The following is a 230,686-nucleotide window of genomic DNA, read 5'->3' as shown; positions in this document are numbered from 1 at the left end:
GTGTGGATGCCCTGGGTCAGCAGCACGCCGCCGCCGTCGCGTGCCATCGTGCCGCGGCCCTCGACGTCGTAATAGCTCTGGGGCCGCCAATTGCGGATCGCGGCGGACGCCTCGATCAACTGTCCCAGTCGACCGGATCTGACGATCTCGTCGAGTTTCAGCGCTGCCAAGCGGAACCGGTTTTGCAGCACCATGGCCAGCAGCACGCCCGCTTGCTCCGCAGCCCGGACGATCGCTTCCGAGCGCTCGAACGAGATATCGAGCGGCTTTTCCAGCAGGATATGCTTTTTCGCCGCTACGCAGCGCTCTACGAGTTCCAGGTGGCTGCTCGGCGGGGTGAGGATCAACACGGCCTCGATCGTCTTGTCCGCAAAGATCGCATCGAGATCGCCGGTCGTGGGGATCGGGTACTGGGCGGCAAATGCCTCACGCCGGGCTGCAGTCTGGCTGAAAGCCGCGACGCATTCGATTCTGTCGGACAAATCGAGCACGGCGCGGGCGTGGTGCCCCGCGGCCATGCCAAGCCCGATCATCGCCACTTTCAGTTTGGTCATCGTCCACTCCCCCTCAATATCCGTTTTCAGCCGAGAACTTCGAGCGTGCGCATGATGCCGCGCAATTCCGCCAGGCCCTTCAGCCTGCCGATGCAAGAATAGCCGGGGTTTATCTTCTTGCCTATGTCGTCGACGATCGCGTGGCCGTGGTCCGGTCGCATCGGGATCTGCCAGTCCACCCTGCCCTCGGCCTTGCGGCGCTTCTCTTCAGCCATCAGCGCCATGGTGACCCGTACCATGTCCGTATCCCCGTCCAGATGCTCGGCCTCATGGAAGGAGCCATCGCCTTCCTTGGTGACGTTGCGCAGGTGGGCGAAATGGATGTCGGGTCCAAATTCTCTGGCCATCGCCACGAGGTCGTTCTCCGGATTGGCGCCGTAGGAGCCGGTGCAGAGCGTGATACCGTTCGAGGGCGACTTCACGGCCGCAAGGAGCCCGCGTGCATCGGAAGCCCTGCAGACCACCCGCGGCAGGCCGAAGAGCGGGAATGGCGGATCGTCCGGATGGATCGCCATCCTGACGCCCGCCTCTTCGGCAACCGGGATGATCTCGTTCAGGAAGGTGAAGAGGTTTTCGCGGAAACCAGTCTCCGACAGTTCCTTGTAGATATCCAGCATGCGGTTGAGGCTCTGCCGGTCGTAGACGAATTCGCGGGCCGGCACCCATTCGATCAGGTTGCGTTCCAGCCGGGCGAGATCGCTCTCGCTCGCCGTCTTCAGCCAGTCTTGAGCCTTGGCGATGCGGTCGACGGGATGGTCCTGCTCGGCGCCGGGGCGTTTCAGGATAAAGACGTCATAGGCGCAGAATTCGACGATATCGAAACGCAAGGCTGTGCCGCCATGCGGCATCTCGTATTCGAGGTCGGTGCGCGTCCAGTCGGTGATCGCCATGAAATTGTAGCAGACCGTCCCGATGCCAGCTTTGGCGACCGCGCGGATCGAGGCCTTGTAGTTGTCGATCAGCTCGCGGTAACGGCCGGTGCGAGTCTTGATATCCTCATGAACGATGATGCTTTCCACCACCGACCAGGTGAGTCCGGCCTCCTCGATGATCGCCCTGCGCTTCAAAATCTCGTCGTCCGGCCAGATACGGCCGTCATTCAAGTGATGCAGCGCACTGACGATGCCGGTCGCGCCCGCCTGTTTCACATGCGAAAGCGTGACCGTGTCGTCCGGCCCAAACCAACGCCAAGACTGTTCCATCGTATTGCTACCTTATGCTTGTCAGCCGCGCCGCATGCCGGTGGCGGCATCGAAGACATGGCTGTTGGTGGGCGCAAGCGCCAGATTGAGCACTTCGCCGGTCTTGATGAAAAGTCGCTCGCGCAGCTGCGCCGAAAATTTCTGGCCGTCGACCGTCCCCTGCACGAAGGTTTCCGAACCGGTCGGCTCGATATTCGTCACGGTCATCGGAATGCCCTCGTTCCCGGAGGCGATGGCGAGATGTTCGGGGCGGATGCCGTAGCTGACAGCGGTGCCGGGAGGCGCGGAAGCCTCCGGGCCGAGCGGCAGGCGGACGCCGTTTTCAGTCAGCACGGACTTACGATCCTCAGCCACCGTGCCGGAGAGGAAATTCATCGAGGGTGAGCCGATGAAGCTGGCGACGAAGGTGTTGACCGGCTTGTCGTAGAGCTCCAGCGGCGCGCCGACCTGCTCGACGATGCCATCCCTCATCACCACGATCCGGTCCGCCATGGTCATCGCCTCGATCTGGTCGTGGGTGACGTAGACGGTGGTCGTCTTGATGCGGGCGTGGATGTCCTTGAGTTCCGCGCGCATCTGCACGCGCAGCTTGGCGTCGAGGTTGGATAGCGGCTCGTCGAACAGGAAAACCTTGGGGTTGCGGACGATGGCGCGGCCCATGGCGACGCGCTGGCGCTGGCCGCCGGAGAGCTGTTTCGGGTAACGCTTGAGGTAATCGGTCAGCCCCAGGATACGCGCTGCGTCGGTGACCCGCTCGGCAATCTCCTCCTTGGATTTCTTGGCCAGCCGCAGCGAAAAGCCCATGTTCTCGGCGATCGTCATATGCGGATAAAGCGCATAATTCTGGAAAACCATGGCGATGTCGCGGTTCTTCGGCTCGACCTCGTTGATAACGCGCCCGTCGATACGGATCGTGCCGCCGGAAATGTCTTCGAGGCCGGCGATCATCCGCAGCAGCGTGGACTTGCCGCAGCCGGAGGGCCCAACGAGGACGACAAAGGCGCCATCCGGCACATCGACCGACACGCCCTTGATGGTCTCGAAGTCGCCATAGGCCTTGCGGACGTTCTGGATTTCAACGGAAGCCATGAGTTTATCCTGAAACTGTTCGGGTTTGAGGCTTCAACCGATCTGCGGCGTGAATGGCTGCGAGCAGGCTGAGGCCGGTGTGATAGCCGGGATCGAGATCCGGCGTCGCGGGCACGAAATCGACCGGGCCGTCCTTGGTCATGGTCTGGTAGGCGATCGGCGGTGTGCCGCGCCAGTAGCGCTCAAAGAAGGCGGCATGCGCGGTCTTCCAGACGCTGAGGCTGGCGGCGCTACCGGTGCGCTCATGAGCGAGAGCCGCCGATCGGATGGTTTCCGGCAGCGACCACCAGGGACAATAGGGGCTCTGTGCCTCGCCGGTCTTGATGGAAACCGTAAGCGTGATGCCGGGACCGACGAAGCCTTTTTTGAAGGACGAGACGAGGATGCGTTCCAGCGTCTCGATCAGTGCCGGATCGGCGAGGTCGGCGAGGTAGTCGAGCGCAAAGCCGACGAACTCGATTCCGTGGCCGACATTGCAGTTGTCCTCGCCTGGTACGTTGCGCAGCAGACCGGTTGCGGCGTCATAGTGCCTGTCGATGACATGGGCGATGAAGCGGTCGGCAAAGGCGAGATGCGCCGTGTGGCCGGCGCGTTTCAACATACCGGCAGCACCGAGCAGGATCATCCGCGGGCCGAAATCATTGGCCTGGACGGCGAGGCTATCGAGTGAGAGTGGCCGGCGTTCGTCCATCTGGAAACGGCCGGTTTCGATGGCAGTGATTACCCGGTCGAAATAGGCGAGATGGTCGGCAATATCCTGCAGGCCATAGCGGCTTGCGGCGGCCACCAGCCCCTTGGCCACGAAGGCGTCGGAATAGGTGTAGATCAGTGCCGGCTTTTCCTGGGTCTGGACCACGTTCGCCTGATCGGCATAGACGGCCCGCATGTCACGGTCGTAACAAAAATAGGCGTGGCCATCCGGCTTCTGGAGCGCCGCCAGAAGGGCGTAGAGGCGGCGGCCGGCGGTATCGAGCTTTTCAGCCAGGGGCGGCAGTTCCGCGCCGAAGAGCTCGGCATGGGTGACGACCGCTTCCAGTCCCCGTCCCTGGATCCAGCCATAGGTGTAATCCGGACCTCGAACACCGTCTTCCGCGCCATAGTCGTTCAGTGTCAGGCTGTTCTGCTTGGTGTTCAGGAACCCGCCGCCGAGCATCGGTCGCCGCAGCATCCAGTAGAGCGTGCCGGCATTGGCTGCGGCGTAAGTGGTGCGGGCTTCTTCAAAGAAATCCATCGCCGTCGTCACTCCTTGAGGCCGGTGCTGGCGACGCCCTGCACGAAATTGCGGCGCAGGATGACGAAGAGCAGGATGGACGGAATGAGAACGGTGGCGGAGGCGGCGCTGAGGCGGCCGAGATCGACCGTGAAGCCGGTCTGGAAAAGCGCCAGGCCCACTTCGATCGTGTAGCTGGTGCGGGTCGTTGTAACGATCATCGGCCAGGCGAAGGCGGTCCAGGCTTGGAAGAAGGCGAGGACGGCGAGTGCGCCGAGCGCGCCGCGCAAGAGTGGCAGGACGATGTGCAGGAAAATCCAGAACTCGCCTGCGCCGTCGATCCGGGCGGCTTCCAGGAGTTCGTCGGGGATCGAGTGGATGACGTTCTGGCGGATCAGGAAGATACCGAAACTCATCACCAGATAACCGAGCAGCAGGCCCCAGACGGAATTGAGGATGCCGAGGCTCTTGGCCTGGAAATAGAGCGGGATCATGTAGACCTCGAACGGCACGATGGCGGTTGCGAGGAACAGCGCGAAGAGGATGTTCATCGTCCGGAAGCGGAACTTGCCGAAGATGTAGCCGGCGATCGCCGAGGTGGCGACGATGGCGATGGTCGACATCACCGCAAAGGCGATGCTGTTGGCGATCCAGCGCAGGAGCGGCGTTTCGCCGAGCACCGCGGAGAAATTAGCGATCGTCGGGTCGCGCGGGATGATGGTCGGCGGCCAGCTAAGCATTTCCGCCGGCGTCTTGAAGGCATTGGCCACCAGGAACACCAGCGGCAGCAGCATCAGGATCGAGACGATGATCAGGAACACGTCGATCGCGAAGTTCGTCATCCGCTTCTTGCGGCGCAGGCGCAGGCCCTCGGAAAGCTCTTCGGTGGTGGGCTCGATATAGTTCACGGAATTGGTGGTCATGCCTTGCCCCTTTCCCGCAGCATCGAGAACTGGATGAGCGTCAGCGCGAGAACGATAACCAGAAGCACGACGGCCTCGGACGCCGCGTAACCGACGCGGTAATTGCGAAAGCTGTTTTCCAGCATGTCGAGAACCAACACCCGCACCTGCCGTCCGGGCGCCCCTTGCGCATCGGATGCCAGGACGAAGGCCTGGGCATAGACGTTAAAGCCGGAGACCAGCGTCACGACCGAGACGTAGAGGGTGATCGGTTTCAGCATCGGGATGGAGAGATGCCAGAAACTCTGCGGCCCGGAGGCGCCGTCAAGCTTGGCGGCTTCATAAAGCGAGACCGGCAGGTTCTTGAAGCCGACGATATAGATCAGCACCGCGTAACCCAGCGCCTGCCAGGAGCAGAGCACGATGATGCAGATGACCGACAGGACCGGATCGAACAGCCAGGATTGCGCCGGGATTCCGAAGAAGGTCAAAAGCGCATTCAGCGGCCCGAGCCGGGCGTCAAAAATCCATTTCCAGGCCATGGCGGCCGGAACCAGCGACACGACATGCGGAATGAAGATCGCGGTCTCGTAGAAGCCGGCCATCCGAGAGCGGGTGCGGTGGAAGATCAGTGCAGCGATGATCAGCGCCATCGGAATGGTGAGGATCAGCACGCCGAAAGCGATGATCGTAGTATTGACCAGCGCATCGATGAACAGGTGGTCGCCCATCAGCTCGCGGAAATTCGCGAGGCCGACGAAGGGCTTGTTCTTCGACAGGATGTCCCACTTGAAAAGGCTGAGCCTCAGCGTGTCGGCGATCGGATAAAGCCGGACATAGGCAAAGACTGCCAGGGTCGGCAAAATCGCAAGGATCGCAAAAATCCATCTTTTGCGCTTCAGCATAGAGTTTGGCCTGTAGACAGCAGGGTTCGGCCGCGGCGCGGGTCGGACCCAGGATCCCCGTTTTAAGTGCCCGGAGCAATGATGCTCCGGGCCCATGCGATTGGCGAGTGCTGCCGGCGATTATTTCGCAGCCAGGCCTTCGCGGGCGAGGATGGTGTTCACTTCGTCGCTGGCCTTCTTGAGGAAAGCATCGATCTTGGCATCGTCGCTGGCAAGCGAGGCGTCGCCGAAGGCGACGACGAGCTGGGCGGCAACGCGGGTCAGGATCTCTTCGATCGGGCCGATCGACGGCAGCGTGAAGAACTCGTAGCCTTTCGGATAGTCGACGAAGGCAGCAAACGCCGGTTGCTTGGACGTGACGGCCGAATAGTCGACACCCGAACGGTTCGGCAGCCAGCCGACGTTCTGGAGCAGCCAGACGAGGTTGTCCGGCGAATTGGCAGCCTTTGCAAATTCCCAGCCGACCTTGGCATCGGCGCCCTTGCCGGCGACATAGAGGTTGGTGGGCAGGGCGATGGAACCCTTCGGCAGCGGCGCGGTGGCGTATTTCAGATCCGGAGCCTTCTTGGCGATGTCGCCGATCACCCAGGATTCGCGGATGAACATGGCGGTCTGGCCGCGCTCGAAGGCATCGGCATCAGCCGGCATTTCCGGGGTGACCGTCTTGGTGGTGAAGATGTTGGTGAGATACTGTTTCAGCGCCTTGCGGCCAGCTTCATTGGCGAAATTGGGCTTCCACTTGCCGTCGCCTGCGGGAACGAGGATGGCGCCGCCATATTGATGCATGTTGATCCAAAATTTCTCCGCAATGCCCTGGCCACCACCCGAGAGACGCATGCTCCAGCCCGACACCGTCGCCTTGCCGGAGGCATCGCGCTTGGTCAGCTTCTCGGCATAGGCGGAATATTCCTCCATGGTCTTCGGCGCGGCCGTCAGCCCCGCAGCCTTGAACATGTCGGTGTTATAATAGAGAGCACCCTGGCCTCGGAAGAGCGGCATGCCGTAGATCTTGCCGCCCTGGCCTGCCGTATCGCTGAAGAACTTGTCGAAGTTCTTCGGGTCCTTCACGAAAGTCGAGATATCGGCCGGCGCCTCCGGCAGAAGATCGTTTTCGAGGTAACGGGTGGCGGTCGAGCCGGAGAGCTCGATAACCGTCGTGCCGTCCTGGCCGCCGGTAAGGCCGAGCGCGACGCGTTTTTCATGCTCGCGAAGAGCGATCGCCTCGACCTTCACCTCGAGTTTCGGATAGGCGGCCTTCATGCCCTGCGCGACATGTTCGTAGAACGGCGCCATTTCCGGATAACCGCTCCAGACCGTCAGCGTTTCGGCCGAAACGGTGGACGCGCCCGAGAGAAGGGCGGCGCCGAATGCCGCGCTCATAAGCAGCGCGCGGGTCGAAATTCTGGTCTTTGCTGATCTGTTTTTCATGTCCCTGTTCCCTTGTTGTTGTTTGATAAAAAGCTCTCATGCAACCGGTTGCGTGTCAAGCATCGGATCGTTTGTCGCCGCCCGTCGGCTCATGCTGCCCCGCCTCCACTGGAGGTGGCTTTCGCGAGTTCGATAGCGCAGGCCGCGAGCGCTTCCGCCGAGCCCGACGCGAAGGTGGCCGCCAGGCCGTAATAACGGTGCGCCTCGTCCACTTCGTATCCACCGAACGGGAATTCGCCGGCCGGCGGGATGTAGCCAGGATTGTCATCGGCAAAACCGATGACGAAGGCCGGCTTGTCGGCTCCGAGTGCTGCGCGGATCGACAGCGCCGTCTCCGCAAAGATCTCGCCCGGCAAAGCGACGATCGGTACACCGCCCCAATCGAGCACGGTCACGCGCGCCGCAAGTGGCTCGGGTTTGAGGGGCGCGATGTCGCGCGCCCAATCGGCCCAATAGAACAGCAGGCTTTTGCGGGCAGGTTCGGCGGTGAGTGCCTCTTCCCGCCAGCGATTTTCGAGAGTTTGGGGGGCTTCGGTCTCGCGGCGCTCAAAGGCAAGGCTGAGGGTGCCATTTCGGGCGGTCGCGGTATCGGGCACCGGCTGCTCAGGAGCGACAAGCGCCGCATCGGCGATCTTGCGGCCGATCCGTTCGGCTGAAGCAAAGCTGCGGTCTGGGTTCGTCGCGAGCGAGATCGAGGCATGCGCCGAATGGCCGGTATTGGCGTCGCCGACGCAGCCGGTCATGAACAGGGCAACGGCACCGGGATGGGCTTCCTCCAGCGCCTGCCGCACGAAATGCGGATAATCCGCCGTCCAGAGAAGATTGTCGGCCGCCAGCACCACCGGGTGGCAGGCATAGGCGGTGACGACGGCGATCATGTCGCCATCCGCGGCGCGGATGCGAAGGAGCGGCAGGGAAGCATCCACGGGTCCGCCCGGATGGCGCCGATTGCGCGCAATCCCCGGATCGCTCCCCTGCCCCACAGTGATGGTTGCCGGCCGGCGCGCGGCCGCGGCCTTGTCGATGGCTGCGACGCATGCGTCTTCCAGCCGCTCCAGATAGGCCGGATCGGCGGCGATGCTGAGCCGTCCGGCCATGGAAACCGGACCGCCGTGATTGTGGAGTGCTGCGGCCACCACGTTATCCGCCGGAAGGACGCAGCGCTTGCGGATCCGGTCGCTCGTCGCTGCGTCGATGCCGATGACATCGGCGACGACAACTGCCGTATCGCCGACCACCACGGCGCGCGCCGTCAGGGCATCATGGGCGCCTTTGGCCGGCAGGGTGCGTGCCGCAAATCCGGACATCGCAAGACCGGGCGGCGGGGTGATATCGACGATGGCGGCTCCGACCGGGATCATGCGCAGGACGCCTTTTCGCCGTGGACCCAGGTTTCGCGGATAGACAATTCACGCTCGCCTTCCGACCATTCGAAACGGATGAGATCGGCCCGCGCGCCGACTTCCAGCAGACCGCGCCCGCCGACGAAGCGACCCGGATTTGCCGTTGCGAGCAGAAGCGTATCGGCAAGCGGGAGGCCCGCCATCTGCGACGCGATCGCGACATTGGCGGACAGCGGCAGGCTGGCGCCGGCGAGATAGGGCGTGCCGGCAACGCCGATGCGGCCTTCGGCAGACACCTCGACGCGGCCGCCGACTGGCTGGTCGTAGATGCCGGCGGGCATGCCGGCGAGCGCCACCATGTCGGACACGAGGATCGCCCGATCCGGACCCTTGGCGCGCAGCATGGCCTTGAACGTATCGGCCGGCAGGTGCCAGCCGTCGGCGATGAAGCTGGCCGTCAGCCGGTCATCGGCAAGCTGCGCCCAGATGAAATTCGGGTGGCGCGGCAGCATGGCCGCGGCGCCGTTGCCGAGATGGGTGGAAAGGACCGCACCCGCCGCGGCGGCCGCATGGATTTCCTCCGGCGTCGCGGCGGTGTGGCCGAGCGCCACGTGAACGCCTCTGGCCGTGAGCGCGCGGATATAATCGACGCTGCCCTCATGTTCCGGCGCAAGCGTCACCATCGAGACCAGATTGCCGGAGGCCTGCTGCCAGCGGTCGAATTCCGCGATCGACGGCGGGCGGACATGCGCCAGCGGGTGCGCGCCGCGCGGACCGTCCTTGTCGGAGATCGACGGGCCTTCGACATGTATTCCCGGCACCATTTCGGCGATCAGCCGGTGGCCGGCGCGGATTCTTGCGATATCGGCGAGCGCCTGAAGGATGGAAATCTTGGAGGCCGTGATGATGGTCGGCAGCCAGGTGGTCACGCCGACGCCCAGCATCTCCTCGCAGAGGGAAAGGAGGATGTTGGCGGTGACTTCGCCATTGTTCAGGTCGAAGCCGCGATAACCGTTGACCTGTAGGTCAATCAGGCCGGCGGAGAGATAACGCGGGCTGGTATTTTCCGCCGGGCGGATGGCGGCAATCCTGCCGTCGGCGATTTCGATCGCAAAACCTTTGCCGGTGCGGGGATCGATACCGTCGACGACCATGGTCAGAGCGCCCTCACCCGGCCTTGGAAATTGGCGATGAAACGGCCGTTCGCCTCGTCGCCTCCCGGCGCATTGCCGCTGCGCCAGACCGGCGGCTCGATGCCGCGCTCGACAAGCTTCGCTACCGTGCGGATCACCAGGCAGTTCAGCGTGAATGCGTTGGCGAAGGTGGAGATCGCCGCAATGTTTTCGCCCATGCCGGGGACCTTCACGACCGCATCGCCGATCGGCACCTTGCAGTCGATGGCGATGTCGACGATGTCGTGGAGGTTCTGCCTGGTTGGATGGCGGGCCGGATGATCCGGCGAGGTTTTCGAGGCATGTTCGCGAGAGCTGACGCCGACCAGGAAGGCGCCGCGGCGTTTGGCTTCCAGCGCGGCATCGATCAGCGCGGCGTTGATGCCGTAGGCGTTGACGAGGATCAGCAGGTCGGTGTCGCCGAGCCGCTGGTTTGATATCACCACCTTGCCGTAACCGGGCGTACGCTCGATCGCCATGGAGCGGAGCGCGCCGTTCGATAGCAGCGTACCCTCGTCGAGAATGGCGCTGATATGCATCAGCCCGCCGGCGCGGAAGAAGACTTCCTGCGAGGCGAGATTGGAATGACCGCCCGGGCCGTAGATATGCACCAGCCGGTCGGCGGCGATCTGGTCGGCGAGCTTGGCCGCGGCCTGGTCGAGCGGCGTTTTTTCCTCTTCCAGGACTCGCCGCATCAGGGCTTGGGTCGAGGCGAAATAACCTTCGCAGAGCGCATCCGCATCGATGACGGGGTGATCAGGCATCGGGGTCGGAATCCTTATCGATATAAAGGGTGCAGGCGGCGTGGAAGCGCAGGACGCTTGCCGGGCATTCGGTGGTCAGCGGGCCGTAAAGCGTCTTCGAAACGGCGTCGCGCTTGACGGCGCCCGGCACGACGCAGAACATCCGGTCGGCTCTGAGCAGGCGCGGCACCGTCAGCGTGATCGCCTCGTTGGGGACGGACGCGAGATCCGAAAAACAGTCGTCATCGACCTGCTGCTGGCGGCAGATATCGTCCAGCTCGACGATCTTGACGTCCAGCGGGTCGTTGAAATCGGCGACTGGCGGGTCGTTGAAGGCGATGTGGCCGTTGACGCCGATGCCGAGGCAAACGAAATCGATCGGCGCCTCGTTCAGCAGGCCGGAATAACGGCGCACCTCGGCGCTCGCATCCGGCTCAGGGGTGATGCGGTGCACGGCGGCGAATGGCAACTTGGCGAACACATGCTCGTCCAGCCAGTTGGCGAAACGCGCCGGCGAGGAGGGCGAAAGGCCGATATATTCGTCCATGTGGAAGGCGGTAACGCGGCCCCAGTCGATACCCGGCACGGCGCAGAGCGCCTTCAGCATGTCGGCCTGGCTGGGGGCGGCGGCAAAGACCATGCGGACTTCCGTCTGGTTGGCGAGGCGCTCGGTCAAGGCGGCGGCAATGTCGGCGGCCGCAGCGGCGCCCATCTCGGCCCGTGTTGCAAAGCTTTCGACCGAGAGGCGGTCGAAAGTCCGCCGCGTTTCCGGCGAAGGACGATGGGCGGTGGCGATGGTCAACGCGGTCTCCATGTCTGCAGGGTCGCACCGGCAGGCGGGCTTCGCCTCGCCGCATCCGTTGCAGGTCCCTTATCTGTAGCAAAAGACTTCCATGCAACCGGTTGCATGTCAAGTGGATGAATGTCAGTCTTCGCGTCAGAATTGATAGCGCTGCGGACTTCATGCTAAGTGCCAGGCCAAACCGGCGAGTTCTCAATTTCCATGATCAAGCGGACCAAGGGCGTCACTATCAGCCAGGTCGCCGATGCGGCAGGCGTTGCGCGTTCCAGCGTCTCGCGCGCCTTCACGCGGCCGGACATGCTCTCCCCTGAAACAGTGACCCGCATCATGAAGGCGGCAGAAGCGCTCGGTTATGTGCCGAACCACACGGCGCGGGCGCTCAGCACCGGGCGACACGGCAATGTCGGGCTGATCGTGCCGGATATCGCCAACCCGTTCTTTCCGCCATTGATCCAGGCGGCCCAACTGGAGGCGGACCGTTCCGATTTCTGCATCTTCCTCGGCAATACCGAGGAGAACCCGACGCAGGAAGACAAGCTGGTCGGCCGGTTCGCAGGCCAGGTAGAAGGCTTGGTACTCGCCTCCTCCCGCCTTTCGGACGAGCGCATCCGCGCCCATGCAAACCTGCTGCCGCTGGTGCTGATCAACCGCGATGTCGACGGCATTCCGCGGGTGCTGATCGACAGCGGATCGGGCGTCCGCGAGGCGGTCGAACATCTCGCCAAGCTCGGCCACCGCCGGATCGTCTATGTCAGCGGCCCGTCGAATTCCTGGTCGAACAAGCAGCGCCGCACCGCCATCAAGGCCGCCGCATCAAAGCTGGATATCGTGGTCGAAACCGTGCCGGCGGTGCTGGCGAGCTACAATTCCGGCCGCAACGCCGTCAGCGCGATCCTGGCCACCGGCGCCACGGCGGCCGTCGCCTTCGACGACCTGACGGCGCAAGGCGTGCTGGCCGGGCTTTCCGAAAAGCGGGTCTCGGTGCCCGGCGATTTCAGCCTGATCGGCTGCGACGACGTGCTTGGCGCCGTCACCTATCCAGCGCTGACATCGGTCTCCAATCGGTCTACGGAAGCCGGCCGGGTGGCCGTTTCGCTGCTCCTCGACATGCTGCAGTCGCGCGCCATCCGCGACGTGCGCTACGTGCTGGAAACCCATCTCGTGGTGCGCAATACGACGGCCGCAGCACGATAGGCGGGAACCTTGCCGGCAGCGGCCGGTTCGGGAGGATATCCAATCTTCCACGGGAGATTTCCATGCCCAAGAAGAACAAGAAGAAATGGTCGCAGGACGTGACCGAACATAGCGATGCGATGCACCTGAAGGATGGCGTGTTCAAATCGCGCAGCCCGAAAAAGATCGCCGGCTCCCTCCAGCACTCAGCAGAGGAGAGCCATCGCCGCAAGTCGAGCCCGTTCCAATCGGCGATGTCGATGCTGAATTTCTACATCAACCGCGCCGGCGGCCAGCTTTCGAAATCGCGACGCGTGACGCTGGAAAAGACCAAGGATGAGCTTCGCAAGGATTTCGGCCGTGAACCGAAGCATTAAGATTACCCCGCCGAGCCTCGATGCCATGACCTCCGCTGCCGATACCACTCTCGAAACGATCCTCTTCGAGCCCGGCGACTGGGTGCCGAACAATCCCGAACTGCCGGTGCTGGTCTATCGGCAGGCCGTCGCGGCGGAAGGCGAGATGGCGCCGAAGTTCGAAAGCCGGTTCAGGGAGAATGGGTGGAAGGGGATCTGGCGCAATGGCGTATTCGACTATCAGCATTATCACACCGGCGCGCATGAAGTGCTGGGGATCGCCGGCGGCCGGGCACGGCTGCTGATCGGCGGGCCTGACGGCACGGAACTCAGCGTCCATGCCGGAGACTGCCTGATCCTGCCCGCCGGCACCGGCCATATGCGGATCGACGCCAGCCGGGACTTCCTGGTAGTCGGCGCCTACCCGCCCAGGCAGGAAGCGGATATCCAGACGAGGCCGGCGAGCGAGGCGCAACTTGCCAGGATCGCCAACCTGCCGCTTCCAAAGACCGACCCGGTGGGAGGCGCCACCGGCGCACTTCTGCGCGCCTGGCCGCCACGCCGATCTTAGAGTCTCACGCTCCAGGCGGCGGGCGGAACAACGGTAACGGTTCGGCTTCTGGAGTGGCGAGATCTCGTGTTTTGAGCCTCGAAATCGCCCAAAAATCAGGCCTCGAGCCGCCGCGGCATAAGCGCGGCCATCCCGCCCATTAGATTTTGGCCGGAAGCCACTTTCACACCGGCAGGGCATTTGACGACCCCCAAAATGTATGGCTACCTTATATTTTAGCGCGAGCGGGAGGAGACTGTTCGCGTTATCACATTCCGGCCTCGCCCACGATGTTCCGGACTGACTCTAGGAGGAGAGTGCAGTGAAGAAATTTTTAGCAGGCGCCCTGGCGCTGGTGTTTTCCGCATACGTTCCGGGAGGTACGGCCACCGCCGCCGACGACAACTACCCGAGCCGGCAGATCACGCTGCTCGCCGGTTTCCCGGCCGGCAGCGGCGCGGACGTCTATGCCCGCTTCTTCGCCAAGAAGCTCGAAGAACAGCTTAAACAGACCGTCATCGTCGACAACAAGCCGGGCGGCCTCGGAAGCCTTTCGGTCGTCGCGCTCAAGAACGCGAAGCCGGATGGTTATACGATGCTGATCGGCTCGGCCGACCAGTTTACCGCGGCGCCCTACGTTTTCAACGCGCCGCCTTATGATCCGCTCAAGGACTTCGACTATGTCGCGCCGGTGTTCAGCCAGGCGTTCATGATGCTGGTCAACGCCAAGTCGCCCTACCAGAAGATTTCCGACCTGACCAAGGCGATGAAGGAGAAGGGCGCCAAGGGCTCCTACGCCACGTCGAACTTCCCGTCGGTGATCCTGGCCGAAATGTACAAGGCCAATACCGGCGTGCCGGACACGCTTCAGGTGCGTTACAAGACCAGTGCCGACTCGCTCAACGACTTTGCAAGCGGCGCCATCGACTACATGGTCGGCGACCCGGTCTTCGGCCTTGCCCGCTCGCGTGACGGAACGCTGCGGGTGCTGGCCGTCAGCACGGCGAAGCGCATTTCCTCCGTCCCGGATATCCCGACTTTCGCGGAAGAAGGCGTGCCGAATGTCGACGTACGCATCTGGTGGGTTCTCGCCGCGCCCAAGGGCACGCCGAAGGATATTCTCGACAAGATGCACAAGGTGATGACGCAGGTCACCACCAGCGAAGAAGCCCGCAAGTTCGTCGGCACCAATGGCGGCGAGCCGATGACGCTCGACAGCCCGAAGGCGACCCTCGACTACGCGACGATGGACACCAAGCGCTGGGAAGAGTGGGCCAAGATCGGCAAGATCGAAAAGCAGTAAGCTTCCGGACGTATGACCGTATCAGGAAGGCCGGAGCGATCTCCGGCCTTTTTCTGTTTCAACTCGTCCGAAAATAGGGGCCAAGACGCCTCTCAGGAACAACTGCGGATTGATCATCTGCATCAACAGCTTCGCCGAAGATGCAGGCCCGAAGCGTGAGAAAGCGCGTGAGTCAGGCAATTTTATCGGAACCAGCACCGCCGCTCGACAGTTAGACCGCAAATTCGACGGCTCTAATCTGCGGCGAGGCAAAACCGATGAACACGCGCCCCCAATTCATCGCCGGGACATCCCTCGCGCAACTCCCACCTCAGATTTACTACGTTCATCCCCTGATGCTGAGAGGGCTCGACGCCTGGCGGGAGCTTTTCGCGCATGCCAGGGATCTCGGCTTCGACACGGTGCTGACGGCGCCGCTTTTCGAACGGGGCCACAATGCCAGCGTCTTCGTGACGAAGAATTTCGATCGGCTCGACCCCGAGCTTCAGATCGGTTCCTCCGTCGAGGACGGCATCAAGGCGCTGATCCGGGCGGCAGGCGAAAGCAAGGTCAAGCTGATGCTCGACCTCGTAGTCGACCGGGTCGCGGTGGATGCGGAACATGCCGGGCCGATCCTCGCCGATCCGCGTGTCGCGCCGCGGGACAGCTGCAGCCGCGGCATCGATTTCATGAACGAAGCCCACCATATCGAGGACTGGCGCAACCGCATGGCGCGGCTTGCCGGCCTTGGGGTTGCCGGTTTCCGCTGCCTCGGCATCGGCCGCCTGGCGCCGGAAGCCTGGTACGACCTGATCGTCTCGACCCGCAAGGCCACACCGGAAACCACCTTTCTGGCATGGACGCCAGGCACCTCGTTCGAAGATCGACGGGCGCTCGAGGGCGCCGGCTTCGACGGCAGTTTTTCGTCGCTTGCCTGGTGGAACCTTGAGGAGCGCTGGATCCTCGACGAATACCAGATCCAGCGACAGCTCGGTTATCAGGTCACGTTTCCGGAAGCACCTTTTGGCAAACGCATCGCCCATGGCACCGACAGCTGCGAAGTGCTGCAAAGGAAGGCTGTCCGGTCGCTGAAACTCGCATCGACCTTCGCAAGCGGGCTGATGATCCCGATGGGTTTCGAATTCGGCGCTTCCACGCCGCTCGATCCCCTGCATGGCGATGGGATGGGGCTCAGGGGCCTGCGCGAACAGGGCTCGTTCGATCTCTCGATCGATATACGCAGCGTCAATGCCGGTACCAACAAGACCGCTGCCGGCTTCGCCCGGCAGCCGCTGCGTCTCATCTCCACCAGCCAGACGCCGGCCGTGGCATTGATGCAGACCGACCGGGAAGACGTGCGTTCGGCGCAGAAGGTGCGGGTGGTGGTCCTGAACCGCGATCTGCGGCGTGCCGTGGCTGCGCCATTCAACGCGCTTCGCGAGGCTGCCTCACCGTTCCTGCCGCTCGAAGCGCCGGAGGCGGATGGCGAAGCCTTTGCCGCACAGCTCAAGCTGAAACCCGGTGAGATCAGGATATTCGAGGGCCGGTCGTCGGTGCCGATCGTCGATGCCGTGCCGGTGCCGGCCGTGGACAAGGCGACCGCTTCCCCCCGGCTGGCAATCGAGAAGATCACGCCTTCCGTCGATGACGGCCGTTTCGTGGTCAAGCGGGTCGTCGGCGAGACGGTGAAGGTCGAGGCGGATATCTTTGGCGACGGCCACGATCCATTGGCGGCGGCGCTGCTTTGGCGCGCAGCCGACGAGACGGAATGGACCGAAGAGCGCATGCGGCTCGTCCTCAACGATCGCTGGAACGCGGAATTCACGCTGAAGCGGATGGGGCGTCACGAGTTTCTGATCGAAGCCTGGCGCAATCCCTTTGCGATCTTCCGCTACGAATTCGTGAAGAAACACGAGGCGCGGCTCGATCTTCGGCTGGAAATCCAGGAGGGCATCAACCTCGTTCTCGATGCGCTGGACAACTCTTCGGGCAGGATCAAGACCCGGCTCAAAACCCTGTTCGACAAGCTGACCGAGGTGCAGGACCCGCAGCGCACGGAAATCCTGCTGGCGCCCGAGACCGCCGATCTGATGGCGGAGGCCGACCGTCGGCCATTCAAGGTCCGTTCGCAGGCGATCCCCGTGGATGCGGAGCGTATCGCTGCCGGTTTCGCCAGTTGGTACCAGATCTTTCCCCGCTCGCAGAGTGGCGATCCCAACCGGCACGGCACCTTCGACGACGTCATCAAGCGGCTGCCCGCCATCCGCGACATGGGCTTCGACGTCCTTTATTTCCCGCCCGTCCACCCGATCGGCAAGACCAACCGCAAAGGCCGCAACAACTCGCTGAGCCCCGCGCCGGACGATCCGGGCAGCCCCTATGCGATCGGCTCGGAAGAAGGCGGTCATGACGCGATCCATCCGGAGCTCGGCACGTTCGAAGACTTCCGCCGGCTGGTGGATGCCGCCCAGGAAGAGGGCCTTGAAATAGCGCTCGACCTGGCGATCCAGGCTTCGCCCGATCATCCGTGGCTGAAATCACATCCCGGCTGGTTCGACTGGCGGCCGGACGGGACGATCCGATATGCGGAAAACCCGCCGAAGAAATACGAGGACATCGTCAACGTCGATTTCTACGCCCATGACGCGATCCCGTCGCTCTGGGTCGAGCTTCGCGACATCGTGCAGAAGTGGGTCGACAACGGCGTAAAATTGTTCCGCGTCGACAACCCGCACACGAAACCCTTCCCGTTCTGGGAGTGGCTGATCGCCGACATCCGCGCGCGGCATCCGGATGTCGTCTTCCTGTCGGAAGCCTTCACCAAGCCGAAGGTCATGTACCGGCTCGCCAAGATCGGCTTCTCGCAGTCCTACACCTATTTCACCTGGCGCAATGCCAAATGGGAGCTCGAGCAGTATATGCGCGAGATCACCACCGAAGAGCCGAAGGAGTTCTTCCGGCCGCATTTCTTCGTCAACACCCATGACATCAACCCGGACTTCCTCCAGAACGCGCCGCGGCCGGCCTATCTGATCCGGGCAGCACTTGCCGCGACGCTGTCCGGCCTCTGGGGCGTCTATAACGGCTTCGAACTCTGCGAAGGACGGCCGGACGCCAAGCGCAAGGAATATGCGGACTCGGAGAAATACGAGATCCGTGCCTGGGACTACGACCGCCCGGGCAATATCAATGGCGAGATTACCCTGCTCAACCGGCTCCGCCGCGAGAACCCGGCGCTGCATTCGCATCTCGGCCTGCAGCTTCTCACCGCCTGGAACGACAACATCATGTTCTTCGAGAAGGCGAGTGCCGGTCGCGAGAACGTCCTGCTGATCGCGATCAACCTCGATCCGCACAACGCGCAGGAGGCGAATGTCGAAATACCGCTCTGGTCATGGAACCTCCCGGACCATGGCGCACTTGACGTCGAAGACCTGATCACCGGCCAAAAGTTCACCTGGACCGGCAAGATGCAGAGGTTGCGGCTTGATCCCCATTGGGGCCTGCCCTTTGCGATCTGGCGTGTGAGATAGGGGAGGAAAGCAAAAAATGGATATGACGAGTGCAAACCGGGGCCAGGGGCAGAACCAGGCACAGATGAATGATGGCGATCCGTTGTGGTACAAGGACGCCGTCATCTACCAGCTCCACATCAAATCGTTCTTCGATGCGAACGGTGACGGGATCGGCGATTTTCAGGGCCTGCACGAGAAGCTCGACCATATCGCCTCGCTCGGCGCCAACGCGATCTGGCTGCTGCCCTTCTTCCCGTCGCCGCGACGGGACGACGGCTACGACATCGCCGATTACGGCAATGTCAGCTCCGACTACGGCACGATCGAGGAGTTTCAGGCCTTTGTCGAAGCGGCGCACCAGCGCGGCATCCGGGTCATCATCGAGCTCGTCATCAACCACACGTCCGACCAGCATCCATGGTTCCAGCGGGCGCGCCATGCGCCGGCTGGCTCTCCGGAACGGGACTTCTACGTCTGGTCGGATACGGACCAGAAATTCCCGGAAACCCGGATCATCTTCCTCGACACCGAAAAATCCAACTGGACCTGGGACCCGGTCGCCGGCGCCTATTACTGGCACCGCTTCTACTCCCACCAACCGGACCTCAACTTCGACAATCCGCAGGTGCTGGAGGAACTTCTCGGCGTGATGCGCTTCTGGGCGGATACCGGCATCGACGGGTTCCGGCTGGACGCGATCCCCTATCTTGTCGAGCGCGAGGGCACGAACAACGAGAACCTGCCCGAGACGCACGAGATCCTGAAGAAGATTCGCGCCTCGCTCGATTCCACCCATCCCGGCAAGATGCTGCTCGCCGAGGCCAATCAATGGCCGGAGGACACGAACGAGTATTTCGGCAATGGCGACGAATGCAACATGGCGTTCCATTTCCCGCTGATGCCGCGCATGTACATGGCGATCGCCAAGGAAGACCGTTTCCCGATCACCGACATCATGCGCCAGACGCCGGAAATCCCGGAAAACTGCCAGTGGGCGATTTTCCTTCGCAATCACGACGAGCTGACGCTCGAAATGGTGACCGACGAGGAACGCGACTACCTCTGGAACATCTATGCCGCCGACCGCCGCGCCCGCATCAATCTCGGAATCCGCCGCCGTCTTGCACCGCTGATGGAGCGCGACCGCCGCCGCATCGAATTGATGAACGCGCTGCTTCTCTCCATGCCCGGAACGCCGGTTCTCTATTACGGCGACGAGATCGGCATGGGCGACAACATCTATCTCGGCGACCGCGACGGGGTGCGCACCCCGATGCAATGGTCACCGGACCGCAATGGCGGGTTTTCGAAGGCTGACCCGGCCCGGCTGGTGCTGCCGCCGGTCATGGACCCGCTCTACGGATACGAAGCGGTGAATGTCGAGGCGCAGGGAGCCGACGCCCATTCGCTGCTCAACTGGACGCGGCGGATGCTGGCCTTGCGCAACAAGCACTCCGCCTTCGGCCGCGGCTCGCTGAAGTTCCTGTCGCCGGGCAACCGCAAGATCCTTGCCTATCTGCGTGAATACAATGGCGACACGATCCTCTGCGTCGCCAATCTCTCGCGCCTGCCGCAGGCGGTAGAACTCGACCTGGCACAGTTCGCCGGCCGTGTGCCGATCGAACTTTCGGGCATGTCGCCGTTCCCGCCGATCGGACAGCTGACCTATCTCTTGACCCTGCAGCCCTTCGGTTTCTTCTGGTTCCAGTTGGTGGCGGAAGCCGACGGCCCGGTCTGGCGCAAGGAGCCGCCGGAGCAGTTGCAGGACATGGTGACCATGGTCACCCGCCGCGACCTGCAGGAACTGGTCGATCAGCCCCGGCTTGCCGCAACGCTGTCGAACGAGGTCCTGCCCGCCTATCTGGGCAAACGCCGCTGGTTCGGCGCAAAAGGGGAAGTCCTGACCGGTGCTTCGCTGGTTGCCGCAACGCCGATCGCGTTTGCCAACAACATCCTGCTCGGAGAACTCGAAGCAGAGGTAAACGGCCGCAAGGACACATACCTGTTGCCGCTCGCCGTTTCCTGGGACGATGCCCAGCCGACTGCGCTCGCGCAGCAGCTGGCGCTCGCCCGCATCCGCCAGGGCCGCCGCGTCGGCTTCCTGACCGACGGGTTCGCGATGGAAGGACTGGCGCGCGGCGTGATCCGCGGCCTCCGCGAGCGTTCAGTGATTTCCGGCCGCGCCGGCACATTGGAATTCATCGGCACAGAGAGCCTCGACAGCCTGACGGTCCACGACGACATGGCCGTCCGCTGGTTGTCGGCCGAGCAATCCAACAGTTCGCTTATTCTGGGCGACCTGGCGATGGTGAAGCTCATCCGCCACGTCTTCCCCGGCATGCATCCCGAAGTCGAAATGACCCGGTATCTGACCAATGTCGGTTATCAGAACACTGCGCAGTTGCTTGGCGAGGTCGCCCGCACGGCGCCGGACGGCAGTCGCTACACGCTGATCATCGTGCAGAGTGCGATCCGCAATCAGGGCGACGCCTGGAACTGGATGCTCAGCAACCTGCGCCGCGCCATCGACGAAATCGTGGTGACCGGCCTTGAAGGCGAGGTGGTGGACGAGCATTTCAAGCCGCTGGTAAACTTGGTCGCGACCATCGGCAAACGGCTCGGCGAACTGCATGTGGCGCTCGCCCAGCCGACCGACGATCCGGACTTCCAGCCGGTCCGGGCAAAGGCGGCCGATGCCGAAAAATGGCGCGAGGCCGTCACAGGCCAGATTTCCCACAGCCTGGCAATCCTCGAAAAGACCGTCGAAGGTCTCGATTCGGATATCGGCCGCGAGGCAAAAGCACTGCTGGACCGCCGCGACGACCTTCTTGGCCTCGCCGCACACCTCGCGAGCGCGGTGAAGGGCACGCTGATGACCCGCAACCACGGCGACTTCCATCTCGGCCAGATCCTGGTCTCGGAGGGCGATGCCTATATCATCGACTTTGAGGGCGAACCGACCCGCGATCTTGAAGAACGCCGCGCCAAGACCAATCCGCTGCGCGACGTTGCGGGGCTGCTGCGGTCGCTGAGCTATCTTGCGGCCTCGGCCGATCTCGACCGGGAAATCGTCAGCGAGGTGGACGACGCGCGCCATAGAGAGCTCGTCGCCCGTTTCATTGAGATGGCGGAACCCGCCTTCCTCGAAGCCTATTTCGAGGCGACCGAAAATTCCAAGGAATTGCGCATCCCGCGGGAGGCTCGCGGTCGCATCCTCGATCTCTTCCTGCTCGAAAAGGCTGCCTACGAGATCGCCTACGAGGTGCGCAGCCGTCCGCACTGGCTTCCCCTCCCGCTTGCCGGCTTCTCGGCGATCGCATCCCGACTTCTGGAGAACGTCTCATGAGATACGAGCGCACCGATTTGATGATCGGCACCGTCCAGGAAGGCCTGCAGGCCCTGGTCGAAGGGCGGCATGGAGACCCGTTCTCGATCCTCGGACGCCATCAATACGGCAACCTCACCGTGGTCCGGGCGCTGCTGGCGGGTGCGCTGTCGGTCGAAGTGGTGGAGGCCGATACAGGCAAGGTGCTGGCCGAACTCGAAACCATCCATGAGGGCGGTCTCTTTGCCGGGGTGACCGGCAGCACTGCGTCGTATTTCTTCCGGATCCGCTGGCCGGATGCGGTGCAGGAGATGGAGGACCCCTATTCCTTTCCGCTGCTGCTCGGCGATCTCGACCTGCACCTGATCGGCCAGGGCACGCACTACGATCTTGGCCGGACGCTCGGTGCCATCCCAATGGAGGTCGAAGGGGTCGAGGGCGTGCGCTTTTCCGTCTGGGCGCCGAATGCCCGGCGTGTCTCGGTCGTCGGCGATTTCAATTCCTGGGATGGGCGACGTTATCCGATGCGGCTTCGTCCGCAGGCGGGCATTTGGGAACTGTTCATCCCACGCCTGACCCACGGGGAGCGCTACAAGTTCGAAATCCTCGACGGCAACGGCAACTTGCTGGCGCAGAAGGCCGATCCGGTCGCCCGCTCCAGCGAGGCAGCGCCGTCGACGGCCTCGATCGTCGCCTCCTCCAAACCCTTCCGCTGGAACGACGAGGACTGGATGCGCAGGCAGCGCGCAGACCGCGCTCGCGAAGGCGCAATGTCGATCTACGAGGTGCATCTCGGCTCGTGGCTCCGAATTGCCGAGGAAGGCAACCGCCATCTCGACTGGGTCGAACTCAGCCAGCGGCTGATCCCCTATGTACAAAACCTCGGCTTCACCCATATCGAAATGCTGCCGATCATGGAGCATCCGTTCGGCGGTTCCTGGGGTTATCAGCCGCTCGGACTGTTTGCGCCGACCGGACGTCACGGCACGCCGGAAGATTTCGCCTATTTTATCGATCGCTGTCATGCGGCGGGCATCGGCGTCATCCTCGACTGGGTGCCGGCGCATTTCCCGACCGACGTCTGGGGTCTTGCCAAGTTCGACGGCACGCCGCTCTACGAGCATGCCGACCCGCGCGAAGGTTTCCACGGGGATTGGAACACGCTGATTTACAATCTTGGCCGCAACGAAGTGAAAGGTTTCCTGATCGCCTCGGCACTCGAATGGCTGGAGCATTACCATGTCGATGCGCTGCGCGTCGATGCGGTCGCCTCGATGCTCTATCGCGACTACAGCCGCAACGAGGGCGAATGGATCCCGAACCAGTATGGCGGGCGCGAGAACCTCGAAGCCGTCGAGTTCTTCAAGCACCTGAACAGCATCATCCATGACCGCTGCCCACATGCGTTCACGGCGGCGGAGGAATCGACCGCCTGGCCGGGCGTCACCAAGGCGACCGAAGAGGGCGGGCTCGGCTTCGACTTCAAATGGAACATGGGCTGGATGCACGACACGCTGCATTACATGCAGGACGATCCCGTCTACCGGAAATACCAGCATGGTGCGATGAGCTTCGGAATGATCTATGCCTATTCCGAACGCTTCATCCTGCCGCTCTCCCATGACGAAGTGGTGCACGGCAAGGGCTCGCTGGTGGCCAAGATGCCGGGCGACCACTGGCAGAAGCTTGCGAACCTTCGCGCCTATTACGGCTTCATGTGGGGGCATCCCGGCAAGAAGCTGATGTTCATGGGCGGCGAGCTGGCTCAGGAGCGCGAATGGAACCACGACGGCTCGGTCGTCTGGGACCTACTGGACAGCCCCGACCACGCGGGCGTCCAACGGCTGATCCGCGACCTGAACACGCTCTATGCCCAGGAACCCGCACTGCAGTTCGGCGACCTACACCATGAAGGCTTCGAATGGGCGGTGGCCGACGATGCCGAGAATTCCGTCTATGGCATGCTGAGGAGCAGCGACGACCGGTCATCGCATGTCCTTGTCGCCTCGAACCTCACGCCCATGCCGCGGCACGGCTACCGCATCGGCGTGCCGGCGGAGGGACGCTGGGAGGTGGTGCTGAACACCGACGCGGCGCTTTATGGCGGGTCCAATCTGGGGCAGACGGAGGCCTGGACAGAACGTGCGCCGGCGCATGGGAAGGCGTTTTCCATACAGGTGGTCCTGCCGCCGCTGGCGACGGTGTTCTTGCGGTGGAAGGGGTAGGCTTCAGCTTAAGTTGAAGCGTGAATTTGTCGTGAGGTACCCCCCTCTGCCCTGCCGGGCATCTCCCCCTCAAGGGGGGGAGATCGACCAGAGGCGGGCTCAACGCCTCCCGTTAAAGGGCAAAGTTTCAGCGGCAATGGAGGATATTTAGTTTCATCTCCACGATCATGGTCGAGCCGACAGGGCAACTCCATCCGATCTCCCCCCTTGAGGGGAGATGCCCGGCAGGGCAGAGGGGGTGCCACGGCAAACGGCGCGGCCCAAGGTTTTCCGGTGGCTTCGCCTATTTCCCCCGCCAGCCATCCTGATAGATCACCTTGTCCACACCCGCAAAACGCCCGACCCGAAGCAGCTCCGCATCCAGCTTCTCCAATCTCCCAGCCGAAGCGCGCACGCCCTTTTCCAGCCATAACCGCTTCACATCCAGCGTGCCGGACTTGCGGTCCGCCTTCATGTCGATGCGGCCGATCATGCGGTCGCCTTCCAAGAGCGGAAAGACGTAGTAGCCGTATTGCCGCTTCGGCTCCGGCACGAAAACCTCGATGCGATAGAAGAAGTTGAACAGCCGCTCGGCCCGGTCGCGGTTGCGCAGGAGCGGATCGAAGGGGCTGAGCACGCGCACGCGGGCCGGCGGCTCAGGGATGGGACCAAGATTGTCGGGAAAGCCGAGGAAGGCGAAGGACGGGCGTGGCTTGCTGCCGTCGGCCGTCTCGATCAGCACCTCCACAAGTTCGTCGCGATGGGTCTTCACCCAGTCCTTTGCCTCGTCCGGCGTGACCAGATCGAAAAAGGCGGCAAGCTCTCCGGAGGTCGCGAAACCGAGGCGGGTCATGGCGCCGCGGCAGGCCCAGTCGATGAATTCCTCGTGGCTCACTTCCGGCTCGTGATGATGCCGCGGGATCACCCGTTCCATCAGGTCGTAGATCTTCTGGAAGTTGACGCGGCCGGCGATCGCCAGCTTGCCGGTGTGCCAGTAATATTCGAGCGCCGTCTTGTTCGGATGCCAGTTCCACCAGCCGCCGGATTTGTGGTCCTCCTGCTTCATGTCGCGGGACATGATGGCGCCGTTCTCGGCGATGTGCTGGAAGGTCTCCTCGAAGGCGGCGTCGAACCCTTCGCCATGCCATTTCCTCCAGCGCTCGGCCAGGATCGGCTCGCGGCGGCGAAAACGGTGTTTCCAGTAACGGAAGAAGCTCGCCGGAATGATCGAGGCGTCATGCGTCCAGTGTTCGAACAGCTCGCCGTCCTTTTCCAGAAGCGCGGTCAGGTGTTCGCGCCGGTAGGTCTGGTTGCGCGAAAACAGGATCATGTGATGGGCGCGCTCGACGGTCGCGATACTGTCCACCTGGACGAAACCGAGATCGTCGATGAGCTGCAGCAGGCCGGATTTGGTCAGCGCCCGGCCGGGCGGTTCGCAGAGCCGCTGCCGTTCGAGGAAGATCTTGCGGGCCTGATCGTTCGGAATGAGAATCGCCATGCCATCTAGACTAGGATACCGCCGCGCCGGATTCAATGTTCACGTTCGGTTCCGCATTCCCCTTCCCCATCTTCCGGTCTATAGACCGCTGAACACCGAGGGGACCGGCTTGGATATCCGTTTCGAACAGGCAGAAGCGCGTTTCGAGGGACGTACTGTCGTCCATCCGCTGACGCTGTCGCTCCGCGAACGGCGGATCGGCGTGATCGGCCTCAACGGCTCCGGCAAGACGACGTTCGCGCGGATGATCAACGGGCTGGTGCTGCCTGCCGAGGGTCACGTGACTGTCAACGGGCTCGATACGGTGAAGGACGGCGACAAGGTTCGCGGCCAGACAGGCTTCATTTTCCAGAACCCGCAGAACCAGATCATCCTGCCGATCCTGAAGGAGGATATCGCGCTCGGGCTGAAAAGCCAAAAACTCTCGAAGCCGGACACGGCGGCGGCGGTCGAGGCCGTGCTCGCCCGTTTCGGTATCGCCCATCTTGGCGAGCGGCGCGCGCACGAACTCTCCGGCGGCGAATTGCAGCTGGCAGCACTTGCCTCCGTACTGGTGACCCGCCCGGACATCCTGATCATGGACGAACCGACCAACCAGCTGGATCTCCGGAACCGCGATCTCGTGGAGAGGACGATCCACCGCCTCGACGAAAATGTCGTCGTCATCAGCCATGACCTCGGCCTGATCGCCGATTTCGACCGGGTTCTGTGCTTCCACGAAGGCCGCCTCGCCTATGACGGCGCGCCAGCCGAGGTCATCGCCCGCTACCGCGAGCTTGCGGCATGAAGACGCTCTATGTGGAGGGCGACACGTTTCTGCATCGGCTTTCGCCGCGGGCAAAACTTCTCGGCCTCGCCGCGCTCAGCCTTGTCCTTTTCCTTGTCCATTCGCCGGCCGTTCTGTCGGTCGCGGCCTTGCTCGGCGGCATCGTCTACGTCTCGCTCCGGCTCGGATGGCGCCAATCCTGGCTGCGACTGCGGCCTATCCTTTTGACCATCGCCATCGTCGCGCTCTTCACGCTTGCCCTCAATAGCCCTCATGACGCGCTGGTCGTCGCCACGCGGCTGACGGCGCTCGCCCTTTTCGCCGCGGCCGTGACGGCGACCACCAGCACCGGCGATTTCATCGACGAGATCACCCGCCTTGCCATGCCGCTGGAGCGCTTGGGGCTCGTCAGGGCCGCGGATATCGGGCTTTCGATCGGCCTTGTCATCCGTTTCGTGCCGGAGATCCTCAGCCGTTACCAGGCTATCCGCGACGCCCATCGCGCCCGCGGACTGAAGGTCCGGCCGCTGACGCTGGCGGTGCCACTGATCATCCTGACGCTCAAAAACGCCGACGAGATTGCCGCCGCCATTGACGCACGTGGCATCCGGGCGCAGAAATAACCTCATATAAAACTGGGGATTCGTATAGCATGACCACCCGTGATCTCGTTCTGGCCGCCCTTTTCGCCGCCATTATCGTGGCGCTCGGTCTCGTGCCGCCGATCATGCTCGGCTTCATTCCGGTACCCATCACCGCCCAGTCGCTCGGCGTCATGCTTGCGGGCGTCATCCTCGGCGCCAGGCGCGGCGGTTTTGCGGTGTTTCTTGTCCTGCTGCTGGTCGCGATCGGCCTGCCGGTTCTATCGGGCGGACGCGGCGGACTTGCCACCTTTATGTCGCCGACCGCCGGTTATCTCGTCGGCTGGTTCTTCGCAGCCGTCATCACCGGTTATTGTTCAGAGCGGTTCGTCGAGCATTCGCAGAGCGGCATCGTGCAGATCACCGGCTTTTTCCTCGCGGCACTGCTCGGCGGCGTGGTGGTCGACCACGCGCTCGGGGTCATCTACCTCGCCTATGTCACGGGCACCGGGCTTTCGACCGCCTTCATCGGCGACCTTTCCTTCGTTCCCGGCGACGTGCTGAAGGCGATGATCGCGGCACTCGCCGGCCGCGCAGTAATGGTCGGTTATCCGCTGCTACCGCAACGGGCCTGATCGGCCGCGCCCCGTCAGTCCAGGAACTGATAAAGCCAGTCGCGCAAGTCTTCGGGGAGCGGCACTGGTTCCCTGCTTTCGGGATCGCAGGCCATCCAGACGATCTCGGCTTCCGCAACCGCCTCGTTGCCTCGCAGCATATGCACCAGGAACCCCGCCGACTTTCCGCCGATCTTGCTGACACCGATATGCGTGTGGACGACGTCACCCAGCTTCAAGGCCGAGTGGAACGTGCAGGTGATCTTGCCGATCCTGAAGAACGGATCGCCCTTCTGCGACCTGCGGCGACGCCAGAATTCCGTGACGGCTTCTTCCGCCCGCACGACATAGGCCGAGCGGAACATCTCGCCATGCATATCGACATCGCGGAAAGGAACACGGAATTCCTGAGACTTGACTGGCTCTTTGACCACAATACCCTCTGGGTTGCACCCTCTATGTAAGACCATTCTTTCAAGCTAAACAAGCGCAAGAGCAAGGGGTTGCGGCTTGAAAAAGTCAGCTTTCTGCGCCATGTCGGAAAGGTCCAGACCGGACTGACCCCTGACGAGGCCGCCGCATGACCACGCGCCTTTACGAACACAAGATCTTCCTCGAACACAGCACGCCGGAAGGACATCCCGAACGGGCAGACCGGCTGCGTTCGCTGGCGATCGCGCTGGAGCATCCGAATTTCGCCAGGCTCGACCGCAAGGACGCTCCGCAGGCGAACGAGGACGCGGTTCTGCTCGCCCATCCGGAGGAGCACCTGCGCGCCGTCATGCGCGAAATCCCCGAGGAGGATACGATCCGCCAGATCGAGGCCGACACCTATGTGGGGCCGAAGAGCTTTCAGGCGGCGTTGACCGGCATCGGCGGCGCGATGGCCGCCGTCGACGACGTCGCGACCGGCAAGGTGGACAATGCTTTTGTGGCGGCAAGGCCCCCCGGCCACCACGCCGAAAAAGACAAGGCGATGGGTTTTTGCCTGTTCAACAACGCTGCGATCGCCGCGCGTCACGCGCAACGGAAATACGGCATGGAGCGCGTCGCGATCGTCGATTGGGACGTGCATCACGGCAACGGCACGCAGGACATCTTCTGGGACGATCCGTCGGTGCTGTTCTGCTCGACGCACCAGATGCCGCTTTATCCCGGCACCGGCGCCAAGGACGAGACCGGCACCAGGAACAACGTGGTCAACGCGCCGCTTTCGCCCGACACCGGCAGCGAATATTTCCGCGAGGCCTTCAAGAGCCGCGTGCTTCCGGCGCTCGACAATTTTCGGCCGGATTTCATCATCATCTCGGCGGGCTTCGACGCGCATCACCGCGATCCGCTGGCGCAGATCAATCTCGTCGGCGACGATTTCGACTGGGCGACCGGCCGGCTGATGGAGATCGCCGGCAAATATGCCGGCAACCGTATCGTCAGCCTGCTCGAGGGCGGATATGATCTGGAAGGACTCGCCGAATCGGCGGGCATGCACATCTGCAGACTGATGAAGGGATAGACGATGACCGAAAACACCGAGAGCCTCGATGTGAGCGGCTATTCCTTCGAGAAGGCCGTTGCCGAACTCGAAAGCATCGTGGCGCGGCTGGAACGCGGCGACGTGGCGCTCGACGAATCGATCGCCATCTACGAGCGCGGCGAGGCGCTGAAGAAACATTGCGAAAAACTGCTGACGGCCGCCGAAAACCGCATCGAGAAAATCCGCCTCGACCGCGCCGGCAAGCCGCAGGGCGTCGAGCCGCTCGACGGCGAATAAGCCGGACGGCTAAAACCAAAGTCTTACAACCTTCGCATGGAATGCGTCATAAACCGATTGACGCACCGGAAACGCCTCCCCATGATGGCCTATCTGCGTGGTTGCTTTGGGAGGAGGCCATTATGAACTTCGGCGTGAAGTCCAGTAAAATCAATCTCATGTTCGTGGCGACACTTGCCGTCTCGACGGCATTTTCGGCCGCCGGCGCGAAGGCTGCGGAATTCATCAACGTGCTGACCGGTGGCACGTCCGGCGTGTATTATCCGCTCGGCGTGGCGCTTGCCGAAATTTATGGACAGGGGATCAAGGACGCGCGCACCCAGGTGCAGGCCACCAAGGCATCCGTCGAAAACCTCAACCTGCTGCAGGCAGGACGCGGCGAAATCGCCTTCTCGCTCGGCGATTCCGTCCAGGAAGCCTGGAAGGGCAACAAGGAGGCCGGCTTTCCCGCCAAGCTCGACAAGCTGCGCGGCATCGCCGCCATCTATCCGAACTATATCCAGGTGGTCGCCAGCGCCGAATCCGGCGTGAAGACGCTTGCTGATCTCAAGGGAAAGAGCCTGTCGGTTGGCGCACCTGCCTCCGGCACGGAACTCAATGCCCGCGCCATCTTCACCGCTGCGGGCATGTCCTACAAGGATCTCGGCAAGACCGAATACCTGCCGTTCGCCGAATCCGTCGAGCTGATCAAGAACCGCCAGCTCGACGCTACGCTGCAATCGGCCGGCCTTGGCGTCGCCTCGATCCGTGACCTTGCGACCTCGCTGAAGATCAACGTCGTGGCGATCCCGGCCGCCGAAGTCGCCAAGATCGGCGCTCCCTATGTCTCGGTGAAAATCCCGGCCGGCACCTATGAGGGGCAGACCGCCGATGTCGAGACCGCCGCCGTCGGCAACTTCCTGATCACCCATTCGGGCGTTTCCGACGAAACCGTCTACCAGATGACCAAGCTGCTGTTCTCCAACCTGCCGAAGCTTTCCGCAGCGCATGCCGCCGCCAAGGCGATCGACGTCAAGAAGGCGCTGGAAGGCATGCCCGTACCGCTGCATCCGGGCGCCGAGCGGTATTACAAGGAAGTCGGGCTGTTGAAGTAGAGCGATACGCAGACTTTGCCTATTGCAGCAAGTCCCCCCCCAAACCCCTCCCCACAAGGGGGAGGGGCTTAACCTGCCGCCCGCCGACGCCCACTTGGTCGGGAGGGAGCCGCGGGTCTTCTCCCCCTTGTGGGGAGATGGCCGGCAGGCCAGAGGGGGTTTCCCAACAGACCAGAGAGCTTGCCGAGAGAACCAATGTCCGAAACCCCAATGCCAAACCCGATGATCTCGCAGAGCGCCGAAGAGCCGATCGAGGGCCTGCCAGCCGGGTTCGGCGAAGGTTTGACCGGGCGGATCGCCTTCTGGATCGCCTTTGCCTTTACCCTTTTCCAGCTCTGGACCGCCGCCTACGGGACGCTTGCGAGCCAGATCGTCCGCGCCATGCATGTTGGCTTCCTGCTGCTGCTCGGTTTCGTGCTGATCGGCAATCTCGTCGCCAAAACGAAAGCCGGCAAGATCTGGTTCTGGGCACTTGGCATCGTCGGCTTCCTGACCGGGCTCTACAATTGGGTCTTCTACCACGACCTGATCGTCAGGAGCGGGTTCCTGACGACGCCGGACCTTATCGTCGGAACCGTGCTGATCGTGCTCGTCTTTGAAGCGGCGCGACGGCTGATGGGCCTGCCGCTGACGATCATCGCCGCCATATTCCTCGCCTATTGCTTTTTCGGCCAATACGCCCCCGGGCCGTTCATCCATCGCGGTTACGATTTCGAACAGATCATCGAGAATTTCGCCTATGGGACCGAGGGCATCTACGGAACGCCGATCTACGTCTCGGCGGCGTATATCTTCATCTTCGTGGTCTTTGCCGCCTTTCTGGAGCGCGCCGGCATGCTGGCGCTCTTCAACGATTTCGCACTCGGCCTCGTCGGCACCTGGCGCGGCGGACCGGCGCAGGTTTGCGTGATGTCCTCGGCGCTGATGGGCACGATTTCCGGCTCGGGCGTCGCCAATGTCGTCGCCTCCGGCCAGTTCACCATTCCGCTGATGAAGCGCTTCGGCTTCCGCTCGGCCTTTGCCGGCGGCGTCGAGGCGACGTCCTCGATGGGCGGGCAGATCATGCCACCGGTCATGGGCGCCGTCGCCTTCATCATGGCGGAAACGCTCAACGTCTCCTATGCGGAAATCGTCAAGGCCGCGATCATCCCGGCCGTGCTCTATTTCGGCGTCTGCTTCTGGATGGTGTTCCTGGAGGCAGGCAAAGCGGGCCTCAAGGGCATGAGCAAGGCCGACCTGCCGAACCCCTGGGCTGCCGTCCGGGAGCACTGGCCACTGATCCTGCCGCTCGCCGCCCTCGTCTACCTGCTGTTTGCCGGTTATACGCCGATCTTCGCCGGAACGATGGGCCTGGCTCTGGTCATCGTGCTGATCCTCGGCATGCCGCTTGCCGCAAGCATCGGCCCGCTTGCCTTCCGCCTCGTCTTCTGGCTCGTGCTCGGCATCGCCGCCGCCGCCTTCCTGCGCTACGGGGTCAACTTCCTGGCGATCGTCATCCTCGCCCTGATCGTCGGCTGCATCTTCGTCAAGGGTGGGCGCGAGACGTTGGCGATCTGCCGCGACGCGATGGCCGAGGGCGCCAAGAATGCGCTGCCGGTCGGCATCGCCTGCGCCATCGTCGGCATCGTCATCGGCACGCTGACGCTGACCGGCATCGCCTCGACCTTTGTCGGCGCGATCATCCGGGTCGGCGAGCACAACCTGTTCCTGTCGCTGGTCTTGACTATGATCACCTGCCTGATCCTCGGCATGGGCATTCCGACGATCCCGAACTACATCATCACCTCGTCGCTTGCCGGACCTGCGCTGCTCGAACTCGGCGTGCCGCTGATCGTCAGCCACATGTTCGTCTTCTATTTCGGCATCATGGCGGACCTGACGCCGCCCGTCGCACTCGCAGCCTTCGCGGCAGCACCGATGGCGAAGACCTCGGGGCTGAAGATCGGCGTGGAGGCGACCAAGCTCGCGACCGCCGGTTTCGTTGTGCCCTTCATGGCCGTCTACACGCCAGCCCTGATGCTGCAGGACCCGGGTGCGATTGCTGCGGCTTGGGGTTATCCGGTCGAAGTCGCCTATGTATTCCTGAAAGCGTGCTTCGGCATCGCGCTCTGGGGCACGGCGGTGGTCGGCTTCCTGTTCGCCCGCATGGCGGCGTGGGAGCGCCTGCTCGCCTTCATCGCCGGCGCAAGCCTGGTGGTGGCGCTTCCCTGGACCGACGAACTCGGCTGGGTACTCGGCGTCATCATCGTCGCGCAACACTGGTGGCGGAACCGCAGCGCGCCGGCCGCGCCGGCACTGACATGAGCGACGGGCGGTGAGCCTCTGCATCCTGGCGGGCGGCAAGCTGACCGCCCTTGCCGTCTCGATGTTCACGCTTTCCTGGACCCATTCGGTGCAGAAGACGGAATGGCGAGAGACGTGGGCCGTGACACCGGCCGGGCTGGAGCTTCGTCAGGCGGAGGTCAAAGGGTCCGGCGCCGGCATGGAACCTGGGGCGGACGCGGTGCTGAAGGACGGCTGGTGGGTTTGGCACCCGACGCTGCCGCCACAGGAGCGCGTTTCACTGGCGGCTTCAGGCATGACGCCGAGTGGGTGGAAACTGTGCCATGCAGACGGCTGCGTCGAGCTTGGGGCGACGGTCGGGAATGCAGTGAGCTTGAGCGGGTGTCCCGACTGAGGCTATCGACCAAATCCTACCGCTCCACTATATTGTCCGCATGGACAAAGATCTGGTCATCGCCAAGCTGAGAGAGCATGAGGACGAGCTGCGTGCCGCGGGTGCGGAGCATGTGTCGATCTTTGGCTCGGTTGCCCGAGGCGAAGCGACGGTAGAATCCGATCTTGACGTTCTCGTCAAATTTGGTGAACCCGTGATCCAGTCGGGTTTCGGCTACTTTAGCGCCCTTGAAGATCTACGCGCATTGATCTCAAGCATTACGGGTGCCAGCAGTGTGGATATCATTGCCGAACCGCTGCAGAAGGAACGGCTCCGGCGGAATGTGGAACGGGATCGCGCCATTGCCTACTAAGCGCCCTCTTATCCGCATGCGTGATATTATCGAAAACGGGCAAGCCGTTCTTGAATACACCCTTGGCATGGATTTCACCATTTATTCCAAGAACCGGCTGACAAAGGATGCGTCTGAGCGATGCCTCGCGCGACTTTCGGAGGCAGCCGTTAAACTTGGCCCGCTTGCTGAAGAGCTGTTTCCGCAGCATGATTGGCGCGGCATACGAAACCTCGGCAATATCCTGCGGCATGACTTCCCGATGTACTCGATGCGGTGATTTGGGCGGCGATCACGCATCGTCTGCCACCGTTGCTCGCCGATTTGGAAGCCTTTCTCGCCCGATATCCCGAAGACCAGGAAACGCTTTAGGAAGCTCCCCCATGTCCTTTTTCCCCGGAAACGACCCGGTCGCGGGCGACGCCTTTGCCTGCGATGCGATCGAGAACCTGATCATTCCGCGCACCAGCGATATCGGCGGGTTTTCCGTGCGGCGCGCTTTGCCGAGCCGGCAGAGAAGACTGGTGGGGCCGTTCATCTTCTTCGACCGGATGGGACCGGCGCTGCTGCGGGCCGACGAGGCGCTTGATGTCAAGCCGCATCCGCATATCGGGCTTTCCACCGTCACCTACCTGTTCGACGGCGAGATCAAGCACCGCGACAGCCTCGGCACCGAACTCACCATCCGTCCGGGCGACATCAACCTGATGACGGCTGGCCGCGGCATCGTGCATTCGGAGCGCACGCCGGAAAACCTGCGCGGCCATCCGATGTCGGTCTCCGGGCTGCAGACGTGGCTGGCACTGCCTGATAATAAGGAGGAGATCGATCCGACCTTCTCGCACACGGATAAGGAAAAGATGCCGGTCATCGATGCGGACGGGGCGAGCGGACGGGTGGTGATCGGCGCTTTCGAAGGCCTTGGCTCGCCCGTTTCGACCTTCACCGACACGCTCTATGTCGATCTTCGCCTCGAGGCGGGCAAGCGCTTCCCGTTTGCGGCGGCGCATGAGGAGCGGGCGATCTACATTCTTTCCGGCGAACTCGTCGTTTCCGGCGACCGGTTTGCGGCCGACCAGCTTCTCGTCTTCCGGCCGGGCGACGACATTACCCTCGAAGCCGGCGCTCCGGGCTGTCATCTGATGCTGTTCGGCGGGGCGGCGCTGAATTCCAAACGCTATATCTGGTGGAACTTCGTTTCCTCCTCCAAGGAGCGTATCGAAAAGGCGAAAGAGGAATGGCGCACCGGCCGTTTCGACATCGTGCCCGGGGACGAGGAGGAGTTTGTCCCCTTGCCCACTGCCTGAAATCCGTTAGAACCGCAGGTCATGCAACTTGAAAAAGCCTGCTTTCTTCTCATCTTGGGGAAGAACACGCTTCCGGAAAGAGCAGAAAAGGCCATCGTCCGTGACATCAATCCCCGCCACGCCATTGCTCGACAAGGTCAAGCTTCCCTCCGATCTTCGCGTCATCGAAGATCGCGACCTGACGCAGCTTGCCCGCGAATTGCGCGACGAGATGATCGATGCGGTGTCGCGCACCGGCGGCCATCTCGGTGCCGGCCTCGGCGTCGTGGAACTGACGATCGCCATCCACAAGGTATTCAACACGCCAGATGACCGGCTGATCTTCGACGTCGGCCACCAGTGTTATCCGCACAAGATCCTCACCGGCCGGCGTGACCGCATTCGCACGTTGCGCCAGGAGGACGGGCTTTCCGGCTTCACCCGCCGGGCCGAGAGCGAATACGATCCGTTCGGCGCGGCACACTCTTCCACATCGATCTCAGCCGGCCTCGGCATGGCCGTCGCGGCCGACCTTTCCGGCTCGAAGCGCAACGTCATCGCTGTCATCGGCGACGGCGCGATGTCGGCCGGCATGGCCTATGAGGCGCTCAACAATGCCGGCGCGCTGGATGCCCGACTGATCGTCATCTTGAACGACAACGACATGTCGATCGCCCCGCCGACCGGCGCGATGAGCGCTTATCTGGCGCGCCTCGCCTCCGGCCGCACCTATATGGGCTTTCGCGACCTCGGCAAGAAGCTGACCGCCTATCTCGGCAAGAATGTCGACCGGGCGATTACCCGCGCCGTCGAACATGCGCGTGGTTACGTCACCGGCGGCACGATGTTCGAGGAAATGGGCTTCTACCATATCGGCCCGATCGACGGCCATTCCTTCGACCACCTCCTGCCGGTACTGCGCAACGTGCGAGACAATGCCCGCGGCCCGGTGCTGATCCATGTGGTGACGCAGAAGGGCAAGGGTTACGCGCCGGCGGAAGCCGCCGCCGACAAGTATCACGGCGTCAACAAGTTCGACGTCATCACCGGTGCGCAGGCGAAATCGAAGCCGAACGCACCGAGCTATACGAGCGTCTTCGGCGAAGCGCTGGTCCAGGAAGCCGCCCTCGACGAGAAGATCGTCGGCGTCACCGCGGCGATGCCGAACGGCACCGGCATCGACAAGCTGGCGGATGTCTTCCCGGCCCGGACCTTCGATGTCGGCATTGCCGAACAGCATGCGGTGACATTTGCGGCAGGCCTTGCCGCCGAAGGCTACAAGCCTTTCTGCGCGCTCTATTCGACCTTCCTGCAGCGCGGTTACGACCAGATCGTCCATGACGTGGCGATCCAGGGACTGCCGGTGCGTTTCCCGATCGACCGCGCCGGCTTCGTCGGCGCCGACGGGCCGACCCACGCGGGCTCATTCGATACGACCTTCCTCGCCACCTTGCCGGGCATGGTGGTGATGGCTGCCGCCGACGAGGCGGAGCTGAAGCATATGGTGCGCACGGCCGCTGCCTATGACGAAGGCCCGATCTCCTTCCGTTATCCGCGCGGCGAAGGCGTCGGGATCGAACTGCCGGAACGTGGCCAGATTCTTGAAATCGGCAAGGGCCGGGTGGTCAAGCAAGGCGCCAAGGTGGCGCTGCTCTCCTTCGGCACGCGCCTTAAGGAATGTGTGCTTGCAGCCGAGGATCTCGATGCCGCCGGTCTTTCGACAACGGTAGCGGATGCGCGTTTCGCCAAGCCGCTGGACCAAGATCTGATCCGCCAACTCGCCCGCCATCACGAAGTGCTCATCACCATCGAGGAAGGTGCGGTTGGCGGCTTCGGCAGCCATGTGCTGCAGTTCCTCGCGACCGAGGGCCTGCTCGACAACGGCCTGAAAATCCGCTCGCTGGTGCTGCCGGACATCTGGATGCAGCAGGCGAGCCCGGACGCGATGTATGCCAAGGCCGGCCTCGACCGCGCCGGCATCGTCTCGACCGTGTTCAAGACGCTCGGCCAGCCCCAGATCGGCGTCGGCTTTGCCGGCTGACCCGACCGTCAGGTTCTCCCGGATTAGAAACCGAGGCGGCTCAGCGGCCCGATGATCTTGCGATAGAGCATCGGCGGTGTGAAATCCCGCAGCACGTCGCGGCGTATTTCGGCGTAGTCCTTCTTGTCGGTGGAATTCGGCCGCGGCTTGAAGAGCGTCGAATGCGACTTGCGGGAATCGTCCCAGGTCGCCGTGTAATAATAGAGCGCGATCGAATCTCTCGACTTGCCATCCGGATGGTTCACGACCGAGGGGTTGCCGTGGAAGGAATCCGACGTGGTCGAGAAGGTGACCATGCGATTGAACAGGGGAGTGAAGCTGTGCACCTTGCCCTTCATTTCCTTGTCCCAGATCTCGAACGAGCCGCCCCACTCTTCCCGCCAGTCCTTGTTGAGATAGATCAGCGTGTTGAGCCGGCGCTCGACCTTCATCTTGGAATGGAGGTTGAAGTCCGCATGGATATCGAGATGCCCGCCGTTGGCGGTCTCATGGACACCGGCGCCGAAAAAGAACGGATCGGGGATCAATCCTTCGATCCCGGTCATCTCCTCCAGGAACAGGATGAAGGGCCGCGAATTCAGCGCATAAAACAGGTTCTTGGTGTAGGTCGGAAGCCGCTCCGGAACATAGGAGACCTTCTTGTTTTCCTGCGCCCTCGCAAAGGTCGTTTCCTTTTCCGGACGGTTCCGGAGGTCGGTCAGGACGTTCTCCAGAACCTGCTCGGGCAGGAAATTGTCGATGCAGATATGCGGATAAGGCGATGCCGATTGATAAGCTCCGGCATAATTCTTGGCCATCGAGCGAGCAGCATCAACATCTGCCAGAAGAGTATCCGCATCAATGGGATATACTAACTGCGCCATTACACTCCCCCAAATTATACCTTGGCCAGAGTGTCATAATTTTTAGATGGCGCAAGCATGACAAAAGCTCATACTTCGAAAGCGTTAGTCGTCGGATAAATTCGAACCCAGACCCCACCCCTCAATTACGGCTTTGAAATCAGATACTTCATTTGGAAGTGTCTTTCCACGCCTCGATGGCATGCGGCACGGAGGCTCCGAAGCAGTATCCTCCTACGTCGAATGAAGTAACGCATCCCATTGAAGGGGCGGTTCCTAGTTCCGCTCGCCTTCGATCACCATGTCGAACTGCACGACATTGGAATAGATCGGCGTGCCGACGTCCATGGCGTAGCGGGAGCGGAAGATCTTGCCGCTGACATTGAAACCTATCCTGCGGCCACTCCAGGAGGTCAGTTTCACATCGAAGACTTCGGACGAGCTATGACCCTTGGCGGTCAGCGTGCCGGTGATGCGGGCGCTGTCCGGGCCGGTCTGCTCGACCCGTTCCGAGCGGAACGAGATCGTCTCGAAATGACCGGAATCGAAGACGGCACCGGAACGCAGGAAGGCGTCGATGCGGTCCTGGCCGGTGCTGACGCTTTCCGGCTTCAGATCGAAATTCACCATTGAATGCGTAAGATCGCCGGCCTTCAGGTTAAACGTGCCTGAAAACTTACCGAACTTGCCTTTGATGCCACCGCCGCCGACCTGATCCACGGCAAACGCGATGCGGGAACCGGAGGTGATGGCATAACGCCCCGCCGCCTCGGTGAGGCTCGGAACGTTCACGGCCGAGAAGCCGGCTCCGGGGAGCGACATGGCGAGCAGCATGGCTGCGATGACGGTTGTCTTGCGGGTCATGGTCCCGGCTCCTCGATGGATGTTTTTGCGGTGCGGTGCCGGCTGCCGAGCATGCGGGTGAGCACGTCGTCGTGCCTGACATAGTGGTGGTAGAGTGCGGCGCCCGAATGCAGGAGGACGAGTGCCAGCATCGAATAGGCGAGAACCGCATGGACGGTCGTCCACCAGACCTCGGCGGCATCGGACTTCGGCATCGGAAGATGCGGAATGACGACGAGATCGAACGCGAAGGTCGGAATTTCGAGCGGCGATACGGAGGCGATCATCCAGCCGGCCACCGGCACCACCCCCGCCAAAGTCATCAGCAGATAATGCATCGCGTCTGCCGAGCGATGTTCCAGGGCGCTCAGACCTTTGACGGGTTTCACCCGTACGACGGTCAGCGAATGGACGAGCCTCACGGCCGCCAGAAGCAGCGCCAGCATGCCGAAGGACTTGTGCCACTGGAAAAGCGAGAACTGCAGGGCTGGATCAATCGATTGGAGGGTCATGACGAAGCCGAGCACCAGCAGGCCGAGGATCAACAATGCGATCAGCCAGTGCAGAACGATCGCGATGGGATCATAACCGTCGGCAGGGCGGCGCGGCATGAGATGTTTCCGGAACTGTCGGCTAACTTACAGCCGGAAACATCGCGCTTTCCGACCCGGCCGGCAAGCGCCGGCACGATCACTTTCATTCAATATTACTGAATTCGGATCTGAGCGGCCGCCGTCACTGATCGGCAGCCGTCAGGAACAGGATATTCAGATCCTTTTCCGGATAGAAATCGTCGGCGGTCATTTCGAAAGTCGTGGGGCCGATCTTCTTCACGCCGTTGCCGCAGAAGCTGAGGTAATCCTTCTCCCTGCCCTTGTCGATCGTCAGCTTGAACTTACCGATCGAACCGCCCCAGTTGGCGCCGGTGGTGAGGATGTAGGACACCCATTGCTCGGTATAGTTCGGGCCGCCTTTTCCGGCCGCCGCTTCGAGTTTTGCGGCCGTCTTCATGAATGCGGTGTCGATGCAGTAGCGGTCGGCATAGTCCTTGTAGTTCGTCGCCGGCTTACCCTGATCGATGAAGGTCATGGCGACAGTGCCCCCGACGCTCGGCTTATAGCGGTGGCTGACACGGACGGGCTTGCCGGCCGGAAATTTCGTCTTCCACCAATAGACCGAGCGCAGCGTCCAGGCAGGCGTCAGGTCCTCTTGCCAGCCCTTGCCGGCGTCGTAGCGGTTGACGAACACCAGCCCTTCGGCGATCCAGGCGGCCTTCACGTCTTCGGGCAGGGCCTTGAGTGCGGCAAGCGTCCTGTCGCTATAGGGCAGAAGCGGAATGTTGCGCGCCACGAGTTCGTCGGTGCGGTCGATGCCGGCCGCCAGCACCCGCTGCTGCAGTTCCGGCTTGATCTGCCGGCTGTCCTGCACAACCGAAAAACCGAGGAAATTGTCACTGTCGGTGTTCTCGAGCGCGATATCGCTATCCATGCTGCCGGTGATGTCCGGCATTGGGAAGGCGATGACGCTTTCAACATCCTTGTCGCTGGCGTTCTTGAAGACGTAATCGACCCGCACTTCGTCGCGGGAAATGTAGAGCTGTTCCTCGGCCATCGCCACATCCGAGGTCTGGACGTAGATCAGCCCGCCCGTCTTCAGTTCCGCCATGGAATCGTTGGCGAAAGCCGGGGGCGCAAAGGCCAGCAATCCAACGATCAGCATTCTCCCCCGCATGCCCGCCCCCCGTGCCATCATGGCGTGAAGATAGACCGGATTGGCCCCGCCGAAAAGGCGGGGCAGTCAACCTTGTCCGACGGTCAGAATTCCGACCAGTCTTCCTTGCCCGCCGTCGCCGCGCCCCCCCGGCCGCCGGCGCTGCGAGGGGCGTTGGCGCGCTGGGCATGGACGGGCGATCCGGCCGACCGAGTGTCGTTGGGGTATCGAGACGCCCGATGCGTCTGGTTGCCACCGCCGCCGGCCGTTTGTCCGGCAAGCCTGAACTGGCCGATCAGATCGCGCAGCTTGACGCTTTCCAACGCAAGGTTCGTGCTGGCGGCGTTCGATTCCTCGACCATGGCGGCGTTGCGCTGTGTCACCTGGTCCATCTGGTTGACGGCGGTGTTGACCTCCGCAAGTCCGGTTGATTGCTCCTTCGCCGAGATGGCGATGGAATTCATATGCGCGTTGATAGTGATGATGTGATTCTCGATCGCCTTTAGAGCTTCGCCGGTTCCGCCGACCAATCTGACGCCGCTTTCAACTTCGCCCGTGGAAGTCTGGATAAGGGCCTTGATTTCCTTGGCGGCCTTGGCGGAGCGCTGCGCCAATTCCCGGACTTCCTGGGCAACCACGGCAAAACCCTTGCCCGCCTCGCCGGCACGTGCGGCCTCGACACCGGCATTCAGGGCCAGCAGGTTGGTCTGGAAGGCGATCTCGTCGATGACACCGATGATATTGGAGATCTGCTTGGACGATTCTTCGATGCGGCTCATCGCCTGGACGGCCTGCGACATCACCTCACCCGAGCTGCGGGCACTGTCATTGGCCTGCTTGGCCGCCTGCTGCGCCTCCTCGGCCCGTTTGGAGGAATTGCCGACATTGGCGGTGATCTGGTCCAGCGCGGCCGCTGTCTCTTCCAGAGATGCCGCCTGCTGTTCGGTACGTCTGGAAAGATCGTTGGCGCTCGAGGCGATTTCCTGGGTGCCGTTATCAATCGCGCCGGCGGCGTCGGCGACAGAGGAAAGGGTCTGCGAGAGCTGTAAAGCGGCGGTGTTGAAATCGCTGCAGAGAGACGTGAAGTCCTCAGAGACGGTTTCGGTGATCCTGTAGCTGAGATCGCCTGAGGCGAGATGCTTCAATGCGCTGGCAAATGCGCTCGTGGCCTGCAACAGCTGGCCCCGAGCCTCTTCCGCAGCCGCCTTGCCGAGCGCGATACGCTGCCGCTCGTTGCTGTGGCGCTGCTCTTCTGCCTCTGCCACGAGTCTCTCGTTATCGATCGCCGCCAGGCGAAACACTTCGACCGCCGCGGCCATCGCGCCGATCTCATCGCCGCGGCCAGCAAAGGGGATTTCCTTGGCGCAATTGCCATCCGCCAGTCCCTTCATCGAGGTGGTGATCTTCTCGACGGGATTGGCGATACCGGCCACCGCATAGAAGCCGGCGCCGAACAGGATCAGAAAGCAGATGCTGGTCATGGCATAGCTGGTGGTGACGGTCGTTGAGAAGAAGTCCTGGCTCTCCTTGTAGGCGTCATCCACCTTGGAGAGATTGTAGTTCAGCATCGCCATGATCGGCAACCTGGCCAGTTCGATCTGCGGCAGAAGTTCCTCGTTCAGTATCCGTGCGCCCTCCTCTTCGCCTTCCTCCCCGGACAGCTTCAGCATTTTCTTGCCCGGCACGTCGTAGGCGGCAATCGCTTTTTCGATATTCGCAAGCAGTTCCTTGCCCTTGGCGGTGACGACCGTCGGCCGCACGCCCTCGATCGAATCGTGCAGATCCTTCTGCCGCTCAGCCATGAACTGGTCGGCTTCCTTGATCGCTTTCGGCGTTTCGGCGATCACCCGGCGAGCAAAGGCAAAATTGAGGCGCGAGAAGGCGAGGCGGATATCCTGGGATGCGATGAGCTTGGGGACGCGATTGGTGACGATCTGCGTCGATTCTTCATTCATCTTGGCGATGCCGCTGGTTGTGACCCAGGCAGACACAACGAAAAGCACTCCGATGATCGTGAAGAGGGTGGCCAGGGCGATCTTTATGCTGGGGCGGGACATGCGGTATCACTTTCCTCTGGCAGGACAACCCAGACGACCGACATGGGCTTCTGGTTGGACTGAAGCTCGTTGCGAAGATTCATACGCGAGGCGCATGCAGCGATGCGCGCTATAGGGGTAGAGATGGACCCCGCAATTTTAATATTATCTAATTTAAAATGTAGCGATATTAACCACTCAAGATTGATATTGCTTTCGGGATAGCAATTTTAACGCGCTCTCTCGCAATGTTCGAGCGGCGCCCCCTGACAACCGCGTCCACGCAGCCGCAACACGAAAAAGGCCCCGGAAACCGGGGCCTTGCTGCATCGATCGGTGCTGGATCGAGGATCAGAATTCCGACCACTCTTCCTTGACGGCGGCGGCGCTCGCCGCCTTGCCGGAAAAGGCGCGGGCGACGGTGGAACGCAGGGCATTTGCCGGCGAGGCCACCGGACGGGCTGCCGACGGGGCCGCAACCGGACGCGAGGTCCGGACCGATGGCGTGCCCCCGAAGTTGAACTGCCTCAGCAGGGCATCGAGCGCCTGGGCTTCCTGGGCGAGCTTGTGGCTTGCCGCGTTCTGCTCTTCGACCATGGCGGCGTTCTGCTGGGTGCCCTGGTCCATCGCGTTGACCGACGTGTTGATCTCCTGGAGGCCGGTCGACTGTTCGCGGGTGGAGATGACGATGGCGGAGAGGTGCTGGTTGATCTGCTGCACTTCGCCGACGATCGCTTCCAGCGCCTGGCCGGTCTCGCCGACCAGCGCGACGCCCGCATCCACCTGCTGGCTGGAGGTGGTGATCAGCGACTTGATCTCCTTTGCCGCATTGGCGGAACGCTGAGCAAGCTCGCGGACTTCCTGTGCGACGACCGCAAAACCCTTGCCCGCCTCGCCGGCGCGCGCTGCCTCGACGCCTGCATTGAGCGCCAGAAGGTTGGTCTGGAAGGCGATGTCGTCGATGACCGAGATGATATTGCCGATCTCGCCGGAGGATTTTGAGATCTGCTCCATGGCGGAAACTGCCCGGCGAACCACTTCGCCGGACTTTTCGGCGCCGATGCGGGTCCGCTCGACGCGCTGGCCGACATCTTCTGCTCGGCGGGCGGATTCCTTCACCGTCGTCGTCACCTGTTCCAGCGCGGCGGCTGTCTCTTCGACGGCTGCAGCCTGCTGTTCGGTGCGGCGGCCGAGATCGTCGGCCGCGGAGCGGATTTCGCCGGCGCCGGAACTGATCGCCGACGCATTTTCGCCGACCGCCTGGAGGGCGGTCTGCAGCCGGCCGAGCGCCTGGTTGAAGTCGGTGCGCAGCCGGTCGAGATTGCCTGAGAACGGCTTTTCGATACGGTAGGCGACATCGCCATCGGCAAGGCTTGCAAGCCCCGTGGCAAGCGCGTCGATCGCAGATTCGAGATTGGCGGCTTCGCGTGCCTTCTGGGCGTCGTTGTCGAGGCGTTCGCGCTCGCTGGTGTCGCGCAGGACATCCGCATCGCGGGCCAGGCGCTGCTTTTCGATCGCCGCATCCTTGAAGACGGTGACGGCCTTGGCCATACGGCCGACTTCGTCGCCGCGTTCGAGAGCGGGAATGCCGATATCATGATTGCCGCCGGCAAGGCTGGTCATGGCTTCCGTCATGCCGACGATCGGTTTGACGATGGCACGCGACAGGGCAAGCACCAGGGCGACCGCGATCAGGCCGGCAATACCGCCGCCGATGAGGAGCGTCAGCAGCAGATCGTTATGGGCCTGGGTCTGGGCGTTGACCATGGTGGTCGACAGGTCGAAAGCCTGCTTCTTGATCTTGGCGGCAGCCTCGCGGAATACGTCGAGCTGGCCCTTGGACTGGTTGCGGCCGATCTCGATGACTTCTTCAATCGGCTTGCTGGTGTTCTTGCGCGCATCGAGCTGCGGAACGGTGAGCTGAGTGTGGAAGACATCGGCTGCGGCCCGCATCGCATCGAGCGAGGCGAGCATATCCGGCATGCCGGCAGCCGCCTTCTTGGCGGAGTCGATCGCGGCGATCATCTTCTCGCGGTTGTTGAAGACGTCGGCATAGGTGCTGTCGCTCTTGAAGAGCAGGAAGCCGCGCTGATTGACGGCCTGTTCCAGCATCGCTTCGAGTGCCGCGTCGACATTCATCATGATCGTCTGGGAAACGACCTGCTGCGCAGACGAGCGGCTCGACTTCAAGGCCTGCCAATAAACGCCGGCCGATGCCAGCAGACAGACCGACATCAACGCCGCGAAGGTGATGATCAGCTTCTTGTTCAGGGATAGGTTTTTAAGCGACATGAGGGGCTTCCGCTCTCAGGTGAAATGAAACTGCTTGCTCCTCCGGCCGCGAGAGAATCCCAACATGATTAAAATTTGATTGAACCCGGCGCGGGTTTTCATGAAACAAGGCCCTTGCAAGCCAGGCGATAGGCAGGCATTGACTGCGACCATGTCCTCAAGCCCTGAAAACCAACGCCTCGACCAGCTTCTCGTCTCGCTCAATCTCGTGGCGAGCAGAGCTCGTGCGCGCGACGCGATCGCCCGCGGCACCGTCACCGTCAACGGCCGCGTTGTCACCAAACCGAGCCTCACCTTCCCGCTCGACGCGAAACTCACGATCGACGACCCGGCGCAGGATTACGTCTCCCGCGCGGCGCTGAAGCTCGTCGCGGCGCTCGATCACTTCAAGCTCGACCCGGCCGGCCACGACTGTCTCGATATCGGCGCCTCCACCGGCGGCTTTACCGAAGTGCTGATCATGCACGGCGCAGAGCATGTGACCTCGATCGACGTCGGCCACGGACAGATGCATCCGCGGCTGCTCGCCGAGCCGCGGGTCACCAATATCGAGGGCCTCAACGCCCGCTATCTGACCGCCGAGGATTACGACGACCGCGAGATCACCTTCATCGTCTCCGACGTCTCGTTCATCTCGCTGAAGCTGGCGCTGGCGCCGGCCCTGGATCTTGCCGAGCCCGGCGCGCATTGCGTGCTGCTGGTCAAGCCGCAATTCGAGGCGGGACGCGATGCGATCAGCAAGGCCGGCCTGTTGAAGGAACCGGAGACGGCGCCGGCGGTTGCGGCCGAACTCGAACGCTGGCTGGTCGAAGAGATGGGCTGGGCAAGCCTCGGGCTCATCCCCTCCCCGATCGCCGGCGGCGACGGCAACCAGGAATACCTGCTCGCAGGCAGGAAGCCCGGTGAACCTTCATGAGCACGGTCACCGTCACGATCAATCGGCTCGGCGCCCAGGGCCACGGTATCGCCAATGGCGAAAACGGCCCCGTCTACGTGCCCTATGCGCTGCCCGGCGAAACGCTGGCGATCGCCCGCAACGGCGATCACGGCACGGTCATGTCGACCTCCAATCCGTCGCCGGACCGGGTCACGCCGCCCTGTCGTCACTTCGGACCCGACAGCGACGCCTGCGGCGGTTGTTCGCTGCAGCATCTGGCGGATGTCCCCTACCACGCCTTCAAGCGCAACCTCGTCGTCGAGGCCCTAAAATCCAAGGGCCTGACGCCTGAAGTGGGTGAGCTGGTCATCGCCCATGCCGGCGAGCGTCGGCGGGTGGTGTTTTCCGCCCGCAAGACCGAGAAGGAATTGCTGCTCGGCTTCAACCGTGCCGAGACCAACCACATCGTCTCGATCGTCGAATGTCCGATCGCCTCGCCCGGCATCGTTGCCCGGCTGGAGGCGATCCGCGCGGTGGGCAAGGCACTGGCGACCGGTTCGGAGACGTTCCGGATCGCGGTTCTCGAAACGCTTGCCGGCCTCGATCTTGCCGCAGAAGGGCTGAAGCCGCTCGACGACAAGCAGCGGCGCACGGTCACCGAGACGGTGCTGGCGCTGAAAAGCATCGCGCGGGTTTCGGTCAATGGCGAGATCGTCATCGAATTGCAGAAGCCGCTGGTGGATTTCGGCGGCGTCAAGGTCTCCCCGCCACCAGGCGCCTTTACCCAGGCGACAAAACCGGCGGAAGACGCGATGGCTGAACTGGTGCTGTCGCATATCGGCAAGGCCAAGCGGGTTATCGACCTGTTTGCCGGCTCGGGCACCTTCTCGCTCCGGCTCGCCCGCATCGCCAAGGTGCATGCAGTCGAAGGCGACGAGAAATCGGTCAGGGCGCTCGACGTTGCGGGCCGCAACACTCAAGGCCTGAAGCCCGTATCGGTGGAGAAGCGCGACCTCTACCGCCGGCCGATGATGGTTTCGGAGCTCAAGAACTACGACGCCGTCGTCTTCGATCCGCCGCGCGCCGGTGCCGAAGTCCAGATGAAGGAGCTTGCCCGCTCGACCGTAAAGACGGTCGTGGCGGTGAGCTGCAACCCGCTGACACTCGCCCGCGACCTTCGTATTCTCGTCGATGCCGGATACCAGATCAAGGCGGTCACGCCGATCGACCAGTTTCTCTGGTCGCCGCATGTCGAAGCGGTGGCGCTGCTGCAAAAATAAGCTCGGGCGGGCGACCGCCGGGCCTCTTACCGGTCCAGATCAAGCGTACCGCTGCCAACCACGCCGGAGCAGCGGCAGCGGCTGCCGACGCGGCCGGGATCGGCATTGCAGACATAGGGGCGGCGGCGGTCCATGCTCGGCGGCGGAGAGACGACGCAGACATAACGTTGCGGGCGGGGACGATTTCTATCGCGGTCACGGTCGCGATCTCTGTCCCTGTCGCGGTCCCTGTCACGATCACGGTCGTCGTCACGGCGGATGATGAGGCCGTTGGGGCCGATGGTGACGGAAGGGCTCTGGGCGAGCTGCAGCGGCTGGCTCTGCGAGGGGAACGCCAGCGTCTCGGCCTGCGCCGGTGCTATTCCAATAAGCAGCACGAGCAAGCTCGCCGAGATACGATGCATCATTATTCCCTCCCAATCGATTGGAGGCAATCTAGCGCTGAAGTTGCGTCAAAAGAAGACGGGAACAGAAATTTCCCATGCGACACCGTTAACGCCGCATGAAGGCCTCGAAGGCGGCGCGTGCTTCTGCACTTTTGAGCTGGGCGGAGAAATGCACCAGCTCCTCGTCGATACGCGCAAGTACCGCCTCGCGCGGTCCGCGCACCAGATCTCGGGCGATCTTCAGGGCCTGCGGCGGTTTGCTGGCAAGGCTTGCGGCAAGCGCCAGAGTCTCGGCTTCGACCGCCTGCGGCTCTACGATCTTCCAGATCAGACCGGCATCGAGTGCAGCTTGCGCCGAAAACCCCTCGCCCGCCACCAGCATGGCAAAGGCGCGCTGATGACCGATGGATTTGGGGGCGAGCAGGCTGGAGGCTGCCTCCGGCACCAGCGCCAGGTCGACGAAGGGCGTCTTGAAGACGCTGCGGGCGGAGGCGACCGTCAGGTCGCAATGCATGTTCAAGGTGGTGCCGATGCCGATCGCGAGGCCGTCGACCCCGGACACCAGCGGTTTTTCGGCAAGCGCTAAGGCCTTGATGAAAACGGCGGCGGCAGGCGCCTCCTTCGATCCGGACATGGCATAGGCGAGGAAGTCGCCCATGTCGTTGCCGGCGGAAAAGCAGCCTTCGGTGCCCAGGAAGGCGACGGCGCGCACGGCATCGTCCCTGTTCGCCTCTTCGAGCGCTGCGGTCATGCGGTTGTACATGGCCGAGGTGATGGCGTTCTTCTTTTCCGGCCGGTTGAAGCGGATCACCATGACGCCCGGCTGGGCCTCGGGGCGTTCGACGAGGATATGATTGTCGCTCACGGACATCTCCTTCAGGCGAGGATCGAGCGGGCGGCTTGAAGGCTCGCTGCTCCCGAAACGACGCGGTCCTTCAGGGCCGAGGTTTCGGCCAGCAGGTTTTCGGCCATGAAGCGGCAGAGCGCGACGCGCTTTTCCGGGCCGCCGTTATCGACAGCGACGAGCGCACCCTTGGCGAGGTAGCAGCCGGTCAGCACCAGACCGAACAGGCGCTGATAGGGCGTCGCACCGGCGAGCGCATCGGCGGTCCTGCCGGCCGCCTGGGTGTCGAGGAGCCAGCCGGTGGCGGTTTCGAGTGCGGCGATGGCGGCGCGCAGACGGTCGCCGGTCTCGCCGAACGCCGTATTGTTGGAGGCTGAGATCTTGTCGGCAATCTCCTTCAGCTCACCGATGAAACCGCGCACCTGATCGCCGGAGGAGAGCGGCAGCTTTCGGGTCACGAGGTCGATTGCCTGGATGCCGTTGGTGCCCTCGTAGATCGGCGCGATGCGGGCGTCGCGCAGGTAGCGAGCAGCGCCTGTCTCCTCGATGAAGCCCATGCCGCCATGCACCTGGATGCCTAGCGAGGCGACGTCGACGCCGGCGTCGGTCGCGAAGGATTTGGCGATCGGTGTCAGAAGTGCGGCCCGTTCGGTCCAGTGGCGGGCCTCGTCGCCCTCGGCGTGATGCGACATGTCGGTCGCGTGGGCGCAGGCGTAGCAGATGGCGCGAGCGCCTTGGGTCAGTGCCTTCATGGTGATCAGCGTGCGGGCAATATCCGGATGGTCGATGATCGGGCTCATGCCCTCCCCCGACCAGCCGGGCGCCTTGCCCTGAGTGCGTTCCTTGGCAAAGGCGACGGCCTTCTGCGTCGCGGCTTCGGCGATCGCCACGCCCTGCATACCGACCGCCAGGCGCGCATTGTTCATCATCGTGAACATGCAGGCGAGACCCTTGTTCTCCTCGCCGATCAGCCAGCCGATCGCGCCCTTGTCCTCTTCGTTGCCAGGAGAATATTTGCCGTCGCCATAGATCATCGTGCAGGTCGGCGAGCCGTGGATGCCGAGCTTGTGTTCGATCGAATGGCAGAACACGTCGTTGCGCGCCTCCAGCGATCCGTCGTCGCCCACGAGAAATTTCGGCACCAGGAAAAGCGAGATGCCGCGGGTGCCGGCAGGCGCATCCGGAAGCCGTGCCAGTACCAGATGGATGATGTTGTCGGCAGCGTCGTGCTCGCCCCAGGTGATGAAGATCTTCTGGCCGAAAATGCGATAGGTGCCGTCGTCGCTACGCTCGGCGCGGGTCTTCAGGACGCCGAGGTCGGAGCCGGCATGCGGCTCGGTGAGGTTCATGGTACCGGTCCATTCGCCGGAGACCAATTTGGCCAGATACTTTTCCTTCAGCGCATCGCTGCCGTGGGCGACCAGCGCCTCGATCGCGCCCATGGTGAGCGTTGGGGCGAGTGCGAAGGCCATGGAGGCGGAATTCCACATTTCGAGTGCGGCGACGTTCAGCATATGCGGCAGGTTCTGGCCGCCGTAGGCTTCCGGCGCGGTCAGGCCGTTCCAGCCGCCTTCTCGCCAGTGACGATAAAGTTCCGGCCAGCCGTCGGGCGTCTTCACCTTGCCGTCGGTGAGGCAGGCGCCCTGTTTGTCGCCGATCTCGCCGAGCGGCGCCATCTCGTTGCCCGCAAACCGCCCCGCTTCCTCCAGGATCGCCTCGACCAGATCGGCACTCAGGTCACCGAACCTGCCGATCTCCAGGGCGTCCGCAAGACCGGCCACGTGGTTCAGGGTGAAGGCGATCTCCTCGACCGGTGCCTTGTACATGATGCTCCTCCTCGTGGGCGCAGTTGTGACCGCCCTAACCTAGCCGATTCTACTCCGTCGGCATCCTCACCTTGCTTTTTACGTAAACGTAAATAACGTTGTCAATGTTCGTTCGTGGAGACCGGCTTGGCCGCGGTCCTGGCATCCTCATCAACGAACTCCGCGAGTGCGGGTCCAGCCATGCCAAAAGGTCCGGTGTGTTTCGAGCGGCAGCAGAGACAGCCAAGGATTGCTTGCGGTATGCGTCTTCGGGAGGCATGCAATTCTCGCCAGGTTTGTTTTAGCGGCCAGCGGCGCCGATCGAATGACAAGTCTTACGCTGCTTCTTCCGTTTCAGAGAACGTTGTTGAAACAGGCGTTACACAAGAGGTCTATGGAGTGATGCCTATGCTTTCGGATTCCTCGGCCATGTCCCTCATGAACCCCGCTATCCCCGGCCTCGTCTGGGCCTATCACTTCCATCCGGGAGCGGCGCCCTGCACCAGGTTGCCGCTGGATGCGGCGCGCAGCGATCTCGAGGTCGGCGATGGTTTTCTATGGCTGCATCTCAACCTCGTCGACAGTCGGGTCAACGCGTTCCTGGAGAACTTCCCGGGCCTGACACCACCGGCCATCGCCGCACTCACCACCCACGACACGCACGCCGCGGTGACGCTCGACGAGCAGCTGGTCTACGGCACACTGGTCGACTTCCAGCGCGAATTCGACAGCGAGACGCGCGATATCGGCTGGCTGCATTTTTTCGTCTCGGACAGGGTGATCATCACCACCCGCCTGCAGCCCCTGAGATCGATCGACCGGGTGCGGGCGGCGATCGAAAAGAACGCCTCGCGTTACAAGAAGCCGATCGACGTGTTCGAGACGCTGGTCGCCGAATTCCAGCGTACGCTGATCGCCCTGGTGATGGAGCTGACCGAGGAAATGAACATCATCGAGGATTTCGTCTACGACAACACGCCGCGCGACGAACGGCGCCGGCTAGCGCCGATCAGGCGGACGGTGGTCAGGCTGCACCGGCACCTGAGGACGGTGCTGACACTGCTGCGGCGGGCAGCGGCGACCGACGACGACGAGATGCCCCCCGGATTCGACGACGCCGCCTCGCGGCTGATCGGCCGGCTGGAGGCGGCGGACCACGACGTCTACGCGCTGCAGGAGCGGGCGCGACTGCTGCACGAGGAAATCGACTCGAAGCTTTCCTCAGAGACCAACCGTCACCTCTACATCCTGTCGCTGATGACCGCCTTCCTGCTGCCGCCGACCTTGGTCACCGGCTTTTTCGGGATGAACACCGCGTCGCTGCCCTTCGAAGGGAATGGCTCGGGGACAGCCTATGCCTTCGGCCTGATCGTCATTTCGGTGCTTGCCGCCTGGTGGCTGTTGAAACGCACCGGCATTCTTTGACCGCTGGACAAACGAAAAACCCGCCCGGGGTCGATGCCGGACGGGTTGAACGTTGCCTATCGACCGCTCTTAGAAATAGGGCGAATAGCAGGTCTGGCGCGGGCCGTAGTTCGGCTGGAACGAGTTCGAATAGGCGTCGTAGGAGCGGTAACGCTCGGCGCACCATTCGTAGTGGCGCGGATTGATGTCGTCCCCGCCGCCATAGACCGGCGCCGGCTCGACGTAACGCGGCTGGGAGGCAATGGCACCGCCGATCAGCGCACCGGCACCAAATGCCGCCAGCGGGAACCAGTAGCCGTTATGGCGGCGATAACCAGGACGGTAGTCGCGATAACCGCGATGCCCGCCATACCAGCCGCCGCCATGGCGACGGTACTGCACGAGGGTCACGTCGGTATTGGCGTTCGTTTCGATCCCGGCGGCCGGAGCGGTCGGCAGCGGCATCGCCTGAGCCGGCATCAGCGAGCCGGCGAGAACGGCAGCAGAGATGCCCGCAACCGCGATCTTCTTCAAAAGAGTCATATTAAGTCCCCCATATCCCTTGTCGGTGTTTCAATTTTTGCCAGCCAATTATTTCAGTATGCAGCGAAATAGAATTTCGCTGCAACCCTTGGGAAGTTCATCCTGAATGCGTGATTAACGTGCGCCGCGACAAACAAGCCCGGCCACCGGCTTACGCCGCGGCCGGGCTCCGCGTCGAGAGGGCCAATGCCCGCTTACCTGTAAGGCGAGATGCAGCGTGCCCGCACGCCGGCGCGCGGTGCGTAGGTATCGTCCCAGGCCCGATAGCTGCGATAACGGCTTTCACACCAGGCGACGTGGCGGCTGCCATAACCCCGATCCGCCTGGATAGCGCCGCCGATAATGGCGCCGGCACCGAAGGCGGCCAGCGGGAACCAGAAACCGTTGTGATAACGATAACCGGGGCGGCGGTCGCGGTAACCACGATGGCCGCGATACCAGCTGTAGCGGTCACGCCGGAAATCGCGACGATACTGAACATTGGTGACATCGCTGGCGGCCGAAATGCCGGATGGCGGAGCCGGCATTTGGACAGCCTGCGCGGGTACAAGGCCAGCAAATGTCGTGACAACAGCGACTGCCGCTGCGGTCAGGCGTAGACGAAAGGCATTCATGCGGGATGTTTCCTCATTCTGATTTTCAGTGAGAAAACAACGCCAGATGCGGGATTCCGTTCCTGGCAAGACACTTGGCGCCGATCACGAATTGGCGATCAGGCAACGATCGAAAGTTGCGCCTGCTCGCCCTGCAGCCGGTTGACCATGAAGTTCGAGTACCATTCGACGAACTGCATGACACCGCCTTCGTGGAGTGGCGAATAGGGACCGGGTTCGTAGGCGGGCGAGCGGATGCCGAAGGCGTTTTCCTCGACGATCTGGCGGTCCTGGTCGTTGGTCATGTTCCAGACATGGGTCAGGTCTTCGAGATTGTAATCGACGCCCTCGACCGCGTCCTTATGGACCAGCCATTTGGTGGTAACTGCCGTTTCCTCCGGCCCGAGCGGGGTGACGCGGAACGAGATCGCGTGGTCGCCGAGAATGTGGTTCCAGCTGCTCGGATAGTGGAAGAGCAGCATGGTGCCGATCGAGTTGATGGTCACGTCGTCGGAGAGTTTGCGCTGTACGGCGTTGCGGCCGCTCATCGTATAGCTCTCGGCATCTTCGATCAGCGGCATGCGCGCAACGCGGAACTGGCCGGTTTCGTCCATCCGGAATTCGCTCGGCAACCCGGCCTCCTCACAGCGCTGCCAATGGGCGGCGATGACCGGATCGTCCTTGGCGCCCTGGACACCGGTCGCGGTCGGCGATTCCGGATAGGTGCGGCAGAGTTCCGGGTGGTTGGCGGCGCAATGGTAACATTCGCGGTTGTTTTCCCAGACGAGCTTCCAGTTGCCCTTCTCAATGATCGTCGACTGATGCGCGACCTTGGCTTCCGACAAGCGGTGCGGGGCCATATAGGGCTCGATCGCAGCGCGAACCGGCGCGAAATCCGGCGCCTCGTTGGCAAGGCAGATGAAGATAAAGCCCGCGACGCTCTCGCAATGGACCTTCTTCATGCTGAACTGGGTCTTGTCGAAATCCTGGCCCATCTGGCGGCCGACCAGAAGCGAGCCGTCCAGCTCGTAAGTCCATTGATGGTAGGGACAGACGAGCCGCACCGCCGAGCCATGCTCCTTGGTGCAGACGCGGCTGCCGCGATGGCGGCAGGTATTGTGCAGCGCCCGGATCTGGTTGTCGCGGCCACGCACGACGACTACCGGATAATCGCCGATCTGCAGGGTGAAATAGGCTCCGGCCTTGGGCAGCTCGCAATCATGCCCGACGAACAGCCAGTCGCGGTACCAGATCATTTCCAGATCGAGCTTGAAATAGGCGGGATCGGTATAGAAGGGCTGTTCGAGGCTGAATCCCTCGCGGCGGTTCTTGAGCTGCCGCAGGGCCTGATTGCGAATTTCCATATACTTACCTTCCTCGTCAATGTGGACAGCGGAAGGACATGGAAATGCCGGCCGGCCCCAGGCCCGCCCCAAACCCTGTCCCGAACGCCCGCCGCGTCCGGTCGTCATCTTTTGTCCCGAGGCTGGTTTCCGGGCTCAGGAGCTGTCCGTTGCGGGACGGGCTCGGCGCCTTCCCGGGCGGCCTTTTCGGCTCTTTCCCAGTGGCCTGTACCAAGCTTTCTTGCTCCACCACCGTTGCGGGGGCAGCGCCGGATCAAGGTTTTGAAGACCCCTGCCGGCTTCCCAATTCTCCGCCTTCCCTAGACAGGCGGCACCTCAAGATCGAGACGGATATAATCATTGAGCCGGCGTGTCGCATAGGCGACATTGCGACATCGGCAACCGCGTTGGCGACAGCGGCGAAACGGCCCAGAATGCAACACTCCAGCCCCGCGAAAGCGAAACCTGTCATTAAGGGATAAGCCATAAAATCCCGGCTCGAATGGGAGCGATGCCACCGTGCAGGCCAAGGGAAAAATCCGTTACTATAAAGCTCCTCCACCAAAGCCTCCGGCGCCGGTGGTGGTGAAGACCGCTGCCCATTCCGAATTCCTCCGGACGGGGCGCATCGCCCGCTACAATCCGATCTGGCTGCCGGAAGAGCGCCGTTATCTCACCCATGACGAGGTCGCCGAGCGCACGGGCAAAAGGCTCGAGGCGGCCGGCGAGACAAGCCACAACCGGATCAACTCCTTTCATCGCTCGATCAAGTTTCCGAAGATCATCTTTCACCACACGCTCGATGAGCGGCCGCATCTCGGCTATTGCCATGTCACGGCGGCAAGAACGCAGCTTGCCCACGGCGTGCCGGTCAGCTGGTCCTTCTACATTGCCAACTTCGTCTCGGAGATGGGCGGGGAGGAAACGTTCTTCGAGCGTATCAGCACGGCTTATTCGCGCATGTATTTCGCCGTCGCGGTCGAACGAGAGGCCGGCCAGCCGCTGCAGATCAACCGGTCGATCCGCAAGAACGGCCTTCTGTTCCGCACCAACGATCCGATGGAAGCGATCAAGAACGTGCTGATGCTCGGCACCTCCAACGAAATGCTCCGCGAGATCATCAAAAAGCTATGAAGACGCCCGGGTCCGCGTTATTGACGGGCGGATATGACGGCTCAAATCATCGACATCACCCGGGATCATGACGGCGCGCTTGCCCAAGCCTGCGCTGTGCTCGGCGACGGCCTGCCCGTGGCGATCCCGACCGAGACGGTCTACGGGCTTGCGGCCGATGCCACCAATCCCGCCGCCATCACCCGCATCTATGAGACCAAGGGCCGGCCGCGCTTCAATCCGCTGATCTGCCACATGTCGGATCTTGCCATGGCCGAGCGTTATGCCGACTTCGACCCGATTTCGCGAAAGCTTGCTGAAGCCTTCTGGCCGGGACCCCTCACCCTGATCCTGCCCCTGAAACCCGAAAGCGGCATCCATGCCCTGGCGACGGCCGGGCTCGATACGGTCGGCATCCGGCTTCCCAAGGGCTTCGCTTCAGATCTGATCCGCGCCTTCGGCAAGCCGCTCGCGGCGCCGAGCGCCAACACGTCCGGCAAGGTGAGCCCAACCAGCGCCGCCCATGTGGCTGACGATCTGGGCGACAAGCTGGCCTTGATCATCGACGGCGGCGCGGCTCCGGTCGGTGTGGAATCGACCATCGTTCGTGTCGAGGATGGCGTGATCCGGCTACTGCGGCCGGGCGGGGTTGCCGTGGAAGAGATCGAACGGGCGACCGGACTTTCGGTGATCAGACCGGGCGGTCCGGCGGCGATCATCGAGGCTCCCGGCATGCTCGCTTCCCATTACGCGCCAGGAGCGGCGGTCAGGCTCAATGTCGACCATGTCGAGACCGGCGAGGTGTTGATCCGGCTCGGTTCTGCTCCCGTGAAGGGAATGGAACTCGCCGCAGCGGTTTTTGACCTCAGCCCGTCCGGTGATCTTGCGCAGGCGGCGGCAAACCTGTTCGATTACCTGAAGCGGGCCGACGCCACCGGCGCCGCCAGTATCGCCGTCACACCCATTCCCGACCATGGGCTCGGCGAAGCGATCAACGACCGGCTGGTGAGGGCCGCCGCTCCGCGGGAATAAGCCGGGGCAAAAGAGGAGGAGACGCTGATGGATATTTCCGGGCCGAAACCAGAACTTCTCGACCGCTTCGCCGCGATCGTCGGCGAAAATCACGTGCTGCGCGATGCCAGCGATCTTGCGCCGCATCTGGTCGAGGGCCGCGGGCTCTACAAAGGTTCCTCGCCGATGCTCCTGAAACCGTGCTCGGTCGAGGAAGTGTCGGCGATCCTGAAGCTTGCGAGCGAGACCGGCACGCCGATCGTGCCGCAAACCGGCAATACCGGCCTTGTCGGAGGCCAGACGCCGCGCACCGGCGGCAGCGACCTGATCGTCTCGCTCGAACGCATGAACCGCATCCGCGACGTCGATCCGGTCGCAAACGTGCTGGTCGCCGACGGCGGCGCCATCCTTGCCGACGTGCAGAAGGCGGCGGAAGCCGTCGACCGGCTGTTTCCGCTGTCGCTCGGCTCAGAGGGCTCCTGCCGCATCGGCGGCAACCTCTCCACCAATGCCGGCGGCACCGCCGTGCTCGCCTATGGCAATACCCGCCAACTCTGCCTCGGGCTGGAAGTGGTGCTGCCGACAGGCGAGATTTGGGACGGCCTGCGCCGGCTCAAGAAGGACAATACCGGTTACGACCTGCGCGACCTGTTCATCGGCGCGGAGGGCACGCTCGGCATCATTACCGGCGCGGTGCTGAAACTTTTTCCGCAGCCGGTCGGGCACCAGGTCGCACTTGCCGGGCTCAATTCGCCGGCAGACGCGTTAAAACTCTTCGAGCGGGCCTCGAACCTCTGCGGCACGGCGTTGACCGGTTTCGAACTGATGCCGCGCATCGGCATCGAATTCGTGGTTCGGCATATAGAGGGCGTGCGCGATCCGCTCTCCGAGCCGCATCCGTGGTACGCGCTGATCGACATCTCGACTTCGGATTCCGCCGAGACGGCCAGTTCCATGGTGCAATCGCTGCTCGAACAGGGTTTCGAGGCAGGCCTCATCCGCGACGCCGTGATCGCCTCCTCCGTCGCGCAGCAGAAGGCGCTCTGGCACATGCGTGAAAGCATGTCGGATGCGCAGAAACCTGAAGGCGGATCGATCAAGCACGATGTGTCGGTGCCGGTCTCGAAAATCCCGACCTTCATGGCGGAGGCCGAGCAGGCGGTGCTGGCGGCCATGCCGGGCGCGCGGGTCTGCGCTTTCGGCCATCTCGGCGATGGCAATATCCACTACAACATCTCGCAGCCCATCAATGCCGACATGGCGGGCGACAAGGCGGCCTTCATCGGCCGCTGGCGGGAGATCAACGCGATCGTCCACGGCATCGTGCTCGCCGCCGGCGGGTCGATCTCGGCCGAACACGGCATCGGCCAGTTGAAGCGCGACGAACTCGCCCATATCCGTTCGCCGATCGAGATGGACCTGATGCGGCGCATCAAGCAGGCGTTCGATCCGGCCGGCATCATGAACCCCGGCAAGGTGGTGGCGATCCCATGACCCGGTCTTCGAAGACCACGATCCGGATCGACCTCGACAACGGCGTGCGGCTCGGTCCGGGCAAGGCGCAGCTTCTGGAACTGATTGCCGAACACGGCTCAATCCGGGCGGCGGGCGCCTCGATCGGTATGTCCTACCGGCGCGCATGGCTGCTCGGCGACGAGATCAACCGGATGTTCAAGGAGCCATCGATATTTACCCGCCACGGCGGCAAAAGCGGCGGTGGTGCGGGTTTGACGGAATTCGGCCAGGAACTGCTGTCGCGCTACCGGCGGATGGAAAAAGCAAGCCGGGACGCGATGCGCGCCGACCTCGACTGGCTCGAATCGAATGCAGATCCGCGCTTCGAGACAACGGACAAAACCACCGACGCCTGATAGCCGCCCGCCGTTAGCTCATCCTGATCTGAGACAATGCCCATAAAGTGTCGGAGCTGATGCCGACGGAGCTGCCGTCGCTGCTCAGAATGCTCACCGCCGACGCCGTATTCTGGCTGTTCTCCAAGTCGTACATGATCGTGAAACGTTGGACCAGTTTCTTGACCTTTTCCGGGTCGCTCAGATCTTCGAGGTTGAGCTTGTTTTTAACGATCTTGGCCTGCCGGTCGACGTCCATGTTGCCGATTTCCCCGGGCAGGCTGAAAGTGACGCGGAAGAACTCCATCAGCGCCTCGTCGCCGAGGATCACGTAAGGGTCGGTGATGCTGTCCGACATGCGCTCGAAATAGAGCGCCAGGCGGACGCCCGGGTTTTCCTCGCCCTGCTGGGTTTCGAGCATCTGGCGGACATAAAGGTCCTGGGTCGCGACAACTTCGCCGCCGTTCTGAGCCTCGCCAGCCGAGCTTCGGTCGATCTCGCCCTTGGAGTCGAAATTGAAGGTACCGACGATCTGCGCGAACCGCTTGTCCGTCTGGGTATTCACGAAGCTCTTGGGATCGGCGGGATCCGAATTGAAGGCCTTCTTCAGAAAATCGTTGGTGACCTTGGAAGGGTCTATCCCCTTCGATATCAGCAGGATGTCGAGCGTCTTGCGATCGGCGAGCAGCTCGTCGCGGCTGCCTATGCGCTGCATTGCGTCGGTATAATATTTGGCCTCCGTCTGGGCTTTCGCCCTGGCCGCCTTGAGTTCATCGCCTTCCATGAACCGGCTTTTACGCAGGATATAGTCCTTGGCGACGTTGGTGATTGCCGCATTGGACTGGAGCAGCACCTGGCGGGTGACTGCCCCCTTGGGGTCGAAATTGAAGAGCTTGGCAAGCGAGACGAACCGTTCGTCCTTCAGCTTGTAGATATAGCTGTTCGGGTCGGAAAGGTCGCTTTTCAAGGCACTCTTGATCGTCAGTTTCGAAACGGTGGTGGGGTCAAGGCCAACCGCTTGAAGAGCAAAATTGTAGGATTTTTCGGCGTCCTTGCTGAGGAAGTCGTCAAGCGTCTTCACGGCCGAAAGGTCGAGCTTGTAGAACTTGATGGTCTTGTCGAGCTCCGCTTCCTGCTTGTCGTCCCAGCGGCTCATATAGTCGCTGCGGGTGGTACTGGTCTGTAATTCGTCCTGGGCCTGGCCGGCGGCGACGGTACCGTCGGTGTTGAAGTTGAAGGCCTTCGCCAGATCCAGATATTCCGGATTGGTGGCGCCAAAGCGATTTGCATAACTGTCGGGGTCGGAAAGATCGCTCGTCAATATCTGTTCGATCGTGGACTTGACGACCGTGACCTTGTCGAGATTGAAGGCGACCTTGATGTATTTGAGAAGTCGAGGGTCATTGATGAAATCGGTGACGTTGGTGGCCGTCTTGAGTTCCTGCTCGAAGAGCTCCTGATTGAACAACGCCTCGGCATGCGTGATCTGGGTCTGCTTGTTGAAGAAGCCTCCGACAATCTCCAGCAGCTTTTCCGGCGTGACCGCGCCGCCCGCCGGAACCGAGCCGTCCGCGTTGAAGCTGAAGTCCTCGGCGAGCGATTTCATCAAAGCGAGATAGGGCGCATCGGACGCACCGGCACTGATGATCGTCGCGAGTTCGGCGCGCCGCGAGTCCGTCTGGGCGATCGGCACCAGCCTGCCATCCAGCTCGGTGTAGCGTGTCTGCGATGTGGTGAGGGTGGTCTGGTCCGTCTGGATCGCCTCCACCGTCTTGGTCAACTCCACCTGCATGGCGTCGATCTCGGCCTGGAGGGTCGCCGGGCCGCCATTGTTCAGTTCATCCTGCTTGGCGGCGATCTGGGTTTCGAGGTCGGTTTTCTTCTGCTGGCCGAGCGCGATCGAGTCCTGCAGCGTCGGAATGCCGGTGCTGAGGTTCAGCCGCTCGGCAAGCTCGGTGTCTTCGGTTTTCGCCGCATTGTACTGGTCGAGATTGTTGCCATAGGCGGTGTTGTAAAAGCTGGTCGGATCAGCCGGATCGCTGGTCAGCACGCCGCGGATGGCGTTGTAGTTGTAATATTTCGTATCGATGCCATAGGCCGTGAACAGGTAGTCGCGGAGCCTCGGGTTGGCCAGCAGCTGATCGACATTGGTGATATTGCCGGTCCCGCCCAGCATGACCTTGAAATAACGGGTGTCTTCCTCGAGCGTATCGTTCTGGGCTGCGATCGTCTGGTCGTAGGTATCGAAGAGTTCGTCCATCTGGCCGTTGGACTGGGGCGCCGCCCCCTCTCCGTTGGAAACGCCGAAATTGAAGGCTGCGGCGATATCCTTGTAACGGTCGTCGGTCAGGCGGTTTGCAAAGCTGTTGTCGTCGCTGAGATCGCTTTCCAGCACCTGCTTCATGAACGCCTTGGCATAGATCATGTCGTCCAGGCCGTGGGCCTGCATCGCATAGGAATAGAGGCGATAATTGCCGAGGAACTCGTCGACGGTTTTTACCTTGCCGATATTGTCCTGATAGTACTTCGTATCGTTGATGACCGTCGTCTGCCCGGCAATGTTTTTCAGGCTTTTCTGCATGTCGCGATTGACAAGATCAAAGGTGAGATAGGTCGATACCATGGAAGGGCCTCACGACTCGGAATTATGCTGCCGCAATCATCGCAGCCTAGCCTTGCCTGTGGCTTTTCGAAAGGGTTTCGACATCCCGTCCGGAATGTCCCAGGCCTGCACAGGAATGCTGCGATTCACCTTCCGGAAACCCAAATCCGACCCCTTTTGCTAACCATCCAGGCAGGCAAGGCTTCTTTAACCGCTATTTTTAAGCAGTCTCGAACATGGCCCGCCCTATGCTTTGGCTATCAGAGGACAAAAGTCCCGTAGAGAAACCGGCAACGGCTCTCAGGTAAAACAAGGGTAGCATATCGATGACCAACACTGTTCTGAAGCCCGTCTGGGCAGGGTCGACATTCAGGCTCGATCCGTCTCGTTTCCCGCAGCAGGTTACCTATGCGCTGCGCGAGACCTCAGGAGATGTCTCCATCACCATCGACGAACGCGGCGCAGTGCTGCGTAAGATCCTCCCCGCAAGCGGCCTGCCGCTCTCCTTCGCCTTGCCCGCCCGCGCCTTCAAAGGGGTTGCGGCCCGCGCCATAGACCACGGCGACGGCGAAGTGACGGTCACGCTCGAACTGCATCACGACGACCCGGATCTCTGCATTCCGCTGCTCGTCGCCCACGATCTCTGCGACATCGCCGCCGACTGGCGGAGCTGGTCGGACGCCTATCGCATTCCGATGCTGATGGTGGAAGCCGACGGCATCGCCCGGCCGCTGGAAAACCATATCGGCGACGTGCGAACCAACGGCGTCAAGCAGCGCCGCCGCCATTCCTATTTCGCGGCCCGTCGTCCGCGCTTCCTGGTCCGCCGCACGACCGGCAGCCTGGGCGTGACGATGAAAATCGAAGGCAAGGAAATTATCGCGCGACGCTAGGGCTTTGCTTGTCCCTTTGTCCACCGCCTCTCGCGATAATATGGGAGGGAGCCCGATCCTTGAGCGGTCGGGCTTTTTCCGTTAGAGGGCAAGCGACAGGACGAGACCCGCAAACAGGATCGCGCCGACGCGGTTGTTCGACTTGAAAAGCCTCAGGCACTGGTCGGCATTGTCGATATCGAGGATCAGCACCTGCCAGCCGAACATCAGGGCTGCGGCGAGAAGCCCGAGATAGGCGAGGAAACCGACGCCCGCCGCTGCGAACGCGAGCAGCAGGAAGATCAGCGTCAGGCCGTAGAGGCCAATCAGCCAGGGCTTGGTGTTGTCGCCGAAGAGACGTGCTGTCGAGCGCACCCCGATCAGCTCGTCATCCTCCTTGTCCTGATGGGCATAGATCGTGTCGTATCCGATCGTCCAGGCAATGGCAGCCAGGTAAAGCCAGAGGGCGGCGGAGGAGAGGCTGCCGAACACGCCGGCCCAGCCCATCAGCGCGCCCCAGGAGAAGGCGAGGCCGAGGAAAAATTGCGGCCAGTCGGTAAACCGCTTGGCGAAGGGATAGATCGCCACCACCGTCAGCGACAGGATGCCGAGCAGGATGGTGAAAGCATTGAACTGGATGAGGACGAGCAGGCCGATCAGCGCCTGCACGCCGATGAAGACCTTGGCTTCGAAACGCGACACCCGGCCGGAGGGCAGCGGCCGCGAGCGGGTGCGCGCTACTTCCATGTCGATATCGTGATCGACGAGGTCGTTATAGGTGCAGCCTGCGCCGCGCATGGCGACCGAGCCTAGGAAGAACAGCACGAGGTGGAAAAGCAGGAGACCGAGGGAAAACGCGCCCTCCCCCTTGGCAGCATTCGCCGCCAGCGCCGCCGACCAGAAACACGGCCACATCAGAAGCTGCCAGCCGATCGGCCGGTCCCATCTCGCAAGCTGCGCATAGGGCCAGGCCGGCCGCGGCAGAACGCGATAGACCCAGTTGTCGGATGGAGCGTCGGCCACGCGGCCGCTGAAATCGTCGGCGTTCGTCATGGCCGGTTCTAGCGCCGGCCGAACGCTACGGTCAAGCCGGCGCTTTGTCGCCGTTTGGAAACGGAAAGTCCCGCGCCTTCCGTCGTGGAAGAGCCACGCCTTAGGGCAGTGAGAAGCCGAATTTGTAGCTCGCTGAAACGCCGAACATCAGCTGGTTTTTCGAACCGCGTTCGCGCACGAGACTGCTGTCGGCAACATCGCCGGTCAGCCGCTTGTATTCGGCAAACGAGGTGAGTTCGAGTTTCTCGGTCGCCTTCCAGGTCAGCGCCGCGCCGACGCCGACCGAATGCAGGCCGCCGCCCGGATCGTAGGCGGAGAGACCCGATGCCGCCGACTGGCTCGGGGTTACCTTATAATAGGCGTCGTTATAGCCGTTGCTTGCCCAGGTCGCGCGCGGACCGCCGGAAAGCCTGAGATCCGGCTGAAGATCGGTGAAAGCGTCGACCGAGACATCGGCGACGACGCCGTCGTGGCTGCGTATGCCCTGGCGGACTTCGGCACGGGCGCGGATCCAATCGGTCGGATAGATATCGATGAAGCCACCGACCTCGCCGCCGAGCTTCACGTTTTTCAGACCCTTGAGATCGTCGGAGGTATCATCGTCGCGCGGCATGATCAGCTTGGCCGCCACGCCGGCGCGGATCGAACCCTGGTCGATCAGCGCGAAGGAGATGTTGTCGTTGCGGGACGAGAAACGCGCCTGTTTGGCGTTCTGGCGGCCGAGCGAGATGATCGGCGAGAACTGCAGGCTGCGGCCGTTATCACCCTCGAATTTCGGCGCCACGAAACCGGCGCCGCCGAGCGTCAGGTACCAGTCACCGGACCAGAAGCCTTCCTGAGCCTCGGCGCTCCCCGAGGAAACAATCGAAAAAATGGAAAGAAAAAAGGCGGCCCGGACAGGCAGGGACATGGCAACGGATCCTGAAAACGCGAAACAGAACAGAGATCCCACTGGGGATATCTGTTCCATTATCGCATTTGCATTGCCAGCTTGTTAACCAAGCGAAGAATCACACCGCTACCTTGTCGAGCGGGATGCGGCTATCTTCGAAGGCTTTCAGTTCCGCCTCGCGCTCGTAGATGTAGTCGCGGTTGTCCGGAACCGCGGTGCGCTTCTTGACGATCTGCATCTGGAAGATGAAGAAGCTTTCGTGGGTGAAGGCCATTTCCGAACCGGCGAGATAGAACTCCCACATCCGCACGAAACGTTCGTCGTAAAGTGCCGCAGCCTTGTCCTTGTTGGCCATGAACCGCTCGCGCCAGTGGCGCAGCGTATGGGCATAGTGCATCGGCAGGATTTCGATGTCGGAGACGAGCAGGCCCGCCTTCTCGATCGACGGCATCACTTCCGAAAGCGCCGGGATATAACCGCCCGGGAAGATGTATTTCTCGATCCAGGGATTGTTGATGAGGGCCGGATAGGGCTGGCCGATCGAATGCAGCACCATGACGCCGTCATCGGCGAGCACGTCGTTCACCTTGTCGAAGAACTTGGGATAGTTCAGCCGGCCGACATGCTCGAACATCCCGACGGAGACGATGCGGTCGTAGCGCTTGTCCGGGGCTAAGTAATAATAGTCCTGCAGCTCGAAGCGGACGCTGTTGGCAAGACCGCGCTTGGCGGCGCGTTGGTTCGAAATCTTGAGCTGCTGGGTCGAGAGCGTGATGCCGGTCACGTCGACGCCGGAGGATTCCGACAGATACATGGCCATGCCGCCCCAGCCGGAACCGATTTCCAGCGCCTTCTGCCCGGGTTCGGCAAGCAGCTTGGCGACGATATGGCGCTTCTTGGCGATCTGCGCCTCGTCGAGCGAAATGCCCGGCGGGTTGAAATAGGCGCAGGAATATTGCCAGTCCTCGTCTAGGAAGAGCGAGAACAGCTTTTCGTCGAGATCGTAATGATGGGCGACGTTGCGCCTGTTATGATTGATCGGCACGCGATTGCGGAACTGGGAGACCAGCACGCGGGCGATGCCGCGCCAGATCATGCCGAAGGTCAGGCCTTCGCTGAGGGTATTGTCCTTGATAAGCGCCAGGAATTCATAGATGTCGCCGTCATCGATGACGAGACGGCCATCCATGTAGAGCTCGCCGAGCTTCAAGGGAGGATCCGCCACCAGTTCGCGTTCGGCGGCTTCGTCGATAAACCGTATCGAAACGGATCGCCCGCCGCCGCTCCCGTAACGTTGCTCGCCTCCCGAGCCGCGTACGATCAAAGTTCCTGTCTTGATGATTTTGCTGAGAAGATTGTGAAGGGACGAGGCCACGGACCCACCTCCAATAATAATACTAAGGGTGCCTTACTAATCCAAAATCTAAGCGTTTCCCTGCGACTTTCAAGCACATTGCAGCCATGAAAATGACATAAAAAAACAGGCCGTCAAACCCCCGCCTGACGACCCGCACCCTGTGATTGAAATTCTGCCGAAGCCGGCCAAAATCACTTGCGTTTTAAAGCTTCCGCGAGTGCTGCGCCGAAAGCGCCTTGAGATGAAGGTTTTTCAGTTTTCATCATTTTCGGGTTAACCGGCCGGACGTCGCGGTCGCCGCGCGGGGCCGGAGCCGTCTCGCCGCCGTCCTTGCGCATGGTCAGCGCAATTCTCTTGCGCTTCACATCGACCTCGACAACGCGCACTTTGACGACGTCGCCGGCCTTTACCACCTCATGCGGATCCTTAACGAAACGATCGGCGAGCTGCGAAACGTGGACAAGGCCGTCCTGGTGCACGCCGATATCGACGAAGGCGCCGAAGGCGGCCACGTTGGTGACGGTGCCTTCGAGCATCATGCCCGGCTTCAGGTCGGTGATCTCGTCCACGCCTTCGGCAAAGGTGGCGGTCTTGAAGCTCGGGCGCGGGTCGCGGCCGGGCTTTTCCAGCTCGGCGATGATATCCTTGACGGTCGGCAGGCCGAAGGTCTCGTCGATGAACCTTTTCGGGTCGAGCGCCTTGAGCGCCGCACTGTCACCCATCAGCGAGCGCAGGTCGCGGCCGCAGGCGGCGACGATCTTCTTGGCTACGCCATAGGCTTCCGGATGGACGGCGGATGAATCCAGCGGCTCCTTGCCGTTCGGAATGCGCAGGAAGCCGGCCGCCTGTTCGAAGGTACGGTTTCCGAGACGGGCGACCTTCAGCAGGTCCTTGCGGCTCGAAAACGCGCCGTTCTGGTCGCGATGGGCGACGATCGCCTCGGCAATCGAGCGGCTGAGGCCGGAAACACGCGAAAGTAGCGGTGCGGACGCCATGTTGAGATCGACGCCAACCGCGTTCACCGCGTCTTCGACCACGGCATCCAGCGAGCGGGAGAGTTTCCCCTGGTCGACATCGTGCTGATACTGGCCGACACCGATCGATTTCGGTTCGATCTTGACCAGTTCCGCCAGCGGATCCTGGAGGCGGCGGGCGATGGAGACGGCGCCGCGCAGCGACACGTCGAGACCGGGGAATTCGAGGGCGGCGGTTTCCGACGCCGAATAGACCGAGGCGCCGGCTTCCGAGACGATGACCTTGGTGGGCTTCTGCCCGGGCAGGTTCAACAGCATGTCAGCGACCAGCTTTTCCGTCTCGCGGCTGCCGGTGCCGTTGCCGATGGCGATCAGCTCGACATTGTGCTTGCGGATCAGCGAGGCGAGTTCGGCCTGGGTACCGCGGATGTCGTTCTTCGGCGGGAACGGATAGACGGTGGTGGTTTCCAGCAGCTTGCCGGTGGCATCGACGATCGCGACCTTGACGCCGGTGCGGATGCCCGGATCGAGGCCCATCGTGGTGCGCGAGCCGGCGGGTGCGGCGAGCAGCAGGTCCTTGAGGTTGCGGGCGAAGACATGGATCGCCTCCTCCTCGGCGCGCTCGCGCAGTTCGCGCATCAGGTCGAGCGACAGCGAGACCGAAAGCTTGACGCGCCAGGTCCAGCCGGCGGCTTCCATCAGCCAGCGGTCGGCAGCACCGCGGTCACGGATGTCGAAGGCGAGCGCGATGATGCGCTGGGCGGGCTTGACCGGCGACGGATCGTCCTGGTCGACTTCGATCGTCAGCGTCAGGAACTCCTCGTTCCAGCCGCGCAGCATGGCGAGCGCCCGGTGGCCGGGCGCCGTCGCCCAGCGCTCGGAATGGTCGAAATAGTCGGAGAACTTGGCGCCCGCCTCCTGCTTGCCGTCGACCACTTTGGCCTTCAGCATCGCGCCGGCCCGCATATGCTGGCGCAGCTTTCCGAGCAGGTCGGCATTTTCGGAGAACGTCTCGGCGACGATATCGCGGGCGCCTTCGAGCGCTACCTTCACGTCGGTTACCTCGTCCTTGACATAAGCTTCGGCAAGCTTTGCCGGATCGACGCCGCGGTCGGCCCAGATCGCCTCGGCAAGCGGGCCGAGGCCACGCTCGCGGGCAATCTCGGCGCGGGTGCGGCGCTTCGGCTTGTAGGGGAGATAAAGGTCTTCGAGCTCGGCCTTGGTCGTCGCCTTGCCGATCTTTGCGGCAAGCTCGTCGGTCATCTTGCCCTGCGAATTGATCTGGTCGACGATGGTGGAGCGGCGCGCTTCGAGCTCTCGCAAATAGACCAGCCGTTCTGCCAGGTTACGCAGCTGCGTATCGTCCAGCCCGCCTGTCACTTCCTTGCGGTAACGGGCGATGAACGGCACGGTGGCACCGTCGTCGATCAGCTCGATCGCGGCGGCGGCCTGTTCGGGACGGGCATTGATTTCCGCGGCAATCGCGGCGGCAAGGAAACGGAGATCGGCGGCCATGGGCGTCCTCGTTCAAATGGGAGGCGCGACCATAGTCGAAGTTTGTGGCAAGGCAACGTGGCGAATGCCGGTTCCACAATTTGCTTTGTACCAACCGTGCCGAAACGAAACACGGGTTGACCGGTCGCTAACCAAGGCCCTGTGGAAAAGAACCAACGCACTCTCACCTCCGGCAAGAGGCCATTAAAACCATTCCGCCGCATGATGTGGCCGAATGGAGATACGAATGCCCAAAAAAGCCGCCAGGACACTGGCATTTGACACGGCGGTCGCCAATGAAGAGCTCGAGGCTGCCATTTCCTATCTCGAACAGAAGCTGAACGATGCGTCCTTTCGGAACGAACCGGTGCCTTTCCTCGCCTATCGGAACAGAGTGATCTTCCAGACGACGCTGGATATCCGACGTGGCGCCCAAAATCGGCGCGGTGAATTCTGACCTTATCGAACGCGACGGCCTCCCATCGAAACGCCATGACGGACAGAAGATGGGAGGCCACTCAAGCCTTGGCTCTTGACCTTTGCCTCCCCTCCCCTTAACCGCCGCGCAAGGCCAAGGTTTTCAGCGCAGGCGAGGGCGAGACATGAAGGTTCTCTTGATCGGTTCGGGTGGACGCGAGCATGCGCTCGCCTGGAAACTCGCGCAGTCTCAGAAACTCGGCAAACTCTACGCCGCCCCCGGCAATCCCGGCATCGCCGAGCATGCCGAACTGTTGTCCCTCGACATCGACGATCATGCCGCCGTCGCGGCCTTCTGCCTCGACAATGCGATCGACCTCGTCGTCGTCGGGCCGGAAGCGCCTCTGGTTGCCGGGCTCGCCGATGTGCTGCGCGCCAAAGGCATTGCGACCTTCGGGCCGTCTGCAGCCGCCGCCCAGCTCGAAGGCTCGAAGGGTTTCACCAAGGATCTCTGCGCCCGCTATGACATCCCGACCGGCGCCTATCGCCGCTTCACCGACGCGGCCGAGGCGAAGGCCTATGTGCGCGAACAGGGCGCGCCGATCGTCGTGAAGGCGGACGGGCTTGCCGCCGGCAAGGGCGTCACCGTCGCCCTGGCGCTCGACGAGGCGCTTGCGGCGATCGACGACTGTTTCGACGGCGCCTTCGGGTCGGCCGGTGCCGAAGTGGTGGTGGAAGCTTATCTCGACGGCGAGGAGGCAAGCTTCTTCTGCCTTTCCGATGGCAAGACGGCACTGGCGCTTGCCACCGCCCAGGACCACAAGCGGGTCGGCGATGGCGATACCGGGCCCAATACCGGCGGCATGGGCGCCTATTCGCCCGCTCCGGTAATGACGCCGGACATGGTCGCGCGCACCATGAGGGAGATCATCGAGCCGACCATCCGCGGCATGGCGGCAAGCGGCTATCCCTTTACCGGCGTGTTCTTCGCCGGATTGATGATCACGGCCAAGGGTCCGGAACTGATCGAATACAATGTCCGCTTCGGCGATCCAGAATGCCAGGTGCTGATGATGCGGCTGAAGAGCGACCTGCTCGACCTGCTCCATGCGGCGGCGATCGGAACGCTCAACCAGATTTCCGCTGAATGGAACGACGACGTGGCGCTGACCGTGGTGATGGCTTCCAAGGGCTATCCAGGCGCCTATGACAAGAACACACCGATCGCCCATCTGCCCGAGGGCGCTGCCGGAGAGAAAGTCTTTCATGCCGGAACGGCACTCAAGGATGGCGCTCTCGTCGCAACCGGTGGCCGTGTGCTGAACGTTACAGCAACCGCCAAGACCGTCGCAGATGCGCAAGCCCGCGCCTACAAGCTCGTGGACCAGGTCGAATGGGAAAACGGCTTTTGCCGCCGCGATATCGGCTGGCAGGCGGTGGCGCGCGAAAAGAACTGAATGCCGGAACGGTCGTTTCATTTAAAATTTACCGATTATCCAGACGGGATCGAAACGAAGCCGCGATAGTCATGGGAGACCTCAAGAAGGATTCCCGGTCATGCGTCTCGTTCTGGCTACAGCTCTGGTGTTTGCAAGCAGTTCGGCTTTCGCGTCGTCGATCACGGTGATCGACAACACGCACAAGGCGGGCGTCAGCATCCTCACCAAGAGCTGCGCAAGCTGCCCGAGCGCCGCGGCGCCCAAATCGGACGAGGCAACCTACAAGGTTCCCGATCTGCCGGCAGGGATCCAGAAGACGGAGATCATCGAGATCAACGGCGAAAAGAAGCTGGTGCGTACCGAGGTCTGGCTTGGCGGCTCACCGGTGATCCATGTCAGCAAGCTTCCCAAATGGATGGCCGAGGAAAACGCCATTGCCGAGCTTCACCCGACCACCAACGGCTCCACCGAAACGCAGATCGCGACTGCAGAAGCCAAAAGTGACGGCATCGATGCCGACGTCCTGACCAGCGCGGTGAAGACGATCGGCAAGGCTGAGGTCGGGATCGTCGAAGCATCCCTTACCCCGAAACCGCTGGCGCTCGACACGTTCGAACTGCGCACCGATCGCTTCTAAGTTTAGAATATCATTATATTTACATAGCAGAAAGTGCTCCGAGAACAGCCTTTCCCGGTATGCGCGCAAATTGCGCATCATCAAATCCGACCTGCCCAAATTATTCGCATTTGCGGCTGTCAAGGGTCGGATAATTAAATTTTTATTCAAATATTCGGGATCACTCTCCCGTCATAGTGCGGTGTAGCACGTAACCGGTGCAGAACGCGCCTTCCCCAAAAACTTCGTCCCGCTCCGGCTCCTCCGGGAGAGTTCGGCTGCCTGAAAGTGAGTCGAAACATGAAGAATCTCAAGATCTCCCACCAGTTATTGGCCATGGTGGCAGTGCTTATGGTGGCTTTCACCGCTGTCACCTACTATCAGATCCGCGCTTCGATCGCCTCCATCTATGCCGAGCGCTACGACATGCTGCGCACCCAGGTGGAGTCCGGCATTTCCATTCTGCAATCCTATTACGACCGGGAAAAATCGGGCGAACTGAAGCGCGAGGACGCGCAGAAACTGGCTTACGCAACCGTGGCTGGGATCAAATACGAGCCGGCCGGCTACATCTTCGGCCTGAACTACGAAACGGTGACGCAGTTCCATTACAATCCCAAGCTGGTCGGCGTGAACCAGAAGGGTCAGCCGGACAAGATGGGCAACCTGTTCCGCGAAGAGATGGTCGCCAAGGGCCGTGCCGGCGGCGGCGTCACCACCTATTATTGGGAAAAGCCCGGCATGCCGGCCGACCAGGTTTTCCAGAAGGCTGCCTACTCCCGCGCGTTTGAACCCTGGCAGATCATTGTCGGCACGGGCGTCTACACCGACGACCTCGATATCAAGATCAACAAGACGATCCTGGAAGTGGTCGGCGTCGGTTTCCTCGCCTTCCTGCTTGCGCTCGGTGTCGCCCTGATCGTCATCCGTAATATCACCAGGCCTCTCGCCGCGGTGCATGGCGCATTGCAGGCCGTCGCCGACGAAAATGTCACCGCGACGATCCCGCACACGGACATGTCGAACGAAGTGGGGATGATGGCGAAGGCCACCCAGGCGCTGCAGGAAAAGATCCGCGAACGTCATGCGATGGCCGCCCGCGAGGAAAAACAGAAGACCGAGCTCGACCGCGAGCGCCAGCAGAATCTCGATCTGCAGCAGCAGGAAGCCGCAAGCCAGGCCCGCGTCGTCTCCACCATCGGCGAAGCGCTGGAATCACTCGCCCATAGCGACCTCACGATCCGCTGCGCCGATCTCGGCCCGCGTTACGAAACCTTGCGCCACAACTTCAACGAGGCGCTCGTCCATCTCGAAGCCGCGATGAGCAAGGTCAATGCCAAGGGCATCGATATCGGCGGTTCCAAGGAGGAAATCCGCCGCGCTTCGAACGAGTTGTCGCAGCGCACCGAACGCCAGGCCGCCAATCTCGAAGAGACGTCGGCCGCCCTCGACGAACTCGCCGTCGCCGTCCGCCAGACGGCAGAAGGTGCACATGAGGCCGCCCAGCGGGTCACCTCGGTCAGCGCCGAGGCCAACCGCTCCGACCAGATCGTCGCCCAGGCGATCGACGCGATGGGCGGTATCGAACATTCGTCCGACGAGATCTCCAAGATCATCGGCGTGATCGACGACATCGCCTTCCAGACCAACCTGCTGGCGCTCAATGCAGGCGTCGAAGCGGCCCGCGCCGGGGAATCCGGCAAGGGTTTTGCGGTCGTCGCCCAGGAAGTGCGCGAACTCGCCCAGCGCTCCGCCGCTGCGGCAAAGGAGATCAAGGACCAGATCTCGCGTTCTTCCGGCCAGGTGCAGAACGGCGTGCGCCTCGTCGGCGAAGCCGGCGAAGCGCTGAAGCGGATCTCCAGCCAGGTGAAGGCGGCGAGCGACATCGTCGGCAAGATCGCCCATTCGGCTTCCGAACAGGACACCACGCTGCGCTCGATCTCGTCGTCGCTGAACCAGCTCGACGCGGCAACCCAGCACAATGCGGCGATGGCGGAAGAGACCACCGCCTCGGCCGAGGCGCTTGCCGCCGACACCGACGAACTCTTGAACCTGATCAGCAGCTTCCGCATCAACGCCAACCAGGACACCGGCTACAATGCCGGCGCCGGCAGCCTCAACCGCGTCGCCCAGAAGATGCGCCGCGCCAGCTGACGCCAATCCAACAGATGGCCCCATACAGGGGACGGAGGAACCGCCGGGTCGAAAGAGCCGGCGGTTTTTTGTTGTTTTGGGTTAGCCTGAAATCTTCGAGAAATCCGCGACGGTCGCGGTCGCTTCGCGGATGGCTTTCAGGAGCGCCAGGCGGTTGGCGCGGATGGCGGCGTCCTCGTCGTTGACGAGCACGTCCTCGAAGAATTTGTCGACGGGGATACGGAGTTTCGACAGGGCTTCCATGGCCGAGCGGAAGTCTTCCCTGGCGACGGCCTCGGCCGCTTCCTTCGAGGCGACGACGATCGCCGCCCAGAGCGCCTTTTCGGCATCGAGCCTCAGCAGTTCCTCGGAAACGCCATCGGCGACGACGGTGCCTTTCTTTTCCTCGGCCGCGAGCAGCTGCACGGCGCGTTTGGTGCCGGCGAGCAGGTTCTTGCCGTCTTCCGAGGTGATGAACGCCGTCAGCGCCTCGACGCGCCGGGCGACCATCAGGAGGTCGTCGGAGTCGGGGGTGAGGACTGCGTCGATCAGGTCGTGGCGGGCGCCCTGGTCGCGGAGGTAGACTTTGAGGCGGTCGTGGAAGAAGGAGAGGAGGTCCGTAATGACGACGTCTTTCGACACGTCAGTGACAAACGGCTTTATGTCTTCGATCGGCAGAATCGCTGTTCTCAAAACGGTATTCAGCGGTAGTCGCACCTTCCGCTCCAGCAGGATACGCACTACGCCGAGCGCGGCACGGCGAAGCGCAAACGGGTCCTTGGAGCCGGTCGGCTTTTCATCGATCGCCCAGAAACCGACGAGCGTGTCGAGCTTGTCGGCGAGTGCGACCGTCAGCCCGACCTTGCCTTCCGGAAGGCGATCCGAGGGACCGTTCGGCTTCCAGTGATCCTCGATGGCAGCGGCTACGGAGGCGTCCTCGCCCTGCAGCATCGCATATTTGCGGCCCATCAGGCCCTGCAACTCGGGGAATTCGCCGACGGCTTCGGTGCGCAGATCGGCCTTCGCCAGCACTGCGGCACGGTCGACGAGGACCGGATCGGCACCGGTGACCTCCGCCAGTTTCTTCGCCAAAGCTCGGATACGTTCCACGCGCTCGCCTTGCGTGCCGAGCTTGGCGTGGAACGTCACGTTCAGCGCATCGAGCTTCGCCATGCGCTGGTCGAGCGGCTTCCTGAGGTCGAGGTCGAACTTCGCCGCAGATTCTTTCAGCGTATCGAGATCCGGCATGTCGCCCTGGTCGCGGGTCCAAAAATGCTTGGCGTCGGAGAGGCGGGCGCGCACGACTTTGCCGTTGCCGTGCATGATCTCCTTGCCGCCGTCCTTCGCCTCGATGTTCGAGATCAGGATGAAGCGGTTGGAGAGCCCTTCCCCGCCGGTCTGCGGGCGGGTGACGAAGCACTTCTGGTTGGTCTTGATGGTCAGGCGGATGATTTCGGACGGGATTTCGAGATAGTCCTGCTCGAACTCGCCCATCAGCACGTGCGGCCATTCGACGAGGCCGGAGACTTCCTCCAGAAGGCCCTCGTCCTCGACCAGATCGAGGCCGTTGGCGAAGGCAAGGTCGCGGGCATCGTGCAGGATGACGTCCTTGCGGCGGTCGGCATCGAGCATGACCTTCGCCTTTTCGAGGCTCGTCACATAGTCGTCGAAGCGGCGCACGGTGATGGCGTCAGGCGCGTGAAAACGGTGGCCGTAGGTGACGTTGCTCGCCACCAGCCCGTCGATCTCGAAGGGGATGACCTGGGTCTCTTCATGTTCCGGGCCGAAGACGCAGACGATCGACTGCAGCGGGCGCACCCAGCGCAGGCTTTCCGGGCCCTTGCCGTCGATGCCGGCGAAACGGGCGCCTTTCGGCATCGAGGCGGCACCCCAGCGCATCGATTTCGGCCAAGGGAAATTGCGGATGATGCCGGGCATCACCTCGGCGATGATCTCTTCCGCCGGACGGCCGGGCCTGGATATGACCGCGACGTAGAAATCGCCCTTCTTCGGGTCGTTGACGACCTGGGCCTCGGAAATCGAAGAAAGACCCGCACCGCGCAAAAAGCCGGCGATGGCGCCTTCCGGGGCGTCGGTGCGCGGACCCTTGCGCTCCTCGCGCTGGTCGGCCGAACGAGCCGTTAGGCCGCGGATATCGAGCGTCAGGCGGCGCGGCGTCCAGTATTCGCGCGCACCCTCGTAGGTCAGGCCCGCTTCCACCAGCGCGTCGGTGACGAGCTTTTTCAGGTCTCCTGCCGCCTTGCGCTGCATGCGGGCGGGAATTTCCTCCGAGCGGAGTTCGAGAAGAAGATCGGGCATGGGTTAAGTCTTTGCAATGAGAAACGAGGTCGCGGCGGACTTAGCAAGCCCGTCGCCAAAAGTCATCAGCGGATTGGGGAAAGTCGGGCAATCAGGCGGCGTGGATAACCGGGATCGCGGCGATTTCTTCGCGTTTTGCGGTACTTTCGACCTTCAGGTCGTAACTCGTCTGGAGATTCATCCAGAATTCGGGAGTGGTGTCGAAAAATCGGCCGAGGCGAAGAGCGGTATCGGTGGTGACCGACGTCTGCTCTGCAACCAGCCGCTCGATGCGCGTGCGCGGGACATTCAGCTTCTTAGCCAGCGCCCCGGCACTGAGATGGAGCGGGGCCAGGTATTCTTCACGAAGGATTTCACCGGGATGAACGGGAGGAAGAAGGCTCGCCATGCTCGTCTCTTTCAATGATAATCGACAATTTCAACCTGTTCGGCACCGGCCGTCGTCCAGACGAAGCAGATGCGCCACTGGTCATTGACGCGGATAGAGTGCTGCCCAGCGCGATCGCCTTTCAGCGCTTCCAGATGATTGCCCGGCGGTGAACGCAGGTCGTGCAATTCCATCGCATTTTCAATCATCGTCAGCTTCCGCACGGCTCTTCTCGCAAGATCGGCAGGAAAGCCTTTCGGCACCTTACCGCTGGCGATCGACTGCGTCATCGCATCGGCATAGGAACGGATCGCCATACCTCGCTCCTATGTATCACGAGGCGATACATATTTCAATCTCACCAACCGCCTCCGCCGCCGCCGCCTCCGCCGCCGCCGGACGAACCGCTGGAAAAGCCGGAGGAGGACGAGGAGGATTTGGGAGCCGGGATGGTCGAGGCGATGGTGGAGGCCATCGAGGAGGAGAACCCGCCGATGCGGTTGCCGAAATTGGAGCCGTAATTGCCGCTATACCAGCCGGGCGCATAGGCGCCGGCGGCAGCGCCCGCAACGGCGCTCGCAAGCCAGGTTTCGAATGTGCTGCTCCAGGGCTTTTCGACGCCGAGCGCCACCGCATAGGGCAGCAATTTTTCGAAATGCTGCGGCGACATGGTGGGAGCGCCGGCGGTGTTCATGCGGTCTTTTTCGGCGAGCGTCAGGTAGATGCGCAGGCCCTCGATCCCGTCCATCAGCTTGCGGCCGAGCGGTGTCGGAGCGCCTATCAGGAAGAAGAAGATGACGTTGGCCAGCACGATGCCGCCGACCGATACCATGATCGGCCAATGCTCGTCGCCGGTCATTTCCGACATGATCCCCACCAGGACCGCCGAGCCGATCGACAGGGCCACCAAGCCGATAAAACCGAGGATAACGACCGAGACGATTTTCGAAATCAGCGACGAGCCGCGGCGCAGGCCCTTGCCGAAGGCGGCGGCGAGCACTCCGAAGACCACGGCAAAAAAGGCCGGGATGATCAGCGTCGCGATCATGTCCGGTTCGAGATTGCCGAAAACGATCAGAGAGACGATGGAAAGCACGCTCAGTACGACGCCGCCGATCACATAACCCTTGTTGCCGTTGTAATATTTGCCGCGGTGTTCCTTTTCGATCGCCTGGCGGAAGCTTGCGCCGATCGACTGGACGGAGGTGCCGTGCGCCTCGTCGATGATCAGTTCCTGCCCCTTGGCGTCGATGGAGCCTAGGATGGAGGCCTGGCCGATCGGCACGTCCCTCGGCGCGGCCTTGCCGGTGCGCCGGATGACGATCTTTTCCGCGAGATCCTCCAGCGTCACGTAACCCTTGACCGCAAGATCGAGCGCGCTTGCGGCAAACGCCGTCCATCCGCCGCCCGAAAAGCCCTTGTTGTCGATGTAGTTGACCAGAGCCGGCGACAGCCCCTCCGGCGCATCCCAGCGGGGTACCACGACGCCGCGATCCGGGTCGCGACCGACGCGGACCCAGAAAAGCGCATAATACCCGACGACGAGGACGAGGCCGACGATCGAGATGATCGTCCCGATATTGTCGCGCCACCACCATTCGCTTTGCTGATCTTTCGAAGGCGGAGCGACGATGCCTTTGGGAAAGCCCGCGACGATCGTCAGGCCCTCCTGCGCCCCGAGCGGCCGCGTGGTCGAAAAGACCGCCTGATTGCCGTTCGCCTGCATGCGGGCATTGCGAGCGGTGGAGCCGAGCGGACCGGTGTAGGCGGCGGTTTGGGTTATCCGCGCGGCGGCCGGCAGGGTCACCCGCGCCGAGGCCTGGGCGATGCGGAATTCCCAGCCATTGCCGGTCGCGTTCCAGTAAAGCTCGTCGTGGTCGTCGAAATAGCGGATCTGCCTGTCGGTCTTGTAGGTGAAGACGAAGGTGTGTTCGCCATCGCGGAGGAACACATCCTCGTCGCCGGAATAGATCCGGATGCCGCCGGTAACACTTTCCGTATGGAAGGGTTCGGCCTGACCGTCGCGGATGACGGAAACGACCTCGAAGCCGACCCGCACGGTGCGGCCGTTGGCGTCCGTCATGGTTAGCGGGAAGTCGCGAAACAGACCGCGCTTGATCCTGTCGCCTTCGGAATTGGCGATGATGGTTTCGGTCACCGCCAGGTCGCCATTGTCGGCGACCTGGATGTCGGAATGATAGGAGCGGATATATTCTTCCGCCGCGGCGGGCAGCGCCGCCGACAGGGAGAAAAGCAGAGCCAGGCCAAGGCCGGAGAACCACCGCATCACGACATTCCTCCTCTTCGGCGCCAGCCGATCCGGGTTTTCCGTTTAAACTATGTCCGTGTATTCGACGCCGAGCGAAGCCAATACGTCCCAATAGCTGGGGAATGTCTTGGCGACGCAATCGGGATCGAGAATGGTGACGCCGCCGATCATCAGCCCGGCAAGCGCAAAGCTCATGGCGATGCGATGGTCGGCAAAGGTGTTGATTTCCGCCGGCAGGGTCTGGCCGGCAAGCGACGGATCGGAGGCGACGATCAGGTCGTCGCCCTCTTCCGTCGCAAGGCCTTCGCGGATGGCGTTGAGGCCGAGCGAGAGCGCCCTCACCCGGTCGCATTCCTTGACGCGCAGGTTGGCGATGCCGGTGAAACGCACCGGCGTTTCGTTGAAGGCGGCGAGCACCGCGAGCGTGGGCACCGCATCCTGCATCTGCGAACCGTCGATTTCCGCCGGCAGATGCGGGAACTGCGCGATCAGTTCGTAAGCCTTGGCATCCGGCTGGGTGAAGGCAGTGGCCGCCACGCCGAGATCGATGGCACCGCCGGTCAGCACCTCGGCGGCCCAGAGATAGGTGGCGGCCGACGCGTCCGGTTCAATCACGAAATCCGCCGCGCTATATCCGGTTGGTTCGACCTTCCAGGTCGCCGCATCGATCTGCTCCACCTTGGCGCCAAAGGCCTGCATGGCGGCGAGCGTCAGGTCCACATAGCCCCTTGCACCGATTTCCGCGCCGGCTAGCGCGACCGTCAACGGGGCATTGGCGCCCTGGCTGACAAGCGGCCCTGCCATCAGCAGCGCGGATACGTATTGGCTGGAGAGACCGGCATCGATCTCGACGCGGCCGGAGGCGAAATGGCCGTTGCCACGCACCGTCACCGGCGGGCAGCCGGTCGGCGCCTCGGCATCGATGCCGAGCGACTTCAAGGCGACGACCAACGGGCCGATCGGCCGTTTGCGCATGTGTTCGTCGCCATCGACGACGACGGTGCCATCGACCGAAGCGACGGCTGCGGTCAGGAAACGGGTCGCGGTGCCGGCATTGCCGAGGAACAGCGGGGCGGACGGCGGCAGAAGCTTGCCGCTGCCCGTCACAACGAAGGTGGTCTCGTCCGGTTCGTCGACCGAAACACCCATGGCCCGCAATGCATCGGCCATATAGCGCGTATCGTCGCTCCGCAACGCGCCGGTCAACCGGCTGGTGCCGCTGGCTAGGCCCGCCAGAAGCAGCGCGCGGTTGGTGATCGACTTGGAACCCGGCGGCATGGCACGCCCGGAAAGCGGCTTGCCCGGCGGCAGGATGGTGAGTTTGGCTCTACCCATGATATTCGTCTCTTAACGCCAATGGAATGCCGCAACGAGCGGCCGACCGCGCTCTTAACCCGTTGCGGCACGAAGGTCCAATGACGGATTTCAGAACTTGACGGTCGGGACCGCCCGGTCGGCCGCGTTCTCGATCTCGAAATATTCGCGCTTCGAGAAACCGAACTGACCGGCGACCAGGTTGTTGGGGAAGCTCTCGACTTTGACGTTCAGGTCGCGGGCAGCGCCGTTGTAATACCGCCGCGACATCTGGATCTCGCTCTCGATGGTTTCGAGCGACGCCTGCAGTTCGGAAAAGTTCTGGTTTGCCTTCAGGTCCGGATAGGCCTCGGCTAGTGCGATGATCTTGCCGAGTGCCTGGCCGAGCAAGCCTTCCGCCTGGGCGCGGCCGGCGACATCGCCTGCCGGCACCGCCTGCGCCTGGTTGCGCAGCTTGACGACTTCCTCGAACGTACCCTTTTCGTGGGCGGCATATCCCTTGACCGTCTCTATCAGGTTCGGGATCAGGTCGGCGCGACGCTTCAACTGAACGTCGATGCCGGACCACGCCTCCTCCGCCATCTGGCGGGCTTTGACGAGGCCGTTGTAGATCATAACAACGTAGAGTGCGACGAGAACAATTATGCCGATCAAAATGTACATCTGAGTCTCCCGACTTGCCATTGCGATGGGACAGTAGAGGCGTGGTATAAAAAAGTGGTTGAAGTCATCGATTATTTTTCGCGGTCAATTTTTTGACTTACCGCAAAGTTCCGATCACCCGGATGCCCTAGATTCTCTTACAGAAAACGGGCGATTCCAAAGATTCGGCCCCACCTCAAAACAACCTAGATGGAATTGCCATGGCGTGCCTAGCGCGAACCGCCAATGTGCTGGCGTTTGCCGTACTGTTTTTTCAGTACGGAGTAATGATGAAGCCCCCGGCCCCAGCCGGCACACGTCGGTTTTTGCAGATCTATGCCGGGCAGCTTCCGACCGGCGCCTACCCGACAATCAAACCCGTCTGGCAGCTGGGCACGCAATGGGCTGGAACCGTTTGAACGGTTCGCCGCACGCGGCGTCGGTCCCCGACCCACGAAAATCCGAACTCAGGCAGCCTTGCCGAAATTCACACCACCGGCATCGGTCATCAGGAAGGCCTCGCCGCAGGCTTTCGCCAGCGTGCGGACGCGCAGGATGTAGCTCTGGCGTTCGGTGACCGAGATCACCCCGCGGGCATCCAGCAAGTTGAAGACGTGGGACGCCTTGATGCACTGGTCATAAGCGGGGAAGACGCATTTGTGCAGCATCTGGTTGGCGTTCGCGCCCGGAGCGCCGGCCGCTAAAAGCGCCTGGCATTCCTTCTCGGCGTCGACGAAATGCCGGTGCAGCATGGCGGTATCGGCGAATTCGAAATTGTGGCGGGAATATTCCTGCTCGGCCTGCAGGAAAACGTCGCCATAGGAGATCTTTTCCTCGCCCTCGCGGCCGTTGAAATTGAGCTCGTAGATGCTGTCCACGCCCTGCAGATAGGTGGCGAGACGTTCGAGACCATAGGTCAGCTCACCCGCAACCGGCGAGCATTCGATGCCGCAGACCTGCTGGAAGTAGGTGAACTGCGAGACTTCCATGCCATCGCACCAGCATTCCCAGCCAAGACCCCAGGCGCCGAGCGTCGGGCTTTCCCAGTCGTCCTCGACGAAACGCACATCGTGCAGCAGCGGATCGAGGCCGATTGCCGCAAGCGAGCCGAGATAGAGTTCCTGCAGGTTCGGCGGGTTCGGCTTCAGGATGACCTGGAACTGGTAATAATGCTGAAGCCGGTTGGGGTTTTCGCCATAACGGCCGTCGGACGGACGACGCGACGGCTGCACATAGGCAGCCTTCCACGGCTTCGGTCCCAGCGCACGTAGCGTCGTCGCCGGATGGAATGTACCGGCACCGACTTCCATGTCGTAAGGCTGCAGGATTGCGCAGCCCTTGTCGGCCCAGTAATTCTGGAGCGCGAGGATCAGCCCCTGGAAGGAGCGGGTCGGAGACATGTGGTCGGGCAGCTCGGTCATGGCCATATCTGTGTCGGTTCGAGGATGCGGACGAGTGCCACGCATCAGGGGCGCGGGTCAAGGATTTATGCGTTTGAGGGGTATGCGAGGATGCACGCCGGACGTGGTCCATGCTAAGGTCCGCCCGTTCTTCCGGAGAAAGACCATGAACGTCAAGAACAGCTTCACCTTGTCCGAGCGCTCCCTGCGACTTGCCGAAAAGCTCGTTGAGGACGGCCAGTTCCCTTCGGTCGAAAAAGTGCTGGAGGCCGGCATCGACAGCTTGCTGAGGGACGAGGAAAGTTCCGCCCATGACGACCCATTGATCGGCATGAAGGACGAAATCCGCCGCCGAGCGGAGCTGCCGCGGGATCAGTGGGTGTCCATGGATAAGGATAATCTTTTCGATCGTGTCCGTGCGCGGATCGATGAGAAATACAAAGGCAAGTGATGTCCACCTACAAGTTGGACTATCACCCCGAAGCAGAGCAAGACCTGATCAACATCTATAATTTCATCGAGGCCTATGCCGGGCGGATCACAGCCCAGAGAAAGCTCGCTGAAATCGAAACCGCAACTTATCGCCTTGCAGATCTACCCAAAATCGGCACGATACGCGACGATCTTATTCCGGGCCTGCGCGCCGTCCCCGCCGCAGAAAAAGCCGTCCTCTGTTTCACCGTCGATGATGAAACCAGAACCGTCTTCATTCTCTGCGTAAGTTATGCCGGCTCAGACTGGGCGTCGCGCGTGAAAGAGCGACTCTAGCCCTCACTCCTCATCCCGCTTCACCCGGTATTCCCCCGTCGTCGGGTCCCGCTCCAAGGTACCGATCGCGCCGGTCTGGCGTTCCTTTTGTTCGCGGCGGGTGCGCGATGACAGTCTTTCGGCGTCCTTGATGAACTTCTTGTAGAGCATCCAGCCTCCGCCGATGACGATGATCAGAAATAAAAGCTGCGCCATTTCCCCTCTCGCGCTATCCTGACGACCTTAAAGGCCGTAGCGGCTCCACATTGCCTTTTCTTCCAGGCTCGCCGCAAGTCCCGTGACTGCGCCCGCGGCGATTTCTCCGGCCTTGCCCTCCCCGAAGACGACGCCGGGCACGCGGCGGCCGAACAGGGTGCGGGCGCTGCCGATCAGTTCCAGCCTGGTATCCTTGCCGTAACGGCGCTTGAGGACTTCGCGCATGTCGCCGAGGCTGTCGATCAGGCCGAGTTCGAGGCCGCGCAACCCGCTCCAGAACAGACCCGAAAAGATCGTCGCATCGTCCGCCAGCCGCTCTCCACGGCGCATCTTGACCATCTCGATGAAGACTTTGTGGATTTCGAGCTGCAGCGCCTTCAGGTATTCGATGTCGCCTTCCTTTTCCGGCTGAAAGGGATCGAGGATCACCTTGTTCTCGCCGGCGGTATAGACGCGGCGCTCGATGCCGATCTTGCGCAGCAGTTCCGGAAAGCCGAAACCGCCGGAAACGACACCGATCGAGCCGACGATGGAGGTGGGATCGGCAAAGATCTCGTCGCCCGCAAGCGCGATCATGTAGCCGCCGGAGGCCGCGACGTCCTCGACGAAGACCAGGACCTTCTTGTCCTTTTCTTCCGCAAGCGAGCGGATGCGCTGGAAGATCAGGCGCGACTGGACCGGCGAGCCGCCCGGCGAATTGATCGAGATTGCGACGACCGGGGCATCTTTCTTCGAGAAGGCCTTGTCGAGCATCGGCGCCACACCGGCCAGGTTGAGGCTCTGCTTGAACTGGCTGCCGCCGGCCATGATCGCTCCGTGAAGCCGGACGACGGGAATCGTCAGCCCCTTCTTACGGAATCGTTTCGGCATCAACCTCTTCAAAAACCCGGCCATTTCTTTTCCTTCTGTCGCGTTCGGCTCTGCCAAAGCATGTATGTGACGGAATTTCAAACGCAATGGCTGCGCCACTTAAAGCAGGATTTTGATTTTCCAGTTGCGAATGACTTGCATTATCATTCCAATAAGGCATTATCTCCTCACGAACGGAGATAAGGTGAAGATGGACGTCTTAAGTTCAAAGCAGGACAGCGGCTGGCGGAACAAACGGGGGGAGGCATCGCTTTCCGACGTCCATCGAAGCATCAATATTTCGAGTTCCGGATCGCGGTGGCGGCGGCTCGCCGCCTTTGCGGGTCCGGGTTACCTAGTCGCGGTCGGTTATATGGACCCCGGCAACTGGGCAACCTCGCTCGCCGGCGGTTCGAAGTTCGGCTATGCGCTGCTCGCGGTGGCGCTGCTGTCCAACCTGATGGCGATCGTGCTGCAATCGCTCTGTGCCCGTCTTGCCATCGCATCGGGCCGGGATCTGGCGCAGGCCTGCCGCGACGCGTTTCCGAAATGGGTTTCCATTCCGCTCTGGGCACTTGCCGAGATCGCCATCATCGCCACGGACATCGCCGAGGTGATCGGCACCGCGATCGGCCTCAACCTGATCTTCGGCATCCCGCTCGAACTCGGCGTGCTGATCACCGCTCTCGACGTCTTCATCATCCTTTACTTGCAGAAGATGGGTTTCCGCTGGGTCGAAGCCTTCATCATCACTCTGCTCGGCGTCATCGCCGTGTGCTTCGCGATCCAGATCTTCCTTGCCGATCCGCAATGGGGCGGTGTCATCCGCGGCTTCTTCCCGACCACCGAGATCGTCACCAATCCGGAGATGCTCTATCTGGCGCTCGGCATCCTCGGCGCGACCGTCATGCCGCATAACCTCTACCTGCATTCCGGCATCGTGCAGACCCGCAACTATGGCCATACCCTGCCGGAAAAGAAGGAAGCGCTGACCTTTGCGACGATCGACTCCACCGTCGCACTCTGCTTCGCCCTCTTGATCAATGCCTCGATCCTGATCCTCGCGGCAGCCGCCTTCAACAGCACCGGGCGAACGGAAGTGGCCGAGCTTGGCGAAGCCCATTCGCTGCTCGCACCGCTGCTCGGGCTGGCTATCGCGCCGACGCTGTTCGGCATCGCGCTGCTCTGCTGCGGTCTGAATTCGACGGTGACGGCGACGCTTGCCGGTCAGATCGTCATGGAAGGCTTCCTCAAGATGAAGCTGCAGCCATGGATCCGCCGGCTGATCACCCGGGGGATAGCCATCATCCCGGCCGCGTTCGTGACCATCTGGTACGGCGATGCGGGCACCGCGGAACTGCTGATCCTCACCCAGGTGGTGCTCAGCCTGCAGCTTTCCTTCGCGGTATTCCCGTTGGTCATGTTCACCGCCAGCAAGGCCAAGATGGGCGAACTCGTGGCGCCGATTTGGCTCTCCGGCATTGCCTGGCTGATCGCCGTCGTCATCGCCGGCCTCAACGTCAAGCTGCTCGTGGATTTCGTTTCGGGCTGAGGCGGGCATAGGCGGCCCGGCCATTGTTCAGGTCGTCGACGAAAGCCGAGAAGGCATGGCCATCCGCGCCATGCACGAAAAGCGGCGCCCGGAATGTCAGCCGGGCGCGCGATCCCTTGACGGCGGTGACGAGGATGCGCGTGGCGCTTTCGTCGGGCCGGGGGTGAAGGGCAGTGATTTCCAGCCCGCCGAAACGCCTGCCGCAGGCCTCGATGATCTCAGCGACCGATTGCGGCCGGGCGATCAGCGACAACTGCCCGCCAGGCTTCATGATCGCGCCGGCTGTGCGGATCCAGGCTTCGAACAGGTCTTCCGTCATCGCATGTGCCTCGGCCTTCAGGGCATCCGGCGTCTTGCGGTCGCTGGCATCGTTGAAGGGCGGGTTCATGATCACGTGGTCATGGATCTCGTCCACGAGGCCGGCGGCGAGACGGGGTTTGCCGGTGAGCGTCACGTCGGCTTCCAGCACTTCGACTCGACCGGCCAAGAAAGCGTTTTCCGGAATTTCCAGGGTTTTGCGAGCGTAATCGGCCATCAGCGGCGATTTTTCGATCAGCAGGACTTTTGCACGATCCAGCCTTGAGGCGACCGCAAGGCCCGCGGCACCGGCGCCGGAGCCGAGATCGGCGACGCTGACCGGCTTGTCGGCAGCGACCAGCGAGGCAAGCAGCATCGCATCGACGCCGGAGCGATGGCCTCCGCCCTTCGGCTGCATGACGTGGAAACGGCCGCGATGGAAGGCGTCGATGGTGTGGGTTGGAGTGGTCATCCTTCGCGACACCATTGAGCGCTGGTAGTCGGTAGCCCCCCTCTGCCCTGCCGGGCATCTCCCCCACAGGTGGGGAGATCACAAGCGGCGTGATCATCGCCCTTCCAAATACGGCGTGCCGGAAGAGAGGCCAGATAAAAATGCGCGAGAAGATACGCCGCACGTTGGTGCGCAGAATGAGACGTCAAATTTGAAGCGGCGAGCGTGCGCCCAGCCGATCTCCCCACCCGTGGGGGAGATGCCCGGCAGGGCAGAGGGGGGCGATCCGCGAGAACGCTCAATGCTAAAGCTCCGGAAAAACTGAGGACCGAGGATCCACAAGCATCAAGGCCGCAGCTCCGCTTCCAGCCCCGCGTCCTTCAATATCCGCCGCGCCTCGTCGGCCCGTTCGCTATCCACCATCAGGCGACGTGCCAAAAGCCCGAGCGAGCCTTCGAGCACGCTCATCGACTGGTCGGCGACCATGAAATGGATGCCCGCATCCTTCATCAGACTCTGGGCCAGCGACAGGATCACGATGTCGTTGGTGCGGATGATCTCCAGCATGGCTTGTTTGTTACCCCATTATATCCGGCGGGATGCGATTTGCGCTTGCCGCACTATCAGCCTCTTTCTATTGTCGTTTGAAAGATTTCGATAGGGAGGCCTGACATTGGGCGTCGTCATACCGCTTGAAGAAGGCAAAAACAAACTGGCATCCGTCAAACCGCTGGTGGATCTGACCAAGGCGGACATGGATCGGGTCAACCAGTTGATCCTGTCCAAGGCCGGCTCCGACGTGCAGATGATCCCGGAAGTTGCCAACCACCTGATCTCGTCGGGCGGCAAGCGGCTGCGGCCGATGCTGACGCTCGCCTCCGCCGCCCTGTTCGGCTATCAGGGCGAAGGTCATGTAAAACTCGCGACCAGCGTCGAGTTCATGCACACCGCAACGCTGCTCCATGACGACGTGGTCGACGAAAGCGACCTGCGGCGGGGACGCTCGACCGCGCGGATGATCTGGGGCAACCAGGCAAGCGTTCTGGTCGGTGACTTCCTGCTCGGCCAGGCGTTCCGGATGATGGTCGATGTCGGATCGCTCGAAGCGCTCGACGTGCTGTCAGCCGCGGCTTCTGTGATCGCCGAGGGCGAGGTGCTGCAGCTGTCCGTCGCCAAGAACATGGAAACGACCGAGGACGATTATCTTTCGGTCATCCGCGCCAAGACGGCGGCCCTGTTTGCAGCCGCTGCCGAAGTAGGCCCGATCATCGCCAATGCCGACAAGGCCGGCCGGGGCGCACTGAAATCCTACGGCATGAACCTCGGCCTTGCCTTCCAGCTCGTCGACGATGCGCTCGATTACGGCGGCAAGGCTGCCGATCTCGGCAAGAATGTCGGCGACGATTTCCGCGAGGGCAAGATCACGCTGCCCGTCATCCTCTCCTATCGCCGCGGCACCGAGGCCGAGCGCGCCTTCTGGCGCCAGGCGATCGAGAAGGGCGAAAGCAGCGATGAGAACCTCGAAAAGGCGCTCGGATTGATCAACAAATACGGCGCCCTGAACGACACGATTGGCCGCGCGCTGCATTACGGGACGATCGCCCGCGATGCGCTGGCGCCGCTTCCCGCCTCGCCGCTCAAGGCCGCTCTTCTCGAAGTCATCGACTTCTCGATCCAACGCGTCAACTGACGCTCGGCGTCCGTTGACGAAGGTGTGACCGGCGCCGCCCCCGTGCGGCGCTGGGGATTTCCTTGCGGACCTGCTTCAAAAAAGCCATTCTATCGTGAATCAATAGGGCGAAATTGGCGGCGGTATCTCACCGAATCGCCATGCTCTTACGAAAGGCATCTTTATGCGGCGGAAATCCAGCCTTCTTCTGCTCTCCAGCGCGGCGCTCGCAACCGTCCTCATGTTCGGAACGGTGGCCAATGCGGCGACGGCGGAAGCGAAGCCAGCGGTGAAAGACACCGTGACGTTCGGTCCCGGCAACGTGAAGACGTTTTCCGGCGCCTTTCTGGCGGCCCGCACTGCCGACGTCGACCACGACTACGACACCGCGATCGCGCTTTACCGCAAGGCGCTGGCTTTCGATCCCGCCAACCTGGAAATCCGCGAACGGCTGATGATCTCGCTGCTGCTCAACGGCGATTTCGACCAGGGTCTCACCGAGGCCAATGCGTTGAAGGATGACACCGCCGTCGAGCGGATCACCAAGATCGTCCGCGGCCTCGATGCCCTGCGTGACAAAAAGTTCGACATCGCCAAGAAAGTGCTTGCCTATGAGGGGCCGAACGATCTCGACCGGCTGACCCACCAGCTTCTCTCCGCCTGGGCGGATGTCGGCGCCGGCAAGGGCAAGCAGGCGATGGCCAGCATCAACAACCTCAAGGGACCGCCCTGGTACAAGGTATTCACCGACTACCATCTCGGCGCCATGGCGCTGGTGACCGGGGATATCGGCACTGCACGGCAGCATCTCAACACCGCCGTCACCAACAAAGAAGCCGTCGCCACCGCGCCGGACACGTTTATGCGCGCCGTCATGGCGCTTGCGCGTCTTGAAGCGGCTGCCGGCAACAAGCAGAAGGCGCTCGATGCGATCTCCGTCGGTGACGGCATGGTCTCCAATTATGCGCCGCTGAAAGCGCTCCGCCAGAGCATCGAAAAGGGCGAGAAGCCCCAGCAGCAGGTGAGCAACGCCGCCGAAGGTGCGGCCGGCGTGCTGTTTTCGATCGGTGGCGCGCTGAACCGCCAGGGTGCCGAGGACATGGTCTCGCTCTACCTGCAGATTTCCCACGCGCTCGACGTCAAGAGTGCCGACACGCTGATCCTGCTCGGCGGCATCGCCGAGAAGCTCAAGCAGCCCGATCGCGCCATCAAGTTCTATGCGAGCGTTCCGGCCGATTCGCCGATGCGCCGGATTTCCGAACTGCAGCTCGGCGTGACGCTTTCCGACACCGGCAAGGTGAACGAAGCCAAGCAGCACCTGAAATCGCTGATCGAATCCGATCCGTCGGACATCCGCAGCTACATCGCCTATGGCAGCGTGCTTTCCGACGCCAAGGACTACAAGACCATGGCCGAGACCTACGACAAGGCGGCCGAGGTCATCGGGCCGGTGCCGAAGCCGGGCGACTGGACCATCTTCTTCCAGCGCGGCATCGCCTACGAGCGGCTGAAGAACTGGGAGAAGGCCGAGCCAAGTTTCCGCAAATCGCTGGAACTCAACCCTGAACAGCCGCAGGTGCTCAACTATCTCGGATATTCGCTGGTCGACATGAACAAGAACCTCGACGAGGGTCTCGGCATGATCAAGCGGGCCGTCGATGCGCGGCCGGATGACGGCTATATCGTCGACTCGCTCGGCTGGGCCTATTTCCGCATGGGTAAGTTCGACGATGCCGTGACCGAGCTCGAACGTGCGGTGCAGCTGCGCGCCGGCGATTCGACGATCAACGACCATCTGGGCGATTCCTACTGGCGTGTCGGGCGCAAGCTCGAAGCCGTCTACCAATGGAATCGCGCGCTGATCTCGGAAGGCGAGGACATCAACCGCGAGCAGATCAAGGAGAAGATCGAGAAGGGCCTGCCCCCGCTCGATCCGAACGCGACGACTGCCGACCGCAGCCCGTCCGAACCCGTAGCGCCCGCTCCGCCGGCGCCGGCCAATCCTGACAAGAAATCCTGACGCCCATGTTTCTGGGCAATTTGTCATCTGACAGCCGGTTCGCCGACGAGGCGAACCTTTTCGAACTCGCGCCCGCCAAGATTAATCTTGCCCTGCATGTGACGGGCCAGCGGGCCGACGGTTATCACCTGCTCGAAAGTATCGTGACCTTTGCCGACACGGGGGATCGGCTCGGTTTCAGCGACGCGGACGCAGACGGCATTTCCTTTTCCGGCCGGTTCGCCTCGCTGCTGCCGACATCCGTCGAGGGCAAGCACGGCAATCTCGTGCTGAAAGCCCGCGATCTCCTGCGCAAGGCACTGCAGGATAAAGGCGTTTCGGCGCCGCCGGTTGCCATTCATCTTGAAAAGAACCTGCCGGTCGCGGCCGGTATCGGCGGCGGTTCGGCGGATGCTGCGGCAACGCTGCGTGGTCTGATGCGCTTGTGGAATGTCGGGCTGCCGGCGGAGGAACTGGCAGTGCTTGGTCTTTCACTCGGCGCCGACGTGCCGATGTGCCTGAAGAGCGAACCGCTGATGGCCAGGGGGATAGGCGAAGAGCTGACCGCCCTTCCCGACCTGCCATCGTTGTCGCTGGTGCTCGGCAATCCGCTGGTCGGGGTCTCGACGCCGGGTATCTTCCGCCGCCTGACCCAGAAGGACAATTCGCCGATCGGCGCGCTCGACGGCGACTGGATCAGCTTTCTGAAGATGCTGCGCAACGACCTTGAGCCGCCGGCGCGCTCGCTGGTGCGTGAGATCGACCAGATTTCCAGCCTGATCGGCGCGGAAGGCACGATGCTGACGCGGATGTCCGGTTCGGGCGCCACCTGTTTCGGGATATTTCCTTCCTTCGAAGCGGCGGAAAAGGCGATGGAGAACCTTAACGGCCAGAAGCCGGAATGGTATTTTCAGGCGGTGAGAACCGTTGGACAGGTGCCCGAGAGAATCCAATGAACCGGAGCGACGAAACCCGTTCCTTCATCCCCGTCGGCATCGCCGTGCTGACCGTCTCCGACACGCGCACGCCTGCCGACGACAAGTCCGGCGACACGCTGGTGTCGCGCATCGCCGAGGCCGGCCACGACCTGAAGGCGCGAGCGATCGTGCCGGACGACAAGGACCGCATTGCCGGTAAGGTGCGGGAATGGACGCTCGATCCCGATATCGACGTGGTGATCACCACAGGTGGCACGGGCTTTACCGGCCGGGACGTGACGCCGGAGGCGCTGGAGCCGTTGTTCGAAAAGCGCATGGACGGTTTTTCGGAGGTGTTCCACCGGATTTCCTACGACAAGATCGGCACGTCGACGATCCAGTCGCGGGCGACCGGCGGGGTGGCGAACGCCACCTTCATCTTCGTGCTGCCGGGCTCGCCCGGCGCCTGCAAGGATGCGTGGGACGGCATTTTGAAGGCGCAACTCGACTACCGCCACATGCCCTGCAATTTCATCGAGATTATGCCGCGGCTCGACGAGCACCTGAAGCGCGGCGGCAAATAGGCGCTACCTGACGGCCGCGGCCACCCAGGCCGGGATCATCTCGCTGGCGAGCTTCGCCACCTTCTGGCCCCGCGCCAGCGTTTCCAGGTCCATCCCCGACTTTGCGAGCGCAATCGCCTGCCGCTTCGGCAGCAGCATGCCGTATTCCAGCGGCGGCACGGCACGGCCGAGGCGCTTGAAGAACGGCCGCCGGTAATTGCGGGCGGGCGCGAAGCGGGCCGGCTGCTTGTTGAGCGCGATATATTCCATCACCTCATCGATCCAGCCCCCCTGCAGCCGGGAGCCAGGTTCGACCAGCAACAACCATTCTCCACGGGCGCCGCGCAAAATATCCTTGATGTCCCAATGGCCATAAAAACGGCAGCCGGCCGCATCGGCGACACTGGAGGAACCGTCCCGCGAACCGTGATCGAGCACCACGACATCGCTTACAAGTCCCTCCACCGCAGCGGAAACGAGCACCGAGAGCGTCTGCGCCAGCTCGGATTCCTGATCGCGGCATTCCATGATGACAGTCAGCATCCCTGACATGTAACGCATTGCAACAAGGAACACCAGAAACACGGGTTCCAAATTTTGTTCTTGCAATGTTCTTGTTTCAGCGCTAGGAATTTAATCATCAGGAACGGGGAATTTCCCCTTCAGGAGCTAACCCATGAACGAGCTGCATCAATTGCGGCAGGACGCTTTCGCGCCTGCTCATACGGCCGATATTGCCGATGCGTTGGTCCAATCCTCCGGTCTTCGGGTGGAGATCGACCGGCGTCGCGGACGCGGTGCGGGGCTCAATCCGAGCGGCCGTTTCGAGGAGGAGCGCCGCGAGGCCTTCGACGACGGCTGGCAGACGCTGGAGGAGCTCGAACCGTTCAAGACCGAGGTGCAGGTGGAAAAGCCGCGCACCGCGATCACCCGCAACGAATCGCCGGACCTTTCGTTCGACCGCTCAATCAATCCCTATCGCGGCTGCGAGCATGGCTGCATCTATTGCTTCGCCCGGCCGACGCACAGTTTCATGGGTCTGTCCCCAGGCCTCGATTTCGAATCGAAGCTGTTTGCCAAGCCTGACGTGCCGAAACTGCTGGAACGGGAGCTAAGCCGCCCGGACTACAAAGTGCGGGCGATCGCGATCGGCACCAATACCGACCCCTATCAGCCGATCGAGCGGGAATGGCGGATCATGCGGCAGATCCTCGAAGTGCTGCAGAAGGCCAATCATCCGGTCGCGATCGTCACCAAGTCGGCGCTGATTACCCGCGACATCGACATTCTTGCCGACATGGCATCCAAGGGGCTCGCGAAGGTCGGGATTTCGGTGACCACGCTCGACCGCAAGCTTGCCCGCACCATGGAGCCGCGCGCCTCGACCCCTCCCAAGCGCCTCACTGCCATCAAGGCGTTGACCGATGCCGGCATTCCGACCGCGGTCATGGTGGCACCCGTCATTCCGGCACTCAACGACCATGAGATCGAGCGGATCCTCGACGCCGGCCATGCGGCAGGGGCGACGGAAGCAAGCTATGTGCTCCTGCGCCTGCCGCTGGAAGTGAGCCCCCTCTTCCGCGACTGGCTGCTGCAGAATTATCCGGACCGCTACCGGCATGTGATGTCTCTCGTCCGCTCGATGCGCGGCGGCAAGGATTACGACGCCGAATGGGGCAAGCGGATGAGAGGCGCCGGTCCCTATGCCTGGCAGATCGGCCGCCGTTTCGAGATGGCGACCAAGCGGCTCGGCATGGTCCGGCGCGGCCTGCCGCTGCGCGACGACATCTTCCTGCGCCCCGACGGCGGCGGCATCCAGCTCTCGCTGCTCTGACCGGACCTTATTCAGGTTCGATTGTAAATTCCCATTTCCGACGCGACCCGCCCTGTCCCCGCGTCGGAAAAATACCCCGGGTTCCACCGCCGCCCCTCGGTGGATAGCGACGCCGCAATCGCTTGGCCGGGGGTTGCAGGAGGTCGGGACGACGTGCGAGGTTGCCGCCATGTTACCTCGCACGTCGCCCGATTCTCCGATGCTTTTCGAAGACATTCCGCTGGTTCCGGATTTCAGTCTGGAACTTGTGGCACGCCGGGCCGGCCACTGGCCGGTCGCGGGCACAGATGAGGCGGGACGCGGTCCGCTGGCAGGCCCGGTCGTCGCCGCCGCTGTCATCCTCGACCCAGACAATATTCCGGACGGCCTCAACGATTCCAAGCAATTGACCGCCAGCCAGCGGGAAATTCTGTTCGAGGCGATCATGGCGACCGCCGAAGTTTCGATCGCCGCCTCCAGCCCACGCCATATCGACGAACGCAACATCCTGCGCGCCAGCCTCGACGCCATGCGCCGCGCAGTGGCGGGGCTTGCCGTCACGCCGGCCTATGTGCTCACCGACGGCCGCGACGTGCCGCAGGGGCTTTGCTGCCCCGGTAAAGCGGTCATCAAGGGCGATGCCCGCTCCGTTTCGATCGCCGCTGCCTCTATCATCGCAAAAGTCACCCGCGACCGGATGATGACCCGCGCTCATCTGGTCTTCCCGGCTTACGGGTTTGCCAATCACGTGGGTTATGGGACAGCGCAACACCGCGCCGGTATCGAGGCGCATGGGCCGTGCTCGCTGCACCGCATGAGCTTTCGGCCGCTGAAGAAGGACGACCTGCCGGAGGCTTGATGCGCGGCAAGTCCTTCGTTCATTCTCCAAAAACAAAAAGGCCGGGTTTTTCGCCCGGCCTTTTTGAATTCTTATGTGACCGAAATCAGTTCAAACGCGACTGCACCTTGCCGACGGCGTCCTTGAAGAGCGTGTCCTGGGTGGAGGCATCGGCCTTGCGGGCGATAACGCTCTGGGCAGCGGCGATGGCGAGGTCGACTGCGGCAGCGCGCACGGCGCCGATCGCTTCGGCTTCCGCCTGTTTGATCTTCTGCTCGGAAAGCGCGTTGCGGCGAGTGACGAATTCGTCGGTCTTCTGGCGAGCTTCCTCGGTCAGAGCCGCTGCTTCACGCTCGGCGACAGCCACGATCTGTGCGGCTTCCGCTTCGGCTTCCTTGCGCTTGCGCTGGTATTCGGCGAGCAGGGTTTGCGCTTCCTCGCGCAGACGCTTGGCTTCGTCGAGTTCCTTGCTGATGTTGGCGGCGCGCTCGTCGAGCGACTTCGCCATCATGCCAGGCACTTTCAGATAGACGACCAGGGCCAGGAAGAGAACGAGGCCGACGAATGCGAAAAATGTTGCATCGAATGCCATAGGATCAGGCCTCCGTCTTCGCGGCTGCGACTGCAGCCTTGATGTCGTCGCCGCTCGCCTTGGCGCCGATCAGCTGATCGACGATGGCGGTGGCAGTTTCTTCAGCAATCTGGCCGACTTCTGCAAAAGCTTTTGCCTTGATTTCGCCGATGCGGGTTTCCGCAGCAGCGAGCTTGCCGGCAAGTTCGGCCTCGATCGCGGTGCGGTCGGCGGCAGCCTTGGTCTTGGCGGCCTCGCGCGCGGTTTCGGCAATCTTGTGGCCCTTGGAACGGGCAGCCGCCAGTTCCTTTTCATAGGTCTCGACGGCAGCGTCCGCTTCCGCCTTCAGGCGGGCGGCTTCATCGAGGTCCTGAGCGATCCGGTCGTGGCGGTGTTCGAGAATGCCGCCGACGCGAGGAACGATGACCTTTTTCATCAAAAGATAGAAGAGGCCGAAGGTGATGACGAGCCAAAGCAACTGCGACGAAAAATGGGTCGCGTCGAACGGCGGAAAGACGCCGCCGCCATGGGCAGCGCCGGTTTCGGTATGCGCTTCGCCAGCAGGCGCGGCATGCGGATCAGTAGCGGCCGGCGCGGTTTGCGCATATGCCGAGGTCACGAACATCATCACCTCCAGGTGTATTCCAAATGCGAAGGATCACGGCGCGCTGTTTGCAAGCGGCCGCGATCCGATATTTCCTGGACAGATCTTAGACTGCGTACAGGAGCAGGAGAGCGATGAGCAGCGAGAAGATGCCCAGAGCTTCCGTAACGGCGAAGCCGAACACCAGACGGCCGAACTGGCTGTCAGCGGCGGACGGGTTGCGCAGAGCGCCCGACAGGTAGCTGCCGAAGATGTTGCCAAGGCCAAGAGCCGTGCCGGCCATGCCAAAGCAAGCCAGGCCTGCACCGATGAACTTTGCTGCTTCCGCTTCCATGAGAAACTCCTTCGAAATGGTTGTTGCGGCTGATGACTGACGCCCAGGACGCCAATGTCGGTTATCCTTAGTGCCCGCCGGGATGGATCGCATCGTTGAGGTACATGCAAGTCAGTACCGCAAAGACGTAAGCCTGGAGGAAGGCGACGAGGAATTCGAGACCGGTCAGGGCGACCGTCATGATGAGAGGCAGGACTGCGCCGCCAACGCCCAGTGCGCCCATGGTTCCGAGCGAGGCGACGAAGCCTGCGAACACTTTGAGCGTGATGTGGCCGGCGAGCATGTTCGCAAACAAACGAACAGACAGCGAGATCGGACGGGACAGGAAGGAAATGACTTCGATGGCGACGACCAGCGGGATCAGCAGGCCGGGAATGCCGCTCGGCACGAAGAGTTGCAGGAAGTGCAGTCCGTGCTTGTAGAAGCCGTAGACGATGACGGTGCCGATAACCAGCAGCGCCAGAGCGAAGGTGACGATGATCTGGCTGGTGATCGTATAGAAATACGGGAACATGCCGAGCAGGTTGGCGGTCAGCACGAACATGAACAGCGAGAAGACCAGCGGGAAGAATTTCATGCCGCTGCTGCCGGCGCCTTCGCGCAGCATGCCGGCGATGAACTCATAGGACATTTCCGCGACCGACTGCGCCCGCCCGGGGATCAGGCCGCGCTGCGAGGTGGCGAAATACAGGAAGCCGGCGGCGCAGGCGACGGTGGCGACCATGAACAGAGATGCATTGGTAAAGGAGAAATCGATGCCGCCGATCTGGATCGGAACGATCTTGCTGATCTGGAACTGATGGATCGGATCGTTTGCCACCGTCTACCTCTTGTCCTTAGCCGCGCCAGGTCGGCCCAATTTTCATTCAGGAAGCAGAGCCTCAGCGGCCGCCGTTTCCCTTCTCATCCTTGCCGCTTTGCCCGGTGATAAGCGGCGACGGAGCCACCTTTCCCACGGAGCGAAGCACATTCAGCACACCGGCACAGAACCCGAGGAGAAGAAGAACAATCATCCCCCACGGCGCAGTGCCGGCAAAACGGTCGAGCATGAAGCCCAGAATAGCCCCCACCGCGACTGCGGAGATGAACTCGGAGGAAAGCTTGAAACCCAAGGCCATGCCTTTTCGGCTTTCCTCGGATTGCGCGTCCCTCTTCGCCTCTGCCACGTCGTCGGCCTTCCTGTCCGCAAGTTCTGCGGACAAGCGCTTCCGGCGCTCTTCCAGACCATCGTCGCGGTGATCCGTCATGTGCGTCCTCCCCTATTTTTGCTTCCGGCACAACCGGTTTTATGCTTTCCAACCGCAAAAAACTGCAGTTAGCGAGGGATTTCGCGCCATCCGGCCCGTTTTCAAGTCGCGCGCAACATAGTTTTGCCCGTCCTTATAGTCAAGGCATCCGGGACTCTTCATTCCAGGTAAATTAACCGAGCAAATTCAACCGCTTAAAACAGATACAACCGAAGCCGGGTAAAACTGCCGCGGGAATCGCTGCCTGTTGCGGCGATGGGGAGCGGCTCAGCTCCAGCCGCCGCCATAGGTACGATAGAAGACGTGCAGGCCGATGCGGCCGACCTTCTTCATCGTGCGCGCCCAGTCCGGATGAACATAGACCGCATGATAATGCGTGGCGGAACCGACTTCCGGCAGCCAGATCTTGCCGGCGGTCACCGCCATCGCCACTTCGCGGGCCATCGTCCAATGATATTCGGAGCGGATACGGTCCTTGATATTGTCGCAGGCAAAGGAGAACTGGCAGCGGTTGCGCCAGTCCTCGTTCTGGTAGACGACGTCGCAGATCGTCTTCGGATAGGCCGGATTGCGCACCCGGTTGAGGATGACCTGGGCAACGGCGGCCTGGCCGCGGGCGGATTCGCCGCGCGACTCGAAATAAATACCGGATGAGAGGCATTGCTGCTGCTTGGCCGAGAAGGAATCGGGCGGCAGCGGGGTTGCGGCCCAGGCATGGTCATCAGCACTGATCGGCGGGATGAACCGGCCAGGCTTTTTCTTTTCAGTCAGAATGGCGTCGAACGGTGACTGTTTGGCGAAATCGGGTTCCGCCGGCGCATAGGCGGCGGCCAGCACATCAGCATTCGGATTGTTGATGAGGCTGGCGATCATCGGCATGAGCTCGTCCTCTGCCCGCCTCGGTTCATCCTTGCGGAAATAGAAGGACGCGAGCTCTACCGGAGCGTCATTCTTGCCGGCCTTCAAGAAGGCTGTCATCGCATCTTTCTCTTCGATGGGCGAAGTGAGCGCACTCGAACGCTGCAGCACGGAGCCGGCGGAAAACGCCTTCGGCGGCTGCATGGGCTCGACGCTGACAATGCGGCCCTTCTTGGCGGCGCGGTTGACGCGGTCTTCATCCGGGCGCGGATCGGAGGACTGCTTTTCGTCGACAAGGGCGATCTTGCGGCCATCGGGAAGTTCGAGGCCGGCATTGCCGGAGACGGCATTCTTGACGCCGGGAAACGCGAGCGAGGCCTGATGGATGGAGCCCGCCGGCGAATCGGTCAGCACCATGCGCCATTGTTCGGCGCCATCGAAACCGGTCAGAAGATCGGCAAGATCGCCGTGGGCCGGGGCGGACGGAAAGATCAGCCAGCAGGCAAGGCCGAAGACGGCCGGGGAAGTCCATCCACTCAGTCCGGATGAGGACCTGCGACGCAAAACGCTCTTCGAACGCAAAACCTTAAACTCCACAGGGCAACAAGAACCCGATGAAGATCAATCATTAACCTTGATGAGCGGTTAACGCCGGCGGCCGAAAAGCCCGGTACCCGGCCTGAATTAGCACATTCACATCAATGTCGGCGAAGGGCACGCCAAATGCCGCGCCTCAGATGATGACATGCGAGCCGAGTTCGACGACGCGGTTGGCGGGCAGATGGAAATAGTCCGAGGGGTCGGTCGCGGTGTTGGCCATGGCGATGAACAACCGGTCCTGCCACATCGGCATGCCGGAAGCGGCATCCGGCACCAGCTTGCGACGGCCGAGATAGAAGGACGTCGACATGATGTCGAACTTGAAGCCGGTCTTGCGCAGATAGGCAAGCGCCTGCGAGACATTATGGGACTGCATGAAGCCGAAGCGCAATTCGATCAGCGTGAAGCGGTCCGACAGCTTTTCGATCTTGAACCGCTCCTCGAGCGACACGCGCGGCTTGTTGACGGTGATGATGGTCAGCACGACGTTCTTTTCGTGCAGAACGTGGTTGTGCTTGATGTTGTGCAGCAGGGCGGCCGGCGCGGTTTCCGGGTCGCTCGTCAGGAAGATCGCGACGCCGGGCACGGAGACCGGCGCATGATCGCTCTTCTTCTCGACCATCGGAATGAAGGTTTCGAGCGGCACGTCGATGCGGCGGGTCTTTTCGAACAGGATCGCCGTGCCGCGCTTCCAGGTCCACATGACGATCGTGAAGATGATCGCCATCATCACCGGCACCCAGCCGCCGTCGTGGATCTTCAACAGGTTGGCGCCGAGGAAGACCAGTTCCAGGGCAAGCAGCGGGGCCAGAATACAGATCGCGAAAGTCTGTGGCCATTTCCACTTTATCCGTACGAACTCGAACGCCATCAGGGTGGTGACGACCATGGCGCCGGTCACGGAGATACCGTAGGCGGTGGCGAGCGAATCCGAGCTTTCGAAACCCAGAACCAGCGCGATGACACCGACCAGAAGAAGGGTGTTGACCGACGGCAGGAAGATCTGCCCGGTATTGGTCTCGGAAGTGAACTGGATCTGCATGCGCGGGAGATAGCCGAGATGGATCCCCTGGCGCACCAACGAGAAGGCGCCGGTGATCACCGCCTGGCTGGCGATGATGGTGGCCGCAGTCGCCAGAATGACCACGGGCAGCAGCGCCCATTGCGGGAACATCAGGTAGAACGGGTCGGACATCGCTTCCGGATGCTTCAGCACCAGGGCGCCCTGCCCCAGGTAGTTCAAGGTCAGCGCCGGGAAGACAAGCGTGAACCAGGCCCACTGGATCGGCCGGCGGCCGAAATGGCCAAGATCGGCATAAAGCGCTTCGGCGCCCGTCACCGTCAGGAAGACGGCGCCGAGAACGACGATGCCGACGAAATTTTCGTTCAGCATGAACTCGACCGCATAGAGCGGATTGAAAGCCGCCAGAATGCTATAGTCATCCGAAATATGGGCGATGCCGCCGGCACCGATGACGATGAACCAGACGGCGGTGATCGGCCCGAAGAAACGGGAGACCAGACCTGTCCCCTTCGACTGGATGGCGAAGAGCCCGATCAGGATGCCGACCGAGATCGGCAGCACGGCGCGGCTCATCGACGGCGCCACCAGCTTCAGGCCTTCGACCGCGGACAGAACCGACAGCGCCGGGGTGATCATCGCATCGCCGAGGAAGAGTGCTGCGCCGATCAGGCCGAGCAGCATCAGCAGCGCCCTGTGACCGTTGGCGGACTTGGTCAGAAGTGCCAGCAGCGAAAGCGTGCCGCCTTCGCCGTCGTTGTCGGCGCGCAGTAGGAAGAGCACGTATTTGAACGTGACGATGATCGTCAGCGTCCAGATCATCAGCGAGATGAGGCCGATGACCTCAAGCTCGGTGACGCCGTCGTGGGCGATCGGCTTGAGGGCTTCGCGAAAGGCATAAAGCGGGCTCGTGCCGATGTCGCCGTAGACGACGCCGACGGAGCCGAGTGCGAGCGCAAAAAGGCCCTGGACCTTGGTTTTCTCGGCAGCGTGATGTTCAGCGGGGTGACCCATGGGATATCCGGCCTAAAGCCAGCCTTTCCAGCGAAAGAAGAAAAAGGGGATGATGGCGGACATGAGCATCGCAAGGATCGCGAGCGGATATCCGAGATGCCAGTCGAGTTCCGGCATGAAATGAAAGTTCATGCCGTAGATGGAGGCAACGAGTGTCGGCGGCAAGAACACCACCGACGCGATGGAGAATATCTTGATGATGGAGTTCTGCTCGACATTGATTAGGCCGAGCGAGGCATCCAGCAGAAAGGCGATGTTGCCGGCGATATAAGAGGCATGTTCCGAAAGCGAATCGACGTCCCGCGCCACCGTGCGACAGAGGTTGTCGTCGCTCTTGTCCTGGCTGATCAATGGCACGTTCATCAGGAAGGTCAATAGCCTGGCAAGCGAGCCGAGGCTGTCGCGCACCTTGCTGATCAGCCGGTGGTATTCGGCGATGTCGGCAAGCTTGCGCTCCAGGAATTGCGGCGGCCGGCGCTTGCCGCGATCACGGAAGATATCCGTCGACAGTGCATCGACGCGATCGACCGTCTGCTCGAGAATTTCAGCGGTGCGGTCGGCAATGGTTTCGAGAAGTTTTGCCAGAAGCGTGGCGCCATCGCGCCCGGCCTCCGGGAGGCGGCTAAGGCCGGCGATGAACAGCTGGAAGCTTTTCGGCTCGGCATAACGCACGGTGATCAGCCGGTTGCCGGACAGGATGAAGGCGATGTCGGTGAGCTGCGGATCCTTGCCGTCGGCGCGCCAGACGAGCGACGCGGTCATGAACACGGAATCCTTCTCGATATAAAGGCGGCTCGAGGGCTCTATGTCCTTCAGGTCGTCGCGGGTCGGAACCTGAATTCCGAGGAGACTTTCGACATAGGCGTCTTCCTGCGGCGTCGGTTCGATCAGATCGATCCAGACGATATCGTCGGCAAGCTGTCGCAACGCCTCGGCCGGTGCAAGCGTCTTCATCGAGCCAGTGGCGCTATAGGCATTGATCAATCGTGGTCTCCGGCCGAGTTCGTCGGCCTTGAACGAGAAGCGGGCTTACCGGTTCCCTGGTTCCGGGACCGCCAGCCGGCCCCCGGCGGGACGGGCCTATAGAGACAGCCGTCGTCAAAATCAAGAGCCGTACAAATCCCGCAGTGGGCGCCGCAACATGACTCTCCGGCCGAATATGTTCAAGGGGCCTTCAGTAACAAGACGATTCGCGGCCTACATCAAAGCCTTGACCGGAAACGCCCACGAAAGTGCCTCCCCACCAGCGGCAGGGAGGTATTCCAAAATGTCGCGGCATATTTATTCGAAAACGATTGCCGGCGCTTGTCGGGGGGTGAGGTCGCCGAGTTCGGCCCATACCCTGGCGGCGATCTCCCGGTAGATCTTGGCCGAGGCACTTTGCGGATCGGAGGCCACGACCGGAGTGCCGGCATCTGAACGTTCCCGGATGTCGATCGTCAGCGGAACCTCGCCGAGGAATGGCACGCCGATCCGCTCTGCCTCGGCCCTGGCCCCGCCGTGACCGAAGATGTCGTAACGCTTGCCGGTATCGGGAGCGAGGAAATAACTCATGTTCTCAACGATGCCGAGCAGCGGCACCTCGACCTTGCGGAACATGGCGATGCCCTTGCGTGCATCGAGGAGCGCCAGATCCTGCGGCGTCGAAACGATCACCGCGCCGGCCAGCGGCACCTGCTGGGCCATAGTGAGCTGCACGTCGCCGGTGCCCGGCGGCATGTCGACGACGAGCACGTCGAGGTCGCCCCAGGCGACTTCGCGCAGCATCTGCAGCAGCGCCGACTGGACCATCGGCCCTCGCCAGATCATCGCCGTCTCCTCGTCGACGAGGAAGCCCATCGACATGGCCTTCAGCCCATAATTCTCCATCGGCTTGATGATACGGTTTTCGATCTGCTGCGGCCGGCCGGTGATCTTCAGGAGGCGCGGCACGGAAGGCCCGTAGATATCGGCATCGAGAATGCCGACGCGCAGGCCATTCGCCTGAAGCCCGAGCGCGAGATTGACAGCCGTCGTCGACTTGCCGACGCCGCCCTTGCCGGATGCCACGGCGATGATGGCGCCGACGCCGGGCACGCCGGGTTTTTCCCGCTGCGGCGGCTGGCCCGGCTGCTGGCCCTGGGGCGGATGGGAATGCCCGTGGTCATGGGTGTGACCATGCGAATGCGAATGGGCTGCCGGAGCGGCTGGTTGCGGACGCGGCGGTGGGGCGGAGCCGGCTTTGCGGTCCGCCGTCAACGTCACCAGGGCGCCCTTTACGCCCGGCATCGCCTTGACCGTGCGTTCGGCTGCTATGCGCAACGGTTCCAGTTCGTTCGCCCGCGCGGCCGGCACGGTGATCGAGAAGTAAACCTTGCTGTCGGAGATGAAGACGTCCGAGACCATGCCGCGCGAGACGATATCGCCTTCGAGGCCCGGTCCGCGCACTTTTGCAAGAACCGCCAGAACTTCCTCTTTCGTCACTTCAGCCATGATGTCAAAACTCCCAGATGCCTGATGCGGTCAGATCCCTCAAGACGGGATGCCGCGTTCGCAGATATATAGGAGTTGGGCATTGCCGGGAGCAAGCAAGATAAACTGCCGTTCGATCGGCAGCCATGTGGCGCACTGATCGAACGGCAGCTTTTCTTGTTACGCCTCTTGGGGCGCTTGCAGTCCCCTCTGGACCTGACGCTACAGAAGCACGAAACATGCCAGACGGGAAGATACTTCCTATTGATGAGCTTTTTCAGCCACTTCCGGCTAAAGCGCCTGCTGCATCGCAGCATCCCTTGGCTGAAGCCGCATTTGGCGCCGGTCACGGCTTGAGCAGCGATGAAATTTTGCGCATCGCAGCATTGGTTTTGGTTATTTGATCAAACCAATTCTCAGCGCCTTGGCGACCGCCTGGGTGCGATTGACCGTATCGAGCTTCTTTGCCGCGCGATTGAGATAATGATTGACCGTATGCTCCGATAGTCCGAGAATCTCGGCGATCTCGGCGCTTGTCTTCCCGGCGGCCGTCCAGTTGAGACAGTCGATCTCCCGGTCTGTCAGCGTATCGGTCGGGCGCACATCGAGGTTGCGGATTTCCGCCAGCCGCTCGAAGACATGGATGGAGATATACATCAACTCCATCATCTGCTGGTGTGTGAATGTCAGCCCATCGCCTGCGAAGGAAACGGCGCCGCGGCTGCCGGACATGTCGTGGACCGGAAAATAAGCCCCCCGAACGACACCGAATCGTCCAAAAATGCCGCGGATGGTTGGTCCTTGCCGCTCGGGCGGCACCGTGTCCAAATCGAAGGTGAACGGGATGGTCGAGGTGCGCAGCCGCCGGAGCACGGGGCTCGTCTGCATCATGCCTTCCCGATCGAAAAGCGACATCAGTTCCGCCGGCCAATTGGTGATCACCGTATTGTTGGACAGTTCGCGCGACGTGGCGTGGGGCAGGTTGAGAACCATAAACGTGCGGCAACCGTAGTGCTCCGCCATCCGCTTCATGAACCGGATGACATCGAACTGCGTCTTGAGATCGGCGATTTCTTCGACGTTTCCATCAAAGGCCCGAGGGGCTTCTGCTTTCTCGGTATTGGCCATCACTTGCTTCTCTGCTCGCCTGGTGGCGTCGAGCGATCCCTGGTATTTCCCATACATCCGCCCAATCGGCCTTTCGCATTCGCAGTTCCCATCTCCGACGCTTGGAACGCGGGAGGCTCTCCGGACTTGCCCAGACATGTCCCGCTGAACGTGTCCGCGTGGCGGAGGACTGCTATTTCAAATTTTAATTTGCTGCTGAATTCGTGGCTATTATTAATTCCCGGTAATGATGACATACGTCCTCAACTTCGGATAATGATGACATCTGCTCGCATTTGCAAACTCTTGCATGCCTCCATCTGCTTGTCAGGAGATATTTATTGGGGATCAAATCACTTATGCAGGGTGTTTGCCGACTCTCTCGCGTCGATGATACTAATTGATCACCTCGGCATGCAATTGGAGATTTCACTTGGTGACAACATACACTTTCGAAGGCCGTGTCCTTTCCTCCTCCCTCTGCGAACTTGGAGAAGGCCCGTCCTTCGAATCGGAGACGGAAACGCTCTGGTGGTTCGACATTCTCGGCAAGGGACTGCATGAATTGCATCTGCCGACCGGGCGGGAGATCGTCCACGCATTGCCGGTGATGGGCAGTGCGCTTGCGTCGATCGACGCCGCCCGACAACTGATCGCGAGCGACAAGGGGCTTTTCATCCGTGACCGCGCCACTGGCGAGCTTTCTCCCTATCGCGAACTGGAGCCGGAAAAGCCGGGCAACCGCTCGAACGACGGCAGGGTGCACCCTTCCGGCAGCTTCTGGATCGGAACGATGGGCCGGAAGGGCGAGGACGGCGTCGGCGCGATCTACCATGTCCGACAGGGCGAGGTGACGAAACTCTTCGACCACATCAGCATCCCCAATTCGATCTGCTTTTCGCCTGACGGTGCGGTTGGCTATTATGCCGATACCCGCGCCAACCGGCTGATGCGGATATCTCTCGACCCCGCAACGGGTCTGCCAAACGGTGAGGCCGAAGTCCTGGTCGACGAGAACGGCAAGCCGGGCGGCATCGACGGCTCGATCTGCGCCAGCGACGGGACCATCTGGAACGCCCGATGGGGCCAAGGCGCCCTGGATCACTATTCGGCTGACGGCCGGCACCTGTCGCGGTACCTGGTGCCGGCGCGACGAACCACCTGCCCGGTCTTCATCGGCAAGGATCGCTTGGCCGTCACGTCTGCCTGGGAGGGTTTGGACGAGGCCGCCCGCGCCGCGGATCCCCTCGCCGGCTCGCTCTTCGAGATCGCCGTCTCGATCGAATGCGATCCGGAGCCCGTCTATCGACTATAAAGAATGCAGAAGGCATTTCAAACTAGCAAAACGCAAAAAAGTTCCCGCTTAATCGCCTAAAATTTCAGCAATCTTACCCGGAACCAATAGCCTTTCATAACATTTTCCTCTCGAACTGGCGCGGCGGAGAAGTCCGCAACCTAGCGCCGTGTGTTCAGAGAGATAAATTGAGCAGAGGAAGGTAGGTTCGTTATGAAGAAGACCCTCAGCATGATGGCAGCCGCAGTTCTTTTGGCGTCCACCGCCATTGCACCAGCGTTTGCCCAGACCCAGCCGACGCCGCCGGCCTCCCCGGCTCCGGCAGCCCCTGCCGCTCCGACGGCTCCGGCTGCAAAACCGGCTGACAGCGCCGCAACGCCAGCTCCGAAGACCGGCACCGACACGGCGAGCGCTTCCGGCGGCTACCTGACCGAACAGGCCGAAAACCAGATCAGCGCCAACGACTATATCGGCAAGTCGGTCTACAACGCAGAAAACAAGAGCATCGGGGACGTCAACGACCTGATTCTCGAAGAAAACGGCGGCATCGTTGCAGCTGTAATCGGCGTCGGCGGTTTCCTCGGCATCGGCGAAAAGGAAGTCGGGCTGCCGATGAACAAGATCACCATGACACGTGATATGAACAACAACAACGAGATGCGCCTGACCACGACGGAAACGGCAGAAGCTCTTCAGGCTGCTCCGGAATTCAAGACCTTGGCAGACAAGCAGGCGGAAACCGACCGGACGACCACATCCTCCACCGGCACCTCGATGCCTGCAGGCGGCGCCACCAACCCGTCGACGACCCCGGCTGCCCCGAGCAAGTAACCGCTCGGTCAATTAAGGGTCCGGAACGGGTGACACGTCGTCACCACGAAACGGGGCGGTACCGCAGGTGCCGCCCTTCTTTGCAGGCGCTGATCGCGAAAGCCAAATCTCGGGGGTCAAGCCCGTTCGATGGTCATGAAATCGCGGTAGTGTTCCTGGAGATAGCGCAGAGTGGCGGCGCTGTCGGCGGGCCTGCCATAATAGTAGCCCTGCCCCATCGCGCAGCCGAGTTCATTGAGCTTGTCCGCATCGGCCTTTTCCTCGATGCCTTCCGCTACCACGGCCAGATTAAGGCCGTCGCACATGGCGATGATCGCCTTGACGATGTGTTCCGACGCCCGGTCGGTGGTGATGCGAGAGACGAACGCGCGGTCGATCTTCACCTTGTCGAAGGTGAAGTCCCGCAGGCGCCCGAGGCTCGACTGGCCTGTGCCGAAATCGTCGAGCGAGATACGCACGCCCTGCTGGCGCAAGTCGGTGATGATGCGCTGCGCCGTATCGGCCGATGTCATCACCGCTGTTTCGGTTATCTCCAGCTCCAGACGATAGGGATCAAGCCCGACGCGTGCGAGCGTCGCGAGGATGGTCTCGGTCGTGCCGGGGTCCATCAGCTGCGCTGAAGAGAGATTGAAAGAGAGGAAAAGCTCGCGCGGCCAGGAGAGTGCGGCCTCCGCAGCCTTGCGCAGTAACGTTTCAGAAAGTGCGTCAATAAAACCGCGCTCTTCGGCAAGGGGCACAAAAACCGCGGGCGAGACGAAGCCGAGATCGGCATCGATCCAGCGGGCGAGCGCCTCGAAACCGACCACACCGCCATCGCTGATGCGCACGATCGGCTGGAAGTGGACGTCCACGGCATCGGCAATGATGGCGTTGCGAAGCGCCTGCTCCAGCTGTGTCGCCCGCTTCATTTCCTGGGCGATCTCGCGTGAATAGACGGTGATCTGCCCGCGGCCGCGGCGTTTGGAGCGGTAAAGCGCGGTTTCGGCGCTTTTCAGCAGTTCCTCGAAATCCTCGCCGGCAAAGGGATAAATCGCAAAGCCGAAGGAGGCCGAAAGGCGAACGTTGCGGTCGCCGAGATCGTAGGGCGCGGACAGGACGTCCTTGATCATCTGGCCGATGCGCTCAGCGCCGATGCGCTCGAAGACCAGAGGCAGGATGAAGGCGAACTCGTCACCGTCATGGCGGGTCACGGTCGCGCCGTCCGGAATGCAGGCTTTCAGCCGATGGGCGACCTGGCACAGGATCTCGTCGCCCGCTTCGGCGCCGAACAGATCGTTGATCGGCTTGAAACCGTCGAGATTGGCAATGCAGATGGTAAAGGGTGCGGGATCCTGGGCTCGTTCGGCGGCCAACAGGCGCACCTTGTCGCGCAGACGATATCTATTTCCCAGCCCCGTCAGGGCGTCGCTGTAAGCCATAGCCTGAAGTTCATTCTGGCTGACCTGCGGCAATGGGTTTCCCGCCGACTTCATGAATTATCCCGTTGCGCTTCACAGACCGGCGAAGGATGCGGGAAAAAGATTAAAAAATAATGGCCCGGGCTTAACTTACATGAACGGATTGATTAATCGGTTAAGCATACGAGTGCTTTGCGGGTATGCCGAGATACGTCTGGAAGACGGCTTCCAGCGCTTCGGGGCTGATCGGTTTGAGGATCACCTCGTTCATTCCCGAGGCGAAACACTGGTCGCGGTCGCGTTCGAAGGCCTGGGGAAGGACGCCGATGATCGGAATGGAGTTGTCGATCGTCTCCAGATTGCGGATGCGCACGCTCGCATCGAAGCCGCTGAGCTTCGGAAGGGTGATATCCATCAGGATCAGCCGCGGCGACCGCTCCTGCCAGAGCCTGACCGCTTCTTCGCCATCGGCGGCGATCGCATAACGATAACCCAGGCCCTCGAGTATCTGCGAAAAGACGATCTGGTTCACTCCGTTGTCTTCGGCGACCAGAACGTCGATGGCTGCGTTTTCGCCGGCTCGCGAGGCAATCTGCCAGTCCTCTTCGCGCCCGGCTTCAGTTGCGGCAGGCTGGCTGAACTGACGAGCGACGCCGGCGGCCAGGTCCCGCTTCACCCGGACACCGTTGATTGCCAAGGCGGGAATGCGGTGTCGCTGGACGATTTCAAGGCAAGCCTTGTCCGCCAGGGTGTCGACGACGACGAGATCGATCGTGATGCTGGCTTCCTTTGCAAGCTGCAGGAAGAGTTCCAGTTCCTCACCGTCTGAAACCGAAGAGGTGTCGAATCCCAGATCGGCCAGGATATCCAGCGCCTCGGCGCTCGTCCTCGGGTCGGAGGACGCGACCAGGACCTTGCGGTGGGAGAGCTGGCTCCTTTCAGGCTCGACCGCGGTCTGCACCGGCCTGTCACGTTCATGCCGGTGCAGCGAGGTGGCGATCAATCCGCCCCGGCTCATGCGCGGCGTGATCTGCCCGTCCTCGGTTGCGACCAGCCCGGTAATGTCTTCCATGGCGGTGACCAGGTAATAACGGCCAGGTTTTCCGATACGGTATTTGTTGGCGATAATGACGACCTGCGAACCATCCGGCCGCGTTACCAGTTCGGACATCTGCTGGGGCTCGCCGAGATCGATGACCCCGCGATTGACGCGGTCGAGGCGTTGTTCCACCTGCGGCGGGTGGATATCGGACCCCTTGCGACCGAGAATCGCTTCTGGCGGCAGATCGAGGAAACTTGCGGCCATCTTGTTGACGGCGACGAAGGTCAGATTGCTATCCTTGACGGTGACCGGAAACGGCAGGTTGTCGAGCACCTCTTCGGTGATCTGCACCCGCTCCATGTCGGCGCGCCACTGTTCCTCGCGCTTCTTGTGATCCGAGATATCCCTGACGACGCAGACGCCGTAACCGGACGACAGGCGGCGCTTGGTGAAGCTCACCCAACGGTCGGTGCCGCGGCGCTCCTGCGACTCGGCCCGTTCCTTCCAGAGAGTGGCGATCTGTTCGGCAACCCAGTCCTCACGGCTCAGCATCCGACGCGGACCGGAAGCGTCGGTCAAGAAGCGTCCGCCGCCATCATAGACGGCCCCGAGGAAATCCCGAAGGCGTGTGCCGGGCGTCAGAAAGCTCTTCGGAACCGGCAGGAGGGTCAGCAATTGCTGGCTCGCAAAGACGATCAGGTCATTCCTGTCATAGACAAAGACGCCGCCCGAAATGCCCTCGGAAATCACTTCGAGCATGACAGCTTGAATGTTTGCGTCCGCCGACGCCAAATCATTCATAGGATGAAACTCCCCGTATGCTTTTTCGGACCGAATGAAAAATCGGACCGTAATGCCGATATTCGCCTCTCGGCGTTATTCCTTCTAGTTTTCGTCTTGTCGGCGCGGGAACATGCTGGCTCCAAGTCCTCAACGGGTAATCGGGGCTCGCATGACGGTGCCCAGCTGGCCGCCATCCCGGTCACTCGCGGGAAGCTGGCGCCTCCCCGGTTTCATCCAAGTTTAATACGGAACAAATTATCGCCTTTATCTTAAAGCCGGATTAATGAACGGCCGTGCATCAACCTAAAGTTCATTTCAACGGGCAAGGAAAGGCGCGATCCGGGCTTTCCTTCCGGCGCCGAATCCGGGAAAATGGCGCATGTCCGTCAAACAGCTACCCGAGACCCTGATCAACCAGATCGCTGCCGGCGAGGTCATCGAAAGGCCTGCCAGCGCCGCCAAGGAACTGATCGAAAACGCCATCGATGCCGGCGCGACCCGCATCGAGATCGCCACCGCTGGCGGCGGCAAGAGCCTGATCCGCATTACCGATAACGGTTCCGGCATGGATGCGGCCGATCTCGATCTTGCCGTGCGGCGGCACTGCACCTCGAAGATTTCCGAGACGCTCGACGACATTCGCACGCTCGGCTTCCGCGGCGAGGCCCTGCCCTCGATCGGGTCGGTGGCAAAACTCACCATCACCAGCCGCCGCAACGGTCATTCGGAAGGATCGCAGGTGGCAGTCGTCGGCGGCAAGATGTCCGGCGTGAAGCCGGCGCCCGCCAATACCGGCACGGTCGTCGAGGTGCGCGACATCTTCTTCGCGACCCCGGCGCGGCTGAAATTTTTAAAGACCGAAAAGGCCGAGGCCGGCGCGATCACCGAAGTGGTCAAGCGCATGGCGATCGCCTTCCCACATATCCGCTTCGTGCTGTCGGGCTCCGACCGCACGACGCTGGAATTCCCGGCGACCGGCGACGACCATCTTTCCCGCATGGCGCAGATCCTCGGTGCCGATTTCCGCGACAATGCGATCGAGATCGATGCGGTGCGGGAAGATGTCGGGCTTTCCGGCTTCGTCGGCGTGCCGACCTTTCACCGTGGGAACTCGGCGCATCAATATGCCTTCGTCAATGGGCGGCCGGTGCAGGACAAGCTGATCCTGTCGGCCCTGCGCGGCGCCTATGCGGAAAGCGTGCCCTCCGGCCGCTATCCGGTGGCAGTCCTTTCGATCAAGATCGATCCGGCGCTGGTGGACGTTAACGTGCATCCGGCGAAGTCGGACGTGCGGTTCCGCGATCCCGGCCTGGTGCGAGGCCTGATCGTCGGGGCGATCCGCGAGGCGCTGCATCGCGAAGGCGACCGGGCGGCAACGACCGGTACGTCGGGCATGATGCGCGCCTTCCGCCCCGGCTTTCCGCCGGCTCATGCCGCCCCGCGCACCCCTTGGGCGGCCGCGGCATCGCCGTTCAGGCCGCTCCATCCGCAGCCGGCCAACGGCTTTGCCGAACCGGCGCAATCCGGTTTCGACGTGCTGACCATGCCGGCCGCGCGCGCCGACACGGTGATCGCGGAAGCCGCTCCAAGGACCGCTGCCGAAGACGCGCCGCGCTATCGCCTGGGCGCCGCACGGGCGCAGGTCCACGAAAACTATATCGTCGCGCAGACCGAAGACGGGCTGGTCATCGTCGACCAGCATGCCGCGCACGAACGGCTGGTGTTCGAGGCGATGCGCAAGGCACTCGACAACAAGCGGCTGGCGAGCCAGGTGCTCCTGATCCCGGAAATCATCGACTTGCCGGAAGAGGATTGCGACCGGCTGATGGCGAATGCGACGGAACTCGACCGGCTGGGGCTGGCGATCGAACGGTTCGGCCCCGGCGCTGTCGCCGTGCGCGAGACGCCCGCCATGCTCGGCGAAGTCGATGCGGCCTCGATGGTCCGCGACCTCGCCGACGAGATCGCCGAATGGAACACCGCCGGGGGCCTGCGCGGCAAGCTCGAATATGTCGCCGCCACCATGGCCTGCCACGGTTCGGTGCGTTCCGGCCGGCGGCTGAGGCCGGAGGAGATGAACGCGCTTCTGCGGGAAATGGAAGCGACGCCCGGCTCCGGCACCTGCAACCACGGACGTCCGACCTACATCGAACTCAAGCTTTCCGACATCGAGCGGCTCTTCGGCCGAAGCTGAAAAAGCTGGCAATTCAGCGACAATCGGGATAGAGCAGGCGCCATGTTTTTCCGCAGGAGACGACAGATGAACCGGTTCGAGGGAAGCGGGTTCCGCGAAGCGAAGATCCGCTATCTCGACGGCGACTACCAGATCCTGACCGCCGGCTCGTATGTCATATGCGCCATGACCGGTGCGCAGATCCCGATCGACGAGTTGCGTTACTGGAGCGTCGCGCGGCAGGAGCCCTATGTCGATTGTGCCTCCTCGCTGGAAGCCGACAAACGCGCCGGCATGCTGCCGAACCAGAGCCGCGGCTAGGCTTTCACCGCATTTCCTTCCCGGATGCGCCGCTCTCGGAAATTGGCGATCGCCGTATCGATGATCTTGCCCGGCGCCTGCGGATCGTCGAACGCCATGTCGACCTCGACGACGCTTACCTTTTTCGCCAGTTCCTCCATGCGTCCGTGATGCCCCTGCAGCCGCACCGCATCCTTGGCTGTGGTGACGAGCGTCAGATTGTCTTTCGCGGCATCATCCAGCAGGTCCGAAATCTCGTCCTCGCTGAAATAATGGTGGTCCGGGAAGGCGCGTTTTTCCACGACCAGCCCGCCGACTTCTCTGACGGTGCGGTAGAACTTTTCCGGATCGGCGATGCCGGCGAAGGCAAACAGCGACTTGCCGGCGATCTCGCGATTTTCTCGCGGCTTCAGCGTCGCGACATAGAACTGCTTGCCGGCGCGGGCCGCCTGGCGCACCAGCTTGTCGGCAGCCTCGCCGTTGCCGACCTTGAGGATGGCCGAGAGCTGGCGCATCTGCTCGGATATCGGCGCCCTCACCGGGCCGCCCGGCACGAGATGGCCGTTGCCGATGCCGCGCACCGTATCGATGACGACGAGCGCGAAATCCAGCGCCAGCCGGGCGCTCTGGAAACCGTCGTCCATGATGATCAGGTCGGCGCCCTCGGCGACCAGTCGATGAGCGCCGTCGACGCGGGTGCGCGAAATCACCGTCAGCGTCTCGCGGCAGAGCAGCAGCGCCTCGTCGCCGACCGCCTCGGCCCGATGGTGTTCGGGATCGACCACGGTCGTGACGTCAAGCGAACCGCCGTAACCGCGGCTGAGAAAACCGGGCTTCAGGCCCTTTTCTTTTGCCGCTCGGGCAAGGGTGACCGCGGTCGGGGTCTTGCCGGCGCCGCCGACCGTAAAATTGCCGACGCAGATGACCGGCACGGGAATGCTGGCGCGCCTGGCTTTCGCCATGCGCCGGCCGGCGATCCGGCCATAAAGAAACGAAACGGGGGCAAGGCCCCAGGCACGCCAATCCGCTTTCGTCCACCAGAATGGCGGTGCTTCCGATACCATACCCAAACTCCGGCTGATCCATCCTGAAACAGCCCGCGAACAAAATGGCAGTTTTTGAAAAAAGGCAAGTCTTTGAAACCAAAGCCCGCTTCAGGCGTGAAGCTTTTCCGGCAGAAGGTCCACGAGCGCGGTGATATCGGCAAGGCAGATATCCGCCGAGGCCGACAGCGTCTCGCGGGAACCGGTGCCGGTCAGCACCGCGACCTTGAGGCCGACGCCAGCGCTCGCGCCCATATGCATGTCGTGATTGTTGTCGCCGACCATGGCGACCTCGGCGGGATCGAGCCCGGTGGCGCGGCAGAAGCCGAGCACCATGCCAGGCCCCGGCTTTACGCCATGACCGCTGTCGTAGCCGGCGATGAAATCCACATGATCGATGATGCCGAAGCGGATGGCAGTCTGGCGGATCGCCTGTTCGTTGTCGCTGGAGGCGATGCCGAGCTTGAAGCCCCGCGCCTTGAGCTTGCCGAACAGCGCCGCCAGATCGGTGACCGGTACCGAAAATTCGGCCGAACGGATAAAGAGGTCGTCGAGCAGCCGGGTGAGTTCGGCAACGGCAATCGGTGAGCCGGCGGCGACGAAGCCGGCAGCGATTTCCGCGGCATTGCCGGCGGCCAGCAGGCTGTCCGGGCGGGTGTGGCCGGATACCGGGTCCATGCCGCCGGAAAACAGAAGCTGCGGTTCGAGCTCGGCGTCGCCAGCCGAGGCGATGCGGGCCGCCTCGCGGTTCACCGGTCCCCAGCTTTCGTCATAGAGCAACAACGTGCCGTCCTTGTCGAACAGGATGCCGCTAATGTGTGCGAGCGTTTCCGGGGTCATCGAACGGCGGCGGCTTTCGGCTGCAGCCTTGCGCTCACCGTCAGCGGATTGACATAGGGCTCCAGCGCCTTGATCGTCTTCGACAGGGCACCGCGCATCTCCTCCATCGCGTCATGGCCGGAATCGATCATCTTCACGCGGGCGAGGTCGTTGATCATCAGGTAATGGACGGCCTTTGCCAGCATCTCGACGTCCTTGACGATGCGGGCGGCACCCTTGCGCACCAGATGCTGATAGGCGTCGCGGAAATTCTGGACATGCGGGCCGGAAAGCACGGCGCAGCCGAGCATGGCCGGTTCCAGGGGGTTCTGCCCACCCTCGTTGGTCAGCGACCTGCCGACGAAGGCGATTTCGGTCAAACGCAGGTAAAGTCCCATTTCGCCGATGGAGTCGCCGAGAAAGACGTCGGTCTCCGGCGTCACCACGTCGTTGCGCGAACGGCGCGCCACGGTCAGGCCTGCTTCCTTCAGCATCTCCTCGACCGCGTCGGCGCGATCGGGGTGGCGCGGCACGAGAATGGTCAACTGGCCGTTTTTCGGCTTCAGCGCCTTGTGCACGGTTGCCGCCGCCTTTTCCTCGCCGTCGAAGGTCGAGATCGCCGCCCAGGTCCGGCGGCTGCCGATTTGCTTGCGATAACTTGCAAGCAGCGCCTCGTCGCAGGGTGGCGGGTCCGTATCGCTCTTCAGGTTGCCGGATGTGATGACAGGCCAGGCGCCGAGATCGCGGAAGCGTTCGGCATCCAGATCCGACTGGGCGATGACCAGCGCCATCCTGCCGAAAATGGCCTCGGCGATCGAGCTGCGGTTGCGCCAGCGATCGAAGGACCGGTCGGAGATACGGGCGTTGACGCGGATCTGCGGAATGCGGCGGCGGGCGAGTTCGGCGATCGTCGTCGGCCAGATTTCCGATTCCGCCGTGATGCAGGCGTCGGGCTTCCAGTAGGCGATGAAGCGCTTGATCGGAAATTTCAGGTCGAGCGGCACGTATTGATGGATCACCTCGTCGGCCAGCCGTGACCGGACGAGATTTGCGGATGTAACAGTGCCCGTCGTCAGAAGGATGTGGACTTCGCGGCGCCGCAGCTCGCGGATCATCGGCATGATGGCGATGGTTTCCCCGACGCTTGCCGCATGGACCCAGATCAGCGGGCCGCGGGGCCTGGCAAGGCTTGCATAACCGAGCCGTTCCAGCTTGCGGGTCCTGTCCTCCTTGCCCTTCATGGCGCGATAGGCAAGGTAAGGACCAACCAACGGATAGAGGGTAATACCGGCCGCCCGGTAGCCAGCGAGAGCCAGGCGCGCAGAAATCTTGCTCACCGTGTTTGCCCCCGATGCGTGATGGCCGCCATCAATGTGATAGACCCTCCGATTGCTCATCCGTAGCCCAGTTTTTTGTGTTTTACAAATGCGTCAAAAAAGGGTCCCCGGGATCGATACCAGGCGAGGGACCAGCATTGCGAGCACATTGTAAAACGCGAGGCTTATCTCAAGCCGACTTAGTATCAGGATCGAGCAAGCGGTGCATATGGACGATGAAATAACGCATATGAGCGTTGTCGACCGTCTGCTGCGCCTTGCCCCGCCAGGCGACGAGCGCGCTTGCGTAGTCGGGATAGATGCCGACGATATCAAGCGCCGAAAGATCCTTGAATTGAAGACCTTCCAAGCTCTGCAGTTCGCCGCCAAAGACCAGATGCAGAAGTTGTTTCTTTTCGCCCGTTTCCGTCATTGTCCGTATCCGTCCGTTCCAGCTCCCCCGGCTCTTCCTGTGCTGCATTCCTAATGAAAGGTCAACCCGGAGCGAGGCCGGCAAGCTGGGGCAAAAGGCTGCGGAGCGCATGTTCGGCGCCGGCGGCCAGCATTTCGTGGACGACACTCTCGCGGTTATAGACAAGCCGGTTGCCGGCAAGATCGACAAGGCACCCGCCTGCCCGTTCGAGAATGAGGTCGGCAGCCGCCAGATCCCAGTCGTGGGAGGCGCGCTTGACGACCGTGCCATCGATGCTGCCGTCGGCGATCATGGCGAGCCTGTAGGCAAGCGACGGTACATGCCGCACCCGACGGACTTCGTCTCGAAAACCCGGCTCGAATTTCTTGACGAGGTTTTCGTCGGCCGCGATAACCAGTTCGCCGTTGGCGCGCTCACCGGTGACTGAAATCGGGCGCCCATTCTTCAGCGCCGGACCATCCTTCACCGCACAAAACTCCTCGTCGAGCGCCGGCGCGACCAGGACACCGGCGACCGGCTGGCCGCGATGGACGACGGCGACCGAGACGCACCAGGTCTTTTCGCCATTGATGAAGGCCCGGGTGCCGTCGATCGGATCGACGACGAAAAGCGTTTCACGGTCAAGCCGGGCAACATCGTCGTCGGTCTCTTCGGAGAGCCAGCCGTAGTTCGGCCGGGCCGTCAGGAGCAGGCTCTGCAGCCGGTCGTTGGCGGCAAAATCGGCGGCGCTGACCGGAGACCGGCCCTCGTTCTTCCACCAGACTTCCGGCGAGCGGCCGAAAAAGCCATGGGCGATCTCGCCGGCCTGGCGCGCCGCGTCGAGAATGAGTTCGAGGTCCTGGCCCCAGTCCAGCACTTCCGCCACCGGGATCAGCGTCCCGCCAGCGTCATGCCCTCGATGGCAATGGTCGGGGACGCGACGCCGAACTTGCGGTCGATGTCATTGGCCGGCGTCAGGCGCATGAACATGTCCTTGAGGTTGGAGGCGATCGTCACTTCCGAAACGGGATAGGCGAGCTCGCCATTCTCGATCCAGAAGCCGGTCGCACCGCGCGAGTATTCGCCGGTGATCATGTTGACGCCCTGGCCGATCAGCTCGGTGATGTAGAAGCCGTTGCCGATCGACTTGATCAGATCCTCGGGCGAGATGTCGCCAGGCTCCAGCGCCAGATTGGTGGAGGCCGGCGAGACAGCCGTGCCACCGCGCACGCCGCGGCCGTTGGTGACAAGCCCGAGCTCGCGCGCCGTCGAGGTCGACAGGAACCAGTGGTTCAGGACGCCGTCCTCGATCATCACCATGCGTTCGCCGGAAACACCCTCGCCATCGAAAGGACGCGAAGAGGAGCCGCGGACGATCAGCGGATCGTCGGTGATGCTGAGCCCGGCTTTGAGCACCTGCTGGCCCATCTTGTCGCGCAGGAAGCTGGTCTTACGGGCGACCGACGCGCCATTGATAGCGCCGGCAATATGGCCGACGAAACCGCGGGCAATGCGCGGATCGAAGACGACGGTGATGTTGCTGCCGGTATCGACCTGGCGTGGATTGACGCGTTTCACGGTGCGCTCGCCGGCGCGGCGGCCGATCAGCTTCGGATCGTCGAGATCGGCGGCATAAAGGCGGCTGTCGAAATCGTAGTCGCGCTCCATCTTGGTGCCCTCGCCGGCAATGACGCTGACGGAGCGGCCGAAACGGGAAGCCATATAGCTGCCGGAAAAGCCGTGCGAGGTGACGAGCACGAGGCCGCCCATGCCCGACGATGCGCCGGCGCCGGAGGAATTGGTGACGCCCTGAACATCGAGCGCCGCCTGTTCCATTTCGAGCGATGCTTCACGGAGCGCGTCGGTCGAGATGTCGGTGGGATCGTAAAGCTCGAGGTCCGGATAGGATCTGGCGAGATCCGCCTCGTCCGCAAGGCAGGCGAAGGGATCTTCGGGAGAGACCTTGGCCATGGCGACGGCACGCTCGGCGAGGATCTTCATGTCGAAGCCGGGATTGGCCGAGACGCTCGCGACTTTTTGACCGACGAAGACGCGGAGCGAGAAATCGTCGCTCTCGGAGGCCTCCGTGCCCTCGACCTTGCCGAGGCGGACGCTGACGGAGCGGGAGCGGGAGCGAACCACGACCGCGTCCGCCTGATCCGCTCCCGCGGCCTTGGCTAGATCGATCAATTGGCTGGCGCGGGAAAGCAGGTCGGCGGAATCGATTTCAGAGGTCATGATTGCAAGCCTTTCATTCTCGTCCCATTTATTGTGCACTGTTAGAAGCATCAAGGGCGGCTCGCCGATTCTTGATGTCCCACCTTAGACTGAAAGTATCCCGCATGACCGCTGCCGGCTCGCTATTTTCCCAAATGCTTCTCCTGCTTGCCGGCGCGGTGATCGCCGCCCCGGTGTTCAGGAAGCTGGGGCTTGGCACGGTGCTCGGTTATCTTGCCGCCGGAGTGGTCATCGGACCGATCATGCAGCAGATCGTCGAGACCGAAGAAGTGCTGCATTTCGCGGAATTCGGCGTTGTTTTCCTGCTGTTCATCATCGGGCTCGAACTGAAGCCTTCGCGTCTCTGGCAGATGCGCGGCGACGTGTTTGGCCTCGGTCCGGCACAGGTGGCAATTTCGGGGTTCGCGCTCACCGGGCTGGCGTATCTGACGAACATGGCGGACTGGCGCGGCAGCCTGATCGTCGGCTTCGGCCTTGCATTATCGTCGACCGCGTTTGCGCTGCAGATCCTCAACGACGACGGCGAAATGAACAGCCGGCACGGCCAACGCTCGTTCTCGGTACTGCTGTTCCAGGATCTCGCGATCGTGCCGCTGCTGGCGCTGATCACCATTCTGGCGCCGGGAACCACGGAGACAGAAGCCTCGCCACTTCTGGATTTCGCAATCGCGGTCGGAGCCGTTGGCGCCATGGTGATCGCCGGGCGCTATCTCTTGACGCCGATGTTCCAGATCATCGCCCGCACTGGTGCGCGCGAGGTGATGATCGCCGCAGCGCTGCTGGTGGTGCTGGGGTCGGCGGCGGCGATGCAGGCGGTCGGCCTGTCGATGGCGATGGGCGCCTTCCTGTCCGGCGTGATGCTGGCCGAGTCTTCCTACCGACATGAGCTGGAAGCGGATATCGAACCGTTCCGCGGCCTGCTTCTGGCGCTGTTCTTCATGGCCGTCGGCCTGTCGCTGGAAGTCCATGTCATCCTCGACAACATCTTCTTCATCCTGCCAGCGGTGCCGATCTTCATGGCGCTCAAGGCGCTGATCGTCTACGGGCTCTCCCGGCTCTGGGGTTCGCCACACAACGATGCGGTGCGCATCGCCTTCCTGCTGCCGCAGGGCGGCGAATTCGGCTTCGTGCTGTTCACCACGGCAACGGCCAGCGGCCTGTTCTCGTCGGCCACCGCCTCGCTGCTGATCGCCGGCGTGACGCTTTCGATGGCCCTCACCCCGTTCGGCGCAGCACTTTCCAAGCGGCTTCTCAATGGTGAGAGCCGCGAGGAACTCGAGGAAGATTTCGACGGCGCCGGCGCCGACGTGCTGATGATCGGGTTTTCGCGTTTCGGCCAGATCGCCGCGCAGATCCTGCTGGCCGGCGGCCGCGAGGTGACCGTCATCGACGATTCCGCCGACCGTATCCGCCAGGCGGCCTCCTTCGGTTTCCGCATCTATTTCGGCGACGGGACGCGCCGGGACGTGCTGATCGCGTCGGGCATCGAAAAGGCGAAGGTCGTTGCCGTCACCACCCAGAAGCGCGAGACGACCGACCAGATCGTCGATCTGATCCGCTCGGAATTTCCGGACGTGCGTCTCTATGTGCGCTCCTACGACCGTATCCATTCCCTGTCGCTGCGGGACCGGAACGTCGAATACGAGCTGCGCGAGACATTGGAATCAGGCCTGCTGTTCGGAAGAAAGACGCTGGAGGCGCTTGGCATGGGCGAAATCGACGCTGAGGAGATCGGTAACGACATCCGCCAGCGCGACGAGGAGCGGCTGCAGATCCAGGCCGTCCAGGGGCTCGGCGCCGGCCGCGAAATGCTGTTCAACAGCCCGGTCCGGCCGGAACCGCTGATCAAGCCGAAGCGGTCGATGGTGGTCGACGACGAACTGAGCCCGGAGCCGGCGACGGCGGAGAATGGTTAGGGCCGGCGGGCGCTTGCTCTTGCGACCATCGCGACGATCGTCTCGGAAAGCTCATCCTTGGCCTCTGCCGCCGTGATGTCCCCGCTCGCGGCGGCGTTGGACAGCGCTTCGGCTGCACCGAGCATGGCCCAAAGACCGGGCAGCGCTATGTGGCGGGCTTCCGCGAACGGGACAAGCGCAAGCCGGCATTTTTCCATGAAAATAACCTCGTAGTCGCGCTTGATCCGTTCAAGCTCGGGGGAACTCGCCAAGGCGGCGATTACGCCCGGTATCTCCCGGCCCTGCAACAGAACACAATCCACATAGGAGGAGGCGATGACCGCCGCCCGGTCAGCGAGCGTCGGGGCGCTCGATTGCAGGGCAGCGTCCATGATGGCCGTCTGGCGGCTGTCGAAATCCTCGTAAAGTGCTGCCAAGAGAACGGGCCGGGTGCTGAAATGATCGTAGACGACGGGCTTTGCGACGCCCGCCTGCTCCGCCAGCCGGGGAAGCGTCAGGGCATCGGTGCCCTCCTCCCGGACGATGCGCCACGCAACCTCCATCAACTGCTGGCGCCTTCCCTGCCGCGAGAGGCGTTGCCGGAGACGCGCCGGTTCTTTCAGTTCGATGCTTGACATGACTATATACCAAAAGTAACTTACTAAAAGTATATAGCTATCGCCCGTCAGTTTCAATCTGCCAGCAGGAGTTATCGCCATGCACGCACTGATCGTCGTTTCGCATCCCGAACCCGGATCCCTCACCCATAACGTCGCCGCCCATCTGGCCGAGGGCGTCACCATGTCCGGCGGTTCTTTCGAGATTGCCGATCTTGCGGCGGAGGGCTTCGATCCGAGATTTACGCAGGCGGATCTCGCCGCGCATCGCAGGGAGGAAGCACCCTCGGCGGATGTCACGGCCGAACAGGCGAGGATCGATCGTGCCGATGTTCTGGTGCTCGTCTATCCTGTCTACTGGTGGTCCATGCCGGGGCTACTGAAAGGATGGATCGACCGCGTGTTCGCAAACGGCTGGGCCTATGACGACGCGGAAGGCGCCAAGGTGGTGAAGAAACTTCACCACCTTCCCATCCATCTGGTCGCGATCGGCGGCGCCGACATGCGCACCTATGCGCGACATGGCTATTTCGGCGCGATGAGAACACAGATCGATCATGGGATATTCGATTATTGCGGCGCGCCGGTCATGGCATCCGAGCTTCTCCTGGAGGAAGAGCTGGATAAGCCCGATTTCCCATCAGAGATCGCGCGCAAGATCGGCCGCAATGTTTTCAGCACGGCCCGGAAAACCGAGGCCGCTTAGCCAGCCCAAACGTCAGGCTTCGGCTGCCGCCGCATGCAGTGCGTCGATGGCGCGCTTCAGTTCGTCCTTGACGTGCTCGGATTCGTCGAGGATTTCGCGGGCCTTCAGGAAATCGAGCACCCGGAAACGGTTGACCGACGGCCGAAGGAAGATATGCGGCGGATTGAGCTTCAGCTTGAGCGCGATGCTCGCCTGCATCGTCAGCTGGCTGGCGCCGAACAGGCTGTCGATGCGACTGGGCGCATGGGTGCCGTCGCCTTCCGGCGCACCGACCACGTCGACGCCGATCACCACGTCGGCCACGTCCATCAGCTGCTCATAGGGGACGGGATTGAAGACGCCGCCATCGATCATCACCCGGCCGTTGACCCGGACCGGCATGAACAGGCCCGGAATGGCGGCCGAAGCGGCGATCGCGGTGCGCAGCTCGCCCTGTTCGAGGATCACTTCCGCCTGGCCGTAGTAGTCGGTGGCGGAGATCTTCATCGGGATTTCGAGATCGGCAAAATCCTCCGGCACCTGCGGCGGCAGGAAGGCATCGAGGATCAGTTCAAGATTGAACTGCCCGAAACGGAAGCCGCCGAGCTTGTCGCGCATGGTCGCCGGGCCGAGGCCCCAGAGCTTATTCAAAAGGGTGCCGCGGTGGCCGACCGTCTCCAGCGCATATTGGCGGATTTCGCGGCCGGTCATGCCCGACGCCATGCCGGCGCCGATGATCGCGCCGATCGACGAGCCGGAAATCGCCACCGGCCGTATGCCGAGTTCGTCGAGCGCCTCGATGACCTGGATATGCGAGATGCCCCGCGCCCCGCCGCCGCCGAGAGCGATGGCAAACGTCAGGCCGCCCTTGGCTCCAACGGCTTCGAGATCGGGAACTGCAAGCCTCGTATTCATTCCTCTGACCTCAGGTCGGCTGGTAGCGGAAAAAATCCATGCGGGTATCGCCGAATGTGCGGCTCTCCAGGAGCTTGAACGCGGCATCGACAGCAGGATTGATGTCGGCCCGCTCCTCCAGAATGGCAAGGGCTCCGGGTGCGAGCCAGCCGCCCACATGGGCCGAAAGCATTGCGCCCTCGCCAAGCCCCTGGCCATAGGGCGGGTCGGCGAACAGGAAATGAAACGGCTCGATATTGTTGGCCGTGCCGAGCTTGGTGGCATCACGGCGCAGAATGCGCGCCCGGCCATGCAGGCCGAGACTGTCGATATTCTCCCACAACAGGCCCCTACCCTCGACGCCGTTCTCGACGAAGAGCGCGCTCTTGCAGCCGCGCGACAGCGCCTCCAGCCCGACAGCGCCGGTACCCGCGAAGAGGTCGATCACCCGGCCGCCGTCCAGCGCCTGCGGATAGACGTGGCCGATGATGTTGAACAGGCTTTCGCGCGTCCGGTCGATGGTCGGCCGGATATCGCTCGTTTTGGGCGTGGCCAGAGACCGGCCGCGAAATTCACCACCGACGATCCGCACTACCCGTTACCCTCTCGGCGTGCGCGGCTTGCCGCCGGCCGGGCGTCCGCCCGACGCGGGCCGGCCACCAGGCTTGCCCCCGGGCTTGCCACCGGCACCCGCCGGTTTTCCACGGCCGCCGGAAGGTTTTCCGCCAAAGCTCTTGCCGCCGCCCGGCTTGGCGCCCAATGGTTTGCCGCCTGGCTTTCCACCGCGCGGCCGGTCGCCGGCGGGCCGATCACCTGTGGGACGGTCACCTGCGGGACGATCTCCGCGCGGAGGCCGATCCGAGAACGGCCGGTCGCTGCGCGGACGCTCGGAGCGCCCCTCGCCTGCGGAGAAGGACCGTGCGGGACGCTCGCCATCCTCGCGCGGCTTGCGGTCGCCGAACGAACGTTCCCCTCTCGGCTTATCACCGAAAGAGCGTTCGCCCCTCGGCTTGTCGCTGAACGGGCGGTCACCACGGGGCGGGCGGGCACCGGAAGGACGTTCGCCGCGCGGACGCTCAGGGCGGCCTTCGCCGAAGGCGCGTGCTGGGCGGTCGCCGTCGGCTCGCGGCTTGCGGTCGGCAAATGGGCGGTCGCCTCTGGGCTTGTCGCCGAACGGGCGGTCGCCGCGGGGCGGGCGGTCACCAAAGGCGCGCTCGCCGCGTGGACGTTCCGAACGGGCGTCGCCCGAGAAGGATTTGGTGCGCGGACGGTCGCCGCCTTCGCGCGGTTTGCGGTCGCCACGGGGTTTGTCGCCGAAGGAACGTTCGCCCCTCGGCTTGTCGCCGACGGGACGATCGCCGCGGTCCGGCCGATCGCCAAAGGACTTCTTGCGGCCGAAATCAGCCTTTTCCGGCTTGTCAGGCCCGTCGGCGCGGATCCAGTCGTGGTCCTCTTCGGCGCGATTGACGATGACCGGCCGGTCGTTCTGCGGCGTGGGCTTCTTGAAAAGCTGCTCGGCCTCGGCACGGGCGGAGGATTTGCGCGTCTTGCTTTCGGTGGTCGGACGGGCGCCGGGCGCCATCCAGACATTGGCGGTGCGGCTGGTGCCCATCGGCGGACGCTTCTTCGGACGGTCGTCCTCGTCCTCGGCGCGATTGCCAAACGGCTTGGCACCACGCGGCTTGTCGGCAAACTTGCGGTCGTCGCGTTGGGTGTCGGGGCGGCCAGACGGCTTCTCACGCCGATCCTCCGGCTTGCCGGCACGCGGGCGTTCGGTCCGCTCCGGCCTTGCAGTCCATTCCGAACGCTCGGCGCGGGCGGGCTTCTCTTCCTCGTCAGCGGCGATCTCGGTATAAATCGGCGCGTCGAAATTGGCCTTCGATTCCTCGATCAAGCGGGGCCCAAGCTGGTCGCGCAGCATGCGGCCGCGCACTTCCACCACCTGGCCTTCCGGCAGGTCTCCGAGCTGGAAAGGTCCGTAGGAAATGCGTATCAGACGGTTGACCTCGAGGCCGAGCGCGCCGAGCACGTTCTTGATCTCGCGGTTCTTGCCTTCGCGAAGGCCCATGGTGATCCAGACATTGCTGCCCTGGCTGCGGTCGAGCGTCGCGTCGATCGAGCCGTAGAGCACGCCTTCGACGGCGATGCCCTCCTTCAGCTTGTCCAACTCCTCCTGCTTGATCTCGCCATGGGCACGCACGCGGTAGCGGCGCAGCCAGCCGGTGGTCGGCAGTTCCAGCACGCGCGACAGGCCGCCATCGTTGGTCAGCAGCAGCAGGCCTTCGGTATTGATGTCGAGGCGGCCGATGGAGAGCACCCGCGGCAGGCCTTCCGGCAGGTTGTCGAAGACGGTGGCGCGGCCTTCCGGATCGGAATTGGTGGTCACCAGGCCGGCGGGCTTGTGGTAGAGCCAGAGGCGGGTGCGCTCGATGCCGCGGATCGGCATGCCATCCACTTCTATTCTGTCGGCGAGCGTCACGTTGACGACCGGCGTATCGAGAACCTTGCCGTTCAGGCTGACCCGGCCTTCCATGATCATCCGCTCGATATCGCGGCGCGACGCGACGCCGACACGGGCGAGAATCTTGGAGATGCGCTCGGGCTTGCCCTCGGCCTCCATGGTTTCCGGTGCCGGCGGCAGCTTGCGGACGGGCTTTGCCGCCTTTTCAGCGCCGCTCTTGGCCGCGGAACTCTTCCTGGGGCCGAGGCCTTCCTTGGCGGAAAAACCCGCCTTGCCTGCAGCGCCGGCCTTCGGAGCGGCTCTCGGTTTGGTTTCGCGAACGAAAGTCTTGCCTTCGCCGCGCTTCGGCTTGTCTTTGGAATTCATTTGTTGTTTGCCTGAAGCGTGATGTCTACGGAGCGATCCGGACATTCTTGTTCGTGTTGACTGAGATGGATTCGTGCCCGCAGCCGGGCGTCCAGTTGGATGCTTCCTACCAGTTCGCGCGATCCGGGTTAAGAGGGAATCGCCGAAATGCCTAATAGCGACGGGTTCATGGACGCAGCCCTTGCGGAAGCCAAAGACGCGGCCGCCCGCGGCGAGGTTCCGATCGGCGCCGTTCTGGTCGTCGACGGCGTTATCGTCGCCCGCTCCGGAAATCGGACCCGCGCCGAAAACGACGTTACCGCCCATGCCGAAATCGCCGTCATCCGGGATGCCGCGGCCGCGCTTGGACAGGAGCGGCTGTCAGGTGCCGACCTTTACGTGACGCTCGAACCCTGCACCATGTGCGCGGCGGCGATCTCGTTTGCGCGCATCCGGCGGCTCTATTACGGCGCGGAAGACCCGAAAGGCGGAGCGGTGGACAACGGCGTGCGCTTCTTCGCCCAGCCGACCTGCCATCACGCACCGGAGGTCTATTCCGGCCTCGGCGAAAGCGAAGCCGCGATCCTGCTCACCAGCTTCTTCAGATCGAAAAGAGAGAGCTAGAGCGGGCCTAGAAGAGCTTCCACCAGTCACTGCCCTTCTTGGCGTCCGCGGCTTGCGCCTTGCGGCGCTTTTCCTTCTGGCTTTCGGGCTCGCCGACATCCGACAGTGCTGCTGCGTCCGCCGAGCGGAACTCCGCCGGCGGCTCGGCGAGCGAACGGCGGCGTCCGGTGACGCTGACGGTCTCGGCGTTTTCCTTGGCCTTGCGGAAGGCTTCCCACTTTTCCGTCTCGGTCATCTGACCGGCCTGGCCATTGCCCGCCAATAGCGGTGAGCGATAGTTGGGATCATTCTCGTGAGCCGCCGCCTCGGCACGCAGACGCTTGCGGGTTTCTTCCGGAGATTCGACCCAATTGGGGTTGCTCTCGCGGTTCGCCAGCGACTGCTGCGGCGCCGGCAGCGCCTGGTCCTGTCCCTTGGCGACAACCAGCGAAGGACGCGGGTTGTATTTCAGGCCGGCTTTCGCTTCGGTATTCTTGCCGCCCAGCGAGACGGACTGACCAAGATCGTCGGTCAGCTGCTCCATGGCGGTCTTGTCAGTGCCGTAGGTCGGGCCGCCGATGCAGCCCGAAAGGGTCAATGTCGAGGCGAGGATACCGGCCAAGCCCATGCCGACACGAAACGCATATGTCGCTTTCATCAAAACCCTTCCAGCGGCGCCCGTCCTGACGCCTCAGACACAATCAAACGCCTGATGGCCGGAAAATCCGGCCAATTTCAGGCGGTTTTACCGGATGATTGCCCAAAGCGCAATCATCCGGTGATTTCAAGCCGTCAAAGCCGACCAAGTGCAGCGAGTTCGCGCAATGCGGCGGCGTCGCGCGCCGATACATCCGGATAGGCAGGATCGGAGCCGACATCGGTCGTCACCCGCCACGAGCGTGCACATTTGGTGCCTTCGGCGAGCTTCGGATCGACCGCGACGCCCTGCACTTCCGGCAGACGGAAGGCGTTTTCCGGCCCCTCGCCCGCAACGATCGCGATGCCCGAGGTGATGCAGGTCTCTTCGAACTCCTGGCCTTCCAGCGCCTTCATCAGCTCCGGATCGTTGACATAAACGACCGGCGCGGCCTCCAGCGAAGAGCCGATCCGCTTGTCCTTGCGTTCGATTTCGAGCGCGCCTGTGACAACCGAACGCACCTTGCGGATCTGCGCCCACTTCTCGGCAACCGCCTCGTTCTTCCACTCGGCCGGGACCGTCGGGAACTGTTCGAGATGGATCGAAACCGCATTCGGGTTGCGCGACAGCCAGGATTCTTCGGTGGTGAATGGCAGCATGGGGGCAAGCCAGGTCACCGTGCATTCGAAGATCTTGCGGATGACCGCAAGAGCCGCACGGCGGCGCAGCGACGACGGGGCGTCGCAATAGAGCGCATCCTTGCGGATATCGAAGTAGAAGGCCGACAGCTCGATATTGGAAAAATCGATCAGCGCCCGGGCGATCTTCTTGAACTCGAAGGCGTCATAACCTTCGCGCACCAGCTTATCGAGTTCGGCCAGACGATGCAGCATCAGCTTTTCGAGTTCAGGCAGATCGGCATAGGCGATCTCCTCGCCCTCGTCATGGGCGAGCGTGCCGAGCATCCAACGGATCGTGTTGCGCAGCTTGCGATACGCGTCGACATTGGTCTGGATGATCGTCTTGCCGAGGCGCTGGTCTTCCCAATAGTCGGTCGTCATCACCCAGAGGCGAAGGATATCGGCGCCGGCATCCTTCATGACGTCCTGCGGGGCCACGACATTGCCGAGCGACTTCGACATCTTCTGGCCCTTTTCATCCATGGTGAAGCCATGGGTGACGACCGTGTCATAAGGTGCCCGGCCGCGGGTGGCGGCGGATTCCAGCAGCGAGGAATGGAACCAGCCGCGATGCTGGTCCGATCCTTCCAGATAGACGTCGGCCGGCCATTTCAGGTCCGGGCGGTCCTCCAGCGTGAACGTGTGCGTCGAGCCCGAGTCGAACCAGACATCGAGGATATCCCTGACCTGGGTCCAGCCTTCGTTGGCGCGCGAGCCGAGGAAACGCTCACGAGCACCTTCGGCGAACCAGGCGTCGGCACCTTCGAGATCGAAGGCTTCGAGGATGCGCTGGTTGACCGCCTCGTCCTGGAGGATTTCGCCCTGTTCGTCGACAAAGACGCAGATCGGGACGCCCCAGGCGCGCTGACGCGAAAGCACCCAGTCCGGGCGCTGTTCGATCATGGCGCGCAGGCGGTTCTGGCCGGCCGCGGGCACGAAACGCGTGTCGTCGATCGCCTTCAGGGCGCGCGAGCGCAGCGTGGTGCCGTCGGCAAGGTCCTTGTCCATGTAGACGAACCACTGCGGCGTGTTGCGGAAGATGATCGGCTTCTTCGACCGCCAGGAATGCGGATACTGATGCTTCATCCGGCCGCGGGCAAACAGCGCGTTCCGCTCGATCAGCGCCTTGATGACGCGGTCGTTGGCATCGCCCTTCTTGCCGTTGTCGTCCATGACGCGAACGCCCTCGAAACCGGGGGCGTCGGCGGTGTAGAAACCGCCGTCATCGACCGTGAAGGGGATTTTCGTATCTACGCCTTTATGGCGGGCTTGCTCCATCCAAATGTCAAAGTCTTCGCGTCCGTGCCCAGGAGCCGTATGAACAAAACCTGTTCCGTCCGTATCTGTAACGTGGTCCCCGTCCAGCATGGGAACGGCAAAGTGATATCCACCACCCAATCCTTCCAAAGGATGCCGCACGCCCAAACCGGCCAGTTCCAGGGCAGAGACAGAACGCACAACACGATATTGAAGCTTGGCCTTTGCGAAAGCGTCTGCAGCCAGTCTATCCGCAAATATAAGCTTCTCACCCGGACGAGGGCCAAAATCATTCTCTGCTTCGGTGATCTCGTAGAGGCTGTAATTGACCTTTGAAGAATAGGAGATCGCTCGGTTGCCGGGGATCGTCCAAGGGGTAGTGGTCCAGATGACGACGAAGGCGCCCACGAGGTCTCCCATCACAGCACCATCACGAACGGCGTTGTTGACAGGGAACTTCACCCAGATCGTGTCGCTCTCGTAATCGTGGTACTCGACCTCAGCCTCCGCCAGCGCGGTGCGCTCGACGACCGACCACATGATCGGCTTCGAGCCGCGATAGAGCTGGCCGCTCTGGGCGATCTTCAAAAGCTCGCCGGCGATGCGGCTCTCGGCGTGAAAGTTCATCGTCAGGTACGGGTTTTCGAAATCGCCGACGATGCCGAGGCGCTTGAATTCTTCCCCCTGGACCTTGATCCAGCCGGCGGCGAATTCGCGGCATTCCTGGCGGAATTCGTTGATCGGAACCTCGTCCTTGTTCTTGCCCTTGGCGCGGTAGGCTTCCTCGATCTTCCATTCGATCGGCAGGCCGTGGCAATCCCAGCCCGGAACATAGTTCGAGTCATACCCACGCATCTGGAACGAGCGGGTGATGACGTCTTTGAGGATCTTGTTCAGCGCGTGGCCGATATGGATATTGCCGTTGGCATAGGGCGGGCCGTCATGCAGCACGAATTTTGTCCGGCCCGCGGCGGAGGCGCGGAGCTGCTTGTAGAGGTCCATCTGCTGCCAGCGGGCAACCAGTTCCGGTTCCTTCTGCGGCAGGCCGGCGCGCATCGGGAAATCGGTTTCGGGCAGATAGAGGGTTTTCGAATAGTCGATTTTTTCGGCGGTATCGGTCATGGGAGCAATCGTCCTGGCGCCGCAACGGGGCGCATCTCGATGAAAATTCGCTGGCGGAAGGCGCTCATGAAGCGCCAAAAACCCGGACCCTCCGGCCGCTCTTACAGCGCGCGGAAGACCGGGCCTATAATTCGAATGATCTGGGCCAGCCGGAATTTTTTCATGGTGGCGGTTCTTAAGGGTTTTTGCGGCGGAAAGGAAGGGGATTTACCAAGCCAATTTCCTCCCGAAGCCGCATTTGATTTTGGTGCCATCTGCGCTTATATTTCTGGGCAAATGGCACGGAGGCAATTTGAAGTGCGCGCATCTGCTGACATACCTATTCGCAAGCGACTTGAGATCGCATCGCGTGGTCAGTTGCAAGCCTATGACGGAGCCAATGTATCAGAGTTGACCAAGCTCGGCTTTTCGATGGAAGAACTCTATAGATTTGTGGCCCCGCGTCGCACGCTTGCCCGGCGGATCGCAAATAGAGAGACATTAACTGTCAGCGAGAACGACGGAGCCCTGCGTGTAGTGCGCGTGATGGAACTCGCCAAGCGGGTCTTCGGTGATCAGGATCGCGCTCATCGCTGGTTGCGCAAACCGAACAGAGGAATGGATGGCGTCGTGCCGCTCGATCTCCTTGAATCGGAAACTGGCGCAGTGCTCGTCGAGCAGGCGTTGCATCAGATCGATCACGGCATTTACGTCTGATCCATGATCCTGTGGCGCATTTCCAACTATGCGGATTTATCAGGCGGAGGTGGACTGGTCGCGCCCGGGCGATGGCATAAACAAGGAAGCCCAATCGTCTATTGCTGCGATCACCCTTCGACCGCACTTCTGGAAATATTGGTGCATGTGGACGCCGAAGACTTGCCGCTGGATTTTCAACTACTGAAGATCCATTGCCCGGACGAGATTGCCGCCCAGACGATTACGTCGGGCGATGTCGACCTTTTGGATACCACTGAAACAGGTCAGGCGGGAAACGCCTGGCTCGTGGAAAACAAATTCTGCCTTCTGAAGGTGCCGTCGGCGATTTTGCCTGAAGCTGCAAACATTCTTGTCAATCCGGAGCATGCGGATGCCGGGAAGCTGACAATCGAAAAAGCGGTACGCTATCCCTTCGACAGCCGGCTGCTGAAGTAACCCCTCAAAACGCGATCTTGGCGTCCACCTCGCCGAGCGGCCTGACGCCGGACAGCAGCGCCCGCGCCTCTTCCTCGTCGCGCTTGATCTGGGCGACCAGGGCATCGAGGCCGTCAAATTTCAGTTCGTCGCGCAGGTGGCCGAAGAAGGAGACGGAGCAGGTTTCGCCGTAAAGGCTGCCGGAGAAATCGAAAAGGTAGGTTTCGAGCAGGGGCGCACCGTTTTCGGTCACCGTCGGGCGGCGGCCGTAGCTGGCGACGCCGTCGAAAAGCGTGCCGTCGGGGCGGCGGAAGCGGACGGCGTAAATGCCGGCCTTGAGTACGGCTTCGGGGGGAAGCTGCATGTTGGCGGTCGGGAAACCGAGTTGGCGGCCGAGCTTTTCGCCGCCGATCACCTCCGCCTCAAGCGTGTAGCGATAACCGAGCAGGCCGGCTGCGGCGGAAACATCGCCTTCCGCCAGCAGATCGCGGATGCGGCTGGACGAGATCACCTCGGCATTCTCGTCACGGAAGGCATCGACCAATTGCACGTTGAAACCATGCTTGGCGCCGGATGCCATCAGAAAGGCGGGGCCACCTTTCCTGTCCTTGCCGAAATGAAAGTCGAAGCCGGTGACGACGGCGCTGGCGGCGAGCCAATCCACGAGAATGGTCTGGATGAATTCTTCCGCCGAACGGGTCGCGAACTCGCGGGTGAAGGGATATTCGATCACCGAGCGGAAACCCATGGCCTCGAGCAGGCGAGCCTTGAGCGGCGCCGGGGTCAGACGGAAGACCGGTTCCTCCGGGCGGAAAACGGTGCGCGGATGCGGCTCGAAGGTCAGCACCAGGGCTGGCACGCCGCGCTGTTCGGCAAGTGCCAACGCGCGCTCCAATACGCTGCGATGACCGCGATGCACGCCGTCGAAATTACCGATGGCGATGACGCCGCCCTTCAACTCCTCGGGCAGCGGTTCCTTCTTCTCGTTGCGATGGAAGACAGTCATGCGCGGATTCCGGTTCAGGCCCAATTCAGGCCCAGGGGGCTATGCGAGGCGCGGCATCCAGTATTTCGGCGCGGCATTTTCCCGCTTCAGCCAGGCGTTGAGGATCGCTTCGTCGGTCTGGCCGTTGACGGTATATTCCGAAACATGGATGCCCCCGCTGATATAAAGCAGGTCGAGGCCGTATGCGAGCGCGCCGCGCACGTCGGTCGGCATGCCGTCGCCGATCGCCAGCACCCGGTTCATCGGGAAATCGCCGCGCACTTCGCGGGCGGCTTCGATCGTCGCCTCGTAGATCGGGCGGTGCGGTTTGCCGGCGACGCGGGTCTTGCCTCCGAACTCTTCGTAATAGGCCGCGACCGCGCCGGCGCAGGGGATGATCTTGTGGCCGCGCTCGACGACGAGATCCGGGTTGGCGCAGATGAAGGGCACGTCACGCTTGGCAAACGCCATCAGCATGTCGGTATAGTCTTCCGGCACTTCCTTCTCGTCGTCGAAAAAGCCGGTGCAGACGATGCATTCGGCTTCGTCGGCGGGGACCACCTCGACGCCGAGCCCGTCGAACAAGTTGAGGTCGCGTTCGGGACCGATCAGAAAAACCTTTTTCGGACCGTCGACGATCAGGTGCTGGGTGACGTCGCCGGATGTGACGATCCGGTCATAGGTGCCGTCTGGCACGCCGAGCGCCCGCATCTGCTCGATGACGCCGGGTGCCGTGCGCGGCGAATTGGTGATCAGCACGACGGTGGCGCCGGCTTCGCGGACTGCGGCGAGCGCCTTGCAGGAATGCTGGAAAGCCTCGACACCGTTGTGAACCACACCCCAGACGTCCGAGAGGACAACGTCGTAGTCGCCGATCACTTCGCTCAGATTGCCGATGCGCTTTGCCATGTAATCTTCCCATCTCGCAAGTCCCGGGTCACATGACAAACCCGGTTGAGGATTACAAGAGATAATCGGGAGAAAAACCGCGACGAGATCGCCGACGTCGGCAAGGATAACTCTTCGCAACGGTACCCGGATCGCAGCCGCGTCGGCGCCATTCTTCCACCAAAGTCCCGTGCAACATGCCGACCTGCCCGAAAGGGGTGGCCGAAACGAGAGACCCCGAAGGGGCCGCAGATAGCCGTCAGTTCCGTGAGACAGCAGGCGTTCAGCCAGCATCCGTATCGTTAAGCGTATTTCGTATGAAGTTCCGAGCCGTCTCGAAAATTTTACGGCCGTTCTTGACTCATCCGCCAGCCAGCCTTATCTCGACGCGGGCTGGCACTCTCCAACCGGGAGTGCTAACAGCACCGAGATACGGGTTTCACCCGTCCATGTCATTTGATCGAGGGATTAGACAATGGCAAGCACCAATTTCCGCCCCCTTCATGACCGCGTCGTTGTTCGTCGCGTCGAATCCGAAGCCAAGACCAAGGGCGGCATCATCATTCCTGATACCGCCAAGGAAAAGCCGCAGGAAGGCGAAATCGTCGCCGTCGGCACCGGCACCCGCGACGACAAGGGCAACATCACTGCTCTCGACGTCAAGGCTGGCGATCGCGTCCTGTTCGGCAAGTGGTCGGGCACCGAAGTCAAGCTCGATGGCGAAGACCTTCTGATCATGAAGGAATCCGACATCATGGGCATCATCGGCTGATTTCCGGCCGTTTGCTCTTTATCCGAAATCGCTGACACCCCTTTTCAGGAGTTATCAAAATGGCAGCCAAAGAAATCAAGTTCGGCCGCACCGCGCGCGAAAAGATGCTGCGCGGCGTCGACATTCTCGCTGACGCAGTCAAGGTAACGCTCGGCCCGAAGGGCCGTAACGTCATCATCGACAAGTCCTTCGGCGCTCCGCGCATCACCAAGGACGGCGTATCGGTCGCCAAGGAAATCGAACTCGAAGACAAGTTCGAAAACATGGGCGCCCAGATGGTCCGCGAAGTTGCTTCGAAGACCAACGACATCGCCGGCGACGGCACCACGACTGCTACCGTTCTTGCCCAGGCGATCGTTCGCGAAGGCAACAAGGCCGTTGCAGCCGGCATGAACCCGATGGACCTGAAGCGCGGCATCGATCTCGCCGTTGCAGACGTCGTCAAGGATCTCCAGGCCAAGGCCAAGAAGATCTCGACCTCGGAAGAAGTCGCACAGGTTGGCACGATCTCCGCAAACGGCGACAAGCAGGTCGGTCTCGACATTGCTGAAGCCATGCAGAAGGTCGGCAACGAAGGCGTCATCACGGTTGAAGAAGCCAAGACCGCCGAAACCGAACTCGAAGTCGTCGAAGGCATGCAGTTCGACCGCGGCTACCTGTCGCCCTACTTCGTCACCAACCCGGAAAAGATGGTTGCCGATCTCGACGACGCTTTCATTCTCCTTCACGAGAAGAAGCTCTCGAACTTGCAGGCAATGCTCCCGGTTCTCGAAGCCGTCGTTCAGACCGGCAAGCCGCTCCTGATCATCGCTGAAGACGTCGAAGGCGAAGCCCTCGCCACCCTCGTCGTCAACAAGCTGCGCGGTGGCCTCAAGATCGCTGCCGTCAAGGCTCCGGGCTTCGGCGATCGCCGCAAGGCCATGCTCGAAGACATCGCCATCCTGACGGGCGGCACTGTCATCTCCGAAGACCTCGGCATCAAGCTCGAAAATGTCACGCTCGACATGCTCGGCCGCACCAAGAAGGTCTCGATCTCCAAGGAAAACACCACGATCGTCGACGGCGCCGGCTCCAAGGCCGACATCGAAGGCCGCGTTGGTCAGATCAAGGCTCAGATCGAAGAAACCACTTCCGACTACGACCGCGAAAAGCTGCAGGAACGTCTGGCCAAGCTGGCCGGCGGTGTCGCCGTGATCCGCGTCGGCGGCTCGACGGAAGTCGAAGTCAAGGAAAAGAAGGACCGCATCGACGACGCCCTCAACGCGACGCGCGCTGCCGTTCAGGAAGGCATCGTACCGGGCGGCGGCGTTGCCCTGCTGCGTTCCTCCGTCAAGATCACCGCAAAGGGTGCAAACGACGACCAGGAAGCCGGCATCAACATCGTTCGCCGCGCTCTTCAGTCGCTGGTTCGCCAGATCGCTGAAAACGCTGGTGACGAAGCTTCGATCGTGGTCGGCAAGATCCTCGAAAAGAACGAAGACAACTACGGCTACAACGCCCAGACGTCTGAATACGGCGACATGATCGTCATGGGCATCGTCGACCCGCTCAAGGTCGTTCGCACGGCTCTGCAGAACGCAGCTTCGGTTGCTTCGCTGCTGATCACCACCGAAGCCATGATCGCCGAACTTCCGAAGAAGGATTCGGCTGGCGGCGGCATGCCTGGCGGCATGGGCGGCATGGGCGGCATGGACATGATGTGATAGGCGCAAGCCTATCGCCGAAGCCGCCTCTCACCTCAAGTGGTTCAGCGCGTCAAGCGCGCTGAACAGGCGGCAAGAAGCAGCCTAGTTTGAAAACGATTTAGGGCTCCGGTTTGACCGGGGCCCTTTCTGTTTGAGGGTCCGCGACCCCACTTCGCGAAACAAACCTGGCCCCGCCGCCCCAGAACACACCCCAATGAAAATGGCCGCACTGTTTCCGGTGCGGCCATTCTTTGACTGATCTGTTCGACGGCTCACGCTGGGCTGCGGAGCCGCCATTTTGCAGGTTATGCGGCTTCGCTGACCGCGCGCTTGACGCGGAAGAGCAGCCGGTCGGAACCGGCACTCACCGCAACGGCCGATCCATCCGGGATCTGGCCGCCGAGGATCTGCTCGGCGAGCGGATCCTGCATGAACTTCTGGATCACCCGCTTCAGCGGACGAGCGCCATAGACCGGATCGTAACCCTTGTCGGCCAGCCATTCGCGGGCGTCCGAACCGAGATCGATGCTGATCTTCCGCTCCGCCAGCAGCGACAGCAACCGCTTCATCTGGATATCGACGATCGCGCCCATTTCGTTGCGCTTCAGGCGATGGAACAGGATGATCTCGTCGACGCGGTTCAAAAACTCGGGCCGGAACGAGGCTTTCACGACGTCCATCACCTGCTCGCGCACGCTTTCGGAATCCTCATCCTCGCGAAGAGCCGTCAGGTATTCCGCTCCGAGATTGGAGGTCATGATGATCATCGTGTTCTTGAAGTCGACCGTGCGGCCCTGCCCGTCCGTCAGTCGCCCGTCGTCGAGCACCTGCAGGAGAACGTTGAACACGTCCGGATGCGCCTTCTCGATCTCGTCGAACAGCACGATCTGGTAGGGCTTGCGCCGCACCGCCTCGGTCAGCGCGCCGCCTTCCTCGTAACCGACATAACCTGGAGGCGCCCCGATCAGCCGTGCGACCGAATGTTTCTCCATGTATTCCGACATGTCGAGGCGAACCATCGCGGACTCGTCGTCGAACAGGAAGCGGGCCAGCGACTTCGTCAGCTCCGTCTTACCGACACCGGTCGGGCCGAGGAAGATGAACGAGCCGATCGGCCGGTTCGGATCCTGCAGCCCGGCACGCGAACGGCGAACCGCACGCGAGACAGCCTGGACCGCATCGCCCTGGCCGACGACGGATTTCGCCAGTTCGTCTTCCATGCGCAGCAGCTTGTCGCGCTCGCCTTCCAGCATCTTGTCAACCGGAATGCCGGTCCAGCGCGACACCACATGGGCGATGGCATCCGGGTTCACGACTTCCTGCACCATCGCATTGGTCGAACTGTCCTGGGCTTCGGCGTCCACGAGGCGCTTTTCCAATTCGGGGATCACGCCATAGGTAAGCTCGCCGGCACGCTGGAACTCGCCCTTGCGCTGGGCGATCGCCAGTTCGTTGCGAGCCTCGTCGAGCTGCTTCTTGAGATCGGCGGCAAGGCCGAGCTTCTGCTTTTCCGCCTGCCAGCGGGCCGTCAGCGCATCCGCCTGCTCTTCGAGCGAGGTGACTTCGCCCTCGAGCCTCGCCAGCCGGTCGACCGAGGCATTGTCGGTTTCCCGCTTCAGCGCTTCCCGCTCGATCTTCAGCTGCATGATGCGGCGGTCGAGTTCGTCGAGTTCCTCGGGCTTGGAATCCACCTGCATGCGCAGCCGCGCCGCGGCTTCGTCCATCAGGTCGATCGCCTTGTCGGGCAGGAACCGGTCGGTGATGTAGCGGTTGGAAAGCGTCGCAGCCGCCACCAGGGCCGAATCCGAGATCCGGACCTTGTGGTGCTGTTCGTATTTTTCCTTGAGGCCGCGCAGGATCGAGATCGTGTCCTCGACCGTCGGCTCGTCGACCACGACCGGCTGGAAACGGCGGGCAAGCGCCGGGTCCTTTTCCACATGCTTGCGGTATTCGTCGAGCGTAGTCGCGCCGACGCAGTGAAGTTCGCCGCGGGCAAGCGCCGGCTTCAACAGGTTCGATGCATCCATCGCGCCGTCGGACTTGCCGGCGCCGACCAGCGTGTGCATCTCGTCGATGAACAGGATGATCTGGCCGTTTTCCGACTGCACTTCGTTGAGCACGCTCTTCAGCCGCTCCTCGAACTCGCCGCGATATTTCGCGCCGGCGATCAGGGCACCCATGTCGAGCGCCATCAGCTTCTTGTCTTTGAGGCTTTCCGGCACGTCGCCATTGATGATGCGCAGCGCCAGGCCTTCGGCGATCGCCGTTTTGCCGACGCCGGGCTCGCCGATCAGTACCGGGTTGTTCTTGGTGCGGCGGGAGAGAACCTGGATCGTGCGGCGGATTTCATCATCGCGGCCGATCACCGGATCGAGCCTGCCGTCGCGGGCTTCCGCCGTCAGGTCCCGGGCATATTTCTTCAGGGCCTCGAAGCCGGCTTCGGCATTGGCGCCATCGGCGGTGCGGCCCTTGCGGATGTCGTTGATGACCTGATTGAGGCCCTGCGCCGTCAGGCCGGCCTTTTTCAATGTCGCGGACGTCGAGGCCGAGGTCTCGATGACAAGCGCCAGAAGCAGGCGTTCGACGGTGACGAAACTGTCGCCGGCCTTCTTGGCTGCCTCTTCCGCGGTCGAAAAAACCTTGGCGAGCGGCTGGGAGAGATAGATCTCGCCATTGCCGCCGGAAACCTTGGGAAGTTTGGCGAGTGCGGCGTCATTGGCGATGCGCGCTTCCTTGGCACTGCCGCCGGCGCGGTCGATGAGCGAGGACGCCATGCCCTGGTCGTCGTCGAGCAGAACCTTCAGCACATGTTCGGGCGTGAACTGCTGGTGACCCAAGGCCAAGGCCTGCGTCTGAGCCGACTGCAGGAAACCGCGGACGCGCTCGGAGTATTTTTCGATGTTCATTATGGTACCTCCAGTGATCGACCCGCCCTTTATAAGGCACGGACCGATGATTGAGATTGAGCTCCCTCAAAGGCGAGCCCTGCCGAAGTCTCGGCGTTGCTGGAGATATGGTAAGCGGATTCTCCTGTTTAAAGTGTTCAGACGGTCAAAATCTGCGAGCGGAAACCTCACAAATTTTCCGCGTGACAATCCACAATCGAGCGAATACAGAAACCCCATGTCTTTCACGTCCGCCTACGCCTCGCGATTTTATAGCTACCGCTTTTCCCAGCGGATGCGGGTCCGTGCGTAGCTGATTTCGACGCAACGACATTCCCTCAAGCCGCTGGTCTACCTGGCGGCTTTTTCAATTCCGCACGGTAGGACCAAACAGGAGCCATACCCGTGCCGAACGCCACTCCCGCCAATACTGTCGACGATCGCCGCATCGTCGAGATCACGCCGCTGACTATCCCCGCCGACATCATCGCCGAAATTCCGCGCAACGACGCGGTCACCGAGACCGTGACTCGCACACGTGACACGGTCCACCGCATACTGCATGGAGAGGACGACCGGCTGATCGTCATCATCGGCCCCTGCTCCATTCATGACCCGATTGCCGCGCGGGACTATGCGGCCCGGCTGGAAGAACAGCGACGACGTTTCGGTGGCGATCTCGAAATCATCATGCGCGTCTATTTCGAAAAGCCGCGCACCACCGTCGGCTGGAAGGGCCTGATGAACGACCCGCATCTCGATGGCAGCTACCGCATCGAAGAGGGATTGAGGATCGCCCGGCAGCTTCTTCTCGACATCAATGCGACGGGCCTTCCGGCCGGCTGCGAATTCCTCGATACGATTACCCCGCAATACATTGCCGACCTCGTCAGCTGGGGCGCGATCGGGGCGCGGACGACCGAAAGCCAGGTACATCGCCAGCTGGCATCCGGCCTCTCCTGCCCGATCGGCTTCAAGAACGGCACCGATGGCGGCGTCGCGGTTGCGCTCGACGCCATACTGGCCGCCTCGCAGACGCACCATTTTCCGGCGGTGACCAAGGACGGCCGGGCCGCGATCGCCACGACGACCGGCAACGAGGATTGTCACGTCATCCTTCGCGGCGGAAGACAGCCGAACTACGAGGCGACCGATGTCGAGGCCGTTTCCGGGGACGCGGAGAAACGCGGTTTGGAGCCGCGCATCCTCATCGATGCCAGCCATGCCAACAGCGGCAAGGATCCGATGAACCAGCCGCTGGTCGTCAAAAACGTCGCGACGCAGATCGCTGCCGGCAACATGGCCATCAAGGGTATGATGATCGAGAGCAATATCGTCGGCGGCCGCCAGGATCTGGTGCCCGGCAGACCTCTCGTTTACGGCCAGAGCATCACCGACGGCTGCATCGATTGGGAGGCATCGGTCCTGGTGCTCGAAGAGCTTGCCCGCTCCGTCCGCGATCGGCGCCAAACTCGGGCCTGAAGCAGAAGGGCTTTGATTACAGAAAAAGGCCGCCCGGTTTCCCGAGCGGCCTTCTTGATCTCGTTGTTCCAGCCCGTGGGGCTTATTCGGAAGCGGCATCAGCCAGGGCCGGCTGCGAGCCGTCGCCCGAGGCTTCGCCTTCGGAACCACCCTCTTCACCGGCGCCTTCGCCACGACGCGGACGACGCGGGCGGCTGCCGGCAGCGCGGCGGCGGCGCGGAGCGGCTTCTGCCTGTGCCTCTTCCTCGACCGCCACTTCGGCAGGCGTGCCTTCGATCACCGGCTGCGGACCGGAACCATCGACGACCGGAGCGACTGGCTGAGGTGCTGCGACCTGGGCCGGAACCGCTGCAACGGCCGGCTGTTCCGGACGATTTTCGCGGCGGGGGCGTTCGCGCTGCTGGTCACGCTGTTCGCGGGGCTCGCGTTGTTCACGGGGTTCCCGCTGCTCGCGCTGTTCCCGGGGCTGTTCCCGGCGGGGCTGCTGTTGCTGGACCTGCGGCTGGGGAGCCTCGTCCATGGACGGCTGCTGCGAGAAACCATTGTCCTCGTTGTCGCCATTGTCCATGTCGTCCTGATCCTGGACGTTGCCGTCCCGATCCTGATACTCACCGCGATTGTCGTGCTGGAACCGATCCTGCATCTGCGCCTGTGCGGCGGCAATGATGCGGTTATAGTGTTCGGCGTGCTGGAGATAGTTCTCCGCAATCACGCGATCGCCTGAACTTTGGGCGTCGCGGCCGAGCTGGCTATATTTTTCGGCGATATGCTGGGCGGTCCCGCGGATCTTCACGTCCGGGCCGGAGCTATCGTAGGTACGGCTGAGAGGATTGCCGCCCTTGCGGTTGAAGTTGTTATTTCCACCACCGCCGCCGCCGCCATTATTGTTATTGTTGTTACTGCCGCGACCTCGACCGCGTTTGTTCTGCTGTCCTGGCCTCATCTATCGTTCACCAATTCTCTGTCTTCGCTGATAAGGGGCCACGCGGTCTGTCGGACAGAGCCGAACAAGACTTCGCGTGCCGCGCACAGGCCGATCAAAGCGTCCTGCCGCTTGTGAAAGTCAAATTAACTGATTCACGCACCGGGAATTGTTCAACCTTCGCAACTCTTCGAAAAGAGAAGGATCAAAGGGTTGCCCTGTAACCCGAACGAATCGCTGTTCATTCCCAGCCGTCCCAGTGCGTATTTGCAAGCTATCCCGCTTCCTCCGGAAATCCAAGCCTTTTCTTTTGCCTGCAAAATCAAGGATGATTCACGGTAAATACGAGAACTCGATCATTGTCGCCGTAGTCGCGTAGCGCCTCCACCAGCGTAAAGCCGGCGACGCGGAAAATCGCGGTCACGGTTTCCTTTTGATCGAACCCGATCTCGACGCCGATAACGCCGTCCTTTTCGAGGAAATCTCCTGCACTCGCTGCAATCGCGCGATAGGCTTCGAGCCCATCCGGACCTCCATCTAGCGCTGTCAACGGATCGAAATCCCGGACTTCCGGGTCCAATGCGGGGATAACATCGCTACGTATATAGGGCGGATTTGACACGATTATGTCGAACCGGCCAGAAATTGCGTCGAACCAATCGCTGCGGATCGCTTGAAATCTCTCGGACATTCCCAGCCGCGCCGCATTCCTCAACGCCGTTTGAAGGGCATCCTCCGAGATATCGCTGCCGATCCCTTGAGCTTGCGGGCTTTCTTTCAGCAGTGCCAAAACGATCGCGCCGGTTCCGGTTCCAAGATCGAGAATACGTGCCGAACCCTTGCCTGCGACAATCTGCCTCAGATAGGCGAGCATCGAATCTACCAGGATTTCGGTGTCCGGGCGCGGCTCCAGCGTTTCCTTCGAAATCAGGAGCTCCATGCCGTGGAATTCACGTATCCCTAATATGCGGTGCACCGGCTCCCGTTTCAAGCGCCGCTCGACCGCTTTCTCGACGAGGGACAATTCCTGGTCCGTCAGGACACGGTCGCCGCCGGTAAAAACTTCCGTCGACGAAAGGCCGAGCAAACCGCCGATCAGCAGCCGCGCCTCGATCACCGCATCCGGCAGGCCCGCTGTCGAAAACCGCGATCTGGCATCCGCGACAGCCGCTCCGAGCGTCGTCATCCGTGTTGCTCGCCGAGTTGCGCGAGTTGGCCGGCCTGATAGTCGGCAATCAGAGCATCGACCACTTCGTCGATATCGCCTTCCATCATCCGGTCGAGTTTGTAGAGCGTCAGGTTGATGCGGTGGTCGGTCACCCGCCCCTGGGGGAAATTGTAGGTACGGATGCGCTCGGAGCGGTCGCCCGAGCCGACCTGGCTCTTGCGGTCGGCGGAACGTTCGCTGTCCGCCTTCTGGCGCTCCATGTCGTAGAGACGGGTGCGCAGCACCTGCATCGCCTTGGCGCGGTTCTGGTGCTGCGACTTTTCCGAACTGGTCACCACGATGCCGCTCGGCATGTGGGTGATCCGCACGGCGGAGTCGGTCGTGTTGACGTGCTGGCCGCCGGCGCCCGACGAACGCATCGTATCGATGCGGATGTCTTCCGGCCGGATCTCGATGTCGATCTCCTCGGCTTCCGGCATCACCGCCACGGTCGCCGCCGAGGTGTGGATGCGGCCGCTCGCTTCGGTGTCGGGCACGCGCTGCACCCGGTGCACGCCGGATTCGAACTTCAGCTTCGAAAAGACGCCGCGTCCGGTGACGGTCGCGATGATTTCCTTATAGCCGCCCGCCTCGCCTTCGCTCGCCGACAGAACCTCGACCTTCCAGCCCTTGGTGGCGGCATAACGCTCGTACATGCGGAACAGATCGCCGGCGAAAAGGGCCGCCTCGTTGCCGCCGGTGCCGGCGCGGATTTCGAGGATGGCACTCCTCTCGTCGGCCGCATCCTTGGGCAGAAGCAGGACCTGCATGTCCTTTTCCAGCCCTTCGAGCCGCTCCTCGGCCTCCGGCAGCTCCATTTCGGCAAGCTCGTGCATCTCGCGGTCGGTGCCCTTGTCGGTCAGCATCGCGCGCAGATCGGCCACTTCGGCGATCGACTTTTCGTATTCGCGGATCTTGCGCACCACCGGCTGCAGTTCGGAATATTCCGACGCCAGCTTCACATAGACGTCGGCAGCCGGGCCTTCCGACATGCGCGCCTCGATCTCGCCGAACCGGCGTTCCAGCTCGCGCATCTTTTCGACAGGAAGCTTCGCCACCCACTAACTCCGTTTATTCTTTTTATCCGCTAGATGGGGATATTGTTGGCCTCGGCGAACCGCAGAAGCAGCGCGCGGATCGGCTCCGGCGACCTTATATCGTCGAGCGCCGCGTTCAATTCAGCGGACAGCTTGTCGATGTCAAGCCCGAGCAGCATCGCCTTGACCGGCCCGATCGAGGTCGGGGACATGGAAACCGAGCGGAAACCGACCCCGAGCAGTGCCATGGCCGAGAGCGGCTTGCCCGCCATCTCGCCGCACAGCGTCACCACCGTCTTGTTGCGTTCGCCGGCCCGGGCGATATCGCGCAGAATGCGCAGGAACGGCTTGCCGAGATTGTCGAAACGGTCGGAAACCCGGGCATTGCCGCGGTCGGCTGCCATGGTGAACTGGAACAGGTCGTTGGAGCCGACCGAGACGAAGTCCACCTCTGCCATCAGTTCGTCGAGCTGCCACATCAGTGCCGGCACTTCGAGCATTGCCCCGAACTGCAGCTTGCGTGGCAGGCTATGGCCGAATTTCGAAAGATGCTGCACTTCCTTCTGCATCAGCTCGCGCACCGCGTGGATTTCCGAAACCTCGGTCACCATTGGCAGCATCATCTTGAGCTCGGCGCCGGCGGAGGCCCTGAGCAGCGCCCGAAGCTGGGTGCGCAAAAGTCCGGGCCGGTCCAGCGACAGGCGGATCGCCCGCCAGCCGAGCGCCGGGTTTTCCTCTTCCTGGGCGCGGAAATAGGAGACGACCTTGTCGCCGCCGATATCGAGGGTCCGGAACGTCACCGGTCGGCCGGCCGCCTGTTTCAGGACGTTGCGGTAAAAACCTTCCTGCTCCTCGAGCTTCGGCATGGTCGAGGCGATCATGAACTGCAGTTCGGTGCGGAAGAGACCGATGCCGTCGGCGCCCGACTCGGCAAGCTGTGGCAGATCCACCAGCAGGCCGGCATTCATCTGCAGGCTGATGCGCTTGCCGTCCTTGGTGACCGGCTCGACATCCCTCAGCGCTCTGAACTGCTCCTGCCGGCGGGCCCGCAGGCGTACCTTTTCCTCGTAGGCCTTCTGCAGGTCGAGAACCGGCCGCAGGTGGATCTGGCCGTCATCGCCGTCGATGATGATCGGATCGCCGTTTTCGGCAAGCGCCACGACACCTGCCGCCTGGCCGACGACCGGAATGCCCATGGCGCGTGCGACGATCACCACATGGCTGGTCACCGCTCCGTCTTCCAGCACGAGGCCGCGCAGGCTGGCGCGGGGATAGTCGAGCAATTCGGCCGCACCCATGGCGCGGGCGAGAATGATTGCGTCCACCGGGAAGCCTTCGTCGAAGGCGCGGCCGGAAAAACCCGTCAGCTGGCGCAGAAGCCGGTTGGCGAGATCGTCGAAATCATGCATCCGCTCGCGCAGATAGGAGTCGGTCAGGCGCATCATCCGCGCCTTGGTATCGCTCTGGACCTTCTCGACCGCCGCTTCCGCCGTAAGCCCGTTGTGGATCGCCTCTTCCATGCGGCGGACCCAGCCCTGGTCGTGGGCAAACATCCGGTAGGTTTCGAGCACCTCGCGATGCTCGCCTTCCTGGGAGACTTCGCGGCGCGACAGCATGTCGTCGATGGAGATGCGCAAGGAGCCGAGCGCTTCCGCCAGCCGCGTGACTTCCTTTTCCGCGTCCTCGTTCAGAAGATTGGTGACGACGATGCGCGGCTCGTGCAGCACCACATGACCCAGGCCAATGCCTTCGTTATAGGCGTCGGCGTCGATCGTGATGGCGCGGGTAAGGTCGAGCTCCAGGCCCGGCCTGGTGATCTTCTTGAGTTCGCCGGTGGCGATCATCTCGGCGATCACCATCGCCGTGGTTTCGAGCGCCTCGACCTCGTCCTCGCGATAGTTGCGGCTCGCCTTGTTCTGGACGACGAGAACGCCAAGCGTGCGGCCGGCCCGGAGGATCGGCACGCCGAGGAAGGAATGGTAGATTTCCTCGCCAGTTTCCGGGAGGTAGCGGAACGCCGGATGCGCCTGCGCGTCGGAAAGATTGAGCGGCTGGGCGGACGCGGCGATCGTGCCGACAAGGCCCTGGCCCATCTTCAGCTGCGACGTGTGGACCGCTTCCTTGTTGAGGCCTTCGGTCGCATAAAGTTCGAGAACGCCGTCGGAGCGGAGCACATAGACCGAGCAGACTTCGGCCACCATGTTGCTGGCGATCTGGCGAACGATCCGGTCAAGGCGCTCCTGTGGCTCGAGCGGCTCCGCCATCAACTCGCGTAGCCGCCTCAACAGAACGCGCGGACCTGCCGACAGGTCTCTCATCGGCATATGCTCTCCCGAAACGAGGTCACCCCAACCGCAAGACGGCGCCCGCAACTGCCGGCGCGTCCAAACGGTTCATTCTCAACTCTTATCGAGACCGTAAGCGGAATGCAAAGTCCGAACAGCGAGTTCCGAATAAGCACCGTCGATCAGGATCGAAATCTTGATTTCCGAGGTGGTGATCGCCTTGATGTTGATGGATTTTTCGGCAAGTGCCTTGAAAGCATGCGCGGCGACGCCCGCATGGCTGCGCATGCCGATGCCGATGACCGACACTTTCGCCAGGCCTGATTCGGTCTGGACGACGTCGAAGCCGATCTTTTCCTTGTTGTCGTCGAGCACCTTCATGGCCTTCTGCACGTCGCCCGAAGGCACCGTGAAGGTCATATCCGTGCGCGAGCCGTCTTCCGACGTGTTCTGGACGATCATGTCGACATTGATATGGGCTTCGGCGAGCGGGCCGAAGATCGCCGCCGATACGCCCGGCCGGTCGGCAAGACGCCGGAGCGAGATCTGCGCTTCATCCTTGGCATAGGCGATGCCGGTGACGACTTCCTGTTCCACGATTTCTTCCTCTGCACAAATCAGCGTTCCGGGCGGATTGTCGAAATCGCCCATCCCCGGAGCATCTGGATCATCGAATGAGGAACGCACGAAGGTACGTACCTTGAATACCATGGCGAGCTCCACCGAGCGCACCTGCAGAACCTTCGAGCCGAGCGATGCCATTTCCAGCATTTCCTCGAAGGAGACCTTCTTCATGCGCCGTGCCTGGGGCACGATGCGCGGGTCGGTCGTGTAGACGCCGTCAACGTCCGTGTAGATGTCGCAGCGGTCGGCCTTGACCGCAGCCGCGATCGCCACCGCCGACGTGTCGGAACCGCCGCGGCCGAGCGTGGCGATCCGGTTGTCGGGGCCGAGCCCCTGGAAACCGGCGACGACGGCCACCTGGCCCTCGCCCATCCGCTTGACGATCTCGGACCCGTCGATCTCCATGATCCGCGCCGCGCCATGGGCGCTGTCGGTGCGGATCGGGATCTGCCAGCCCTGCCAGGACCGGGCGTTGATGCCCATCGACTGCAGGGCGATCGCCAGAATGCCGGACGTCACCTGCTCGCCGGATGCCACGACAGCGTCATATTCGCGCGCGTCGTAAAAAGGCGAGTTGGCGCCGGAAACCTTCGGCATGTCCTGAACCCAGCCGACAAGCTCGTTAGTCTTGCCGGACATGGCGGAGACGACGACCGCGACCTCGTGGCCGGCCTCAACCTCACGTTTCACATGGCGCGCGACGTTGTGAATGCGTTCGAGATTGGCGACCGAAGTGCCGCCGAACTTCATGACGATGCGAGCCATACCGACAAAAACCACTGTTTCGCCAAGAGGCTCGGGAGCCTTGGGCGCCTGCTTTCAAACCGCCCCGAAATCCCGTCGTTTGTGACAGGATCATCGAGTTGCGGGGTCTCTTATCGAAAAGGCTGAAAAGGCGCAATGGTCAGAACAGGGCCGAGCGGTACGCTTCGGCATGAGCTTGGCTTAATGCCGAGCGCAAAAAGGCCACCCGTAGGCGGCCTCTTTGATTTTTTGGGCGGGATCAGCGGTTCGGGTTGCCGGTCATCGTCACGGCCGAACCGCTGAGAGGCCGGTTGCGGTCAATCCCGATCTCTGAAGAAACGGTCGGGATATCTCTGCCAGACTGGCGGACGCGGCGGCTGCGCGTCGCCGGGGCTCCAGCTGCGATCCCGGTCCCAGCGTGGGGCTCCGTCACGATCCCAGCGCGGCGGCGGGGGTGGCGGCGGCGGAAGACGCGATTCGCGCCTCCAGTCATAGCGGTCCCAGCGGTCGCGATCGCGGTAGAAGTCGCGGTTGCGATAGTAGCGGCCCCAATAGTTGCCGACGTCGAACGTGACCATCGGAATGCCGAGGCCCTCGTAATAGTCGGGGGCGACATAGACACGGTTGGAACGATAGGTCGCCTGCACGTAGTTGCCCGACACCCAGCCGCGTCCGCCGACGAAGGCGACGTCGCACCAGTTGACGCTGCTCATGCAGCCGTAGATCGTTACCGCCGCACCGGCCGGAATGACGTCGACGGCCGGATAACCGGTGCTTGGCCCTGACCGCATGTTGACATCGGCGGTGGCAACCCCGCGCACGGCCGCATCCGCAATCGACGGCGCCACGAACATGGCGCAAAGTGCCGCAACGGACATCAGTATTTTCTTCACGGGCTTCCTCCTGAGAAACCAAATGGCGTTCGAACCGGGCTGACATCTGCCGGACGCATTTCGTCGGCAGATCAATGTTCGAGACATCCGCATTGTTCCAGCAAGCCGCTGAATGGCGCATGAATACGTCATTTGGCAGGCGTTAATTTCTGGCCGGCCCGGTTGACTGCCGCTCGGCGATGTAACAGGCGAGCTCCACCCGCCGCGCCGGGTTTGCAAATCCCGTCATGCCGTCCCTCAAAAGATCGAGCGCCACGGCACCGAGTTCGCGCATCGGTACATGCACCGTGGTCAGCGGCGGATTGAGGAAGGCCGCCTGTGGCAGGTCGTCCATGCCCATCACCGAAACGTCGCCCGGCACGGTAAAACCCATCTGCTGCACGCCCATCATCGCGCCGACCGCGAGACTGTCACCCGCAGTCAGCACGGCGGTGAAATCGAGCCCGTTTTTCCGCAGCCGGTCGCTCACCGCCTGGGCGGCAAGCTCGGGCAGCCAGTCATCGACCGGCACGACGAGATCCGGGGGACACGGCAACCCGTGCTGCTGGAAGGCATCCTGCCAGCCTTCGCGGCGCCGGTCGATCGTCCGCCGCCCCGGACGCATCAGGAACAGGATGCGCTTGTGCCCGAGCCGGATCAGATAATCCGTCGCCAGATGCGCCGCCGAGCGATTGCAGGGCGTCACGCTCGACAGCCGCATCATCGGATCGTCGCCGTTGATCAGCACGACCGGCTTGGCGAAACTGCGGGTGGCGTCGAGCATGCCCTCGTCGTCGACGGTCAGGAACAGCAGTCCCGCGACGTCCGGATCGACCCGCGCCTCCTCCAGCACCACCTTTTCCTCGGACTGATCCGCGACGGCGCGGGTGACGATGTCGAGCCCGAGAGCCTGGGCGCGGTCCCGCAACCCTTCCAGCACATAAAGCGTGAACTGGTTGCGCACATAGTCGATCATCGCCGCGCTCGAAGCTGCCAGAATCACCTTCTTGCCGGCGACCGGCGTCGGCATCGCGTAATTGGCGTCCTTCGCCGCTTCCATGATCCGCTGGCGGATATCCGCGCGCACCCCCTTCTCGCCGGCCAGCGCCCGCGAGACGGTGCTGAGCGACACGCCCACTTTTTCCGCAATATCCTCCAGCCGCACCCGTCGGCTTTTTTTGCCGCGCTTGCCCGGCACGATCGTCGTCGCCATCACATCCTCCCATCACAGATGCGCACACTGCAAAAAATTTTCAGATTGCGCAATCAATTTTCAAATGTTTTCATGAAGGCATCGCTCGGGAGAAGCGGAGTGAAATGCTGCGCGGCAAGAGCTGCAGCAAAGGGAGGAATTGAGACATGGGCCTTTCAGCCCGGGACATCCGTGAAAAGCTTGATCGCCTCGTGGCCGGCATAACCGGGCTTCGCGACGACGGTCGTTTCCACGAACCCAATCTCGACGGGACCGCCGGCGACTATATCTCTTTCGAAAGCTGGGAATGGCCGCAGGGCGTCGGTCTCTACGGCCTGATCCGGCTGTGGCTGTTCACCGGCCGCGACGACCTGAAGGCTCTGATCGAGAACTGGTATGCGTCCCGCATCGAAGCGGGTCTTCCGACGCTCAACGTCAACACCACGGCACCGATGCTCGGCCTGTCCGTCCTCTGGCGCGAAACCCGCGACCCGCGCTGGCAGCCGGTTCTCGACACTTGGGCAGACCGCGTCATGAGCGAGATGGGCCGCACCGAGGAAGGCGCCTTCGAACATCACGTCTCCGATAAGGTCAATGACGACGAACTCTGGGACGACACTCTTTATATGGTCGCCTTGTTCCTCGCTTCCTATGGCGAGGCAAGTGGCCGCCGCGAACTGGTCGACGAGGCGTCAAGGCAGTTCCTCGTCCATTCCCGTTACCTCGCCGATACCAAGACCGGCCTCTGGTTCCACGGCTGGACGTTCCAGGGCCGCCATAATTTTGCTGAAGCCCGCTGGGCGCGCGGCAATGCCTGGATCACCGCCGGCATGCTCGACCTGTTCGACCTCGCCGAGGTTTCAAAGCCGGTGAAGGATTTCCTGCTCGGCGTGCTGACGGCGCAGGTCAACGCGCTGCTGCCGCTGCAGGCTGCCTCCGGTGCCTGGCGCACCCTGCTCGACGATCCGTCGTCCTACGAGGAAATTTCGGCGACCGCAGGTTTCGGTTACGGGCTGCTCAAGGGCTACCGCCTTGGCCTCGGCACCCCTGAATGGCGCGTGGCCGGCCTCAAGGCCGTTGAAGCCGTGCTCGCCAATATCGACGAAACCGGCACCGTGCTCAACGTCTCCTATGGGACGCGCATGGGCCATGACCTGCAATTCTATCGGGATATCCCGATCCAGCCGACCGGCTACGGACAGGCGCTTTCGATCCTCTGCCTTTCCGAAGCCATCCGGCATGTGGAACCGGGAGACGAGGCGGCATGACGATGAAGGTTCTCTACGGGGCCGGCCCCAACGACATCAAGACCTACGACACCGCGCGCCTGCGCGCCGAGTTCCTGATGGAAGACCTGTTCCAGGCGAACAAGGTCAGCTTCACCTATACCCATGTCGACCGGCTGATCCTGGGCGGCGCGGTTCCGACATCGTCCACTCTGAGCTTCGGTTCGGGCGAAGAGATCGGCACGCCCTTCCTGCTGTCGGCCCGTGAAATGGGCATCGCCAATCTCGGCGGCACCGGCGTCGTCTCGGTCGACGGCAAGAGTTTCACCCTGGAAAACCGCGACGTGCTTTATGTCGGCCGCGGCGCGCAGGAGATCTCGGTCGCCAGTGCCTCGGCCGACAAACCGGCCCGGTTCTACATGAACTCCGTTCCCGCCGGCGCCGATATCCCGCACCGCCTCATCAAGCGGGCGGAATCGAAGATGCTGACGTTTGGCGATCCCAAACGCGCCAATCTGCGGAACCTCCGCATGTACATCCATCCGGAAGTCACGCCGTCCTGCCTGCTTTTGCTGGGCATTACCGATTTGGCCGAAGGGAGCGTCTGGAACACCATGCCGCCGCATCTGCACGAGCGCCGGATGGAAGCCTATTGCTATTTCGACCTGCCCGAAGAGGAACGGGTCATCCACCTGATGGGCCGCCCGGAAGAGACGCGCCATCTCGTGGTCAAGAACCTCGACGCGGTTCTCTCGCCCGCCTGGTCGATCCATATGGGCGCCGGCACCGGGCCTTATGCCTTCGTCTGGGGCATGACCGGCGAGAACCAGGAATATAACGACGTGGCCCCCGTGGCTCTCAGCGAACTTAGATAAGTGCGGAACCGATGATGAACCCCGAAGCAAACTGGATGCGGAAAACCTTGAAGCCGGGCGAAGCCGTCCGGTACTGGCAGCTCGGCCGCATCACCGAGGAACGGTTCGACGTGCCCGACGCCCCGATGAAGGGCGAGATGGACCCGTTCTTCTTCCTGACCAAGGTCAAGAACTTCATTCCGCACGAATATCCCTGCCGCACCATTTTTGCCGAAACCTATCGCGGCAAACGCCCGGATGTCCGCGGCGCCTTCGATGCCACCCGTTGGTGGCTGCCTTTCGGTTCACCGCGGCTCGATCTCTCCGGCTTCTGGTTCCGCCCGACCCGGCTCGCCAGCTGGACCCGCACCTATATCGACGCGGAAACCGCCGGCACGGCAAAGATCCGCCTCGGCACCTGCGGCGGCGCCGTCATCTGGGTCAACGGCACCGAAGCCGGCTGGATGGCGCCCTATAGCCGCAATCTCGAAGCCAAGCAGGAATTCGAGCTGCCGCTGGTCGCCGGTCTCAACGAGATCACGCTGTTCTTCGACGACCTCGCCGAACGTGACGCCCGTTATTTCTACCAGTTCGACTACATCTCCGGCCCGAGTGCCAGCGTCGCCCTGCCCGTCCCGGTCGCAAGCGCCGTCGCCGCAAGCCTCGAACAGGCCCTCGACACCATGTATTTCGACCGCCAGCATTATTTCGGCGGCGATATCACCCTGCTTCTCTCCGAGCCTCTGCCGGTCGAGGTGAAGGTCAATGTCGCGGTCGAAGGCGACTTCATGTCGCGCGAGCGTTTCGATTTCGACTTCACCCTGCCCGCCGGCGCCACCAGCCTCAATGTCGGTCCGTCGGAAAAGGCGCCCGCCGATTTCCGCCATTTCCGTATCACCCTCAATGCCGATGGCTTCGTCGTCTCCCGTTCGCTCGGCATCGAGATCTGCCATGCCGAAAGCCAGGGGCAGGCTCCTGCATCGCTCAGCGATCGTATCGCCGAGACCCTGACGCAGATTTCGGAGAACTCCGAACGCGATACGGTGCGTGCCTTCGCCCGTCTCGCGAGCGGCCGTTCCGGGCCCGATACGGACGCGATGATCGAGGAGATCCTACCCTCGATCGAAGACTGCCACGACTGCGCAGACTTCTCTCTGGTGCCGCTCATCTGGTCGCGCACCGTCTGGGGCAAGGACATCAAGGAAAAGACCCGCGCGCGCATCGACGGCGCCATCCTCAACTACCGTTACTGGATGGATGAGCCGGGCAACGACGTGCAGTGGTATTTCTCCGAAAACCACGCGCTCCTCTTCCACACTTCAGCCTATCTCGGCGGCAGTCTCCTCCCAGACGCCACCTTCGCCCGCTCCGGCCGCAAAGGTTCGGAGCAGGCGAAGGTCGGTGCCGCCCGTGTCCGCGCCTGGCTCGACCATTTCGAACATTGGGAAATGGCCGAATTCAACTCGGCCCCCTACTTCCCGATCGACCTCAAGGGCCTGACCGCGCTGGCCGCCTTGTCGCCCGACAAGGATATCGCCGACCGCGCCAAGGCCGGCATCGTGCGGCTCTGCGAAATCATCGCCCGCTCCGCTCATCACGGCATGGTCACCGCGGCGCAAGGCCGCTCCTACGAGCACACGCTCTGCGCCGGCCGCTCGCTGGAACTCTCCGGCGTCGCCCGTCTGCTCTGGGGCAAGGGCTGGTACGGCCGCCGCGTCCACTGCCTGCCGCAGATGGCCGTTTGCCTGCGCGACCACGGTCTCGAAATCCCCGCCGAATTTGCCGCGATCGCCGATCACCGCGGCAGCCAGCACCAGGAATGGCGTTTCGCCCAGGGCGAAAACTCGTTTGCGGCGCTCTATCACTACAAGGGCGAGCATTTCGCCATGGGTTCGACAGTGCATTACCGCTGGGACGAATGGGGTTACCAGGAAACCATCCTGCACCTGCGTCTCGGCGACAAGCCGGAAGCTGCGATCTGGATCAACCATCCGGGCGAAACCATCCAGTTCGGCTACGGTCGCCCGTCCTATTGGGGCGGCTGCGGCACCATTCCCCGTGCCCAGCAATATCGCGGCCTGGCGATCCTCGAATTCACCACCTACGAGGAACAGCCCGATTTCACCCACGCCTGGTTCCCGAAGGCGGAGTTCGACGAAACCAGCATTTCCGGCGGCATGGCACTGGCCCGCTCCGGCAAGGGCGCCGTTTTGCTGATCAGCCCGTCGAAGTTGGAGGCCGTGACCGAAGGGCCGTCGGCCGGCGCGGAACTGCGCCAGTACGGCCAGAAGACCCGCTGGATCGTCCGCGTCTGCGAGGCGAACAATCTCACCGCCGTCGAATACCGCTTCAGCGCGCTCGCCGCGCGGCAGGCGTCCGACGGCACCGTCGTTGTCGAGGACCCGGAATATGGTACCGTCCGCTTCAGGAAGGACGGCTCCGTGGAGGCCGAAGGCCGCGTGATCGCGCGGGCGGATTACACCGTAAAGGGCGAAGCGACGATGCTGAGCCCCGCATGATATAAAAAGGATTTTCAGGTTAAGGCGCACAGATGTGCGCCTTAAGGAAACCGGACGGGAGGAGGCCCCGTCCATTCAGAGGAGGAAATGAGCATGAAAACCAAATCGCTTCTGGCGGGCGCAGCGCTCGCCCTTCTCATGTCGACGGCAGCACATGCCGGCGACGTGCGGATCATGTGGTATTCGGACGGCGTCGAAGGCGACGTCATGAAGGACCTCGTCGGCCGTTTCATGAAGGAAAACCCAGGCATCAACGTCATCCTCGACAACGTTGCCTACAGCGTCATCAAGGATCAACTGCCGGTGCAGCTCGAAGCCGGCAACGGCCCGGATATCGCCCGCGTCACGGCGATCAAGGACCTTTCCAAGCATTGGCTCGACCTGCGCCCGCTGGTCAAGGACGCCAAGTACTGGGACGATAATTTCGGCGCCCAGGCCGACTGGATGCGTCCGGACGGTTCCAAGCAGATCTCCGGCTTCATGACGCAGATCACCCTGACCGGCGGTTTTGCCAACAAGACCCTGTTCGATCAGGCCGGCGTTCCGATGCCGGGCCCGAAGGCCACCTGGGAAGAATGGGCCGCAGCGTCCAAGAAGGTCAAGGATAGCCAGAAGCTTCCGTTCGCCATGGCGATCGACCGCTCCGGCCACCGCCTCACCGCTCCGCTGCTGTCCTACGGCGCCAACTATGTCGGCCCGGACGGCAAGCCGGCCCCGCTCGACAAGGGCGCCAAGGATTTCCTGACCAAATTCGTCGGTTGGGTCGGCGAAGGCTCCTTTGCCAAGGACGTCTGGGTCTCCGCTGGCGGCTCGACCTACCGCGCCGCGGCCGAAGACTTCATCAACGGCCAGCTCGCCTTCTATTATTCCGGTTCCTGGCAGGTGGCCAACCTCGCCACCAAGATCGGCAACAGCTTCGACTGGGTCGCCACCGGCAGCCCCTGCGGCCCGGCAGCCTGCACCGGCATGCCCGGCGGCGCGGCACTCGTCGCTGTGAAATACACGAAGAACCCGAAGGACGTCGCAGCCGTCATGGACTGGTTCGCCCAGGAGAAGATCGTCAAGGAATTCTCCGAGCGCACCCTGTTCCTGCCCGGTCACAAGGGCGTCGTCGACAAGGGTGGCCTCGACTTCAAGACCGACAACGCCTTCGCCAAGGCTGCCCTGACCAAATATGTCGAGGCATCCAAGACCACGTCCGACACCGCCCTGAAGCTGCCCGGCTGGCGCTGGTCCGACACGGTCTATGCCGCGATCGTCACCCGCGTCGGTCAGACCCTTGCCGGCGAACTGAAGCTCGACGACGCCTTTACGCGCATCGACGCCGATATCGCCCAGAAGGTCAAGGACAGCGGCCTTTGATGCCCAATTGGCGAAATTGCTCCGCCCGTCGGGCGGGACATTCTTCTCTCCCCGCACCGGGGAGAGAAATTCGGCATGAGGATACGAGGCGGCGCGGCAAACTCCCTCTGATCTCCCCCCTTGAGGGGGAGATGTCATCGAAGGTGACAGAGGGGGGTGGCAGCGGTGCAGCGGGTGCGAGGATCTATGAGGTGCCTATGCGACACCCCCCTCTGCCCTGCCGGGCATCTCCCCCTCAAGGGGGGAGATCGGCCAGCCGCAACGCCTTTTTTCCATATGCATTGAATCGATACAGCCGAACGAACAGAACCAGGCCAAGGGGAGGAAGTCATTGAAATGAGCACGATGTCCCTTACAGACCGCCTCGGCAGCCTCCTCATGGCGCCCGTGCATCTCTTGATGCGCATCATCGACATACCGCTGCGCGCCGTCCAGAAAGCGACCGGCATCGGCGGCATGGCAACCGTTTTCCTCGCCCCGAACATGCTGATCTTCGGCATTTTCGTGCTCCTGCCCCTCGTCATCAACTTCGTCTACTCGATGACCGGCGGCACTGCCTTCTTCCTTTCCGAGCGCAATTTCGTCGGCGCCGACCAGTATCAGCGCCTCTTCACCTGCACGAACTACCTCGACCCGATGTCCTGCCAGGAGGATGCCTTCTGGGCCGCCGTCGGCAACACGTTCTGGTTCGTCATCCTGCAGGTGGCGCTGATGATCTGCGTGTCGCTGATCACCGCACTGATCCTCAACCGCGATCTCGCCGCCCGCTCCTTCTGGCGCGCCGTGTTCTTCTTCCCGGTCCTCCTGTCGCCCGTCGTCGTCGGGCTGATCTGGAAGTGGATCCTGCAGCGCCAGGGCCTCTTGAATTTCGGCCTCTACCAGTTCGGCATCGAGCCCTATACCTGGCTCACCGACCGCAACTGGACCTTCATCGCCACGATCGGCGTATCGATCTGGGCGCATATGGGCCTCTACACGCTGATCCTGCTCGCCGGTCTGCAGGCGATCCCAAAGGATCTCTATGAAGCCGCCGAAATGGACGGCACCAAGCCGGCGCGCGTCTTCCGGCGCATCACGCTGCCGCTTCTCGCCCCGAACCTTCTGGTCGTCGTCGTCCTGGCGCTGATCAAGGCCGTGCAGATCTTCGACGAGGTCTACGTCCTGACCGGCGGCGGTCCCGGCACCAGCACGCTCTATCTGACCCAGTATATCTACGAGACCGGCTTTGCCTCGGCGCTCCGCAATCCGGGCCTTGCCGCTGCCGCCTCGATCCTGATGGGCCTCGTGCTCGTCGTCCTGACACTGATCCAGCTCGGCGTAGGCCAGCGCGGCGAAAAGAAGGGGAAACGCTGATGGGTGTAGCCTCTCGCTTCATTCTGCGCCGCCGCGGCGGCAAGAGCTGGCACTGGACGGACATCGTCACCTGGGTCTGGCTGATCGGCGGGCTGATCATCATGTTCGGCCCGGCCGTGTGGCTCACCTTCTCGTCGTTCAAGACGCCGGCAGCACTTGCCGAATTCCCGCCGTCGATCCTGCCCTATGTCACCAGCCAGGCGACGGTCCAGGGCTACGACAAGCCGCTGCAGCTCTTCGACGCCAAGATGCCGGACGGTTCGACCAAGGTGCTGGCCGAAGTGCGCCGTATCGGCCTCGTCGCCCAGATGGTCGATCCGAAGGCGCCCGGAGAAATCGTCCGCGTCAACATCGGCGACCGCACCCCGGTCCGCTCGGTCTCATTCGCCACGGAAAACTACACGACGCCCTTCACCCAGTTCGATTTCCTGCGCTACCTGTGGAACTCGGTCTTCGTCACGGTGACGGCGACGCTGATCACCCTGATCGTCAATTCCATGGCCGCCTTCGCGCTGTCGAAATACGAGTTCAAAGGCCGCAACCTGGCGATGCTGATCATCCTTGCGACGCTGATGGTACCGCTTTCGGTGATCATGGTGCCGCTCTATTCGATCATCTCGTCACTCGGGCTGTTCAATAGTCTCTGGGGCGTGATCCTGCCGACGGTCGCGACACCGACCGGCGTGTTCATCCTGCGCCAGTACATGCTGACCATCCCGGACGAGCTGATCGACGCGGCCCGCATGGACAAGGCGTCCGAATGGCAGATCTACTGGCGCATCGTGCTGCCGCTGACGGCACCGGCGCTTGCGGTGCTCGCGATCTTTTCGGTCGTCTGGCGCTGGAACGACTTCCTGTGGCCGCTGATCGTCCTGTCGCGGCGCGAACTCTATACCCTGCAGGTCGGCTTGAGCATCTATTCCGGCGAGCTGAACGTCCAGTGGCACTTCATCCTGGCGATGACGGTCGTGACCATGATCCCCGTCGTGCTGGTCTTCATCTTCCTGCAGCGTTTCATCACCACCGGCATTGCCGGCACCGGCCTGAAGTAAGGATCCCCGATGGGCGAGATCACACTCACCAAAATCAAGAAGTCCTTCGGCGCGGTCGACGTCCTGAAGGATATCGACCTCGAGATAAAGGACGGCGAGTTCATCGTTTTCGTCGGCCCGTCCGGCTGCGGAAAGTCGACCTTGCTGCGTACCATCGCCGGGCTTGAAAAGGTCACCGGCGGCGAAATCGAGATCGACGGCAAGCGCGTCAACGAAGTGTCGGCCGCCGACCGCGGCCTTGCGATGGTCTTCCAGTCCTATGCGCTCTATCCGCATATGAGCGTGCGCCAGAACCTCGCCTTTGGCCTCGAAAATTCCAACATGCCGAAGGCCGAAGTGGCCGAGCGCATCACCGAAGCCGCCCGCATGCTGGAGATCGAGCCCTATCTGGAACGCCGGCCCGGCCAGCTTTCCGGCGGCCAGCGCCAGCGCGTCGCGATCGGCCGCGCCATCGTGCGCCGCCCGACCGCCTTCCTGCTCGACGAGCCGCTGTCGAACCTCGACGCCGAGTTGCGCGTCTCGACCCGCGCCGAACTCGCCGCCCTCCACGCCCGCCTCGGTTCGACGATGATCTATGTCACCCACGACCAGGTGGAGGCGATGACCCTTGCCCACCGCATCGTCGTCATGCGCGCCGGCAAGATCGAACAGGTCGGCACGCCGCTCGACCTCTACAACACGCCCGCCAACCGCTTCGTCGCCGGTTTCATCGGCGCGCCGCACATGAATTTCCTGGCCGGCGAAGTGACCGAGCTGCAGAGCGGCACCGCGACGCTTACGACATCCGGCGGCCACCGCCTCCTCGTGCCGTTCTCGGGCCATTCGCTTTCCGTCGGCGACAAGCTGACGATCGGCATCCGCCCGCAGCACATCACGCTCGCCGGCGACCCCGGCAGTCTCACGGTCAAAGTGCGCCTCGTCGAGGCGCTCGGCTCCGAGACGGTCATCCATGCGGATCTGAACGGCGAAAAGCTGCTTGCGGTAGTTTCCGGCCAGAAGCCGATTTCGCCGGGCGACGAAGCCTATTTCTCCGTCGCCGGCGCACCGCTGCACCTGTTCGACAGGAATGGGTTGCGCGTCAAGGGTAGCTGAGCCGTCCACCCCTCATCCCTTTGCGCCCACCTCCTCCGGAAGATGGGATGGTCGGCTGACTGACCGAACGGTACAGTCGGCGCAGCCAAAACGGGAAGAGGAGGCGTATGATGTTCCGTGTTTTTCTGCTTCTGTCGCTGGCCGTGCTTTTCACCGGGTCCGCCGCATTGCTCCCGGCCAATGCCCAAACCAGACTGGTCAAGACCAAGCCGACGGTGGCGTCGATGGCTGCCGGCGAGACTGTCCTGTTCGACGACAAGAGCTGCCCCGCCGGCATGATCGCGCAATACACCAAGTCGCAGCGCAAGGAAGAAATCGGCAAGAAATGCGTGCATCTGAACGGCACGCGGTAGGTGTGGGCGTCCGCGTGGCCGGTCAGGCGCCGTAGTGCCTGACCGGCACTTTCTCTCAGAGATATCCTTTGAAAAAGGCCAGCACCGCCCGCCGCATCTCCGCCGTCTCGCGGTGACCGACGTCAGCTTGCGGCAAAAACACCAGCGCACCGAGCGCCTGGGCCCTTAGATAAGCGGCCTCCGTCTCGGCAAAGGCGCGCTCCACCGCATCAGGCGGTGTCAGCGGATCGTCCCAGCCGACGCAGATCAGCTGCGGCCGCGGCGCCACCAGCCCGGCGATCTCGCCGATCGAGGTTTCTTTGAGCAGCCCCGGCACGGTCAGGTAATGGCCGTGCAGATTATGGGCGCCGGTTTCGACCAGCGTCGCGAAATCCGCGTAGCAGCACAGATGCGCGTTCGCCTTCACCCTCGGATCCAGCGCCGACAGGAAATAGGCAAGCGTCGCACCCATCGAGAGCCCCGTCACGCCGATCCTCTGCGGATCGACCTCCGGCCGGCCGGCAAGCCAGGCCAGCGCCGCGGCCTGTTCGGACAGCATCTGCCCGAACAACGTTTTGCCATGCCAGAGCGCCGCCTTGGTCGCCGCATCCTCCGTTACGCCGGCACGCTCGCCGAATGTCGGCATGTCGATGCACAGCACCACATATCCGTCGCGCGCCAATGCCGGTCCCGGGGCATCGAGTAAAGCCGGCCGCCCGTCGATCAGTTCCGACGCACCGATATCCCAGCGAGCGCCGTGTGCATGGGCATAGAGGATCGCCGGGCCGCGGGTGAGGAACCCTTCGCTCGGCCGGGTCAGGAAGCCGCGCACCTCGGTGCCGTCGTTCAACCGAAACCGCAACCTTTCGAGAATATAGCCGTCGCGGTTTTCCGCGGAACTGTCCGCCAGCGTCAGGGAGACCTCCTCGAAGGCAAGCAGTTCCTTCAATCGCTCAACCGTGATCGCCATGTTGTCCTCCTCCCGGCCGGTCATCTTGGCCCTCCAGCGAGGATGACTGCCATCTGTGCCCTTCGGCTTTTCAGAGACATAGACGAAATTTCCTCCCCTCGCATCCCCGCCCGCCAAACCCCCGCCTACAATCTGCGCGTCCCGTTTCGGCTACACCGGCCCGCATAACCGGCGAGACGGGACCGGTGCCTTGATGATCTGCCGTCATGCAGGTGGGTCGCCAGGGGCTGCGCAGAAAATGGTCTCCCTCTCGCCTAATGGCGGGGCGTGCGTGTGTCGCACACAACCCGGTATGGCATCCGTGCTCATTTCCACGGAGTTAAATTCATACCGCCGCAGAGGGACCGGAGTCGCGCGGAAAAACACGCCGAACGGGACACGTCGAGTGTCATTATTAAAATTTCAATTCGAGGCACACGACGTGTCCCGGCCGAAACTGAAACGCAAAGGCACCAAGGGATGAGTACGCCTTGAGATCAGGCAAGGAAGAACATGGATAAGCCAGAACTCAGCGATTACGAAAAGCTTCGCGCCGAACAGCATGAGGAATTATGCCGCGCCACGGCGTCGATCTGCTTTCTGGACAGCGGCTTCTGCCATTTGCGCGCCTGCCGCCGCCGGCGTGTCTGCAGTGGCCCGATGCTGCCATCGGTGCATCAGATCTGGAAGGTCCGTGCCCAGCAGGAAATCGGCCTCAGCGGCAAGGCATGCGCCGATCTACCGCTTTGCATCGCCAATCGCGAACCCCAACGTTATGAACTCTTCAAACAGGCCTTGCAGAAGCTTCAGCAGTTAGCAATCGATGAACCGAATCTCGACGTGCTCCGCGCCTGCATCTTGGTTGCGGCAAGGCGGCGCGCCAAGAAACATCTCTTGACTTCTCATCCGCTGCATCCGACTTCAACAGCGGAACAAGGAGTAGAGCCATGACCGAAGCCGCCCGCAGCACGATCGATCCCCGCACGACGATCGACCAGAGCGAAGTCGACCGGTTTTCCGCGATGGCCGCCGAGTGGTGGGACCCGACCGGCAAGTTCAAGCCGCTTCACAAGTTCAACCCAGTGCGCCTCGCCTATCTCCGCGACCGCATCTGTGAAAACTTCGGCCGCGACCGCAAGAGCCACCTGCCGCTTTCCGGCCTGCGCATCCTCGATATCGGCTGCGGCGGCGGCCTGCTCTCCGAGCCGATCGCCCGCATGGGCGCGACCGTGGTCGGCGCCGATCCGTCGGAAAAGAACATCGGCATCGCCTCCACCCATGCCGCCGAGACCGGCACCTCGGTCGACTACCGCGCCGTCACCGCCGAGCAGCTCGCCGAAGCCGGCGAGACTTTCGATGTCGTGCTGAATATGGAAGTGGTGGAACACGTTGCCGACGTCAATTTCTTCATGACGACCTGCGCCAACATGGTTCGCCCCGGCGGCCTGATGTTCGTCGCCACCATCAACCGCACCTTCAAGGCGGGCGCGCTGGCGATCTTCGCTGCCGAAAACATCCTGCGCTGGCTGCCCCGCGGCACCCATCAATACGAAAAGCTGGTCCGCCCGGAAGAGCTCGAAAGGCCGATCTCCTCAGCCGGCATGGACATCATCCACCGCACCGGCGTCTTCTTCAACCCGCTGCAGGACCGCTGGAACCTGTCGCCGGATATGGACGTCAACTACATGATGCTGGCGAAACGGCCGGCTTGATGGAAATTCGTGGCGCCTGTGGTACTATGTCAGAGTAGAAGGAGCTGCATATGCCGCAAGTAACCGTAAAGCTCGACGCAGCGCTGGATGATCATATCCAAAGCGCCATCGACCGCGGTGAGACCAAGTCACGCGATCGATATATCGAGGACGCGCTGCGTGATCGCTATCTCCGCGACCTCCAAAGACAGAAGCTACATGAGTCTCTTGATCGGGCGATAGCTGACGCCGATGCGGGTCGCGTCACCCCGCTCGAAGAGGCCTTCGACCGCATCCTGAGCGACCTCGAAAAGTAGGGAAAGCCCGTGAAAGTCGTCATCACGGACGAAGCGCTTTCGGACATTTCCTCAATCACAAAATTTATCAGAAAAGATAATCCTCCGCGCGCGATCTCATTCGCACTGGAATTAAGGGAAGCCTGCCGCCAGCTCGGAAATGCACCGGGGGCTTTTGCCGCGTTGTCCGACTATCCGGAAAGCGGGATCAGGCGACGCCCCTATGGCAACTATGTAATCCTGTACAGGATCGGCGGCGCAACAGTCGAAATCCTCCATATCTTCCACGGCGCCCAGGACTACGAAAGCGCCCTCTTTCCGAAAGAATAGCCATCCCCGCCCCCGCCGCGCACGCTAACCTCTCCCTGATCGCCATCAGCTCATTCAGTTCGCGTCTTCGGGAATGACCGGCAATGGTGCGATCTCGATGCCCTCGTCGAGGAGGTCGCGCACCTCGCCGAGGCTCGCCTGGCCGATGATGCCGCGGGCATCGGCCTCGCCGTAGTGGATCTTGCGGGCTTCCTCGGGAAATTTTTCACCGACGTCCTCGGCATTGGCCTTGATCGCCGCTACCGCTTCCTTGAGCTTGGCGATCGCCTCCCGGCGTGCCAGGTCCATCACCATCGCCTGCTTCTCTTCTTGCCTGCGGGCGGTCGAAACGGAGGGCGCCATCAGCGTCTTGGAGATCGCGGCGGAATTGCAGACCGGACAAGTCAGGAAGCCGCTCGCGACCTGCCGGTCGAAATCGGCGCTTTCCGAAAACCAGCCTTCGAACGCGTGGGCATTGTCGCAGGAGAGGGAATACTTGATCAAGCGGCCACCTCTCCCGCCGCGTCGGGAACCGCATCGAGCGAGAACTCGCGGGCGTTCTTGAGGTTAGGGATCTTTCCCCGGGCTGCGGCAACGGCAGCAATATCGATGTCGGCGAGCACGACGCCTTCGCCGGTGCCGCCGGCAGACGCCAGCACCTTGCCCCAGGGGTCGACGATCATCGAGTGGCCAAATGTCTCGCGGCCGTCTTCATGCACGCCACCTTGAGCGGCGGCGATCACGAAAGCGCCGTTCTCGATCGCACGGGCGCGCAGCAGGATTTCCCAATGCGCTTCGCCGGTCTGGCGGGTAAAGGCCGCCGGCACGGTCAGGATCTCGGCACCGGCCAAGGCTTCGCTGCGGAAAAGCTGCGGGAAGCGCACGTCGTAGCAGATCGCAAAACCGAGCTTGCCGAACGGCAGGCCGGCGACCCGCGCCTCGCTTCCCGGCTCATAGGCCGAGCTTTCGCGCCAGCTCTCGCCATTGTCCAGATCGACATCGAACATATGAATCTTGTCATAGGTGCAGATCTGGCGGCCACTCGGCGCAAACAGGAAGGCGCGGTTGGCGATCTTGCCGCCGTCGACGGCGATCGCGGTCGAGCCGATATGCAGGTGAATGCCGAGTTCGCTCGCCAAGCTGCGGGCGGTCGAAACAATGATATCGCCCGCCTCGTCGCGCAGCACAGCGCGCATGGCCTTTCGGTCCCGCTGCAGGAAACCGGTCATCTCCGGGGTCTGGATATAGGTCGCCCCGTGGGCCGCCGCTTCACGCACCAGCCGCGCCACGTCGGCGGCGTTCTTTTCCGGATCGACGCCGGAGCACATCTGGATAGCGGCAGCTTTGAAAGCCATGGAAGATACCTCTCAGTTCGCCAGAATCGGATCCAGCTTGCCGGCCCGGTCGAGTGCGTGCAGATCGTCGCAGCCGCCGACATGCGTGCCGTCGATGAATATCTGCGGAAAGGTCGAGCGGCCGTTCGCCTTGCCGATCATTTCCTGGCGCAATTCCTGCGAATAGGTGGCGTCATGCTCGGTATAGGCGACACCCTTGGTATCCAGCAAAGCTTTTGCGCGCGCGCAGTAACCGCAATATTCGCGGGTATAGATAGTGACCTCTGCCATGATCGTCTCCGGGCGCGACCGGGCGGGGAAAAGGCCGCGCGCAATAGTGTTTTCTACTGTCATATAGGCCCGCCGACGGCCATTGCAAAGGTCAAAACAGTGACCTCCGCAGCGCCGGCTTTCCGCAAGGCACGCGTGGCCGAAGAAACCGTCGCACCGGTGGTGTAGACGTCGTCGACCAGCACCAGCCGCTTGCCGAAAACGCGATCCTCATGGCGCGGCGCGATCGCAAAGGCCGCCCGCACATTGTCCTCGCGGCCCCGCGCCGTAAGCCCCACCTGCCGGTTGGTGCGTTTGACGCGAATGAGGGTAGACGGCAGGAACGGCCGACCGGATTTCTGCGACAGATGCCGGGCGAGCTCCGCCGCCTGGTTGAATTTGCGCGAGGCGAAACGCGACCGATGCAGCGGCACCGGCAGGATGGCGTCACAGTTTTCCACGTAACCATCGGAGGCGCGCAGCATCCAGCCGGCCATCATCCCCGCAAGGTCGGTGCGGTCGCGGTATTTCAGCGAATGGACGAGGTCACGGGCGGCGCCCTCGAAGATTGCCGCCGAGCGCAAACGGTCGAAGACGGGCGGTTCCGCAATCGCCTGCGCCGACAGAATGCCCGGCCCCGGATCATAGGAAAACGGCAGGCCGAGCTTCTCGCAATAGGGCCGTTCGATGAAACGGATTTCCCGCCAGCAGGAGGGGCAGAAGCCCTGATGCGCCCCGGTCCGCACCCCGCAGCCGGGACAGATCGGCGGATAGACGAAATCGCCGATCCATCTCGTCCACCCCGCAGCGAACGATGTTAAAAGTCGCAGGGCGTTGACGTTCGGCTCGGCGGACATGACTTGACAATAGCGGATGGAACGCGCCTTTGCGACGGCAGAATACGAGTGGACGACCATGGAAATTCTCTTCGACGAACAGCTGGTGAGTGCGCGCCGCAGACGCGCGGTAACCGCTCAGGACGACAACGCCGCCGCCTTTCTTCTGGATATCGCTGGCCGAGAGCTTGCAGATCGGTTGGCGGTCGTCGAGCGCCGCTTCGAGACGGCGGTCGAACTCCATGGCGGAACCGGCATCGCCGCCCGCGAAGCGCTTGCCACCGGCAAGATCGGCACCATCCGGCGCGTCGAGGCAGACGCCGCTTTTGCAAGGCCTGGCGACACCTTCACGGCCGCTCCATTGGAGGACGTGCCGCTCGAACCGGACTCCGTCAACCTGGTCCTGTCGCCGCTGTCGCTGCATCTGGTCAACGATATGCCCGGCACGCTGATCCGCATTCGCCGGGCACTGAAGCCGGACGGGCTTTTCCTGGCCGCGATCCCCGGCTCGGGCACGTTGCAGGAAATGCGGGACGTTCTTCTGTCTGCCGAGGCCGAATTGACCGGCGGGGCAAGCCCGCGCGTCATTCCGTTTGCCGATGTGCGCGATGTCGGTGCGCTGCTGCAGCGGGCGGGCTTTTCGCTGCCGGTCGTCGATGCCGAGACTTACACGGTGCGTTACGACTCGCTGTTCCCACTGATGCGGGATCTACGGGCCATGGGCATGACCAACCCTCTCGCCGGGCGCAGTCGCGTGCCGGTGACGAGGCGTTTCTTCGTGAGAGCTGCAGAACTTTATGCCGAGCGTTATTCCGATCCGGACGGCCGCATCCGCGCGACATTCTCGATCATCTACGCATCCGGCTGGGCGCCGCATGAAAGCCAGCAAAAGCCGTTGAAGCCGGGCTCCGCCAAAATGCGGCTTGCCGACGCCCTCAACAGTCGCGACCCGCGCTGAACGGCCCCCGACCCAAATTCAGGGAACAGGGTCGTCAATGTTGTTAGAGATGGTTTTGAACGTATTCGTCAATGCGTCGGTAAAGGTGGTGAACCCGGCGATCATCGACAGCGAGATGATCCCGATGATGAGGCCGTATTCCACGGCCGTCGCGCCGCTGTTATTATTCAGAAGAAACCTGAAAAGGCGCATGAACTGACCTTTGGATCAAATGGGAGTCCGGCCTCAAAGTCCCGGCGTCAGCAGTCGCTGCCGATGCCATAACCCTGTACGATGCAGACCGAACCGGGCGTTTCCTGCAATACGCTGCGCCGGATCGTATAATGTCTTGCGCCCTTTTCGCCGGGCTTGATGGAGCCCGTGCTGATCAGGTCGAAATCTTCCTGGACATGCGCCAGTCGGCGCTCGTCATTGCGGCTGGCGAGCATTGGCGTCACGATCAGCGAAAGAGCGATCGCGGCCGTCCCGAACAGGAGTGCGATATTCAGCGCGCCGGTTTTGCCGGAGCCATGCGTCGTCCGCTGACGGACCCGCACAGTTTTCCAGAATTCCTCGTCCATGCCTTCTAAAGCCTCATCAACGCGTTACCGGATAAGCCTTGAAGGTGCCACAATCGGCTAAACGATCCCTTAACGCCGTATGAATTCGGCGGCTCTAATTTTATCGATCAGAGGAGATCCTGCAGGATCGGGATCAGCGGCTCGTCGGCCGGCGGCATCGGGTAGTCCCGCAGCGCGTTCGGCCGCACCCATTTGATCGCCTGCCCTTCCCGCCCCGTCGGAATGCCTTCGAAGCGACGGCAGATATAGAGCGGCATCAGCAGGTGGAAGGTCTCGTAGGTGTGGCTGGCGAAGGTGAGCGGCGCAAGGCACGGAATCTTGGTCTGGATGCCGAGCTCTTCCTCGAGCTCGCGCACCAGCGTCTCCTCCGGTGTTTCACCCGGCTCGACCTTGCCGCCGGGAAACTCCCAGAGGCCGGCCAGCGACTTGCCTTCCGGCCGTTGCGCCAGAAGGATGCGGCCGTCGGTATCGATCAGCGCGCAGGCGGCGACGAGCAGGATCTTGCGGGGGTTGTCGCTCATGCCCGGCTTTCCTGCCGCCAGTAGCGATATTCGTAGGCCTTGCGGAAGCCGAACCTCCGATAGAGCGCCAGCGCCGGTTCGTTGGTCGAGACCACCTGCAGCCAGGCCGACCGAGCACCGCTGATCCGGGCCCAGCGCAGTGCCGAGGACAGGATCTCGGTGCCGAGACCCTCGCGCCGATGTGCCTTCGCGACAGCAAAAGAGATGATGCCGGCCAGATCGTTGTCCTGCACGCAGAGCGCCACGGCCGCGGCCCCTTCCTGCGGGTTCTCCTTGATGAAGAAGCCGGATGTCGGCTTGATCGAGCTCAGGATCTCCGCAAGCGCCGGCTTCAGCGCGGCATCCTCGCCGTCAATGGCAAGGCTCGCATCGCAGAACCGGCCGATATCGTGGCTCGGCAGGTGATCGAGCGTGTCCGGCAGTTCCAGTTCGGTGAGGTTGACGGTCAGGACGTCGACGGTCTCGAACGCCCGCCAGCCGGCGGCGTTGAGGTGGTCGATGAGCTTCGGAGGGGCAAGCGGCGTCTCCCTGACGACCAGCGGCCGGCCATAGTCCTCGAACCGCTTGCGCGCCTTCTCGAGCCGCGTCGCCATGTCGCGATGATCCGACGGGTCGAGCGGCACGATGCAGTTCAAACGCTTGGAAGGATGACCGCCGGTCAGCCGTACCTGCCAGCTGCCGTCATACACGACGGACGCCGCCGGCCAGGCTCGAAAGCCGACGGCTTCGAGCCGCCGGACCAATGGCAGATCGTTCTGAGGAGATGATGCTTCGTTCAATTCCTGTCAGCTCCGGTAGTCGCCGTTGATGGCAACATATTCCTTGGTGAGGTCGCAGGTCCAGACGGTCGCACGGCCGCTGCCGAGACCGATATCGACCTTCACCGGAATGTCCTGTTCCTTCATGACGGCGGTGGTCGCTGCTTCGGAATAGGCCGGATCGCGCTCACCATCGACGGCGACGCGCACGTCGCCGAACCAGATCGCCAGCCGGTCGCGGTCGGCCATTTCGCCCGACTTGCCGACGGCCATGACGATCCGCCCCCAATTGGCATCTTCGCCGGCGATCGCGGTCTTGACCAGCGGCGAGTTGGCGATCGACAGCGCGATCACCTTTGCCGCGGCATCGCTTTCGGCGCCAGTGACGGTGATCTCGACCATCTTGCGCGCACCTTCGCCGTCGCGGACGACCTGCAGGGCCAGATCCTTGAGCAGGTCATTGAGCGCGGCGCGGAAGCTTGCGAGACGCGGATCGTCGGCGGTCTCGATGCGGGCCTGGCCATCTTCGGCGGCGGCACCAGTGGCAAACAGCATCAGCGTATCGGAGGTCGAGGTATCGCTGTCGACGGTGACCGAGTTGAAGCTTGGGCCGACGCCGGCGGACAGCAGGCTCTGCAGTGCCGGCGACGCGATGTCGGCATCGGTCGCCACGAAGGACAGCATGGTCGCCATGTCGGGGGCGATCATGCCGGCGCCCTTGGAGATGCCGTTGATCGTCACATTGACGCCGCCGATCTCGGCGGTGCGGGTCGCGACCTTCGGATAGGTGTCGGTGGTCATGATTGCTCGTGCCGCCTCCAGCCAGAAATCGCCGGTGGCGCCGCTGTTCATGTCGCCGAGCACGCCTGCGAATTTCGTCGCGTCGAGCGGTTCGCCGATCACCCCGGTCGAAGCCAGATAGACCTCGTTCTTGCCGCAGCCGACCGCCTCGGAGGCCGACTTGGCGGTGAGTTCAGTCGCAGCCTTGCCCCTGACGCCGGTAAAGGCGTTGGCATTGCCGGAATTGACGACCACGGCGCGCGCCACCCCGTGCGACAGATTGGCGCGGCAGAAATCGACCGGCGCCGAGGGGCACTTGGAGCGGGTGAAGACGCCGGCGACGGTCGCGGGCTTGTCGAACACCATCAGCAGCACGTCGGTGCGGTTCTTGTACTTGATCCCGGCGGCGGCAGTCGCCATCCGCACGCCGCGGATCGCCGGCATGTCGGGATAGGATTTCGGAGCGAGCGGCGAAACGGAATCGGACATCGGAAAACTACCTGGCTCAAATAGGAAAAGGGCCCGGAAGATCCGGGCCCGTCGTCAAAATGATTACTGCTGGGCAGGGACGTTGCCGTCCTGCATCTTGCTGACGTCGTCATAACCCTTCTTGAGGGCCGCGTCCTTGATGTCGATCTTCTGCTCGCTCTTGGCCTTGGTGATGAGAGCCACATATTTGTCGCGCATTACCAGCTGCTTGACCTGGTCCTCGACCTGATCGAAAGCCGGCGCCGGAGCATCTCGCGTGTCTTCCAGCTTGATGACGTGATAGCCGAACTGCGACTTGACCGGCGTCTTGGAATATTCGCCCTTCTTCAGCGCGAAAGCGACTTCCTCGAATTCCGGAACCATGCGGCCGCGGCCGAACCAGCCGAGATCGCCGCCTTCATCCTTGTTGGAATCCTGGGACTTTTCCTTGGCGATCGCGGCGAAATCCTTGCCCTTGTCGAGATCGGCGATGATCGCCTTGGCCTCGTCCTCGGTCTTTACGAGGATGTGGCGGGCATGCACTTCTTCCTGCTTCGGCAGGGAAGCGATTTCCTTGTCGTAACGGGCCTTGACCTCTGCCGGGGTGGTGGCGTCGATCACATGCTTGCGGAAATAGGCGTTATGCAGCTCGCGGTCGGCGATATAGTCCATCCGCTTCTTGAAGTCCGGGGTGTCCTTGATGCCTTCGGCGAGAGCGCCCTTGGCGAGCAGCTTGACATCGATGGCGCCGGAAAGGGCTGCAACCTTCTTCTGGTCGTCCGGAAGCTGGGCAAGCTGCGGGTCCAGGTTCTGGACCGCAATCTCCAGTTCCGACTGGTGAATTTCGAGGTCGCCGACCTTGGCAACGACCGGATCCTCCGCGGCAAAGGCGGGAGCCTGGCAGAGGATCGCGGCGGCCAGCGCGGCCGTCATGAGAAACTTGTGGCGCAACATCGATAAAGACCTTTCGATTAAGGATACCGGTTTCAGAACGTCTGATTCCGGCCAGAAAACCTTCACAAACACCGGATTGTGGCCATTCTGTATCGGCCGCCACCGTTGACATCATTCGACCCCCCTCTTATCTGTCACGCAACTTCGCGTCCAGCAGAGTTTCCGGGCGTGACAGGTCATTTTATCGGTATCAGAAACCGATGGTTCGACCGGTCCCGCGCCCCCATGGGACAGATTTCAGAAAGGACCATTCGTATGGTCAGCCTTGGCGGCATCGCCCGCAAATTGTTCGGTTCGGCTAACGATCGTCGCGTGCGCGGCTACCAGCCGACTGTCGACGCCATCAATGCTATCGAGGAGAAGACCAAGGCTCTCTCCGATGAACAGCTTGCGGCCCAGACGGTCGAGTTCAGGAAACTGCTCTCCGAAGGCAAGACGCTCGACGACCTCATGATCCCGGCCTTCGCCGTGGTGCGCGAGGCCTCCCGCCGCGTGCTCGGCATGCGCCCGTTCGACGTGCAGCTGACCGGCGGCATGATCCTTCACGATGGCGCGATTGCCGAGATGAAGACCGGCGAAGGCAAGACGCTGGTGGCGACGCTGGCGGTCTACCTGAACGCGCTCGCCGGCAAGGGCGTGCATGTGGTCACCGTCAACGACTACCTCGCCCAGCGTGACGCCCATACGATGGGCAAGCTCTACGGCTTCCTGGGCTTGACCACCGGCGTCATCGTCCATGGCCTCAGCGACGAAGAGCGTCATGCCAATTATGCCTGCGACATCACCTACGCCACCAATAACGAACTCGGCTTCGATTATCTGCGCGATAACATGAAGTACGAGCGTAGCCAGATGGTCCAGCGCGGCCACAATTACGCGATCGTCGACGAAGTGGACTCGATCCTGGTCGACGAGGCGCGCACGCCGCTGATCATCTCCGGCCCGCTCGACGACCGTTCGGAACTCTACAACACGATCGACGCCTTCATCCCGGCGCTGGTGCCGGAAGACTACGAGATCGACGAGAAGCAGCGCTCCGCCAACTTCTCCGAGGTCGGCACCGAAAAGCTCGAGAACCTGCTGCGTCAGGCGGGCCTACTGAAGGGCGAATCCCTCTACGACGTCGAGAACGTCGCGATCGTCCACCACATCAACAACGCGCTGAAGGCCCACAAGCTCTTCACCCGCGACAAGGACTACATCGTCCGCAACGACGAGATCGTCATCATCGACGAATTCACGGGCCGCATGATGCCCGGCCGCCGTTATTCGGAAGGCCAGCACCAGGCGCTCGAAGCCAAGGAAAAGGTGCAGATCCAGCCGGAGAACCAGACGCTCTCCTCGATCACCTTCCAGAACTATTTCCGCATGTACGGAAAGCTCGCCGGCATGACCGGTACGGCCCAGACGGAAGCGGAAGAATTCGGCAATATCTACAAGCTCGAAGTGGTCGAAGTGCCGACCAACCTGCCGATCCAGCGTATCGATGAGGACGACGAGGTCTACCGGACCTTCGACGAAAAGTTCAAGGCGATCATCGAAGAGATCAAACAAGCCCATGAACGCGGCCAACCGGTCCTGGTCGGCACCACGTCGATCGAAAAATCCGAACTGCTGGCGACCATGCTGCGCCAGTCGGGCTTCAATAATTTCCAGGTCCTGAACGCCCGTTACCACGAGCAGGAAGCCTATATCGTGTCGCAGGCCGGTGTGCCGGGCGCCGTCACGATCGCCACCAACATGGCCGGCCGCGGCACCGACATCCAGCTCGGCGGCAATATCGACATGCGCCTCGAACGCGAGCTCGAAGGCATGGAGCCGGGTCCGGAGCGCGATGCGCTGGAAGCGGCAAGCCGCGAAGAAGTCAGGCAGCTCAAGGAGAAGGCGCTTGCCGCCGGCGGTCTTTACGTGATCGCCACCGAGCGCCACGAAAGCCGCCGCATCGACAACCAGCTGCGCGGCCGCTCCGGCCGTCAGGGCGACCCGGGCCGTTCGAAATTCTACCTGTCCCTCCAGGACGACCTAATGCGCATCTTCGGCTCCGACCGCATGGACAGCATGCTGCAGAAGCTCGGCCTCAAGGAAGGCGAAGCAATCGTCCATCCGTGGATCAACAAGGCGCTCGAACGCGCCCAGAAGAAGGTCGAAGCCCGCAACTTCGACATCCGCAAGAACCTTCTGAAATACGACGACGTCACCAACGACCAGCGCAAGGTGATCTTCGAACAGCGCATCGAGATGATGGATTCGGAAGACGTATCCGAGACCGTCGAGGACATGCGCAACGAGGTGATCGAGGTTCTGGTCGCCAAGCACATTCCCGAACGCGCCTATGCCGAACAATGGAATGCCGCAGGCCTTCGCGAAGACGTCGGCCGGATGCTGAACCTCGACCTGCCGATCGAAGACTGGGTCAAGGAAGACGGCATCGGCGAGACCGATATCCGCGAACGTATCACCGAGGCTGCCGACAAGGCCGCGGCCGAGCGCAAGGAGCGTTTCGGCGCCGATATCATGACCTATGTGGAGCGCTCCGTGCTGCTCCAGACGCTCGACCACCTGTGGCGCGAGCATATCGTCAATCTCGACCACCTGCGCTCGGTCATCGGCTTCCGCGGCTACGCCCAGCGTGATCCGCTGCAGGAATACAAGGCGGAAGCCTTCGAGCTGTTCCAGGCGCTGCTTGCCAACCTGCGCGAGGCGGTCACCTCCCAGCTGATGCGCGTCGAGCTGGTGCAGAACCCCGAGCCGCCGCAGCCGCCGGCGATCTACGACGAACAGCATGTCGATCCGACGACCGGCCTCAACCAGGTCACCGGCTTCGACAGCGAGAACTTCATCGCCGCACCGGCAGACCGCCGTCCGGAAGATCCCTCCACCTGGGGCAAGATCGGCCGCAACGAGGCCTGCCCCTGTGGATCCGGCAAGAAATACAAGCATTGCCACGGCGCCTTCGAACAGGCCTGAGGCTTCTGCGAAAACCCCATCCTTTCAACGCCGCCCTTGCCGGGCGGCGTTGTCGTTTCCGCCCTCCGGAATGGAAGGTCAGCCTTCGGCTGGAGACCCGGCGCAGACTTCGCGGACAGATGTCCGCAGCCACCGGTGAGCCGGATCGGCATCCAGGCGCGGATGCCAGAGCAATGACACGGTGATCTCGGGCACCGGAACCGGCAGGGCGAAACTGAACATTCCGGCGCGCAGGTTGCCGCTGTGCCGCTCGGGAATGCTGGCTATCAGATCCGAAGACTGGGCGAGAACCAGCGCAGTGGCAAAACCGTCGACGATCGTCACGATCCGCCGTTCCAGCCCCGACGCAGCGAGCGCCTCGTCGATCGCCCCCTTTTCGAGCCCCCGTCGCGAAACTAGGATATGATCGCCCGCCGCGTATCGCCGAGCCGATATCTCGCCTTCGGCCAGCGGGTGCCCGCTGCGCACGACGCCGATGAAACGGTCCCGGAACAGCGCCTGGGCCCGCACTTCCGGACCGATCGTCGTGCCGACGACCCCGGTTTCCAGATCGACGCTTCCGTCGCGAAGCGAGGTGCTGTCCTTGTCCGGCTTGCGGATGAAACGCAGCCGCACGCCGGGCGCCTGCGCGCTGACACGAGCGATGAGGCCAGGCCCGAAATTCTCGACGAAACCCTCGTTGGTGCGCAGCGTGAATGTCCGGACGAGCTTACCGAGATCGAGCATCTCGATCGGCCGCAAGACCGCTTCCGCATCCTGCACGAGGCCGCCGACCCGTTCGCGCAGTTCGATCGCCCGAGGCGTTGGCACGAGACTTCGGCCGGCCCTCACCAGCAACGGATCACCCGTCGTCTCACGCAATCGCGCCAAGGCCCGGCTCATGGCCGACTGGCTGAGCCGTAGCCGTTTGGCCGCCCGTGCCACGCTGCCTTCAGCCAAAAGGACGTCGAGGGTGAAAAGCAGGTTGAGATCGGGTCTGGACATGCGCGCAGCATAACACAGGCTCTTCTATATGAGATGGCGTCCGATGCATTGAATTGATGCAAACGATGCGCCTTCCGCCATACCTGACCGTGAGATAGCCATCGGGCAGCAGTTTCTGGAGGTTCCCCCATGATACCCGCACGACTGATACCCGTCATTTTCGGCCTTGTTCTTTCCTGCATGATGTCCCTGCTTATCTCCGGCGTTTCCACGCTCCGCAGCGCGGGGCTGATCGACGGCTTCTTCGGGATCTGGATGGGAGCATGGCTCCCCTCCTGGATCATCGCTTTTCCGGTCGTACTGGTTGTCGCGCCGCTGGCGCGCCGGATCGTCAGCAACCTCGCGAAACCGGCCCCGAAACCGGCGGAGGGCGAAAAACGATGACCTCTGCCGCCCACGATCCGGTTACGCAACCGGCAGAACGCGCGGGTGCCTTCGGTGGGGCGCTCGCCGCTCTTTCGCTCTCGATGTTGCTCTCTTCGCTCGGCACCAGCATCGCCAATGTCGGCCTGCCGACATTGGCGCAGGCATTCGACGCCTCCTTCCAGCAAGTCCAATGGGTGGTTCTTGCCTATCTTCTCGCAATCACCACACTGATCGTCAGCGTCGGGCGGCTTGGCGACATTTCGGGGCGCCGGCGGCTCCTGCTCGCCGGGATTGCCCTTTTCACGGTAGCCTCGATCGCCTGCGGGATTGCTCCGACGCTGGGTATCCTGATCGCTGCAAGAGCAGCACAAGGTCTCGGAGCCGCCGCCATGATGGCGCTCACCATGGCTTTTGTCGCTGACCTATTTCCAAAGACACGCACCGGCGCGGCCATGGGATTGCTCGGCACCATGTCGGCAATCGGCACCGCGCTCGGCCCTTCCCTGGGCGGCCTGCTGATCGCCGGCGCCGGCTGGCGGGCGATCTTCCTGATCAACGTGCCGTTGGGCCTGCTGGCGCTCCTGCTTGCCTTTCGTTACCTGCCTGACGATCTTCGCCGAGAAAGACCGGACCAAAGACCCGGCTTCGACGTCTCTGGCACGCTGCTGCTTGCCCTGACGCTTGCAGCCTATGCACTCGCCATGACGGTCGGCCGAGGCAGTCCTGGTCCAGTCAACGCCGCTCTGCTACTATTGGCTGCCGTCGGAGCCGGCCTGTTTGTTCTTGTCGAAGCGAGAGCGGCGTCGCCCCTGATCCGACTATCGATGTTGCGCAATCCAGCCTTGAGCATGGGATTGATAACCAGCGCGCTTGTCTCGGCGGTGATGATGTCGACGCTGGTGGTCGGGCCGTTCTATCTTTCGCGTTCGCTCGGCCTCGACGCGGCTTTCGTCGGGCTCGTCATGTCGATCGGCCCGATTGTTTCCACATTCAGCGGCGTACCGGCCGGCCGGCTGGTGGACCGCCTGGGCGCGGGGACTGCGGTCGTCATCGGTCTCGTGGGAATGCTGGCCGGCTCGTTTGCCCTCACCCTGCTTCCCGAAACGTTCGGCATTGGCGGCTACGTCGCTGCCATCGCGGTACTGACGCCCGGTTATCAACTGTTCCAGGCAGCCAACAACACCGCGGTCATGGTGGACGTCGGTGCACAGCAGCGCGGCGTCGTTTCCGGCCTGCTTAATCTGTCGCGCAATCTCGGCCTCATCACCGGCGCTTCGCTGATGGGCGCGGTGTTCGCAATGGCCTCGGGAACGGGCGATGTCGCGACGGCACCTCCGCAAGCCGTGGCCGCCGGCATGTCGTTCACCTTCGCAATTGCCGTGGGGATGATTGCCGTCGCACTCGCCATTGCCGCCGTTCACCAGGTTGTTCCGGCCGTCCGCAACCTTTTGACCCGTTCTTCCAGGGAGCCTTGAAGTTCACAGTTCGTGAAGCCATCGACGCCTGGGCGAACCCTTTCTTAACCCTGCTGTGGCAACACTTTTGCCCATTGTTCCCGTCGTCGTTACGAGTATTGCGTGCCCATCATGGCGGTTATCGAAACAGCGGAAAGATTGCTTCCGCCTGGTCTGAGGACCCGGCTGGCACCGCTGACCCGCAAGCTCGAATCGATCCTCACCGACGACGACGAGACGGCCCGCGCCCAGCGCCGTGCCCTGATTGCCTTCGTGATCCGCGTCTTCAGCGCCGCCATCGCCTTCGTATCGCAAATCGTGCTCGCCCGGCTGATGGGCGAGTTCGAATACGGCATCTTCGCTTTCGTCTGGGTTCTGGTCGTGCTCGCCGGCAATCTCTCCTGCCTCGGCTTCCACACCTCCGTCATCCGCTTCCTGCACCAGCACAAGGCGCGCGACGAGGTGGCGACGGTGCGCGGGCTCAATCTCGCCGTCCGCCTGGTGGCGCTCATCTCGGCAAGCACGGTGGCCGGCCTCGGTTTCCTGTTCCTGCATGCCTACGGCCACACGGTCGAGGCCTATTACCTCGTGCCGGTGTCGCTCGCCTTCTTCACCATACCGATGATCGCGCTCGGCGACGTGCTCGACGGCACCGCGCGCTCGAACGGTTGGACGGTGACGGCGCTGAGCCCCACCTACCTGATCCGCCCGACCCTGATCCTCGTGTTCATGCTGGCCGCACTCTGGTTCGGCGCCGACCACACGGCCGTCACCGCCATGCAGGCAGCCCTTGCGGCAACCTATGTCACGACGCTCTCGCAGCTTCTGCGCCTGACGCTGCGCCTGCGCCGGCTTTACGGCCCTGGCCCGATGCAGTTCGAAATGGGCGCCTGGTTCCGCTATTCGCTGCCGCTCTTCCTTGTCGACGGCATCGGCTTCCTGCTGACCAATGCGGACGTCGTCGTTGTCGGCCTTTACCTGCCGCCGGACCAGGTCGGCATCTATTATGCCGCGGCAAAAACGATCGTGCTCGTCCAATTCGTCTACTTCTCGATCAAGGCTGCCGCCGGCCCCCGCTTTTCCGCGATCATGGCGGAGGAGGACATGACGGCGCTGGCCGCCTTTGCCGGCCAGACCGCGCGCTGGAGTTTCTGGCCGTCGCTTGCCGTCGGGCTTATGGCGCTCGCTTCCGGCGAACTGCTTCTGTCGCTGTTCGGCAGCGCGTTCACGGCCGGCTACTGGCTGATGGCAATCCTGTTTTGCGGCATCCTCGCCAAATCGATGGTGGGGCCAGGCGAGGTCCTGCTCAGCATGGCCGGCCGCCAGAAACTCTGCGTGCTGCTCTACGGCGTGACGCTTTTGGCGAGCATCGGCCTCAATATCGCGCTGATCCCCCGCTTCGGCCTGACGGGTGCCGCCATGGCGACGGCGTCGGCGATGATGATCGAGGCGATCCTGTTGCATATCGCAGTCCGGCGCACGCTCGGCATCGTGCTCTTCGCCTTTGCCGATCCGACGCCCTCTGCTCCTTCAAAGGCTTCCTGATCATGGCGCAACCTCCGTTCAGCAGCGAATTCGAAGGCAATGGCGGCGGCCGGATGAGCATGGTTCAGGCGTTCCGCGCCGAGCGACCGGATGCAGATACCCATCTCCAGGTCGGCCGGCCCGGTCGCGAACTCTGCCTCTATCCCGCCGCCTTCGGTTACGACCTGCAGGAAGAGCTCGAATTCCTCTCCAACCGCGCGCTGGAGCCGAACATCTTCTTTTCGGCCCGGCTGCTCGCCCCCGCCATGCCGAGGGTCGAGGACAAGCAGGTGCGCCTGGCGCTGATCCGCGACGAGATCGGTGCGCGCAGCCGCATGCGGCTGCTGATGCCGTTCACGGTCGAAAAGCCGGGCTTTTCCGTCGGCGCCTCGATCATCCGCGCCTGGGCCAACCCCTTCGGACCGATCGGCACGCCGCTCGTCGACGCGGAAGATTCAGCCGAGACGATCGACAATCTTTTCGACGCGCTCAGCATGCGCGAAGCCCGCCTCCCCTCCGTGCTGGTGATGCCGGACGTCAGGCTCGCCGGTCCGTTCGCGCAGCTCGCCAAAGCGGTCGCGATCGGCCGCAACCTGCCGGTGGCCGTCACCGATCCTCATCTCCGACCGATGCTCGAAAGCATGCTCGACGGCGAGGCCTATCTCAAGCACTCGATCTCGTCGCACCACTACCGCGAAATGCGCCGTCTCTGGCGCAATCTCGGCAACAAGGGCTCGCTCAGCTATTCGGTCGCCCGCCAGCCGGAAGAGATCCGGTTGCGGATGGAGGAATTCCTGGCGCTCGAAGCCAAGGGCTGGAAGGGCCGCAAACGCTCGGCCCTGATCAACGACCGCTACCGCGCCGCCTTCGCCCGCGAAGCGATCACCAACCTGGCGGAAATCGACGCGGTCCGCATCCACACCATCGATTTCGACGGCCGCGCGATCGCTTCGCTCATCGTCTTCATCATGGCCGGCGAGGCCTATACGTGGAAAACCGCCTACGACGAGAGCTTTTCCCAGTTCTCGCCCGGCAAGCTGCTGATGGTGAAGCTGACCGAATGGCATCTCGAAGACGCCAACATCGTGCGCACCGACAGTTGTGCGGTTCCGGACCATCCGATTATGAGCCGCTTCTGGGAAGAGCGCGAGGAAATGGGCACGCTGGTGATCGGCCTGCGCCAGAACGGCGACCGCGACGTGCGCCAGGTGGCAGCCCAGCTTCACCTCTACCGCAACACCCGCAACATGGCCCGCATGCTGCGCGAGAAGATCATGTCGCTCGCCGGCCGTTCGGAATAATCAACCCGTAGCGATCACTCGGCAGCCGCCTTGTCGCGCAGCAGACGGCGGATGACCTTGCCGCTGGTCGTCAGCGGGATATCGTCGACGAAGGCGACCTCGCGCGGATATTCGTGCATCGACAGCCGCGTCTTCACCCAGTCACGGATCTCCAGAGCCAGCTCGTCGCTCGGACGATAGCCGGGCGCGAGCGCGATATAGGCCTTGACGATCTCGGTGCGGATCGGGTCAGGCTTGCCGACCACGGCCGCCAGCCGCACCGCCGGATGACCCGTCAGGCAATCCTCGATCTCGCTCGGCCCAATGCGATAACCGGACGACGTGATGACGTCGTCGTCCCGCCCGACGAATTCCACATAACCGTCAGGGTCCTTCCGGCCGAGATCACCGGTGATCAGCCAGTCGCCGACGAACTTCGCTTCCGTCGCCGCCTCGTCGTTCCAGTAGCCGAGGAACATCACCGGGTCCGGACGGCGGATGGCGATCTGCCCCATCTTGCCGGCCGGAAGCTCGATGCCCCTGCCGTCGATCACCGCCACATGATGGCCGGGCACCGCCCGCCCGATCGCCCCGCCCCGCGACACGCCGAGATTGGCGGCCGAGGACAGCACGAAATTGCATTCGGTCTGGCCGTAGAACTCGTTGACCGTCAGCCCCAGCGCCGCCTTCGCCCAGTCATAGGTCTCGCGGCCGAGCGCCTCGCCGGCGGACGCGATCGTCCGCAGCTTGAGATCGTATTTTTCGAGCGGGTTTTCGATGGATTTCAAGAGTCTGAGCGCCGTCGGCGGAATGAAGGCGTTGCGCACATCCATCTCGCTCATGATGCGGAAAGCCATGTCCGCATCGAACTTTTGGGCCGGCGAGGACACGACCGGAATGCCGAGCATCAGCGCCGGCATCAGCACATTGAGCAGGCCGCCCGCCCAGGCCCAGTCCGACGGCGTCCAGATCCGGTCCCCTTGTTGCGGTGCGAATTCATGCGCCAGCTGGAAACCCGGAATATGGCCGGCCAGCACCCGATGGCCGTGCAGCGCCGCCTTCGGCGGGCCGGTCGTGCCGGAGGTAAAAATCATCAGCGCCGGATCGTCCGGACCGCTGTCAACGACCTCGAACACCGGAGGATGGGCGGCGATCAGCGCATCGAGCGCCAGCAGGCCGTCGCCGGGCGGCGTATCTCCAGTGACGATCACATGCCGCAACTCCGGCAGCTTTTCGCTTAAGGCTGCCAGCCGCGACAGGCCGAAGGGATTGGTGACGATCGCCGTCGCACCTGATGCTTTCAGCCGATATTCCAGCGCCTCGGCCCCGAACAGAAGCGCCAGCGGCAGGGCGATGCCACCCATCTTGTAGATCGCCACATGCGCGATCACCGTCTCGAAACTCTGCGGCAGAAGAAGTGCGACGCGGTCGCCGGGCTTCAGGCCGAGCGCGACAAAGGCGTTCGCAAGCGAGGCGGATCGCCCGGACAGCTCGCCATAGGTCAGAGCCCGATGAGCGCCATCCGGGCTGAAATGCTGGAGACAGATGCGACCCGGAAATTTCTCCGCCCAGGCATCGCTGACCGCTTCCCCCATGTTGAATCGCTGCGGGATCTCCCAGGCGAAATCGCGAAAAAGGTCTTCATAGGAGGTGCGGGCAGGCAGTTTCATGGGCAGCGCTTCTATTTTTGCTGCACCAGCTAACATCCGGGATGCTTAAAATACAAGGGGGACACGGGAGGGGACCTGATATGGCGGCCTCCGGAGGCCCAGGCGGCGCGCATGTTCCGGGAGGCGCCAAAGACGGCGATCTGCCGCCGGGGATCGGGAAAAACGACATCAAGCGGCCTTGATCCGGGACAATCTCGCAGCTGCGAGGCATGTGAGATTGCAACCTCACTTCACCCTTGCATGCCGGTGCAGCCCCGTGATAGAGCGCATACCGCTACCCAAGTGCCCCGTTGGCGGAATTGGTAGACGCGCCTGACTCAAAATCAGGTTCCGAGAGGAGTGCTGGTTCGATTCCGGCACGGGGCACCACATCTCCTGGAAGCTTTGATATGGTTGCGGACTTCCCGCGCTGGTGCGGCCCCTAACGAATTTCCCCAGGAATGGTCTTAGGGGGCGGATGCCCCATAACAACTTTCCCCGGCCGATTCGCGGCTTAAACCGCAGAACCCTCTAAATCCGAAAGCCAAATGGTTCAGAACGCCAATCGGGCTCCGAAAGGTCCGAGACCGGCCCGATGTTTCGGCCGACAAACTGCACGGCTGGAAAGCCGTTCTCGAAAAGATACCGCCTAGCATTTTCATCGCCTTTCAACGCCTTCCGGACCTGCTTGTCCGGAGCGCCGGTGAAGAAGCCCAATTCCAGGTCACGCCCTTCAAGACCGAGATAGATCATCGATCTGACGACAAGATCATAAGCCATGCGATAGACGTTCAACGGGGCGGTTAAAATCTGGCTTTCTTCCGTCAACCCGTTTTGGGCCATGCTGGCAAAGCTCTTTTGAACGCTGTTGGTGTGCTTGATCTCAAACCGGACGAAGTCTGTGTTCCGCTTCAGCGTCTGGCCGATTGGACGGTCGAAGGCCAGCACTCCAAATTCAGGATCACTGAATACGAGCGCAATTCTGAACGTGCTGACTTCGTTATCGCCGATCTCATTGTCGACTTGTGTGATGTAAGCGCCTTCAAAATATAGGTCCTCATTCTGGTCGACGACCAGCGCCGCTTGGCGACCAAGATGAATGTAGATGGTTTTATCGCCCGGCAGCACCAGGTTACGGAGACTAAAGGCCGAGACATCGTTTTTTGCTAACTTCGGTATCAAGGCCGATACGTCGAAGATCGAGCACTCGTCGCTGTGCAGAACAGGCTCCGCGATCTTTTCCAAAATTTTGGCGCGAGCCTTCATGTCCGCGACTTGGTCCTCGGTCGCGCCCGACTGTTCCGAAGCGGCCATCCATTTCGCTATAACTTCGCGTTGGCGGTTCAACCTGGGATCGGTAACGGCAATGTTCTTCTCGATGGCTGCTTTCGCTTGAGTTGAGCGTTCGAGCCCAGCGGCTGGGATAAACTGAGTTCGAGCGGGGTGGGGTAAGTAATCCATGGACGTCCTTTCGGTTGACCTAGGATTTGGATCAGCGTTGCAAACTACAAGGCGCGTTGTAGGCCCACCATCAGCGGTACATTAAAAGCGTATCCAATAATTGGATACGGAAGCCTCCGTGGTTACGCAGGCAAGTCTTATCCAACGAACCGTAGATGGCCGTTGAAACTGAGATTGTCGTACTTTGAAAAGTGATCTGCGACCGTTTGCCATTGATCAGGACGCGGGGATTTCACCGTTGGCGTTGTAGACATCGCATTGATAGTGACCAAACGCGTTCCAGAGCACATTGAACGCAGGACGCATCGCCTTTGCTACGTCGACGTCAAAACTATCGACGTAGATTTCCGGTAGGGCGATGATTTCCCGTCCAAGTGGATTGGTGTCCTGAAATCCGCCTTCAGGTCCCGGGTAACGATAAACGATGTTCGACGCATTGCATAATGAGAGGAAGACATAAGCGGGTAAGCCCATGTCATAGTGATCAGCCGTGGCCAGATATTGCCGCACTTTGTCGACGACCAATCGGACAAATGGAACGCCAACGAAACGTGATGACGATCCATCATCACTTCGTAGGTCGGCAACGCCTTCGATAACGCCATTTCGAAAGAACTGTGCGTATGCCGTTCGAGCGTCACTGTGCGAGCCGGTGCTCGTATAATTCAGGTACCCATCCAGGTTCACCGACTGCCGAGTTAGCTGCCCGACTCCATCTGGTGGAACCGGAACATGCGTTCCAGCGCTGAGCCTCGCAATTAGGTCCATCATTGAGCCGTCGGTGAACGCGGGAAAGGGAACGACGTGGATCACCAATTTGCCAGCAGCATTCATAGCAATCGGTGTTTCATCGCCCGTAATCTTGATCAAGCGATCCACGTGGAAGGCTTTGATCTTTTCCGCAATCAGCGGCGCTGCAGTGAACATCTGGCGTAGCTGGTCAACGTTCGGTTCATATGTTGTCGTACCTGCTCGTGCATAGAATCGAGCACTATTCCCGAGGATGACCCTATGCGGAGCCACATAGCTTCGAGGGACGCGGACCACAATGAGGTAACCTCCCGCCGCCAAAGGGATGGGTTTTATTTGCAAATTGCGAATACGAGGCTCAAGCCCATGGAGGGCGAGCTGTTCCAGGCGTTGCACATCCTTGTCACGATCCCCAACCAACGGGATTATAGACTGAGGAAGGCCGTCGGCCTCGGAGAGGCCTATGACTAAATCGCCGCCTAAGGTGTTCGCCATAGACGAAATGTCTTTCAAGAACTCTTTACGATCACCTTCCGAGGTCTCGTAATTTTGGCGCTTGTAGTCGAGATGGATCGACTCGCCGACGCCATAGTCAAGCAGACGTTGGATTTCTGCTTCCGATAGCTTGCTGAAGGGAACCGCTCGTAGCGACATTGGGATTTCGGTCCTCTATATGGCTCTGATTGATAGCTGTCGCTCTGCTGCCCCGGTCCCCAGGATTGCCAGCAAACAGGACTGTCGGTGACAGCGAGTACCTCACGAGGTCTCGCTCGCGGTGACTGGCCGCATTTGCGCTCTGTACATTTCCGTCAGCAACAGGACTACAAATCCAAGCGCCACCGCGAGCAGCGTCAATGCAAGAATCGGCTCGACAACGGGTTCATACGACGGGCCATTGTTAGAGGTCCCATCGGTCAGCCGGTATGTATGATTCCATAATCCACCCGATGTAACCGGTCGGGCCCAAATTCCCAAGCAGGGCTCTGCAGGGTCCGAACGGCATACCTTCCCGCATTCGATGATCTGCCAAAAGTGAAAGGCTGATACGAAGGGAGCGACGATTAATGGCAAGAACGCAAGAACTTGAACAACAATGCCAGCTCTGCTGGCAGGTACGACGTCGAGCAAACGGAAGGGAAAAGCCGCCGCAGCTGAACCGGACTCTCCTTTCGCATGGACCCAAGCCAGGAATGGAATCGTCCAGAAGAACAACGCGATCATCCGAAGACCATGCAGCGCATATCCAACCGGCGTGATCTTTTCAGTCGCCTTGAATTCGATAGGGAGCTTTATGACGAGAGCAAAATCGGACTTCTGAGTTCCGCTGTGCATGTTGAAAATGAACACAAGTATTAGCAGAGCTGCTGTTATCCAGATCGTTCGCAACGTTGATTGAGTCATTGAAGCCCGCAGAAGCGAGAGAGCCTATATTGTGCCCAGGAGCGCGCAAACTGCTGAGTTTGTGGCAGCGATGATAAGAGGCCGCCGACTTCGCCACTGATCTCGATATTCGATTCTGTGATCCGGCACGCCCCCATATCAAGTGTTACCGTGGCAACGACCTTCCCATCCAATGGCGGTGTTTTGAAAAAGGCTCCCGAACTTGCCTCGCAAGTCAGCGACGCTTTCGCGGTGACTGAAACTCCATTCGCTGCTGTGCAAACGTCAACGGCGGTGACCTCAAACTTCTTGGTCCGATCTGGGCCGCCGGGAAGCTCCTCGCAAAGCTTTATGGTTGCAATGGATTCAGCCATCCGATGCCATTCCGGACTTCTCAACGCTGACCAACAGGCCGCTTCGGCCGGAGCGCAAAGCTCAGCGATAAAGGTGACGGAAAGAAAGAGTGTTTTCAGACCTGTGGCAACTCGCCCTCGCATCGGCTACCCTCTTTGCGTCCACAGAAAGAGTTGTACTTCACTCATCAACCGCCGACAATCACCCCCTTTGGTTGAGAACCATCTTCTCCCGAATTGTCTTGTTCTTATTCGAGAACAGATCGCAAGCTGCCTTCGCCGCTGCAACCAATGAACCCGGGCGTCGCTCATCTTCGTACGGCTGATCGTCGCCGCTACGGGCGTTGCTTAGGGCACTGCCCTCAATTGCGCGGTGACGTCGAGGACATCCGGAACATCCCAGATCACGTCCTTGAGCATGAACTTATGGCTATTCGTGCGTCCGATGTAGACTGCCTTCTCTTTCACGACAGCGGCCGGGATGAGCGCGGCGCGCACGATTTTGTAATCATCATCAAATAGCACGGCGGCAAGGACATCGAAGCCTTCCAGGTCCCGGATGACGGAAAGTTGCCGGGATTTGTTCCGCTGGTGCATCCTACGCCCTTTGATCTGATATCGAACCCCGGCCGTGTCCACGGCATCGAGAGCCTTCATCGAATTTAAAGCCTGATCCCAGCCGAATGCGGCGCAGAAAAGGTACTCAGCCAAATCACCTGTGGGGCTGTTGGCGCTGCGGAGAATCTTCCTATTTCGCAATTCTTCTATGATCGACGCATGGATTTTCAGCAGGTCGGCCGTTGTCGTTTCTTCGAAATTTTCCATCGTCAGTTCCGATTCAACCCGAGTCCCGGCTCATCAGCTTATCTTTCAACGCTCCTTCGAGAAGGAGAAGGTCAATAACGTCTCTATTCCTCCCGCCTATTTCCCTCTTTTGAATTGGCTCGGCCGTCATCAGACAGCACAGCTCAAGCGTGAGCTTCGCTTTGCCTTGAGAATGGCGCGACGACGCCCTATAAAAAGCGAGTGATCCTTGCACTTTTCGCGGCGTGCCAACCGTCGACGATGTCCGACCCTGCCGCTAGTGCGGAGGTTCACATGGAACTCGGCCTGCGAGCTAAGGAAAACGGGCAGCTTATGAAGTCTATCGTGAACTTGTCTTGTCGTCACGGCGTCTCATCATCGTCGTTTGCTTCGCTTGAGTCGAAACTGAAAACTCGCTCAAAAAACGATTTTGACTTTCTGCCTTGGACCAGCTCTCCGACTTTCTGGACATAACCAAAGTTGCCGCTCTGATCGCGCGAAAACAACCGCAACGCGGGTTCAATGCTATCGCGCACGCTTTTGTCTGATGCTCGAATGAAATCGGCCACTGTCGACCGCTTAAGCTCCAAAAATGCGTCGATCACCGGAGTCAATTTTCCCTCTAGTCCTGGCCGGAGGAAGAACCGGACGAGGTTTTCTTTTTCTTGCTTCGACTTCTCACCTTCTTTTATCAACCGTTTTAAAGTTATGGGGAACAGTCTGATAGCCAAACCCAAGCTCTCGACCGATGTTGATTTGACGCTCTCCCTGATGGTTCTTAACGTTTCGAGATGATACCCAGCGTCGATCACAGAGAAGACAGCGTCGAAATCGGCTGCCGGAACATCCGTAATGGAACCATCAAGTACGCCAACGGAAAATTGGCGAAAAGCGTCTCTGACTGCGGTTGAGGAAGGGGAATACCCGGAACTTTTGGCTTTCTCGACCAGGAGAAGCAGGTTTACATCGCCAGTCGCAAAACTGGTCATCCAGCCTTCGACTTGAATCTCATCAAGAAGAGCGTCCGCACGCTCATGGACAAGTCTCCATTCTCCGGCAGATAACTTTGCCGTGTCCTGAAGAATGCCGGAGGGATACGCCTCAACCGCGATTTTTGAAAGATCGTTTACATCAAATCGACTTCCAATTCTTGGTAACGCAGTCTCAAAATCCGCTCCAATAGATTTCTTTATGTACGGGTAGAGCCGCATCAGATCGGCGGCGGAAATCCAGGGAACCCGTGAACGTGCGAAGGCCGTGCCAACGACAGCTGAAATTAGTTGATTGCTCGGTTTGGCAACGCCGTGAGACGCCCACCACGGTATGCGATAATGAGCAATGAGTTTGTCGACAAGGTTGTCAATCTGTTCCTTCGTCAAGAGGCTTTCACCACTCAGAAAACCATTAAACCAAGCCTGCTCATCTTGGGCGTCATGGACTCTTTGACCATTCACATTTAAGCGTGTCGGCTGTGGCAAATTACCAGGAAGAGCTAAGTCACCTACCAAAAAGATTGCGTCGGTGATTCCGATGTTCTCGGTATCGCCGCCGTAGGCATTGTAGAGATTTTTATAGAACTTTCCGCTCGCGAAAAGGTTGTTGAGGTCGCTATCTTTGATTTTACTGATCGAAGTAAACGACCGGACTGCGCTGAGCAATGTGAGCTGTTCCTGAAATTGCTCTAGCTCGGTTTCGTCGTCAATGAGGGAGGAGGCTAGCGCATTGGCAATAGCGTTCCACTGGTCATCGGTCAAAAGAGAGGCCGCTTTGAAGCCGGAAAATGCGGCGAGGCTGTCATTTGGCTGTTGAACCGCAATGGTCTCTAGAAATGTCCCCTCCGAGGACAAATCCAGCGCAGGCTTAGCCAACTGCTGCATCCCTACAGAGCTAGTGGAAGCCTCGGCTGCAAAACCAAACAAGAACGAAGGATTGGAAGGAAGAACCACTTTCTTTAGCAGCGGGGCGGTTTGCATCTTAGGGTCGACCGAGAGCGCCGCCGCCGTGACATTGGACAAGAACTTTGAGAACAATCTTCCCTTTGCCTGGTCCTTGTCGGTTCCCAAGCCACTTGCGGTTGCCGTCAGAATATGTTGCAAGACCTTCGCTCTGTCCTCCGAAGAGCACACCTCCAAGAGCTTCACTACGGCAGCAGTATCCTTTCCTAATGTGATATCCGGCAGCTGCAGTAAGGCCGCGACGACAGATTTTCTGAGATGAGATGAAGCTTCACCGTCATAGTTGACTAGAAGTTCGGCGAAGTTGTTCACCATTGGCGCAAAATTCGAGGAGCTGCGCCAGCTTGAGGCGCTTGCTACGAAAACGTCATTCACGCGTACGTCGAATCCAGGCGATTTCGAGAGGGCGATCAGCCGGTCAGATGTTTCTGCGTTAGCCGCCTTCTCAATTTCACCATCCAAAAGAATCTGGAAGGCGAGTTCAGGCTCAACGTTGAAGAGAATTGCCGAAAGATTCCTCTCCAGCTCTCCATCCGCAGCGAGGGATCGGAGATGGTCGTCAACGGTCTCGCGAATAGCAAGTGAGGCCGGGTTTTCTTCGAGACTGTCTTGAAGCGCGAGATAGGCAGCTACCGTCGGCAAAGGCACCCGGCCTGCATGTAGCGCGTAAAGACCACCAACTTCATTGATGTAAGAGATCACCTGTCGGGGAGTGGCTTTTCCCCCTGCACGGTCAATGAGCATGTTAAAGATCAAATACACGCGAAAAAGTGCGTCGGCATCACGGATATCCGGCAAAGCGATGCGAATCTTCTGTTCGAAGAATTCCTTCGTATTCGACATGATCGGAGGGGCGACGTTCAGCACTTCGTCGAACGTTTTTGAGAAAAGCTCGCGCTTTCGAAGATGGGTAAAACCGTCGCCGCCCTTGTTCTTGTCGGCGGCAACCTCGATATGTCGACGATCATAGGGGACGATTGCGGTAATCTGGCTGTGCTGCTGCGTCTCTGTAACGGAATGGGTTCTTGAAAAGATCGAGCGGACGAGTGCCCAATATTCGGCGATCTCGTCCGGTGGCAGGCGGTCGATATTATCCAAGACGATAATAACCTTCGAATGATCTTCCTGGATTGTCTCTAGTATTTCTCTTAATACTGACTGAAACTCAAAGTCATTGGGGTCTGTCTCCCGAATATACTGGGTAACTTTCTGATGCTCATATTGCTTCGCGCCGATCAGGAGAGTCTGAGACAACGCTAGGCGAAATCGCGAAAACCGAGATTTCCCAGAAGGTTTTTGAAGCTCGTATTTGGCGTACGCTGCGACGAAGGTCCCGACAAGGAAAACGTAAATTAGGAACATCGGCCAAGAATAGAGAAATTTCTCCGGCTCTTTTGCAGTCACAAGGCTGTCAAATACTTGTTTTGTCCACAAAACATAAATTGGTACAAAAGGAACAAACAGCAAAACGAGAATGCCGTACAAGTCGAGATTTAATTGATTGTTGGTGTCTACTTCTCTTATTTTGCCTTTGATTTTGCTTTCGATGTCCCGCAATTTCGGTTGCTTGTTGGGGAATTGGCTGTGCGCCCATGCGACCAAGTGTTCAAGAAACGAGCGGCGAAAAGCTGAGCCTTGAGATTTCCAGATATCGAAAGTAAAGAAGTGAAACTTAACCTTTCCATTCCCGTTCGCTTCTTTCAATTTCCTCTGGGCAATTCCCACGACACTTGATTTGCCGCTGCCCCAAGGGCCATCGAGGCCAATTGCTCGGTCCGCATTTTTAAATGCTTTAATCGCCGAAGCTAACGCATCCGCCGTCCGTTCATGACCTTTGCCGTGAAATAAGTCCGTGTCCGACGGCTCATCGAGCAGGATTTCGCGCCGTACTTTTTCTTCCGTCATGTGCAATCCTTGGTAGCGTAGCGTGAGCTGCCCGGTAAATAAGAACTGCTAGTCACATTTAGCAATCTGCGAAGCCGTTTATTTGGCAAATTCCTGAGATTTTCTTATGTTATTCACATGTAGAGAGATCGATCCTTGAAGCTTCCGCTTCGCGACCTGATCCCTCACGGAACGGACGGATGGTTTTATTTGCAGGTACTTTGAGAAACACGTCCTCGCAGCCGTCCGTGCGATTCGCCTATCCCAATGACTTCCGAGGGTTTTTTTGCGCGTTGCGGCTTGGTGGTCACCATTCCTTGCGACATCCAATGGCGTGCGCTAGATCGCATGATGGGCCAAGTGCTCTGGCGCAAGTCTTGCAGAGCGGTCAGTCCCAGTCCTGAAGGTCTGTCAGCGCTTTTCTTGCAGCGATGGCACCTGGATATCGGTGTCGCTTAGGAAACTTTCCGACCACGCCGTCTACGATGCAGTTCCGAAGTTTAACTGTGTCCCTGGTATTAAATAGGTCCGGGTTCTTAGCCAAGGCCATACCGATCAAGGTGCGTTCCATCCACTCGATGAGCGGTTTGCTGGACTTGTAAGCTGTACTCAGCTGTGCGGTCTCCTGATTTGCAACAAGTGGGAACAGAAGCATCTGAGGCCGCCAGCCCATGCGCGCCTCTGCAATGATTGTGGAATAATGGCCCAGCTTATGGGGAGTGAAAATCTCACCCTCAAATCCGGATCGAGCGTTGGTCTTTCCAACATACCACGGTCGAAGCACGTCGCCTCGTGCCATGACAAATACGTAGCAGCCTATCGCTTTCTGCAGCGTTGGTGTAAGCCCATCATATTCATTGAATTCGTGGGTCTGCAGCCAAAATATGCTCTTCCAATACTTCTCGTCGAAAGATGATGGCATATTGAATGCGCCGTAAGACCAGAACAGCATGAAAGAATCCCCGCAGCAATGATGGGAGAGTATTGATTAACCGTAGCGCTGCAAGCCCCCAGAATGCTGGGGCATACGACGTCCCAGCCGACTAGGGTCGCCTACTTTAGGCGGGAGGCTGAAGCTATACGACCCCGACTGATTCCCCAACGTGTCAAAGCGGCACCGAGCCAGAACGGCAAGCTGCGTCACACTTGCTTCGATCCGCTGCCAGAAATCGGGCCGCCACGCGTCAGAAAAGCTCGCGCTTCGTCTGTTATCTGCAACCGCGAAATCCGGACAAGGAATTCTTCAGAACCGTCTTTCACAGTGAGCGTGCCCGTTCGGCGCAAGGCTTCAAAGAAGCGCCTTAGATCGCCCTCCTCGGGGATGAGGAATGCACCGTCCGATATATTATCTTCATGGGCTCCCGCTAGGGAGTGATCGTCTTCAGACATATCTATTCCTGTAAAATCTTCCGGCGCGCTCGGAAGTATATTCGAATATACAGATTAATCGATGCTTAACCATAATGGTGGAGCGTGCGCGCATTGCAAACTGAGCGTACCTTTATGACGATAGGATATTTACTGGACACATGCGTTTTGAGCGAAACAAGTAGGAGCAGACCTCATCCACACGTGATCCGGTTCATTGAAACGGCATCTAATCTCTTTATTCCCGCAGCCGCGATCATGGAGTTTCAGCAAGGGATCGCTCAGCTGTGCTCACGTGATCCGCTCAAAGCGGTTCGACTAGCTAACTGGTATCAGAAGCTGATCTCCTCCGGCATGCCGATCCTAGATACTGGAAAAGAGATCGCTGAGGTGTGGGGCGTCCTCGCTGCCGATCCTAGATTGCGCAATCTCCTAATTTCACATCCTGGGGCAAAACGCCTGCGGCACGGGCAAGACCTCCATATTGCGGCGACGGCGCTCGTCAATGGATTACCGATAGCAACTCTCAATATCAAAGATTTCCTTTTGATCAACAGCTGCTATCCGCTTCCAGGAATCTACAATCCCCAAGATAACAGGTGGCACAGCAAATTTACGGCACCAGCGGCTTTTGCCTGATGGTTTTCCTGCCAGGGCACTGACCAGTTTAAGATGTCCTGTTGTTGGCGTGCAGGCGACTTTCCCTGCGTGTGAGGAGATCGGGTTTCGCCACCATCTCGGCGACCTGGTCAGCGGTCACTTTGCCTCGGGATTCCAGTTCATCAGCAATACGCTCGACGAGTTGTCGGTTCTCCCAGATAAGCTGCTTTGCTCGTCCGAATTCGCATTGGAGCACGCCATCGACCCATGCCGTGATCGTCGCGTCAGTGTTGCGAAGCTTTTCGAGGTCGGCGTCTTTCTTCGCAAGGCTGTGTCGAAGACGATTGCCCATTCCCAAGCCTGTCTGCAGCAGCGTTGCGATCCTTGTTGCCTGTGCAAGATCGGATCGTTCGCCTGCCCCGGAACCATCGCTGATGGCTCCGAGGAAGACCTCCTCAGCCGCCATCCCTGCGAGCAGGACTGCGATCTGGTTCCTGTAGGTCTGGGCGGTACGGTGTGCTACATTTGGAAGCTCGTAATAAGCTCCCCCGCCAGGTACGGTCTCCGCATCGTTGCGAGTGTGGTCGATGATCATGGCACCATGAAATTTGCCATGATCAAGAACAACCACTGCCGCCGCGTGCCCAGCTTCATGGACGGCGAGCGCCCGCCGGAGCTTACCCGTGATCGGGACAAGTTCCGGCAATACCTCGACAACATCATCCATGGTCACGTGACGTCTCGCCCGTCGTGCAACTCGTTTTGCGTCGCGTGCGACCTTTGCAAGATCGGCCCCGGAAAAGCCGCTGGTCGCGGCCGCTAGCCTTGAATGATGCTTGCTTGGAAGTTCTTGGCCAAGCTGCTGTTGAAGGATGGCGATCCTGTCCGTGGCGGTCGGCAATGGAATGGCAACATGTCGATCCAATCGTCCCGGCCGCAGGATGGCGGGGTCAATTCGACTGAGGTCGTTCGTCGCGCCGATCATGACGACACCTTCGCGCCCGTCGAGCCCGTCCAAATGTTCAAGGAAGGCATTCACGACCTGGACCGAATAGTCTTTGTGATCGTGGGTGAATGAGTTTCGGTCGCCGAAGCTGTCCAATTCGTCTACGAACAGGATGCTCGGCGCACTGTCTTTTGCCTTGGCAAAGTCTGTTCGCATGGCCTTGAGCAGGTCTCCGAGGTGTCCGTTCGCTTGCCAACGAGCCAGCGAGGCCGCGATAATCGGAATACCGCATTGTCGGGCGAGCGCGGCTGCAAATTGCGTTTTGCCGACACCTGGCGGACCCGAGAGGACGATACCTGTATCGACCTCTGACCAATCGATAGTGCCTCGCTGCCAGTCCTTTAGGTCTTGCGCAAGTTCGAGGCCCCAGGTCTTTGCAGCTCCAAAACCGTACATCGCCTCTAGGAGCGGCAATTCACCTTTACTCTTCGATCCGCTGCTACTGAGTTCAGATGCCTTCGCCAAACGAGCCAAGGCTCCCTTGATGGGGCGGCCGCGACGCAGTGCTGCCCATACATGATCCAGCGGATATTTCATGGCGGCTTCCGCTTCAGTAGCAGTAGCATCGATCTGATACGCAATGCGGCAGCCGATCCGAAAATCCATCACCGAGATCGGCGCAAGATCGACTTCGACATCGATGGACAATGACACCTGGAGCGGAAGGTCAACAGCCTGTTCCTTAAAGATAAGAAGTCGGCGTTTCTTATGGTCCGCTTCCAGTCGTTTGACGATTGCCCTCGGCTTGTCGGCGGCGGTGATCATCACATACGCCATATCATCCCGATTAGCAGACAATCGCAGCATGAGGCTTGCCGCACACGTATCATAGTCTTCCGCACATCGGTCCGACGGCACATTCAGAAGTACGATGCAATCGTAGCCGCCGATGAAATCAGGGGCCTTTCGGAGCGCTCGCCTGAGCGTACAATACAGAGCGACATCGTTTGGGGTTTTGAGCGAAGGCATCTTTTTAGACACAATTATCCTCCTGGCGGCGGAGCCGCGAACGCTGAACAGGTAATGTGGGATCAACCGCGATAGCGGCGTACTATGGTCTCAGGGGCAATCAAGGCGTCATCCAAATCGATGGCGACAATACGGGCCAGAACCAGACTCGCTAGACCGGGTATCGGAGGCACGTTTCGAAATACGGAAAGGCATTCAGCCACCGTGAGAGTGCCGTGTTCCTCTAGAGCCGCCAACAATCGAACTCGATCATCGAGCGCAACTTCGTAACGCGCGTACCGCAAAAGGTCTTTCGCATTCCGAAGCCGTACGTCAGGCAGATCGGGCCGAGCTAGAATCTGAATTTCGAAACCAGCCAGGTGAGCGGCCTCAATCAACCAAGTTGGAGCGCCCTCGCACCTATTGTCGGCTTGAATCAGGGTTCGGCAGCTCTCACGCTCCACGAGCAAATCAGGAAAATATACTTCGCCGCCATACCGGAGTGCCTCGCTGAGGCATGACCACGAGGTCACGTCATCGTCGACGTCCAGAAGGCATGCGATGTCGCGTGCCAACTGATTGCGGAATGCAGCTGGGCCAGAGCACCGGACCGTCTGTTGAGGATAAAAAATTTTTGTCGGAATTGACGAGCCCTGGGGGCTGACAGGCTGAATTTCCATCGGACCACTCGAATACGCTGAACTCACTGCCTCCAGTGGAGACGCGGGATCAGATCGATATTCGTATGGTGCGGGCCGTGTTCATCATGGATGGAACATTTAGTGAACAAATTTTTGGTCGTCAAGTGGGGAGTGCGGACATTTTATGCTCGGCAGGTGGTTGGAATAGGCTGTGCTTCAGCATGCGTTTTACAGCCTGCTCGAAATCCAGAGCGCTACGAGGTGCTGTAGGTTCTTTGCCCCGACCCTCCCCTTAAGCCGCTCGATCCGATGCTCAATCGTCCGAGGCGACAGGTCCAGCCTGAGCGCGATCTCCTTCTGCGCAGCGCCTTCTGTGAGCAGTTGGAGGATACTGAGATCAATGTCGTCCACTTTGAACCCTGTAACCTCAGGGAGCAGGAGGTCGATCTTCGAGAAGAGGATGCACCATTCGCTTCTTCCGGTTGCGGACTTTTGAGGAAGGAGCAGCCTTTCATGGAAAATCCTGCAACCTTGGAAGACTGTGCGTCCCTTGGAAAACAATGGTCGCTTTTGGGCCAGTACCTCGGTCAACGCGGGCATCACGATATCGTGGAGGTAATCTTGATCTGAGAAGTTCCGGAGATTGAACGGCTGTTGCAACGGGAAATCCAGAATTTCCGTTGCAACGCTGTAGCGCCGGATAAATTCGACTGAGAAACTGCTTGGTTCCTGAGCCTTGCAGCCGATGAGTGCCAGAATTGCGTTCGGCTGCGTTGGGCGAAGAACGGCTTCGTAGATGTCGGTAGCTTTGGCTCCCTCGCTGCTTTTGATCCAGGCGTCCATCAAGTCGTGCACGCAGGCTGAAAAGGATTTCACCCCTCGCACGAAACAACTCCTGCAGGGCAACACGACAAATCTTGGCTGTCGGTGAAGGACAAAACGAACCAATTTTGTCATCGAACCAGAATTGATGTCGTACCTTGCGTAGGTCCCTGAGAACCTTGAACGCATACATTTATTGCACGTCGGCAAACGTGGTTGGACAAAATTGGTTGGTTTTGTCAATCGCGCCGATTCCAAGGAAATCTCGGAAAGATCATGAGAATAGGTTACGCGAGGGTATCGACCACAGAGCAAAATCTGGATTTGCAGTTGAACGCTTTGGTTGCAGCCGGTTGTGACGTCATTTTTGAAGACGAAGGATTTTCGGGCGCGATCACAAATCGGCCTGGCCTAACAAAGGCATTGCGACGGCTTAAACGAGGTGACACGCTCATCGTGTGGCGACTGGATCGTCTCGGTCGGTCTCTGATTCACCTGGTAAAAACAGTAACGCGGCTGCAAAACAGGGGAGTAGAGTTCCTCTCGCTGACGGAATCCATGGACACTGGAAACCCCGCAGGCGCTTTAGTTTTTCATATCTTTGCCGCGTTGGCCGAATTTGAACGACGTCTGATATCCGAACGTTCCGCAGCAGGGATTGCCGCCGCCAAAGCTAAGGGTCGACTGCTTGGCCGCCGACCGTCGCTTACTCAGGAGCAGATTGCTGATGTGTACCGGGCGCATTTCCAGGAAAACCTTTCGCTAGAAATCATAGCCCTCCAGTACCGAGTGCATCCAAGAACGGTTCGAAGGCATCTACGGAAGCACGTCACTGAAACAGTCGTAGAAGGGCGTTCGGACTTTCATTCGCGATGCTGAGCGCTTGGGTGGCAAGTTGCTCTTGGGCCTGCAGGGCTTTCAACCGCGTGGACGCCTGATTCATGTCGGCATCAACGAGGCGGCCGACGCCCCGGTCAAAAGAGTCGGCCAATTCCATTGCGAAATTCTGTTGTATTTCGATCCTCTTGGAGAGCGCGCCGTACTTCGCCGAGACGTCGACGGCATCCTGCAGCTTGCTGTCGACGAATGAAATAAGCACATCGAGCGCAAACTCCACTGGTGCTTGCGTGCCGACGAACTGCGCTGAATACTCATCAAGCTTCGTTATGTCGAGGCTCGCAACCGTAACGTCCGGATTGAAGCCATGGCTCGCGGTCGTACTTGTTGTATCAATCTTGCCTGAGGCATCGACCGCCTTGACGAAAAAGCCGTTGAGGCGAGTGAAATAGTCGGTGCCGTCGGAATAGAGGTCATCACTCACTCGTTCCCAGCTCGATTGGTAGTCCAGAAAGGCTACAGGCCTAGGAACGTTGAAAACGTCATCGGGGATGTAGATCATCTCGTATTTGATCGGACTATCCGCAATGCCGTAGCCGGTCTGCACGCCGATCAGGGGAGCGCCCGGCTCGTAACGGGCCGGAGCAAACACAACGTCCTTGGTTGTTCGCTTGATGTCGATGGTTTGGACCGACGCATTCCCGGCGCTATCGCGCGTGAAGGATGCGACCAGTTTCTTATCGCCCTCCAACAACGGGAAGGGATTGGGGTTGTCTGGCCCGGCATAGACGAAGCCGTTGACGTTCGGATGGCCGATAAGCCAGTTCTCACCAGCAAATGATGATGCATTGGCGACCGACAACAGTTGATCTTGCAGCTGGTCGATTTCTTCCTGAATCTTCGAACGATCCACACCAGATTCGGCGGCGGCCGTCAGACGGTTCTTGATTTCGGCGATGATGTCGACTGTAACTTCCATGCCCGCATAAGCGGTGTCGACTGTAGCAGCACCCAACCCCAGCGCATCCCGAACGGCGGAAAGTGCGCCGTTGTCCGAGCGCATCGTCGTTGCAATCGACCAATAAGCCGCATTATCCGACGCGGTTTTCACTCGCAGGCCCGAGCTGACCTGCTGCTGGCTATCAAATAGGTAGGCACCTATCGAGCGCAGCGTTTGGAGGGCGGCAATTGCGGACGTATTTGTGAGGATGCTGACCATGGAAAACCAATAAAATTAATAAAGATCGGTTCGTCATGAGCCTCGCCGCAGCATCGTGCTGCTGTGCGACTATCGCCAGTGAAGGTTAATCGAGGTATGAAAACGGGAGGGGGAAACTACCCTGCAGCGCACGTTTCTAAGCGGCCCCGAAACGCCTTGTTCGATTGACCCCTGCCGTCCGCTCACCGGCGCAGTGCGTGGGGTAGGCTGAACCAGGTCCTTGTCATTTTGCCTTTCTCGCCTTTGGCCTCCGCGAAGGCGGTTACTGGGATCAATATTTCCATCCCTTGCCGTTCTCGGCCCTCAACGTGACAATTTCGCGGCTCGATAAACCCGCCTTTGCATGCCGTATCTCAGCCTTGACGGCTTTCGACGGTTTTGCCCTAACAAAGATCACTTCGCGCTCCTTGCACGGCATGGCAGCATCCAGGTTCAGTGAGTTGTGAGCACTTCTCTAATAAACCGTGGATAGTGCGCTCAAAGGAGTCTGTTCTCGGTAACGCCATGCTATGTTCCTATTGTTCAACTAGGGGATGAGGAGGCGAAACATGGCAACGAGCGTGAGAATTCAGTGCATCAATAAATCCGACCGGACAAACGCTTGGGAAAGAATCCGCTACGTAGGCGGGTTGAACGGAGACGGAACTAGATGGAAGCTTTCACTCAACGATGCGATTTCAGGCGTCGAAACAGGAAAATACGCATTTTACGTCGAACGGCCTGCGGGTGACCGCGTGAACGTCATCGTGGCTAAAAGTGCCGCTGGTAATAAATATCTGAAGACCACGGCAGACGGTGATCAACCCAACAACCTCCTAAGTCTGCCAGAATGCCCGTAAATTGATTATTTCCGCTAAGGCGCTGAACCACCCGTAGGAGGTTTGGTGCCAACGCTGCTTCCCCTCTTCGAGGCCTACCAGGCAACGCAGGATTTGGTGATGCCCCAGACCTGGGAGCGCTCTTATGGGCATCTGTCACATACCTGCGTAGTCGCTCAATCGATAAGCCGCTTGGAGTTTCGAGTTGCTTATGACACCCCCGGTTTTCCTTATGGGAATCCGGAGGTACGCATTTTGGTACGTCAGTGCAGCAGAGGCTACGATGGAGACCTGATTTGCTGGAAGAGAATGACCCAATCGATCTCAGAAAGATGCTCGAAGAAATATCCGTCGTTGGCGACCGATACCGGAAAATGTTCGCGGCTCCGGAGGTAGCGGATGCCGTAAAGGGAATACGTGCAGCTGCAGTTCAACTTAGCTCATTTTACGACCAAGCCCGTGGGGCACTCGAACCGTTGCTGATGTCAATTCAGCGGATGGCTCTCCGGGAGAAGACCGTTGAATTGGTCACCAACGCAGGCTGGCTTCCACATATAACAACACCTAGTGCGCTCTTAGCTCTCGATATGGATACGGCGCGGGTTCACCAAATTTTGTCAGATTTTTACTTTTCCGAAATCGACGACGTTGAGCGGCAGTTCATGGCGAGTGTCGGCTGCTACGACTTGGATGGCCAGCTTACGGCGACGTTTAGTGAAGCATTGCAATGCCATAGGCATGGATGCTATCGGGCGACCGTGCGTCTCTTGTTTCCTGAGATCGAGCGGGTTGCTTGCCTTGAATTCTACGGTGGAGCGCGAAAACAAAAGGCTAGCTTGCCTAAATTCGCCGATGCAGTTGGTCGCCTAACCCTTGGTGAATTTCCGCAAGTTGAGGGGCCCCTCCAGCTCTATCGAAAGCTGGAGGGGCACATATACACGAAGGTCCAAGATGACGATGCGATTAGGAAAGCAACACTCGATCCGGTGCCCAATCGACATGCAGCAATTCACGGCCTGGTGGATTACAACACAATGCAGAACAGTATGAATGCCCTCATCATGGCAGACTTCATGTTCCAGCTTTTCAGCTGCCTCAAGAAGCTTTCCAGTGAGGTACCAGTAGAGCAGCCCCTCTAGCTGAAAAGTGCTGTAGCTCATCCCTGAGCACTTCCGTCCCGGAAACGGCGCTTCCACACCGGCATGACGCCGATAGGCTCTATTAGCGTCCTGCCTTTCGCCATCCTGCGGCCCTCGCGTCTTCTTCTGAACAGAACCAACGCTCGCCATAGTCGCGACGAATGTTGGTTGCATCGTAGTCGTATTGTCCCGGCACGTGAAAAATTCGTTCGCCCGAACCGATGGAGATGTTGCCCTTGAGGTTACAGCCCGGGTCATACCACTCACGCGGGAAGAGGGTGTAGCCGCCCGCAGCCAAGAAAGCCGTAGCCGTTGCGCCAATGACGAGAAGCGTGAAGTTGCTCATGCATCGGGAAGATGCATTAAATCAATTGAATTTCGCTTTCCGTAGAAGGTAAATCTGTAGGGATAACCGTTTCCACGTAATCGCGAAGCTCACCTCCCGTCTGTCGGCAATCGCCACTACCTCAGCAGGACCAATGAGAAGGCTGCCTTCTGGGTCTTCCACGGGACAGACGACGACGTCATCCTGCTATCAGATTCCGTCATCATGTACGAACGCCTCAAGGCTCTGAACCGTGACGCGCGGCTGAGTGTCCTGGAAGGCGTGGATCACTCGGGGATCGAAGCGGCAGCTCTAAACGATCCTGAACTATGGGATTGGTTGTTGAAGCAACGTCTTGATGTTGCCCCCAAGTGACCGTCCCACGGTCAGCTGGGTTACGACCAAAGCGAAGGCAAGTGCGTTCAGCGCCCTTGATCGCGAACTTGGCTTGCTCAGTGTCGTGCCCGTGTTGCTGGTAAGTCGCCGCTTGGCGAAGCGCTCGCCTGCATCGCCAAATACTGGGACGGCCTTTGCATTTTCCTGACGATGGCCGTATCGAGATCGACAACAACAGCGTCGAGAGAACCATCCGACCGATTGCTCTAAACAGAAGGAACGCTCTGTCTGCTGGGCATGACGCCGGGGCGGAGAACTGGGCGATCATCGCGTCGCTCATCGAGACCTGTAGGCTAATTCCGTCGATCCGTTCGCCTACCTAAGCGCCACGCTCACCGCCATAGTCAATGGCCACAGGCAGAGCCGGATCGACGAGCTACTGCCGTGGGATTGGCCAATAGGATGATATCTGCCCGAACAGATCATAACATGCTTTGGCCAGTTCTACTCGGCGACACACGAGGCGTTAAATTCGGCAATTGCTGGCCCCGCAACTGCTCCCACCATGGAGACACCTGTTTCGGCATAACCGACGATAGACACTTTCAACGGTGGCCTGTTACCGAACCAAGAGCCGATTGTCTTTATTTCTTCGCCTTTTATTGGATTTGTGACCAACGTATCCGGCTCACCTTCACCGTCGCGCGATATGGCGGATTCAAGCCATGTGAGGTCTTGCCCCTTCACGACTAAATCCATGACCACTTTCAATTGCTGCTCAATGCCGCCAACAAAAAGCGAGACGTTGTCGTCGCGGCCTTTTTCAATCGCCCATCGCGGGCCCGGCAATCTCGTCAATAAGACCAGATGCAATTCTTTGTTCTCCGAGCAAACGATGTACAAAGACGCTGGTACTTTCCCCTGAGCCTGTCTCGCTATTTCTAAGCCATCTTGCACGATAAACGGCATGGCTTTGACATTTTGCCAAGGCAGTATTGCTGCATGAGCTTGCCCGGTGGAAAGCAGGACGCAGAGGGGAGCCATATAAGCCCTGAGGATCGAACCATACATCCAAACGCGCCTACTCGTGCTGGCTATTACGCTGCCACGTTATGCTGCGCTGCCAGTGACCGCAACTGGCGACCATTCCTGCCGTCCGTATCGCGGCTTTTCAAAACGACAGACATCATAAAATCAAGGTGCCAGTGCAACACCGCTTACCTTCATTGCCTCGCTCAATCAAAGCGTCAGCGCCTTGGAGAGGACGGTGTCGATCATGGAAAATTTGAAGGGCATCAACCCTGGTGCGACCGAAAATGAATGTCGCGTGATGCTTGCTGGCTTCTGTACCGAACGGACGCGGCACCGCAGACGGTTGGTTCGCTCAATAGCCAATGCTCACCGCTGGGTTGGCCTATGTCCGTGGAGGACAAAGTCCACTTGCCTTGCTGATCTTGGACAAGCCGACCAATCATCTGGATATCGAGTCGATTGAATATATTGAAGATGCTTTGAGCGCCAACGACGGGTCGCCCTGATCGCCAGTCACGACGAGGAATTTCTAGCGAAATTGGCGTTGAACAACGCATTGGATTGCTTGAAGGTGCAATTTGATCCGGTCTGCGGATACTCTCAACGTCGCTCTCTTGTCGTTAACCATAATCAGAGTTACAATTACAATGGCCCACCCGAAACTAATCGGACGGACCATTTGGGAGATTTTTGCTAGATAACTAGCGAATTAGATGATTTTAGTGCCGCCGCGCATCATTGATTCCACTCCATATTGGGATTTAAAGATCGTCGTATAAGTTTCATAAGTCAATAGCAGAAAGGTTATTTCTTGCTGTAAACGACCCGCAACACGTCGCCCCGCGCTAGGCCTTCGGCGCGCCACACATAAGCGCGAAAATCTGGTGGACACGAGCGCTTGACGGCGGGATCGTTCGAACAATCTTTGCCCACCACGAGCTTCTCTCCTTCCTCAACCTTCTCTTCAACAATTTTGCAAGCCGCAAGAAGTTCCTGGGTTCCGTTCTGCATTATGAGCTCGATTTCTTCAGGAACAAAAAGCCGGATTTCGGCACAATCAGCGCTTTCCGCCTGCGACAGCTGAATAGCCAGATAATCATGGCCCTTTTCCACGATAGGGCGCATCGAGTTGCCGCTGTGTTGCTTACTTAGTAGGGTGTACTTCCTGCGTTCGGCCGTTGGCATTATGGGCTTGCCAAACAGCGCCAAAATCCAATTGTGATCTCCCACATCGTCTGGGACGGAGAATGTAACCGACGGGATTTCCTCGCCCTGATCGTCGTAGACCAGCAGCTGGTTCTGACTAACGTGCCCGGAATTGCTCGCAAAAAGCCGCGTTACATGGGAGAAAACCGGCTCATCGCCGATGTAAAAATCATCCTGATAATCAAAACGGTCTTCGCCGGGATTGACACTTTTCAGGCTGTTTGCCGTAACCTCCAATAGCGTTGTCGCAAACCGCACATTTGAACGACCATGATAAATCGACGCCAGTTGTCTCAGCTTTGCAGATTGAGACGCAACGATCTTCGCATGGTCATGCGCTTCATTAATCGCACTATCGGCGACAACCGTGATTTTCTCAGGATTCGCTCTTTTTTCAGAGTATGCTTTGAACCAGTTCGAAACGCCTACCTCGATCTGGCTCTGGATCGACGTACTTTTGCACACCGCAAAAAAGCTATTCAAGTCGAATGTCGACAAGGTAACTTGATCGAACGTAATCGGAAGCTCTACAACACGATCTTCACCTAACAATGCCTTGGAATATGCCGTGCGGGCATTTATTGACGATTCAAGAAGTCGAAGACCAAGCCGATAAGGACTTGTCACAGGCTCGGCGTAAGAACTTTGCCTAAAGCCTACAGCTACGATTTCTCCAAACTCCGTTTCCAGTTTGCTGTCGATCCTAAGAGCGTCGATTGGCAGATTATCAAGTACGCCCCCATCGAACGTCTCGCCAGCCATTCTAAAAAAGAATGGCAAAGCGGCGGATTCTATCAGGCACTGGATGATTTGCTTATCGTTAGAAGCCACATTAGCCTGATGGTGGACCAGGTTTGCGGACGTGATGTAGCAAGGGATGGAAAGGCTGCCGATTGTAGTTGCCGAAATTCGCGCAGCAGAGAAAGCATCTCCTAATATCTTCGCCAGCGCCGCCTCATCGCCAAAAGGCTTATGACGGGCAACATTCATTGCGATGCCTGCCTTGCCTCCCATTGTCGAGTAATCGATTTTCGGAAAGACCTGATTCATCAAATCTTTTTTTGCCTCCAGCCCTTTGCAGAACTCGATAAGAGCTGGGATGTTCGCTCGGCCAGCAAACAAAGCGGCGGCAATAGCGCCAGCGGAAGCGCCAGAGACCCGTTTTACTGCGATGACACCGGCACGCTCAAGCTCTTGCAAAGCCATAATCGCAGGGAAAAAGGCAGAGAGCCTTGCTCCCCCGCCCTGAAACGCCAGTTGTACCGCTATCGTCATCAGAAAATGTCCAGTTGGTCAGCTATTGCTATACACTAATTCTATTTTCCTTAAGTGCACGTAAAATAAGCATTTTAAGATTGGCGCAATGCCGCGCAAGGACACTGAAATTTTCGATCAGACACCATCGGCACACCCGGAGATAGGCATTGCGATGGAATATAAGGTGTAGAGCAAGGGATCAGCAACAATTTCCCATACTCGCACGCCTCTCCATATCTGAGCGCGCCTTGGCTGCATCGGCTATGCCGTTCCCTGAAAGGAAACCCGCCCATGACGGTAGCGCCTCGCATTTCGACAATCTGCGTCAACTGGAGGCCCAAGCCACCGCAAGCGCGTGAATGAAAACAACGTCGTCATCCTTGATCGGAGAGAAATCGGTCCCCGAAGTGACTGGCGGTGAGCCCCTGCATTATAATCGAGGCTGCGGTACGGTCGTCAATATCGTAAGGCACGTGAACCAGGATGTCGCCGGGATTACATTTTTTTCGGCATAGATGCCGGGACCGCGTACCCACGCGACACTATCTCCGACGGCAAAACCAGCGCCGATCTCGACCCCACGGCCACCACCTTCAACGCCCAAAAGGCTGTCGCTCGACATCCCAGTGCCTAGCCGAACCGCATCCTGATGCATACGACCTGCCCTCAGGCCCTTGTCGATATCGCAGCAATGCGATCTGCGTTGGCTGACGCAGGAGATGAGCGTGCCTTGATCAATCCCGTCCCCTCATCTTCGTGGTGATCGCCAAGCGAATTCGCTTCGCCATGCGTCTACGACAGCTCGTCGAGGGAGGCCTCGTCACTCGAAGGAGCCAGACCTTCGCGCTTGCGTCGCTCGCTACGATCATTTCTCCAATTTCCAAGCCGCGTATTGCCCACGCGACAACCAGCGCGAAGAGGCCGCCCACTACCTTTCCAGCCCCGCTGGAGACTGTCGTCGTTGTCCAATCGAGGAGACCATATTGAGGCTCCATCAATCTCACCTCCACGTCCCTCGGAGCCTATTGGCGCGACCGGGCGCGTTGCAAGCAATGTTAAAAATAGAATCGGCGTAAGAGTCTCAAATGATCTAGTTGACAATGGTTTAATTATATTAACAACTACCGATAGAAGTCGAAAGGGTGGAGCCACCGCATATTGGGGGATTTAGCTTTGATTTTTCACGCTGTCTCGCGGCAGATAGTGCCCTTGTGCCTATTTTTGCTGTTTTCATCTTGCTCCGTTGTTCCGGATACCGATGATGTAGTTGCGCTCGATACTTCCGGCATAAGCCGCGCGGTTCAGTGCGAAATGCGTGATGCCTGGGTTGGCGTCCTAGTCAGCGCAGTGGGGCGACTGGAAGAGAACAGAGGCAAAGCTGCAGAGTTATCTCGCGAACACCTTACGGCTGCAGTCCCTGCTGGATTTGAACTTCAACCAGAGCAATTAGCGAATTGGCGAGCCAACAATGAAGCGGAGACCTTGGAGAAGTTCCTTGCCGATGGATATCGAAAGCTGCCGAAGCGCGATACCGAGGTCGAATTCGCGATAGAGACCTATTCAAAGGTCTTCATTACGTTGAAGTTCGTGTTCGACATGTCCCAGACGAATGACGTCGGAGCTAGCATCGACCTTGTTTCCGCAGTGTCTCGTGGAACACTCACCAGTCCAATTGGCGGCTCGTTTAGCGGCATGCGCCAAGCAAAACTAGAGAAGGCTATTGGGACTCGGGTGAGCGACCTTCTATTAAACAGGCCAGTGATACGGACGTGCAACAAATACCGCAAGGGCGAGCGTCCTGAAAATGGCCTGTATCCGATCTCCGGTGAATTGAAGCTTAGAGGTGACGTAGCAAACTTCATTACCGACAATCAGTCCGGGAACCTTATTGGACAATTCGGCGACGCGGAACTACTCACAGCAGTTGACAAGCCACCCACCCCGTCAATCAACAAAACCTATATATTTACCACCACCCTAGAAGGTGGTCTCAACACGGCAAAGCTCGATTTGGAGCCAAGGCTGACCGGTACCAGCGTGAAAGCCGCAACACTGAACTTAAACGCTGAACGCGTCGACCTGCATAAGCTGATACTTGTGATGCAAGTGCCGACAATCGGCGGGCTGACCATTGCACAGATTCGCAACAAGCGTGAAAACGCCGAATATCTTGAGCAGTTGAGCGCGAGCGCGCGAGAACTGCGCCGTATCGAGGATCGGGATCGTCTTGGTCCTACCGAGGTTTTGAGCCTGTTGAAAGGCTTATAATTCCAGCAACGGGAGTGGCTCATGACAAAGGAAATGTCGATTGAAGGCGTTTTTCATCACGTACAGGCGATCATCGAACAAGGGCGCGTCCCCGAATTCCTTGATGCATGCAAAGCGCAAGGCTTCGAGAAATTGAATGGTCCGGATGGTCTGATCGCTTTTACACGTCAGTTCATAGGTGTCGCTTCCAGCGTAGACCAGCTGCCTACCTTTTCTGACGCCATGAGTGATCGGTTTAAAGCCCATATCAACAAGAGCCTGCAAACCGAACTCTCCTATCTAGACGAGTGCCCGTGACCTGCCGCAATGAACGACCCATGGGGAAGGTGATGCAAAGCGGTATCGTAAGCGTTCCCTGTCTGACGCTCTAGCGGGATCACGTCTGAGCCGATCAAGGCTGCGCCGTGGCGAATCAAGTGAAGTATCGAAGGCGAAGGATGTGTTCCTACACGGGCGGCAAAATATACGATGAGAGGCTGAAGGGTAGAGGTAATGGCAGGACTTACCGAGATAACCTTTTAGGCGTCCCACTCAGCCGTGAGGTTTCTCAGGATCAAGAAGAGCGTACCTGATATCGGACTCCTTCAGCGTTAACTCGCGCATCATCTTAGCTTGTCGTTCTCGCTCTTCTGCCCGCTCACTCTCGACTTTCACGATCTTGTCATCGAACTGACGATGGGGATCGTAGTGTGTGCGATCCTGGTGATGGACACCGTAGTCCTTCTTCAACCTGTTTAGGATATCCAAGCAAGCCAGACCGATCTTCGCATATCGATCCTGCCGCTCTTGGAAATACTCTTCATAATACGGTGGTCCGGCTATGTGTTCGGAGATGAACGCAGCGCTCTCATCTGCACTCCTGATCATACCAGGCAGCAGCAGGGCCTTATACATTAGGTCTGATGGCAGGAGCGTCCAATCTAGCGTCGGAGGCCATGCGATCTTCGGCGTGGGCGTTGATGGACCTTTAACACCATCAGGATCAGCAAAGCCGTCGTCGAATACTACTTCGACACAGTCGTCGATGAGCTGGTCAATGATTACAGTCAGTAGCATGGCGTGATAATTGACCTGGCGACGGCGCTTCCAGTAATCGGTGAAGATATCCTTTGCGCCGCCGATCACCACACCAAAACCGGTGATCACCAACGTTGCGCATGCCGTTAGTGCGACTTTACCGACGTCGGTTGCCGCTAATGTTGTCAGCCATTCCATTCCAATCCTCCGAACCGAATAGAGCGCCTTCACCGTCGCCGCTATCCCTACGGAAACGATCTGACGCTGTGATCAAATGACGCGAGATCATCATTTTCGGCGAGTTGCCTAGAATAACGCCGGACAATCTGATCTGCTGCCTTATTAAGCTCAGGAAACAACGTTGATTCATTTATCCCCAACCTGTCCAACCCTTCCAGAATCTCCTGTTTTTGTACGCGGGCACGTGAACGTACCGTTGGCGGATGTTGTGTTTACTTCGTTGAAAAAGCCGCGATGGTCGCCTCACACGACTCCCTGAACCGTCGGCTCGACCCTTCAGGCCCACTTGTCTGGACGCTGACGCGAGCCCCTTCAAGCAGAAGGGATAACGTGTCCGCCAGCAGCTCTGGGTTCGACGAACCTGCTGCCTCGCACACCGCCGCGAGTCGGTTGCGCTGGGAATTCTTGAATTCCTGAACAACCGCGTGGGCTGGATGGTCGCTGTCACGCAGCTCGACCGCAGCGTTCGCGAGATCGCAACCGCCGGGTTCCTGTTCCAGACGGTCCACCTGGAATTCGACCCATCGCTTCAACTGCGCGGCAGCGTCTCCTGCGAAATCTCTCTCCAGCTCGTCCCAGATTGCCCCTGCCCGTTGCGTCACCTGGCGCAGAGTTGCGCAGAGAAGCTCGTCTTTTGAACCGAATTTTCGGTAGAGCGTCATCTTGTTCGTCTGGGCGGCCTCCGCAATGGCGTCTACGCCAATCCCGCGAATCCCGAATTTTCGAAAAAGGTCCGCTGCTGAGGACACGATGCGCTCACGGGGAGGAATGGCCGCCGGTGAAGAAAGGTCGGCGGCTTTATCTGGGAATTTCGAACTTGACATGGGTGTGACCGGTCGGTAACGCTTTATCTGTTACTTACCGGTAACACCCCACCGTAGCTCAGTCAAGGATCGCGAGAGGATTGGAAATGGCACGGCATGACGATCTGACGCTCAATGAAATCCTCTCTGACCCGATGATCCTATTATTGGCTCGCGCGGACGGATGGTCGAAGGCTGAGTTTCGAGACGAGATGATCTGGGCATCACAAGAGCTGAAGCGTGTACCCGGCGGCCTTGATGCCACGGTATCCCGAGCTTCGCCGCGAAACGGCCGTCCCCTTGAGGCTGGGTGCTGCACCCTTTAGCTCCCTTTTAGCGCAGCTCTGAACTCATGTCCGGATTTTCCAACCTTCAGATGGAGGTTGTGGCCCCGGACGACGACAAATTATCGCAATCGGGATTTCTGGTTTGGTTCCTGTTCCTGTGGTCATGCCGAGGCTTTGCCTCCAACGATGACAAATCTGCTTGATAATGAACAAGGTTTCGTCCGGGCTGGTGCCTCGGCGACATTCTTCGTTGGCTCGGCGCAGCGCGACAAGCAAATCCGCCTGTTTCATCTCTGGCAACCGTGGGAATGGGCGTTTAACATCTATATCCACTGCGGGGCGCAACAACCACGACGGAACAACTACCATATTACACAATTTTTTCGATATCGACTACAGCTCCTCATCTGTCCAGCAAAGAACCAGCGAGCGGTGGAAAAGCGTTCTTGCTCGGTTTGCTTCACGACGTTGTTTCAGCAAATAAATGACTGCCTGGCATCGACTGCGGACGAGTAGAGGCCGGATAGGCTCATGACCATCGGCGAAAGCCGACCGCCTCCCGAACCAAGCCTTCACCTGCATCGTATTTCGTAAGGTTCGCAGGCATAGTCGGCAGATTCCACAAGCGGTGACGGCGAAATGTCGCGTTTTCTTGGATATTTCGGAGGTAGTTGCCGCAACGATATTGCCGAAGCTTAAATTCAGCCTTCTGATGCGCGTTTACTGATTCAGAAAGAAACGCGGATGAGCGACATTTTTATCAGCCACGCAACTGCTGATCAGCCGCTGGCCGAAATGGTCGTTGATCTCCTAGCGGACGCAATCGGTGTTCCGGAAACCAGCATATTCTGTTCCAGCGTCCCGGGACACGGAAACCCGCTAACATACGATTTCAACCATAACATGCTTCAGCAAATACAAAATCCAAAGCTTGTAGTTCTGTTGATGACCCCTGCGTACATGGACAGCGCGTTTTGCCTGATGGAGCTAGGGGCAACCTGGGCCCTGCAACTAAAGCCACTTCCCATCGTCGTCCCGCCAGTGAGCTTCGTGGAGGTTACCAGAACCATCGGTTTCCGACAGGGCTGGAATATCACCGACACTAGTGGCCTTGAGTCGATACGCCAAACGGTGCTGGATACACTTGGGATTGAGGGGCGTGGAAATCATAATTTCGAACGAAAACGAAAGCGTTGGGCGGTCGATCTTCAACTTCGACTGAAAGAACTACAACCCTCCCCTAAAGTGCCGCGCAGCGAATACAATCAGGTTTTGGAGGCCTCGACCTTGGCGGAAAGTCGACTCAACCTGCGAAGCAAAAAGGTTGGGGAACTGACTGCAGAAATCAAAAAACTGCAGAAGCGACTCTCAGCGCTGCGGTCTAAACGTCCCGTCGTTTTAATCGCCGAGGGCGAGCCTCTCATCGCTCTCGATCTGCAGCAGATTATCGAAGACGCAGGTTGCATTCTGGGAGGGGTGGTTCGCACGGCCTCCGAGCTGATAGAAGTTGCCGAGCGTGTGCAGCCGGACATTATCACAACCGAAATCTCGTTAGCGGACGGAAGCTCCGGTATCGATGCAGTCAACGAAATTCTGACCTTCCACGACGTAAGCGCCATTGTCATAACGAGGACACCAGAAGCCCTGCTGAAAGGACCGAGACCTGAACCCGTTTTTCTGGTGACGAAGCCCTTCGATCCTGGGACGTTAATGCGGGTTATTGAGGAAGCTCACGGCGCAGTGATGCGGCGGCGTGATGCGCGGCCTTAGCCAACGCTCCAGCAAGCTAAAATCGCTATTTAAATGCGCTTTATGGTTGATCCGAGGTAAATGATCCGAATAGTTAAGACTACATCAGGCAAATAGAGAAATCCGCGATTAAATGAGTGAGTTTTCAAGAAGTATGCTAGACGTCAAAGAATTCAATGGCGAGGAAACTGCGGCGAGTCTTTGCATTGATTGCGCTCGTCATACCAGTCTAAAGAAAATGATCGCGGCGGACTGCACTACCGGGCGATGCGCACTGTGTGCCCGCGATGGTGTTGATGTCCGAAATCCAGATAAGCTAGAACCACTCGTGATGCTGATCCGAGCGTTGATCCGTTTCCACTATGACGAACATGAGTACAACCCGCACTGGGGAGGCGACAGCGTCATGTCGCTGTTCTATGCCGCAGATAATCCCATTCTGGAGCCACCGAAATCCAACCTCTACGTCGACGACTTCGACGAGTGGCTCAACTGGCCAGTCTACCCAGACTGGGATAAGGGTATCTCAGTTTTTGCTGGACACGATGACGGTCTCAGGGGGATGAATTTCGCTATTTCTCGTACAAATCCGGCGGATTTTCTTGTGCTGCAGCAGCGTTTGCAGACAGAAAATTTCTTCCAGGTCGAGCCGACCCTGGAGGAGCTTATTGCACCCTTCCTGAAAGATATTGAGATACTGCTTCCTGAGGCTGAGGTCTGGTATCGGGCTCGCCTTGGAGAGTCCGCTATATTTCGACGTTTCCCGTTCGCTGGTTGGGAATCCAAGATCGTGCGGATACCCTGGCTTGACAAGGATATCGGAGCGCCGCCCCCGCCAAAAGCAGGTTTTGGCCGTCTCAACCGTGCTGGCGTGTCGGTGATGTACCTTGCCTCTGATCCGTATACGGCGGTGGCTGAAATAAGACCGCACCCCGGCCATCATGTTTCTCTTGGAGGCTTCAAGAGCTTAAAAACCATTCGGCTAGCCGATTTCAGCCCTGACATCAGCATTTTCGCCACGAGTGACGCGCGGCTATCGCTCTACGCGGTAATCCAAGCGTTCGACAGGCTGATGAGCATGCCGGTTACGCCGGATCAGCGAACACCTTACTTACTTACTCAGCTCCTCGCCGAAGTCCTACTTCGCCATGGATTTGATGGGGTCCGCTACCGCAGTTCAGTCTCAACGGGTAGCAACATCTGTATCTTCTACCCGGACAAATTTGAATTCGTAGCCGACTGCTCTGAAGTACGGCGTGTCGAAGGGGTGGCTTACGAAATGACGACAGTGCCCTCTGAACTCGCTCCTGGACCGGAAGATAGGCCCTATAATCGACGCGTCTAGAAACTCGCTATGAGGGTTCTGTTAGGCGCATCAGCGATTCCGTAGGTGCAATTCACGCTGCACTCGGCTTTGCGGATAGACGTTGCCGCTCTGAATAATATGAAAATGCTCATGTGGGACGGGTTTTGAACGCCGTCAAGGCAAAATGAATAGGATATTCCCTCCGCTTAGCGAGGTGGGGCGGCAGCAAGACCCAAACTCGCGATATCATATAACTGACGACGCGGACCTTCTCCACTGGCGGTCTGCAGCGAATGCCAAATATATGTCGGCGGTTCGCTTAGCATGAAATGCCCAGGATATCGGCGTCTCTCCCGTCTCTGGCATGTCTCCTAGAACGCTCAGTGCTTCCTGTCGGTGGCCGCCGTTCGGAATAATCTCACTGAACACTACATCGAGAGCACTGGCGACATCGTCTTCTCCATCCCAGTCGTGGAAATACTTCAACGCTGCCTCCAGCGTCTCCAGGAATGCCCCACGGGCATCGTTCTCACACGAGAGGTTGATATCGCTTTTGCTAAGAAGGACGAGGCCGTGAAGGTAAGGACCGAATATTGGCGCAGCTTCGGCCTCCGACATTGCTGAATACACCATCAGGCATTTGAGAGCATTGTGGATATAAGCGCTCTCCAAGCCATCGCGACGGTTCGGTGTGTCCTGCGGGACCAGTTGCAAGTGCAGGCTCGAAAGTCCACGAGGCTTTGAGATTTTTAGACCCATGCTCGGTTCGTCAAGATCAATGGCACGGTCGAAATAGGTGTCCGACAGCTCGCTGGTAGAAAACCAGAAATATCCTGCCGATCCGATGTTGAGCATCGCGATCACGAGCTTGCTCAATGAAAGACCCGCGTCGAACACCTGATCGGCGCTTATGTGGTCATGGAGTGTAAGTTTGAGGAGCAAGTCACCATTCTTCTGGTTCTTGCCAGTAAAAAACTGAGCAAACTCAACACGCGAATTCCAATCATTCAGGACTTTCTGCCGAACGCTATGCCACCGGCTCACGATTGGAATTTGGAGCTGCCACTTTGCCCTTCCCATCCCATTTGATTTCTGCCGCTCAAGCTCACGGCTCAGCGCTGCCTGCTCTTCTAGTTCTATCCTCTCGAATTCTCCACGCGCCCACGAAATCCATGCTCGCCCCTCCACCAACTCGATGAGCTTCTCAACGAAGGGGCGGCTAAACAAACGTTTCTGCTTTTCCTCGTTGGCTACCGTCTCAAGGAACCAGGCGGAGTCGGACCCAGCACCACCAACCCCGACCGGTTTCCTTTCCCGTTCTGTAGCAAGTGTACTGATCACCACCTCCAAAACAGACCTCGCGTCGTGCAGGTTAACGGCATCAGATGGTCGCTGGCCCGCAGAAGCTTCGGAAAAATCGACGTAAAGACCCCTCAGGCGCTTTTCGTGCAGGCCCTGGGCGAACCGTTTGGCTTCTTCAAATCGGCCCGGATCGACGGGCCCCGTAAAAAGCGTTGAGGACCAGATAGCCCAAAGCATCTTGAAAACATGGTTGTCCAGCCGCTTGTCGATCCAAGCCGGATCACGGTGCGGACCGGTTACAGCTCGGCTGACGATCAGTTGTGATTTTCCGATCTCTTCCAGAGCCAGAAGTGCAAGATGATAAGCAATGTTCGGATAGCCCTTGTCACCCTGCAATATCCGTTCTGCCGAGGAAACAAGATCGGCAGCGTGATCCAAGCATGCTTCTCGCTGCTGCAGCACACGAGGGTCGATTGCGACAATGTCTTCGGACAATTTCACCTCTATCGCCATAAACCCTGCGGCGAGTTATGCGCGCCTGCTTTAGCCTCAAGCTCTCGCTCGGCAACGTCGGCATTGATAGCGTTGACCACCCACTCCGGCACATCGGTCGCATGTGAAAACATTGTGTATTCGGGTGCTGATAACCAGAACAGGCGAAGCCCTTCGTGAAATCTATCAACGTCATCTCGCTTTACGGTCAGATGGGTGTGATCGACGAGGCGTAGCATTATATCAAGCTCTCCTTCTCCCCATATGGACCGAAGGAATTGAGGATATTTCTTCTTCAACTCGTCAAGCGACGGGCCTTCCCCATGCTTGTAAACGTTGACCACCAGACGGCAGGCGTCAATCGGCGCGAAGAACGGTTCCGACCGGATGTCCCACCCACATCCTTCCAGCAGGTCGAAAATCTTTCCGATATCCTGACGCCAGAGTTTCTGCTTAAGCTTGTCCCCATGAAAATATTTTTGGAACTCGGTCGCCAGAAAATCGCGAAGTCTGATCTCGAACTGATGGTACAGCCCGGCTGCCACAGATAGAACCGCTTGATCGCGCATCCCATCGAGCAGCCCATAATAATGGATGCTGGCATCATTGGCCGCGTCATAAAAATCCGATAGATCGTGGCGATCTGGATCAAAATGCTTGCCCATTGTTTCCAACACATCTTCGGCACGTTTCTCGGCTTCCTCGGAGAGGTTCTCGAACTGCGAAAGAAGTCGAGTGTCCGCTTGCGACTTAAAGAAGTCGAGTTGCTCTATAAGGCTCTCCCGATATGGTCCCCACATGTGGAGAAGGACGCGGTCACGTGACATTCCAAAGTATCCGCTATTGATAATTGATGCGATGTGCAGGGATGACGATGGAATGTCCTACGGACCGTCCAAAAGTTGAAGCCCCCAATGTTATTTAATGTTCTTTTGTGCGACTAGATTCGCAACCCTATGTTGTTGTCCCTTGATTCGGGAGCGAGCGTGAGCGACTATTGGAAAGGAAAACCTGGTGCCGCCGGTAACCTTCGTCTTCTGACGCGAGAGGGGAAATGGCTTGCGTGGGAAGATCAGGAGTCCGACCCTAACGATCCCAGCAGCAAGCGAATCCCAGGGGCAAAGAGCCGCGTCAATGAGATGCTTACCCAGGCCGTCCACGCCACGAATGTTTTGACCCTCCTTGGTTCAGGCGCTTCGTTCAGCGCAAAAAACGCTGGTCCGACCGAAGCGCCTGGAATGGGAGACTTGTGGCATTCCGCCAGAGAAAAGGTTTGCGAAAACGAACTGATTGACCATTCGAATTTCGACAACGTCGTATTGGATGCCGTCGGAAGTTTGCCGCCAGAGGAAAACGGTAAACAGCGAGCCGGTGACATCGAAAATCTCCTCAGCCTTTGTAAGATGAAGCTTGAACTGATGGAGGTACGTGCAAAAGATAATGAAAGGAGCGATCCTGATGGCCCGATAAGGAAATTAAAAACTTTTATCGAGCAAGCGGAGGGCGCGATACTTGCGAAGGTCGATTTTGTCGATCAAGCGACTGATCTCCCTGCTCACCGGGGCCTGATCCAAAAATTCGCAAAACGTGCCGTGGACAAACCACGCGTTAAAGTATTCACGACAAACTACGATCTCTGCGTTGAAGAGGCTGCATCTCGCCTGGGCGTGGTGCTCATAGATGGTTTTTCCCATAGCGCCGAACAGCGCTTCAACCGTGACTATTTCCAGCATGATCTGGTCAGAAGACAGACTTCGGGAACCAAGGCGGACTACATCGACGGTGTTTTCCACCTGTACAAGCTTCACGGTTCCATAGATTGGCGGCGTCGCTCAGATGGCGTGGTCATTCGATCCAGGGCGGGCGATCCCGCGCTAAAGCCGGTCTTGATCTATCCAAGGTCGACGAAATATCAGGAAGCCTTCGAAACCCCATATCTCGACATGTTTGCGGCTTTTCAAGCGGCCCTGCGCGAACCGGATACCGCTCTCTTGATCGCTGGCTTCGGGTTCGCCGACGATCATATTAGTGCGCCGATATGGTCAGCGTTGGAATCAAACCTCAGCCTCCGCCTCATCTTAGTCGATCCCTCCTTCATCCCGCCGGTGAAGCTGGATGCGTATCCCGCACCCGATCACCTCCTCGACGTCGGCCTGCCAACCAGGAAATATCAGAACCGAATGGCTCGCTTGGTCGCAGAAGGTGATCCACGTGTGACCTTACTCAACGGTAGGTTCGAAGACCTTGTTGATGCCATTCCCGCGATCACCGGAGAATCGGATCGGCAGCGCCTACAAATGCGATTGGATCAGATCAGAGATGTCGCGATATGACCGAGCCTATCATCGCGCTCATCGATCCGGACAAGCGTGTCGGTACCGTTACCAGGGTAAGCGCTTCGTCGATTGAGCTGACCATGCCACAGGCGTTGGCCGCGAGCGGGCAGCGCGGCTTGGCAAAGGGAGCAACCGGCGACTTCGTGTTCATTGATTGCGATCAGGAGACAATTCTTGGCCGTATAACGGATGTGTTAGTTCCAGAGCGGCAGCGACCCGCATTGGAACGCCAAATGGAAATTGACGCAAATGCCGAGCCGCAAGGCCGTGCACAGCTTCTTGCGACCGTTAACAAGTCTACCCACAAGGTGACGCGTGGGATCAATGTTAAGCCTCGCGTCGGCGATGGGGTCTATCTCGCTGATGGTGGGGCGCTTGCGACTGCCATTCGAGAAGCTCTGCAAGGCGAAATCGAGCCGGGAAAGACCGAACGCCTACTCGTGAACCTTGGCAGGCTCTCCGGCATCGCGGACGCATCGATTGCGATGCCGCCGGAAAAGCTGTTCGGGCGTCACTGTGGAATTTTCGGAGCGACAGGAGGCGGCAAGAGCTGGACGCTTTCGAAGCTCTTAAACGAAATCGTTCGGCTGCGCGGAAAATGCATCCTATTTGATCCCACAGGAGAGTTTGCTGGAAAGGTATCCGGAGCGAAGGAGTTCTCGTTCTCAAAGGCAAATGACGACCAGCCCCTTGCCAGGTTCCCTTACCGACAATTGTCCGAAATCGATCTCTATGCCCTCCTTACTCCATCAGTGCAGATGCAAGGACCGAACCTCCGCAGCGCGATCAAAAGTCTTAGGTTGGCGACAGCGCTGCGCAAGGAGCCTTTACGATATGCGGTCAAAGCCATGGAAGACGGTAGTGAGCGCTTTGCAGTTGGGAAACGAGGTTTTGTCGAGGTCCGTCAAAGCGGTGTCGTTCGAAAAGCTGGAAACAGCCGCCACGCTCTTTCGCTAGCCCTGATTGAGTTGTCGACGGAACTGGATTCGCATTTTTGCGACTTCGACGTCCACTTGCTATCCGACCAGATCAAAGAAGAATGCGTGAAGCAGCACACGAACGACACGATGGGTTCCTATGGCACTCACGACGACTTCGCACTGGGAACCTGCAATTCCCTAAACGTGCGCATCGAAAATTATCTGTCATCGCCAGAGATGAGGTGCCTTTTCTCTGACGATGGCGTCGATATTTGTAAAGAAATAGAAGAGTTTATTGCCGACCCGATACAGCACGCGCTCGTGTTATCATTCGAGCATGTCAGTTTCAAATACAACACGCGTGAGCTGCTGCTAAATACGCTCGGGCGTTATCTACTCGGCCTCGCTCGACAGAATGTCTTCCAAACGTGTCCGCTGGTTTGTTTTCTGGACGAAGCCCACCAGTTTATCGGTCGATCTATCGGAGACGACACCAACCATGTCATGTTGGACGCTTTCGGCCTTATTGCTAAGGAAGGCCGAAAGTACGGGCTTACAACAACGATTGCCACCCAGCGCCCTAGAGATGTCCCCTCGGATGTGTTGAGCCAACTCGGTACGTTATTCGTCCATCGCCTGACAAATGATCGGGACCGAGAGACAATCGAACGCGCTTGCGGCGACCTAGATCGTGACGCGGCGGCCTTCATTCCCTCCCTCGCCCAAGGCGAGGCGATCATCGTTGGTCCGGAGCTACCGGCTCCGCTTCCGGTGCTCATCGACCGGCCGGAAAAAGGCCAACAACCAGGTTCGCATGGGCCGAGGTATCAGGCGTTCTGGGGCAAATCGTAGCGCCAAAGTACCCACGCATTTACGTGCCGTTGCCATAACCGGACTCAGTATCCGGCTCTGGCGTCTCGGGCACCCACTCAAGGCCTAACGTCTTCATAAGGTCATCCTGCGAGATGAAAGACCCGGCGTGCTTCAAAAACTCCGTAATCTCCCAGCCACTCATGCCGTTCAGAATATAGTCGTTGAGACCGGGTGAGATCGCGAATGAAAGCCGCGCAACGGCATCTGGCAACCACCCGCTAAGAGCATCCTTAACGGCGGCTTCGGCTGCTGGATTATTGAAGAGTGTTGGGTCGTAATTGAGCTTACCCATCAGAATTGTCTCGAAAAGATTGCGCCTGCCTCTAAGAGAGGAGACTCGCATGCAATGATCAATGATGGGCCGCCGTTCCTGAGGGGACAATTTTCCGATGCGTTCAACTATGGCTTCCGAATATCTCTCGGCAAGATCAAAATTTCTAACAAGCAGTGACAAAACAGCTGTTGGAAGCGGCTTCTTGATCAAGCGCTGGCAAACCTCTTCTGAACCAGCATCCATGAAGAAGAATCGGTGCCCGAACCAGCCCATATTGTGTTCGATTAACTCCGTTTTGCGCGGTTCGTCGCCTGTGTAATATGCGTACTGGAACAATCGCCTTTTCAAATCGAACTCAACCGAAATGAGCGTGGCGTACTCGATCATGCGATAGAAAAAGTCGCTCCCCGGTGACGTTTCCTGCTCTATGTGTATAATGTCCCCGTCCTGCGTGAAGCCGACAAGATCAGATGAAAATTTCTTGTGACGCGGAAAGAAGGTCTGCTTCTTCCAGTCTATTGCTGTGATGTTTCTCTCGGTCAGTGCGCTAACCGTAGCAGCTTCTTCAAGAAGCGGATGTGTTGCCTCTTCGAAATTTCGTTGCACGAGGGTTGTATTTTTTATTGGCATGCTAGGGCTCCCTTTTTGGGTCCTTTAACAGACGAAGGTTTCCTCATTCTTTCTTCGCCGTGTTCGGCAGAGAGATGCCGTAGCTTTGCGTTTCTTGTCGCCCTTCAGCACGGCTCACTCTAATCAGTTTCTGATCGGCACTCTAGGATTAGCGTAGCTTAGAAGGCGTGTGGAGGAAGCGTATAAGATACTGCGCTGCAGGATGTCGCCACGCACTGATACAGATTGGTGTGCACGGGGTCTAACGACACGGAGCCTTCTTCGTGTGATACTGGACGGTCCCATCCCCTATCCTCCAGAAGCAACTGGGATGAGAGCGTTTCCATCTCGGAAAATCTCGACCAAGTGAACATTCTTCAGCCCCTCCCAATATCGCGGGTTTATATGCTCGAAGACGATCATCTGGAACTCTTTGCCCATTCCATTTGCCGTAGTGATGAACTGGTCCAAAAGCTCCAGGGCCAACTTCACCTTTCCGACATCGCTCTGGTCGACATCTTTCTCGTCATCCTCACCCCAGTACGGTCTGGAGAACTGATCGATAATCAGGAACGGGGCAACGTGAATGCGGTCGTTCCGCATTATCAATTCATGCAGGCCCAGGAACAGGAACAGGTGAAGGAACATGTGATTGGAACTGCTACCGACGTTCTCGGTAGAAGTTGTTTTGGGCTTGCGCAGATGAAGCTTCTTTTCCGAATAGTTGAACGCGGAACGATAATCGCCATAATTTCCGAGCGCTGCCTTCGTCAAAGAGATGTAATCTTGGATCGCCTCATCAAGGGCCCTGGTAAAAAGCTCTTTCCGGTCTTCGACAGGTGATACAGCAAGGTCTTCGATCTGAGCTTCTAGGCTTGCGATCAACTCGCTGTTGTCTGGAGCGTTGTCTGACTCTGGTTCGCTATACAGCTCAAGCTTGGCCTTCGTTTCTCCGATGAAGATGTACTTATCTTTGTCGCTCTCGAAGCTTTCCATCTCGGCAGGCAGGGCTTGAAGGTCCTTTTCCAGCTTCCCGCGCTGAGATTCCAACTCTTTGATAATTTCGGCGATATTGCCGTCAAGCGGCGTCTTTCGAGCAGTGGCATCCTTGATCTCCTGTAGACCCTTGGAAAGGTTTCTAAGGATGTCGTCGAAAACCGATGTTCGAACCGTCTCCTCAAAGTTCCTCATCAGATGCTCAACAGGCTGAAGGCTGTCCGCTGTTTCCTTGAGGGTCGCCTTGTGGTTCCCATATTCCGAAACGAACCTGCGGAGCCCCCTAATCTTCCGAGAAACTCGGTATATCTCCGAGGAAATCTCTTCATATTTCGCCGATACATGCAGGTCGGGGCCACTCTCCCTCTCGGTCACCATTCGCGTCAACGCGGTGACTGAAGCATCAGCGTCTGTATCCTCGGCAACGAGCCCGTACCCTTTAGCCCGAGCGACGGTTTCGGCCAGTTGAGCATTAAACTGCTCGCGCTTTTCCTCCGTTTTAGCCGAAAGTTTTTGCTGCCGGGCAAGGCTACGCTCCAACTCTGCGCGCTTTTCTCGCTTCAGGATGTTCTCGACTGTGTCGATCCCCACAGCAATATCGAATATGCGTGGGAGCGCCTCTTGGTAGCGAGCCTGGTTCTGCTTGTCGAAAAACTGGTCGCTATGCGTGATGATGTCTTGTGAAATTGTGTTGAAGAGCAAGAAATATCGGAGCGACACCCGAGAATTGGCCTGCAGTGTCCTCCCGCCAAAGGGAATTCTGACGTCCTGATCGATACCGAAATCAGCGCTCAACAGCTTCTTCAAGACGCTCTCGCTGATATTCGGGCTTGGCGCGGTGTCTGGCACTTCTCCCGTTGAAGAGAAGTAGTAATCGGGTGATGGGGTCGTCCCCACTGGCGCGCGTCTCGCCAGCATATAGATTTTTTCATTCAAATGAATGCGCAGCCCGTACCAGCCAACATTTTCGTTGATTATGCTCTCTGAAATCCGATGCTTGCTCGCGAACATGCAGTAATCGACGATGTCCAAAATCGCCGTCTTCCCGGTGTGGCTGTCGCCGGTAATCACATTCACTTTGTTCGGCAGAAACGAAACCGACCGTCTTTTTCCGGTCTTCAGCCAAAGTTGGAGGCTTTCTATATAAAATTTCATAGCTCGATCCTCGCATTGAGGTAGAAAACTTCAGCATTACCCGAGACCAGGGCAGCTATGTTGGCTGACGCACGCTGCACGCGCTCGGCGCGTTTGCCCATGGACGCATCGAAGGGTAAGGCAGACGCGATCACCGCCCCGTGATCTTTCAGTTGAACTACGCCAATTTCGTACAAAAATTGGAGAGCATTCACTGTCGGAGTCAGCGACGCCATGTATCGTTCATTGAAATTGTAGAAATATTCGATGTTATCGATCAGATACTGTTCAAAGCTTACAAAGCGAAACCTGCCGTGGCCAAGTTTACTTACCATTTCGCGATGCGCAACAACTGGCAGGATCAACGCGATTTTGGGAAGCGATAGAAATTCTGCCTCTTTCAACACCGAAGAGATAGCAAACGCGTTGATCCCGAGGTTATTGTAGTATGAGCTGAACTTCACTTGTAGCGATCTTTCCAGTTACTCAGCCAGCCGATCACCGGGCGATCAGAGAGATCGTAGAATCCGCCGTTGCTCATGGATAACGGAAGCTCCTGTGAAGCGAGCGTGAGCTTTCTCAGGCGTAAGTCTCCGAGGATCGCACGGGCGGATGCACCCTCGTCAACAGCGGCCACTTGACCCGAATAAATCTGGAGGAACTTGCCTTCCCACATAACGCCAGCCTCCTCCTCCAAATCGTCGATATCGGATTGAGTGATATCTCCGTCTTGGATTAGGCGTTCCAGGTTATCGCGAAAGTGCAGACGCCTAGTGGTGAACTTGGTATGAAACTCAATGTTATCCGAAGCGATGTCTTCGATATCCACCAGTTGCCTGATGAACGTCTGCTCGGACAGATTGTCCGGCAGAACAGGCGGAAATTCCCTGAAAAGCAGAGCACCGCTCCTCGCCTTGTCGAAATGGCGTCGGTACTTCTGGTTGAACTCGTCAAAGCTGATTGTGATCTTGTTCCCCGCCTTGACGGTGGCGAAGGAATTTTGCCGCACCTCGGAGTCGACGGCGTTAAAGACATCGTCGATCCGTGACTGGTGTATCTGCTTTTCGGCGATGGACGCCTTGCATAGATTGATGATTTCGTCCTGACCCAGAGCGAACGACAACTGCTGAAAGAACATCTCTGACACAGCGGGATCGAGCGTGAGCACGTCGTCGATGTAGCCCTGGATGATCGCATCTTTGCTTGTAGCCTTGATCAACGTGATATCGGCGACGAGCGCAGCGTGAGTTTTGGTTCCCGACTTAAATGCATCGATTGACACCAGGAGGGCGTTCTTGTCGTTGTCGGACTTGTTCGAAGCTAACAGGAAGCCGGTCTTCTTAATAAACGCAACCTGAGAGGCCCCTGAAGTACGCCCCTCCGCCGGGTCAATGATTACCTTGCACCAGTTCGAAATCGACTTCCACAGATCACCGTCCATGGTCGTAAGGTTAATAGGACGACCCTGTACGTTTTTTTGAACTGTGTGCTTCAGCTGAACAAGTAAGTGGGTGCCGTCAGGACGCTCAACATGAACATCATCCAAAACTTCCAAGCCAACAACTTGGCCGCTCTTCAAATTCAGCAACTCGTTGAGAAAGTAATAATACTGGTAGTCGAAGCCAATTGATTTATCTTCTGCGCTAGTCGTCTCGACACGCGACCTTTCGTTCATGGCCTACCTACAGAATCCGCGAAAACCCCAAGTTGTCGAACCAACATCTAGCAGCTGCAAATCGCTCCTTCAATGTGTTCACAACGGGAACCGGAACTTACACACAAATCAACGCAACCAGTCTACTCGCCGTCCGACCTTCTCGTTGAGGAGGAATGGACGCCCTCGCTCTGCTAAAGTGTTGACTAATACAGACTACGTTAACCACATTTCTAACAAGCGGATTCCCCCCGCTAGACACCCGGTACCGCCGCTGACTATCTTCCGTCCCAGTTTCAAACACGGAGCCCCACGATGATACGCATCGTCATTCTAGGAAAGACCTTCCTCAGCTCCATCTGAAGTCAGGACATCGTGTCCTCACCTCCGATGGGCTGCCCCAGCGCGCCCTAGGAGGTATCTATGCGCCCATCGAAAAATGTGCTGCACCACGTGTTGGTGCGACGTACCATTCTGAACGAATTGCGCTCCGGTGCCGGAGACGACATTCGCTCCCGATTTGAAGTGTTCCAGGACACGGGATCGGGCGCGGATAAGGACGCAATCGTCGGGATGCGTACGTCGCGATGGTAAGCAATCCCAATTCCCCCATTCTCATTGACGGCGAACCGATGCTGTGGGTTGAACCGCTGCGTCACGAGGGTGTCCGCAACGTAACCCCCAAGCATCTCTTGAACACGAACGGTTCGTCCGTGTTCAAGAATCGCGAGGTGCAGCATGAAAGCGGCACTGAAAAAAAAGCGGCCACGGTCCTCAAGGCCCGTCGCGGTGTCGTTGAAGTGCGTTCGCAGTTCATGACGGTTGAATATTACGACAATGATGGCGTGGTGCACAAACATACGCTCGACTACTGCGTCCGCTATGAGAGCGGACGTTGGGAGGCGGTGGCTGTCAAGCAGGAGACGAAAAGGGCGGAAGCTCAGGCCATTCTCGATGGTATGCTTCCTGAGTATCGCGCGCTCTTCGACAAATTGACCGTGATGACCGAACTCGACGTGCCTTGGTGCGTCGTGCGCAACGCGGCGAGCATCCTGTACTACCGGGAACTCCATCACGATTACGAACATCACGTCCGAGTGCTGCTGGATGAGCTTCAGCAGCACGGGAGGGCCAGGGTGTGCTTCTATCAGATGTACACACCTGGTATCGACCGACCGTCCCGAACGACCGCCATATGGCGGCTCATCGATCTTGGGCACCTAAAGGCTGAACCAGGGCAACTCGTTAACGAGCTGACCTGGTTCACGGTCGAAACCTAACCACCCCTTAGCCAACAACCCAATCCCCCTGCCACTTCGAGCACCGTCTCGGAGCATGGCGAAGCTATGTCCAAGGAGGACACCATGACTAACAATACCAACAAGCCTGAACTGCGCATTTTCCGCGAGAACGCACCTTCGATCCCCTTGATGGGGTCGAACGACCGTTTTGTTTATGAGGGCACCCCGCTCATCGCAATCTCGTACAGCGCTACGGATACATTGTTCTACAAAGAGAACGATCCCTTGGCGCATCGCCGCATCGCACACAGCGAAATTGAACTCGCTATCGATGAAGGGCGTGCGCATTTCTATCCTGGTTTCCATACCCAGGTTGGCTGGAAGGCGTACCAACGCTTCGGCGACAAGAACGTCGACGATTTCAAATCCGAAGCGGTAGCTATCGGGCGTTTCAATGAATACCTCATCCACAGGTACCGCGCTTGGTGTGTCGAGGTTGGGCAGCATGTGCCGCGTAGCTTGAAACCGGCGGAGGAAATGCCGGGCGGGCGCTCGATGGAAGAACTTCTGTTTGAGTGGACCACCGAATATCAGCTGAAACACAAGGTCACAAACCCCCAGACGGGTAAAATTCGGAAGCGCCGTGCCGGTAAGAAGACCAATGGGGTCGAGCTGCCGACGCTTCGCAGTTTCAACAACTATATCAGGCTGTATGAGAGCTGCGGTGACGACGTACGTGCCCTCATCCCTCAGCAAAAGGGTCCTAAACGTCGTCATCTGCAGGTCGAATGCGCCGAGAGCTACTCGATCTGGCGACAGGCCGCAGCCGAATTTGCATCTCGGCGAAAGGGGGGCATGTCCAACGCGCGGAAAATTGCGAATGCACGAATTCATGAAGTAAACAAAACGCGCGGTGGGGACCAGCCGAAACTCATTTTCGTAAAGCGTAAGCGCTTTGAAAATATGATTAAGGAACTGCGAGCGTTTGACGTGGTTGCCGGTCGCGAAGGCGAGGCTTACGCGCATGCCGTATTTAAGCCGAAGATGGATTCCTATGACGTTGTGCGTCCAGGCGAACGGGTAGAATTCGACGACTGGAACGTCGATGGCATCACTCTCATGAAGGAAACCGGGGCCTGGTTGCTCCTTCCTGCGAGGTTCCAAACGATCCTCGAACAGGCCAGCGCGGACAAACCACAACGTCTGTGGTTTGTGGGAGCCATTGACGCAGCGACCGGCATGCCTTTGGCTCTCAAGGGAACTCGGAATCCGTGTGCGTCCGCCGTGGTTGAAGCCCTCGAAATGGTGATGTCTGATAAGACGCACATTTCGGACCTGGCCGGTGCGAAGACCTCCTGGACTGCGAAGGTCCGGCCGGAAAACGTGTTCACCGATAATGGCACGCCTTACATTGCCGACCTCACGCGTGACGCCTTCCTCATGAGCAGCGTGTCCTTGACCCGCCCCCCGGCGGGCCAAGCATGGAAACGTCCGTTCATTGAATCGTTGTTCAAGACATTCGCGAAGGACTTGATGTCCTATTTCGACGGCCGCACCTTCTCTAACGTGGTCGAACGGCGTGACTACGACTCCGTCGCCAACGCGACGCTCATTATCGATGAATTTATGGTCGTGGTGATCCGCTGGCTTTGCGACGTGTTTGTTAACACGCCGAGCGCGCGGTTGAACGGGTTGACGCCTAACGAGGCATGGGAACTCAAGAAACGGACGTACCCCATGCGTCCGGTTCCTGGTCGTCACGAGAAACGCCACATTTTTGGCACGAAGAAGGAGAAGCCGATTCGGAGCGAGGGCATTATCCTTCACGGCGTTCCGTATAACTCCGACGAGTTGCAGTCGTATCGTCGCAAGCACGGCTCGAAGAAGCTTTTCCCGGTTCGCTTCCATCCTCGCGATTTGGAATCCATCTCGGTCTCGACGGAAGACGGATGGTTGATTGTCAAGAACTGCCTTGGGATGCCTCCATACATCTGCATTGAGGAGTGGTACCTGGCGAAAAAGGAACTGGACCGCCTCAACACAGAGCGGTCTGCGCGTTCGGCACCCACCATGTATGACGGCATCAACTGGGTACACGGCGTCGTAGATGCCGCTGCTCTCCGTAGTGGAATTTCCCCGCATACGCGCAGCGCCGAAGAAATGTCTCGCGCCACGGAGAAGCTCTTCGAAGGCCGCGCCATGACCAAGGCAGAAGCGGGTGATCTGGAACGTCTCGCAGCGCCTGCGCCTCAGGAAACGCCATTGCTTCAAGGTACCGTTGGTGAGCTGCCCGCTGAAGTCTTGGCTACGAAGTCCCCGAAAAAGAAGGCCGCCACGCCGGAGCCCCGCATCGATCCTCCAGTCGATGATGCCGCGACGGATATCGGCGAAGACGACGAAGATTCCCAGTTTGGAGACTATAATGACTGATTTCAGCGACATGTCGATTGAGGACCGGAAACTCCATATGGAGCTGCAATATATCTTGCAGCCCAAGGATAAGGAGCTTCTGGAGAAAGTTGAGAAGCTCACCAAAAACGCCGAGCGGTGCAAAAAGGGCGGGGGCTCCAAAGAGCGTATCCTGCTCGTAATAGGAGCTTCTGATACTGGGAAGAGCACCGCTCTCGCCCGAATTTTCGGGAATATGGAGGCCTTTCAGCCTTACCAAAACGAGCACGGGTATATGGTAAACCCACTGCTGTCTCTGAACTGCCCAAATTCATGCTCGCCTAAGACGCTGGCAGGCGCAGTGTTGGAAAGGTGGAACCTGTATGCGAAGCCCCGTTCGAGTGCTGCTGATATGTGGTCCATGGTCAAGCGGCAGTTGCGTGAGCGGGAGATTCTCTACCTGCATCTTGATGAGATGCAGCACGTCAGCACGGGGGAGACGGAAGAGGCGATCAGGGACGTCCAGGACTTCGTAAAGAGCCTGACCCAGATCGATGGCTGGCCCCTTCACTTAATCCTGTCAGGGATGCCCGCGCAGAGACGTTTCATGGATAGTGATGAGATCGCCAACCGTGCAGACGTACAACGTTTCGATCTCGTCAAACCGACGGCCAAGAACATCGAGGCGATGGAGAAGGTAGTCCGCAAAATCGTGCAGGAGCACGCGGGGCTTGAAATTGGGTGGACGGAAGACGATGAGCTTACGGGCAGACTGATCGTAGCGTCAAAGGGCGCGTTTGCGACCATGATCGGAATCACCCGTCAAGCTTGTTATCGGGTTTTCGACAGCAAGCGGCCGACGGTGGAGATCGCTGATTTTGCAGCCGCCTACAAGACGCGTCGCGCCAGCCTGAAATCCGACAATCCCTTTACCGCTAGCGATTGGAAAAGCGTCAACCCCTCTCACTCGCTCTCGGACATGGATGAACCGAATGAGAAGAGGAAGCGTAAGTGACCGCATTTGGCCTCCTTCCCATCCAGATTACGCCGCATGATGATGAGACCGCCGAAAGCTTCGTGGCTCGCCTTGTGCGCGCAAACGGCTTTCATTCGCTGGCAGAGTTCTGTGATTTCACCGGTACCCGTCGCGCCGGTATCGTCGCGATGGGTTCCGATGAACTCTATGCAGTAGCTCGTTGGAGCGGCGTCTCGGAAGCCCGGCTGCGCAAGTTTGCCATCACGCCCGATGTCATGGTTGAGTTCGGCTCGGCGCAGTTGAAGCGCACGCAACTGCGGGGTACGCATCGCAGGTACTGCCCCCATTGTTTTGCAGATGACATTCAGAACGGCAGCGGCCGTCTGCATGCACGCATTTATATGCGTGCAACTTGGCGTTGGAATATGATCGCCAACTGCCCTGACCATGGAGAACCTCTCGCCGAACTTCCCGAGGATTTTGATGCGCTCGATCTGAATGTTTTCGCAAAACCTCAAGCGCCGGACGTGGAATCGCCCGAAAGTTCAATCCATGAACGGTACTTTACGGGTCGCCTGCTCGGCTGCACCGGTGAGACCTATCTCGGTACGATGCCGCTGTACGTCGCTGTTGAACTGTGTGCCGTGCTTGACCAGATCGGTGATGACGTCGTCAGCCTGAGACTGTTGGATAGCCACCTGCGAGGGGTGAGCCGCCATGTTCCTCTTCTTGAGCTTTTCCCGAAGAATTTCGGTGGTGTTCTTCGAGAACAGCGACGCATTCTGGCAGACGTCGACGACCTCCGCTTCCTTCAGCTCTTCGAAATGGTCGATGGACGATACCGAGATGCCGACCTTCTTTGGGAAACGCCGCGGGATCGCCGCGTTGAAGTCCGCAAGGCGAGTGGTGTCGGCAAGAATCCATCGTAGGAGATGATCGAAGGCGAGGTTCCAGGACATGACGATACAGGCGCGGAAGGCCTCCGCCCGATAGCATGCCAGCGCTTCGCGCAGAAAGGCGCGTTCGGCAATGTCCGGCACGCGGTCCGGGAGATCGGACAGAAGCTTGCTGACCTGGACCACGGTCTGATGCACGCCATACTTCTTGTCGAGTTCCGAACGCACGCTGCGCGCCAGACGATATCTGCTCCGCTCCTTCAGAAGCTCCGGCGGCTTCGCGGAGGCCATACGCGGCAAGTAAACCGATACGTCGGGCGACGTCAGATGAAGCTGCTTGAAGCACGTCCTAATGGCCTCGTTGTCGAACGAGGCCAACCCCTTGTGGACGTGAAGATACCAGCCGAAGACCTTGATCTTTTCCTTCGGCGAGAGCGCGTCGAATCCATCGACCTGCTGCACGAAATCGACGAGGAGCATCAATCGCCGCCTGAGAGCATCGCCTCGACCTCGGCGATGCCGAGGTGGTTGATGGCGTAGTGGCCTTTCTCGGGCGCGGTCATGTATTTCGCGAACTTCAGATCGCGAAGGGGCTGCGCGAAGTCCGGGATGTTTACAGGCCATTTCAGGGTTCGAAACCCAGTGTAGATATGGGCGGCCGTCACGGCCGGTGTCTCCCGGTGCTCCTTGAACCAGGCCGCAATCAGCAAGTAACGCTTGTTGTTGCTCTTGGGATTCGCCCCGTGGACGTAGCTTGCGAGCGACGTGCCGGAAGTCATATCAAGCTCGAGGACCTCGGGAGCAGGCTTGGCGGCGCGCTGCACCTTCGGCCTCGGCGCCCGCACAGTGGTCTCGATCTCAACGACCTCCGCTTCTTCCACTTCGTCGTCTGCGTCGATCTCGGCCTCGCGAGCGACGGCCTTGACGCTGGGGCCGGCAATGCGCTGGGTCGTCACCGGAGACGACGTTTTCAGGGCGTTCTGGATCGCCTGGGTGATCTGCCCGATGTCGCCATCGGCAATCTCTGCCTCGACCATGATGAAACGGATCTTGGAGGTTCCCCCGGTCTTTGCTGTCGTGCCCTTGGCCATGCAATTCTCGCTAGATTAATTGAGGCGAATCACTGCAACCAACGTATCCGGTTCTCACCCTTTCGCAGCGAAGTGAGTGCTTGCTTTCAACAATACTCCACAAGATTCGACGCATACTGCGATCTTTTATAGGAGGGAACTGCCTTCGGGACCGCGAGACGGGCAGAAATCGCCTTGTTTCTCGACACTTACATGACAAGTGCTCGCCTACTCTTCAACTGCGTGGGATCACTTGAATCCCACGTCTTCGAAAGTTTGCCGCTATGAGCAACGCGAGACGGAAGCTGGATGTCACTCACAATGCCAGTCTTTGCTTTCCATAATTGTTGACAGCACGGGAGTCCTTGCCGGAAGTGCCGTTAACAATTAATTCTTAAGTAAAGATTGCCTTTGGCAAGTCGAGTGTCTCTTTACTTTGGCGGATTCGAATTGGATACATCAGGAGGACAGACGGCGCCACCGAGGCCATCGGTTCGACTTCCATCCGTGAACTTTCTTGAAGTATCAGTCTTAACGCCTGGGCGGCCCGTGTCTGCTTCTGCACGTAAGGCGAGTAGCAAGAGAAGACAGAAATCCCCTGCCGGAAAGCCCTGATTCCGAGCCGGATGGTTAGCCAATCGTTTCCACATGCGCCATCGTGATTGCGGCAGTTGATCGCGCTCGCCCAGAGGTGGCGTGGCGTCCTCGGTGGAGGAAGTCACCTCGCAGCCGCGTGTGTCAGTCTTGGGAAGTAGAGCCTGATTTCACTTCTGGTGAGGGGCGTCATACTGGCGGAGGTTCGCACAAAACGCCTTTCGGCGTTTCCAGGCTGCTTTCCCCAGTCCGCGCTTATGCGTTCAAAATCCACGCTTAGCGGTGTTCAGTCCACGCTTATGTGGCGATGCAGACGAGAGAAAAATGGCGCACCCGACAGGATTCGAACCTGTGACCTTTGGAATCGGAATCCAACACTCTATCCAGCTGAGCTACGGGTGCTAACCTGAAAGACGATGACTCGTCTCCGTCCGATGGTGGTTCTTAACTCAGGATGTTGCCGGCATCAATCGCCAATTTGCGGCGGATGCAAATCATCTGGTGGCGACGTTCTATTTGTGGCACCCGCGGCTTCCGGCGAGCCTTATCCCATGGTCCTGGCACTGGCCGTTGCCTTGTCCCCGGAAAGCCCGGTCTTCAATTCAAGATAATTTGTCTTACCGCGCAGCCGCATCTGCTCTAAGTGAGGCCATGGCACCCCGCCGGTCGAAACCATTTTAGGAGAGGCGCATGGCGCTGACAGCTTCCACACCCCGGTCCCGCGTCGGCATAGGCTACGCCATCGTCCTGACGCTCGGCATGGCGGCGACGGTCGGCGGGGCGCTCGCTTTCCAGTATATCGGCGGCTATATCCCTTGTGCGCTCTGCCTTCTGCAGCGCAATCCCTATTATTACGGCATTCCGGTCGGCATTCTGGCGATCGTCGTCTCGATGATCGGCCTGCCCGCCGGGGTCACCCGCGCGCTGCTGGTCGTCATCGGCGTGATGATGCTGGTCGGCGCCGGCATGGGTGTTTATCACTCGGGCGTCGAATGGGCCTTCTGGGAAGGTCCGGCAAGCTGCGGCGGCGGGGCCGGCGTCACCACCAATGCCGGCAGCCTGCTGTCGGACCTGAACACGGTTCACGGGCCATCCTGCACGCAGGCAGCCCTTCGCGTGCTCGGCCTCTCGTTTGCCGGCTGGAACGTGATTGCCAGCGTCATCCTGGCGGCCATCGCATTCGTCGGCGCCAAAAAGGCGGCCTGAACAACCCGATGTGGGACGATCCGGGGCCCGGTTCACCGGGCCCCTTTCCGTTTCCGCGCCGGTGCGCCGGTCGCCTCGATCGGCCCGAACACAGGGCCAGCGTCCGCGCGGATGTCTGGAACAAAATTGCGCAAACCTGCCGCTGACAAAGGCTTCAGCGGTCTCTAAGATCGCCGCATGAACTTCTTCGAGAGCCTGCTCGTCCTGCTGCTTGTCGCGATCGTGCTTCTGCAGATTTCGCGCCGGCTTTCCGTGCCCTACCCGTCGATGCTGGCGCTGGCGGGCGCTGCGGTCGCGCTGGTGCCGGGCACGCCGTATATCTCGCTCGACCCGGAAACGGCGCTCGCGCTGTTCATCGCGCCGGCGCTGCTCGACGCGGCGTTCGATTTTCCGATCGGGATTGCCCGCCGGTTCTGGCTGCCGCTGCTGGTGTTTGCGATCGGCGGTGTATGCGTGACCGCGGTTGCCGTCGCCTTCGTCGGCTGGACCGTGGCCGGATTGCCGATCGCAGCGGCGCTGGTGCTCGGCGCGATCGTCGCCCCGCCCGATGCCGCCGCCGCGACGGCGGTGCTGTCGTCGATGTCGATCCCGCGCACCACCGATACGGTCCTTCGCGGCGAAAGCCTGTTCAACGATGCTGCCGCGCTGCTGATCTTCGACGCGGCGCTCTCCGTGCAATCGGCCGGCAGTCTCGATGCGGGCGTGGCGCTGCATCTTTCCGTCGCCGTGCCTGGCGGTCTGCTGCTCGGCATCCTGGCCGCCTGGGTGGTCCGGCATCTCACGCGGTTCGTCGCCGGCACGCTCGGCGGCATCCTCCTGCAGTTCGTCCAGACCTTTCTTCTGTGGATCCTCGCCGAACGGCTCGGCCTGTCGGCGGTGCTTGCCATCGTTGCCTTCGCGATGACGCTTGCGAGAAGCAGCGAAGCCCGGTCCTCGGCGCGCATGCGGGTGCAGTCCTACGCGGTCTGGACGGCCGTCGTGTTCGTTCTCAACGTCATGGCCTTCCTGCTGATGGGCATGCAGGTTCGCGATATCGTCGGCGGAATGCCGGCGGATCACCTCTGGGATGCGGCCCAGTTTTCACTGCTGACGATCATGATTGTCATCGCCGTGCGGTTTGCGGTCTGCGTCGGTTACAATCGCCTCACCGCCTGGCACGAGCGCAGCCGCGGCAGGCCGGAACCCGCGACGACGACCCAGGCGCTGCTGGCCGGCTGGTGCGGCATGCGCGGCCTGGTGACGCTTGCGACCGCCTTTGCCCTGCCGATGGACTTTCCGCAGCGCGACGTGGTGGTGCTGACCGCTTTTTCGGTGGTGCTCGCAACCCTCGTCGTCCAAGGCTTGACACTCACCCCGATCATCCGGTGGCTCGGTCTCGACCGACGCGCCGAGGGGCATGGCGAACTCGCCGTCATACGCGGCAAGATCGCGCTCGCCGGCCTTTCCAGGCTCGACGGTGCGACCGAAACGGAAGCCGAATTGCTGCGCTCCAAATTCCGCATCGAGCAGCAGGCCGCCTCCCGGATCGAGGACGCCAACTCTCTCGAGACCTATCGGCGGCTGGCCTTGAAGGCGATTGCCGCGCAGCGGGAAGAGCTGGAAAAGCTTCGCTCGGTGCACAAGGTCAATGTCGACGAATACAATCTGCTGCTCGAAGAGATCGACTGGCGCGAGCTTTCGGTCCTGCCCGAAGATGCGCGCCGGATCGAGGAGAGCTGATCCCGCCAGTCAATATCGTCTCCTTTTATCGAACGAACTGTCAATCATTGTTCATCTTCCGGATACGGGCGAAATGGGGCACATACGGTCCCAGAGAATTCAACCCGCGTGTCCAACCAGAGACACCGATCCGGAGATCTGAAAATGTCCACCACAGCCACCAATTCCCTGCTTCTCGTCGGCCGCGTTCTTTTGGCCGGCATGTTCGTCATGTCCGGTTTCCAGAAGCTCGTCGATCCCGCCGGCACCGCCGGCATGATCACCGGTGCCGGCCTTCCCGCCGCCACGCTGCTCGCCTATGTCGCAGGCCTTTTCGAACTGGTCACCGGCCTTGCCGTGCTGACCGGCTTCCAGACCCGCATCGCAGCAATACTGCTTGCGCTCTTTTCGGTCTTCACCGCATTCGTCTTCCATTCCGGCGCCATCAATGTCCCGGGCTTTCCGGAGGCAGCCAACGGCCTGCTGACGGTGTTTAACAGCCTGATGATGATGAAGAACCTGACGATTGCCGGTGGATTCCTGGCGCTCGCCGCCGCCGGCGCCGGTGCATTTTCTGTCGACGCCCGCCGTGGTTCTGTCGCAATCGCTGCCTAAGCTTTCGAAATTCCCTGCCCAAGACTGCCCGCCGGATGAAAAGTCCGGCGGGTATTTTTTTGATCTCAATCGGTCTGGACGGTCGGCAGTTCGCTCATTTCGGGCAGCCAGGAAACGGCCGAGCGACACCATATCTGGCGCTGCGGCTTCAACTCCGCCCGCTGGTCGATACTGCCCCAGCGGATGCCCCAGATCCTGGCCGCCTCACCTTCGCCATTGACGAAAAGCGGCGAGCCGCATTCGGGGCAGAAATACTGCTGGCGGACGCGGCCGCTCTCGGCCACCTTGCGATAGAGCTTTGGCTCGTGCCCGGTAAGCTTCAGATCGCTTTCCGGGACGACGGCGGTGACGCGAAAGGGCGAGCCGCTCAGCGTCTGGCAATCGGTGCAATGGCAGATACTGATCCGCTTCGGATCGAGTTCGGCCTCATAGGTCACATAGCCGCAATGGCATCGACCGGTCACGTGCATCGTGCTTCCTCCTCTTCAAAACTCAGAGCGCGGCGCGGACTGCCTCCACGATCCTGGCGACCCGCGGATCCTGCTCGTGAGCCCGCTTGCGGGCCCTGACCAGGCAGGCCTCGGATTTCAGGATCACGCCATCCGACAGGATCTTCAGGTGGTTGGCCCGGAGCGTCGAACCCGTCGAGGTGATATCGACGATGATATCCGCCTGGCCGGCAGCCGGCGCTCCCTCGGTGGCGCCGAGGCTTTCGACGATGCGGTAGAGCTGGATGCCGTGCTGGCTCGAAAAGAACTGCTGGGTGAGCCGCCAGTATTTCGTGGCAATCTGGAGACGGCGACCATGGCGGGCGCGAAAATCCGCCGCCACGTCGCCAAGGTCGGCCATGGTTTCGACGTCGAGCCAGATTTCCGGCACGGCGACGACCACATCCGCCTGGCCGAAGCCGAGGCGGGCGCAGAATTCCACGCGTCCGTCCGCGCCGGCCATGCCTTCGCGCACCAGGTCTTCGCCAGTGACGCCGAAATCGACGGCGCCGCTCGCAAGCTCGCGAGCAATCTCGGAGGCCGAGAGATAGGCGATCTCGACGCCTTCCATGCCCTCGATCCGGCCACGATAGGAACGGTCGTTGCCGACCGCGGAAATGGCAAGCCCGGCGCGCTCGAAGACCTCGGCTGTCTCTTCCTTGATGCGGCCCTTGGAGGGCAGAGCGATGGTGATCGTGCTCATCTCAGTGCCCTCGCGGCTTCAATCCGGTCGAGCCAGAGCGAGAAACCGACCGCCGGAATATGCTCCCTGGCGCCGAGCAGCGTCAGCAGCCGGTCGAACCGGCCGCCGCCGGCAAGCACCGCGGACGAACCGACCTCGGTGACCTCGAAGACGAGGCCGGTATAATAATCGAGCGGACGGCCGAAGGCGGCGCGATAGGTCATGGCGGAGAGATCGGCACCGGCATTGGCGAGAGCCGCCAGACGGGCGTCGAAGCGGGAAACCGCGTCCCCGAGCTTCAGGCCGGCGGCATCGGCAAAACCAGCGAGCGCGGCCGGTGCTTCGGCGAGCGGCAATTGCAGCGTCAGGAATTCGCGCAGCAGCAGCAACGCGGTGCCGTCGAGCCGAGTTTCGGCCAGTTCCAGCTTTTCCTTGAGCCGTCTCGCGATCTCGGTCGGCGAACGGCTGGCATTGGTGGAATAACCGGTTTCCTGCATGGTGCGGTCGATGCGGGCCACGAGATCCTCCTCGTTGTCCGAAGCGATCAGTTCGGCGATCTCCGGATCGAGGCCGGTGACCGGCTGCGGCCGGGCGAGCCGTTCCAGCAGCGCTTCGAGATGGGCCATGTCGCCGAACGCGTGGATCAGCCGCCGCTGCCAGCCGAACGGCAGGCCGAGCGCCTTGACGACCGCCTCGAACACCGCCTGGTCGCCAAGCGTGAGCGCGAGCTTGCGGCCGGGCAGCAGCGCTTTCAGGATGCCGGTCGCGTCGCCGATGGCGCGGGCGTCGGAACTGGCGATATCCTTGTCGCCGAGATCCTCGATGCCGGCCTGGTAGAATTCGTGGGAACCCTCGCGGCGCTGGCGGAAGACTTCGCCGAGATAGGAATACCGTTTTGGCGTGCCGGTGGCGGTTTCGATGTGGCGCAGGCAGACCGGAATGGTGAATTCCGGACGCAGGCAGAGATTGGCGCCGGTCTCGCTTTCGGTGAGAAAGATGCGGCGGCGCAGATCCTCGCCGGCCATGTCGAGGAAGGGTTCGGCCGGCTGGATGACCGGCGTGTTGACCCGCTCGGTGCGACGGGCAGCGAATTCGGCGAGGAGGTCGGTGGAGAAGTCGGGCATGTCGATCAGGGGCATGGGATTGCTCCCCAGGAATACCCCCCTCTGCCCTGCCGGGCATCTCCCCCACAAGGGGGGAGATCACAAGCGGCATGACCGACGCGCCCGAAGGAGCGCTGCGAAGGACGCCACGTTAGATAGGGAGTGGTGAGCAGTAGCCCAGCCGATCTCCCCCCTTGTGGGGGAGATGTCCGGCAGGACAGAGGGGGGTAGAGCTCACGCATTGCCCGCCCTTTTCCGATCCTCCGCCTGAGCCGCCAGAATCTCCTTCACCTTGGCCACCAGATCCGCCTCGGGAACGGTTTCCTGGGCCACACGCGCCTCGCGCCAGCTCGCATTGTCCTCGATCTCGCCGGAAAGGCGCTTGCCTTCGATCAGGTCCTTCAACTGCACGACGCCCTGGGCACGCTCGTCGCCGCCCTGGATGATGGCGATCGGGCAGCCGCGGCGGTCGGCATATTTCAGCTGGTTGCCGAACTTCTTCCAGTTGCCCTGGTACATTTCGGCACGGATGCCTTCGTTGCGCAGCGCCTGGGTGAAGCGCTGGTAGCGCCCCATGCTCTCGACATCGCCATCCATGACGGTGACCAGAACCGGGGCGATCACCTCGTCCTGGCCGAGCTTGCCGAGGTTCTTCAGCGCCGTCATCAGGCGGGAAACGCCGATTGAGAAACCCGTCGCCGGGACCGGCTGGCCCATGAAGCGCGAGACGAGGCCATCGTAGCGCCCGCCGCCCCCGACCGAGCCAAAGACGACCTTTTCGCCCTTTTCGTTGGTGACGTCGAAGGTGAGTTCGGCTTCGTAGACCATCCCGGTGTAGTATTCGAGACCGCGGACAACAGACATGTCGATAAGTACGCGCTCCGGCCCATAACCAGCAGCTGTGACCAAACTCTCAAGGCTAAGCAGCTCATCGATACCGTTCAGGTATGTCTCGTTTTGCTTGTTTCCTCCAAGTACGCCTTGCAACGGCAACATCATCGACCGTCGGGCTTCTTCTGAAGATTGGACCTGCTTAATCGATTCGCTATCTTTCGTTTCCAAGAACAAACTTGCAATGTAATCAATGTGCATTTGTTTGAGCCCCGCACCCTTGGTGAAGTCGCCGGACTCATCCTTACGGCCTTCCCCGAGCAACAGACGCACGCCTTCAATGCCGAACTTGTCGAGCTTGTCGATGGCGCGCAGTACCGTCAGTCGCCGCCCCGCATTCTCCTCGCCCCCAAGCCCAATTGCCTCCATCACCCCGTCCAGAACCTTGCGGTTGTTGACCCGGATCACATAGTCGCCGCGCTTGATGCCGAGCGCTTCCATCGTATCGGCCATCATCATGCACATTTCGGCATCCGCCTGGACGCCCGGTGCGCCGACCGTATCGGCGTCGAACTGCATGAACTGGCGGAAACGGCCCGGGCCCGGCTTCTCGTTGCGGAAGACATAACCGGCGCGATAGGTGCGGAACGGCAGCTGGATCTCGTTGAAATTTTCCGCGACATGGCGGGCGAGCGGCGCCGTCAGGTCGTAGCGCAGGCTCATCCACTGGTCGTCGTCGTCCTGCAGCGAGAACACGCCCTCGTTCGGGCGGTCGCTGTCGGGCAGGAATTTTCCGAGCGCATCGGTATATTCGAACAGCGGCGTCTCGACCGGATCGAAACCGTAGCGCTCGTAGACCTCGCGGATCTTCGCGGTCATCTCGTTGGTGGCGTGGATATCGGCGGCGGAACGATCGACGAAGCCGCGCGGCAGGCGGGCTTTCAGTTTCTGCGGCTTTTTGCTCTTGTCGTTCATGATCGAAATTCCATTGCCAAAGGCCCCGAAGAGGCCGGATTTGTGTGCGGTTTCTTAGAGGATAGAGGCCTGAGCGGCAAGGGCGGCGTCTGGTGAAGACGCAGGCGCGATGCTATATATTGTAACGGCGAAAGGGCAAAGGCCATGAACAAGCGCGTCACGATCGAAATGCCGGAAGAGATGCATGAGGCGATTACAGAGCATGCGGCCAAGGCCGGTGCTA

The 230,686-nt window shown here is 60.6% G+C and carries 204 protein-coding genes, 2 tRNA genes, 5 pseudogenes and 1 riboswitch (2 of these 212 cut by a window edge); of the genes and pseudogenes, 92 read left to right on the top strand and 119 right to left on the bottom strand.

Annotated features, from left to right (window positions below):
- From RG540_RS02690 to RG540_RS02640, 11 genes are all read right to left on the bottom strand, one after another.
- Nucleotides 1–554: the 5' portion of a Gfo/Idh/MocA family protein gene (locus RG540_RS02690; protein ID WP_038584247.1), read on the bottom strand. It extends 448 nt beyond the left edge of the window; the window shows 554 of its 1,002 coding nt (coding positions 1–554); it begins with the start codon at nt 552–554; the stop codon falls past the left edge of the window.
- Between the two features lie 26 nt (nt 555–580).
- On the bottom strand, nt 581–1,756 hold the full coding sequence (uxuA, locus tag RG540_RS02685; protein WP_038584245.1) for a mannonate dehydratase: 1,176 nt from the start codon (nt 1,754–1,756) through the stop codon (nt 581–583).
- 21 nt (nt 1,757–1,777) lie between these two features.
- Nucleotides 1,778–2,845, bottom strand: a complete 1,068-nt coding sequence (locus RG540_RS02680; RefSeq protein WP_038584244.1) for an ABC transporter ATP-binding protein — start codon at nt 2,843–2,845, stop codon at nt 1,778–1,780.
- 4 nt (nt 2,846–2,849) lie between these two features.
- Nucleotides 2,850–4,076: an AGE family epimerase/isomerase gene (locus tag RG540_RS02675; RefSeq protein WP_038584242.1), complete on the bottom strand. Its 1,227-nt coding sequence runs from the start codon at nt 4,074–4,076 to the stop codon at nt 2,850–2,852.
- 8 nt (nt 4,077–4,084) lie between these two features.
- Complete coding sequence (locus RG540_RS02670; protein ID WP_174479274.1) at nt 4,085–4,978, bottom strand: carbohydrate ABC transporter permease; 894 nt, start codon at nt 4,976–4,978, stop codon at nt 4,085–4,087.
- Entirely contained in the window at nt 4,975–5,862 is an 888-nt protein-coding gene (locus RG540_RS02665) for a carbohydrate ABC transporter permease (protein WP_038584240.1), read from the bottom strand. The genes RG540_RS02670 and RG540_RS02665 overlap by 4 nt, the downstream gene beginning before the upstream one ends.
- Nucleotides 5,863–5,982: 120 nt before the next feature.
- Nucleotides 5,983–7,290: an extracellular solute-binding protein gene (locus tag RG540_RS02660; protein ID WP_038584239.1), complete on the bottom strand. Its 1,308-nt coding sequence runs from the start codon at nt 7,288–7,290 to the stop codon at nt 5,983–5,985.
- Between the two features lie 89 nt (nt 7,291–7,379).
- A complete protein-coding gene (locus RG540_RS02655; protein ID WP_038584237.1) occupies nt 7,380–8,651 on the bottom strand; it encodes a neutral/alkaline non-lysosomal ceramidase N-terminal domain-containing protein in 1,272 nt (423 codons plus the stop codon).
- A complete protein-coding gene (locus tag RG540_RS02650; RefSeq protein WP_038584235.1) occupies nt 8,648–9,787 on the bottom strand; it encodes an N-acetylglucosamine-6-phosphate deacetylase in 1,140 nt (379 codons plus the stop codon). Before RG540_RS02650 ends, RG540_RS02655 begins: the two co-directional genes overlap by 4 nt.
- A gap of 2 nt (nt 9,788–9,789) precedes the next feature.
- Complete coding sequence (locus tag RG540_RS02645; protein WP_038584233.1) at nt 9,790–10,569, bottom strand: sugar isomerase domain-containing protein; 780 nt, start codon at nt 10,567–10,569, stop codon at nt 9,790–9,792.
- Complete coding sequence (locus RG540_RS02640; protein WP_244446611.1) at nt 10,562–11,350, bottom strand: 6-phosphogluconolactonase; 789 nt, start codon at nt 11,348–11,350, stop codon at nt 10,562–10,564. Before RG540_RS02640 ends, RG540_RS02645 begins: the two co-directional genes overlap by 8 nt.
- Nucleotides 11,351–11,551: 201 nt before the next feature.
- Between RG540_RS02640 and RG540_RS02635 the strand changes: the two genes are divergently transcribed.
- The 7 genes from RG540_RS02635 to glgB all read left to right on the top strand — a co-directional run bounded on the left by RG540_RS02635 (nt 11,552) and on the right by glgB (nt 23,776).
- Entirely contained in the window at nt 11,552–12,544 is a 993-nt protein-coding gene (locus RG540_RS02635) for a LacI family DNA-binding transcriptional regulator (RefSeq protein WP_038584231.1), read from the top strand.
- A gap of 62 nt (nt 12,545–12,606) precedes the next feature.
- Nucleotides 12,607–12,900 (top strand): DUF3175 domain-containing protein, encoded by a 294-nt coding sequence (locus tag RG540_RS02630; protein ID WP_038584229.1) that lies wholly within the window; start codon nt 12,607–12,609, stop codon nt 12,898–12,900.
- 25 nt (nt 12,901–12,925) lie between these two features.
- The gene (locus tag RG540_RS02625; RefSeq protein WP_038592918.1) at nt 12,926–13,450 is read left to right on the top strand and encodes a cupin; all 525 of its coding nucleotides are present in this window, start codon (nt 12,926–12,928) and stop codon (nt 13,448–13,450) included.
- Nucleotides 13,451–13,751: 301 nt separating this feature from the next.
- Complete coding sequence (locus tag RG540_RS02620; RefSeq protein WP_051909225.1) at nt 13,752–14,732, top strand: Bug family tripartite tricarboxylate transporter substrate binding protein; 981 nt, start codon at nt 13,752–13,754, stop codon at nt 14,730–14,732.
- 257 nt (nt 14,733–14,989) lie between these two features.
- Nucleotides 14,990–18,244, top strand: a complete 3,255-nt coding sequence (locus RG540_RS02615) for a maltotransferase domain-containing protein (RefSeq protein ID WP_046599429.1) — start codon at nt 14,990–14,992, stop codon at nt 18,242–18,244.
- Between the two features lie 22 nt (nt 18,245–18,266).
- Nucleotides 18,267–21,572 (top strand): maltose alpha-D-glucosyltransferase, encoded by a 3,306-nt coding sequence (gene treS / locus RG540_RS02610; RefSeq protein WP_407668895.1) that lies wholly within the window; start codon nt 18,267–18,269, stop codon nt 21,570–21,572.
- Nucleotides 21,569–23,776, top strand: coding sequence for a 1,4-alpha-glucan branching protein GlgB (gene glgB, locus RG540_RS02605; RefSeq protein WP_038584228.1), 2,208 nt, complete (start codon nt 21,569–21,571; stop codon nt 23,774–23,776). Before treS ends, glgB begins: the two co-directional genes overlap by 4 nt.
- Nucleotides 23,777–24,059: 283 nt before the next feature.
- Here glgB and RG540_RS02600 read toward each other — a convergent pair whose 3' ends face one another.
- Complete coding sequence (locus RG540_RS02600) at nt 24,060–25,253, bottom strand: winged helix-turn-helix domain-containing protein (protein ID WP_038584226.1); 1,194 nt, start codon at nt 25,251–25,253, stop codon at nt 24,060–24,062.
- A 109-nt stretch (nt 25,254–25,362) separates the two neighbouring features.
- Here RG540_RS02600 and RG540_RS02595 point away from each other — a divergent pair, with 109 nt between their 5' ends.
- Genes RG540_RS02595 through RG540_RS02585 form a run of 3 tightly spaced genes read left to right on the top strand, consistent with a single transcriptional unit; the run spans nt 25,363 to nt 27,235 of the window.
- The gene (locus RG540_RS02595) at nt 25,363–26,040 is read left to right on the top strand and encodes an energy-coupling factor ABC transporter ATP-binding protein (RefSeq protein ID WP_038584224.1); all 678 of its coding nucleotides are present in this window, start codon (nt 25,363–25,365) and stop codon (nt 26,038–26,040) included.
- Complete coding sequence (locus RG540_RS02590; protein ID WP_038584222.1) at nt 26,037–26,642, top strand: energy-coupling factor transporter transmembrane component T family protein; 606 nt, start codon at nt 26,037–26,039, stop codon at nt 26,640–26,642. The genes RG540_RS02595 and RG540_RS02590 overlap by 4 nt, the downstream gene beginning before the upstream one ends.
- A gap of 29 nt (nt 26,643–26,671) precedes the next feature.
- Nucleotides 26,672–27,235: a biotin transporter BioY gene (locus RG540_RS02585; protein ID WP_038584220.1), complete on the top strand. Its 564-nt coding sequence runs from the start codon at nt 26,672–26,674 to the stop codon at nt 27,233–27,235.
- Between the two features lie 14 nt (nt 27,236–27,249).
- Here the strand turns inward: RG540_RS02585 and RG540_RS02580 are convergent, their stop codons facing one another.
- Complete coding sequence (locus RG540_RS02580) at nt 27,250–27,648, bottom strand: acyl-CoA thioesterase (protein ID WP_038584219.1); 399 nt, start codon at nt 27,646–27,648, stop codon at nt 27,250–27,252.
- Between the two features lie 146 nt (nt 27,649–27,794).
- On the opposite strand from RG540_RS02580, the gene RG540_RS02575 reads away from it, so the two are divergent.
- From RG540_RS02575 to dxs, 9 genes are all read left to right on the top strand, one after another.
- The gene (locus RG540_RS02575; protein ID WP_038540525.1) at nt 27,795–28,727 is read left to right on the top strand and encodes a histone deacetylase family protein; all 933 of its coding nucleotides are present in this window, start codon (nt 27,795–27,797) and stop codon (nt 28,725–28,727) included.
- A gap of 3 nt (nt 28,728–28,730) precedes the next feature.
- A complete protein-coding gene (locus RG540_RS02570; RefSeq protein ID WP_038540522.1) occupies nt 28,731–28,985 on the top strand; it encodes an exodeoxyribonuclease VII small subunit in 255 nt (84 codons plus the stop codon).
- A 158-nt stretch (nt 28,986–29,143) separates the two neighbouring features.
- Nucleotides 29,144–30,079 carry a TAXI family TRAP transporter solute-binding subunit gene (locus tag RG540_RS02565; protein ID WP_038592907.1) on the top strand — a complete coding sequence of 312 codons (936 nt, stop codon included), beginning with the start codon at nt 29,144–29,146 and terminating at the stop codon, nt 30,077–30,079.
- 195 nt (nt 30,080–30,274) lie between these two features.
- Nucleotides 30,275–32,383, top strand: a complete 2,109-nt coding sequence (locus RG540_RS02560; protein WP_051909223.1) for a TRAP transporter permease — start codon at nt 30,275–30,277, stop codon at nt 32,381–32,383.
- 10 nt (nt 32,384–32,393) lie between these two features.
- Nucleotides 32,394–32,756 (top strand): DUF1850 domain-containing protein, encoded by a 363-nt coding sequence (locus tag RG540_RS02555; protein WP_038584217.1) that lies wholly within the window; start codon nt 32,394–32,396, stop codon nt 32,754–32,756.
- 40 nt (nt 32,757–32,796) lie between these two features.
- The gene (locus RG540_RS02550; protein WP_038584215.1) at nt 32,797–33,108 is read left to right on the top strand and encodes a nucleotidyltransferase family protein; all 312 of its coding nucleotides are present in this window, start codon (nt 32,797–32,799) and stop codon (nt 33,106–33,108) included.
- A 16-nt stretch (nt 33,109–33,124) separates the two neighbouring features.
- Nucleotides 33,125–33,367 carry a HepT-like ribonuclease domain-containing protein gene (locus tag RG540_RS02545; protein WP_244446610.1) on the top strand — a complete coding sequence of 81 codons (243 nt, stop codon included), beginning with the start codon at nt 33,125–33,127 and terminating at the stop codon, nt 33,365–33,367.
- 103 nt (nt 33,368–33,470) lie between these two features.
- Nucleotides 33,471–34,394, top strand: coding sequence for a pirin family protein (locus RG540_RS02540; protein WP_038584212.1), 924 nt, complete (start codon nt 33,471–33,473; stop codon nt 34,392–34,394).
- A 100-nt stretch (nt 34,395–34,494) separates the two neighbouring features.
- On the top strand, nt 34,495–36,414 hold the full coding sequence (gene dxs / locus RG540_RS02535) for a 1-deoxy-D-xylulose-5-phosphate synthase (RefSeq protein ID WP_038584210.1): 1,920 nt from the start codon (nt 34,495–34,497) through the stop codon (nt 36,412–36,414).
- A gap of 23 nt (nt 36,415–36,437) precedes the next feature.
- On the opposite strand, the gene RG540_RS02530 is transcribed toward dxs, so the two are convergent.
- From RG540_RS02530 to RG540_RS02505, 6 genes are all read right to left on the bottom strand, one after another.
- Nucleotides 36,438–37,277 (bottom strand): 2OG-Fe(II) oxygenase, encoded by an 840-nt coding sequence (locus tag RG540_RS02530; protein ID WP_038584209.1) that lies wholly within the window; start codon nt 37,275–37,277, stop codon nt 36,438–36,440.
- A gap of 255 nt (nt 37,278–37,532) precedes the next feature.
- The gene (locus RG540_RS02525) at nt 37,533–38,120 is read right to left on the bottom strand and encodes a YceI family protein (RefSeq protein ID WP_038584207.1); all 588 of its coding nucleotides are present in this window, start codon (nt 38,118–38,120) and stop codon (nt 37,533–37,535) included.
- The gene (locus RG540_RS02520) at nt 38,117–38,710 is read right to left on the bottom strand and encodes a cytochrome b (RefSeq protein ID WP_038584205.1); all 594 of its coding nucleotides are present in this window, start codon (nt 38,708–38,710) and stop codon (nt 38,117–38,119) included. The genes RG540_RS02525 and RG540_RS02520 overlap by 4 nt, the downstream gene beginning before the upstream one ends.
- A 124-nt stretch (nt 38,711–38,834) precedes the next feature.
- Nucleotides 38,835–39,830, bottom strand: a complete 996-nt coding sequence (locus tag RG540_RS02515) for a DUF4424 domain-containing protein (RefSeq protein WP_046599441.1) — start codon at nt 39,828–39,830, stop codon at nt 38,835–38,837.
- A gap of 83 nt (nt 39,831–39,913) precedes the next feature.
- Nucleotides 39,914–41,866: a HAMP domain-containing methyl-accepting chemotaxis protein gene (locus RG540_RS02510; RefSeq protein ID WP_038584203.1), complete on the bottom strand. Its 1,953-nt coding sequence runs from the start codon at nt 41,864–41,866 to the stop codon at nt 39,914–39,916.
- Between the two features lie 330 nt (nt 41,867–42,196).
- Complete coding sequence (locus tag RG540_RS02505; RefSeq protein ID WP_038584202.1) at nt 42,197–44,137, bottom strand: methyl-accepting chemotaxis protein; 1,941 nt, start codon at nt 44,135–44,137, stop codon at nt 42,197–42,199.
- Nucleotides 44,138–44,288: 151 nt separating this feature from the next.
- Here RG540_RS02505 and RG540_RS02500 point away from each other — a divergent pair, with 151 nt between their 5' ends.
- Together RG540_RS02500 and RG540_RS02495 are read left to right on the top strand one after the other, a co-directional pair.
- Nucleotides 44,289–45,053 (top strand): TlyA family RNA methyltransferase, encoded by a 765-nt coding sequence (locus tag RG540_RS02500; protein WP_038584200.1) that lies wholly within the window; start codon nt 44,289–44,291, stop codon nt 45,051–45,053.
- Complete coding sequence (locus RG540_RS02495; protein WP_038584198.1) at nt 45,050–46,294, top strand: class I SAM-dependent RNA methyltransferase; 1,245 nt, start codon at nt 45,050–45,052, stop codon at nt 46,292–46,294. Before RG540_RS02500 ends, RG540_RS02495 begins: the two co-directional genes overlap by 4 nt.
- Before the next feature lie 26 nt (nt 46,295–46,320).
- Here RG540_RS02495 and RG540_RS32965 read toward each other — a convergent pair whose 3' ends face one another.
- The 3 genes from RG540_RS32965 to RG540_RS02480 all read right to left on the bottom strand — a co-directional run bounded on the left by RG540_RS32965 (nt 46,321) and on the right by RG540_RS02480 (nt 49,350).
- Nucleotides 46,321–46,701: a hypothetical protein gene (locus RG540_RS32965; RefSeq protein ID WP_046599444.1), complete on the bottom strand. Its 381-nt coding sequence runs from the start codon at nt 46,699–46,701 to the stop codon at nt 46,321–46,323.
- A gap of 85 nt (nt 46,702–46,786) precedes the next feature.
- Nucleotides 46,787–47,551, bottom strand: a complete 765-nt coding sequence (locus RG540_RS02485) for a crotonase/enoyl-CoA hydratase family protein (RefSeq protein ID WP_038584196.1) — start codon at nt 47,549–47,551, stop codon at nt 46,787–46,789.
- A gap of 5 nt (nt 47,552–47,556) precedes the next feature.
- On the bottom strand, nt 47,557–49,350 hold the full coding sequence (locus RG540_RS02480) for an acyl-CoA dehydrogenase (RefSeq protein WP_038584195.1): 1,794 nt from the start codon (nt 49,348–49,350) through the stop codon (nt 47,557–47,559).
- A 408-nt stretch (nt 49,351–49,758) separates the two neighbouring features.
- Between RG540_RS02480 and RG540_RS02475 the strand changes: the two genes are divergently transcribed.
- The gene (locus RG540_RS02475) at nt 49,759–50,754 is read left to right on the top strand and encodes a transporter (RefSeq protein ID WP_038592904.1); all 996 of its coding nucleotides are present in this window, start codon (nt 49,759–49,761) and stop codon (nt 50,752–50,754) included.
- Nucleotides 50,755–50,823: 69 nt separating this feature from the next.
- Here the strand turns inward: RG540_RS02475 and RG540_RS02470 are convergent, their stop codons facing one another.
- The 3 genes from RG540_RS02470 to RG540_RS02460 form a co-directional block, all read right to left on the bottom strand.
- A complete protein-coding gene (locus RG540_RS02470; RefSeq protein WP_038584193.1) occupies nt 50,824–51,276 on the bottom strand; it encodes a BA14K family protein in 453 nt (150 codons plus the stop codon).
- A 194-nt stretch (nt 51,277–51,470) separates the two neighbouring features.
- The gene (locus RG540_RS02465) at nt 51,471–51,890 is read right to left on the bottom strand and encodes a BA14K family protein (RefSeq protein WP_038584191.1); all 420 of its coding nucleotides are present in this window, start codon (nt 51,888–51,890) and stop codon (nt 51,471–51,473) included.
- 98 nt (nt 51,891–51,988) lie between these two features.
- Nucleotides 51,989–53,233: an aromatic ring-hydroxylating oxygenase subunit alpha gene (locus tag RG540_RS02460; protein WP_038584190.1), complete on the bottom strand. Its 1,245-nt coding sequence runs from the start codon at nt 53,231–53,233 to the stop codon at nt 51,989–51,991.
- 103 nt (nt 53,234–53,336) lie between these two features.
- Nucleotides 53,337–53,566: riboswitch (cobalamin riboswitch) on the bottom strand.
- Nucleotides 53,567–53,791: 225 nt separating this feature from the next.
- On the opposite strand from RG540_RS02460, the gene RG540_RS02455 reads away from it, so the two are divergent.
- From RG540_RS02455 to RG540_RS02440, 4 genes are read left to right on the top strand one after another with little or no spacing between them, the layout of a single operon-like run.
- Nucleotides 53,792–54,346, top strand: coding sequence for a DUF6656 family protein (locus RG540_RS02455; protein WP_244446655.1), 555 nt, complete (start codon nt 53,792–53,794; stop codon nt 54,344–54,346).
- A gap of 33 nt (nt 54,347–54,379) precedes the next feature.
- Nucleotides 54,380–55,357, top strand: coding sequence for an L-threonylcarbamoyladenylate synthase (locus RG540_RS02450; protein WP_038584187.1), 978 nt, complete (start codon nt 54,380–54,382; stop codon nt 55,355–55,357).
- Between the two features lie 27 nt (nt 55,358–55,384).
- Nucleotides 55,385–56,830, top strand: a complete 1,446-nt coding sequence (locus tag RG540_RS02445; protein WP_038584185.1) for an FAD-binding oxidoreductase — start codon at nt 55,385–55,387, stop codon at nt 56,828–56,830.
- A complete protein-coding gene (locus RG540_RS02440) occupies nt 56,827–57,207 on the top strand; it encodes a winged helix-turn-helix domain-containing protein (RefSeq protein ID WP_038584183.1) in 381 nt (126 codons plus the stop codon). The genes RG540_RS02445 and RG540_RS02440 overlap by 4 nt, the downstream gene beginning before the upstream one ends.
- Nucleotides 57,208–57,220: 13 nt before the next feature.
- Here the strand turns inward: RG540_RS02440 and RG540_RS02435 are convergent, their stop codons facing one another.
- Nucleotides 57,221–59,809: a DUF1217 domain-containing protein gene (locus tag RG540_RS02435; protein ID WP_038584182.1), complete on the bottom strand. Its 2,589-nt coding sequence runs from the start codon at nt 59,807–59,809 to the stop codon at nt 57,221–57,223.
- 305 nt (nt 59,810–60,114) lie between these two features.
- Here RG540_RS02435 and RG540_RS02430 point away from each other — a divergent pair, with 305 nt between their 5' ends.
- The gene (locus tag RG540_RS02430) at nt 60,115–60,681 is read left to right on the top strand and encodes a DUF6101 family protein (protein ID WP_038584180.1); all 567 of its coding nucleotides are present in this window, start codon (nt 60,115–60,117) and stop codon (nt 60,679–60,681) included.
- Between the two features lie 81 nt (nt 60,682–60,762).
- Here the strand turns inward: RG540_RS02430 and ubiA are convergent, their stop codons facing one another.
- The 4 genes from ubiA to RG540_RS02410 form a co-directional block, all read right to left on the bottom strand.
- The gene (gene ubiA / locus RG540_RS02425) at nt 60,763–61,713 is read right to left on the bottom strand and encodes a 4-hydroxybenzoate octaprenyltransferase (protein WP_038584179.1); all 951 of its coding nucleotides are present in this window, start codon (nt 61,711–61,713) and stop codon (nt 60,763–60,765) included.
- 100 nt (nt 61,714–61,813) lie between these two features.
- On the bottom strand, nt 61,814–62,623 hold the full coding sequence (locus RG540_RS02420) for a MipA/OmpV family protein (protein WP_038584177.1): 810 nt from the start codon (nt 62,621–62,623) through the stop codon (nt 61,814–61,816).
- A gap of 100 nt (nt 62,624–62,723) precedes the next feature.
- On the bottom strand, nt 62,724–63,980 hold the full coding sequence (locus RG540_RS02415) for an SAM-dependent methyltransferase (protein WP_038584176.1): 1,257 nt from the start codon (nt 63,978–63,980) through the stop codon (nt 62,724–62,726).
- Between the two features lie 173 nt (nt 63,981–64,153).
- Nucleotides 64,154–66,451 carry a Tex family protein gene (locus RG540_RS02410; protein WP_038584175.1) on the bottom strand — a complete coding sequence of 766 codons (2,298 nt, stop codon included), beginning with the start codon at nt 66,449–66,451 and terminating at the stop codon, nt 64,154–64,156.
- A 226-nt stretch (nt 66,452–66,677) separates the two neighbouring features.
- On the opposite strand from RG540_RS02410, the gene RG540_RS02405 reads away from it, so the two are divergent.
- From RG540_RS02405 to RG540_RS02390, 4 genes are all read left to right on the top strand, one after another.
- Nucleotides 66,678–66,887, top strand: coding sequence for a hypothetical protein (locus RG540_RS02405; protein WP_038584173.1), 210 nt, complete (start codon nt 66,678–66,680; stop codon nt 66,885–66,887).
- A gap of 145 nt (nt 66,888–67,032) precedes the next feature.
- The gene (purD, locus tag RG540_RS02400; protein WP_038584172.1) at nt 67,033–68,304 is read left to right on the top strand and encodes a phosphoribosylamine--glycine ligase; all 1,272 of its coding nucleotides are present in this window, start codon (nt 67,033–67,035) and stop codon (nt 68,302–68,304) included.
- A 100-nt stretch (nt 68,305–68,404) separates the two neighbouring features.
- Nucleotides 68,405–68,923, top strand: a complete 519-nt coding sequence (locus tag RG540_RS31035; protein WP_051909222.1) for a plant virulence effector HPE1-like domain-containing protein — start codon at nt 68,405–68,407, stop codon at nt 68,921–68,923.
- Between the two features lie 279 nt (nt 68,924–69,202).
- Entirely contained in the window at nt 69,203–71,056 is a 1,854-nt protein-coding gene (locus RG540_RS02390) for a methyl-accepting chemotaxis protein (protein ID WP_038584170.1), read from the top strand.
- An 81-nt stretch (nt 71,057–71,137) separates the two neighbouring features.
- Here the strand turns inward: RG540_RS02390 and glyS are convergent, their stop codons facing one another.
- The 7 genes from glyS to RG540_RS02350 all read right to left on the bottom strand — a co-directional run bounded on the left by glyS (nt 71,138) and on the right by RG540_RS02350 (nt 79,367).
- Nucleotides 71,138–73,354: a glycine--tRNA ligase subunit beta gene (gene glyS, locus RG540_RS02385; RefSeq protein ID WP_038584169.1), complete on the bottom strand. Its 2,217-nt coding sequence runs from the start codon at nt 73,352–73,354 to the stop codon at nt 71,138–71,140.
- A gap of 91 nt (nt 73,355–73,445) precedes the next feature.
- Nucleotides 73,446–73,742 (bottom strand): HigA family addiction module antitoxin, encoded by a 297-nt coding sequence (locus RG540_RS02380; RefSeq protein ID WP_038584168.1) that lies wholly within the window; start codon nt 73,740–73,742, stop codon nt 73,446–73,448.
- 11 nt (nt 73,743–73,753) lie between these two features.
- On the bottom strand, nt 73,754–74,038 hold the full coding sequence (locus RG540_RS02375; RefSeq protein WP_038584166.1) for a type II toxin-antitoxin system RelE/ParE family toxin: 285 nt from the start codon (nt 74,036–74,038) through the stop codon (nt 73,754–73,756).
- A gap of 41 nt (nt 74,039–74,079) precedes the next feature.
- Nucleotides 74,080–76,011, bottom strand: a complete 1,932-nt coding sequence (locus RG540_RS02370; protein ID WP_407668862.1) for a DUF2207 domain-containing protein — start codon at nt 76,009–76,011, stop codon at nt 74,080–74,082.
- A gap of 42 nt (nt 76,012–76,053) precedes the next feature.
- Entirely contained in the window at nt 76,054–77,328 is a 1,275-nt protein-coding gene (locus tag RG540_RS02365; RefSeq protein WP_157884641.1) for a 3-phosphoshikimate 1-carboxyvinyltransferase, read from the bottom strand.
- Nucleotides 77,329–77,415: 87 nt separating this feature from the next.
- Nucleotides 77,416–77,967: a LemA family protein gene (locus RG540_RS02360; RefSeq protein ID WP_038540412.1), complete on the bottom strand. Its 552-nt coding sequence runs from the start codon at nt 77,965–77,967 to the stop codon at nt 77,416–77,418.
- 446 nt (nt 77,968–78,413) lie between these two features.
- On the bottom strand, nt 78,414–79,367 hold the full coding sequence (locus RG540_RS02350) for a glycine--tRNA ligase subunit alpha (RefSeq protein WP_038592898.1): 954 nt from the start codon (nt 79,365–79,367) through the stop codon (nt 78,414–78,416).
- Between the two features lie 145 nt (nt 79,368–79,512).
- Here RG540_RS02350 and RG540_RS02345 point away from each other — a divergent pair, with 145 nt between their 5' ends.
- Together RG540_RS02345 and RG540_RS02340 are read left to right on the top strand one after the other, a co-directional pair.
- The gene (locus tag RG540_RS02345) at nt 79,513–79,797 is read left to right on the top strand and encodes a hypothetical protein (RefSeq protein WP_038584160.1); all 285 of its coding nucleotides are present in this window, start codon (nt 79,513–79,515) and stop codon (nt 79,795–79,797) included.
- Nucleotides 79,797–80,114 carry a type II toxin-antitoxin system RelE/ParE family toxin gene (locus tag RG540_RS02340; protein ID WP_038584158.1) on the top strand — a complete coding sequence of 106 codons (318 nt, stop codon included), beginning with the start codon at nt 79,797–79,799 and terminating at the stop codon, nt 80,112–80,114. The genes RG540_RS02345 and RG540_RS02340 overlap by 1 nt, the downstream gene beginning before the upstream one ends.
- A 3-nt stretch (nt 80,115–80,117) precedes the next feature.
- Here the strand turns inward: RG540_RS02340 and RG540_RS02335 are convergent, their stop codons facing one another.
- From RG540_RS02335 to RG540_RS32220, 3 genes are read right to left on the bottom strand one after another with little or no spacing between them, the layout of a single operon-like run.
- Entirely contained in the window at nt 80,118–80,309 is a 192-nt protein-coding gene (locus tag RG540_RS02335; RefSeq protein ID WP_038584157.1) for a hypothetical protein, read from the bottom strand.
- Nucleotides 80,310–80,336: 27 nt separating this feature from the next.
- Nucleotides 80,337–81,203 (bottom strand): S49 family peptidase, encoded by an 867-nt coding sequence (locus RG540_RS02330; RefSeq protein WP_038584155.1) that lies wholly within the window; start codon nt 81,201–81,203, stop codon nt 80,337–80,339.
- The gene (locus tag RG540_RS32220) at nt 81,160–81,339 is read right to left on the bottom strand and encodes a hypothetical protein (RefSeq protein ID WP_157884563.1); all 180 of its coding nucleotides are present in this window, start codon (nt 81,337–81,339) and stop codon (nt 81,160–81,162) included. Before RG540_RS32220 ends, RG540_RS02330 begins: the two co-directional genes overlap by 44 nt.
- Before the next feature lie 30 nt (nt 81,340–81,369).
- On the opposite strand from RG540_RS32220, the gene RG540_RS02325 reads away from it, so the two are divergent.
- Complete coding sequence (locus tag RG540_RS02325) at nt 81,370–82,710, top strand: Nramp family divalent metal transporter (protein WP_038584153.1); 1,341 nt, start codon at nt 81,370–81,372, stop codon at nt 82,708–82,710.
- Here the strand turns inward: RG540_RS02325 and RG540_RS02320 are convergent.
- Nucleotides 82,679–83,479: a tRNA1(Val) (adenine(37)-N6)-methyltransferase gene (locus RG540_RS02320; RefSeq protein ID WP_038584152.1), complete on the bottom strand. Its 801-nt coding sequence runs from the start codon at nt 83,477–83,479 to the stop codon at nt 82,679–82,681. The genes RG540_RS02325 and RG540_RS02320 overlap by 32 nt on opposite strands.
- 324 nt (nt 83,480–83,803) lie before the next feature.
- On the bottom strand, nt 83,804–84,025 hold the full coding sequence (locus RG540_RS02315) for a putative signal transducing protein (RefSeq protein ID WP_038584150.1): 222 nt from the start codon (nt 84,023–84,025) through the stop codon (nt 83,804–83,806).
- A 106-nt stretch (nt 84,026–84,131) separates the two neighbouring features.
- On the opposite strand from RG540_RS02315, the gene RG540_RS02310 reads away from it, so the two are divergent.
- The 4 genes from RG540_RS02310 to moaB all read left to right on the top strand — a co-directional run bounded on the left by RG540_RS02310 (nt 84,132) and on the right by moaB (nt 88,627).
- A complete protein-coding gene (locus RG540_RS02310; RefSeq protein ID WP_038584148.1) occupies nt 84,132–85,148 on the top strand; it encodes a polyprenyl synthetase family protein in 1,017 nt (338 codons plus the stop codon).
- Between the two features lie 163 nt (nt 85,149–85,311).
- A complete protein-coding gene (locus tag RG540_RS02305) occupies nt 85,312–87,147 on the top strand; it encodes a tetratricopeptide repeat protein (RefSeq protein WP_038584147.1) in 1,836 nt (611 codons plus the stop codon).
- Between the two features lie 5 nt (nt 87,148–87,152).
- The gene (locus RG540_RS02300) at nt 87,153–88,082 is read left to right on the top strand and encodes a 4-(cytidine 5'-diphospho)-2-C-methyl-D-erythritol kinase (protein WP_046599467.1); all 930 of its coding nucleotides are present in this window, start codon (nt 87,153–87,155) and stop codon (nt 88,080–88,082) included.
- Complete coding sequence (gene moaB, locus RG540_RS02295) at nt 88,079–88,627, top strand: molybdenum cofactor biosynthesis protein B (protein WP_038584145.1); 549 nt, start codon at nt 88,079–88,081, stop codon at nt 88,625–88,627. Before RG540_RS02300 ends, moaB begins: the two co-directional genes overlap by 4 nt.
- A 3-nt stretch (nt 88,628–88,630) precedes the next feature.
- Here the strand turns inward: moaB and RG540_RS02290 are convergent, their stop codons facing one another.
- Nucleotides 88,631–89,149: a glycosyl transferase gene (locus RG540_RS02290; protein ID WP_038592892.1), complete on the bottom strand. Its 519-nt coding sequence runs from the start codon at nt 89,147–89,149 to the stop codon at nt 88,631–88,633.
- Between the two features lie 133 nt (nt 89,150–89,282).
- On the opposite strand from RG540_RS02290, the gene RG540_RS02285 reads away from it, so the two are divergent.
- On the top strand, nt 89,283–90,440 hold the full coding sequence (locus RG540_RS02285) for a PA0069 family radical SAM protein (RefSeq protein WP_038584143.1): 1,158 nt from the start codon (nt 89,283–89,285) through the stop codon (nt 90,438–90,440).
- Between the two features lie 169 nt (nt 90,441–90,609).
- Nucleotides 90,610–91,278 carry a ribonuclease HII gene (locus RG540_RS02280; protein WP_038584141.1) on the top strand — a complete coding sequence of 223 codons (669 nt, stop codon included), beginning with the start codon at nt 90,610–90,612 and terminating at the stop codon, nt 91,276–91,278.
- A gap of 85 nt (nt 91,279–91,363) precedes the next feature.
- Here RG540_RS02280 and RG540_RS02275 read toward each other — a convergent pair whose 3' ends face one another.
- The 9 genes from RG540_RS02275 to apbC form a co-directional block, all read right to left on the bottom strand.
- Nucleotides 91,364–91,849, bottom strand: a complete 486-nt coding sequence (locus RG540_RS02275; RefSeq protein ID WP_038584139.1) for a F0F1 ATP synthase subunit B — start codon at nt 91,847–91,849, stop codon at nt 91,364–91,366.
- Nucleotides 91,850–91,853: 4 nt separating this feature from the next.
- Complete coding sequence (locus RG540_RS02270; RefSeq protein ID WP_080724850.1) at nt 91,854–92,453, bottom strand: F0F1 ATP synthase subunit B; 600 nt, start codon at nt 92,451–92,453, stop codon at nt 91,854–91,856.
- 85 nt (nt 92,454–92,538) lie between these two features.
- Complete coding sequence (locus RG540_RS02265; protein WP_007774919.1) at nt 92,539–92,766, bottom strand: F0F1 ATP synthase subunit C; 228 nt, start codon at nt 92,764–92,766, stop codon at nt 92,539–92,541.
- 67 nt (nt 92,767–92,833) lie between these two features.
- Complete coding sequence (locus RG540_RS02260) at nt 92,834–93,586, bottom strand: F0F1 ATP synthase subunit A (protein ID WP_038540360.1); 753 nt, start codon at nt 93,584–93,586, stop codon at nt 92,834–92,836.
- Between the two features lie 61 nt (nt 93,587–93,647).
- Nucleotides 93,648–94,013 (bottom strand): AtpZ/AtpI family protein, encoded by a 366-nt coding sequence (locus RG540_RS02255; RefSeq protein ID WP_038540356.1) that lies wholly within the window; start codon nt 94,011–94,013, stop codon nt 93,648–93,650.
- Between the two features lie 267 nt (nt 94,014–94,280).
- The gene (locus RG540_RS02250) at nt 94,281–95,435 is read right to left on the bottom strand and encodes a cell wall hydrolase (protein WP_038584136.1); all 1,155 of its coding nucleotides are present in this window, start codon (nt 95,433–95,435) and stop codon (nt 94,281–94,283) included.
- A 169-nt stretch (nt 95,436–95,604) separates the two neighbouring features.
- Nucleotides 95,605–97,506, bottom strand: a complete 1,902-nt coding sequence (locus RG540_RS02245; protein WP_038584134.1) for a potassium transporter Kup — start codon at nt 97,504–97,506, stop codon at nt 95,605–95,607.
- A 12-nt stretch (nt 97,507–97,518) separates the two neighbouring features.
- Nucleotides 97,519–98,490, bottom strand: a complete 972-nt coding sequence (locus tag RG540_RS02240) for a magnesium transporter CorA family protein (RefSeq protein ID WP_151041137.1) — start codon at nt 98,488–98,490, stop codon at nt 97,519–97,521.
- A gap of 297 nt (nt 98,491–98,787) precedes the next feature.
- The gene (gene apbC, locus RG540_RS02235) at nt 98,788–99,978 is read right to left on the bottom strand and encodes an iron-sulfur cluster carrier protein ApbC (protein ID WP_038584133.1); all 1,191 of its coding nucleotides are present in this window, start codon (nt 99,976–99,978) and stop codon (nt 98,788–98,790) included.
- Nucleotides 99,979–100,196: 218 nt separating this feature from the next.
- Here apbC and RG540_RS32215 point away from each other — a divergent pair, with 218 nt between their 5' ends.
- A complete protein-coding gene (locus RG540_RS32215; protein ID WP_155414609.1) occupies nt 100,197–100,361 on the top strand; it encodes a hypothetical protein in 165 nt (54 codons plus the stop codon).
- On the opposite strand, the gene RG540_RS02225 is transcribed toward RG540_RS32215, so the two are convergent.
- Nucleotides 100,354–101,085 carry a helix-turn-helix transcriptional regulator gene (locus tag RG540_RS02225; protein WP_038584131.1) on the bottom strand — a complete coding sequence of 244 codons (732 nt, stop codon included), beginning with the start codon at nt 101,083–101,085 and terminating at the stop codon, nt 100,354–100,356. The genes RG540_RS32215 and RG540_RS02225 overlap by 8 nt on opposite strands.
- 412 nt (nt 101,086–101,497) lie before the next feature.
- On the opposite strand from RG540_RS02225, the gene RG540_RS02220 reads away from it, so the two are divergent.
- Both RG540_RS02220 and RG540_RS02215 read left to right on the top strand, forming a co-directional pair.
- Entirely contained in the window at nt 101,498–102,379 is an 882-nt protein-coding gene (locus RG540_RS02220) for an SMP-30/gluconolactonase/LRE family protein (RefSeq protein ID WP_038584130.1), read from the top strand.
- Between the two features lie 192 nt (nt 102,380–102,571).
- Complete coding sequence (locus tag RG540_RS02215) at nt 102,572–103,189, top strand: PRC-barrel domain-containing protein (protein ID WP_038584129.1); 618 nt, start codon at nt 102,572–102,574, stop codon at nt 103,187–103,189.
- A gap of 116 nt (nt 103,190–103,305) precedes the next feature.
- On the opposite strand, the gene RG540_RS02210 is transcribed toward RG540_RS02215, so the two are convergent.
- Both RG540_RS02210 and RG540_RS02205 read right to left on the bottom strand, forming a co-directional pair.
- The gene (locus tag RG540_RS02210) at nt 103,306–104,661 is read right to left on the bottom strand and encodes a putative bifunctional diguanylate cyclase/phosphodiesterase (protein WP_038540336.1); all 1,356 of its coding nucleotides are present in this window, start codon (nt 104,659–104,661) and stop codon (nt 103,306–103,308) included.
- A gap of 100 nt (nt 104,662–104,761) precedes the next feature.
- Nucleotides 104,762–106,429, bottom strand: a complete 1,668-nt coding sequence (locus RG540_RS02205; RefSeq protein WP_038584127.1) for a response regulator — start codon at nt 106,427–106,429, stop codon at nt 104,762–104,764.
- 361 nt (nt 106,430–106,790) lie between these two features.
- Here RG540_RS02205 and mutL point away from each other — a divergent pair, with 361 nt between their 5' ends.
- Together mutL and RG540_RS02195 are read left to right on the top strand one after the other, a co-directional pair.
- On the top strand, nt 106,791–108,605 hold the full coding sequence (gene mutL / locus RG540_RS02200) for a DNA mismatch repair endonuclease MutL (protein WP_038584126.1): 1,815 nt from the start codon (nt 106,791–106,793) through the stop codon (nt 108,603–108,605).
- Between the two features lie 66 nt (nt 108,606–108,671).
- Nucleotides 108,672–108,905: a DUF2093 domain-containing protein gene (locus tag RG540_RS02195; RefSeq protein WP_038540327.1), complete on the top strand. Its 234-nt coding sequence runs from the start codon at nt 108,672–108,674 to the stop codon at nt 108,903–108,905.
- Here RG540_RS02195 and lpxK read toward each other — a convergent pair.
- The 6 genes from lpxK to RG540_RS02165 all read right to left on the bottom strand — a co-directional run bounded on the left by lpxK (nt 108,902) and on the right by RG540_RS02165 (nt 114,712).
- Nucleotides 108,902–109,948, bottom strand: a complete 1,047-nt coding sequence (lpxK, locus tag RG540_RS02190; RefSeq protein WP_038584124.1) for a tetraacyldisaccharide 4'-kinase — start codon at nt 109,946–109,948, stop codon at nt 108,902–108,904. The genes RG540_RS02195 and lpxK overlap by 4 nt on opposite strands.
- Nucleotides 109,949–110,038: 90 nt before the next feature.
- Nucleotides 110,039–110,767 (bottom strand): HAD family hydrolase, encoded by a 729-nt coding sequence (locus RG540_RS02185; RefSeq protein ID WP_038584123.1) that lies wholly within the window; start codon nt 110,765–110,767, stop codon nt 110,039–110,041.
- Nucleotides 110,764–112,083: a lipid IV(A) 3-deoxy-D-manno-octulosonic acid transferase gene (gene waaA / locus RG540_RS02180; protein ID WP_038584121.1), complete on the bottom strand. Its 1,320-nt coding sequence runs from the start codon at nt 112,081–112,083 to the stop codon at nt 110,764–110,766. The genes RG540_RS02185 and waaA overlap by 4 nt, the downstream gene beginning before the upstream one ends.
- A 169-nt stretch (nt 112,084–112,252) precedes the next feature.
- Complete coding sequence (locus RG540_RS02175; RefSeq protein WP_007756862.1) at nt 112,253–112,495, bottom strand: DUF4170 domain-containing protein; 243 nt, start codon at nt 112,493–112,495, stop codon at nt 112,253–112,255.
- Between the two features lie 61 nt (nt 112,496–112,556).
- Complete coding sequence (locus RG540_RS02170) at nt 112,557–113,360, bottom strand: 3'(2'),5'-bisphosphate nucleotidase CysQ (protein ID WP_244446609.1); 804 nt, start codon at nt 113,358–113,360, stop codon at nt 112,557–112,559.
- Nucleotides 113,361–113,365: 5 nt separating this feature from the next.
- Nucleotides 113,366–114,712, bottom strand: coding sequence for a TldD/PmbA family protein (locus RG540_RS02165; RefSeq protein ID WP_038584117.1), 1,347 nt, complete (start codon nt 114,710–114,712; stop codon nt 113,366–113,368).
- Between the two features lie 104 nt (nt 114,713–114,816).
- Here RG540_RS02165 and RG540_RS02160 point away from each other — a divergent pair, with 104 nt between their 5' ends.
- On the top strand, nt 114,817–116,628 hold the full coding sequence (locus RG540_RS02160; protein WP_038584116.1) for a monovalent cation:proton antiporter-2 (CPA2) family protein: 1,812 nt from the start codon (nt 114,817–114,819) through the stop codon (nt 116,626–116,628).
- Here RG540_RS02160 and RG540_RS02155 read toward each other — a convergent pair.
- A complete protein-coding gene (locus RG540_RS02155; protein WP_038592887.1) occupies nt 116,625–117,245 on the bottom strand; it encodes a TetR/AcrR family transcriptional regulator in 621 nt (206 codons plus the stop codon). The genes RG540_RS02160 and RG540_RS02155 overlap by 4 nt on opposite strands.
- Before the next feature lie 79 nt (nt 117,246–117,324).
- On the opposite strand from RG540_RS02155, the gene RG540_RS02150 reads away from it, so the two are divergent.
- Nucleotides 117,325–117,930 carry an NAD(P)H-dependent oxidoreductase gene (locus RG540_RS02150; protein ID WP_038584114.1) on the top strand — a complete coding sequence of 202 codons (606 nt, stop codon included), beginning with the start codon at nt 117,325–117,327 and terminating at the stop codon, nt 117,928–117,930.
- A gap of 12 nt (nt 117,931–117,942) precedes the next feature.
- Here RG540_RS02150 and RG540_RS02145 read toward each other — a convergent pair whose 3' ends face one another.
- Genes RG540_RS02145 through RG540_RS02135 form a run of 3 tightly spaced genes read right to left on the bottom strand, consistent with a single transcriptional unit; the run spans nt 117,943 to nt 121,630 of the window.
- On the bottom strand, nt 117,943–118,824 hold the full coding sequence (locus tag RG540_RS02145) for a patatin-like phospholipase family protein (protein ID WP_038584113.1): 882 nt from the start codon (nt 118,822–118,824) through the stop codon (nt 117,943–117,945).
- A 10-nt stretch (nt 118,825–118,834) separates the two neighbouring features.
- On the bottom strand, nt 118,835–119,395 hold the full coding sequence (rsmD, locus tag RG540_RS02140) for a 16S rRNA (guanine(966)-N(2))-methyltransferase RsmD (RefSeq protein WP_038540301.1): 561 nt from the start codon (nt 119,393–119,395) through the stop codon (nt 118,835–118,837).
- 6 nt (nt 119,396–119,401) lie between these two features.
- Nucleotides 119,402–121,630, bottom strand: a complete 2,229-nt coding sequence (locus RG540_RS02135; RefSeq protein ID WP_051909221.1) for a pseudouridine synthase — start codon at nt 121,628–121,630, stop codon at nt 119,402–119,404.
- Between the two features lie 147 nt (nt 121,631–121,777).
- Between RG540_RS02135 and RG540_RS02130 the strand changes: the two genes are divergently transcribed.
- The gene (locus RG540_RS02130) at nt 121,778–122,233 is read left to right on the top strand and encodes a nucleoside deaminase (RefSeq protein WP_038584111.1); all 456 of its coding nucleotides are present in this window, start codon (nt 121,778–121,780) and stop codon (nt 122,231–122,233) included.
- Between the two features lie 7 nt (nt 122,234–122,240).
- Here RG540_RS02130 and RG540_RS02125 read toward each other — a convergent pair whose 3' ends face one another.
- Together RG540_RS02125 and ileS are read right to left on the bottom strand one after the other, a co-directional pair.
- Nucleotides 122,241–122,870, bottom strand: coding sequence for a hypothetical protein (locus RG540_RS02125; RefSeq protein WP_038584109.1), 630 nt, complete (start codon nt 122,868–122,870; stop codon nt 122,241–122,243).
- A 134-nt stretch (nt 122,871–123,004) separates the two neighbouring features.
- On the bottom strand, nt 123,005–125,908 hold the full coding sequence (ileS, locus tag RG540_RS02120) for an isoleucine--tRNA ligase (RefSeq protein ID WP_038584108.1): 2,904 nt from the start codon (nt 125,906–125,908) through the stop codon (nt 123,005–123,007).
- Nucleotides 125,909–125,947: 39 nt separating this feature from the next.
- On the opposite strand from ileS, the gene parS reads away from it, so the two are divergent.
- Nucleotides 125,948–126,604, top strand: a complete 657-nt coding sequence (gene parS, locus RG540_RS33090; RefSeq protein WP_244446608.1) for a type II RES/Xre toxin-antitoxin system antitoxin — start codon at nt 125,948–125,950, stop codon at nt 126,602–126,604.
- 3 nt (nt 126,605–126,607) lie between these two features.
- Nucleotides 126,608–127,042 (top strand): RES family NAD+ phosphorylase, encoded by a 435-nt coding sequence (locus RG540_RS02110; RefSeq protein WP_038584106.1) that lies wholly within the window; start codon nt 126,608–126,610, stop codon nt 127,040–127,042.
- Between the two features lie 4 nt (nt 127,043–127,046).
- On the opposite strand, the gene RG540_RS02105 is transcribed toward RG540_RS02110, so the two are convergent.
- Together RG540_RS02105 and RG540_RS02100 are read right to left on the bottom strand one after the other, a co-directional pair.
- Entirely contained in the window at nt 127,047–128,027 is a 981-nt protein-coding gene (locus tag RG540_RS02105) for a bifunctional riboflavin kinase/FAD synthetase (RefSeq protein ID WP_038584104.1), read from the bottom strand.
- Between the two features lie 39 nt (nt 128,028–128,066).
- Entirely contained in the window at nt 128,067–128,915 is an 849-nt protein-coding gene (locus RG540_RS02100; protein WP_038584102.1) for a TIGR01459 family HAD-type hydrolase, read from the bottom strand.
- A 454-nt stretch (nt 128,916–129,369) separates the two neighbouring features.
- On the opposite strand from RG540_RS02100, the gene groES reads away from it, so the two are divergent.
- Complete coding sequence (gene groES / locus RG540_RS02095; RefSeq protein WP_007752582.1) at nt 129,370–129,666, top strand: co-chaperone GroES; 297 nt, start codon at nt 129,370–129,372, stop codon at nt 129,664–129,666.
- Nucleotides 129,667–129,725: 59 nt separating this feature from the next.
- Nucleotides 129,726–131,369, top strand: coding sequence for a chaperonin GroEL (gene groL, locus RG540_RS02090; protein ID WP_038584100.1), 1,644 nt, complete (start codon nt 129,726–129,728; stop codon nt 131,367–131,369).
- 287 nt (nt 131,370–131,656) lie between these two features.
- On the opposite strand, the gene clpB is transcribed toward groL, so the two are convergent.
- Nucleotides 131,657–134,257 (bottom strand): ATP-dependent chaperone ClpB, encoded by a 2,601-nt coding sequence (gene clpB, locus RG540_RS02085; protein ID WP_038584099.1) that lies wholly within the window; start codon nt 134,255–134,257, stop codon nt 131,657–131,659.
- Nucleotides 134,258–134,641: 384 nt separating this feature from the next.
- On the opposite strand from clpB, the gene RG540_RS02080 reads away from it, so the two are divergent.
- The gene (locus RG540_RS02080; RefSeq protein WP_038584097.1) at nt 134,642–135,718 is read left to right on the top strand and encodes a 3-deoxy-7-phosphoheptulonate synthase; all 1,077 of its coding nucleotides are present in this window, start codon (nt 134,642–134,644) and stop codon (nt 135,716–135,718) included.
- 82 nt (nt 135,719–135,800) lie between these two features.
- On the opposite strand, the gene RG540_RS02075 is transcribed toward RG540_RS02080, so the two are convergent.
- The 7 genes and pseudogenes from RG540_RS02075 to RG540_RS02045 form a co-directional block, all read right to left on the bottom strand.
- Nucleotides 135,801–136,661 carry a DUF4167 domain-containing protein gene (locus RG540_RS02075; RefSeq protein WP_038584096.1) on the bottom strand — a complete coding sequence of 287 codons (861 nt, stop codon included), beginning with the start codon at nt 136,659–136,661 and terminating at the stop codon, nt 135,801–135,803.
- A gap of 301 nt (nt 136,662–136,962) precedes the next feature.
- Entirely contained in the window at nt 136,963–137,826 is an 864-nt protein-coding gene (gene prmC / locus RG540_RS02070; RefSeq protein WP_038584095.1) for a peptide chain release factor N(5)-glutamine methyltransferase, read from the bottom strand.
- Nucleotides 137,823–138,905: a peptide chain release factor 1 gene (gene prfA / locus RG540_RS02065; protein ID WP_038584094.1), complete on the bottom strand. Its 1,083-nt coding sequence runs from the start codon at nt 138,903–138,905 to the stop codon at nt 137,823–137,825. The genes prmC and prfA overlap by 4 nt, the downstream gene beginning before the upstream one ends.
- 29 nt (nt 138,906–138,934) lie before the next feature.
- Nucleotides 138,935–141,202, bottom strand: coding sequence for a phosphoenolpyruvate--protein phosphotransferase (ptsP, locus tag RG540_RS02060; protein WP_038592877.1), 2,268 nt, complete (start codon nt 141,200–141,202; stop codon nt 138,935–138,937).
- A gap of 81 nt (nt 141,203–141,283) precedes the next feature.
- Nucleotides 141,284–142,558: an aspartate kinase gene (locus RG540_RS02055; RefSeq protein ID WP_038540258.1), complete on the bottom strand. Its 1,275-nt coding sequence runs from the start codon at nt 142,556–142,558 to the stop codon at nt 141,284–141,286.
- Between the two features lie 341 nt (nt 142,559–142,899).
- Nucleotides 142,900–143,391 (bottom strand): annotated as a pseudogene (locus RG540_RS02050) (SH3 domain-containing protein); the annotation flags it as partial.
- Nucleotides 143,392–143,572: 181 nt separating this feature from the next.
- The gene (locus RG540_RS02045; protein WP_038584092.1) at nt 143,573–144,622 is read right to left on the bottom strand and encodes a LacI family DNA-binding transcriptional regulator; all 1,050 of its coding nucleotides are present in this window, start codon (nt 144,620–144,622) and stop codon (nt 143,573–143,575) included.
- 146 nt (nt 144,623–144,768) lie between these two features.
- Between RG540_RS02045 and bglB the strand changes: the two genes are divergently transcribed.
- From bglB to RG540_RS02005, 8 genes are all read left to right on the top strand, one after another.
- Nucleotides 144,769–145,869 (top strand): beta-galactosidase BglB, encoded by a 1,101-nt coding sequence (gene bglB / locus RG540_RS02040; RefSeq protein WP_038584090.1) that lies wholly within the window; start codon nt 144,769–144,771, stop codon nt 145,867–145,869.
- A complete protein-coding gene (gene kduI / locus RG540_RS02035; protein ID WP_080719115.1) occupies nt 145,866–146,702 on the top strand; it encodes a 5-dehydro-4-deoxy-D-glucuronate isomerase in 837 nt (278 codons plus the stop codon). The genes bglB and kduI overlap by 4 nt, the downstream gene beginning before the upstream one ends.
- 11 nt (nt 146,703–146,713) lie before the next feature.
- A complete protein-coding gene (locus RG540_RS02030) occupies nt 146,714–149,200 on the top strand; it encodes a hypothetical protein (RefSeq protein WP_038584088.1) in 2,487 nt (828 codons plus the stop codon).
- A 93-nt stretch (nt 149,201–149,293) separates the two neighbouring features.
- The gene (locus tag RG540_RS02025) at nt 149,294–150,562 is read left to right on the top strand and encodes an ABC transporter substrate-binding protein (protein ID WP_038584086.1); all 1,269 of its coding nucleotides are present in this window, start codon (nt 149,294–149,296) and stop codon (nt 150,560–150,562) included.
- Between the two features lie 336 nt (nt 150,563–150,898).
- Nucleotides 150,899–151,915: a carbohydrate ABC transporter permease gene (locus tag RG540_RS02020; RefSeq protein ID WP_051909219.1), complete on the top strand. Its 1,017-nt coding sequence runs from the start codon at nt 150,899–150,901 to the stop codon at nt 151,913–151,915.
- Nucleotides 151,915–152,967, top strand: coding sequence for a carbohydrate ABC transporter permease (locus tag RG540_RS02015; RefSeq protein ID WP_038584084.1), 1,053 nt, complete (start codon nt 151,915–151,917; stop codon nt 152,965–152,967). The genes RG540_RS02020 and RG540_RS02015 overlap by 1 nt, the downstream gene beginning before the upstream one ends.
- A 9-nt stretch (nt 152,968–152,976) precedes the next feature.
- Nucleotides 152,977–154,059, top strand: a complete 1,083-nt coding sequence (locus RG540_RS02010) for an ABC transporter ATP-binding protein (RefSeq protein ID WP_038584082.1) — start codon at nt 152,977–152,979, stop codon at nt 154,057–154,059.
- Nucleotides 154,060–154,166: 107 nt separating this feature from the next.
- Nucleotides 154,167–154,412, top strand: coding sequence for a DUF6719 family protein (locus RG540_RS02005; RefSeq protein ID WP_051909218.1), 246 nt, complete (start codon nt 154,167–154,169; stop codon nt 154,410–154,412).
- A 55-nt stretch (nt 154,413–154,467) separates the two neighbouring features.
- Here the strand turns inward: RG540_RS02005 and RG540_RS02000 are convergent, their stop codons facing one another.
- Nucleotides 154,468–155,385 carry an alpha/beta hydrolase family protein gene (locus RG540_RS02000; protein ID WP_244446607.1) on the bottom strand — a complete coding sequence of 306 codons (918 nt, stop codon included), beginning with the start codon at nt 155,383–155,385 and terminating at the stop codon, nt 154,468–154,470.
- 468 nt (nt 155,386–155,853) lie between these two features.
- Between RG540_RS02000 and RG540_RS01995 the strand changes: the two genes are divergently transcribed.
- The 4 genes from RG540_RS01995 to RG540_RS01980 are packed head-to-tail and all read left to right on the top strand — an operon-like array spanning nt 155,854 to nt 157,657.
- Nucleotides 155,854–156,291 carry a hypothetical protein gene (locus RG540_RS01995; RefSeq protein WP_038584081.1) on the top strand — a complete coding sequence of 146 codons (438 nt, stop codon included), beginning with the start codon at nt 155,854–155,856 and terminating at the stop codon, nt 156,289–156,291.
- Nucleotides 156,288–157,052, top strand: a complete 765-nt coding sequence (gene ubiG, locus RG540_RS01990) for a bifunctional 2-polyprenyl-6-hydroxyphenol methylase/3-demethylubiquinol 3-O-methyltransferase UbiG (RefSeq protein ID WP_038584079.1) — start codon at nt 156,288–156,290, stop codon at nt 157,050–157,052. Before RG540_RS01995 ends, ubiG begins: the two co-directional genes overlap by 4 nt.
- A 50-nt stretch (nt 157,053–157,102) precedes the next feature.
- Nucleotides 157,103–157,348, top strand: a complete 246-nt coding sequence (locus RG540_RS01985; protein WP_038584077.1) for a hypothetical protein — start codon at nt 157,103–157,105, stop codon at nt 157,346–157,348.
- Nucleotides 157,349–157,357: 9 nt separating this feature from the next.
- Nucleotides 157,358–157,657 carry a type II toxin-antitoxin system RelE/ParE family toxin gene (locus RG540_RS01980; protein WP_038584076.1) on the top strand — a complete coding sequence of 100 codons (300 nt, stop codon included), beginning with the start codon at nt 157,358–157,360 and terminating at the stop codon, nt 157,655–157,657.
- Between the two features lie 54 nt (nt 157,658–157,711).
- On the opposite strand, the gene RG540_RS01975 is transcribed toward RG540_RS01980, so the two are convergent.
- From RG540_RS01975 to RG540_RS01960, 4 genes are read right to left on the bottom strand one after another with little or no spacing between them, the layout of a single operon-like run.
- Nucleotides 157,712–158,140, bottom strand: a complete 429-nt coding sequence (locus tag RG540_RS01975) for a DUF1178 family protein (protein WP_038540215.1) — start codon at nt 158,138–158,140, stop codon at nt 157,712–157,714.
- Entirely contained in the window at nt 158,137–158,991 is an 855-nt protein-coding gene (locus tag RG540_RS01970; RefSeq protein WP_038584074.1) for a carbon-nitrogen hydrolase family protein, read from the bottom strand. Before RG540_RS01970 ends, RG540_RS01975 begins: the two co-directional genes overlap by 4 nt.
- 12 nt (nt 158,992–159,003) lie before the next feature.
- Nucleotides 159,004–159,261 carry a glutaredoxin 3 gene (grxC, locus tag RG540_RS01965; RefSeq protein WP_038548767.1) on the bottom strand — a complete coding sequence of 86 codons (258 nt, stop codon included), beginning with the start codon at nt 159,259–159,261 and terminating at the stop codon, nt 159,004–159,006.
- Nucleotides 159,262–159,320: 59 nt separating this feature from the next.
- Nucleotides 159,321–160,097 carry a ComF family protein gene (locus RG540_RS01960; RefSeq protein WP_038592868.1) on the bottom strand — a complete coding sequence of 259 codons (777 nt, stop codon included), beginning with the start codon at nt 160,095–160,097 and terminating at the stop codon, nt 159,321–159,323.
- Between the two features lie 58 nt (nt 160,098–160,155).
- On the opposite strand from RG540_RS01960, the gene RG540_RS01955 reads away from it, so the two are divergent.
- The gene (locus RG540_RS01955; protein WP_038584072.1) at nt 160,156–161,034 is read left to right on the top strand and encodes a class I SAM-dependent methyltransferase; all 879 of its coding nucleotides are present in this window, start codon (nt 160,156–160,158) and stop codon (nt 161,032–161,034) included.
- An 18-nt stretch (nt 161,035–161,052) separates the two neighbouring features.
- Here the strand turns inward: RG540_RS01955 and RG540_RS01950 are convergent, their stop codons facing one another.
- The 6 genes and pseudogenes from RG540_RS01950 to RG540_RS01925 form a co-directional block, all read right to left on the bottom strand.
- Entirely contained in the window at nt 161,053–161,226 is a 174-nt protein-coding gene (locus RG540_RS01950; RefSeq protein ID WP_038584071.1) for a Flp family type IVb pilin, read from the bottom strand.
- A gap of 47 nt (nt 161,227–161,273) precedes the next feature.
- Nucleotides 161,274–161,594 carry a hypothetical protein gene (locus RG540_RS01945; protein WP_038584069.1) on the bottom strand — a complete coding sequence of 107 codons (321 nt, stop codon included), beginning with the start codon at nt 161,592–161,594 and terminating at the stop codon, nt 161,274–161,276.
- A gap of 107 nt (nt 161,595–161,701) precedes the next feature.
- Entirely contained in the window at nt 161,702–162,115 is a 414-nt protein-coding gene (gene mutT, locus RG540_RS01940; protein WP_038584067.1) for an 8-oxo-dGTP diphosphatase MutT, read from the bottom strand.
- Nucleotides 162,112–162,932 (bottom strand): annotated as a pseudogene (locus RG540_RS01935) (GNAT family N-acetyltransferase). Before RG540_RS01935 ends, mutT begins: the two are co-directional and overlap by 4 nt.
- On the bottom strand, nt 162,901–164,142 hold the full coding sequence (gene argJ / locus RG540_RS01930; RefSeq protein WP_038584063.1) for a bifunctional glutamate N-acetyltransferase/amino-acid acetyltransferase ArgJ: 1,242 nt from the start codon (nt 164,140–164,142) through the stop codon (nt 162,901–162,903). The pseudogene RG540_RS01935 and the gene argJ overlap by 32 nt, the downstream one beginning before the upstream one ends.
- Nucleotides 164,143–164,205: 63 nt before the next feature.
- Nucleotides 164,206–165,075, bottom strand: coding sequence for a peptidylprolyl isomerase (locus RG540_RS01925; RefSeq protein WP_046599492.1), 870 nt, complete (start codon nt 165,073–165,075; stop codon nt 164,206–164,208).
- A 255-nt stretch (nt 165,076–165,330) separates the two neighbouring features.
- Here RG540_RS01925 and secA point away from each other — a divergent pair, with 255 nt between their 5' ends.
- A complete protein-coding gene (gene secA, locus RG540_RS01920) occupies nt 165,331–168,042 on the top strand; it encodes a preprotein translocase subunit SecA (RefSeq protein WP_038584061.1) in 2,712 nt (903 codons plus the stop codon).
- 78 nt (nt 168,043–168,120) lie between these two features.
- On the opposite strand, the gene RG540_RS01915 is transcribed toward secA, so the two are convergent.
- Nucleotides 168,121–169,026: a LysR family transcriptional regulator gene (locus tag RG540_RS01915; RefSeq protein ID WP_038584059.1), complete on the bottom strand. Its 906-nt coding sequence runs from the start codon at nt 169,024–169,026 to the stop codon at nt 168,121–168,123.
- 129 nt (nt 169,027–169,155) lie between these two features.
- Between RG540_RS01915 and RG540_RS01910 the strand changes: the two genes are divergently transcribed.
- The 4 genes from RG540_RS01910 (at nt 169,156) to RG540_RS01895 (ending at nt 173,671) form a co-directional block, all read left to right on the top strand.
- The gene (locus RG540_RS01910) at nt 169,156–169,410 is read left to right on the top strand and encodes a DUF2798 domain-containing protein (RefSeq protein ID WP_038584057.1); all 255 of its coding nucleotides are present in this window, start codon (nt 169,156–169,158) and stop codon (nt 169,408–169,410) included.
- Nucleotides 169,407–170,867, top strand: coding sequence for an MFS transporter (locus RG540_RS01905; protein ID WP_051909217.1), 1,461 nt, complete (start codon nt 169,407–169,409; stop codon nt 170,865–170,867). The genes RG540_RS01910 and RG540_RS01905 overlap by 4 nt, the downstream gene beginning before the upstream one ends.
- A 102-nt stretch (nt 170,868–170,969) precedes the next feature.
- Nucleotides 170,970–172,391 (top strand): lipopolysaccharide biosynthesis protein, encoded by a 1,422-nt coding sequence (locus RG540_RS01900; protein ID WP_275451994.1) that lies wholly within the window; start codon nt 170,970–170,972, stop codon nt 172,389–172,391.
- Between the two features lie 53 nt (nt 172,392–172,444).
- A complete protein-coding gene (locus RG540_RS01895) occupies nt 172,445–173,671 on the top strand; it encodes a GNAT family N-acetyltransferase (protein WP_244446654.1) in 1,227 nt (408 codons plus the stop codon).
- Between the two features lie 14 nt (nt 173,672–173,685).
- Here RG540_RS01895 and RG540_RS01890 read toward each other — a convergent pair whose 3' ends face one another.
- Nucleotides 173,686–175,320: an AMP-binding protein gene (locus RG540_RS01890; RefSeq protein ID WP_038584051.1), complete on the bottom strand. Its 1,635-nt coding sequence runs from the start codon at nt 175,318–175,320 to the stop codon at nt 173,686–173,688.
- Between the two features lie 284 nt (nt 175,321–175,604).
- Here RG540_RS01890 and RG540_RS01885 point away from each other — a divergent pair.
- Nucleotides 175,605–175,689, top strand: a tRNA-Leu gene (locus tag RG540_RS01885).
- A 141-nt stretch (nt 175,690–175,830) separates the two neighbouring features.
- On the opposite strand, the gene RG540_RS01880 is transcribed toward RG540_RS01885, so the two are convergent.
- From RG540_RS01880 to RG540_RS01845, 8 genes are all read right to left on the bottom strand, one after another.
- Nucleotides 175,831–176,760 (bottom strand): hypothetical protein, encoded by a 930-nt coding sequence (locus RG540_RS01880; RefSeq protein ID WP_038584048.1) that lies wholly within the window; start codon nt 176,758–176,760, stop codon nt 175,831–175,833.
- Between the two features lie 216 nt (nt 176,761–176,976).
- Nucleotides 176,977–178,164, bottom strand: a complete 1,188-nt coding sequence (locus RG540_RS01875) for an AlbA family DNA-binding domain-containing protein (protein ID WP_038584046.1) — start codon at nt 178,162–178,164, stop codon at nt 176,977–176,979.
- A 102-nt stretch (nt 178,165–178,266) separates the two neighbouring features.
- Entirely contained in the window at nt 178,267–178,911 is a 645-nt protein-coding gene (locus RG540_RS01870; protein WP_038584044.1) for a hypothetical protein, read from the bottom strand.
- Nucleotides 178,908–179,264 (bottom strand): hypothetical protein, encoded by a 357-nt coding sequence (locus RG540_RS01865; RefSeq protein ID WP_157884562.1) that lies wholly within the window; start codon nt 179,262–179,264, stop codon nt 178,908–178,910. The genes RG540_RS01870 and RG540_RS01865 overlap by 4 nt, the downstream gene beginning before the upstream one ends.
- Before the next feature lie 327 nt (nt 179,265–179,591).
- On the bottom strand, nt 179,592–180,068 hold the full coding sequence (locus RG540_RS01860) for a hypothetical protein (protein ID WP_038584039.1): 477 nt from the start codon (nt 180,066–180,068) through the stop codon (nt 179,592–179,594).
- 341 nt (nt 180,069–180,409) lie between these two features.
- The gene (locus tag RG540_RS01855; RefSeq protein ID WP_038584037.1) at nt 180,410–183,907 is read right to left on the bottom strand and encodes a P-loop NTPase fold protein; all 3,498 of its coding nucleotides are present in this window, start codon (nt 183,905–183,907) and stop codon (nt 180,410–180,412) included.
- 367 nt (nt 183,908–184,274) lie between these two features.
- Nucleotides 184,275–184,838, bottom strand: a complete 564-nt coding sequence (locus RG540_RS01850) for a hypothetical protein (protein WP_038584034.1) — start codon at nt 184,836–184,838, stop codon at nt 184,275–184,277.
- Between the two features lie 188 nt (nt 184,839–185,026).
- Nucleotides 185,027–185,275, bottom strand: a complete 249-nt coding sequence (locus tag RG540_RS01845) for a hypothetical protein (protein ID WP_038584031.1) — start codon at nt 185,273–185,275, stop codon at nt 185,027–185,029.
- A gap of 183 nt (nt 185,276–185,458) precedes the next feature.
- On the opposite strand from RG540_RS01845, the gene RG540_RS01840 reads away from it, so the two are divergent.
- Nucleotides 185,459–185,893 (top strand): PIN domain-containing protein, encoded by a 435-nt coding sequence (locus tag RG540_RS01840; protein ID WP_051909216.1) that lies wholly within the window; start codon nt 185,459–185,461, stop codon nt 185,891–185,893.
- A gap of 28 nt (nt 185,894–185,921) precedes the next feature.
- Here RG540_RS01840 and RG540_RS01835 read toward each other — a convergent pair whose 3' ends face one another.
- Nucleotides 185,922–187,841 (bottom strand): AAA family ATPase, encoded by a 1,920-nt coding sequence (locus tag RG540_RS01835; protein ID WP_157884560.1) that lies wholly within the window; start codon nt 187,839–187,841, stop codon nt 185,922–185,924.
- 836 nt (nt 187,842–188,677) lie between these two features.
- Complete coding sequence (locus tag RG540_RS31030) at nt 188,678–189,292, bottom strand: response regulator transcription factor (protein ID WP_051909214.1); 615 nt, start codon at nt 189,290–189,292, stop codon at nt 188,678–188,680.
- Between the two features lie 255 nt (nt 189,293–189,547).
- Between RG540_RS31030 and RG540_RS31505 the strand changes: the two genes are divergently transcribed.
- Nucleotides 189,548–190,150 carry a recombinase family protein gene (locus RG540_RS31505; protein ID WP_080724842.1) on the top strand — a complete coding sequence of 201 codons (603 nt, stop codon included), beginning with the start codon at nt 189,548–189,550 and terminating at the stop codon, nt 190,148–190,150.
- Here RG540_RS31505 and RG540_RS01820 read toward each other — a convergent pair.
- Nucleotides 190,101–191,327 (bottom strand): flagellin N-terminal helical domain-containing protein, encoded by a 1,227-nt coding sequence (locus tag RG540_RS01820; RefSeq protein WP_038584026.1) that lies wholly within the window; start codon nt 191,325–191,327, stop codon nt 190,101–190,103. The genes RG540_RS31505 and RG540_RS01820 overlap by 50 nt on opposite strands.
- Before the next feature lie 548 nt (nt 191,328–191,875).
- On the opposite strand from RG540_RS01820, the gene RG540_RS31500 reads away from it, so the two are divergent.
- Together RG540_RS31500 and RG540_RS01815 are read left to right on the top strand one after the other, a co-directional pair.
- On the top strand, nt 191,876–192,166 hold the full coding sequence (locus tag RG540_RS31500; protein ID WP_080724841.1) for a DUF3892 domain-containing protein: 291 nt from the start codon (nt 191,876–191,878) through the stop codon (nt 192,164–192,166).
- A 275-nt stretch (nt 192,167–192,441) separates the two neighbouring features.
- A complete protein-coding gene (locus tag RG540_RS01815; protein WP_038584023.1) occupies nt 192,442–193,284 on the top strand; it encodes a hypothetical protein in 843 nt (280 codons plus the stop codon).
- 82 nt (nt 193,285–193,366) lie between these two features.
- Here the strand turns inward: RG540_RS01815 and RG540_RS01810 are convergent, their stop codons facing one another.
- Entirely contained in the window at nt 193,367–193,630 is a 264-nt protein-coding gene (locus tag RG540_RS01810) for a sunset domain-containing protein (RefSeq protein WP_038584021.1), read from the bottom strand.
- A 102-nt stretch (nt 193,631–193,732) separates the two neighbouring features.
- Between RG540_RS01810 and RG540_RS31495 the strand changes: the two are divergent.
- Nucleotides 193,733–193,984 (top strand): annotated as a pseudogene (locus tag RG540_RS31495) (phospholipase); the annotation flags it as partial.
- A gap of 63 nt (nt 193,985–194,047) precedes the next feature.
- A pseudogene (locus RG540_RS31490) lies at nt 194,048–194,411 on the top strand (IS66 family transposase); the annotation flags it as partial.
- Nucleotides 194,412–194,449: 38 nt separating this feature from the next.
- Here the strand turns inward: RG540_RS31490 and RG540_RS01805 are convergent.
- Both RG540_RS01805 and RG540_RS01800 read right to left on the bottom strand, forming a co-directional pair.
- Nucleotides 194,450–195,016, bottom strand: a complete 567-nt coding sequence (locus tag RG540_RS01805) for a hypothetical protein (RefSeq protein ID WP_038584019.1) — start codon at nt 195,014–195,016, stop codon at nt 194,450–194,452.
- Between the two features lie 765 nt (nt 195,017–195,781).
- Nucleotides 195,782–197,458, bottom strand: a complete 1,677-nt coding sequence (locus RG540_RS01800) for a patatin-like phospholipase family protein (protein ID WP_038584016.1) — start codon at nt 197,456–197,458, stop codon at nt 195,782–195,784.
- 1,155 nt (nt 197,459–198,613) lie between these two features.
- Here RG540_RS01800 and RG540_RS01790 point away from each other — a divergent pair.
- Together RG540_RS01790 and RG540_RS01785 are read left to right on the top strand one after the other, a co-directional pair.
- Nucleotides 198,614–199,708, top strand: a complete 1,095-nt coding sequence (locus tag RG540_RS01790; RefSeq protein ID WP_157884559.1) for a hypothetical protein — start codon at nt 198,614–198,616, stop codon at nt 199,706–199,708.
- A gap of 21 nt (nt 199,709–199,729) precedes the next feature.
- Nucleotides 199,730–200,005, top strand: coding sequence for a hypothetical protein (locus RG540_RS01785; protein ID WP_038584010.1), 276 nt, complete (start codon nt 199,730–199,732; stop codon nt 200,003–200,005).
- A 234-nt stretch (nt 200,006–200,239) separates the two neighbouring features.
- Here the strand turns inward: RG540_RS01785 and RG540_RS01780 are convergent, their stop codons facing one another.
- The gene (locus RG540_RS01780; protein ID WP_038584008.1) at nt 200,240–200,923 is read right to left on the bottom strand and encodes a hypothetical protein; all 684 of its coding nucleotides are present in this window, start codon (nt 200,921–200,923) and stop codon (nt 200,240–200,242) included.
- Nucleotides 200,924–201,177: 254 nt separating this feature from the next.
- Entirely contained in the window at nt 201,178–201,789 is a 612-nt protein-coding gene (locus RG540_RS01775) for a TetR/AcrR family transcriptional regulator (RefSeq protein ID WP_038584005.1), read from the bottom strand.
- A gap of 1,010 nt (nt 201,790–202,799) precedes the next feature.
- On the opposite strand from RG540_RS01775, the gene RG540_RS31025 reads away from it, so the two are divergent.
- Nucleotides 202,800–203,825, top strand: a complete 1,026-nt coding sequence (locus RG540_RS31025) for a TIR domain-containing protein (protein ID WP_051909213.1) — start codon at nt 202,800–202,802, stop codon at nt 203,823–203,825.
- A gap of 112 nt (nt 203,826–203,937) precedes the next feature.
- A complete protein-coding gene (locus tag RG540_RS31020) occupies nt 203,938–205,149 on the top strand; it encodes an RES family NAD+ phosphorylase (RefSeq protein WP_080724839.1) in 1,212 nt (403 codons plus the stop codon).
- Between the two features lie 207 nt (nt 205,150–205,356).
- Here the strand turns inward: RG540_RS31020 and RG540_RS01760 are convergent, their stop codons facing one another.
- Together RG540_RS01760 and RG540_RS01755 are read right to left on the bottom strand one after the other, a co-directional pair.
- On the bottom strand, nt 205,357–206,907 hold the full coding sequence (locus RG540_RS01760) for an AbiV family abortive infection protein (RefSeq protein WP_157884558.1): 1,551 nt from the start codon (nt 206,905–206,907) through the stop codon (nt 205,357–205,359).
- An 8-nt stretch (nt 206,908–206,915) separates the two neighbouring features.
- Nucleotides 206,916–207,731, bottom strand: a complete 816-nt coding sequence (locus RG540_RS01755; protein WP_065814408.1) for a hypothetical protein — start codon at nt 207,729–207,731, stop codon at nt 206,916–206,918.
- A 159-nt stretch (nt 207,732–207,890) separates the two neighbouring features.
- Here RG540_RS01755 and RG540_RS01750 point away from each other — a divergent pair, with 159 nt between their 5' ends.
- Both RG540_RS01750 and RG540_RS01745 read left to right on the top strand, forming a co-directional pair.
- Nucleotides 207,891–209,237: an SIR2 family protein gene (locus RG540_RS01750; RefSeq protein WP_038592843.1), complete on the top strand. Its 1,347-nt coding sequence runs from the start codon at nt 207,891–207,893 to the stop codon at nt 209,235–209,237.
- Nucleotides 209,234–211,012 carry an ATP-binding protein gene (locus RG540_RS01745; protein ID WP_038584001.1) on the top strand — a complete coding sequence of 593 codons (1,779 nt, stop codon included), beginning with the start codon at nt 209,234–209,236 and terminating at the stop codon, nt 211,010–211,012. Before RG540_RS01750 ends, RG540_RS01745 begins: the two co-directional genes overlap by 4 nt.
- 19 nt (nt 211,013–211,031) lie before the next feature.
- Here RG540_RS01745 and RG540_RS01740 read toward each other — a convergent pair whose 3' ends face one another.
- The 4 genes from RG540_RS01740 to RG540_RS01725 all read right to left on the bottom strand — a co-directional run bounded on the left by RG540_RS01740 (nt 211,032) and on the right by RG540_RS01725 (nt 215,721).
- Entirely contained in the window at nt 211,032–211,937 is a 906-nt protein-coding gene (locus RG540_RS01740; RefSeq protein WP_038583998.1) for a hypothetical protein, read from the bottom strand.
- A gap of 288 nt (nt 211,938–212,225) precedes the next feature.
- Nucleotides 212,226–214,067, bottom strand: a complete 1,842-nt coding sequence (locus tag RG540_RS01735) for a DUF3732 domain-containing protein (RefSeq protein WP_038583996.1) — start codon at nt 214,065–214,067, stop codon at nt 212,226–212,228.
- Nucleotides 214,064–214,510 (bottom strand): three component ABC system middle component, encoded by a 447-nt coding sequence (locus RG540_RS01730; RefSeq protein ID WP_038583993.1) that lies wholly within the window; start codon nt 214,508–214,510, stop codon nt 214,064–214,066. The genes RG540_RS01735 and RG540_RS01730 overlap by 4 nt, the downstream gene beginning before the upstream one ends.
- Nucleotides 214,507–215,721, bottom strand: a complete 1,215-nt coding sequence (locus RG540_RS01725) for a hypothetical protein (RefSeq protein ID WP_038583991.1) — start codon at nt 215,719–215,721, stop codon at nt 214,507–214,509. The genes RG540_RS01730 and RG540_RS01725 overlap by 4 nt, the downstream gene beginning before the upstream one ends.
- A gap of 566 nt (nt 215,722–216,287) precedes the next feature.
- Between RG540_RS01725 and RG540_RS31015 the strand changes: the two genes are divergently transcribed.
- The 4 genes and pseudogenes from RG540_RS31015 to RG540_RS33570 form a co-directional block, all read left to right on the top strand.
- On the top strand, nt 216,288–216,980 hold the full coding sequence (locus tag RG540_RS31015; protein WP_051909211.1) for a PDDEXK family nuclease: 693 nt from the start codon (nt 216,288–216,290) through the stop codon (nt 216,978–216,980).
- 84 nt (nt 216,981–217,064) lie between these two features.
- Nucleotides 217,065–219,371: a Mu transposase C-terminal domain-containing protein gene (locus RG540_RS01715; RefSeq protein ID WP_157884557.1), complete on the top strand. Its 2,307-nt coding sequence runs from the start codon at nt 217,065–217,067 to the stop codon at nt 219,369–219,371.
- Complete coding sequence (locus tag RG540_RS01710; RefSeq protein WP_038583985.1) at nt 219,364–220,344, top strand: ATP-binding protein; 981 nt, start codon at nt 219,364–219,366, stop codon at nt 220,342–220,344. The genes RG540_RS01715 and RG540_RS01710 overlap by 8 nt, the downstream gene beginning before the upstream one ends.
- Nucleotides 220,341–220,706 (top strand): annotated as a pseudogene (locus RG540_RS33570) (TniQ family protein); the annotation flags it as partial. The gene RG540_RS01710 and the pseudogene RG540_RS33570, both read left to right, overlap by 4 nt.
- Before the next feature lie 144 nt (nt 220,707–220,850).
- On the opposite strand, the gene RG540_RS33080 reads toward RG540_RS33570, so the two are convergent.
- From RG540_RS33080 to RG540_RS01695, 3 genes are all read right to left on the bottom strand, one after another.
- Nucleotides 220,851–221,681, bottom strand: a complete 831-nt coding sequence (locus RG540_RS33080) for a hypothetical protein (protein WP_038583982.1) — start codon at nt 221,679–221,681, stop codon at nt 220,851–220,853.
- Complete coding sequence (locus tag RG540_RS01700; RefSeq protein ID WP_038583979.1) at nt 221,681–222,292, bottom strand: hypothetical protein; 612 nt, start codon at nt 222,290–222,292, stop codon at nt 221,681–221,683. The genes RG540_RS33080 and RG540_RS01700 overlap by 1 nt, the downstream gene beginning before the upstream one ends.
- Before the next feature lie 898 nt (nt 222,293–223,190).
- A tRNA-Arg gene (locus RG540_RS01695) sits at nt 223,191–223,267 on the bottom strand.
- Nucleotides 223,268–223,555: 288 nt separating this feature from the next.
- Between RG540_RS01695 and RG540_RS01690 the strand changes: the two genes are divergently transcribed.
- The 3 genes from RG540_RS01690 (at nt 223,556) to RG540_RS01680 (ending at nt 226,384) form a co-directional block, all read left to right on the top strand.
- Nucleotides 223,556–224,071 carry a disulfide bond formation protein B gene (locus tag RG540_RS01690; protein ID WP_038583976.1) on the top strand — a complete coding sequence of 172 codons (516 nt, stop codon included), beginning with the start codon at nt 223,556–223,558 and terminating at the stop codon, nt 224,069–224,071.
- A 177-nt stretch (nt 224,072–224,248) separates the two neighbouring features.
- The gene (locus tag RG540_RS01685) at nt 224,249–225,790 is read left to right on the top strand and encodes a cation:proton antiporter (RefSeq protein ID WP_038583973.1); all 1,542 of its coding nucleotides are present in this window, start codon (nt 224,249–224,251) and stop codon (nt 225,788–225,790) included.
- Nucleotides 225,791–225,934: 144 nt separating this feature from the next.
- Nucleotides 225,935–226,384 carry a DoxX family protein gene (locus RG540_RS01680; RefSeq protein ID WP_038583970.1) on the top strand — a complete coding sequence of 150 codons (450 nt, stop codon included), beginning with the start codon at nt 225,935–225,937 and terminating at the stop codon, nt 226,382–226,384.
- 65 nt (nt 226,385–226,449) lie between these two features.
- On the opposite strand, the gene RG540_RS01675 is transcribed toward RG540_RS01680, so the two are convergent.
- From RG540_RS01675 to hisS, 4 genes are all read right to left on the bottom strand, one after another.
- A complete protein-coding gene (locus tag RG540_RS01675; RefSeq protein WP_037085509.1) occupies nt 226,450–226,854 on the bottom strand; it encodes a GFA family protein in 405 nt (134 codons plus the stop codon).
- A gap of 22 nt (nt 226,855–226,876) precedes the next feature.
- A complete protein-coding gene (gene hisG / locus RG540_RS01670) occupies nt 226,877–227,575 on the bottom strand; it encodes an ATP phosphoribosyltransferase (protein ID WP_038583967.1) in 699 nt (232 codons plus the stop codon).
- Complete coding sequence (locus RG540_RS01665) at nt 227,572–228,693, bottom strand: ATP phosphoribosyltransferase regulatory subunit (RefSeq protein ID WP_038583964.1); 1,122 nt, start codon at nt 228,691–228,693, stop codon at nt 227,572–227,574. Before RG540_RS01665 ends, hisG begins: the two co-directional genes overlap by 4 nt.
- 198 nt (nt 228,694–228,891) lie before the next feature.
- Entirely contained in the window at nt 228,892–230,463 is a 1,572-nt protein-coding gene (hisS, locus tag RG540_RS01660) for a histidine--tRNA ligase (RefSeq protein WP_038583961.1), read from the bottom strand.
- A gap of 144 nt (nt 230,464–230,607) precedes the next feature.
- Between hisS and relB the strand changes: the two genes are divergently transcribed.
- Nucleotides 230,608–230,686, top strand: the 5' end (the start) of a protein-coding gene (gene relB / locus RG540_RS01655; protein ID WP_038583958.1) for a type II toxin-antitoxin system RelB family antitoxin. Its footprint extends 152 nt past the window's final position; the window shows 79 of its 231 coding nt (coding positions 1–79); the start codon lies at nt 230,608–230,610; its stop codon lies off the right edge, out of view.

It is taken from the genome of Neorhizobium galegae bv. orientalis str. HAMBI 540, from assembly GCF_000731315.1.
Lineage (GTDB): Bacteria > Pseudomonadota > Alphaproteobacteria > Rhizobiales > Rhizobiaceae > Neorhizobium > Neorhizobium galegae.
Note: the sequence above shows the minus strand (reverse complement) of the source record. Positions and strands in the feature narration are given on the sequence as shown.

Coding starts and splice junctions, on each gene's coding strand:
- uxuA (WP_038584245.1), bottom strand. CDS start 1,756: ATGGAACAGTCTTGGCGTTGGTTTGGGCCGGACGACACGGTCACGCTT.
- RG540_RS02680 (WP_038584244.1), bottom strand. CDS start 2,845: ATGGCTTCCGTTGAAATCCAGAACGTCCGCAAGGCCTATGGCGACTTC.
- RG540_RS02675 (WP_038584242.1), bottom strand. CDS start 4,076: ATGGATTTCTTTGAAGAAGCCCGCACCACTTACGCCGCAGCCAATGCC.
- RG540_RS02670 (WP_174479274.1), bottom strand. CDS start 4,978: ATGACCACCAATTCCGTGAACTATATCGAGCCCACCACCGAAGAGCTT.
- RG540_RS02665 (WP_038584240.1), bottom strand. CDS start 5,862: ATGCTGAAGCGCAAAAGATGGATTTTTGCGATCCTTGCGATTTTGCCG.
- RG540_RS02660 (WP_038584239.1), bottom strand. CDS start 7,290: ATGAAAAACAGATCAGCAAAGACCAGAATTTCGACCCGCGCGCTGCTT.
- RG540_RS02655 (WP_038584237.1), bottom strand. CDS start 8,651: ATGATCCCGGTCGGAGCCGCCATCGTCGATATCACCCCGCCGCCCGGT.
- RG540_RS02650 (WP_038584235.1), bottom strand. CDS start 9,787: ATGGTCGTCGACGGTATCGATCCCCGCACCGGCAAAGGTTTTGCGATC.
- RG540_RS02645 (WP_038584233.1), bottom strand. CDS start 10,569: ATGCCTGATCACCCCGTCATCGATGCGGATGCGCTCTGCGAAGGTTAT.
- RG540_RS02635 (WP_038584231.1), top strand. CDS start 11,552: ATGATCAAGCGGACCAAGGGCGTCACTATCAGCCAGGTCGCCGATGCG.
- RG540_RS02630 (WP_038584229.1), top strand. CDS start 12,607: ATGCCCAAGAAGAACAAGAAGAAATGGTCGCAGGACGTGACCGAACAT.
- RG540_RS02625 (WP_038592918.1), top strand. CDS start 12,926: ATGACCTCCGCTGCCGATACCACTCTCGAAACGATCCTCTTCGAGCCC.
- RG540_RS02615 (WP_046599429.1), top strand. CDS start 14,990: ATGAACACGCGCCCCCAATTCATCGCCGGGACATCCCTCGCGCAACTC.
- treS (WP_407668895.1), top strand. CDS start 18,267: ATGACGAGTGCAAACCGGGGCCAGGGGCAGAACCAGGCACAGATGAAT.
- glgB (WP_038584228.1), top strand. CDS start 21,569: ATGAGATACGAGCGCACCGATTTGATGATCGGCACCGTCCAGGAAGGC.
- RG540_RS02600 (WP_038584226.1), bottom strand. CDS start 25,253: ATGGCGATTCTCATTCCGAACGATCAGGCCCGCAAGATCTTCCTCGAA.
- RG540_RS02590 (WP_038584222.1), top strand. CDS start 26,037: ATGAAGACGCTCTATGTGGAGGGCGACACGTTTCTGCATCGGCTTTCG.
- RG540_RS02585 (WP_038584220.1), top strand. CDS start 26,672: ATGACCACCCGTGATCTCGTTCTGGCCGCCCTTTTCGCCGCCATTATC.
- RG540_RS02575 (WP_038540525.1), top strand. CDS start 27,795: ATGACCACGCGCCTTTACGAACACAAGATCTTCCTCGAACACAGCACG.
- RG540_RS02570 (WP_038540522.1), top strand. CDS start 28,731: ATGACCGAAAACACCGAGAGCCTCGATGTGAGCGGCTATTCCTTCGAG.
- RG540_RS02565 (WP_038592907.1), top strand. CDS start 29,144: ATGTTCGTGGCGACACTTGCCGTCTCGACGGCATTTTCGGCCGCCGGC.
- RG540_RS02560 (WP_051909223.1), top strand. CDS start 30,275: ATGTCCGAAACCCCAATGCCAAACCCGATGATCTCGCAGAGCGCCGAA.
- RG540_RS02550 (WP_038584215.1), top strand. CDS start 32,797: ATGGACAAAGATCTGGTCATCGCCAAGCTGAGAGAGCATGAGGACGAG.
- RG540_RS02545 (WP_244446610.1), top strand. CDS start 33,125: ATGCGTGATATTATCGAAAACGGGCAAGCCGTTCTTGAATACACCCTT.
- RG540_RS02540 (WP_038584212.1), top strand. CDS start 33,471: ATGTCCTTTTTCCCCGGAAACGACCCGGTCGCGGGCGACGCCTTTGCC.
- RG540_RS02530 (WP_038584209.1), bottom strand. CDS start 37,277: ATGGCGCAGTTAGTATATCCCATTGATGCGGATACTCTTCTGGCAGAT.
- RG540_RS02525 (WP_038584207.1), bottom strand. CDS start 38,120: ATGACCCGCAAGACAACCGTCATCGCAGCCATGCTGCTCGCCATGTCG.
- RG540_RS02520 (WP_038584205.1), bottom strand. CDS start 38,710: ATGCCGCGCCGCCCTGCCGACGGTTATGATCCCATCGCGATCGTTCTG.
- RG540_RS02515 (WP_046599441.1), bottom strand. CDS start 39,830: ATGCGGGGGAGAATGCTGATCGTTGGATTGCTGGCCTTTGCGCCCCCG.
- RG540_RS02510 (WP_038584203.1), bottom strand. CDS start 41,866: ATGTCCCGCCCCAGCATAAAGATCGCCCTGGCCACCCTCTTCACGATC.
- RG540_RS02505 (WP_038584202.1), bottom strand. CDS start 44,137: ATGTCGCTTAAAAACCTATCCCTGAACAAGAAGCTGATCATCACCTTC.
- RG540_RS02500 (WP_038584200.1), top strand. CDS start 44,289: ATGTCCTCAAGCCCTGAAAACCAACGCCTCGACCAGCTTCTCGTCTCG.
- RG540_RS02495 (WP_038584198.1), top strand. CDS start 45,050: ATGAGCACGGTCACCGTCACGATCAATCGGCTCGGCGCCCAGGGCCAC.
- RG540_RS32965 (WP_046599444.1), bottom strand. CDS start 46,701: ATGATGCATCGTATCTCGGCGAGCTTGCTCGTGCTGCTTATTGGAATA.
- RG540_RS02485 (WP_038584196.1), bottom strand. CDS start 47,551: ATGTCCGTGAGCGACAATCATATCCTCGTCGAACGCCCCGAGGCCCAG.
- RG540_RS02480 (WP_038584195.1), bottom strand. CDS start 49,350: ATGTACAAGGCACCGGTCGAGGAGATCGCCTTCACCCTGAACCACGTG.
- RG540_RS02475 (WP_038592904.1), top strand. CDS start 49,759: ATGTCCCTCATGAACCCCGCTATCCCCGGCCTCGTCTGGGCCTATCAC.
- RG540_RS02470 (WP_038584193.1), bottom strand. CDS start 51,276: ATGACTCTTTTGAAGAAGATCGCGGTTGCGGGCATCTCTGCTGCCGTT.
- RG540_RS02465 (WP_038584191.1), bottom strand. CDS start 51,890: ATGAATGCCTTTCGTCTACGCCTGACCGCAGCGGCAGTCGCTGTTGTC.
- RG540_RS02460 (WP_038584190.1), bottom strand. CDS start 53,233: ATGGAAATTCGCAATCAGGCCCTGCGGCAGCTCAAGAACCGCCGCGAG.
- RG540_RS02450 (WP_038584187.1), top strand. CDS start 54,380: ATGACGGCTCAAATCATCGACATCACCCGGGATCATGACGGCGCGCTT.
- RG540_RS02445 (WP_038584185.1), top strand. CDS start 55,385: ATGGATATTTCCGGGCCGAAACCAGAACTTCTCGACCGCTTCGCCGCG.
- RG540_RS02440 (WP_038584183.1), top strand. CDS start 56,827: ATGACCCGGTCTTCGAAGACCACGATCCGGATCGACCTCGACAACGGC.
- RG540_RS02435 (WP_038584182.1), bottom strand. CDS start 59,809: ATGGTATCGACCTATCTCACCTTTGATCTTGTCAATCGCGACATGCAG.
- RG540_RS02430 (WP_038584180.1), top strand. CDS start 60,115: ATGACCAACACTGTTCTGAAGCCCGTCTGGGCAGGGTCGACATTCAGG.
- ubiA (WP_038584179.1), bottom strand. CDS start 61,713: ATGACGAACGCCGACGATTTCAGCGGCCGCGTGGCCGACGCTCCATCC.
- RG540_RS02420 (WP_038584177.1), bottom strand. CDS start 62,623: ATGTCCCTGCCTGTCCGGGCCGCCTTTTTTCTTTCCATTTTTTCGATT.
- RG540_RS02410 (WP_038584175.1), bottom strand. CDS start 66,451: ATGGCCGCCGATCTCCGTTTCCTTGCCGCCGCGATTGCCGCGGAAATC.
- RG540_RS02405 (WP_038584173.1), top strand. CDS start 66,678: ATGCCCAAAAAAGCCGCCAGGACACTGGCATTTGACACGGCGGTCGCC.
- purD (WP_038584172.1), top strand. CDS start 67,033: ATGAAGGTTCTCTTGATCGGTTCGGGTGGACGCGAGCATGCGCTCGCC.
- RG540_RS31035 (WP_051909222.1), top strand. CDS start 68,405: ATGCGTCTCGTTCTGGCTACAGCTCTGGTGTTTGCAAGCAGTTCGGCT.
- RG540_RS02390 (WP_038584170.1), top strand. CDS start 69,203: ATGAAGAATCTCAAGATCTCCCACCAGTTATTGGCCATGGTGGCAGTG.
- glyS (WP_038584169.1), bottom strand. CDS start 73,354: ATGCCCGATCTTCTTCTCGAACTCCGCTCGGAGGAAATTCCCGCCCGC.
- RG540_RS02380 (WP_038584168.1), bottom strand. CDS start 73,742: ATGGCGAGCCTTCTTCCTCCCGTTCATCCCGGTGAAATCCTTCGTGAA.
- RG540_RS02375 (WP_038584166.1), bottom strand. CDS start 74,038: ATGGCGATCCGTTCCTATGCCGATGCGATGACGCAGTCGATCGCCAGC.
- RG540_RS02360 (WP_038540412.1), bottom strand. CDS start 77,967: ATGTACATTTTGATCGGCATAATTGTTCTCGTCGCACTCTACGTTGTT.
- RG540_RS02350 (WP_038592898.1), bottom strand. CDS start 79,367: ATGACCGAGCTGCCCGACCACATGTCTCCGACCCGCTCCTTCCAGGGG.
- RG540_RS02345 (WP_038584160.1), top strand. CDS start 79,513: ATGAACGTCAAGAACAGCTTCACCTTGTCCGAGCGCTCCCTGCGACTT.
- RG540_RS02340 (WP_038584158.1), top strand. CDS start 79,797: ATGTCCACCTACAAGTTGGACTATCACCCCGAAGCAGAGCAAGACCTG.
- RG540_RS02335 (WP_038584157.1), bottom strand. CDS start 80,309: ATGGCGCAGCTTTTATTTCTGATCATCGTCATCGGCGGAGGCTGGATG.
- RG540_RS02330 (WP_038584155.1), bottom strand. CDS start 81,203: ATGGCCGGGTTTTTGAAGAGGTTGATGCCGAAACGATTCCGTAAGAAG.
- RG540_RS32220 (WP_157884563.1), bottom strand. CDS start 81,339: ATGCCTTATTGGAATGATAATGCAAGTCATTCGCAACTGGAAAATCAA.
- RG540_RS02325 (WP_038584153.1), top strand. CDS start 81,370: ATGGACGTCTTAAGTTCAAAGCAGGACAGCGGCTGGCGGAACAAACGG.
- RG540_RS02320 (WP_038584152.1), bottom strand. CDS start 83,479: ATGACCACTCCAACCCACACCATCGACGCCTTCCATCGCGGCCGTTTC.
- RG540_RS02315 (WP_038584150.1), bottom strand. CDS start 84,025: ATGCTGGAGATCATCCGCACCAACGACATCGTGATCCTGTCGCTGGCC.
- RG540_RS02305 (WP_038584147.1), top strand. CDS start 85,312: ATGCGGCGGAAATCCAGCCTTCTTCTGCTCTCCAGCGCGGCGCTCGCA.
- RG540_RS02300 (WP_046599467.1), top strand. CDS start 87,153: ATGTTTCTGGGCAATTTGTCATCTGACAGCCGGTTCGCCGACGAGGCG.
- moaB (WP_038584145.1), top strand. CDS start 88,079: ATGAACCGGAGCGACGAAACCCGTTCCTTCATCCCCGTCGGCATCGCC.
- RG540_RS02290 (WP_038592892.1), bottom strand. CDS start 89,149: ATGCTGACTGTCATCATGGAATGCCGCGATCAGGAATCCGAGCTGGCG.
- RG540_RS02285 (WP_038584143.1), top strand. CDS start 89,283: ATGAACGAGCTGCATCAATTGCGGCAGGACGCTTTCGCGCCTGCTCAT.
- RG540_RS02280 (WP_038584141.1), top strand. CDS start 90,610: ATGTTACCTCGCACGTCGCCCGATTCTCCGATGCTTTTCGAAGACATT.
- RG540_RS02275 (WP_038584139.1), bottom strand. CDS start 91,849: ATGGCATTCGATGCAACATTTTTCGCATTCGTCGGCCTCGTTCTCTTC.
- RG540_RS02270 (WP_080724850.1), bottom strand. CDS start 92,453: ATGTTCGTGACCTCGGCATATGCGCAAACCGCGCCGGCCGCTACTGAT.
- RG540_RS02265 (WP_007774919.1), bottom strand. CDS start 92,766: ATGGAAGCGGAAGCAGCAAAGTTCATCGGTGCAGGCCTGGCTTGCTTT.
- RG540_RS02255 (WP_038540356.1), bottom strand. CDS start 94,013: ATGACGGATCACCGCGACGATGGTCTGGAAGAGCGCCGGAAGCGCTTG.
- RG540_RS02245 (WP_038584134.1), bottom strand. CDS start 97,506: ATGGGTCACCCCGCTGAACATCACGCTGCCGAGAAAACCAAGGTCCAG.
- apbC (WP_038584133.1), bottom strand. CDS start 99,978: ATGGCTGAAGTGACGAAAGAGGAAGTTCTGGCGGTTCTTGCAAAAGTG.
- RG540_RS32215 (WP_155414609.1), top strand. CDS start 100,197: ATGCCAGACGGGAAGATACTTCCTATTGATGAGCTTTTTCAGCCACTT.
- RG540_RS02225 (WP_038584131.1), bottom strand. CDS start 101,085: ATGGCCAATACCGAGAAAGCAGAAGCCCCTCGGGCCTTTGATGGAAAC.
- RG540_RS02215 (WP_038584129.1), top strand. CDS start 102,572: ATGAAGAAGACCCTCAGCATGATGGCAGCCGCAGTTCTTTTGGCGTCC.
- RG540_RS02210 (WP_038540336.1), bottom strand. CDS start 104,661: ATGAAGTCGGCGGGAAACCCATTGCCGCAGGTCAGCCAGAATGAACTT.
- RG540_RS02205 (WP_038584127.1), bottom strand. CDS start 106,429: ATGAATGATTTGGCGTCGGCGGACGCAAACATTCAAGCTGTCATGCTC.
- mutL (WP_038584126.1), top strand. CDS start 106,791: ATGTCCGTCAAACAGCTACCCGAGACCCTGATCAACCAGATCGCTGCC.
- RG540_RS02195 (WP_038540327.1), top strand. CDS start 108,672: ATGAACCGGTTCGAGGGAAGCGGGTTCCGCGAAGCGAAGATCCGCTAT.
- lpxK (WP_038584124.1), bottom strand. CDS start 109,948: ATGGTATCGGAAGCACCGCCATTCTGGTGGACGAAAGCGGATTGGCGT.
- RG540_RS02185 (WP_038584123.1), bottom strand. CDS start 110,767: ATGACCCCGGAAACGCTCGCACACATTAGCGGCATCCTGTTCGACAAG.
- RG540_RS02175 (WP_007756862.1), bottom strand. CDS start 112,495: ATGACGGAAACGGGCGAAAAGAAACAACTTCTGCATCTGGTCTTTGGC.
- RG540_RS02165 (WP_038584117.1), bottom strand. CDS start 114,712: ATGACCTCTGAAATCGATTCCGCCGACCTGCTTTCCCGCGCCAGCCAA.
- RG540_RS02160 (WP_038584116.1), top strand. CDS start 114,817: ATGACCGCTGCCGGCTCGCTATTTTCCCAAATGCTTCTCCTGCTTGCC.
- RG540_RS02155 (WP_038592887.1), bottom strand. CDS start 117,245: ATGTCAAGCATCGAACTGAAAGAACCGGCGCGTCTCCGGCAACGCCTC.
- RG540_RS02150 (WP_038584114.1), top strand. CDS start 117,325: ATGCACGCACTGATCGTCGTTTCGCATCCCGAACCCGGATCCCTCACC.
- RG540_RS02145 (WP_038584113.1), bottom strand. CDS start 118,824: ATGAATACGAGGCTTGCAGTTCCCGATCTCGAAGCCGTTGGAGCCAAG.
- RG540_RS02135 (WP_051909221.1), bottom strand. CDS start 121,630: ATGAATTCCAAAGACAAGCCGAAGCGCGGCGAAGGCAAGACTTTCGTT.
- RG540_RS02130 (WP_038584111.1), top strand. CDS start 121,778: ATGCCTAATAGCGACGGGTTCATGGACGCAGCCCTTGCGGAAGCCAAA.
- RG540_RS02125 (WP_038584109.1), bottom strand. CDS start 122,870: ATGAAAGCGACATATGCGTTTCGTGTCGGCATGGGCTTGGCCGGTATC.
- ileS (WP_038584108.1), bottom strand. CDS start 125,908: ATGACCGATACCGCCGAAAAAATCGACTATTCGAAAACCCTCTATCTG.
- parS (WP_244446608.1), top strand. CDS start 125,948: ATGAAAATTCGCTGGCGGAAGGCGCTCATGAAGCGCCAAAAACCCGGA.
- RG540_RS02110 (WP_038584106.1), top strand. CDS start 126,608: ATGATCCTGTGGCGCATTTCCAACTATGCGGATTTATCAGGCGGAGGT.
- RG540_RS02105 (WP_038584104.1), bottom strand. CDS start 128,027: ATGACTGTCTTCCATCGCAACGAGAAGAAGGAACCGCTGCCCGAGGAG.
- RG540_RS02100 (WP_038584102.1), bottom strand. CDS start 128,915: ATGGCAAAGCGCATCGGCAATCTGAGCGAAGTGATCGGCGACTACGAC.
- groES (WP_007752582.1), top strand. CDS start 129,370: ATGGCAAGCACCAATTTCCGCCCCCTTCATGACCGCGTCGTTGTTCGT.
- groL (WP_038584100.1), top strand. CDS start 129,726: ATGGCAGCCAAAGAAATCAAGTTCGGCCGCACCGCGCGCGAAAAGATG.
- clpB (WP_038584099.1), bottom strand. CDS start 134,257: ATGAACATCGAAAAATACTCCGAGCGCGTCCGCGGTTTCCTGCAGTCG.
- RG540_RS02075 (WP_038584096.1), bottom strand. CDS start 136,661: ATGAGGCCAGGACAGCAGAACAAACGCGGTCGAGGTCGCGGCAGTAAC.
- prmC (WP_038584095.1), bottom strand. CDS start 137,826: ATGACGACGCTCGGAGCGGCTGTCGCGGATGCCAGATCGCGGTTTTCG.
- ptsP (WP_038592877.1), bottom strand. CDS start 141,202: ATGAGAGACCTGTCGGCAGGTCCGCGCGTTCTGTTGAGGCGGCTACGC.
- RG540_RS02055 (WP_038540258.1), bottom strand. CDS start 142,558: ATGGCTCGCATCGTCATGAAGTTCGGCGGCACTTCGGTCGCCAATCTC.
- RG540_RS02045 (WP_038584092.1), bottom strand. CDS start 144,622: ATGGCGACGACGATCGTGCCGGGCAAGCGCGGCAAAAAAAGCCGACGG.
- bglB (WP_038584090.1), top strand. CDS start 144,769: ATGGGCCTTTCAGCCCGGGACATCCGTGAAAAGCTTGATCGCCTCGTG.
- kduI (WP_080719115.1), top strand. CDS start 145,866: ATGACGATGAAGGTTCTCTACGGGGCCGGCCCCAACGACATCAAGACC.
- RG540_RS02030 (WP_038584088.1), top strand. CDS start 146,714: ATGATGAACCCCGAAGCAAACTGGATGCGGAAAACCTTGAAGCCGGGC.
- RG540_RS02025 (WP_038584086.1), top strand. CDS start 149,294: ATGAAAACCAAATCGCTTCTGGCGGGCGCAGCGCTCGCCCTTCTCATG.
- RG540_RS02020 (WP_051909219.1), top strand. CDS start 150,899: ATGAGCACGATGTCCCTTACAGACCGCCTCGGCAGCCTCCTCATGGCG.
- RG540_RS02015 (WP_038584084.1), top strand. CDS start 151,915: ATGGGTGTAGCCTCTCGCTTCATTCTGCGCCGCCGCGGCGGCAAGAGC.
- RG540_RS02010 (WP_038584082.1), top strand. CDS start 152,977: ATGGGCGAGATCACACTCACCAAAATCAAGAAGTCCTTCGGCGCGGTC.
- RG540_RS02005 (WP_051909218.1), top strand. CDS start 154,167: ATGATGTTCCGTGTTTTTCTGCTTCTGTCGCTGGCCGTGCTTTTCACC.
- RG540_RS02000 (WP_244446607.1), bottom strand. CDS start 155,385: ATGACCGGCCGGGAGGAGGACAACATGGCGATCACGGTTGAGCGATTG.
- RG540_RS01995 (WP_038584081.1), top strand. CDS start 155,854: ATGGATAAGCCAGAACTCAGCGATTACGAAAAGCTTCGCGCCGAACAG.
- ubiG (WP_038584079.1), top strand. CDS start 156,288: ATGACCGAAGCCGCCCGCAGCACGATCGATCCCCGCACGACGATCGAC.
- RG540_RS01985 (WP_038584077.1), top strand. CDS start 157,103: ATGCCGCAAGTAACCGTAAAGCTCGACGCAGCGCTGGATGATCATATC.
- RG540_RS01970 (WP_038584074.1), bottom strand. CDS start 158,991: ATGGCTTTCAAAGCTGCCGCTATCCAGATGTGCTCCGGCGTCGATCCG.
- grxC (WP_038548767.1), bottom strand. CDS start 159,261: ATGGCAGAGGTCACTATCTATACCCGCGAATATTGCGGTTACTGCGCG.
- RG540_RS01960 (WP_038592868.1), bottom strand. CDS start 160,097: ATGTCCGCCGAGCCGAACGTCAACGCCCTGCGACTTTTAACATCGTTC.
- RG540_RS01955 (WP_038584072.1), top strand. CDS start 160,156: ATGGAAATTCTCTTCGACGAACAGCTGGTGAGTGCGCGCCGCAGACGC.
- RG540_RS01950 (WP_038584071.1), bottom strand. CDS start 161,226: ATGCGCCTTTTCAGGTTTCTTCTGAATAATAACAGCGGCGCGACGGCC.
- RG540_RS01945 (WP_038584069.1), bottom strand. CDS start 161,594: ATGGACGAGGAATTCTGGAAAACTGTGCGGGTCCGTCAGCGGACGACG.
- mutT (WP_038584067.1), bottom strand. CDS start 162,115: ATGAGCGACAACCCCCGCAAGATCCTGCTCGTCGCCGCCTGCGCGCTG.
- argJ (WP_038584063.1), bottom strand. CDS start 164,142: ATGTCCGATTCCGTTTCGCCGCTCGCTCCGAAATCCTATCCCGACATG.
- RG540_RS01925 (WP_046599492.1), bottom strand. CDS start 165,075: ATGTTGCGCCACAAGTTTCTCATGACGGCCGCGCTGGCCGCCGCGATC.
- secA (WP_038584061.1), top strand. CDS start 165,331: ATGGTCAGCCTTGGCGGCATCGCCCGCAAATTGTTCGGTTCGGCTAAC.
- RG540_RS01915 (WP_038584059.1), bottom strand. CDS start 169,026: ATGTCCAGACCCGATCTCAACCTGCTTTTCACCCTCGACGTCCTTTTG.
- RG540_RS01910 (WP_038584057.1), top strand. CDS start 169,156: ATGATACCCGCACGACTGATACCCGTCATTTTCGGCCTTGTTCTTTCC.
- RG540_RS01905 (WP_051909217.1), top strand. CDS start 169,407: ATGACCTCTGCCGCCCACGATCCGGTTACGCAACCGGCAGAACGCGCG.
- RG540_RS01895 (WP_244446654.1), top strand. CDS start 172,445: ATGAGCATGGTTCAGGCGTTCCGCGCCGAGCGACCGGATGCAGATACC.
- RG540_RS01890 (WP_038584051.1), bottom strand. CDS start 175,320: ATGAAACTGCCTGCCCGCACCTCCTATGAAGACCTTTTTCGCGATTTC.
- RG540_RS01880 (WP_038584048.1), bottom strand. CDS start 176,760: ATGGATTACTTACCCCACCCCGCTCGAACTCAGTTTATCCCAGCCGCT.
- RG540_RS01875 (WP_038584046.1), bottom strand. CDS start 178,164: ATGTCGCTACGAGCGGTTCCCTTCAGCAAGCTATCGGAAGCAGAAATC.
- RG540_RS01870 (WP_038584044.1), bottom strand. CDS start 178,911: ATGACTCAATCAACGTTGCGAACGATCTGGATAACAGCAGCTCTGCTA.
- RG540_RS01865 (WP_157884562.1), bottom strand. CDS start 179,264: ATGGCTGAATCCATTGCAACCATAAAGCTTTGCGAGGAGCTTCCCGGC.
- RG540_RS01860 (WP_038584039.1), bottom strand. CDS start 180,068: ATGGAAAATTTCGAAGAAACGACAACGGCCGACCTGCTGAAAATCCAT.
- RG540_RS01855 (WP_038584037.1), bottom strand. CDS start 183,907: ATGACGGAAGAAAAAGTACGGCGCGAAATCCTGCTCGATGAGCCGTCG.
- RG540_RS01850 (WP_038584034.1), bottom strand. CDS start 184,838: ATGCTGTTCTGGTCTTACGGCGCATTCAATATGCCATCATCTTTCGAC.
- RG540_RS01845 (WP_038584031.1), bottom strand. CDS start 185,275: ATGTCTGAAGACGATCACTCCCTAGCGGGAGCCCATGAAGATAATATA.
- RG540_RS31030 (WP_051909214.1), bottom strand. CDS start 189,292: ATGGACGCCTGGATCAAAAGCAGCGAGGGAGCCAAAGCTACCGACATC.
- RG540_RS31505 (WP_080724842.1), top strand. CDS start 189,548: ATGAGAATAGGTTACGCGAGGGTATCGACCACAGAGCAAAATCTGGAT.
- RG540_RS01820 (WP_038584026.1), bottom strand. CDS start 191,327: ATGGTCAGCATCCTCACAAATACGTCCGCAATTGCCGCCCTCCAAACG.
- RG540_RS31500 (WP_080724841.1), top strand. CDS start 191,876: ATGGCAACGAGCGTGAGAATTCAGTGCATCAATAAATCCGACCGGACA.
- RG540_RS01810 (WP_038584021.1), bottom strand. CDS start 193,630: ATGAGCAACTTCACGCTTCTCGTCATTGGCGCAACGGCTACGGCTTTC.
- RG540_RS01805 (WP_038584019.1), bottom strand. CDS start 195,016: ATGTATGGTTCGATCCTCAGGGCTTATATGGCTCCCCTCTGCGTCCTG.
- RG540_RS01800 (WP_038584016.1), bottom strand. CDS start 197,458: ATGACGATAGCGGTACAACTGGCGTTTCAGGGCGGGGGAGCAAGGCTC.
- RG540_RS01785 (WP_038584010.1), top strand. CDS start 199,730: ATGACAAAGGAAATGTCGATTGAAGGCGTTTTTCATCACGTACAGGCG.
- RG540_RS01780 (WP_038584008.1), bottom strand. CDS start 200,923: ATGGAATGGCTGACAACATTAGCGGCAACCGACGTCGGTAAAGTCGCA.
- RG540_RS01775 (WP_038584005.1), bottom strand. CDS start 201,789: ATGTCAAGTTCGAAATTCCCAGATAAAGCCGCCGACCTTTCTTCACCG.
- RG540_RS31025 (WP_051909213.1), top strand. CDS start 202,800: ATGAGCGACATTTTTATCAGCCACGCAACTGCTGATCAGCCGCTGGCC.
- RG540_RS31020 (WP_080724839.1), top strand. CDS start 203,938: ATGAGTGAGTTTTCAAGAAGTATGCTAGACGTCAAAGAATTCAATGGC.
- RG540_RS01755 (WP_065814408.1), bottom strand. CDS start 207,731: ATGTCACGTGACCGCGTCCTTCTCCACATGTGGGGACCATATCGGGAG.
- RG540_RS01745 (WP_038584001.1), top strand. CDS start 209,234: ATGACCGAGCCTATCATCGCGCTCATCGATCCGGACAAGCGTGTCGGT.
- RG540_RS01740 (WP_038583998.1), bottom strand. CDS start 211,937: ATGCCAATAAAAAATACAACCCTCGTGCAACGAAATTTCGAAGAGGCA.
- RG540_RS01735 (WP_038583996.1), bottom strand. CDS start 214,067: ATGAAATTTTATATAGAAAGCCTCCAACTTTGGCTGAAGACCGGAAAA.
- RG540_RS01725 (WP_038583991.1), bottom strand. CDS start 215,721: ATGAACGAAAGGTCGCGTGTCGAGACGACTAGCGCAGAAGATAAATCA.
- RG540_RS31015 (WP_051909211.1), top strand. CDS start 216,288: ATGGTAAGCAATCCCAATTCCCCCATTCTCATTGACGGCGAACCGATG.
- RG540_RS01715 (WP_157884557.1), top strand. CDS start 217,065: ATGACTAACAATACCAACAAGCCTGAACTGCGCATTTTCCGCGAGAAC.
- RG540_RS01710 (WP_038583985.1), top strand. CDS start 219,364: ATGACTGATTTCAGCGACATGTCGATTGAGGACCGGAAACTCCATATG.
- RG540_RS33080 (WP_038583982.1), bottom strand. CDS start 221,681: ATGCTCCTCGTCGATTTCGTGCAGCAGGTCGATGGATTCGACGCGCTC.
- RG540_RS01700 (WP_038583979.1), bottom strand. CDS start 222,292: ATGGCCAAGGGCACGACAGCAAAGACCGGGGGAACCTCCAAGATCCGT.
- RG540_RS01690 (WP_038583976.1), top strand. CDS start 223,556: ATGGCGCTGACAGCTTCCACACCCCGGTCCCGCGTCGGCATAGGCTAC.
- RG540_RS01685 (WP_038583973.1), top strand. CDS start 224,249: ATGAACTTCTTCGAGAGCCTGCTCGTCCTGCTGCTTGTCGCGATCGTG.
- RG540_RS01680 (WP_038583970.1), top strand. CDS start 225,935: ATGTCCACCACAGCCACCAATTCCCTGCTTCTCGTCGGCCGCGTTCTT.
- RG540_RS01675 (WP_037085509.1), bottom strand. CDS start 226,854: ATGCACGTGACCGGTCGATGCCATTGCGGCTATGTGACCTATGAGGCC.
- hisG (WP_038583967.1), bottom strand. CDS start 227,575: ATGAGCACGATCACCATCGCTCTGCCCTCCAAGGGCCGCATCAAGGAA.
- RG540_RS01665 (WP_038583964.1), bottom strand. CDS start 228,693: ATGCCCCTGATCGACATGCCCGACTTCTCCACCGACCTCCTCGCCGAA.
- hisS (WP_038583961.1), bottom strand. CDS start 230,463: ATGAACGACAAGAGCAAAAAGCCGCAGAAACTGAAAGCCCGCCTGCCG.